The organism is Psychrobacter sp. CCUG 69069, assembly GCF_021023115.1.
Classification (GTDB): domain Bacteria; phylum Pseudomonadota; class Gammaproteobacteria; order Pseudomonadales; family Moraxellaceae; genus Psychrobacter; species Psychrobacter namhaensis.
The window spans coordinates 288,358-462,630 of sequence record NZ_QQAI01000001.1 but is presented as its reverse complement, the minus strand read 5'-3'; the positions used below and the strand labels follow the sequence as shown (position 1 = coordinate 462,630).

The window sequence follows — 174,273 nt, the reverse complement described above, 5'->3', positions numbered from 1 at the left end:
TCCATGAGTACATTCATTATTACAACCATGAGCGTATTCAATTGAAACTAAAAGGACTGAGCCCTGTGCAATACAGAACTCAGTCCTTGGGTTAAACTAAACCGTCCAAGTTTTGGGGGTCAGTTCATTGCCATTAGCAAAAGGGGCTTTTTAGTGGTAATAAATACACTGATAATAGAGAGTATATTTACAAACCGAATATAACAACCGAAGTGCCGCCGTAAGATGGTGACCCATGAACCGTGAAGTTCAGGGCGGATGCGTCACTACCTCGGCAGGTTTCCTGATACACCGCAAGCGGTGCAGGCATACACAATGAGGTAATAGGTACCACATCCTAGTAAAGCATTATCGGCTCAGGGAATAAACATCTACTAGCCAACACTTCAGAATATAAATATCTTAACCAATGAAGTTGGTGATTGCAAGTACGATTTACAGAATGATACGCGGCTTTAACCGTGAGTAGGATGAACTGTCAGTGAATAAATATGTTTATAAGAAACAAATGTTTAATGGCTTAATAGGTCAATTTTTCAGCTATTTCAAGATGTGTGTTAATATAGAGAGCTTTCAACATCCTAACACAGCATTATAGGCGTTCATTCACTTGAGGAGCGGGAATCCATGTCCAACAACCAACAACAGTCAGAGTTTATCGATGATAGTCAGGCCCATCTCAATCATAAGCAAGATAGTGAGAAAAATAAAAAAGTGCCGCATGTCTTAATGATACTAGATGGTTTTGGACATCGTGAAGACGATAAGGATAATGCCATTGCAGCGGCTAATATGCCAAATCTGGATAAAATTTACCAACAGTATGCGCATGGGTTGATATCTGCTTCAGGAGAAGACGTTGGATTGCCTGATGGACAGTTTGGTAATTCAGAAGTGGGCCATATGAACTTGGGTGCGGGCCGTGTGCTTTACCAAGACTCAACTCGTATATCTAATGAGCTGGCTAATCGTGATTTTTATAAAAACGACGCATTGGTTAATGCTGTAAAAGCGGCAAACGAGCTTGGCGGCAACGTACATATTATGGGGCTGCTATCAGACGGTGGCGTGCATTCACATCAAGATCATATCGAAGCCATGTGCCATTCAGCATTGGTACACGGCGCCAAAAACGTCTTTGTACATTGCTTTTTAGATGGTCGCGACACCCCGCCAAAATCCGCTGATAAGTATATCAATCGCCTACGTACGCATATTAACAAGTTGAATGCGCATTATGAAAATGGTCACGTGCAGATTGCCAGTATTATTGGACGCTATTATGCAATGGATCGTGACAATCGTTGGGATCGGGTACAAAAAGCGTATGAGCTCATCACTGAAGGAAAGGCGGATCGTCTATCAACCCGAGCTGATGGAGCGGTACAAGCAGCATACAAAGCGCGCGAAACTGATGAGTTTATCAATCCTACGACCGTGATTGGTCGTGATGAGGTGCCATATACCGTTGATGATAATGACGCTCTAATTTTTATGAACTTTCGTGCAGATCGCGCCCGTGAGCTGGCTCAAGCTTTCGTACTACCAGATCATGAATTTTCTGGGTTTGCCCGCCATAAGCAGCCCAAACTTGCCGCTTTCGTGATGCTAACGAAATATTCCGATGTTTTGGCTAATAATCCTAAAACCAGCATCGCTTATTATCCAACGTCGTTATCCAATACGCTTGGCGAGTACTTGCAAGATCAGGGTAAAACCCAACTGCGTATCGCTGAAACAGAAAAGTACGCCCACGTGACGTTTTTCTTTAGTGGCGGCCGTGAAGAAGAGTACAAAGGTGAAACACGTATTCTAGTGCCCTCGCCAGACGTCGCTACTTATGATTTGCAGCCTGAAATGAGCGCACCTGAAGTGACCGATAAGCTAGTTGCTGCCATTGAGTCGGGCAAGTATGATGTGCTGGTCGTGAACTACGCCAATGGTGACATGGTCGGGCATACTGGTGTATTTGACGCTGCTGTGCAAGCGGTAGAGGCATTAGACGTTTGTATTGGTCGCGTAGAGGCAGCAGTACGTGCAGCGGGGGGTGATATGCTTATTACAGCAGATCATGGTAACTGTGAGCAGATGCAAGACTATGAAAGTGGACAGGTCCATACTCAGCACACTACTGAACACGTCCCACTGATTTATATTGGTGAAAAAGCGTTACAAGTGCGGAGTGGTGGTAAGCTGAGCGATGTCGCACCGACTATTTTGACATTGATGGATGTCGAAATCCCATCTGAAATGACAGGTGAGAGTCTGTTGTTACCAGCATCGTAGGTCAAGCACGCTCGTGTTTTTGCGGTGGCTACGCGATGACTGTGTGGTTATTATGCGATAATTATATGTGAACGCTTAGCTGTGAACGCTACTAGAAATTATAAAAAAGGGAAGGGTACTGGTTATCCTTCCCTTTTTTGCGATGTTTTTTGCTTCATTTATAGCAAACCCAACATTTTAAGTAGCAAAAAAACAAAGGGAGAGCCGTATCTAGTCGCCTAAACCGGTTTGACAAAGTCGAACAGACTTTGGGGACTCATATTGATACCCTTGATGCTATCTTATAAGGTAATATTCATAAACGTATCGATAATAACAATTTTACGTATTCTACTATTAAATGAGTTCTCTTATGCATCCTCACTATTTCATTCGCTCATCAAGATCTAAGCGAGCATTAATGATAGGGTTATTCGGGTTGGCTGCTGCTAACATGCACGCCCAAGCAGCAGAAGCACCGGCCAACACGACCAGTCCCACGGCAAGCCTACAACTGATTAGCCTAAACGCTGATGAGACAGCCGTTAAAGACGATATGGATAACTTGTCGGATATCGCTGATATGTTAGATGCGGCAGATGCGTCTGACGATTCGATAGACAGTGTGGCAGATGAGAGCGCTTTAACGGATGAAACGGGTGATATCGATACAGCCATTCCCCTTGAGGTCGGCCAAGTGTCATTAAATGCTATTTCACCAGAGACGCTCAAGACATTTGTCGCAGTGGTGGATTTGGTCCGCCGTGAATACGTAGATGCGGTCAATGATGAAGAGTTATTCAACAACGCAATGAGTGGCATGCTCACAAAGCTCGACAGTCATGCGGAGTTTTTGGATGCTGAGGCGTATGACAACCTGCGTGCCTTTACAGAAGGGGATGTGGGCGACATTGGTATCAAGGTCGCTTATCAGCCAGCAGCTGGCTATTGGGTCATTACAGAGGTTATCAATGACTCACCTGCGGATAAAAAAGGCATCGCAGTTGGCGACTATCTGCATCAAGTGGCTGAGTTTAAACTAGATGAAGATAAAGAAAGCAATGATATTGAACAACTTTTAACAGGGATTGCTGGCACGCAAGTGGACATCGTGACTTCTAAAGCTGGTCGCCGTAAACATACCACCACTTTACAGCGAAACAACAGCCATCCTCAAATCGTTGAGGCAAAGTTGGTGGATGGCATTGCCGTGATCAAATTACCTGCGTTTCAAAACAACAGCCGTGAAAAACTACTGGAAAGCTTAATTAATCTAGAAGCCCCTGTCTCAGGTATCTTGTTGGACATGCGTGATAATCCAGGCGGTGTACTGACATCAGCGGTGAGCGTTGCCAGTTTGTTTATGAGCGATACCGATGTGGTACAAGTAAAAAGTCGGCAAAGTAAATCACGCACGCTATCGACTCAAGGCAAGGCGCTACTCGAGTCATTGCCAGTAGTTGTCTTACAAAATCGTTATTCGGCATCAGCAGCAGAGGTTTTGGCCAGCAGCTTACAAGCACAAAAGCGCGCCACTATCGTGGGTGAGGTCAGCTATGGCAAAGGGTCTGTACAGTCAGTCATACCGTTGAATGACGAGCAAGCCGTCAAGCTAACCGTCGCCAACTATATGACCGCCTCAGGTGGCAAAATAGATGGAATCGGGGTAGCGCCTGACATGATGTTACAAGGCAGTGAGAGTACATGGGAGCAGCAAGCGCTCGACTTACTAAAAGAGCGAGCGCTTGAGTCGGGCGTACGTTTTGTCCGAAAGCCTGTTGAAAAAAGTCAGGCGATAGCAGACAACGTGACTAAACTGTGACTAAGTAGCCGTCATTTAACCGTACGTCATGAAGTGACATGTTTTAACTTACTCTTCAGACTGATCTTCAGCGATTTCCAACTTTTTCATGCGATAGCGTAAAGAGCGAAAAGTCGTTCCCAGTAGTTTGGCTGCTTGGGTTTTGTTCCAGTCAGTTTTTTTAAGCGCGGTAATAATCAGCTGTTTTTCTTGTTCTTGTAGGTGATGCTCGAGTCCGCGCAGGGGCAATTGATCGTCAACCTTTTTGCTTGGGACGCCTTTTTCTTCCCCTTCTGTCTGAGTGAGGTGAGGCGTGGTGGGCGCTTGAACACTATGCCCGGTTGCGTTATTTGGCACTTCTACTTGGCTACTGGTTGGCCGCTGTATCATGGAAGGATAGTGCTGAGTATTCGTGCGATAAGGGTGTAAGTTAGTCGTTACTGGCTTAGGGTTTATCCCTGTTACACGCTCTGTAGACTGAACGGTTGTTTCTTGGTTTTCTGTCGATTGAGTAGCAATCAGGTCGGCGGCTTTAGGATCAGAGCGTTGCATCTTATTAAGGTGGGTCTCTTCACTTTGGCCTTGGGACTCGGCAAGTTGATGGCTTATGTCTGTTTCAAGATCGGGAAGGCCCAAATGACTCACCTCAATGAGTGACGTTTCTGCTAAGGTCACTGCACGCTCCAGCACATTACGCAGCTCACGGACATTGCCCGCAAAATTATGGTGTTGCAAGCGCTCGCGGGCGGAGACCGTCAATGCCGGCGGGGTGTCTAACTGCCATTCGTGAGTGATCATTGACAAAAAATGCTCGGCCAAAACAGGAATGTCGTCACGACGTGCATTAAGCGTGGGCAGCTTCAGTTCGATCACATTGATACGATAGTACAAATCCTGCCTAAACGTACCATCCTGCACCAACTGGTTCAGATTTTTATGGGTTGCAGATAAGATACGCACATCGACTGGTGTCTCTTTGGTATCTCCAATGGCTCTCACCGTCTTTTCTTGGATAGCGCGTAAGAGTTTTACTTGCATTGCCAAAGGTAAGTCGGCCACCTCGTCCAAAAATAACGTCCCACCATTGGCCTGCTGAAACAGTCCTTGCTTGTCAGCGACAGCACCAGTAAAGCTACCTTTTTTGTGACCAAAAAACTCTGATTCCATCAGCTCCGAGGGGATTGCCCCGCAGTTCACCGGAACAAAGCTACCATCTCTGCGCGGGCTTAAATCGTGAATCAGACTGGCAACGACTTCCTTACCTGTACCTGAAGCCCCAGATAAAAACACAGGCGCCTGAGAGCGGGCGAGTTTGAGAATGGTATTTTTGATAGGAAGCATCACGGCTGAATCGCCGATCAGCCGACTGTCTAACATTTTTTGCTCAGGTGAGCATTCTGGCGTGGATTTCGCGACGTTGTCTTGCTGTATGACTTTTAGGGCATTTTCTACCAACTGACGTAGGCGTGGTAGCTCAAGTGGCTTATTAACGAAGTCAAAAGCCCCAAGCTTTAGCGCTTCAATGGCCAGATCCATACTGCCATAGGCAGTGATAACGGCTATAGGCGTACTAGAGCTATTGCTGATTTCTTTGACCAACTCCAGTCCTGATCCATCAGGTAGCTTTAAATCGGTTAGGCAAAAATCGTAACTGTTTTCGTGCCAGTACGACCTTGCCTGCGCCAATGTATAAGCCACATCACTTTTGATGCCCATTTTGGTCAAGGTGATTTGCATTAATCGGCACAAATCCACTTCGTCATCAACGACTAGCGCGGTTGTTGTCATACATTATCTCATCGTATTCATTAGCTATAAAATAGTAAAAGACCACTGTGCCCTAACGACAAAGTACTCGATATAGAGCGGATTTAATACTTAAAAAACACCTTTACTAGCATTATTTTCAACATTATTTGTATGCTTATCAGAGTGAACAACAGGAGCTATCAAGCGAAAGCAGGTTTTTTCATGTTCTGGAATGTAGAGCAAACGCGCTTGATTGGCTTCACAAAATGCTTGTGATAAGTAGAGTCCTAACCCTGTACCTGCTTGATCTGTAGTAAAAAACGGATTAAATAAATGGGGTAAATCCTCGAGGCGCACGCCAGTACCACTGTCCAATATGTCAATTATAACATCGTTATCAGCACAATAAATTTCGATTTCCACATAAGCATGAGGGTGGGCGTAGCTACTATAACGTAAGCCATTATTGATTAAATTGATTAAAACTTGTTCCAATTGGTGCGTATCGAATGAGATGGTTGGGTTTGTTTTTAGTCGTAAAAAAACATCATGTCCTTGAAAGTAGTTTTCTAAAAATATTGGCATCCATTCAGTCAGTACAATCGACTGCTGGTTTGCTGTTTGCTGGCGGGACAGTTTTAAAACATCTTCAATGATACGGTTTACGCGCTTTGTTTGCGAAAAGATCATTTGATAAAGCTCATGATTACCTGTCGCATCACTATTTGCGGTGTGCGTCATAACATGACTGTCTGCTTCACTTTCTGTAACCTCCTCCATCAACAGCTGGCTGGCTTGCGATATAGCAGCCAAAGGGTTTCTAATTTCATGGGCGATACTGGCCGTTAGTTGTCCCAAAGAAGCCAGTTTTAACTGCTGGGCACTGGCTTGTTCGCGGCGTAAATCTTCTAGTATTAGTAATTTACTGTCATCTTTTAACGGAATGATTTGTACCCGTAGTTTATCGAGTACAGAGGCGTTTGTCCCTGCGGGCAAGTCATAAGTAAAGGTGCGGGACTGACCAGCTGCTACTGATAAGCAGGCTTTAAACAGCTGCGCATGTTGTTTGTTGAGTTGTTGTTGAAAGTTAAATAGACGCGCATTGCGGTGGTTGTTCTGCGAATTTTTTGTGTCAAAAGAGGAGACGTGAGGCAACGATACTGATGGATTATGTGCGATGCTGAGTAATTGATGAGCTGCAAGGTTTGCTAAGACGATCTGCTGTTTGTCGATGACAATGACGCCATTGACCATTTGCGTGATGACTTCTTGGTTGATGACATGTAGGCGCTCGACTTCTTTCGCGCTCTTCGCTGCTACTTTTTCAAGTTGGACTAAACGCTGAGAAAGAGACCAGCTCAAACCGCCCACTGCTAAAAAACTGGCTGACATGAGCAAAGCATCACCCAAATTGGCCAAGTTCATACTATTGGCAATGGCATAAAAAAATTGCTGATAAATGACAAAAATAATAGCGAGTAGCGTGATAACTAACGCTTGAGAGCCGTGGAGCAACATAAAGCTCGCTGCGACCACCACCATATAAAGCATGGTCAGTTGTAAATCAGGCGCACCCGCCGTATACAGCAACAGGCTTAGGATAATGACATCTAAAGCCAATCCAAAAGCTAATTGTCGCCGCATCTGTTGATTAACGACATAAAACAACCCCAGTAAAATGAGGCTAAGCAGGACATAAAAGCTAAGGGCAGTTTGTTGCAAGAAACTTGGTAGAGAAAGGCTGTTATCAGCGTGAGCCGTGATATATACCATCAGCAGAGAGAACAGGCTAACGATGAAGCGGTAACTGCTGTAAATAAGCCCTAATCTGCGTAATTGTGATAGAGATAGCGTATCATCGCGATGCAAATAATGAGTAATGGCAGAGACGAGGCGAGTGGCAGACTTCATAAAATGACCGTAAGAAAAGAAGGGTGGCTAACTAAATAGTTACGGTTGAATCAGACCATGACGGATCGCCAGATGTGTCAACTTAACATCACTATCCACCCCGACTTTCTCGTAAATACGATAGCGATAGGTATTGATGGTTTTGACACTGACAAACAGCTGATCTGCTATTTGCTGCGGGCTTTGACAGTTGACGACCATCATTGCCACCTGCTTTTCGCGATCACTTAATAAGTCAAAAGGTGAGCTGGCATTATCTGACAGTAAAACATCAGCCAACTGTTCAGCGACATCTTGACTAAAATAACGACTCCCTTGATAGACTTTTTTGACCGCTCTTATCATCTCGTCAAGTGGCGTGCCCTTGGTGATATAACCATTGACGCCCGCTTTTATGAGCATGGAAGGATAAGGCTGCGCTGACATACTGCTAACGGCCAATATTTTGATACCCAGATCAAGCTGGATTAAACGTTTGGTTGCTTCAAGCCCACCAATATTGGGCATGTTGACGTCAAGTAAAATCACATCAGGACGCAGTTGTTTGGCCATCTTAATAGCCATATCACCACTGTCTGCTTCGCCGACCACTTCTATATCAGCGCTATCTGACAACATACGACTAATACCCATTCGAACCAAATCATGATCATCTACTACTAGTACTTTAATCATAACGATACTCTTTACTATTTGTCAGAATGAAGGTTTTTTATTCATATTAAACGACAAGGAAACCCAAGGCATCTGCTGATTTTTTATTGTTTGAAAACGTAAAATACGGCTAAGATATTATATAGACATTTCTATCTAATACAGCAAAAGACAGATGATTAGCCATCTAAAGTTAACTTATATTGCTGAAATGTGAATAGATGTTTCTATAATATAAAGTGGTTGTAGCAAAATTTGAATTAGGCCAAAATTAAACCTTAAATCTGCTGGATAAATTAAACTTAAATTCAAACCATGATACACTAAAAATACAAAAACTCTATACGAGTACTTACAAACACATCCATAGACGCTATGTACGTTTTTGGCGCCAAACAACCCTAAATGGCGTGATAACGGAAGCAGGAGGCATAATGAAGCACCTACCATTAACCAAACAGCAATTAGTCGTTGCTATGATTTCATTGAGTTTGGGCAGTGCTGCACAAGCCGCACTTACTATTAATGGTAGCACTGATAGTGGCTCTAGTGCTCGTGTGAGTTGGGGCGGGGCAGATAGCTTGTCTGAAGCGCGCAACATCATGTACAAGTCGACTGGCTCTACTATTAAGCAAGTCGATAGCGGTTATGGTACGACCAGTATCACCAATACCAATAGCTTCGGTAGTAGCAATAATAGTTACAATAGTAGCAATCGCTATAATACGACTTATCGCGGTGCATTTGGTAGTAGCGATATGATTCCGATCAGCACGGACTCGCGTAGTGTGGCGGTAATCGATGCGGAAACGGGCGAATCTATTTATGAAAAAGACGCTGATATTGCGCGTCCGATGGCCAGTATTAGTAAATTAATGACCGCCATGGTGGTATTAGATGCAGGTCTTGATATGCGCGAAGAGATTACGCTGGATCCAGAAGATTTTGTCGGTCCAAAGCGCGCAAGCTCACGGTTAAAAGCAGGCGATCGTTTAAATCGAGCTGAAATGCTATTGATGGCGTTAATGAAGTCAGAGAACCCAGCAGCCAAGAGCTTAGCGCGTAACTATCCAGGTGGTTATAGCGCCTTTATACGGGCGATGAATCGCAAAGCTCAAGATTTAGGCATGACCACGGCTTTCTTTGGTGATCCCACGGGTCTTGATAAGCGCAATGTTGCTTCATCAAATGACCTTGTAAAAATGGTACGTGCGGCTGGTAATTATGACGTGATTCGTCGTTTTTCTACGACGAAGAGCTATGACTTTTTTGTATCAAATTACTCCAGTGGCAACCGTACGTATAAAGCCAATAACACGAGTAGCTTAGTGCGTGCTGGCGACTATCCAATTGGCATCTCAAAAACAGGTTTTATTAATGAAGCGGGCCGTTGCGTCGTCATGGAAACGCGCGTCAATAACCGTCCCGCTATCATTGTTATCCTAGGGGCAAACAGCTCAGCCACGCGTTGGGGCGATGCTAAAAACATTCTGAACAGTTTAGCGACTCGCCGCACAGTGTAAGCTTGCTGGCTAAGTATTTATAAAACCTAAGTACTTATAAACAAAGCACTTATAAAACCTAGGTCTGATAAATAAAGACTTATAAAAAAGTAAGCATTGATAAAAAAGGCTGTTATATCCTATAACGGCCTTTTTATTGTTTTGAGACTAGGGGTACATGTTATGGTTCAAACATCGAATTTTTCTATGCCGCAGCTATACTTACTGACCAATGACGATGAGTTTGGGCTTTTATATCAAAAGTTAGAGGCAGCACTGGCTACCGGGTTGATTGCGCTATTACAAATTCGTCGTAAGCAGACATTGGCGCGCCCTGACGGTGAGTTAAAACTTTACGAAGAAGCCTCCAAGATCGTGGCTTTGGCCAAAGCTCATAACGTGGCAGTTGTTATCAATGATAATATTGGTGTGGCGGCAAAGCTTGGCGTTGGGGTACATCTTGGTCAAGGTGATGGCACGATTAGAGAGGCCAAGCAGCGGTTAGCGCCAAATCAGATTATTGGTCGTACGTGTCATGGTCAGGTAAGTTTGGTCAAAAAAGCGCGAGACGCCGGCGCAAGTTACGCCGCAATGGGTGCAATCTTTGCTTCTACGACCAAACCAAATGCTGACACTATTGCTCGTCAGCAGCTGATCGATGGCTGTGAGCAAGAAATAGATATGTGTGTGATAGGCGGTTTAACCGCAGAGAATGTCTCAGAGCTGATAGGTTTGCCCATTCGTTATGTGGCAGTAGTTGGCGATATTATGGACTTACCAGTCGCACAAGTTGCAGAGCGTTGTCAGCAATGGCAGCAGGCATTTTCCCGCTGGAAAACACCTGATTTATAGTTGGCGCTCTTAAAACAATGCGCAATTACGCAGCGTGTTCCATACATAAGGTAGCATAAGGCAAGGCTTCTAGGCGTTGCTCTTCGATCTGCTCACCGCACACCTCACATTCACCATACGTACCATTCTCAATACGGCTTAAGGCATTTTCGACGTAGATTAAGCTTTGACGCGCTTCAGCCATGAGGTTTTTGCGCATGTCGTTTTGACGATAAGAGATGGCTTGGTCTTCCCAGTGTTCATTGAGATCATCTTGGGGATTTTGAATGTGTTCTTCGATTTTGTCGATGCGCGTTTCGTACTCTTCTTTTAATTTTAATAGATTCTGTTTAGCGGTCTCTAGATCAATACTCATTGTATTCTCCTAAGGGTTATTTTTATTGTTTACTCCGCTATCATAAATCGCCTAACTAGTGAGTACCACCACGAAATGTTACTGATGTTTATGTGGACTTTGAGTCAATCATAAACGTGTTGGTTTGCAGCCTGCTCTTAAATTGTGAGGGTCACAATCCCATTCTCGTCAAATTTATGGCAGGTTCGTTATGAGCGGCGGCCAGAAAACTGGTAGAATACACCGCCGCTAAATCTTGCTTGTTAAGGTCAATGGTTAAAAGACCTCAATCAGCAAAAAGCAAGTTAGCCAAACGTAAAAACCAGTAAGAGCATTCGACACGGTTCATGTGACAGCAAGTCATTGGTCACACTCTTTTATAGATACCTTTGTATAAAAATGCTTCAGTAATGATAGCAACTTTAATGACAGCAACTTTAGTTTTTTAACAGACAGATTAACCAACAGATTGATGTATAGGAGCAGGTAAATGAATTTTTTGCGTATGAGTGAGCTGAACTTAACGGATAAAGTAGTACTGATTCGTGAGGATCTCAACGTACCTATCAAAAACGGTAAAGTCACAAGTGATGCGCGCTTACAAGCCAGTCTGCCAACCATCAAATTGGCACTAGAAAAAGGGGCTGCCGTTATCGTCTGCTCACACTTAGGGCGTCCTACCGAAGGTAACCCTGAAGCAGTATACTCGTTGGCACCAGTGGCTGATTATTTGACGGATAAGCTATCTACCTCCGTCAGTCTTAATCGTGACTATTTGACTCAAGGTGTGTCTATCAAAGCGGGTGAGGTTGTCCTGTTAGAAAATGTGCGCTTCAATGAAGGTGAAAAGAAAAACGATGCCACTTTGGCAAAAAAATATGCAGATTTATGCGATGTGTTCGTCATGGACGCTTTTGGTACCGCCCATCGTGCCCAAGCATCCACGGAAGGCGTCACGCAAGCGATGCGTCAGGCAGATAAGACCGTATGTGCAGGCCCGTTGTTAGCCGCTGAATTGGACGCGCTAAGTCTCGCGCTTGAAACCCCAGCCCAGCCCATGTTAGCCATTGTTGGTGGATCGAAAGTATCGACGAAGTTAGAAGTGCTACACAGCTTGGCAGAAGTGTGTTCACAGATTATCGTTGGGGGCGGCATTGCCAATACTTTCTTAGCGGCGCAAGGTCATAGTGTGGGCGCCTCGCTATATGAAGCAGATTTGGTTGATACGGCCCGTGAGATTATGGATAAAACTGAGATTTTATTGCCTGAGCAGGTCGTCGTTGCAGACAAAAATGACATCAATTTTGATGACTTTATTGGCTCACTACAGCAAGCCACTGCCACCATTAAGTCTGTGGATGCGATTGGCGATAATGACATGATATTAGACATCGCCCCAAAAAGCGCAAAGCAGCTTGCAGATGCCATTAGCAAAGCCAAAACCATCTTGTGGAATGGGCCAGTAGGCGTTTTCGAAGTAGACGCTTTTGGCAGTGGTACGCAAATACTGGCTGATGCTGTAAAAAATAGCGAAGGTTTTTCGATCGCTGGTGGCGGTGATACCTTAGCTGCCATTGATAAATACCAAGTTGCAGGCGGTGTTAGTTACATGTCAACAGGTGGCGGCGCGTTTTTGGAGTTTGTAGAAGGTAAGGTGCTACCAGCGGTCGCAGCGCTACAAACTGACGTTTAAGCATTTAACGAGTTTAGTAACATTAGCGGTACAACCAAATAGACGTATTTGAGTTAGGCTATAAAAATAAGGCAATGACCCGTTTGCGCTCAGACACCCACAGACGTTGATTTGAGAGGGATTGGTCATTGATTATTATTAACTGGTAATTATTTGTTTCTATACTGAACATTGTTATTGCATGTCTTATTTGCACTCTATAAAATAGCGCAACCATGTATTTTGACATGTTTTATTTACGAGAGGTTTATTATGTTAAAACGTCATTTGTTACTTGCTAGCTTACTTGCTGGTACTTTTGCAGTTACTGCGTGTAGCCAACAAACAGAAGAGCAAACTGAAGCTGCTGTTGAATCTGCAGGCGATGATGCCGCTGCTAACACAGAAGCTGCTGCTGCCGAAACTGAAGAAGCGGCTGCTGAAGCTGAAGTGGCGGCACAAAATGCTGGCACTGAAGTTGCAGAAGGCGCTGAAACCGCGGGCGAGGCTGCAACAAATGCTCTAGAAAACACTGGTGATGCTATCGCCGAAGGTACCAATGAAGCGGTCGAAGGTACAGCTTCAGCTGTTGCTGATGGTGCTAACGCTGTCGCTGATGGTGCAAATGACCTCGCTGTTGATGCAGAACAACAGTACTAAGCCGTTTCATTACTGATTTATGGAGTCGTGGTTGTTTGATAGATGACTCATAAGTTCGGTCGCTAAAATGATTCGTTGTTTTATAAGCCCTCAAAATACTAGAAAAGCCTTGGTGACCACCAAGGCTTTTTGCGTTGTCTGTCTTTCTTTAGTTAGAGTAATAAATAGTCAGGCAACTGCTACGAAGACAGCGCATTTTTTGCTATAATCACGGCGTATTAATTATCTCCAAAACGCTGAATCCTGTGAATGACTGGTGGTGCTTTAACTACTAAGGCTTTAACCGTTATTAAGCAAAAGTTTTGGGCTAATTACTCTAAAGTTCTACTGCAAGAGCTGTTTTTAAAATACTATTCAAAATTTAATCAGAGAGCGTTTTATGGCCTTAATATCGTTACGTCAACTTCTAGATCACGCCGCTGAGCATAGCTACGGTGTTCCTGCCTTTAACGTCAATAATTTAGAGCAGATGCGTGCAATCATGATGGCGGCGGATGCTTGTGACTCACCTGTCATCGTCCAAGCCAGTGCTGGCGCACGTAATTATGCAGGGTCGGCGTTTTTACGTCATCTGATCATCGCTGCTATCGAAGAGTGGCCGCATATTCCAGTGGTTATGCATCAAGATCATGGCATGTCACCCGCTATCTGCCAGCGCTCAATCCAGCTTGGTTTTTCGTCAGTCATGATGGATGGCTCGCTGGGTGAAGACGGCAAAACGCCAATGGATTATGATTACAATGCTAGCGTTACTCGCGAAGTGGTTAAGATGGCACACGCTTGCGGCGTTTCTGTAGAAGGCGAGATTGGTTGCTTGGGCAGCCTTGAAACCGGCATGGCAGGCGAAGAAGATGGCTCTGGTGCAGAAGGTGTACTGGGTCATGAGCAGCTCTTGACCAGTGCTGATGAAGCCGAGCAATTCGTAAAAGATACGAATGTCGATGCGTTAGCGATTGCTATTGGTACGAGCCACGGCGCTTATAAGTTCACGCGTCCACCGACAGGCGATATCTTGTCGATTGAGCGAGTAAAAGAGATTCATGCGCGCATTCCTAACACCCACCTTGTGATGCATGGCTCGTCATCCGTACCGCAAGAATGGTTAAAAGTCATCAATGAAAATGGTGGTGACATTGGTGAAACTTACGGTGTGCCGGTTGAGCAGATCGTTGAAGCGATCAAGCATGGGGTACGTAAGGTAAATATCGATACAGATTTGCGTCTGGCATCAACAGGCGCTATCCGTGAATTCCTTGCTAACAACCCAAGCGAGTTTGACCCACGTAAATACTTCAAAGCCTCTATGGTCGCGATGTCTGATATCTGCACCAATCGTTTTGAAGCTTTTGGTTCAGCAGGTCAAGCGCATAAGATTCGCCCAATCAGTCTTGAAGGTATGGTGGATTTTTATCAGTAAATTACACTGGTAAAAGGTGGTCATGGCCCATGTGACGACAGTGTATTTCATTTTTATAATAGCCCTTATAAGAGGTAGTACGTGATGATAGGATTGATTACCGGACAGGTGCAGTATTTAATGGCACCCACGGCCTGTATCATGACAACCTCGGGTGTGGGTTATGATATCGAGCTGCCACTGCCGTCATTTTGCCAATTGCATCTCAATGAGCAAGCCAGTATTTGGACGCATTTTCATGTTCGTGAAGATGCGCAGCTGCTATATGGTTTTATCGACCGCAAAGAGCGCGATGTTTTTCGCCAGTTAATCAAAATCAACGGCGTGGGCGCAAAAATGGCGCTAGCGATGCTGTCGGCGATGTCAGGTGCTGAGCTGAAAATGCATGTTGAACAAGAGTCAGAAACTGCGTTGACTCGTATCCCAGGCATTGGTAAAAAAACAGCTCAGCGTTTGCTTATTGAGCTAAAAGACAAGCTTAAAAACATCGAGGTTGATAGCAGCGCTTTGGAGTTGACCCCGCAGAGGGCAACGGTTTCTCACGAAGGCAGTATCATCGCTGAAGTCGAGGGCGCCTTGATGAGTTTGGGTTATAAAGAAAAAGAAGCGCAGCAAGCGATTAAAGCCGCTAAGAGTAAAGGGGATACGTTTGCTGACACCCAAGGCTTATTAAAAGCCACGTTACAGCAGCTGTCTGGTTTTTAAATCGTTTTTCTTAGCTATCAACGATAGTGATCACATAATGTATTGAACAGATAAGCGACATTCAGTGTCGCTTATTTTCGTTTTGGTACCCACTGAGTGATGTTTTGCATGACTTATGCGCAGCGTTTGGTTATGCTATTTGTTACCTAATTTTTTAATATAATGATAAGTTCTATGATGCAAGATCGATTGATTAATCCGCTAGAAGGAGCAAACGATGCGCCTGATGCCAGTATTCGTCCAGCATTACTGGCTGAATATATTGGACAGCCGGTGGTACGTGAGCAAATGGAGGTGTTCATTGGTGCCGCAAGAGGACGTGATGAAGCGCTGGATCACACCCTAATATTTGGTCCACCAGGCTTAGGTAAAACGACGCTGGCCAATATCATTGCTCGTGAGATGGGCGGTAACCTGCGGTCAACGTCAGGGCCTGTGCTTGAGCGTCCGGGCGACTTAGCAGCGATGTTGACCAATTTAGAAGAAGGTGATGTACTTTTTATCGATGAAATCCATCGCTTGAGTTCGGTCATTGAAGAAATCCTATATCCAGCGATGGAAGATTTTCAGCTAGATATTATGATTGGTGAAGGGCCTGCTGCAAGATCAATTAAGCTTGATTTACCGCCGTTTACTTTGGTGGCGGCAACCACTAGAGCCGGACTGCTGACCTCACCACTGCGTGATCGCTTTGGTATCGTTCAGCGGCTTGAGTTTTACAATATTGCTGACCTGACCACAATTGTGAGTCGTGCCGCACGTTTGATGCGCGTACCGATGAGCGAAAACGGCGCGGTTGAGATTGCGCGCCGTGCGCGTGGTACGCCAAGGATTGCCAATCGACTATTACGTCGTGTGCGCGATTATGCCGAAGTGAGAGGCGACGGTAGTATCAATGGCGCGATTGCAGGTAGTGCGCTTGATATGTTGGCCGTTGATAGACGTGGTCTTGATCATTTGGACAGACGCTATATTGAAATATTGCAAGAGCGTTTTGATGGTGGTCCTGCAGGTGTGGAAGCAGTGGCAGCGGCGATGGCTGAAGATCGGGGTACGCTTGAAGACGTGATTGAGCCTTATCTTATTCAACAAGGCTATGTACTGCGTACCGCACGCGGACGTGTATTGACCCAAATGGCAATTGATCAGATGTTATAGTACCAACTTGTTATAGTATCAAACTTAAAAAATGCGCCCAATTTTAATCATGAACATGAAAATTGGGCGCATTTTTTTGTTTCAGTGTTGGCTTTAGTATTTGATTGTTGTGGAGTTATTGGGGAGTAGTCAAAGCCTCAGGCCATATTTTTCCTGGGTTAAGAATATTATTAGGATCAAGCGCTGATTTTATCGCCTGCATAAGCACCAGAGCGTTACCATGCTCTTGCTGCATGTATTTTTGTTTGCCTTGCCCTATACCGTGTTCACCCGTACAGGTGCCATCCATCTCTATAGCGCGCTTGGCTAGGCGGCTGATAATACCGTCAGCGGTTGCTATTTCTTCAGGGTTATTGGTATCGACCAACAAGAGAACATGAAAATTGCCGTCACCAACGTGGCCGACGATAGGCCCAATCATGCCAGATACTTCGATATCTTTGGCCGTCTCACTGACGCATTCTGCCAAGCGTGAGATAGGCACGCAGGCATCGGTTGATAAAGCACTAGCTTCAGGTCGCAGAGCAGCGCTGGCATGATAAGCGTTATGCCGTGCTTGCCAAAGGCGTTTGCGCTCAGCTTCATTGGTGTCCCAAGCGAAATCGTGACCACCAAACTCTTCGATGATATCAGTAAAGATGTGCACTTGTTCACGAACGCTCGCTTCTGTACCGTGAAATTCGACAAATAACGTTGGCGTTTCGGCTAATTCAAGATTGGCATACTGATTACAAGCTTTTATTTGCATGGCATCGAGTAGCTCAATACGAGCGATGGGCAGACACATCTGAATGGTTAACATCACTGCCTGACAGGCGTCTTCAATGGTTGGAAAATGACAAATCCCGCTACCAATACATTCACTGATACCAAACAGTTTAAGCGTTACTTCTGTGACGATACCCAGTGTTCCTTCTGAGCCTATCATTAGCCGTGTTAAGTCATAACCCGCCGCCGATTTTTTGGCTCGTGTGCCTGTTCGAACTATTTCGCCACTGGCAGTGATAACCTCAAGTGCCAGTACCACGTCTTTCATGGTGCCATAGCGTACGGCATTGGTTCCTGACGCGCGGGTAGCAACCATGCCGCCGATACTTGCATTCGCGCCTGGATCTATCGGAAAAAACAACCCTGTGTCACGCAAGTAATGATTTAACTGCTCCCGTGTCACTCCAGGTTGCACGGTCACTGTCAGGTCTTCATTATTGACTTGCAAAATCGCATCCATGGCATGCATGTCGATACACAGTCCGCCATAAGGTGCGTTTAATTGTCCTTCCAAAGAGGAGCCAATACCGAAGGCAATCACGGGCATCTGATACTGATTGCAAATCTCTACAGCAGTGGCGACTTGGTGTTTGTCTTGTACGGTTAACACAGCATCAGGTGGCTGGTTAGCGAGCCAAGTCATGGTGTGGCCATGCTGCTCGCGTACCGTTGTGTTAGTACTTAACTGTTTGCCAAAACGAGATTTTAGAGCAGCAATAGCAGCACTGTAGTCTGGCTTCACGGTGTCACTAAGGGGTGAAACAGGCAGAGATGACATGGTTAACTCCTACATATAAGAGGTGTGCTTAAATGAGCAAGCACTATTGCTATGACATGTATCAGGGGCTACGCCAAGATACGCCAAACAACAACGATAACAGCCAATAGATAAAAGATAGGGGCAAGCCAGCCAACTTGTGTCGCAATGGCAATAAACACCGCAAATCCTGCAAGTGCTATCCAATCACGGCGTCGATCATTGAGCAGATCAGCTCGTATTTGCTGTATTTCTCGCAACTGACTGTCTTGCCTTGATCCTTGCATAGCCAGACTTTGTAACCCTTGGTCTAGTAGTTTGGGGATATCAGTGGTGGATAATAAAATCTCTGGTAACTGCTGGCGTAACTGCTGCAAATTACGCATCGGGTCCAGTTGTTCTTTGATCCAACTGCTTAAAATGGGTTTGGCAAGTGACCAGATATCGAGGTCAGGATACAAGTCGCGTCCGAGGCCCTCAACATGCACTAAGGTCTTAAGCAATAGCATGAGCTGCGGAGGAATACTCATATGATGGCGACGTGCGATGTCTAAAATTTGCATCAACACACCGGCAAAATCGATGTCATTAATAGATTTTTGCAGCATTGGACCGACAGTGCGCTTCATATCGCGCATCAAGGCATGTTTGTCAGTATTTGGTGGTATCCAGCCGGCACGACTCACAATATCAACCATCGCAGTGAAGTTATTATTCATCACGGCCAGTAGCATACGGGCGACGATGAGTTGATCGTCTTTTGATAAAGTACCCATGATGGCGCAGTCAAGACCGATATAGCGTGGTTCGTGCCCTAAGTCAACCGCTGGCATATCTGCAGTGAGCGCTTTGACTGGCGGCGTTTCTACGAAGACATTGCCCGGATGCATATCGGCATGAAAAAAGTTGTCGCGAAACACTTGCGTAAAAAATATCGTTAAGCCTTTTTTTGCCAGTGTGGCACGATCGTAGCCGAGCTTGTCAAACACCTCCACTTGTGAGATAGGGACGCCTTGAATGCGTTCCATAATCATCACATTTTTGGCGGCATCATAGACTTCAGGCACATACATCAATGCAGAGCCTAAGAAGTTATTGCGCATTTGCGTGGTGTTGTCTGCCTCAAGGGTTAAATCTAGCTCATTTAACATCACTTGGCGATAGTCTTCCACAATATCGATAATATGTACGGCTCGTGCTGCTTCAATACGTGCAGATGCCCAATTGGCAAGCTCTCGTAACAGCTCGAAGTCAGCGACGATGGTGGTGCGAATATTGGGACGCACTACTTTTACCACTACTTCACGGCCATCATGCAGGGCGGCTGTGTGTACTTGGGCGATAGACGCCGCGGCTAGCGGCTTGACATCAAAACGCGCAAACAGCGTGTCAATAGAGTGGCCGAGACCGTGTTTGGGGTCTTGGATTTGCGCGATAGCAGTATCAGCGTCAAAAGGTTTGACCTTGTCTTGTAGTTGCACCAGCTGCTCAATAATCTCAGGTGGTACCAAATCACGGCGAGTAGAAAGCAGCTGGCCGAGTTTCAAAAACAGTGTGCCCATGTCTTCAAGCGCGTATTTAATGGCGTTTGGCTGGTGCTTTTTGCCCCAAGCTGCGGGATGCAAACGGATCAACCGTACTAAAGGTTGCAGTTGCGGGGCTTCTTCAACAGAAAAATGAGTATCAATGCGATAGGTTGCGGCGATACGCCAAAGCTCAAGTAAACGGGCGCGATGAGATAATAGCATGAGGTATAGGTACTCTAAAGAAAGTCAAAAATTGGACAAGGCTGCGCTTATGCATAGATCACGATGAACCGATGACAGCGCTTAACGATTATTGATTAATTGCGTTTGCTCATCTTTGATAGCAGCAAGTCTGGCTTCTTCACGTTCGACATCAGCACGCAGCTTTAACAATTGCTGCTTGAGGTCATTGACTTCTGTCATCTCAGCCGGATCGGTAAGGCTATTGCCTGCCACATCATTGGCCCAATCACTTACATCATCAAAAGCTTGTTTGGCGCTATGACGCCAGCTACCTTTAAGCTGCGATATGAGCAGGTGCAACTGGCTGGCCATCGGTTTGCCAATAAAAGGCTCAAGCTGACCTGCGACATTGGGGTCAAACCCTGCCACCAACTGCTTAAGCTGCATCAACACTTTGTAATCACCAGAGATAGGTAAATTACCTTCAGTGCCGCGCATCAGATTGAGTAGTTGGGCGGGATTGTCGACGGTGATGCTACAGTCTGGGCGACTATGACCCATACGTGCGCGCTCCATACTGGCTTTTTGACGCTCATTCATCTGGCCACTTGGTTCAAACACACTATCTATCGTCACAGGCTCAAAACGCAGACGCTCATCAGTAAATAGGATATCCAAGTTAATGTCAGGCACACCCATATTGAGTCGTAGCACTTTGCCAGCGAGCGGTACAAGCCCAGCTTTGGTAATCTCGTCACTTGCAATAGCAAAGTTAATCAGCTTTTCGGCACCCGCCAAAAGTAAGACAGTCAGCATAAAGGCTCTCGCATCTTTAATTGAGCGCCTTTAGACAGGCGCAGCGTTTATAGGATCAGTGGTTACGATTATTTGGTGTCGTCATTGATAGGCTATCGTGACACTTTTTTCGTTAAGCTTTAAAGCCACGATGGACGGCAACGATACCAGCCGTTAGGTTGTGATAATCACAGTTTTCAAAACCCGCTTGTTGCATCATCTGTTTTAGCGTCTGCTGATCAGGGTGCATACGAATCGATTCAGCCAAGTACTGATAGCTCTCAGAGTCATTGGCAATCAGCTTACCCATAATCGGTAATGCGGTAAAAGAGTATAAATCATAAGCTTTAGATAATGGCTCAAATACAGGTTTTGAGAATTCTAAAATCAACAGACGACCGCCTGGTTTGAGAACGCGATACATGGCTTTTAGGGCAGCGTCTTTGTCGGTGACATTGCGCAGACCAAAGCTAATGGTGATCAAATCAAAGCTTTCGTCGTCAAAGGGCGCTAAGGTTTCAGCGTTTGCTAAGACAAAATCAACGTTGTTACAGCCTGCATTGATCAAACGCTCACGACCAACTTCTAGCATTGCAGCATTGATGTCTGATAGCACAACGTGACCGTTTCTACCGACTTCGCGGCTAAAGACTTTGGCCAAATCGCCTGTGCCGCCAGCGATATCGAGTACATGTTGACCTGAACGCACCCCTGATAAGCTGATGGCATAACGCTTCCACAGACGATGAATACCAAAAGACATCAAGTCATTCATGATGTCATATTTTTTGGCGACTGAAGTAAAAACATCAGCCACCCGTGCTTGTTTCTCAGCCTTGTTGACCGTTTTATAACCAAAATGCGTTTCTTCATTCCCATCAGTATCAGGCGTATGCGGATTGTTGATGTCATCACGCTGATTGAAACGCGTTTGTTTGGTGCTCTGTGTGTCAGATTGTGCCGCGTTATTATCGGTGCTGCTATTGACGTTGTGACTGGCAGTGTTATTTGGCATAGTGGTTTGTTGGCCTTGTGGCGTTCCAGTTGGTAAATCTTGGACGTGCGTAAAATCATTAGCGTTGTTGTTTTTTGTCGCAGCCTTGGCGCTCACCGGGTGAGGTGCTGGGCTTTGGCGGGCTTGGGCTTGCGCGCTAATGCTTTGGTTGTGAGTAATACTGTCTTGTACCAATTTATCTTGTAAATGGCCGTTGCTCGTAGCGCTTTGGCTTAGGTCAGCGTTGTTATTATTTGTGTTATCGGTCATAACATTGTCCTATTATTCGTTTTTGTGACGGTCTTTTTATGGTTATCTTTTTGAAGGTGTCAGCGTGCGCCAAACACCTCATGGATCCTATGATACACCAAACGCTACTAGCTTACCGCCATTATCCTTGTCATGAACTTGGTCAATAATCATCAGTTCACGCTCGCAAAACGGCTCAATAAAACTGCTCACACTTTTTAGAGGCTTCATGGCTTTAAAGCCGGTATCAATGAAGTCATAAAGTGGTTGGAATTTATAACGGTAGGCGGTGCCCTTCGCCAAGGCAAACGCTTTTTTGAGCATAAAGGAGTTCAAATGTTTGTCAGTGCGATAGCAGACTTCTTTGAGGTTGGCAATCTGTACGCGGCGTTCATCTGCTTCATCGACCGCGAGGTAGGCGGCCAGCATGTTGTCTTCGTTGACAGGTAAGTCTTGAGCAGACAACCACTGGGCCAAATGTAAGTCTAGCTCAATGGCTAAAATTGCCGCTTGGATGCCCATGCTACCAGCTTCTAACGCTGATTCTTTAGCAAGCCGTTCAAGTTTTTTAGCCTTGGGAAGGATGCGTTCTAGCTGCTGCGCCAGTAATTTAAACTCATCTCCACCATATAATTGTGTCAGGAAATAGTCTGCCATGAGTTGGTTTTTGGGTTGTTCAAACAGATCGCTATGAGTACGCTTAAGTCTTGATTGCTGCCATTTTTGTACTTCATTGAGCTTGGTATTTAATTCAGCGTCTTGATGATGGGGTAACGCCCAAAAACGTACTAAATGTTGTTGTAAATCAGCTAGAGCAGACATGAAAAAATCCTCTATAAAAGTAAAGATCGTGATGAGATCGAGAGCAAGGTGGGCAGTACTGAATGTTAGGTTTTTTTATACTGAATGGTATCTATTAAAGCATGTGTCTAAAATTGTGTTCACCTTAAAAGAAAATAAAGCAGAATACAAATGTCAAACTGTTACATAGCAGCGTTATTTACTGCATGAGCCGAATGCTATGATTGAGCTGACGAGTTTTCAATCATAAGAGGAGTCCAGTTATGAATAAAAAGAATCATACGACTGAACCGGTAGCACCACAAGCGGTAAGTGCACAATTTAGCGATGAGGTGGTCAAACAGCGCTTAACCCCCAATCCTCTCAGTCAGTTTTCTATGGATAAAGACTCGCTTAGATTGGCACTGGTCACGGCCCAATACGCTCTGCGCGCCACGCGGCAACAAACGCCGTCCACCACCAATAAACCCACCGGACTACTGGTGCTGGTCAATGGTATGGAGCAGGCGGGTAAGGGGACAGCCGTCAAACAACTACGGCAGTGGGTAGATCCACGGCTTTTAAAAGTTGAGGCGACCATTGGCTATTGTCCCTTAAACTATCAGCCTATTTGGCAAGCCCATACCAAAGTGATGCCGCGGCACGGTGATGTAACGGTGTATTTTGGTAACTGGTATGCTGACTTGCTCTATAACGTCATGCGTATGGCACTGTCAGACAGCAAAAGTGAAGATCACCATGCAAAAGACAAAGGTCATAAAAACATAAATAGTCTTCCCACTACGACATGGCAAGACTATTTACAACAGCAACTCATTGAACTACAAGCGTTTGAAGATGACCTTATAGCCAATCATACCAGAGTGTTAAAATGTTGGTTTCATGTCGATGTTGATACCTTACAAAATCGGCTGAATGACGCTGAGGCTGACCCACAGTTTTTGTATCAAGTGGATTGGCACAGTAAAAAAGTTGTCGAAAAATTTAATGAAGTGGCCACGATTCTGCTGCGACAACAGGATGACTGGATTGTTATAGATGGGGAGGATAAGTCGCAAGCCGCCGATCATTTCTGTCATGAAGCACTGCATGCGATGCAAACCGCGCTAGTAAGTAGCAAAACAAGCGCTGACACGACGGAAAACCAGACTGCGTCTATTAAAGAGGCTCTATCTGAGACACCAGATGCTGGATGGCAAGCTGAGCCATCACCTGCACCAGAAAAATTTGAACCTGTAAACATACCTGATTGCTTAAAAGATATCGATGATACCAAAGTAGATAAGGCTGACTATCGTACCGCATTGGCAGAAAAGCAGGCTCGTCTCGCTGAATTACTGCGCGCGCGCAATGGTCGTCACATCGTTTTTGCCTTTGAGGGGATGGATGCGGCTGGCAAAGGCGGGGCGATCAAAAGATTGGTGGCGCCGCTCGACCCACGCGAATATCAAGTTTATAATATCGGGGCGCCAATGCTATATGAAGCACAGCATCCTTATCTGTGGCGATTTTGGACAAGATTGCCCAATGAGCAGACAGATCGCATCAGTCGCATCGCCATCTTTGATCGTACTTGGTATGGGCGCGTGTTGGTTGAGCGTATCGAAAGCTTTGCAAGTAGTGCGGAGTGGCAGCGAGCGTATGATGAAATCAATCGTTTTGAGGCGGACTTAACCAAAGCTGGTACAATAGTCATTAAATATTGGCTGGCCATCGACAAACAAGAACAGCTTAAACGTTTTAAAGCGCGTCAAAACACACCGCATAAGCAATTTAAGTTAACGGATGATGATTGGCGTAATCGTGATAAGTGGTCAGAGTATGTGCAATCAGCAGCTGACATGCTGGCACGTACCGATACAAAAAATGCCCCTTGGTGCGTCATAGCAACCAATGAAAAACGTCAGGCACGTTTAGAGGTTTTAGACCATGCGATTAAGCAACTATCTGCAGCGCATGAAAGCTAACGCACTATGGATGAGTAAATGCTTGTAGTGATTTATACAATTTCATAAAAAAAACGAGTAATTAACGTCCCAAGAGTCTATGCAAAAACTCTATTCCATGAGCATTTCATAGAGAGTGGAGCCACGGTATTATCTGGGTCACACACGGGCAGTTACAAATATCGCAATATCATCATGCATTATGTGTTTATATTTAATATAATAGGCGCGTTATTGGCTTCTACTAAGTACTAAACCCACTTAGCAAGCAGAGTATGCTTGTCGTTAAACACGCATGTCTTAACAACTTGAACAAAGCTTGTTACAGTGCCAGTTATCAATACCAAAATTATCACTATAAAAAATCTAAGCCGCAAGATGCTGTAATCAGATGATTTGGCAATAGCACTTGCGGCTTTGTGACATGTTGAATGATGTTTTTTTACGCTATCTGCTGCCTATCAGTAAAATCAAATGTTAAAGAGTAGCTAAGAGCGCACGGGTAGGACATCAAAACAGTCGTGAGAAAAGACACTATTTAAAAAGCACGTTGCGCGTTTGCTATACGCCATCTTAATGTCACATGCCATAATCAGCAGTATCAATAGCAACGCCATGTCATCAACCGCATATAATTTCAATCAGCTTACGCAGGACGTATCAACGTATGGGTATTAGCAGCAGTTCTACAGAGTCGACCAAATCAATCGGCTCTATGAGAGTAAATCTATTTTTTGCCATTTTACTGATTGCGATGACCGCCTACTTTTTGTGGTGGGGTCTAGATTACACAATGCGTCAACAGACGACGCTATTTATTGTAGCAACCGCTTTTGGTGTCTTTATGGCATTCAATATTGGTGGTAACGATGTCGCCAACTCTTTTGGTACGTCAGTCGGTGCAGGCACATTAACCATTCCTCAAGCATTAGGGGTGGCAGCGATATTTGAGGTATCGGGGGCCGTATTGGCAGGTGGTGAGGTGACCGACACGATTCGTAAAGGTATCGTTGATTTAGATGGTTTGTCAGTCACACCCAATCAGTTTATTTATGTCATGCTTTCAGCGCTTATTGCGGCCGCGTTTTGGCTGCTGTTTGCTACGCGCAAGGGGTTGCCGGTATCGACCACCCACTCTATTATCGGCGGGGTCGTTGGTAGTTCTATCGTTCTAGGGTTTGATTTGGGCGGGAGCGCTACAGCGTTTTCTACCGTTGATTGGGGCACCATTGGCACCATCGCTATTTCTTGGGTATTGTCGCCACTATTGGGTGGTGTATTGGCCTATGTGCTGTACGGACAAATTAAGAAAAACATCATTGAGTATAATGATAGAACAGAGGCGCATATTGGTGAGCTAAAAGCCAATAAAAAAGTCTTAAAACAAAATCATAAAGAGTTTTTGGATGGGTTGACAGAGTCAGAACAACTGGCCTATACGTCCGCCATGTTACGCGATCAAGAGATTTATAAAGACGATGACTGCGTCGTTGAAGACCTAGAAACTGACTATTATAAAAAGCTTTATGAAATCGAGAACGAGCGCACTAACCTTGATACCCTAAAAGCCCTGAAGCAATGGGTGCCTATCATTGCAGCATTGGGCGGGGCGGTCATGACTTCTCTAGTCGTGTTTAAAGGGCTCAAAAACGTCAATAACAATCTGACGACGTTGCAGGGTTTTTTGATCATGGGGATGATTGCTGCGCTGGTTTGGCTGGCTACCTTTATCTACACCAAGACTATCCGTGGTAAACATAAAGAAGACCTTACTAAGGCGACTTTTATTATGTTTAGCTGGATGCAGGTCTTTACCGCCTCAGCCTTTGCGTTTAGTCATGGGTCGAATGACATTGCCAATGCCGTTGGTCCTTTTGCAGCCATTATGGACGTTATTCGTACCAATGAGATCGCTTCACAAGCTGCCGTTCCTCCCGCTGTCATGTTGACCTTTGGTGTGGCACTGATCGTCGGTCTTTGGTTCATCGGTAAAGAAGTGATTCAGACGGTGGGTACCAATCTAGCGAAGATGCATCCAGCTTCCGGCTTCTCAGCTGAACTGGCGGCTGCTGCTGTCGTTATGGGAGCATCGACGATGGGTCTGCCAGTGTCGAGTACTCACACATTAGTTGGCGCAGTACTGGGCATCGGTATTGTTAATAGAGATACCAACTGGGCACTGATGAAGCCAATCGGCTTAGCTTGGGTGATTACGCTTCCTGCAGCCGCTACCATGTCTGCAATCAGTTATGTCGTACTCAAGCAGATCTTTTAAAAAACGCAGCATCCCATAGATTTATGGGCTAACTGAATACCACAAAAACGCTTATCGGCATCATACCGATAAGCGTTTTTTTATGTCAGTTTCACGTTTAATCGGTACCAAATTGTTGGCGTTTTTTGGCAAAGAAGCGGTCTAAACGATCCATTGCATCTTCTAAATCATGAAGGTTTGGTAAAAAGACCAAGCGGAAATGATCGGGCTTGTCCCAGTTAAATCCTGTGCCTTGTACCATTAAGACGTTTTCTTCAATCAGCAAATCCATCATAAAGTCCATGTCGTCTTCAATAGGGTAAACCTCAGGGTCCATCTTGGGAAAGCAGTAAAACGCGCCTTGCGGCATGGTGCAAGAAATACCTTTGATGGCATTAAGGCGTGATACTGCCATTTCGCGCTGCTTATACAGGCGACCTTTTTGAGACGTCAAATCCTTCATGCTTTGGTAGCCACCCATCGCCGTTTGGATGGCATATTGACCCTGAACGTTGGAACACAGACGCATAGAGGCCAGCATATCTAAGCCCTCAATAAAGTCGGCCGCGTGTTGCTTGCGACCTGACACCATCATCCAGCCCGCGCGAAACCCAGCGATACGGTGCGATTTTGACAAACCATTGTAGGAGAGGACAAGCACATCGTCGGTTAAGGTACTCATTGGTGTGTGGGCCATATCATCATAAAGAATGCGATCGTAAATCTCATCGGCCATGATGATTAAGTCATGCTCTTTAGCGACTTCAATAATCTGTCGGAGTACGTCATCGCTATAAAGGGCACCCGTTGGATTATTGGGGTTAATGACCACAATACCCTTGGTTTTATCGGTGATTTTAGATTTGATATCTTCGATATCAGGGTGCCAGTTGTCGTCTTCATTACAGCGATAATGTACCGCTGTACCACCCGATAGATTGGCCGCTGCTGTCCAAAGCGGGTAGTCTGGCATCGGAATCAACACTTCATCACCATCGTTCATCAAAGCCTGCATGGTCATCACAATCAGCTCAGAGACCCCATTACCCAAATAAACATCACGGACATCGACCGCTGACAACAACCCCTTTGATTGGTAATACTGCAATACCGCCTTACGCGCTGAAAAAATCCCTTGCGAGTCAGAATATCCTGTGGCTTCAGACAAATTCATGGTCACATCACGCAAAATCTCATGAGGCGCTTCTAGACCAAAGGGGGCGGGATTACCGACGTTAAGTTTTAATATACGTTTACCTTCTGCCTCCATTCTATTAGCGGTCTGTAATAGAGGGCCGCGAATGTCATAGCAAACGTTTTGTAGTTTATCGGATTTTTTTATTGTACTCATAGAGTGACCACTCATCGGGTTGTTTTGTGAATGTTTGCGAGTATCAGAGGTTGTGTGTGCGACATTTAAATGAGGCGGGTTTTTATCATTAGATTGGTTTTGCCGCTCACCGCGTAATAGATATCCTTCGCTACAGCCCAAGATACGCGCTAGGGTTGGTAGCTTAGAGGACACAATGCCATTTGTGCCACGCTCCCAATTAGAAATCGCGCCGCGACTCACCTTGGCACCGGCTGCTGTCATCGCTTGGGCTAATTGCTCAGCCGTGAGTCCTTTTTCACGGCGCAACCGCACCAGTCGTTCCGCTTGCGTACTGTTACTATTGTCATCAGACATAGCGATCTAAGCCTTTATAATCAGTGAGTTTGTAATAGATAAGCTAAAGTGCAAAATGTATATTGTTTTAATTAAACACCAATGCAAGATATTATTGCATAATGAAGGCGATTGCAAGGCGTTATTCATTCAAAATTATTCATGGAATGCAAGTTATACTTGCATTTATAATTAATTCATTACTATCTTTGTCACGAGATACTGATGAAAACACAAGCTTAACGTAGCCAATCTCGCTTAAAATAGGGAAACCAAACAATATTGGCAGCACTCTTTGTGCATATGACTTGAATAGTGAATCGATAACCAGCAGATATACAGCATCGTTTTTATAATAAGATGACGATAAAACGGTTACAGAGATGAGATCATAAATACTCGAATAAGGAAACATTATGCAAGACAATCAACTAAGCAAAGAAGAAATCAGCCAGTTAACCGAAGCTGACTGGAAAGAGCGTCTGAGCGCTGATGAGTATCATGTGATGCGCGAAAAAGGCACAGAACGTCCGTTTACAGGTGTCTATAACGATGCCACTGATGATGGTGTTTACCGCTGCAAAGGCTGCGGGGCCAGTTTGTTCGACTCATCTAGTAAATTTGATGCCAGCTGCGGTTGGCCAAGTTTCGATCAAGGCATCGATAACAACGCGATTGAAGAGCATGTCGATAACTCGCTAGGTATGACTCGCACAGAAGTAACGTGTAGCAACTGCGGTGCTCATTTGGGTCACGTTTTCCCTGATGGACCGCGTGAGACCACAGGGATGCGTTACTGCATCAACTCTGTTTCTATTGATTTGGATAAGTCTGAGAAGTAGTATCGACTCTTGCAGTCAGTGACATAATGTTAGAGGGACAAAAGGGAAGCGCGTGAGGCTTCCTTTTTAGTATTATTTATACGGTGAATGAGGTATAAATGCTTAATAGACACACCCAACAAATCAGTCAATTTAAGGATAAATGATGAGCCCTATTTGTGAATTTACTGCTGAGCGCATGGATGGCACCTCACAAGCGTTTTCTGACTATCAAGGTCAGGTGTTACTCATCGTCAATACCGCGAGCAAATGTGGATTTACGCCGCAATTCGAAGGACTAGAAGCGCTGTATCAACAGTATAAAGAGCAAGGGTTGGTCGTCATCGGCTTTCCTTGTAATCAGTTCGGTAGCCAAGATTCCGGTAGTAATGATGAGATTGGCGAGTTTTGTCAAAAGAATTACGGTGTCAGCTTCCCAATGATGGCAAAGGTCGATGTCAATGGCGATGAGGCTCATCCACTCTTTAAATGGCTTAAAAGTCAAAAGGGCGGTGTGCTCACCGATGGTATTAAATGGAATTTCACCAAGTTTTTGATTGGTAGTGATGGGCAAGTTATCGAACGTTATGCCCCAACCACCAAGCCAGAAGCGATCAAAAACGATATCGAGCAAGCACTCACCAATAAATAAGTATTGAACCTAAAAAAATATGGGTTTTTTATAAAAATATAAAATCAATAAAAACATATGCTTGCTATAATTTTTAATAAAAATGCGTAAAATATCGCAAAAACTGGAAAATAGCGTTTGACAGTCAACTGTAAATCTATATAATACACACCCACAGCAACGGAGCTTAGTGACAAACTTAGGGCTCAGTTGATGTTGAATAAATTGCATAGCAATTGTTCTAAGGGTGATTAGCTCAGTTGGTAGAGCGTCTGCCTTACACGCAGAATGTCGGCGGTTCGAATCCGTCATCACCCACCACTTCTTAGCGAGTGGATAAATAAGCTAAGACGACCTAAGCAGCGGTAGTTCAGTTGGTTAGAATACCGGCCTGTCACGCCGGGGGTCGCGGGTTCGAGTCCCGTCCGCTGCGCCATATTTAAAACGAATTTAAACTGTTAAGTTTAAGCAAGTTTCGCCTCAAACATTAGATTGTTTGGGGTTTTTTTGTGTCTGTAGATTTTATTAAGTGTTTGATTTATAATTATTTATTGTTTTCAGGCTGCTTTTAAGCCAGAAAGGAGCTTATCTCCACGTACTTTTTCTAAGGCTGTATTCCCCATTTAATGAAATGAGAAGTGTCTATGACTATTTTTACCACTACGTCTAATAGGAAGTCTTATCGCTATTTACCTACGTTTATTCAAGGGTCGGCTGTATTTTTAGTAGCTGCTGTGTTATCAGCTTGTGGGCAATCTGACATCGATGCTTCTAATGCCAGCCCTGTTGAGGCAGAGACCACACAAGTGGCGCAAGTGGTGGCAGAAAATCCAGCAGACAACACAGACCTGCTCAAAAATGTGTCAGCAACCATTTACAAAGATGCCAATTGCGGTTGTTGCAAAGAGTGGATAGAGCACACACAGTCGTATGGCTTACACTCGACTGTCGAGCATCCAGCAGATCTATCACTGATTAAAGATCGTTATGGCGTGCCTGCTGAGACACGCTCTTGCCACACTGCTATCACCACTGATGGCTATGTCTTTGAAGGTCACGTTCCAGCGAAGTACGTCGCTGAATTTTTGCAGAATCCACCGGCGCAAGCCATTGGACTGGCTGTACCGGGCATGCCCGTCGGTAGTCCGGGTATGGAATATCAGGGTCAGTTTGCACCGTATCAGATCATGCAAATAAACAAAGATGGTACAAAGCAGGTATATGTTGAAGTGGAGTCTGCAGAGCAGCAGTTATAAGCTGATGTCTTCAAACCAAAAACACTTAATTGACACTTCAATAAATTGGTAACATTGATGGAGACTGACCGATGAATCATGACGAGAAAAACCAGATGAACCCTTATGTGAAATTTACCCTCATGATTCTTACGTCTACTGTGCTGATGTATATCATGATGTATTTCAACACTTATGCATGGGATCATGTTTATTTTAGTGAGACTCGAGTTTACATGGCGCTATACATGGGGGCGGGTATGGCAGTGGTTATGCTGGCGTTTATGGCCAACATGTATAAGAAAACCAAGATTAATTTAATGATTTATGGGTTGAGTATCGTACTGTTTGCGGTAGGTATTTGGGGCGTTAGATCACAGCAAACCGTTGATCAGGTCGATTGGATGCAAGCCATGATCCCCCATCACTCGATTGCTATTTTAACCAGTGAGAGAGCGGATATAGAAGATCCTAGAGTAAGACAGCTCGCTGATCAAATCATCGAAACACAAAAACGTGAAATAAGCGAGATGCAGGCACTTATTGAAGATTTAAAATAGATGAGGTGTCAGGTATAAGAGATTTCTCACAATAAATCACCCATAAAAAAACCCCCATCAAAGTGATGAGGGTTTTGGCAAATGCCATAATTGAATCAAAGATGACTCAAGAAATTTACTACTAAAATGTGGCTCTCCAACCTGGGCTCGAACCAGGGACACACGGATTAACAGTCCGTTGCTCTACCAACTGAGCTATTGGAGAATAGGCTGTAAGACTTTAATTTCCTACAACGAGCCTTAGAAGTCTCTAATGAGTTCTTGCTAAGTGGGGCGTATTCTAGCAAAGATAAAAAATACGTCAAGCGTTTTTTTGCATAATTAGTAAAAATTGTCATTTTAATGATGAGATAGCAGATTTTTACTAAAAAATGGCTAAAACGTCTACAAAAAAGACACCTTATAGAATATATAGGGTGTCTTTTTCTATAAAAAAACTTATAAGACTAAGTGTCCTTTATGACTTATTCGGCAACGTCTAAGTCAGCCACTGCTTTTTCGATACGTGATAAGGCGTCTTTTAAGGTGGCTTCATCGGTTGCGTAAGAGATACGCATGTAACCGCCAAGGCCAAATGCATCACCAGGGACAACGGCCACACCGACTTTGTCTAATAACCATTCTGAAAACTCCGTACATGATGAGAGACCAGCGGCTTTAATGAGTGGTTTGATTTCTGGGTACACGTAAAACGCGCCATCAGGACGCAGGCAAGTAATGCCTTTAATGGCATTTAAACCATCTACGACTAGGTCACAGCGCTTTTCAAAAGCGGCTACCATTGGCGTGAGGACACTCTGATCACCGCTGATTGCTGCTTCTGCTGCCACTTGGCTAATCGAGGTTGGGCATGAGGTGGATTGTGATTGTACCTTTTTCATGGCACCGATTAGCTTAGCAGGGCCGCCAGCATAACCGATACGCCAACCTGTCATTGCGTACGCTTTAGACACACCATTTAGAATGATCGCACGGCCTTTTAGCTCAGGTGCTGCATTTAAGATATTGTAGAACTTATCACCCGTCCAGCGGATATGCTCGTACATGTCGTCTGAGGCTACATAGACTTGTGGATGCTTTTTCAGTACTTCAGCGATGGCTTTTAGCTCATCTAACGTATAAATCATACCCGTTGGGTTAGAGGGGCTATTCAATACCAACAGTTTGGTCTTGTCAGTAATGGCGGCTTCTAATTGCTCAGCGGTAATCTTAAAGTTTTGCTCAGCAGGGCATTTAACAATGACTGGCACGCCTTCTGCGATGATGACCATGTCAGGATAGCTGACCCAGTATGGCGCTGGGATGATGACTTCGTCGCCTGGGTTGATAAAGGCTTGGGCAAGGTTAAAGAACGACTGCTTACCACCGACCGATACTAGGATTTCGTTTGGCTCATAGCTGATGTCGTTGTCGCGCTTGAACTTCTTTATAATGGCGGTCTTTAGCTCTGGCGTACCATCGACAGCCGTGTATTTAGTAAAGCCGTCATTGATCGCATCGATGGCTGCTTTTTTGATGTGTTCAGGGGTATCAAAATCAGGTTCACCAGCGCCCAAACCGATAATGTCTTTGCCCGCTGCTTTGAGCTCTTTGGCTTTATTGGTAATCGCTAGCGTAGGTGATGGTTTGATGTTATTGACGCGGTCAGACAGTTGCAACTCGCTCATGAGAGATCCTTTTTACATTGGAGTGGGGTTAGTGAAGACGTGTTATTGATTATATAAACTGTTAAGGGTTATGAAAACATGACGCCAGACAGCTTCACGCCTTGTCTTTTTAAGCAGTTATCCGTTCAAAGTAGTATCGTGACGCAAAAAAGTGTTTGATTGGGGTAAGGTGTCCTCGCTTATTGTGCTATTGCAGAATAGGCATCGACTTATTCCTCCCAGCCGCACTATTTTTCTTTTTAAAAGGGACGTTTTAAAAGGGACGTATTGTGATGGTAGTTAACGCTCAATAATCAGTGAGCATTCAGACCTCTACGCACTTTTGATCTTGGCATTGTAGCATGTGGTTATTGTACTGTCTTATAGGGGTCGTAACAGAAAATGACGAATTTCTTAGCAGGTTTGCCAGCGTGATGACGGACAGATTTAATAGGATGAGGGGCTAAGTGATTGCGAAACCACAACAATAAAATGGTTATCTTACGCTATTATTATTTAGATATATTACATAAAACGGAATTTATTTTAATAAAAATTAACCTGATATTCTAAGTAGAAACACGAGTCATTAAAGCTTGGATAAACGGTGATTTTTTCTATCAATGTGACCAACAGGAGGTTGATCATGACAGACTCTTCTAAAAAACTGCATATTCTTATTACTGGAGCGACCTCGGGTATTGGTAAGCAGTTAACAAAAGACTATCTCTTAGAAAACCATCACGTGTATGCCGTTGGCCGTGACGATGAGGCGTTGGCTGAACTGAAGTCGCTAGGGGCAGAAACCATCGATTTAGATTTAATGAATCGAGAGAAAGTGCTCGCAGCTTTTGACAAAATCAGTGAGGTAGATTTGGCGATTTGTGGGGCGGGTATGTGTGAGTATCTGGACATGCCAAATTTTGATAGTGCGGCGTTTATGAAAGTCATGTCAGTGAATATGGGCACATTATCACATGCCGTTGAGGGCGTGTTGCCAAAGCTGATTGCCTCAAAAGGCCGCTTGGTTGGCATTGGGTCCGCATCTGCTTATGTGCCTTTTGCGCGGGCTGAAGCGTATGGCAGCTCAAAGGCCGCCATCCATTACTTGATGAAAACCCTGCAGATTAGTCTCGCTCCGTACAATGTGGCGGTCAGCTTAGTGGTGCCGGGTTTTGTCGAAACCCCTATGACCAAACAAAATGACTTTCCTATGCCGTTTATTCAGACTCCAGAGCAGGCAAGCCAAGCCATACGCGATGGTATCAAGAGTGGTCATGAGGTTATTGAGTTTCCGAAAAAACTGACTTTACCGTTAAAGGCATTGGGTACATTGCCTGATTTGGTCTGGCAGCAAGTTAGTGAAAAGCTCAATAAAAAGTGAGGCTCTACAGTGATTTAAAGGACGACTCACCAAGACATAGATACCCATATAGGAAGGAGCACCTTTATGCCGTTTATTCGCTTCAAGCGTGCAAACAATCAAAAGACCGCGCAAAAACATACGCATACTGCTGAAAATTGTGATGATATCAAAACGAAAAAGCGTGTTGCTATTATCGGCTCAGGTGTGTCTGGACTGACTTGCGCCCATTATCTTGTGGCGCAGCATGATATCACGGTGTTTGAAGCCAATGATTATATCGGCGGGCATGTCAACACCATCGATGTCGCGCTACAAGATGGCAAAAAAGCAAAGAGCAGCAAGGTAGAGAGCAGTGCGATAGATACAGGGTTTATTGTTTTTAATGAGCGTACGTATCCCAATTTCTTTCGTTTGCTTCATGAGTTACAAGTGCCGTTTCAGGCAACTGAGATGAGTTTCTCCGTAAAGAATACGGCGCGTGCCTTTGAATATAACGGTCATACACTCAACACTTTATTGTCGCAGCGAAAGAATGTACTGAATCCGAAATTTTGGCAGTTTATAAAAGAGGTCTTACAGTTCAATAAACACATCAAGCAGCTGCGCCAAGATTATGAAGCTGCTCGCGCGCACGGGCAAGAGGTGAGTCGTTTTACTGAACAAACCCTCGGTAGTTATCTGGTACAAAAACGCTATGGTCATCTGTTTACGGATAACTATCTACTGCCCATGGTGTCGGCTATTTGGTCAACCAGTCTGGATGAAGTCCAAGATTTTCCACTGGTGTTTTTTGCGCAGTTCTTTGACAACCATGGTTTGCTTGATGTGGTCAATCGGCCGCAGTGGTTTACGATCAAAGGCGGCTCAAAGCAATATGTCAATAAACTGATTCCACGTTTTATCAAAGCGGGAGGCAAGGTGCGAGTCAATAGCCCAGTACAATCTGTAGTACGTGATGGCGAACAAGTGATTTTGACGGTACAGAGTAAAAGTAACACTGAGAATCGTAGCGAAAATCTTGTGTTCGATGAAGTCATCTTTGCTTGTCATGCAGACACCGCACTCAATATTTTAAAAGATGCCAGTACGGATGAATCTAAAGTATTAAGTCACTTCCGCTTTACCAAAAATACCGCGGTACTGCACACCGATACCAGTGTCCTACCCAAAAAACCACTAGCATGGGCAAGTTGGAACTATTTAATCGATGAAAAATCGTCAGGCCACGTGACAGAAGAGAGGCAAGCTTCTAAAGTCACCGGAAACGTGCAAATATCGAGTAAGCCCGTACTGACCTATCATATGAATATCTTGCAACGCCTGACCAAAAAGCATAATTATTTGGTCACTTTGAATCACCAGATTGATGAGAGACAGGTAGTCAAGCGTATCGACTATAGTCATCCAGTGTTTGATCTAGCGATGATTGAGGCTCAAACCAAATGGTCAAGTATCTCTGGCAACGGTTTGCATACGCATTTTTGCGGTGCATACTGGTTCAATGGCTTTCATGAAGATGGCGTACGCAGTGGATTGCGTGTCTGTCAGGCGCTCGGTCTTGATATTGATATAAAAGATGAAGTCGATCCATCTCATCTGCCGGATGCCGATAGCACACATACGCCATTTCGCTATAAGGACTTACCTGTTAAAGCAGATACAAAGTCACGCAAACTTCATAAACGTCAGGTCACGACGGCGACTACCAATCAAGAGCTGATTGAGTATGTGGCGCATTTACAGTCTGCGACCATTGATAGCGTTCAAACGAGAAGCCGAGGGTTATTTGGCCGTCGTAAAGGGCGGTAATTTGGGGGGTAAAATCAAGCAATACTAAAGAAGAGAGCGTTATGACTAGTAAAGCCCATTCGTATAACACCTCCATGCCCCATCAGTTGTTCCACGGCACAACATGGCACAGCAGGCTGCTGCCAAGCGTAAATAAGTTTGTCTACCCCTATCGTTATTGGGGGATCAATATTAGCGCCTTAGCGGCAGGACAGGCGCTCTCTGACATCAGTACGGCAGTCATTGGTGAAAGTAAAATCCTGAAAAAATTAGGGTTGACCTCAATTCTGCCAAAGAGACTATTAGCAATACAATGGCCGTTATTTTCAGCAAAGAAAAAGGCTTTGCAGCAGTTTTGTCCTGATGACTACTTGCAGGGAATAAATAGCCTAAGCAGTAATAATACTAATATCAATAGCCAGTTAGATCAGGTTCAAGCACTTAAGCATCGTTTACAACAAGCATTTATCGCTCAAATGGGCAGCGCGCCATCAGGCGAGACGATCGGACTTGTGGTTTGTCGCAATGCTGGCATTTATTTTAGTCCAGTCAATTTTTATTTGGGTTTTGATAAGCAGCAGGTGCCCACCCATTTGTTGGCTGAAGTTTCTAATACACCATGGGATAATCGTCACTATTATGGGTTTTTGTTAGAAGGTGAGTGTACTGAATTTTGCCATGATAAAAACTTCCATGTGTCACCCTTTAACCCTATCGATCAGCTCTATCGTTGGCAGGTGACCATAAAGAGTACGACAAAAAACGAGGCAAAAGGGCAGCCGAACAATGGTTTGCAGGTTCGTATTGCTATTGATATCAGTGATGAGCGCGGTGACGTGTTAAAAACGGGGGTAAAGATGTCAGGCACAGCTCTGACTGATGCTTCTGTCCGTCAAAGCTTGCGACAAAACCCCCTCATGAATATAACGTCTTTAACGCGTGTCTATTGGCACGCTTTTAAACTTTATGCGATCAAAAAAGTGCCGTATGTAAACTATGATGAAAAACTGGTCAATAGCCAACAGCACCCAGCAAACACTCAAAAAGCTGACTCTTAACGATGGAGAGCTCAAAGAGTATCAGAAATAAAATACGAGACTACAGAAGGCCTATACAAGGATGAATACACAATGCCAGCACGACCAACCGACCGCGCACCCAGCTCAGCATTAGAGAAACTGTCCGTACGGCTGAATACAATAGCCAACGAGAGCGCTGTTTTGCGACCCATGAATGATGGAATAAATCAATTGGCAAGAAAGCTCATATTTCGAGCCCTAAAGCACATTCAGTTCGGCCGACTTACCTTGATCGAAGCGTTTGGTGAACAGACACCTACTACAAGCCACTTTGGTAGCGTGTCATCTAGCGTTGCTAGCAGTTCAGCGGTTGGTCGTCATCCATTACACGTCACCTTGATGATTCATGATAGCGCTGTGTATCGGCAACTGTTACTGGGTGGCTCTATAGCGCTGGCAGACAGCTATATTAATGGCGAATGGGATACGGATGATTTAACGGGACTGATTCGCTTGGCAGCGCGTAACTTGGCAGTACTCAATAAACTAGAGAGTCGATTTGCTGGCGTGAGTAAGGCATTTGAGAAAGCGAAGCATCAACTGCGTAATAATGATAAATCTGGCGCCAAATCTAATATCCTAGCGCATTATGACTTGGGTAATGATATGTATCAGCGCTTTTTGGACGATACGATGATGTATTCTTCAGCCGTGTATCGTACGCCTGAGATGACACTTAGCGATGCGCAGCAGTACAAATTGGCGCTTATATGTCAGCGTCTACAACTTACCCCTGATGATCACGTTATCGAAATTGGGACGGGTTGGGGTGGTTTTGCTATTTATGCCGCCCAGCATTATGGTTGTCACATAACAACAACGACCATCTCTGATGCGCAGTATTGTGAGGCGAAGCGCCGAGTCAAAGCCGCTGGACTGTCTGATAAAATCACACTACTTAAGCAAGACTATCGTGAGCTGACAGGGCAGTACGACAAACTGGTCAGTATTGAGATGATTGAAGCGGTCGGGCATGAATATTTACCGACTTTCTTTGCACAGTGTAATAGTTTGCTCAAACCTACAGGGTTGATGGTACTACAAGCGATTACCTTTAATGACCAAAATTACCAAGACTACATAAAATCGGTCGATTTTATTCAGACACATATTTTTCCTGGTGGCTGTCTGTTATCTAACCAAGAGCTAAACACACAGTTCACTGAGCAGACCGACATGGTCATCAAACAGCTACACGACTATGGCTTTGACTACGCACACACGCTGAGGGATTGGCGTACCGCATTTATGGCGCAGCGTACAGAAATCGAAGCGCTTGGTTATGATGATGCCTTTATTCGTTTATGGAGTTTTTACTTTTGCTACTGTGAAGGGGGCTTTTTAGAACGGACCATTGGCGTGGTACAAGTGACTGCAGTGAAGCCTAACAACATTGACACGATGCACTTCTCTGATGGGTCTTTCGATGACAGGGTGAGTGAGGAGCAAAGCTGTCGCCTTATGGATCAACTTATGAACGATAATGACCAAGATGCGTTCAACCAACATGCGCTACCTTTATAAGTGGTGCCGACAATAATCTTAATACAAGGATGTGGTTATGGGATACGTATTTGTCTATCTTGCTGCTGTGGTCATATTTTTGGGCGTTGATGCGGTTTGGTTAACGACTATGAAAGGGGCTTTTTATGAGGCACGTATCGGTCACTTATTGGCTGATGAGCCAAATATGGTCGCCGCAGGTGTGTTTTATATGTTTTACATATTGGCGCTTTGTATATTGATCCTGTACCCACAAATCAAAGCGGGCACTTCAATCGGTCATATTTTCTTACTCGGTGGATTAATTGGGCTGATGGCTTACGGGACGTATGACTTTACCAGTTTGGCCCTGTATAAAGGCTTTACCTTAGACACAGCGTTAGTTGACTTTGCTTGGGGTGGTATTTTAACAGGCTCAGTTAGTGCGATGGTTGCTTGGCTTGCTTACCGCTTTCATTGGTTGACCTAAAGGGCTGCCACCACGATCAAGATGACAGTTTACATAACTTAGACCATTAGTCGACAGATGACTGTTTGAGCTATGTCGGACGCTACGGTATAACTGATACTCATAATAAATAAGTTTTAGACAATTTGAGGATCGTTATGCCGCAATATAATACCAGCTCGACTGCCAAAAAAGCCCCTTTAAACCATGAGCTGTATATGTCGATACTCATGACACCAGATATGGCGAACTTCATCGGTAACGTCCATGGTGGGGATTTGTTAAAGATGCTTGATCAGGTCGCTTATGCCTGTGCCAGTCGCTATAGCGGTAACTATGTAGTGACCTTGTCTGTGGATCAGGTCATGTTCCGTGAGCCTATCTATGTTGGTGAGTTGGTGACTTTTGCCGCAAGTGTCAATTATGTAGGAAATACCTCGATGGAGATTGGGATTCGGGTCGAAGCAGAGGACGTCCGAGCTCGCACCGTGCGCCATACCAACAGTTGTTATTTTACGATGGTGGCTATTGATGACAATGGCAAGCCGACACCTGCGCCACCGCTTAATATTAAAAATGAGATGCAGCAGTGCCGCGCTGACGCCGCGCTGGAACGTAAAAACTTGCGTATGGAAAGCTCACATCGTCCAAGCTGCGATTTTGGAGAGGGAGATATGATCGGAGAGCGGGATCAATAAAAGCCAGTTTGCATAGAACGGCAAACAACGGCTTAACAGACAGTTTGTCCACCGCGAATCATCTAAAATTACTCCCCACACCCTAAAAATCTACTGACGCTTTATCTAAGAATACGCGAACTTTTATGTCAGTCATTGGGACAGCTAAAGTCAGTCCTACGACATAGTCAGTCTGTTTTGAAGACAGTGGTTAAACAGATGTTATTTTACTGAGGCTATTATGAGTTTGAAGCCATCAAAAGACAATTTACCTAGTCCTGCTACTCATCAATCCACGCCGCACACGAGGCGTTCTCGTGGTATAAGCCAGATCAACATTGACCGCACTTCTGCTGCTCTGACTCATTCGGACTCTAATGGTTCTTCTGAAACCGTACCAAACAAAGATAAGCAACACTCTGGCTCATTGGTGACGGTGTTGATTGCCGTTGGGGCAAACCTTATCATTGCGATTGCAAAAACCATCGCCGCATTCATGACTGGTTCTGCTTCTATGATAGCGGAGTCCGCTCACTCTTGGGCCGATGCAGGCAATGGCACATTATTAATTGTCGCTGAAAAAAAAGCCGTCAAACCGGCGGACGCAAACCATCCGCTAGGCTACGGTAAAGAATCCTACGTTTGGTCAATGATTGCCGCTTTTGGCGTTTTTATGGCAGGCTCTATTGTGTCTATTTATACGGGCATCACTGAGTGGAACGCACCAGAGAGTGAGACCAATTATACGATTGGTTTTATTATATTGGCCGTAGCTTTTGTCCTTGAAGGATTTTCTTTAGTACAAGCTTACCTCCAAAGTAAAAAGCACGGTGAAGCAATTAATATCAGCGCCATCGGTTATGTGGTCGATACGTCAAACCCAACACTACGCGGCGTATTTTTTGAAGATTTGGCTGCTGTGATTGGTTTGGTTATTGCTGCGGCAGCGATGGGCATGCATGCTTATACAGGTCAGCCGTTTTGGGATGCATTAGGTTCTATTATCGTGGGGCTACTACTAGGCGTGGTGGCTATCTTTCTGATCAGTCGTAATCGGGATTTCTTGGTGGGTTATAAAGTATCAGATAGAATACATACCTACGTATTGAGTGAGCTGCTCAATCATCCAGACATTGATAGCGTCTCGTACCTACATTTAGAATGGGTAGGTCCCAAAAAAATATTTATGGTGGCGGCAGTAGACATCGCAGGTAATCAAAAAGAAAAAGAGATCGCGCAAAAATTTGAAGACATTGAGAACCAGTTCCGTGCCAATCCCCTGTTTCAAGAGGCTATTTTAACACTCTCGGCACCCAGTGCTGACGTACTGAATTTATCTAGCCGCTAAATCACTAAAGTAAAAGCACGACTGACATGCTTAATAGCGAGAGTGTTCTATGAGATACCGTCTACAGGCAGTTATTAAAAACACGAGTATGTGTCTGCCCATCACGCAAGTATTGAGCAGGGCACTATGGATGGCGCTGATAGTAGGCAGCCTGACACAGGCGAATGCTGAACTGATTATTCATAGCGAGCCTACTCAGCAGCAAGTAGTGACTTCTGAGCAGACAGAGGCGTTTAATAGTGATGTCTTTAAAATGTGGGTGGTTAATCGGAGTCATAACATGACTGCACCGACGGATGCGTCTGTCATTAAGTTGATGCAAGTGATGCACATCGATGAGCAAATAAAATCTATCGTCAAAGGGCAAAAAGCCACTATCGAAGCCATTCACGAACAAGCCCAAAATAGAAAACATTTACCAGAAAATAAAGCGTCAAGTACGCGCCAGCGTGAGCTGCAAGAACAAATACAAAATGTTTTGGGTCAATACAGCAAAATAATGACCGAGAGTATTGGTGAAGCAGCTAATGAGCAAACATTGACCCAAGCTTACGTCAATGCGGCGAAGACTTATTACACGCAGGCAGAAGTCGATGCCCAGATCGGGTTTTACGATACGGTAATCGGTCAAAGTATTTTAGCCAAGCAGCCACAAATCACGGCAGATTTTTTAAAGCAATCACTACCGGACGATACTAGCGAAGCTGAAAGGCAGTTAGAAGCATTACTGCCGCAGATGAAACAAATTATCAAAGGTATCTTTTAGTTAGTGGAAGTCTGAAAGGTTTATACGTGATTTTCCGGAATTCGGCTAGTATCAGGCGTTAAAAGTCAGACGTTAAAAAAAAGCTCAGACGCATCTAAAAAAGGTCGCCTATTTTAGGCGACCTTTTTTGTGTTTTATCTTTTATCACGCTCATCTTTCAATAATTTAGATTATGAAAGCTTATTTTTTTGGCGCATTGGCACCAATGAACCACGCATCTTTATCGATGATACGGCTTACTTCTGTCAGTACGTCAGCGGTATCTTCGTCTCCGGCTTCGCCTGCAGTATCGATCGCTTCGCGTAGTGAGGCGGCGATTGTTTTATAGCGGTTGGTAAGCTCACGGACATGTTGATCGACTTCGGTAATATCAGTAGGATAAGTTTCCAAAATAGAATCTTCAACCACACGCTTTGAGATCCCATTTGCTTTGCCGCCCAAGATAACAATACGTTCAGCCACAGTGTCATAGCCCTCTGTCAAACGCTCATAAGTATCGTCTAATAGCTGATGCACACCGATAAAGCCTGTGCCTTGTAGGTTCCAGTGGCACTGCTTACTGTCCATGCTTAAGTCAATTAGATTTGCTAAATTAGCGTTTAGCAGATCAACCATTTTTTTGGCAGTTTCATCATTAATACCACTTGCGTAACGTTCTCTCATATTTTACTCCGTTATATCGTTATTTTATTGAATGGAATGTCTAACTTGTTTTTATTGATATTTTACGTCGGTACTGCTTGTTGATTCGTTATAAATCATACCAGCTTAAATAGGGTATGAAACCCTTAAGCGTTATGCTTTGTTAGGTGGTCGTGTAATGAGTTTGTTAACCATGAAAAGCTTTGTAAATGGAGTGGATGCTATGTGCGTTTTATATAACTATCTTAGGCACACTTAGCAGTAATGCTTTTATGGATAGTGCTGTTATAAAGGGTACGTTTATAAAGGGTGTGCTTATAATTAAGAGTCACTTTATACGCTTAGATACGGGTTCGTATTTCCCACGGCAAGTCATAGACAAAGCCTATAACCATCCTTTTAACCATCCTTTAAAAATCCATATTCAGACCCCATATTGTTATAAACTTTTAAAAGAAGTAAGCCATTATGCGAATGCCTGAACCGCGCTCGTCGCGTCAGTTAAACCAATTGGCCACTCAGCTCCAAGGCGAGGCTGAAATTAGTGGTGTTAATGCGTCAGGGACGCAAATATCGAGTCGTGCCTTTGAGATGGTGACGGATTTTGAACCAGCAGGCGATCAGCCCCAAGCGATCAAAAAGCTCGTTGGCGGTATCAATTCTGGAATGGATGAGCAGTTGCTACTGGGTGTGACTGGTTCTGGTAAAACCTATACGATGGCGAAGGTCATCTCTGAGTGTCAACGGCCGACCATTATCATGGCGCACAACAAGACGCTCGCCGCGCAGCTATATGGCGAGTTTAAGTCATTTTTCCCCAATAATGCGGTCGAATATTTCGTCAGTTATTATGACTACTATCAGCCTGAAGCTTATGTCGCCGCTAGTGATACTTTTATCGAAAAAGACAGCGCCATTAATGATCACATTGATCAGATGCGCTTGTCAGCCACGCGTGCCTTGTTAGAGCGCCGCGATGCGATTATTGTCGCCTCGGTATCTTGTATCTATGGTTTGGGTGATCCAGAAAGCTATCTAAAAATGCTACTACATGTGGTCGTTGGTGATCAAATAGATCGTACGGCGACGATTAAACGTCTGGTCGAAATGCAATACACGCGTAACGAGCTGGACTTTGGCCGTGGTACGTATCGCTTGCGCGGTGAGCTACTCGATATCTATCCTGCTGAATCTGAGCAACTGGCTGTACGGGTGCACTTATTTGACAATGAAGTGGAAAAAATCACATGGTTTGATCCGTTAACAGGCAAGACCGTACGTAGCGTGCCGCGTATTACGATTTATCCAAAGTCACATTATGTGACACCGCGCAATAAACTAGAAGCGGCGAGTCATACGATTCGTGAAGAGTTAGAGCCGCGTTTGGAGTATTTCCGTGATAACAATAAGCTGGTTGAAGCGCAGCGCCTTAAAGAGCGTACGCAATATGATCTTGAGATGATTCAGCAGCTTGGCTACTGTAACGGTATCGAAAACTACTCGCAGCATCTGTCTGGTCGTCCATCAGGAGAAGCGCCGCCGACGTTGTTTGATTATATTCCAGAGGATGCGCTGCTATTCCTTGATGAGTCACATGTGACTGTCTCGCAGATTGGGGCGATGTATAAAGGCGATAGATCCCGTAAAGAGAACTTAGTCAATTATGGGTTTCGTCTACCAAGTGCGATGAATAACCGTCCCATGAAGTTTGAAGAATGGGAACGTATCAAACCCAAGACGATTTATGTGAGTGCGACGCCTGCGTTGTATGAGTTAGAGCATAGCGAACAAGTCGTCGAGCAAGTGGTACGTCCCACGGGCCTGATCGATCCTGAGATTGAGATACGTCCTGTGTTGACGCAGGTCGATGATGTGCTATCCGAGATTACCAAGCGCCGCGAAAAAGATGAGCGCGTACTGATTACCACTTTGACCAAACGCATGTCAGAGGACTTAACCAGTTATCTCAAAGAATATGATGTCAAAGTGGCGTATTTGCATTCAGATATCGATACGGTTGAGCGTATGCAGATTATTCATGAGCTGCGCACTGGCGTCCATGATGTCTTGGTGGGTATTAACCTATTGCGTGAAGGCTTGGATATGCCAGAGGTGTCATTGGTTGCTATATTTGATGCAGATAAAGAGGGATTTTTGCGTTCTGAGCGCTCCCTCATTCAGACCATTGGTCGTGCTGCGCGTCACTTAAATGGTAAGGCCATTCTCTATGCCGATCGCATCACACCAAGTATGCAAAAAGCGATAGATGAGACGGATCGTCGCCGTGACAAGCAGATTGCTTTTAACCTTGAGCATAACATCACGCCAAAAGGCGCGCGCCGTAGTATCACCGATAAGATTGATACAGGTGAGAGCTTGGATGCCAATGACAATCAAGCCATTCCAGTTAAGAGTAACCTGCCTGATGTCGATATTAATATCTTGCGTAGTCCGGATTTATTGGCCAAAGAGATTAAGCGTTTGGAAAAACAGATGCAGCAAATGTCGCGTGACCTAAAGTTTGAGGAAGCCGCAAAAACACGTGATAAGGTGCTTGAGCTTAAAGCGCATCTAATCTAGCCGTTTAGTTTGGATAGTATTTAGAAGTAAAAAAGGTGAGTTGCACAGTGTTTGTGACTCACTTTTTTTGTGTCAATGTTTTGTAGGGCTTAAAAGCTGGCTTGTATTTGAAACAGCACCCGATATCTATGAAGAGAACGAATATTGACAGTACATTTTTACTAACATCAAACGCAGTTTTACATATCCCACCTTAAAAAATGCCTACGTATCTTATAGGCTAAATACATAAGGCACGAGCGACAAAGCATACAGATAAATGCTAGACGTGGATTACAAAGTCAGGCGTGCTAACGTATTTTATAAATTTTTAAGTGAAGGAACGGTCTATGTTTGATATCAAATCGTTTTTTAAACGAGAAGTAGAAAAGAAGCTCATTGATGTAGATGATTATATTTTTATGCCTGAGCGCGTCGAGATGGAGCTTGAAGGCGGTTTACTAAACTGCGTGTTAAATAGTGATGGTCGTGTCGATATTTTTTATAGCAAAGAAGGGGTGACAGAAGTAAGCTCAGCATCACGTAAACATCCTTTTACCTCATTTGAGACTGAGCTGAATCATGGTGTCTATGATGATGTCATCGATGATCTGATCAAAGAAGTGAGCAAAATTATCGACGGCTCCTCCAAGTATTTTCGTCGAAATAAGGTATTGCCTTCCACAGCCGCTTTACCTTCTAAGCCACCTACTGACCTATAGTATGAGCGGTATTCAAACTTGTAGAAAAAAGGGAGCGTTACATTTCACGTCTCCCTTTTTTTTGTATTTTTTAGCGGCTTATTTGGTAAAACTTGCGTAGCAGCTTTGTAGGGACTTTGCGACGACTCTCGCTACCAGCTGCGTGCGATATTGGGAGTCTATAGCAGCATTCCCAAGTTCCACAATGGTGACTTGCTGCGGTGCTTGCTCACTGACACAGCCGCAAACATTACTCTTGACCGCTTCTTCTTGCGTTTCAGTCATGGCCACACTCGCAATACGCCAAGCGTTTTGTTTCTCAATTTGGCTACGGCACTGATTGTCAATGGCTGCTTTAAAGACGTTCATACCAATCTCGTTTGCTGTACCGATAGCATTACCTGTACTGTTATTAACACCACCTGTCGTGGTACAGCCAGTTAAGGCAAAAGTGGCGAGTAAGAGGGTGGAAGCAACGTATTTTTTCATAGGAAAGTCCTTTAAGTTTTTTGAGTGGAAATAAAGAGCGCGCTGTTTGAAAACGTTTGTGATTATTGCATATTTTTAACCGCGTTATTCATAACTTACACAGGAAAAACGATAGGACTTATGATGTCATCCTGATTAAGCGTCAGTCTTAGCAGTTCTAGCGTTAGGCAATAAAAAACCAGTTAAGACTTAACGTCTTAACTGGTGAACATGATGCAGCATTGACTAACTGTGGTTAGACATTTTTACCGTGTTGCTTTTTTTGGATGTCTTTGGCCAATTTATAGCAGTCATTGATGTGGTCGTTGGCGATTTTCTTAAAGATGGTGTAACCCATCGTTGCGGCAACCAGTTGTCCGCCTAGTGGAACAAACTTCGTTACTTGTTTGGCTGCGATACGACCACCGAAAGTTTGAATGGTTTTTTTGACGAGGCCACGTGTCGCCATGAGACCTGCAAAGTCTACCGTACGATCTTTAACCGCACGCCAATGGACTTCTTTTGATTGTAAGTCAATCGCTGATTTGCGATCTTCAATCAAACCAAAACGTTCACTGATCTCAGGGACAAGCTGAGTGAGCATGCCCGCATCAACTGCGACATCAAAAAATGGCACCGGTACAATAGCCACACCAGCTGACACTCTAGCACGCTTCTTTACTAACTTTTGGCATTCTTTTTTGACTTTATCAAGGTCTAGATTTGGATCAATGGTGTCTGGTAGTTTTTCAGCGAGTGGTGTCGTTTTCATAGGATTTCCTTATAAAAAATTGATTAAAATAGAGAAAAAATACTTCAGATGACTCCTATTCTATGGATTTATAAGCGGCATACAATCATAGCTTTGTAGCAAAATGCAGAAAATTACGTCACTATGCACCGTTTTTGTAAGTACGAGATGATCTTATGGACTGAGACGTTAAAAATTGTCGTTGTGAGCCTCTCGTAAAGCCAGTAGAATACGTCCATGCTAAATTTAACTCCCCGCTATACCCATACTCGCATTGACGAGTTGCCTGTCGCGTTGCAACCACTTGCTGCCCAATCATTAACGCTTGCTCGTCTGTACGCAGGCCGCGGTATCACTGAACTTACCGAGCTTGATACGGGATTATCTGGTCTGTTGCCCGCTGAGATGCTGCACGGTGTCACAGAAGCGGTACGTCTACTAGATGAGGCGATTGATGCCCAACAGCGCATCTTAATCGTTGGTGACTTTGACTGTGATGGCGCGACCAGCACGGCGCTGATGATGCGCGCGCTCACAAAAATGGGCGCGGTGGTTGATTTCTTAGTACCGGATCGCTTCAAATACGGCTATGGTTTGACGCCAGAGATTGTTGAGTTGGGTATCGAAACTTATCAGCCGGACATGATAGTGACGGTTGATAATGGCATTTCTAGTCATGAGGGCGTGGCGCGCGCGCAGGCAGATGGTATAACGGTCATTATTACTGACCATCATCTAACGACGAAAGAAACACCGCCTGCAGAGGCCGTGGTCAATCCCAATCAGCTTGATTGCAGCTTTACCAGTAAGGCGCTGGTTGGGGTAGGCGTGGCCTTTTATGTGCTCGGGCGACTGGCCAAACTGCGCCGTACAGCTGGCAAGTCTACGGTACAAGTCAGTCAGTACTTAGACTTAGTGGCGCTTGGTACGATTGCTGATGTTGGTGTGCTGGATAAAAACAACCGTATCTTAGTGCATCATGGACTTGCTGCTATTCGCCAAGGACGTTGCTGCTTAGGCATCTTAGCCTTATTAGAACAAGCCGGACGTGACCCCAAGCAATTACACGCACAGGATTTTGGTTTTGTCTTAGGTCCGCGTATCAACGCTGCTGGACGTATGGATAACATGCGTATCGGGATTGAGTGTTTATTGACTGAAGATTGGGGCACTGCGCAGCGTCTAGCACAGGAGCTTGAGCAGCTAAATCGTACCCGTCGTCAAGTAGAAGGCGAGATGCGCACACAAGCTGACAGTATTGTTCAAACATTGGCTGATGGTGTTGATACTGACACTGATGAAAGTCGCGATGTTATCGTTCAGAGTAAGCCTGAGAAAAAAGCCGTCAACGATCATAAGCGTAGTATTGTTTTGTACCAAGATGACTGGCATCAAGGCGTGATTGGCATTGTCGCTGGTCGTTTAAAAGAAAGTCATTATCTACCCAGCATTGTTTTTGCGCCAGCAGACACACAGCGTACGGGCGATGACGATGCCATCAAAGGCTCAGCGCGTTCTATCGCTGGCGTGCATATTCGTGATGCGATTGAACAAGTCGCTGAGCGTTACCCCGATCTTATCAGTCACTTTGGTGGACACGCGATGGCCGCAGGCTTGACCCTTAAGCGCGGGAATTTTGAGGCATTTGTAGCAGCTTTTGATGAAGTCATGTCGCAGATGAATGATGACGTGTTTGCAGAGCAGAAATTCACCGATGGCCCATTACAAGCGAGTGACTTTAGCTTGTGGTTTGCAGAGCAGTTAGCTGATGCCAATATTTGGGGGCATGGTTTTGCGCCGCCGATATTTGATGGCGTGTTTGAAGTGTTGAGTTTTAAGGTGTTAAAAGACAAGCATCTCAAGCTATCGCTGCGTTATCCTGATGTACAGTATCCGATTGAGGCGATTTATTTTAATTTTGATAGCAGCGTTTGGGATTACCGCGCCAAACAAGTGCATGTGTTATTTCAGTTGGATATCAATGAATGGAATGGCAAACAAAGCTTGCAGCTGATGGTCAAAGACTTGGCGGTGGTAGAAAAGACCTAAGAGCTTCATTATTTTTAAAGTGAAGTGCTTTTAATACTTCCATTCCAATGTCGGAAACTGCCAATCATAGCGTATCGCGAGCATGCGTAAGGTAAAGATCGTACTCATAGTCGCGATATCCGTAACCCAAGCGGTCACACCAAGATGGTGTAGGACAAAATAGAGAATGCCGCCAGTCAATGCAGCGGTAATATAAATCTCTTGCTGTAACACCAGCGGAATCTCATTGCAAATCATATCGCGAATGATGCCGCCCACCACAATGGTAATGACACCTAGCAGTAAGGCCACCGGAACATTTGCCCCCATGCCAACGGCAACCTTGATACCAATTAACGTAAAGGCGGACAGGCCAATGGTATCTGAGAGTTTGAGGAATTTATCGACGCGGCGAGAGTTGGGGTGAAAAAATATTTGCATCACTAAAGAAGATATAGTGATGACGGTAAGGTAGCTCATGTCTACCATCCAAAATAATGGATGACGATTTAAAATGACGTCTCGCACTGTGCCGCCACCGATAGCGGTCACAATGGACACCAGTAAGCAGCCGAACACATCAAAGTTTTTGTGCTTGGCCAGTATTGTGCCCGACACACTACAAGCGACAATGCCGATCATGTCAAACAAGTAAATCAAAGAGCGCGGGTCAAAGGTGGTGATCAGTGCTGCAGGGTCCAATGCGATAGCCAACATGCGCAAATCTCACTCATTGTGAATATTATCAAGCGGTAGGGGGAGCACTAAGCGTAAACCCATTCTACAGTGGTGTTAAAGGCCTTTTACGCCACCAAGCGAATAGAGGGCAGATGCCAATCAAATCTAAGCGCTAGCATCCGCACTGCAAAGATAACAAATAGCATAATGAACTCATTGATACCAGCGTTGACACCGAAGGATTGTAAAAGTAAATATGTGACAGATCCTGCAATGCTGGCAGTGATATAAATCTCACGCTGTAGTACCAGCGGTATCTCATTACAGATAATGTCGCGTAGCAGACCACCGACAATGGCCGTCCAAACACCCATCATAATAGCGATGATAGGGGACATGTCCTGCGTCAATGCCACCTTAAAGCCAATCACACTAAAAGCTGCCAGTCCAATGGCGTCAAAGAGTTTAAGGGCATTATCAATTTTATGATACAGGTGAAAGAACATCTGTAGTATCAGTGATGTCACTGTAATGACGATCACATAATTGAGATCCGTCATCCAAAATAGTGGATGACGATCAAGCGCCATATCACGCAGCGTACCACCACCGATGGCATTGACCATAGAAACCAAGATGCAGCCTGAGATATCCAAACCTTTGTGTTGAGCCAGTAGCGTCCCTGCTATCGCGCAAGCAATCACGCCCACCATGTCTAACAAATATAATAGAATATCAGGAAAAATCAAATCATTAACCATGGTTATGTTGCCAAGTAGCGCCCATCAAAGTGGCTTGAGTATGTGTTTTAAATGGAACGTATATTGAAAGGTTATACCAATAGGGTAAAAAGAAGCGGCTCAGTATCAGGCCCCTGTTTACCCATCTTTTGCAAACAGTATGAGTCCTACGATAATCAGTCCGATCCCAATCAAGCCCATGGCCGATGGTATGGTGTTGTTGAGCAATAACATACCCCCAATTAAGGCGAATATCACCTCACTGGCTTGTGTTGCATCAACGCCAGCCACTTCACTTGACGTTTCTGCTTTTTCGCGAGCATACAAAAAAATACTGGTTGCTGCTACTCCGGCCAATAAAGCGACAAGTAACGTGTTGAATAGTTGGGAAGCATCTGGCAAATCAGGGCGCACTATAATGCCTAAAACCAGCCAAAATGGCAAACTCCCAAGCGTCATTAACCACACTTTGTTAAAAGCATTTTGCAGTAAAGTGGTTTCAATCGCTGGTATGCGCGCGATAAGATGTTGTAAAAATGAGTTAGGCAAGGCTTGGTTAGAGGAGGTGAGACGTACGGGGCCGGCTACGTCTGGCATATGATCTATGTCAGTCGATAAAACAGGGGCTTCGGTGATCAGTGCGCTGGTGTGCTCGCCGATATCACTTTGCTGAATAGGCGCTTCTTTGGTAGACCGCAGCTCAGCGCTACGATGACGTGCATTATAAGAGACTTGCCAAACCAGCTGATTGCCAATGGGATAGCTAAAGGCTGCTACTAGCGCCGGTATGGCACCGTATAGTAGCATGTCTGTCATGGGCGCTGCCTGACTGTCCAATAACGAGGCAGCGTGCAGACCTTCACTAACATTCACCAGCACCACCCCGACAAACACTAACAGCGCATAGACAATGAATTTTTTATCAAAACGCTGCCCAAACGCCAGTAATACGAGTAGGCTTGCGACCACTGTAAACATAAAAGTCGCGGCAACAACCCAGCCGGCAACATGGTCAGCAGCGTAGCAAATACCCGTATAAAATATACCAAAGCCAATACTGCCAGTAATGCACCAAAATCCCCAATGTTGACGAAAAATAGCCATCAGCGCCTTGATACGACCAGCGCCATGCTGCATCCCAATAAGGGCTGTGAGAATCAACCACATAAAAGCGTAACGTAGGCTTGCAGACCAAAACCAGTGCCCACCAGCCGCACTCATAAGCTCGTTTAGGACAAACGTTGAACTAAAGAACGCACCCGCCAATAAGCCCAATAAAATGAGTTTGATCATACCTACGCCCTTATCCTTGGCTTATTATTGATTAATAGTGGCTGTTTAACTTTTAGTTTGCTATTTTCCTTTGGCGTCTGCCCAAATGATTTTGTGCAGTTGCAACTGAAAGCGTACGGGCAGGGCATCAGCCAATATCCATTCTGCAAGGTCGCGCGCCAAAACGGGCACATCGGGGCCAGTGTCTTCATTGATATCATCTGCGACATTGAACATTGGAGAAAACCACACCGTGCCCACCAATTCATTGAGCTTGTGTTCAGACAGTTTGGTTTTCGCCCAGTTATAATCCTCACGATTCATGATGACAAACTTAATCTGGTCATGCTGTGTGAGGTAGTCGAGGTTTGACCATAAGTTTTTATCGGCTTCACCTGAGCTTGGTGTTTTGAGATCCATCACTTTACTCACGGCCGTTGGTACATTTTCTACCGTGAGGGCGCCAGCTGTTTCAAGCGAGATCTCATAACCATCGCTCAGCAAGCGTTTGATCAAAGCAATGGCGTTCGGCTGAGCCAACGGTTCGCCGCCCGTCAGACAGATACGTTTACAAGGATAGCGTTTGATCGTTGTTATAATGGTGTCCAATGATTGACGCTCGCCGCCTGTAAAGGCGTATTCGGTATCGCAATAGACACAGCGCAGCGGACAGCCAGTGAGGCGCACAAATATCGTTGGTAAGCCTGACGTTAGCGCTTCACCTTGTAATGAGTAAAAGATTTCTGTTAAACGTAGACCCGCTTCAGGGTCAGTGACAGGAATGGTAGATGTGCGTAGTAGTGACTCACTCATAATATTTTCAAATACAGTTAATGTTGACAACGCGATTAAGCATTCATCACTCTTAATAAAAGACAGTTTATAGATTGTACCGTGCTAGGTTTCAATAAAACCAAAATAAAAAGCGGATTATAACGTAATGCCTTATATTAAGCTGCAAAAAAGATGCGGGAGTCATTCTCCAGCATCTTTTTTTGTTAAAAATAAAGATCGTACTTGGGAGGGGTTTAGTCCAAACGCAACAACTCATTGACAGCGGTTTTTGCGCGGGTCTGTGCATCCACTTTTTTCACGATGATAGCGGCGTATAAGCTGTGCGTGCCATCTTCTGAAGGTAAGCTACCTGGTACCACAACTGAGCCTGCTGGTACGCGGCCACGATGAATCTCACCCGTTTCGCGGTCATAGATGCGCGTAGATTGACCGATATAGACGCCCATAGAGATAACAGCGCCTTCTTCTACGATCACGCCTTCAACGATCTCAGAGCGTGCACCGATGAAGCAGTTGTCTTCGATTATAGTTGGATTGGCTTGTAATGGCTCTAATACACCACCGATACCAACGCCACCTGATAAATGCACGTTTTTACCGATTTGAGCACATGAGCCCACCGTTGCCCACGTATCTACCATCGCCCCTTGATCAACGTAAGCGCCAATATTGACATAAGATGGCATGAGTACAGCGCCTGCTGCAATGTATGAGCCTTTACGAGCTACCGCTGGCGGGACAACACGTACGCCTGCTTCTTTAAATTGGGCTTCAGTCCAGTTGGCAAACTTAGTTGGTACTTTGTCATAAAACTGTACGTGCTCACCAGCTGCTTGAACGTAGTTGTCGTTGAGACGGAACGAGAGTAAGACAGCCTTTTTTGCCCACTGATTGACGACCCATTCGCCGTCCTTTTTTTCTGCAACCCGTAAGCTGCCGTTGTCTAGTTGCTCAAGCACTTGCTCGATGGCATCACGCACGTCTTGTGGCATATTGCTTGGGCTATACTCATTGCGGTTTTCAAAGGCTTGTTCGATGGTTTGCTGTAATGACATAAAGGTTCCTAAGATAAATGGAAGGTAAGTGACAGTAAATATTATAGTTACAGGATGAGTGTGACTTGGACTAAAAACTTGCTTGCCGTATTGTCGCTAATTTGGCGACTTTTAGCAAACGCGTTACACGCAAACGTTGTTGCTAATCTCAGCTATCTGACGCATGGCTCTCTAACCACGCCAAGACATCTTGATAGACGATTTGGTTGTCTTTTTCATGTAATGGCTCATGGCGCATGTTTGGATAGAGCTGAATATCGATGCGGCTAAAGTTTTGCTTGTTTAGACGGGTGACAATTTTACGGACCCCTTTGCCCATGTTACCAATGGGATCTTCTGCACCGCTGATAAATAGCATAGGGAAACTTTTAGGAATTGTCACCGCCCAGCCTTTATTTAAACTGGCTTCCATTAAAGCAAACAAGGTCATAAAACCGTTATTGGTAAAATCAAAACCAGTCAGTGGATCGGCTTCATAGGCCTCAATGTTCGCCGTATTTGCACTTAACCAAGCAAATTGTGAGGAAGAGGTGCGGTTTTCAAGTTTGCTGTTGAGTACCTTATTCATTGTACTGGCAAACACTGTGTTTGGCTGTCTGGGCGCTACTTTTGCCAGTATTTTATTGACCGGCAGGAGCACTTTGGTTAATGGGTTGGTATCGGCTGTACCCATTAAGATAGCCCCTGTGAAATTGTGGGCGTGATGCTTGAGGACGTTGCGGACAATAAAGGAGCCCATAGAATGCCCCATGACAAAATGGGGGACGTTAGGATGGCGCGCTTTTAAGCTATCGGCCATGACTATGACGTCTTTTAATAGCGACTGTACGGGATGTTCCTCACCGAAAAAGCCTAAATCTGCTTCTGTTTTAATGGTTTGACCGTGGCCTAGATGATCATAAGTTGCCACTGCGACACCATTGTCTGCTAAAAATTGCGCAAAATTTGCATAGCGGCCGCTGTGTTCTGCCATACCATGCACGATCAGTAACGTGGCTTTTACCGCGGTGTCTTTATGGCTGGGTTCAAAAAAATCATGATGCAAGTAGTGAATGTTATCGGAGGAGAGGATGTGGTCGTTACTTGTATCGGTGTTCATAGCGGTTTCCTTGAAAGGTTTTAAAGACTTATCATTTTAATTGGTTGTAGGTATTGTGCTTTTAAACAGCTAAACAGCTAAACAGCTAAACAGCGTTTAAAAAGTCAGCGTATTATACGACGCTTATAATAAATGTTGGTATTGGGCGCTGGTCATTCATTTTACCTTGTTTGAGCGTTTTTCGTCGTGTGCGCACAAATACTGTTTTTGGGGCCACACGTTTTTAGCGCCATAAAGGTGATAAACAATGTAGCGACAAAGCGTTATTGGGTCAATGCTATTTAAGACAATTGTGCTTGCGCCATTGTTTGTATGGCATCTATTTAACTTGTGTGCCACTGATCGCCACGCTTTTAAAGCGCCGCTCGCTTAACACCCATAGAGTCAAACAAGCGTCAATTGAACCATAAAATTGAGTTATTCTAAATACGCCATGTGTGGTGACGTGCTGTGAAAAACTAGTCTTGTTGCTGCTTACCTTGTGATAAAGGTTTACAACCTACCTGAATTTTGCTTAAATGGTTTAACTAATGAAACGTAGTTCCGCTTGGCAGAACAATACAGTTGGTGATTGAGTAATAATGGGTTTTTTGGCTCAAATGTTCCTAAATATGAGGGATAAGCGTAAAAACAAAATAGTCTATGGTTTGTTTACTACAAAAATTGCTATATTATTACTCGTCTGTAACGCATTAATAGTGACATATTGATGTAGCTGGCAGGACTAAATCGACTACTTCAAGGATGAATTCAATGCTCAATTCTTTAAAATCTTCCCTACTTTTATCAGCGATGCTAAGTGCTACGTTAGGACTTACTGCATGCTCATCTCCAAGTTCAGAAAGCAGTGACAGTGCGGCGACAGATAGCTCGGCCACGGATGCCGCCGCCACTGATCAGCTGGATACTAAGTTTCTCACCATCGCTACAGGCGGGGCATCTGGCCCTTACAATATTATCGGTACGTCGTTATCAGAAGTCTACGTCAAAACCTTTGGGGTGAACTCAAAGACGCAAACCACAGGCGCTTCAGTAGAAAACGTCAATCTACTGACCCAAGGCAAAGTCGACATGGTATTGGCGCTGAGTGATGTGGTCACAGACGCGGTCGAAGGCAAAAACAACTTTGATCAGCCGATCAACAATATCCAACAGCTGGCTGTTCTTTACCCGAACGTGGTGCAAATCGTCACAACCAAAGATTCTGGCATCAAAAATATTGAAGACTTGAGAGGCAAGCGCATTGCAGTAGGCGATCAAGGCTCTGGCACAGAAGTGAATGCACGAACTTTGTTAGAAGGATTTGGTATTACTTATGATGATGTCACGGTTGACTATTTAGGGTTTTCTGAAGCTGCTGATGGCATGAAAGCAGGTAAAATTGAGGCGGCCTTCTTTAGTAGTGGACTTCCAAACTCGTCGCTCATGGAGCTAGAGCAAGGCTTAGACTTACAGCTGATCACCATTGACCAAGACAAGCTAAAAGAGATCATCGCGACCAAACCGTACTTTAAAACTTTTGAGATTCCTGCGGGCACTTATGGTAATGAAACCGCGATTCCAACCGCTGCCATCATGAATGCGTTGTTGGTCAGCTCTGATTTGTCTGAAGATGATGGCTATAAGCTGACCAAAGCGTTGTTTGATAATTTAGAAGGGCTAAAAACGGCTCACCAAGCGGCCAATGACATCAGCTTAGAAACCGCTCGTGACGGCATGGTTGCTCCTATCCATCCTGGCGCGAAAAAGTACTATGATGAACAAGCCGGCAAGTAAACAGTTAAGGTGGTTAACTGGCGCAGCATTCATTGCGGCGTTGGTTTTTCTTATACTGTGGATGGGCTTGGCAGGTCAGCCTGTGACTGAAGTGCGAGTGGCAGGCACTGAGGGAGAGAATGACAAAGTTTGTTATTTTACTGAGCCTGATTTTCAACTGCGCTGGATTCATTCTGTAGAAAAACAGTGGTGGGAGGAGCAGTACCAACGTCAGAGCGATGGTCTGCTGCTGACCACCACTTATTTTGAAGCTTTTGGTGCCGGGACACCTTCTACCGAAAGGCTTGCGCCCATACAAAAACCTGGCTATCTGGGTTATCAAATCAACGAAAAATTGCCACGCCTTAATTGGGTCGTATCGCGACTGACCAAAGGTGAGATTGACTATGGCAACCACCGTGTTTTGATTCATGAGTGGGTGCCAGACTATTCTGAAGTCGTGATCATGCCTCAATCGTATGGTTTAATTGATAGATTTAAAAAGGACTTGTGTCATGAACTCCCAAGTGACGGATCATAACAATGATTTACCCATACACTCCAACACCGACTCTGAAACTAATGTTGACGCTGAACTTGAGGTGCAAGCCCATAATAAAGCCATATTAGAAAAGTATGATCGAGAGTCGATCACGCGGCACATCACTCAAGGACCCGTAAAATACTTTATCGCTGGTATTTGTATACTCTATTCACTTTTTCACTTATATATCACCTTTAACCCAATGCCCGCACTGCTACAGCGCTCGGTACACGTGGGCGTTGGTTTTGCGCTGATTTTTTTGATTTTTCCAGCCAGTAAAAAAAGCAGTCGCAAGCGGGTGGCATGGTATGACTGGATTTGGTTTGCGTTGTCCTTGTCTGGCATGGCTTACTTGATTTATGAATACCAAGATATTGTCACCTCACGTGGGGGCATGGCAAATTCGACTGATGTGATATTTTCGCTGATTACCGTGATTTGCGTGTTAGAAGGCAGTCGCCGTATCACCGGTTGGATTTTGCCGATATTGGCAGGGATATTTTTGGCTTATCCGTTTGTCAGTCATTTAGAATTTATGCCGGATAGACTGTTGACTCGTCCTTATGATATGGGCGATATTTTTGGTCAATTGTTTCTAAAAACGGAAGGGCTGTACTCTGTCGCGATTGGCGCATCGGTGACCTTTATCTTTTTGTTCATACTCTTTGGTGCGTTCTTAGCGCGCTCAGGCATGGGGCAGCTGTTTAATGATTTAGCCCTAGCCATCGCGGGTCATAAAAAAGGTGGCCCAGCAAAAGTAGCTGTTATTTCTAGCGGCTTTATGGGCAGTATTAATGGCTCAGCCTTGTCAAACGTGGTGAGTACGGGTGCCTTTACCATTCCTTTGATGAAAAAAGTTGGTTATCACAAAGACTTTGCGGGTGCCGTTGAGGCAAGTGCGTCTGTTGGTGGACAAATATTGCCACCAATCATGGGTGCTAGTGCGTTCATTATGGCTGAGACGACAGGCTTGCCCTATAGCACGATTGCGCTTGCGGCCCTACTGCCAGCCATATTGTACTATCTGGGCGTGATTGCACAGGTGCATTTTCGCGCTGGACGTCGTGATTTAAAAGGCATTGCTAAAGAAAACTTGCCTGCGGTAAAAGAGGTGTTAAAAGCGCGTGGGCATATGTTACTGCCAATCGTCTTTTTGATTTTCTTGTTAATTAGAAATGTGCCCGTGGGTTATGCGGCCGCTTATACCATTGGTTTTACCGTGGTGATTAGTATGCTGCGTGCCGAAACGCGCATGAGCTTTTCTGACATCTTAGGCGCTTTAGAAGACGGCGCTCGCCAATCGCTTGCGGTAATGGCTGCTTGTGCGGTCGTTGGTATTATCATTGGGGTGGTGAGTTTGACCAGCTTTGGTACAGTGATGACGTCATCTATTGTGACGCTTGGGGCAGGGTCGCTGTTCTTCACGTTGATCTTAACCATGTTAGCGTCTATGGTCTTGGGCATGGGGCTGCCATCGATTCCGGCTTATATTATTACTGCAACCATGGCAGCACCCGCACTGGCAGGCTTTGATATCCCGATTTTATCAGCGCACATGTTCGTCTTTTACTTTGGTATTTTTGCCAATATTACCCCGCCTGTGTGTTTGGCAGCGTTTGCTGGCGCGGGTATCTCTGGCGGAGATCCTATGAAGACAGGGTTTTTATCACTCAAGCTCGCCCTAGCAGGATTTATCGTGCCGTTTATGTTTATCTATAACCCAACGATGCTGATGATAGATCCAACGGATCTGGCAGTAACGGCCAAAGATTTCCCACTGCCGCCTATTATCGATATTATCACAGTGGTGGTGACTTCGATTACTGGCGTGATTGCGCTCAGCTCGGCACTTGAAGGGTACTTTAAAGGAAGTATGAACACAGTGACCCGCGTTATTTTAACGATTGGCGCGCTGTTACTGATTTATCCAGAGATTACCACGGGTATCGCAGGTTGCGTCATCGTCGTTGCTGTTGCGTTGTTTAATATAAAAACGAGTAAGGCAGCAACACCGACTGTGAGTGTTTGATTTTTAGATGTTGATCAAGTCAAAAAAAAGGGTGAATAACAATGAGCTGTTATTCACCCTTTTTACGTTTGTCAGCAATGTTTTACGGTCAAGCTATTCATTAACAGCCAAGTTTACCTTCGGCTTCTAGTGCCTTTTTGCTACGAATAGGCGCTGGGCAGTCTTCACCGTAGTACTGGCGATCAGCGAAATAGCTTGAGCGCACCATTGGGCCCGCCCAAATGCTAAAGAAGCCAATCTTTTTGCCGTAATCCATGTAGCGCTGGAATTCATCAGGATGCACGTAACGATCGACTGGCGCGTGGTTCTTACTTGGTTGTAAATACTGACCAATGGTAATCATGTCAACGTCGTGCGCTTTTAAGTCATCGAGTAGAGCATAAATCTCTTCTTCAGTCTCACCCAGACCCACCATAAAGCCGCACTTGGTGGCGATATCCGGACGACGCTCTTTATAAATTTTGAGCAAATCGAGTGAATGCTGATAATCAGAGCCTGGACGGAAGGCTTTATAGAGACGTGGCACGGTTTCGATATTGTGGTTGAACACATCTGGTGCGGTCTCTGTCAACAAATCCAGTGCAATATCCATGCGGCCACGGAAATCAGGTACTAGGATTTCGATCAAGCAGTTTGGGCTAAGCGCTCTTGACTCGTTCAGTACTTCGACAAAATGCCCAGCACCGCCATCTTTGAGATCATCACGATCGACAGAAGTAATCACGGCATACTTGAGCTGTAGGCCTTGAATGGTCTCAGCCGTATGACGCGGCTCATCCGCATCTAGCGCATTAGGGCGACCATGTCCGACATCACAAAACGGGCAGCGACGGGTACAGATATCACCCATAATCATAAAGGTGGCTGTACCATCAGCGAAGCACTGCGGCAGGTTAGGGCAGGCCGCTTCTTCACAGACGGTGTAGAGCTTTTGTTCACGCAACGTGGCTTTGATACGGGCAACCTCGGCAGGTGACGACATTTTTACCCGAATCCAATCTGGCTTTTTCTTCGCTTCAACGGTCGGAATCACTTTAATTGGGATACGCGCAACTTTATCGTAGCCACGTAGCTTTTCGCCTTGAATGGCTTTTTTGGGTTTGACCTTAGCGGCAGGTACATGTGTTTGTACGGCAGTTGTCATAATAGAATTATCTCTTAACCCTTTATGGTATAAGGGTTTATGGAATTATCAGAATGTGTTATGAGTGGAGGTATTATAGCAGAAATTTAGGCGTCAATTTTTAATCAATCGTGTTAAGACTACTACGATTAAACTGGCGACCATAGTTTTAAATATCTATGTCAATATCTAACTCATTCAGTACATCTATGGCTGCGCGAAACGCTTCTTGGGTGGCAGGTGCGCCGCAGTACGGCAAGCTGTGCATCAATACTTCTCGAATCTCAGCGACGCTAGCCCCATTATTGATGGCGCCGCGAATGTGTCCTTTTAACTCAGTCGGGCTTTTTTGGGCAATTAAAAAGGCAATGGTAATCAATGAGCGATATTTGCGAGGTAATACTGAGTTATCTTGCCAAGTACTGCCCCAAGCGTTTTCGATAATCCAATCTTGTAACGGTTGGGTAAATCCTGTTGCCGCATCAAGGGAGCGTTTGACATGCTGCTCTCCCATGACTTCAGTGCGAACTTGTAAACCATTGTCATAAGTGGTGTTATTGTCTATGTCCATATCATTGTCCCTAATATTTGCTTATAAAATCGATGTTACTTCGATGGTGCTATGATTTTGCTAAGCCACTTTATCAAAACGATATCTTAAAAAAGAGTATAGCAGCCATACGGTGATTGTTTAACCACAAACCACGCTTTACCTAGCGTAACGGGCCACGCGGGTATTGGTCACCAAAGCATACTCAATCACATTATTGATGGCACTATTTTTATAATAAATGTCCAATATGGCCCTATTATGCGCCTTTTCAAGGTTCAACCATTAACATTTAGAGCGTTTTAAGCTATGATTGCACAGATAATTATTCCATATAGTATATAGACGCAGGCTGTCATGCTGACTACCCACGTAATGTGCTAAATCCCAACTGACGAGGACGACTATTGTGTTAGAAGCTTATCGTAAACATGTCGAAGAACGTGCTGAGCTAGGAACTGTACCGCTACCACTGAACGAAAAACAAGTAGCAGAATTGGTTGAACTGATAAAGAACCCACCAGCAGGCGAAGACGCGTTCTTAATGAATCTGCTAGAAAACCGTATCCCTGCTGGTGTTGACCAAGCGGCATACGTTAAAGCGGCATTCTTAGCGGCTATCTTAAAGGGTGAGGCCTCATCACCACTGATCAGCAAGAAAAAAGCGGTTGAAATCCTAGGTACCATGCAAGGTGGTTACAACGTTCAGCCATTGGTTGCTGCACTAGACGACAGCGAAGTCGCACAAGACGCTGCTGAAGCGCTGAAAAAGACTTTACTGGTATTTGACGCGTTCAATGACGTGACGGAAAAAGCCGAAGCCGGTAACGACATTGCCAAAGAAGTAATTCAGTCTTGGGCTGACGCAGAATGGTTCTTAAACCGTGCTGAAGTACCGAAAAAGACCACTTATACGACGTTTAAAGTGACAGGCGAGACCAACACGGATGACTTGTCACCTGCGCAAGATGCGTGGAGCCGTCCTGATATCCCACTGCATTCACTAGCCATGCACAAAAACTCTCGCGACGGTATCACTGCTGACGAAGAGGGTGTTGTTGGCCCAATGAAACAGATCGAAGCACTAAAAGAAAAAGGCCATCCACTGGCGTATGTTGGTGATGTTGTGGGTACAGGTTCTAGCCGTAAGTCTGCCACCAACTCAGTATTGTGGCTCATGGGTGAAGACATCCCTAACGTGCCAAACAAACGTGGCGGCGGTCTAGTACTTGGTAACAATATCGCTCCTATCTTCTTTAACACGATGGAAGATTCTGGCGCGTTGCCAATCGAAAAAGTCGCGGTTGATAACCTAAACATGGGTGATGTGTTTGACATCTATCCATACGAAGGCAAAATCACTAAGCATGACTCTGACGAAGTACTGTCAACGTTTACACTAAACTCGCCAACGTTACTTGATGAAGTTCGTGCTGGTGGCCGTATTCCATTGATCGTTGGTCGTGGTTTGACCAATCGTGCTCGTGAGTACATGGGTCTAGGTCATTCAGACGTATTTGCTAAGCCAGAAGAACCAGCTGATACGGGCAAAGGCTTCACCCTAGCCCAAAAAATGGTTGGTAAAGCGTGTGGCTTAGAAGGCGTACGTCCTGGTATGTACTGTGAGCCTAAAATGACGACTGTCGGCTCTCAGGATACAACAGGTCCAATGACGCGTGACGAGCTAAAAGACTTGGCATGTTTGGGTTTCCAAGCAGATCTAGTCATGCAGTCGTTCTGTCATACTGCCGCTTATCCAAAGCCAGTTGACGTTGAGACTCAGCACACACTACCTGACTTTATCATGAACCGTGGCGGCGTAAGCTTACGTCCAGGTGACGGCATCATTCACTCATGGTTGAACCGTATGCTACTTCCAGATACCGTTGGTACTGGTGGTGACTCGCATACTCGTTTCCCAATGGGTATCTCGTTCCCAGCGGGTTCTGGCTTGGTTGCATTTGCCGCTGCGACTGGGGTGATGCCACTTGATATGCCTGAGTCTGTCCGTGTTCGTTTTGTTGGTGAGCGTCAAGCAGGTATTACGCTACGTGACTTAGTACATGCGATTCCTTATCAAGCGATCAAAGAAGGTTACTTAACGGTTGATAAGAAAGGTAAAATCAATGAGTTTAACGGCCGTATTCTTGAGATCGAAGGTCTAGAGGACTTAACGGCTGAGCAAGCGTTTGAGTTGTCTGATGCCTCAGCTGAGCGTAGTGCTGCTGGTTGTACCATTACCTTGTCTGAAGAGTCAGTGACTGAGTACTTAAACTCAAACATCACGCTACTTAAGTGGATGATCTCAGAAGGCTATGGTGATGCACGTACCATCAGCCGCCGTATCGAAGCCATGCAAGAGTGGCTGGCTAACCCAAGCCTCATGCGTGCTGATGATGATGCAGAATATGCAATCGACATCACTATCGATATGAGTGAGATCAAAGAGCCTATCCTTTGCTGCCCGAATGATCCAGATGACGCAAAAACCCTAGCTGACGTGGCTGGCGATACCATTGATGAAGTATTCATTGGTTCATGCATGACCAACATCGGTCATTTCCGTGCCGCTGGTAAATTGCTACAAGACGTGCCAGCAGGTAGCCTCAAGACTCGTCTATGGATTGCGCCTCCAACTAAAATGGATGCCCGCCAGTTGATGGAAGAAGGCTACTACAACATCTATGCACAAGCCGGCGCGCGTACTGAAATGCCTGGTTGTTCACTATGTATGGGTAACCAAGCACGTATCGCACCGAAATCTACTGCGGTATCGACCTCAACCCGTAACTTCCCGAACCGTTTGGGTCAAGGCGCTAACGTATACCTAGCGTCTGCAGAGCTTGCCGCTGTTGCCGCCGTACTTGGTAAACTGCCGACTAACGACGAGTATCAGCAGTATGCTGGCATGCTAAACAGCATGGGCGATGAAGTGTATCAATACATGAACTTCGACCGTATGGAAGACTATACGGAAGAAGCAGACAAGATCAACGTTGCTCAGTTGACCTAATACCTGGTCTGAAAACGTTTTTAAGTTTTACAGTTCTTATTTAAATAGAAACCCCGTATCGTGATGATGCGGGGTTTTTGTATCAGTAGTTTGAAGTGAGGTGTAGGCTTTAATGGTTAAATCACTTCCCCTGATAAACTGGCTTACGTTTCTCTATAAACGCCGTAACTCCTTCTTTAAAGTCATCGGTTTTTGCCAGCATGGTTTGCTGATCGACTTCCATATCTAGGGCTTCATTCAGGCCCATATAAGCATGGGTATTAATCATGTGCTTCATCGACGCTAGGGCTTTACCAGGCAGATTGCTTAAACGCGTTGCCAGTGCATGTACACTCGTATCTAAATCCTCTACACTCACGACTTCATTCACCAAGTTTAAGCGAGCCATATCGTCAGCTTTAAGCTTATCACCTAGCATCACAAGCTCGGTGGTTTTTGCCACGCCGATTAATTGATTCAGCAGATAGATACCACCAGCATCTGGAATCAGTCCAATATTGATAAAAGCTTGGACGAATTTTGAATTGTCAGCGGCGATACGAAAATCACAAGTGAGCGCAAGATTCATACCAGCCCCAGCGACTGCGCCTTCCAGTTTAGCAATAATGGGCTTATGAATATTACGCAGTTTTAAGCTGACTTCTCCGGCACCTTCTACCATGCCTTTTAGTTTATTTGAAATGACGTCCTTGTCTAAACCCTCAGACAGCATCTCTTTAATGTCACCACCGCTTGAAAAGTTGCCGCCAGCACCTTGCAAAATAATAACGCGAACGTGATCATCGGCCTCGGCTTTATTAAGCGCTTTTAACACGCCAGCTTTTAGGGGGGTGCTAAAAGCATTTAGGCTTTTTGGATCATTTAACGTGATGGTGGCAATGTGGTTTTCGCTTTTGTACTCAACGAGAGGGTGTGACATCTGATATTTCCTTATTTTAAATAATGATTTGTTGACGTTGCAATGTAAAGATTAACGGTAACAAGTAACGCAGTGCTGATTACTATAGCAGCTTGCTACGATTATAAAAGCAGGTTTTGTGGGCGCTTAAGACACATCAAAACGCTGGTTTAGTGCGTTAAATGGCACTAGAAGTCTAATGTTTGACGGCATACAGGCAGCAGAGGCATAAAAAAGGCTATTACCAAAAGCGTTATTGGATTATGCTAAAATGTTGACATCTTTACTCTCTCAAACAAGGAAGTGGTTATGCCGACTATCAAGATTAATAACGCGGATATTTATTTTGAGGACAGTGCGCCAAATGACGCGCAAAAGCCAGTGATGGTGTTCGCTCACGGTCTTTTATGGAACTCGCGGATGTATGACAAGCAAGTTGCGCACTTTCAAAAAGACTATCGCTGTATCGCTTTTGATTTTCGGGGTCAAGGCCAGTCGCAGATCACCAAGTCCGGCTATGATATGGATACACTAACGGAGGATGCGCTTGGGTTACTTGCGGCGCTTGATATTGATAAGTGTCACTTTGTTGGGTTGTCAATGGGCGGCTTTGTCGCACAGCGTATCGCGCTTAAGCGGCCTGAGCTGCTGCAGTCGCTTATCCTTTTAGAAACCTCTGCTGACCCTGAAGATCCCAAAAACGTACCGCAGTATCGTAAGCTGGTAAAAGCCATTCGCTGGTTAGGTATCAAGCGCGTGAGTAACAAAGTCATGCCTATTATGTTTGGTAGTACTTTTTTGGCAGACAAGTTGCGTAAATCTGATCGTAAACAGTGGCTAGCGATGCTACAGGGCAATCGCAAAGGCGGCGTGATTAAGGCGACGATGGGCGTCATTGAGCGGACAGGCACCTATGAGCAGCTTGGCGACATCACGACGCCGACGCTCATTATCGTTGGTGATGAAGATGCCGCCACGCCTTATTCGAAGTCTGAGCGTATGCACTTTGCAATTGCAGGCTCAAAGCTTGCGGTTATCAAAGGCGCTGGTCATACCTCGACGGTAGAAGAGCCGGATCAGGTAAATCGAGTGATCGGTCAGTTTTTAGAAAATTGTGTGTAAAGGACTTAGTAATACTCTTTAGCTTTTAGCACCCAATGCTGAATAAAAAAGCCGCTGTCACATTATGACAGCGGCTTTTTTTTGCACCATTTTTTATACATATGATTATTAACTGTTTGATTACTACAGTCGTGAGCTGTACTCGCTATTGCCGTCATCAATGGTGCCAAACACCTCGGCTCGGTTCACCACTTCCGTTGCCCAAGCGCGGTGCGTGGCGGGCTCTAGCATGGTATTGTTGTATTTAAACACCGCCTTGGCCTCGCTATGGAGTATCGCTTGCGCTTCATCCAAGGTGCTGAGTGGTACACAATAAGCTTGCTGTACCAACGCGATTTGGCTTGGGTGAATGACAGTTTTTCCGACCAACCCCAAGCTGACATCACGGGTCAACTCTTGCATAAACAACGTGGGCTGGTCCAAATATTCAAAGACTGGCGCGGTTAAATAGAAGCCATGCGGGACAAAGCAGCCAAGCAGTTGATAGGCAAGCGTGCCGATAGGGGTGTCATAGACGATGCTGTTCTTAGGACGTCGCAGGCGCAGGGTGGCAAACAAGTCGTTGCCACCAATCCGCAGAGCAAAGATTGGCTGACTAAAGGCTTCTTTAAAGCCAATGGCAAGTTCTTGGTTGTGATGTGGGTTAAATAATGCGGCGGTCTCAAGTGTGGGCATTAACAATTGATCCGCACTCAGGTTTTGGCACGCCATTCGCCAATTGGATAAGCTGAACATATCAACTTTTGGCATGACGAAGCCGTCGATCAGATCGATATGGGCGTAGTCCGCCAGCTGCTGTAGCATCATTGGATTGCGTGGGCGTATAAACACTAATGGACGGGTCGGGTGCTGGGCTTGCGGCTTTGATTGCAGACCAGCTTGTCTTGCTGGGTTACTGATGCTATCCACGTGCGCCGCCCACGTATGGAGCAGCGTTTGCAAGCGCTCAAGTGCTAACTCAACGTCACTATGACTGACCGCATCTTCTAGACAAATAATAATACTATTAATCGTTGGTAATTTATCACGTTTAATGACTTGCCAAATATCTTGGCGAGTTGCCGGCATATATAGACTGGCACCAAGCTGATAAGGATGATGGGTGTGCAACTTGACCATCGCATGACGCTCAGTAATCAGATGAGCGTAAGACTGCGTATGGTTATAAAGGTTTGATTCGTGGGTTAGCATGTCTGACATAATTGGCATCGTAAATAGTGATAAATGAGTGGCTATAAAAGGTAGGGTGTATGGTCTAAGAGACATGACTCAGTGGTGCTATTAAGTCATTTACACACCCCTATAAGCGTACTGTTAATTAATTATTTTTGGTACGTTGTTTGATGAGGGTAATGGCTTGATAAGGGAGTATTTTATCACCTAACACACTCATAGTGATGTTTCGCTGTGTACATAAATGTCTTAGCAGCACCGTATCGGGGTGATTGGCGGTTGCCAGTAAGATACGTTCAGGGTCACGGCGTAATATGGCACGTGTTGCCTCGGCAATGGTCGGCTTAATACGGTTGTGATTGCAGATATTGTACTCTAACGCCAGCTTATCTATTAAGTCAGCGGTTTGGTAGCGCGGTTGCGGAAACATTGGCAAGTATTGGCATGTGTTAGACAACTCTCGCCGTGCCGCATCAATATGATCGACAAAGGCTAAGCTATGATCTGACTCAACTAAGTTATCATAAAAGACACTGCGATGTAGCCCCGTTTTTGGGTCGGTATACAAGCTGCGTGAAATCAATCCTGACACCGTACTATTTAACAAACCCGATGGAATCAACCAGTCCTCCTCGCTAGCAGCCAGCCAAGCGACGCCCGCCGGATCAGCAAGGGTTAATAAGGGAGTCACATCGACACCTTGATGAAAAATATTGGCAAAATTGGGATGAGTAGGGTCTCGAAATGCTTCTAAACTACGGGTCAATTCTTGATAAATGGCCCCTTTACCTGTCCAGCCATCGACGAAGACAATAGGACTGTCTGGATAGGCCTCTAATAGCATTTGTAAGGCTGTTGGGTCAAGACCACGGTCACGAATGATACTAATCCCATAATGCACACTTGGTAGAGAGTAGCCACTAGCTGTGTCGGCAAGTGCTCTTTGTAATAATACGCCAATCGGCAAGCCTGCTCGCACTAAGCTGATTAAAACTAACGGTTGCTCATCAGTTACTTGTCGCTGAAAAACATGATGTAGGGTATAGGCTAAATTTACGATATCAGTGGCTGTTCTCGTCGCCCCTTGCTCTAGTGCCTGTATGTAGAGCTGCTCATGCATCGCACTTGGTGCCTGCTCTAAGGTCAACATGTCTGAATAGTGACGTTGTCCACTTTGAATCAGTGCCTCTTTTTGACTGACGGGCACATCAGCAACCGCATCTTTATTGACAATATCAAGCAGGACAGTCACATCGCTGGCAAGATAGCTGCCTGAGCCGTAATTTTTTATAGGGGCGCTTTTTGTGTTTGTGTTATTTAAAGTCATAGTAAGATATTAGCACTCATTGGAGAACGGTAAGGTTGCGCGGTTGATGTTAAACATAATACTACTCAGCATGACGCTGCTCATGCAACTGACCACGACTGGGCATACCGTACCAGTCAAGCAGTTGCAAAAACGGTAGGTCAGCTAGACTGTCCCCAAAACCAAAGCTTGGACATTGATTGTCTAAATGGTTGGTTAATAAAAACTGCACGGCATGACGCTTATGAACCGCATGTGGCAATATCGCCAGATTATTTGCGTTCACATGCACATAAAAGTGCTCATCAAAATCTGGTATTAATGTTGGCAGTTTCTGAGCCAAATCTGCCAGTATTTGATGGTTTTTTTGCGCATGTTTAATCGCCAAATAAATGGTCAGAGGGTCATGATTAGCGCCGCTATCAGAGCCGTCATTAAAGCTGTCAACATGCGGTGTCAGTACCAAGTCATTAGGAGCGTCACTGGCATTTTTAGAGTGCTTACCAATCAACTCTGTCAGCTCGGCTAACTTGCCTTGGATCGGAGCAAGGGCGTCATACATATGCTGCTGCCAATCGTTTAGCATTTGCCCGTTAGACGTTAAAATAACCGCGCCGTGGGTCAATACTTGCCAACTGGCAAAGGGCAGCTTAACGCGTTTGATTTCACTACGGTCACGGGCGGTGACGACGATTAAATCAGTACTAGCGAGTAGCCAATTAAAGAAAGTGGCTTGACGCTGACTCATGAAGCTTAATGGCTCACCTTTTTTATTAACAGTGGCGCAAACCAAGTTTTCAGATTCAGCCGTTGGTAATTTCCACGCATCAATTTTACGCTGGGTTTGGAACAGGGTGTCGTCCAAGTCCATAAGCGCGTAAGGTTTGGTGATGTTTGGATTGGATTCGAAAAATGGGGTGGTCATAAGAGTATCCATAGATAATAGGGTGGAAAATCAGAGCGGGTGTTACATGGAAGGACCCACCACCAAGACGTTATTCAAGCGTTTCCACATATCGTCGACACTATCTGCTGCTGTCTCCACACACAATACAATCAAATCCCATTCATTTGGTTCAACATTGTAAGCAAAATTGGTCATGCCAAGACCGTAATTATCGCTAAAGCTTAACATTGTCGTAATCGCGCCGCCAAGGGCAATCGGCGAGCGGGTCAATGCGCTAAATTTCACTATAGGAGTGGTGGCACAGTTCTGCTGTTGAGCGTGTGTCTCAAGCCATTCTGCTAATAAAAATGGCAACCAAACGAACTCGTTACTTCCCAGTATCAGGACGCTTTTTGGTAACTGAGCGGCATCAAAGCGTTCTTGATGACTAAACTTTGTAAATATGGTTTGAAACCTCAAAAGATACTCAGCAAAACCATCTGTACTGTTTAGCGTTGGAAAACGGCCCCAATTGCCCGTATCACCTAACGCCTGACTGCCAGCCTCGGTCGTATCGACCGCTGGCATCGTAATGGGTTCAGGGTTAGGGGCATCTGTCCATTGCCAAGCGCCAGACAACAGGTGATGACGATGAAAGTCAACGCCCGCTAAGCGAGCAGCCATGCGCTCAGGCAACGCGCCCTCCAGCGTTGTGTCCGTCGTTGTGTCTGGCATTGTGTCAGTGCTTTCTTGATCTAATGACCAATCAACCAAAGTGGTTAGATGTACTTGCTCTAACTGCGTGAGTCCAGCGTTACGTAGCGCAGTGACGACATTCACGCAAGTATTGCCGGTCGACGCTTCGTCATCCACCATAATTAGGGTTTTGCTAGCGAGTAATTGCTCTTGAGTATGGGTATCTGTACTTTGGTAAATCAAATGCTGGCTGGCATGACTGTGGTCTTCGTTAAATGTGGTCAGTAACGTATCGGTGCTACGGTCGTCATGTTGGGCATGACGCGTAGAGTTCAATAATAAAGCATTGGGATAGCGCGTTTGTAGTGCTTGATGGACACCAGCGGATAAGCCAACAGCCGTCTCTGCCATACCAATGACTAAAATGGGCTCAGGCAAATCACTAGGAACTAGATTTGCCAAATTGGTGAAAGCATGACGCATCGTGTGAGGTGCGACTGGGATATGACGACCTAAGACTTTTGAGACGAATAAAAACGCCCGTTTCGGGTTAATACGCTGTGCAAACCCAAGCAAGTCCTCTAGTTGATAGCTGCCTTTTTTATCCGAGTCATTTTGCGCCGTTGCTTCGTTGGTCTGATAGGTCAAATCAAGAGTGCCGCGAGGTAAGGTAATGGTTGTACTCTGTTGCTTAGCTGACATTCGTATTCCTTGCGCTTTTAATTTTATATTGTTATCAGTTTTTAAGGTTGATAATCCACCAACCATAGCCCAGCGCCGCTTTTTTATTTAACGGCGGCGTGGTCAAAGTGAGCGTTTTGGTGAGAGCGTACTCTGATAACGTTCTTTAAGTCATTTGCTTAATAGGTGTTATTTTCTTCAATTTTGACACTCGTCATAATTGAGCGTACTTGGCAGGGCGTAATTTGCTGCCTGATATCAACCAGCTTCGGTTTATCGGTCAGTCCTAACCAATAAGAAAAACCGACTTGTGTTAAATCCACACCGCTGTGAATCGTATAACCAATGCCGCCGGAAGGACGGCTATTAATCTCCAGCACACGATGTTGACCATCATCATCGGCTTTGGTTTGTACACTCACGATGCCATCACAGTCAAAGGCTTTAATCAATGGAATGACGACATCCATGACGGATTGCTCGTAGCTGATATGCTGAATTTTCCCGGTTTTATAGCGTGTGATCGCGGCTAAAACGTCACCATATTCGCAGACCACATCGATAGAGTACTCTTGTCCAGATAAATAAGGCATAAGTAGCATAGGGATAGGGCGTTCATGAACCATTAGGCTGTTTGCATAGGCATTTTTAAACTGAGCCGTACTGATTTTTTTCTCTTCGGTGAAGTATAAATGCTCAAAGCTGTCATATTGCTCAGCCGCCTCTTTATCCGAATCAAGTCGCCAAAACCCTTGTGCGAAAATACCAGTGACGGGTTTGACACATAACGGCTGATGGCCATGTTCGGCCAGTAAAGCCTCAAGCTGTACCATATTATCAAAGCGCCAAGCATCAGCGACGGGGATGTTGTGCTGGTGACAGTGTTGCATAAAGGCAAACTTGTCATCGATCGACTCTAGTGCCGATACGCTGGTTGCGCCCGTCAATAGACGAATACCTGCTGCGGCAAATGTTTCGCGGTGCGCTTCATAATCAATACCATTGCGACCAGTCAGCAACACCTTAACCTTGCTCTGCTGGGCTTGCTCCAATACGAACTGCCAGCGAGGTACAGCAGACTCACTGGTCGGCAGTGTGTCGTCGTCTATAGCCGCTTTATGTGGCTCACGATAAGTGCGATCAGCGAACTCAAAAATCTCAGGTCTATCATGACGGTGTGAGGCGATAATGGTAAACGGGGTATCAGAGTGGGCTTTTAATGTTTGTAGGCTGGCCAACATATCGCGCTGGCTTGACTGACCTTCAGCCAACCAAGCGGCTGTTGACGTTATATGATTGCTATCGTTAGCAGGGTTATCCATAGTGCTCTCTTGTCATCAGTTTTAGATATCATTGGATAACTCAGTGTCGTCATCGCAAAACCATTAGCAATATAAGTAAGACCCCAATTTGGCTTAGCAAAGTGGAAAAAACCAAGCCTTAATACTGCTGATAGCATGGACTATTATATACAAATGCTACGCGTTATAAACACTCCTAACAAAATAGCCTTAAGTATTTATACAGCGATTTCTTGACGGTTTTTAACAGCTCGTTGAATGGATAGGTAGATTAAAACAAAAACGCATCCGTGCTACTATGTGACGATAACCGGCATCATAAATACAGCGATATAATAAACCACTGAAAGGACATATCATGAGCCAAACCGAACCTCAAAAATTAATCGCAGGGGCCAATGCGCCACTACCGACGGATAATATTAGCATTCGTATTTTAAGCCAAAGCGCCGTTGATTGCGCTGCTTATCGCCTGACTACTGACGGTAAGGTACGTGGTGATGGCGACATGATTTTTTATGGGCAAACCCGTAGCGATGACGGTAGTGTTAGCTTTCGAGGCCATGATAGCGATGGATTTTTTGATATTAACTTACCAGCGCAGCCTACGAGTATTGAAAAGATAGCACTCGCTTTTTCTAGTGCACAAACGCTAGCGCAAGTCGGTGATGTAGATATTCAGGTGTTACAGGGCAGCCAAGTGCTGATGACTTGTCAATTAATCGCTACTGGGCGTAACGAAAAAGCGATTATCTTAGCTGAGTGTTATCGTCGGCAGGGCGGCTGGAAGTTTCGTTTTATTGCTCAAGGTTTTGAGGGCGGGCTAAAACCGTTGTCTGAGCACTTCGGTGTTGACATTGCCGACGAAGCGCCAGCTCAGCCTCAAGCTCAAAACCAATCACAAAACCAGTCTCAACCTATCAACACACAGCGTCCAATCAATACCCAAAAAGCGGGTAGTGCCTCTCCATCTAACACGCCACCGCCGATCCCAGCCAGTCCCTCAATCAATTTAAGTAAAATCACTTTAACCAAAAATCAATCTAGCATCAATCTTAAAAAGCGCGATGATTTTGGTAAAATCTCTGTCAACCTAAACTGGAACCAGCGGCCAGAGACGGATAAGCAAGCGCCTAAAAAAGGGCTATTAGGCGATTTGTTTAAGTCGCATAAAGCAGGGGGTATCGATCTTGATGTCGGCGCGATGATTCATCTGAAAAACGGTGAAAAGACGCTCATTCAAGCGCTAGGCAATCGTTTTGGCAGTTTGCAATCCACCCCTTATGTTTGCTTGCGCGCTGATGACAGAACGGGGCAGATAAGCGGCGGTGAGTGGCTCGATATCAACGGTCAGCAGTGGTCGCAGATTGAGGAAGTCTTTATCTTTGCTTTTATTTATGATGGTGCGCCAAATTGGGCGCAAACAGATGGGGTAGTGACCATTCATGTGCCAGAGCAGCCACCGATTGAAACGCGTCTAACAGAAGGGACAGGCAATTTGCCGATGTGTGCCATTGCGCGTTTGGTCAATCAGCAAGGCAGTATTAATGTTGAGCGTATCAATCAGTACTTTCAGGGACATCAAGAGATGGATAAAGCCTTTAATTGGGGGTTTAGCTGGAAGCGTGGACGTAAATAGCTTTTAATAGTGTTCTTTTACACAAACAATCAGCCCGTCTAATAGTAGACGGGCTGATTGTTTATAGATCTATGAATGATAGCTCTATGAGCTGTCTTCAGGCAAGCGGCTTAAGCGTGCGGTGTGATAGCCGGCATTAAGTCATGGAAGGTACGACCAGAAGCCGTCTCACCAATTGCATGCATTTTCCATTCATTATTGTGGCGATACACTTTTGCCATAATCATCGCCGTGTGCCCGCCTTGCGCCGACAAGTTATAGCGTGCGACCTCAGCGTTATTATTGGCGTTAATAATACGACAGAATGCATTTTCTACCGTTTCAAATGTCTGCCCAGTAAAGCTATTAACGGTAAATACGAGCGATACAACGTTAGCAGGTACTTTTGAGAGGTCAACGTTGATGACTTCATCATCACCATCACCGGCACCAGTGCGGTTGTCACCTGTATGAACGATGCTGCCGTCTTTTGATTTGAGCTGACTGAACCAAATGGCATCGATGGCTTGTTTGTTACTATCGAACATGATGCAAGAAGCATCCAAGTCGATAGAATCGCCGCCGCTACCACCACCAAATAACTTGCCTAAGAATCCCCCTTTTTTGTCTTGTGGGCCTTGTGCAACATCCCAGCCTAGACCCAGTTTTACTTGGGTAAGCTCGCCGCCAGCTTCTTTGTTGAGGGAGATTTTTTGTCCCTTTTGTAAACTAACTGCCATGTGATACTCCTTATAATAATTGTGAATTGAGAGCTGAGTAAATCTAGAGTTACGAAATACAGTTATAAAATATTATCTAAAAAACCACCACCGCCGCCGCGTCCGCCTGAGCTAGTGCCTAAGATGCTTTGTAGCCAGCCTTGATAACTGTCACGATTGCGCGAACAAATAATGACCTTACCTGTACCTGAGAAGTTCAGTACCATCCCTTCGCCACTGGTGACCGAATTGATAATATTGCTCATGATGCCTTTTTTCTTACTGGTCGATACGGACAGCTTATAATCGAGGTTTGAGTCCCAACATACCACATGACCGTTGTCGATAGTCACATCTTTATCAGGGGTCACCTCAATCTCAAACAGCGAGCCAAAACCTGACACAACTACTTGACCTTGACCTTGTGTCTGCATGACCATAAAACCGCCCGTATCCCCAAACACGGCTCCGCCTAAGTTACGCTGAATATTGGCTCTGATATCGACGCCTGTCTGGGCGGCAACAAAGGCGCCATCACTCAACGTATATTGCTGTTTTCCGACATCGATGATTTGCATGTCGCCGTCCAGTGTCGGCGCAAGCAAACAGTCGCCTTCACCATGCACAGCTTCGATCTGCTGCTGAAACAATGACTCGTCGTTAGCAAAGCGGCGCATCAATGACTGCATAAGGCCACCTTGCAGTTTACCTTTTAGCTCAAGATTAGACTCCATCATGACCATCGCGTTGGCTTCACAATAGATTGAATCGCCTTTTTGTAGATTGCAGTGCAAAAAAGGTTCAATGGTACCGATTAAGCTAAACGTTGCGGTCATGAGTAGCCAGTCCTTATTCTAATGTCTGTAATATGGGTGCTTGATAGATAGGGTATTAAATAATGGATTCTTTCAACGTCTTTTCTCTGCTTGCTGAAATTTGCGTGAACCAATTACATTGAAAGCCATCAAACGCTTCGGTAGGGCGCACTTGATGGCTTATCTACAGGGCAATCAGACGTCTGATTGCACTCACTAATTTATGAAACGATAAAGGATGATCTTAGCGTTAAACGTTGACGCCATAAGAGGCCGCTAATGGCCCAAGACCGCCACTGAAGCCTTGACCGACCGCGCGGAACTTCCAGTCACCACTGTGACGATATAGTTCGCCAAAAATCATCGCAGTTTCGGTACTGCCATCTTCTGACAAATCATAACGAGCGATTTCAGCGTTACCAGTGTCGTTTACAACGCGGATGTAAGCGTCACCAACTTGACCAAAGTTTTGGTTACGGCCTTGACCTTCATAAATGATGGCGCAGATCGCTACTTTACTGACATCAGATGGGATGTTAGCAAGGTTGATTTTGATTTTTTCGTCATCGCCATCACCTTCGCCAGTACGGTTATCACCAGTATGTTCAACGGCACCGTTGTCTGATTTTAAGTTGTTAAAGAAAATGAAGTCTTGGTCATTACGAACTTTACCAGCTTCATTGACCAAAAAACCAATCGCATCCAAATCAAATTCTTGGCCATCAGTGGCACGCGGATCCCAGCCAAGACCGACTGTAATATTGGTTAAACCTGGCGCTTCTTTTGATAAGTTTACGTTGCCGCCTTTTGTTAAGCTAATAGCCATAGAAATATCCTTTGGATTAATAATTGAGTGGATTGGATTATAAGAAAAACGAACTAAAAATAGGTCAGTGAGTAGCGTATGAACCTCGGTGTTTAAATGAATATACCCGTACGCCGTGCCCTGTCTATCGTTACGTTTTACTATACTAAGCGTTTGCTTAGTAAGCAAGTCGTATTTTGTGTGACTATATGACATCTATCTTTCTGTTTATAACAAAGTGATGTTGATGTTATTGATATAACAGACGTAGTTTAGTTATTTGTCTGAATATGATTTATAATAGCGCGCTCAGGTTCCCTCTACCCTGATGTAAAAAAAGGCCACTTTATGACTATTAGTACTGTTTTGACAACCCCCATTGAACCCATTCGCTATAGCCGCGCTCTATTTTGGCTGGTCAGCCTGCATATCTTTATCATCGCTAGTAGTAACTACTTGGTGCAGATACCTGTGGAGCTGTTTGGCTTTATCACCACATGGGGCGCGGTCACCTTTCCTTTTATCTTTTTGATTACTGATTTGACCGTGCGTGTCTTTGGTCAGCATTTAGCAAGACGCATTATCTTTTTTGCGATGCTGCCTGCTCTGGTGATTTCTTATTATTTTTCAGTGGTGTTTTTAAATGGTCAATTTATTGGTCATGAGCACCTGTTAGATTTTAATCTGTTTGTCTTTCGCATTGTGCTTGCAAGCTTTAGCGCTTATGTCGTCGGACAGCTGTTAGATATCCAAGTGTTCAATAGATTGCGCCGTCTTAGCGTCTGGTGGATTGCGCCCTTAGCATCGACGTTTATTGGTAATCTGGTCGATAGCTTTTGCTTTTTTGCCATCGCTTTTTATAAAAGCCCAGACCCTTTTATGGCGTCGCACTGGGTTGAGATTGGCGCGATAGACTACTTGTTTAAGATAGTGATGGGTGTGTGTATCTTTTTACCGCTATATGGTGTGGTGTTGGCAAAGTTGCAAAAAATGCTGGGAGGGAAGTAAAGATAATAAGGTGAATATAAGTAAATGGCTAATACTGCTTTGTATCAAAAAATATAACGGCAACAAGGAAATCGTATGGACAATAGAATATATTCATCTGATGCGCCTGTTCATATTCAGGAAGAAGATGGTTTTTCTCGATGGAATTTTTCTGAAAGAGTCGCACAAGTAATCTCTAAAAGAAGTGATCCAAGCAGTATCGTCATCGGTTTGTATGGCAAGTGGGGCGACGGTAAAACTTCTGTTCTAAACTTTATAGAGTCTTCTTTAGCTTCAGACGAAAAGGTTATCTGTATTAAATTTAATCCTTGGCGCTTTGGTACAGAAGACCAATTGCTGATGGCTTTTTTTCATGAAATAGCAGAAGCATTAAATGTAAAGTTAGATACAGCAGGAGATAAGCTAAAAGTTACTTTTAGGAAAGTGTTTAAACCTTTGGCTTCGTTAGCTGGCACAGCTGAAGCTGGAGAAATTATTGATTCGTTTATTTCTATGCCGGATATTGATGAATTTAAAGAAAGAACAGAGAGGCTACTAGAGAGAGCTGAGAAAAGAGTATTAATTTTAATAGATGATGTAGATAGGTTAGATAAGTCTGAAATTCATGCTTTATTCAGATTAGTAAAGCTAACAGCAGATTTCAAATATACCTCTTACATTTTAGCCTTCGATAAAGATATCGTTGCTTCATCGCTGCAAGATCGATACTCAAACTCTCATGGTAACTCAGGTGATGCTTTTTTAGAAAAAATTATTCAAATACCGTTACATTTACCTCTAGTTGAGAAGGATATATTACGTCAGTTTTGCTTTGATGGTATTAACGAGGCTTTGAGCGTAGCAGAAATAGACTTGAATCAAGAGCAAGTTCAAAGGTTCGTAAAGAGCTTTAATTTGGCATTTGATGACTGCTTGACTACGCCACGAAGAGCCAAACTGTACGGTAATATATTGATGTTTTCATTACCTATATTAAAAGGTGAGATAAATGTAGTAGATCTGATGTTGATAGAAGGCATTAGAGTATTTTGTCCAGAGCTTTACGAAGTGTTGAGAGTGAACCAATCATTATTCACTGGTACTTTTTCTGGTAGTTTTGGTGACAGTTATAATGATGAACATAAAAAAGAGCAGGTAAATCAATTGATTGAAAACTCTTTAGGACAGAATGATTCTGCCAATAAGGAAAACTTCATTAAGTTATTAAAAGAATTGTTTCCTAAACTACAATCAGTATACGGCAATGTCAGTTTTGGCTCTGACTGGTATTCCGCCTGGAATGAAAACCAAAGAATCTGTTCAGACAGTTATTTTTCAAGATACTTTACCTATTCTATATCAAAAAATGATATTTCAGACCTTGAAGTTAGCAATATGATACAAGAACTAGATGGGTGGGATTCTTCAATTAGCTCTAATCCTTTGGCTCAACTAATATTGAGTAATAATCCAAACACAGTTATAAAAAAATTAGGAAATAAGTTTAGAGATATTAATGAAGAGACAGCTGAGGCTTTAGCAATAGCAATTTGTCAGGTTAGTAACAACTTTACTCAAGTCAAAGGAGCTACGTGGACAGACTCGTTTTCTCAATCAGCAATGTTACTATCTGACCTATTTCAGACGGTAGACAATAGTCGCCGTGTTAAAATGATAAAAGCATCCTTTGATGCTACTAACGATCTAGAATACAAGGTAGAGGTGTTCCGTTGGTTAAGACATGAAGGTAGAGATAACTCTGTCGAAGATTGCTTAGCTAAAGACCAAATGAACGAAATTGGTAAATACTTAGCTTCAGAGATAGTAACTTACTTGGAAACAAATCGTATTAACGATATAAGTATAAGCTTTGCAAAGCTTTTCTGGATAGTACATAGATACCACTCTTCTACATACTTAAATCAGTATGCGCAAGAAAAGGTTAACGATATAAATTCAGTTCAGTATCTCATATCGAGTTATGTTCCTATTTGGACTACGGGAACAGGTAGGTCAGGTCAAGAAGACTTTACAAGGAATGAATGCGATACACTATCAAAATACATAGATGCCTCAATTTTAATGGCAGCTGTTCGTACTCATTTCCCCAACGAGCTTAATACTTCAGATAAATACCCTTCGAGGTTAAATAATGAAGATACTGATGAAGAGTTGCTATTTATAACCCCAGTTCGGGATAAGGGCTCAAAAAAAAGATAAAAAAAGAAGTCCGAAGTTGCTAAAGTAAGTTTACCAAGACCACTTAAGCAAAAAGGACTTCTTACATGGACAACCTAACCGAACTATACTGCCATATTGACGACTTTTATCAGCAATTCAAACCTGAGTTTGAGGCTCATTTAATCGCAACGGGACACCAAAGGTTAAGAGCATGCCAGATAAGTGTAGCAGAGATTATGACCATCTTGGTACTGTTTCATCAACTGCGGTATCGACAGTTTAAGGCGTTTTACTACCATCACATGCTTGGCATGATGAAACGGGAGTTTCCAAATCTGCCGAGCTACTCGCGATTTATAGAGCTTGTGCCGCGCAGTATCATGCCACTGTGCAGCTACTTGCAAAGCATGATGGGCGACTGTACGGGTATCAGCTATATTGATTCAACCAAGATAGCAGTTTGTCATAACAAGCGTATCTACCGTCATAAAGTCTTTAAGGGACTTGCAACCCGAGGCAAAAGCAGCATGGGCTGGTTCTATGGCTTTAAGCTGCACGCCATTATCAATCATAAGGGCGAGCTTGTATCCGTCAAAGTCACTGCGGGTAATACGGATGACAGAGTGCCTGTTAAGGATATGGCAACGCCTGTGTTTGGCAAGGTGTTTGGGGATAGAGGCTATATCAGTAAAGCCCTAAACGAGTGGCTCACAAAACACAGTGATACCACGTTGATAACCAAACTTCGGCGTAATATGAAACCCCAATTACTTGAGCCTATGGATGAGGCACTACTCAATCATCGCTCTTTGGTTGAAACGGTGTTTGGAGAGCTTAAAAACTTGTGCCAAATCGAACACTCACGCCATCGTAGTGTCACGGGGTTTATCACAAACTTGCTGTCAGGTTTAATTGCTTATTGCTGGTTTCCCTATAAACCCACCATCAAAAATATGCCTCAGCAGGGACAGGTAGCAACATTGTAAATAGTATCAATGAGTTACAATGTAGCTTATCCCGAACTGGGGTTATTTGTAAGACAGTTTATTTGGCTTTATTATAATGAAATATTGAGACAAGAAAATTCTGAGCTTGATAATACTGAAGAGTAGGAATGTTAGTAAATGCAATGGCACAGTTATAATCCTATTATTTAATAGCATAAAAACAGGTCATACCAATTGCTTGATATAACCTGTTATAAATAACGCTTTAAGTTTAAGGAAAAAACTGGTTACTTCAGATCATCTAAACACTAGGTAATCGATTTTGCTTCTTGCTTACGGTGTCTAAGTGACGCCCATAACGCTAAACCAATAAAGGCAATACCGATAAGACCGGTGATCAGCTCAGGTACGTGGAACTTCACAGATAGGAGCATGATGATTGCCAAGGCACCGATGGCATAATGCGCGCCATGCTCAAGATAGATAAACTCATCAAGCGTTCCTTTATCTACCAAAAAGATAGTCATAGAACGTACGAACATCGCACCAATGGCGAGACCCAGCATAATAACGATAACGTCATTGGTAATGGCAAACGCCCCAATCACACCATCGAAACTAAAAGAGGCGTCAAGCACTTCTAAGTATAAGAAACCAATAATACCGCCTTTCATAATGGCGCTAGTTGCCGCACCAGTACTATTGCCCTGCGCATCCAATTCTTCTTCAAGATCGCCCTCAAGCATACCAGAAACTACTTGTACACCTAAATAAACCAAGATGCCCCAAACTCCCGCGATCAACACGGCAGAAGCTTGTTCAGCGGTTGCCCAAGACACTGAGATCATTAAGACGATAAGCGCAACGAAGACGCTCATAGCATCAACTTTGCCCAGCTTGGCTAAACGGCTCTCTAGCCACTCAAACCAATGCACGTCTTTGTCATCAAACACAAAGTTTAAGAAGACAAGTAGTAAGAAAATACCACCAAAGGCTGAAATTTCCGCATGGTGCGCCATTAATCTTGCTGAATACTCTTCAGGATTGTTCAATGCCAAATCGATAACCTGCATCATGCCAAGATCTGCCGTGACGGCGACGATGACAATGGGGAATACCAAACGCATACCGAATACAGCGATCAAAATACCAACAGTTAAAAATATTTTTTTCCAAAATTCGTCCCAGCCCTTAAGGACTGAAGCATTGACCACCGCATTATCAAACGATAATGAAATCTCCATGACGGCCAAAATAGCGGTAATAGATAAGGTGGCTAACATGCCGCCAATACCGCCATGTGAATATCCCCACCATGCCGCTACCGCTAAGGCAATGGCCGTGAAGATAAAGTCTAAATAAAAATGTCTCATGACACATCCTGTCTGGTTGCGTAAAGCTAAGGTCGGTCTAGTATAGACACACACCACAAAAAAGCGGCTATTGCTAACCACTTTTTATACATAAATTCAAATGAAACATAGCGCATTATTGGTCATTTGGCTACCAATAATTGTGGCTATTTTGCAACTATAAATGTCGTAAAATTTGGATAAGTTAGCTGTGCCAATAGTCGCTTAGACATCAGTAGATAAGTGATCTAGATGTCAACGCCATACTGCTGACACATGGCTTGTAAGCCGCCTGAATAGCCTTGACCAACGGCACGGAATTTCCACTCTCCGTTATGGCGATACACTTCGCCGAACACCATTGCGGTTTCAACAGAATAGTCTTCTGCCAAGTCAAAACGCACGACTTCCGTACCCGTGTCTTCGTTCACGACGCGAATAAAAGCGTTGGCTACTTGACCAAAGTTTTGATTGCGAGCAGCAGCCTCATGGATGGTCACGGTGACGACAATTTTATCGACATCAGCAGGTACTTGGGTAAGGTTTACTTTGATGAGCTCATCATCGCCATCCCCTTCACCAGTACGATTGTCACCAGTGTGCTCAACCGCGCCATTATCAGATTTTAGCTGGTTATAGAAGATAAAGTCGTGATCGCCACGCACTTTGCCAGCCGTGTTTAATAAAAAAACACTCGCATCAAGATCAAACTCAGCACCAGAGGTTGCACGTTCATCCCAGCCAAGACCGATCAGCAGCTTGGTTAAATTTGGGTCGGTTTTCGTTAGCGATAAGTTACCGCCTTTATTCAATGATAAAGCCATGGTGTTGTCCTTGTTGTTAGCGTCAGTGAGTTATTTTATAAAATATTCGACATAAAAATAATGAGAACAAAAGCAATGAGCTATCATAACAACAAAAAGTGACCCAATCAAAGCTGATTAGGTCACTGTTATGTTTTATATAAGTTGAGTATTCACGCTAAGGTGAAGACGCCAAGGCAGCGGTCATTGGTATTTGCAATCAGCTAGAAATGCTCATTCACCAATGCACACTTACAAACTCTGGCGATGACGAATCTCAAAACTTTGATGTATGGGTTTTTTGATATTAAAGTCAAAACCTATCGTTTTTTGGGTGATATCAGTGATGTCATAGCGTTCGATCAGCTGCTCATCTAACTCAAAACGCGTAAAGTTATTAGAGAAATACAAGACACCATCAGAGGTCAAACGGTTCATTGCACGATTGATAAGGGCAGCATGGTCGCGTTGTACGTCAAAGGTACCTTGGAATTTTTTGGAATTAGAAAAGGTCGGTGGATCAATAAAGATAACATCGAATTGCTCGGTATTGTCTTTAATCCACTCAAAAATATCGGCGGCAACGAATTGGTACTTATTGCGGCTGACATCCAAACCATTTAACACAAAGTTTTGTTTGCCCCAATCCAGATAGTTTTGTGACAAGTCCACACTGGTGACTTTTTTAGCGCCTGCCAGTGCCGCATGCACACTCGCTGTACAAGTATAAGCAAATAAGTTCAATACTGCTTTACCGCGGCTGTTGTCTTTAATACGGGCACGCATATTGCGATGGTCAATGAACAATCCTGTGTCGAGATAGTCGGTAAAGTTGACGTAGAAATAGGCGCCATCTTCACGAGCGACATAAAACTTGCCACGCTTTTCTGTGCTGCCTTGTTTGCTGTATTGATCATTTCCAGATTGACGCGCCCGTGTTTTGATAAAGATTTGCTCGCGGTTGATATCGAACACTTCACGAATGCCCATTAACGCTAAATTGAAGCGTTTCTTTGCGGTCTCTGGCGGAATGGTTTTGGGCGGTGCATATTCTTGTACATGGGCATAGTCGCCATAAAGATCGATGGCTACCTTAAAGTCAGGCAAGTCAGCATCATATACACGAATATTGCTTACATTGTCTTTTTTCGCCAATTTTTTTAGTTTCGCAAGATTTTTTTGCAAGCGGTTAATGAAGTCTTGGCCGTCTTCCACTGCAATCTCACGCTTCTCAAAGCGACTGACAAGGTTGCCAGTCTGTCCCGCTATCAACGCCCCATAACGGAAATACACGGTGATGGCACCATTGTGACAGCGCAAGGTTTTTGGGTCTTTAATAGGTAAGATATCGACTTGTTCGACGTTGGACGCCAATATACCAAGCATCGGATCGATTCCGCTACCTGCAAAACTGTCTTGTAATATAAGCCCCAGCGCATGGTATAGCGGCTTAATCATCTCTTCATCACCCAAACGCTCACCATAAGGCGGGTTGGTGATAATAAGAGGATTAGTCAATCGACCATCATCGACCAGTGGCTGAAGAGCTGTACTGAGTTGATCCAAGGCACGGGTCTCAATGTCGAGTAGCGGTAGCAAATCTTGCAACCCTGCAGCGATGAGGTTTTTTTCTGTCGCGATGATGGCGCCACTGTCGGCATCGAAGCCCAAAATCAGCGGTAAGGTATCGGGTTGTTCATTGGCAATCTCTAATGCTTCACGAAAACGTGTCTGGGCGTCATCGATCATCTCTTGCCACAGCGCCTCATCATGATGTTGCCATTGGTAAAAACCAAATTGATTGGCCGCTTTATCGATACCGACTGCATAATCGCAATGCATGAGTAGCGCTTCAATAATAAAGGTCCCAGAGCCACACATCGGATCGACTAAAGCATTATAAAAAGGCGCATTGCCTGCTTCATTTTTCTTATGCCAGCCTGCGCTATAAAGTAGGGCGGCCGCCAAGTTTTCTTTTAACGGCGCTTCGGTCATCGCGACGCGATAGCCTCGGCGATGCAAACTGGTGCCTGACAAATCAAGATACAGCTCAGCTTGCTTGTCATTTACGGTCGCAAAGACAGAAAAGTCTGGGTTTTTGCTGTCGACGTTAGGACGGCTGTCGTAAACTTCATTAAACGTATCAGCAATCGCGTCTTTGACACGCAGCATTGCAAACTGTTGACTGACAGCGACGCGCTTATCGACGGATAAACGAATCGCAAAGGTTTGCTCCAAACTAAACTGCTCAGTCCAATTGACTGATTTTGCCAAACCATAAAGCTGCTCGGCCACATCGTATTCCATATTGATGTTTTTGCGTTTAATGAGCATTAATACCCGCGAGGCCACACGTGACCACAGGCAGATAGTATATAGATCGCGTAAGTCACCCGTTACTGAGAGACGGCCCGTACTTTTGATTTCGCTTGTAATACCAAAACTTGTCAGTTCAGTCTGTAGCGGTGCCTCAAGCCCATCGGCACAGGTGATGATAAGATCAAGCGATAACGCTGATGAAGAGGCGGGGGCGGTTGCTAGGGTCATACGGATACCTGTGGGCTAAATGGACAAAATGCAAAAAATAAAATAGACGGTTTAACCAGTAATTTTATCATAATTCAGGGTAGGATGGTCCAAAATGAGGATACGCCCTACGCTCTACTGTTTTGACGCATCATTCTTGGTCAGTGGCAGTGAGTCTGATACCACTTGAGTGGTGGTCGCAAAAGGTTTGGTGGCGATAGGGTATTCAACGTCTTTTGGCATGAGCAAACGCATATGCGGGTAAGGGGTAGAGATGTTAGCGGCATCAAGGGCACGCTTGATATCTTCTGTGAGACCTTCTTTGATCTTGGGCATACGCGCAACGGCGGCGGGCTTTACCCAAAAACGTACAATAAAGAACACCCCATACTCACCAATCTCCGCTACGGTGACCGAGGTCTCAGGGCGGCTGAGCACCACCTCGGTGTCAGTAAGGACCTGCAAAATCTCTTTACGCGCAGTGTCAATATCGTCTTCAAAAGCAATACGTACCCGAATGTCAAAGCGTATAAAGTTTTTGGAGGTCAGATTGGTCACCTCGGAGGAGGCAACGTTGGAGTTTGGGATAATAACGGTGATGTTGTCTCGGGTCAAAATATGGGTAGTGCGTAAGGCGATAAGTACGACGCGGCCCTCATTTTCATTGATGTGAATCCAGTCACCCACTTGAAAGGATTGCTCCAGCAAAATAGTGATACCAGCGATAAAGTTGGCAAGGGTCGACTGAGCGGCAAAACCCACGGCCAAACCTACGATCCCCAAACCGGCCACTAGTGAAACAATATCGAAGCCAAATTGCGCCATAACGCTGGCAAGACCAAGTACTAACAGGAGCACTGATAAGATGTTTTGCAGGAGCTGCTCTATAGAAGCATTGAGTCCATAGTGCTGCAAAACCCTATGAATAATCTGGCCCGATGAGGTCCAAAGCACGTAGTAAATACCAGCCCAAGTACTGGCTTTAGCGGTGGCTTTAACCGTTTCGGGTTCAAAGTTAATTTGACTCATGATGGCGATCAGGCTGGCCACAATCCAAATGTAGCGTAGCACCGAGCGGATAATTTTAGTGCGTCGTTCATTCAAGCGAATTTTCGTTCTACTTTGCTTGACGATGTAAATAGCGAGCCAATAAAAAAATCCCAATACTGCCAGCAGTATGAGGATTTTTATACCAGTACTCACAAGCTCTACCGCTTTAGAAGACCAATCAAGTTTCTCCTCGTCTATGGAGCCACCAAGGGCAAGATATAGGCTAGTATGGAGGTCACGAATGATCTCTTTAAAAAAATCAGTAACACTAGCGATTGGCATTTTTTAGTCCATGCAAAGTTTTTTAAATTGTCTCAAACTGTTAAGGCGTACTGAACATTCAACCATAGCACTGCCGATGTTTAAAAGCTCGCTTCTTGTGTGTCATGGTATTGATAAGGGATTTCCATTTTCTGTTGAACGTCACGTAGCGCAGTCCGTAGTCCTTCTAATATCGTAGGATGATAAAAAGGCGTGTCAAGCATGGCTTTGATACTTAAATCATTGGTGATCGCGGTGGCCAATATGTGACCGATATACTCAGCATCAGGCCCCACCATACTGGCACCCAGTATTCTATCGGTTTTTTTGCAGCCATAAATATGTAGCAGACCACAGTTAACGCCCATGACGCGACTACGACCTTGATTGTCAAAGCTTACCCTGCCGATGACATATTCTAAAGTTGGATCTTGTTGAATTTCTGGTAAAGACAGGCCGACATTGACGATTTGGGGAGCGCAAAACACGATAGAGAATGGCGTGGCTGGTGGGCGAATGTAGGCGGCTTTTTTATTGTCACAGACCATGCTACCAGCACTATAGCCTTCATCACTGGCGACGTGTAGCAGTGGGAGATGGACATTGGCATCACCAACGATATAGACATTTAAATCGCCAATTTGCCCCGTTTTTTCACTGAGGTGTTTGGGGCGGTTTTTATTATCCAGCTCCACGCCTAAGTATTCAACACCCAGCTGTTTTATGTTGTTGCGGCGACCGGTCGCTACTAGTACATATTCACCTTGCCACTGCTGAGACTCACCAGCACTGTCTTCATAGTCAATGAATGCAGCTGAGCTGTTATTGCTGCCGTTTGCTTGGGTGCCCACATTACTGATTTTACTACCCAAATGCATGGTCAGCTCACGATTTAAGCAATCGATAGCCTTATTGTTAATATCGTCATCTTTCAGACCTGCAACGCGCTTTTCACGATTAAACAAAGTGACATCCACGCCCAAGCGAGTGAACGCTTGCGCAAGCTCCAGCCCAACCGACCCTGCACCCACTACTGCCATTGATTTTGGTAAATCGGTTAGCTCAAAGACAGTATCAGAGGTCAGCAAGGTATGGCCGAGCTTCTCAGCCCAACCATCGGGGATAAATGGCGAGCTACCTGTAGCGACAATAACTTTACTGGCTTCAATCACCTCATCGTTAACTTCAATCAATCCGTGCTCATTGATACAAGCACGTCCTGCGATTTTTTTATGATCGGGCCAGCTGTCTACTTGCTCTTTGATATAGCTTGCAAAATGGCTGCGCTCATCACGTACGCGCTGCATGACTTGTTTGCCATCTATCTGGGCGGTGGCATGGACGCCAAACTCAGCAGAATGATTGGCTTCGTGCGCCCGATCAGCTGCCGCGATCAACAGCTTACTTGGCATACAACCTACGGCGATACAGGTGGTTGTCCAAAATCCTTCATTAATAATAACGATATTATCAAAGATTTTGCTGGCTTGACGAAAGGCATTTTGGCCAGCAGTACCTGCGCCAATAACGGCAACGGTGACTTTGCGAGTAACTTTACGTTTACTGTCATCAGCAGAAGTGCCAGATTTTTTATTCATGTCGCTCTCAAATAGTAAAGGCTTAGTGGGTGTTAACGGTTACTTTTAGCATTTGGCATCAGGTTTTTGTCATACCTGTTTTGTAGTTGATGCAGATTAAGACGCTAATGTCTCAAGCAAGCGCTCGGTATAGCCTTTGGCGCGTAGATTTCGTTGGGCGTGTGTCAGTTTGCCCTCTGCATTAAACACAAATGCCGAACGCACCAGACCTAACGTTATTTTGCCATACATGTTCTTTTCTTTGATGACGTCGAAGTACTGGCACAGTTTTTCGTCGCTATCACTGACAAGTGCAATATGTAAATCGTGCTTGGTGATGAATTTTTCGTGCGACTCAATGCTATCACGTGAGACCCCAATAATGTCATAGCCCAAATCATCAAACTCATTAAGACGAGCAGTAAATTCTGTTGCTTGTGTGGTACAGCCTGGCGTATTGTCTTTTGGATAAAAGTAAAGAATAAGCCCTTTATCGGTATTGGCTAGCATGTCTTTGAGGCTGATCTCATCGTGAATCACATGTCCATCTAGCGCTCGTACTAGGGTGACGGGGAAGTCAGGTAAGGTCGTGTTTTCTGTGGTTGGCTTTGCCATTATAAAATCCTTATTGGTTGCGATTACCGGCGCGGGTTATATTTATCATGTTGTTATTATAAGCAGATTCGTAGAAATACCTCATCAGTTTTACACTTTGCTGCTGCATTGGCAACAAAAAAGACTGGCAATGACCAGTCTTTTGTATATCAAACAAGTTGTACATTAAGCCGATTTTTGTGGCTGCTTGAGATCTAAGCCTACCGTACATTGCTGTAAATCTTTTTGCATTTTTTTCACATATGGTAGGTTTGAAGGGTCTTTTTTGTCTTGCGCGTAGCTTTCAATTTCCCACATTTGACCGATAGTCATATTGCTGCGTACACCAATCGTGCAATTACACAGTTTGGTCGCATCGCCTTTATCAGCGACTTTATATTTGACCGCACCAGTGACACAGGTATTGATATTTTTTTGTTTAATGTCAACAGCATTTGCTTGTGGCATGGCAAAAATGGCCGCTAGGGCTAGAGGTAATACTGGCAACAACTTCATAAATGTCCTCGTAAATGTGGTATCAGTTTTTTAGATTTTGTACTCAAATTAGACTCAATTCGCTAATAGGTGAGTAATCCGTAACGCTGCTTATATCTCATGATAAATGCAATCGCTCATACCATAACAAGTATAGCGATTAAAATACAACGGCGACGTGCTGTGTTAATGCAAGCGAATGTTTCGCTAGTGTTGACTGCCGCCATTTGCTAGGGCAAATACTGTCTATTAAGACTGGTAGAGGGTTGGGTCAGTGACGCCAGCCTGTGCAAATCCTTGACGGCGTAGCGCACAACTATCGCAGACTCCGCAAGCAAGACCGTTGATATCAGCCCGGTAACAAGAAATCGTTTGCCCATAATCAACGCCGAGTGACAAACCAAGCTCAATAGTTTTCGCTTTTGATAGCTGCTGCAACGGCGTTTGAATAGACAGGTGGTGACCTGTGACGCCAGCTTTTGTGGCAAGATTGGCCATGTGCTCAAAGGCGGCAATGTATTCTGGACGACAGTCAGGATACCCAGAATAATCGACTGAGCTGACGCCAATGACGATATGATTGGCATCGGTTACTTCGGCGACTGCCAATGCGTAAGATAAAAATATCGTGTTACGCGCTGGCACATAAGTATTGGGAATGGCATCGTTATCAATCTCATCGCGTTTCTTATCAGGGAACTTATCCGCATCACCGTCAGGCACAATCATGCTGTGATCAGTCAGGGAGGAGCCACCAAGTTGAGCGATATCAATATCGATAATTCTGTGATTGACCTCGGCTGCCTCAGCGATGGCTTTGGCCGCGACAAGCTCACTATTGTGACGTTGGCCATAGTTAAAGCTGACTGCCGTCACAGAGGCATAGCGCGCCTTGGCCCAATACAAACAAGTGACCGAATCTAGCCCGCCTGACAGTAGCACGACGGCATTTTGATGTTTATGCGAGGTAGGTAAGTTAGCATCGGACGCTTGAGTGCTAGAAGGGCTTTGCGAGGTAACGTTGGTCATAGTGGTATCTATTATTGGTTTACGTAAATGGTTATTTTAGCAAAAATCGCTCCATTACAGAACCATGTGGCCATGATAAAAGCGCTCTTACCTGTAGAGTGTATTGAGTTATTTATCCCACTCCCGTCGCTTTAAAAAATCTGTGTGTATAAAATGTGCTACTGAGACAAAGTGATCGTTGATAAAGAGACTCACAAATAAAGGAGCTTTGGGTAATAAAGAAGTTGTGACGTTTAACTTTATAATTTAATGTCATATTTTCAATCTATTAGCAATATTTGTTATAATCCTGCTTCTAAAGTAGGCGTGCTAATGATTTTTGCTCACTGCTTTATCATCCCAATTTATGGCCAATGGCTTCATAGCAAAACCACCCTTGTAAAGATATTGAGTAACTTATGACCGCAGCGACCTTGTTTACGCCAAAAATTACACCTGATTTTGATGATACTGGCTTAGATAACCATGCTTTAGACGCTAATATGGATGGCATGGAATACGATGATGGCGCTGACGATGAGGATTATGAAGACAGTGCTGTGACTGGGCAGTCAGCGCCCACTGAGTCGGCACAGTTTCGTAAGCTACAGAAAAAACTACGTAGGCAAGTGTCTTGGGCGATTCGTGATTTTAACATGATCGAAGAGGGTGATGTGGTGATGGTCTGTGTGTCAGGGGGCAAGGACAGCTATACACTACTGGACATTCTACTGCTTCTCAAGCGCATCGCACCCATTAGTTTTGATATCGTTGCGGTCAATCTTGACCAAAAGCAGCCAGGCTATCCTGAAGATATTTTGCCCGCTTATCTAAACGAGCAGGGTATTGCTCACTATATCTTAGAAAAAGACACTTATAGTATTGTCAAAAGCGTGGTGCCCGAAGGCAAAACGTATTGCTCAGCCTGTTCGCGCCTACGTCGCGGTTCTCTGTACGGCTTTGCCAAACAAATTGGAGCGACCAAGATTGCCTTGGGTCATCACCGTGATGACATGTTGGCCACTTTCTTTTTAAACCTGTTTCATGGAGGTGCCCTCAAATCGATGCCTCCTAAGTTGCTCAGTGACGACAAGCAAAACCTACTTATTCGCCCATTGGCTTATGTCGAAGAAAAAGACATCATTGACTATGCTCGCCTCAAAGAATTTCCCATTATTCCCTGCAATTTATGCGGTAGCCAAACTAATCTACAGCGTGCGATCATCAACGACATGTTGCGAGAGTGGGATAATGCGCACCCTCAGCGTTTGGCGTCCATTTTTAAAGCCATGCAAAACGTGGCACCGTCACAGTTAGCGGATCGTGAGTTGTTTGATTTTGAACAGTTAAGTCTTGACCGTGATGATAATGAGCGTTTATTTGAAGGGGATAATATTCAAGCAGGGCAGACCGACAGTTTGGCGGAGATTGGCTTGCCAGTATCGCCAAAAGCGCAGACGTTTAGCTCGAAGTTTGCTAGCGATAAGCAGGATTCGGCAAGTAAGAATAAAACGGCAGAGGGCAGCCGTAGCACACAGAAAATCCCAACCATTAATCCTGTTCTTTAACGGTTTATCAGAGCGTGTCCTCGTTTTAAGAGTAATGAGGGCATGCCTGAGCCGTTAAATAACTCATAAAAAAACCAGCTCATATTTAGTATGGCTGGTTTTTTTACATTGTCAGATGAGGTAATGGTAAACGTTAACTTTCGGCAAAAACAGGTAATGGATCGAAATTAACCTCTGAGCGTGGCAATTTTGCGACATCTTGCATGCGCCAATCTTCTTTACCGTCATTACTTACTTGCAAGTAGTACTTGGCTTTTATAGGATCCATGTCTACTTGCGCGCTGTACTTATTGCCCTCGACATGCTGAAGCACCACATCACGATCTTTTTTGACGTCAGTTGCGTGTGAGATAGACAGGTCCAGCTTTTCTGGATAAACGAGCGGCGTACCATCCAGTAGTTTACCTGACTGCAAGCTTTGCTCAGGATAATTTAAATAAAAAACAATCTCGCCATTATCAGCAAACTGCATTTTGCCATGCAAGTCTAAATCAGCCGTGAGCTTGTCACGTGACACATCTTGATAAAGTGTCTTGCCATCCATATACCAGTCGTCACGTACCACGCTGTCACGGATTTGATAAGAATAATAAACAAACCAAAGGCAGGCGATCACAACCGCAGCTGGCATGCCAATCACAAAGATAACGACCATGTAATTTTTATACCATGGCTGCGTGTCTTGATGCTTAAAGTTCGGTGCTGGAGTAGACATAAAATACCTATTAACTGTATCGACTAACTGTATCGACGGATAATCTGACGGCTAAATACTGCCAGTTTTATGATAAATCGTAACCCCGTTAGTCCTTGACTAACGGATGCAATATAACAGACTACATAGCTAGACTTTTAATAACTTACTGACCTTGAGTGGTAAAAATATTTTGCTTACTGACCTTGTACTGGCCATCTTCACTGGTCACATTTAAGGTCACAGGGGTTTGCCCAAACTCAATCACATCGGGGTCGCCATAGATACTTACGGGCATATCAAAGCTTTCGCCCGCTTCTAGGGGTACATCATTAAATCGCAGCTCTAAGCTTAAACCCTCTTGCGGTGCAAGGGTTATCGTATAAGAATGAGCGTCCTGCGTCTTATTGGTCAGTTTAACGATATAGCTGTTTTCAATCATGCCTTGATTATTGACTGAAGACAACTGATTACGGTCACGACGAATATCAATCTCTAACGGCACTCGGTCCGTCAAAGCATATATGACGCCACCACATAATATGGCTAACAACGCTAAGTAAGCAAACAAGCGTGGGCGTAACACGCGGCTTGGCTCTTTTTCTGCCAATTGACGCTCTGTCGTATAGCGGATAAGCCCACGTGGGTAGCCGACCTTGTCCATGATTTCATTACACGCATCGATACAAGCCGCGCACTGGATACATCCAACCTGTAAACCGTCTCGAATATCGATACCAGTCGGGCAGACCTGCACACACATTTGACATTCGATACAATCGCCTAAATCTTCAGGATTTGTGCCTTTTTTACGAGGGCCGCGTGGCTCGCCGCGCTCATAATCATAGGAGACAATCAGCGTATCCTTGTCAAACATGACACTTTGGAATCGGCCATAAGGACAGATTTGAATACACATTTGCTCACGCATGTAACCGGCATTAGCATAGGTTGCAAACGTAAAGATAAACATCGATATCCAGACCCACGTTGGCCAGTCGGGAAGTGGTATGAAGCCTATCATTTGCCAGCTTTGATACAAATAATCTGTCCCAGCGACGTAGCTTACAAAAGTCGCTGCTGTAATCACTGAAAATACAAACCAAATAAAATATACGACAGAGCGTTTAAATACTTTTTTTGCGCTCAGCGGTTCTTTATCAAATTTGATTCGTTTGTTGCGATCACCAATGACCCACTTTTCGACATACTGATAAAGATGCGTCCAAATCGTTTGGGGGCAGGCATAGCCACACCAAACGCGCCCTGCATACACGGTCACCATAAACAAAGTAAAAGCTGCAATGATGGCAAACGCAGCAATAAAGTAAAAATCTTGGGTCAAAAACGTCATGCCAAAAATATAGTAATGCTGTGAGGGAACATCAAACCATATTGCTTGTCTACCATTATATCGTAGCCACGGCAAAAGCAGAAACGCAGCCAAAAGCGCATACATCGTGATGACACGAATATTTTGATAAAAACCTGTGACAAACCTAGGGTGAACGCGATGTTTGGTGGCATCAAGATCAACTTGCTGTACAGGAATTTTATTGGGTTGTTGTGCTGACATAAACGTGCCTCTTTTAAAAAAGAATCAGTTTGCTGGCATGATGAACAAACACCTTTGATAATGAGATGTATGAGTGTGCGATGTTATCAATGTCAGTAAGTAGCGGCGCGAACTTTGAACCACAAAGTATCGAATCCACCTACCAAATGATCGATTGTATATAGCTAAATGAGAATCGGTAAGATCTGCTAAAACCAGTGACTAATACACGGTTTTTAGGTGCCGTTATTTTAACATTCTCCCTACTATAAATGGGGTGATAATCTTAAAAAGCAAATAATATATAGTAATAATTATCGATAGCTCAGTCGTGCAAGATGCCCTAAATAAAGGCTTGATGACAGACGTATAAAAAGGGAGAACTGTTTTTACAGTTCTCCCTTTTTTGACACTTATCCATTTATTTCTAATACAGCATATAACGAAACTATATTAGTTAACAGTCGCTTCCACAGTTTCTGGAACCTCAGTGGTAGCAGTTGCTGCTTTAGCAGGCTGCGCGGTCTTATCTGACAGTGAGTAAACATAAGCAGCAAGAAGCATAATACGCTCATTACCTAACTTAGTTTGCCATTCAGGCATCACACCAGCACGACCATAACGTAAAGTCTCACGAATGGTTTCGCGATCGCCGCCATATAACCAAGTATTGTCCGTTAAATTAGGCGCGCCAGTAGAGTTCATACCTTTAGCGTCTTCACCATGGCAAAGCACACAGTTGGTAGGCTCATTAAAGATGACCTTACCTTGAGCGACCTTCGTTTGATCAAGATCGTAACCTGGCTGGTTGCCTGATATCGATAACACGTATTCAGATACCGCACGTATGCCATCTTCACCAAGTTGATCACGCCACGCTGCCATACCACCGACTCGGCCGTTATGCAGCGTCGTCAAGATGTTTTCAGGGGCGCCGCCATATAACCAATCATTATCGGTTAAGTTTGGATAACCTGTGGCACCTTTAGCGTTAGAGCCGTGACACACTGAACAGTTCTGTAGAAACAAGCGGCTACCCACTTTTAAAGCATTGGGGTTTTCAGATAACTTTTCTACATAGGGAGCGAGATCCGCCACCTTTTCATCAATCTGAGTTTGCAGATCTGCTGGCGGATTATCACTATGACGCATCGTCGCTTGCATATCCGCAAGTGTCGCTAAAGTCGATGTGGCCCCGCTGGCATCCGCTTTTGCTAAGATGTTTTGTTCAAAGTTATCCGTAAATACTTTGTTATTGCTCTCAAGCTCACTATACAGCTCGTTTTTAGAAGACCATGGTACTGTTTCGCCATCGACTTCTACGGTGGCAATACCGTCCCATTTTGACGGAAAAATAGCTGGAAAAAATACCCAGTATGCAATACCCCAAACGATAGAACCAAAAAATATCACTAGCCACCATTTAGGCAATGGCTTGTCATACTCTTTAATGCCATCATAAGCATGGCCTGTGGTACCGTCCTCTTCTAGTTCTGGCTTGTACTTCAATACCATTAGTAAGACACCGAGGATAGCAGCCCAACACATGATACTTAGTATGGTAATCCAAGAACTCCAAAAAAATGTCATCGTTTATCCTTATTGCGCTGCTCTTCAGACAGAGATTCTATATCCTCGTCATCAAGCGCAAGTTGTGCATCTTCTTCGAAGCGTTTTTTGTTTTTTGGCGAATACGCCCACCATGCAACACCTACGAAGGCAACAAAGGCAGAAACGGTCGCAATTGTTTGTAATTCACCAATACCCATTAGCGCTGTCCTTCCATCGCGGTGCCTAACTGCTGTAGATAAGCGACCAAAGCATCAAGTTCAGTGGCACCAAGTACAGCATCGGGTGCTCCTTCGATATCTTCTTCAGTGTAAGGTACACCAAAGCGATCGCGGAATAGACGCATTTTAGTTTGAACGTTTGCACCATTCACTTCGTTGGTAGCCAGCCATGGGAAACCAGGCATGACTGATTCAGGGACCAGTGAACGTGGATCGATCAAATGCTGCTTTTGCCAGTCTTCAGAATAACGTCCACCAACACGTGCCAGATCAGGTCCAGTACGTTTTGAGCCCCATAAGAATGGGTGATCCCACGTAGATTCAGCAGCACGTGAGTATGGTCCATAACGTTCAACTTCAGCACGTAGTGGACGAATCATCTGAGTATGACAAACGTGACAACCTTCACGAATATAGATGTCACGACCTTCAAATTCTAGTGCAGTCCATGGCTCCATAGAGGGCAGGGGAGCATTCACCCCACCTTCTTCAGGACCCTTGTTGTCATATATCAATGGTACGATTTCAACTAGCGTTGCAAAGCTAATAGCAATAACGATACCGATAACCAACAAGCCTGTATTTTTTTCAATAATTTCATGCGGTGTACCAGACATGATCGCTCCTTATACGTTAGCTGCCGAAGGTTTATCAACACTAGGTTCATGATCAGTAGGATCTGCGATATCGACAGGCTTACCTTCTGGCATCTTAAGTGTTTTATAAACGTTATATGCCATCACAAACATACCCGATACATATAATAGGCCACCAAAAGCACGACCAATATACGGGAAATGCGAGAATTCAACGGTATCAACGAAACTATATACCAACGTACCATCTGGGTTAGTCGCCAGCCACATCATGCCTTGACCAATACCTGAAATCCACATGGATACGATATAGAAGATAGTACCCGCTGTCGCCAGCCAAAAATGCGTCGTGATTAAGCTGATAGAATACATTTTTGGTTTGTTATAGATACGTGGTAACAATACGTATAGTGAACCAATCGTAATCATACCTACCCAGCCAAGTGCCCCTGAGTGTACGTGACCGACTGTCCAATCCGTGTTATGCGATAGCGCATTGACGGTCTTGATAGACATCATTGGGCCTTCGAACGTCGACATCGCGTAGAACGACAATGCCACAATCATAAAGCGAATGATTGGATCGGTACGTAATTTATCCCAACTACCTGATAGCGTTAGTACACCGTTAATCATACCACCCCAAGATGGTGCGAATAGGATGATTGAGAAGACCATTGCCAATGACTGCGTCCAATCTGGAAGCGCTGAATAATGCAAATGGTGACCACCGGCCCACATATATGACGCAATCAATGCCCAAAAGTGAACGATCGACAAACGGTAAGAATAAATAGGACGACCAATCTGTACTGGAACGAAGTAGTACATCATTCCAAGGAACGCTGCCGTTAGATAAAAACCTACCGCGTTATGCCCGTACCACCACTGCACCATCGCATCGGTCGCACCGCCAAATAACGAGTAAGACTTAAATGCGCTAACAGGAATCGCCATGCTGTTTACGATATGCAGTAGGGCAATCGTAATGATAAAGGCTGCAAAGAACCAGTTAGCCACATAGATATGTGAGGTTTTACGTTTGATGAGCGTACCGAAAAAGACAATGGCATAAGATATCCATACCAAAGCAATTAAAACATCGATTGGCCACTCAAGCTCCGCGTATTCTTTAGAGGTGGTCAAACCTAAAGGAAGGGTAATGACGGCTGATACGATAACCGCTTGCCAACCCCAAAAAGTAAACCAAGCCAAATAAGGCGCGAATAACCTTGTCTTACAGGTACGCTGAACAATATAGTAAGACGTTGCGAACAGGGCCGAGCCACCGAACGCAAAAATAACCGCATTAGTATGTAGCGGTCTTAAACGACTAAAGGTCAGCCATGGGATGTCAAAGTTTAGTGCTGGCCATGCTAACTGTGAAGCAATGAACACACCAATACTCATGCCGACGATGCCCCATACCACGGCCATTATCGTAAAGAATCTTACGACAGTAATTTCGTACTCACGGTCCACTGGGGCGACTGCTGTGTTTTGTAAACTCATTGGATGATTCCTTTACAGCCCGAATTATCAACAGAATTAACTAACTCTCCGCATCATCTGTACTATACAAATAATCACCAGATAACGATTGCGGTACATGCTGTTTTTTGACCTACTTATGACAGTCACGTTATTAACTATCAATCTAAGCTTTCGCTCTACATCAGCTAGTATTAGTAGACAGAAGAGACGTTGCAAACGCCCTGCGTTTGTCGCTAATTGATAGTAGGATTATTAATAAAACGTCAAAGTAAATAAGAAGGTGCGCCGTTTTTGAGCATCAAACATCTCATGAGGCTAAGTATTTATCTTAATTATTACCCAAAATCTGTACGAATGAAGATAGATACTAATATCCATAGGATCGTAAAAAACACATTAACCCTAGATGTGTGCTAGCGGCAGCTGACAAAAAAACATGTTTACGTAATGTTTAGTTAAAACTCCTGACTCTGTTTAAGGGTATTGTAACGCAATCCTAATGAAATATCATCAGAACTATGCGGCAAAATACAAACTCTTTGGTAAAAATACTAGCGAGCAACTTATTATTAAGACGCTATCGCCCTATTTTATACTCTATTTTGTCACTATTCTAGCGGTACGTTTGAGTGAGGAAATCACAGATCATTGCCCAGCGTTGGCATGACTGAGAGAAGGACTTTTGTAACAATAGCAACCTTACAGAGATAAATAGGTTTTACTTATCATCGAGCCGCCCTTTATAATAAGGCCGAACACGAATGATAGTGGCGTTCTTTTATACCGCTGTTATCAGCAACTACTTTATAATTTGGTACCCAGTTAGGCGAGGATACTAAAAAACTTTTGCCTAATATAATACTAATTAAGGACAATAATATGGCCGTATTTTTGACAGATGAATGGTTTGAGCAAGTTGAACAAATGGGCCGTGAAGCAGGCGAGCTTAACTTACCACCAGCACTTGCAAATATGATCGTCAACCTAAAAGTCTCTGACACTGAGAAAGATATCGAAGCTAACTTTGCTAATGGTTTACTGCATCGCGGCTTAAATGACTCGGCAACGACGACTTTATTACTTGATCGTAGTATCTTACAGTCCATCATCACAGACTTTGATACCAATCAAATTATGGGTGCATTTATGAGTGGCAAGATTCGCGTAGAAGGCGATATGTCACAATTAATGGCGGTACAGACCGCTCGCCCAAGCGCCGAGCAAAAAGAGCTGTACACCCGTATCAAATCAATGACGACGATGGCTTGATCTTAAAGTTGTACGGTTTTTTTGAACCGTGAGAGTCCATTTGGCAAAAAAATCCCCTAATTGATGTTAGGGGATTTTTTATGGTTACCGTCAACAGTAAAGCGTGTTTATCGTTTCATTAACTGGCTTTTGATGGCTGTGTTGTCTTGTCCTGATTTTCTTTATAGATTGCCGCTTGGAGCCAGACGTTTGCTTGTACATAGTCCTGCACTTTAATAGAGGCCGTCTCTGGGGTATTAAGCGCGCCAATACGGACCACAAATGGATCGGCGTCTTGCTCACGTAGTATCACCACGTCAAACAGAATAACTGACTTTTCGTTAAACACCGTCTCTTGTTTGCCGAGCACCTGACCTTGACACCATGCTTCATCTTCTTGCCCTAGAGTATCACCAAACAGATACGCACACATATGACCCAGATTAATCTCTACAGGCGCCATTTGCTCTTTGGTTTCTGGCTTCCATGCTTTAATTTGCTCTTGTAGGTCATCTGGTAGCTTGCCATCATTGGCCGCCACAATGTCGTTAAACGCACGGTGGTAGCGGATGGCTTCTTGATCCTCAACCATAATGACTTCGTCTTGATCACTCAGTTTAATCTCATGCGCCCACGCACTCAAATTCACAAAATAAGAGGTTTCTCGCTGATACAAATGGCGATTGGTGGTGTAAAGTTGGTCAAAAGCATAAATGATACTGCCATCAGCGGTACGCAAACGTAGGACCGCATCGTGTGAGTTGTCATTAGCGATGACGCGCTCAATTTTACAATTGAGTCCATAAGGGCTATCCACACAAGGGTAGGCGTTGATAAAGCACTCAGGCTTACCATTTTTCATCGCGAGTACTTGATTGATGTGACAAGGCTGATCTTCAGACAGCAGTAAGCAGCTATCTTGAGCGCTCACATTGCTATTTAGGCCTTTAGGCATCGCTGCTTGTTCAATCATTTTTTGCAACCACTCTGGTACGTCATGACTCATGTCATCGGTCAGAATGCGCCAATGGTCGGCATGGCCCGCAGATTGCTCATCAGTTAAGGTGATTTTGGTGGGAGACTGGATGTTTTTATATTGATAATTAATGGTCATGAAGATACTCAAAGTTAAGTCAGCGTGAGGTTTGGACCTAAAACTGCTATTGCTTACGTATCAGCCAATATTTAACATGATTGGTTTTTGATCGTCAGCAATTTGTCATCAGCAAAGGGTCAACAAACAACAATGAACGGTGAATGACAATTGTCCTTAGCATACAATATATAGGTATTGACGCAAGTAATAGCAAGTCCCTCATAAAAAATAGTAACAAAACCGGATTTTTTACCAAAAAATACCGCCAGTTTTTGCTAATGACTGGCACATCTCAGTCAAATTGTGTCAAACTAGCTCCCTTTTGACGGCCATCTTTGGCTCGTCTGAAACCCTGTTGTTGTGTTCGATTTATATGTGAGTGGGGCAAATGCAAGCATACCATGCATTTGCTATTGCTCGTTTTATAGCCTATATAAAGTCGCACGTAGATAAGATAAAGAGTTTGAATATGTTTCGTCCTTTAGCGTTATTTATCGGCTTACGATACACCCGAGCAGAGCGTAGTAATGGTTTCATCTCCTTCATATCGCTTATCTCGATGATTGGTTTGACTCTTGGGGTAGCCGTATTGATCACGGTGCTATCGGTCATGAATGGTTTTGACCGTGAACTAAAAACCCGTATTTTGGGTATGGTACCGCAAGCAACGGTGGTCTCAACGGAGATTATCGGCGACTGGAAGCAGTTGGCTGACAAGATTAAAGAAGACCCAGAAGTGGCAGCCGTGGCGCCCTTTATCCAGCTGCAAGGGATGTTGACCTCAAATGGTCAGGTCGCAGGTATTATGGTGACTGGTGTTGATCCTGAATATGAAAAAAACGTCTCCATCATCAATGAGCACATGATTGAAGGTAGTATTGACACTTTACAAAATGGCGACTTTAGTATTGTGTTGGGGGAGGAGATGGTGCAGTCGTTAGGGCTGCAGTTAGGGGATAAAGTGACTTTGGTGCTGCCAGAGGCTTCACCTTCACCCGCAGGTGTGATTCCGCGCTTTAAGCGTTTTACCTTGACAGGTATCTTTACCATTAGTCCAGAAGTAGACAGTCTCATGGCCTTTATTCCCATGGGTGATGCCGCAAAACTGCTACGTCTTCCAGATGGGGCGCAGGGCGTGCGCATGAAGCTCAATGATATCTTTACAGCGCCAATAGCCGCAGAAAAAGCCGCCGCGATAGCACCTCAGCAGTTGTATCCTAATGACTGGACGCAAACTCACGGCAATTTGTTTGGTGCAATTCAGATGGAAAAAGCCATGGTGGGGTTGCTGCTGTTCCTTATTATCTTAGTCGCTGCCTTTAATATCGTCTCCAGCCTTGTCATGCTCGTGACGGATAAAAAAGCAGACATTGCGATTTTAAAAACCTTTGGCGCATCTCCTCGTCTGATTACGCAAGTCTTTATGGTACAAGGCGTGGTCATCGGTGTGATCGGTACGATTGCTGGTACGATATTGGGTATTATATTTGCACTCACAGTCAGTGATATTTTGGGCTTTATTAACCAAGTCTTTGGTCTGAATCTGTTTGATGCTTATTTTGTGAACTACCTGCCATCGCAGTTGCGTTTGCTAGATGTGGTGTTAATTACTGGTGCATCGTTTGTACTGAGCTTTTTGGCAACCATCTATCCAGCAAGGCGTGCGGCTAAAATTCAGCCAGCGCAAACGCTACGTTATGAGTAGTCCAAACGCACCAATACCGACATAAATAAAATAAAGGAAGCATCATGTCTGCCATTTTAGAGGCAAAAAACATCAACAAGATATATGATGAGGGGGCGGTCAGTACGCAAGTATTGACTGGCCTTGATTTGACCGTTCATGCTGGCGAGCGCATTGCTATTGTTGGTACCAGCGGTTCAGGCAAAAGTACCTTGCTACACTTGCTTGGCGGCCTTGATACGCCAACCAGTGGAGAAGTCTGGTTACACGGTCAGTTGTTAAATAGTATGAATGAGACTGAACGTGGGGCAATGCGTAATAAGCATTTGGGATTTATCTATCAGTTCCATCATCTATTGGCTGAATTTACCGCTGTTGAAAACGTTGCTATGCCTTTACTGATGCGTCCAAAAGTGTCGATCACTGAAGCGCGTCAACAAGCAATTGCTATTTTAGAAAGTGTGGGTCTTGAGCACCGTTTGGCGCATCGCCCAGGTGAGTTATCAGGTGGTGAACGTCAGCGTGTGGCCATTGCCCGTGCGCTTGTCACTAAGCCGTCGCTTATCTTAGCCGATGAGCCGACAGGTAATTTGGACTATGACAATGCACAAAGCGTTTTCGGACTGCTGTCAGAATTACAAAATACCATGCAAACAGCATTACTTATGGTGACCCACGATCGCAATTTGGCGGCGCTAGCAGATCGTCAGCTACTGCTACGTAATGGTCATTGGGAGCAGTATTAGACGGGTTACAAGCAAGGCTAGATAGTTGAGTAAGGTCTGTTTACCATTGTCCTATCAACAAACGCATAGCAGAAGTTACAATTAAGAAGTTATAAACAAGGAAAGAGGTTATAAACAAGGTTGGCAGTGAGCGGCCATGTTCACTTATAGGAAGATATATAATGACTGAAGATGACAACCCAATCGATGCCTTTGGCAGTGCCGAAGAAGGCGTAGAACCATTAAAACCTTATATGGATCCGACGTTGTTCGATACGATTGATAAACAAGCACAAATAGATTTACTCACCCCTGTTTTTGATGCCATCACTTTGGCGGGTGTTGATTATGATTTAAAGGCTCAAGATAGTGCGACAGGCAAGCGCTACACGCTTCTAAAAGATGAGGAGGTGATTGATGTTTTTGTGATGGACATGAATCTTACCGACAATATTCTTGACGCTATAGAGCAGAACAAAGAAGACTGATTTGCCCACAGAAATATGGTGGCGTTAAGATAAAAACCCTAAGGTTTTGGTGTTTTATCAGAAGATTGCTGCTGACGCTTTTGCCAGCTGACGACGGTTCTATAACGCCAAACGGCTTTAAACGCCAGTCCACAAATGAGGCTGGTGACAATCGCTAAGATGGTCAGCCCTATACAAAATGCCGCAATCGATACGGTTCCGCGATAGGTGATAAATGGATTGGCACCGTCTGATAGTGCCCATAAGCTAAAATCAGCAATCATTCGACCAATGAGTCGTAGGCTAATCATCGGTACGTCGATGATTTTGGCGCCGACATAGTAGCCTGCATAAAAGATAGGCAAACTGGTGAGTGGATTGGTGATCCAAGTAAGACCAAGCGCCATAGGGACATTGGCACGGAAAACCAATGAGCCGATTAGTGCCAGTAACATCTGCCCTGGCAAGGGGAAAAAGGCACTAAGCACACCAATGTAAACCGCTTTATTTAGGCTATGACGATTGAATTGCCACAACCGAGGGTCAGCCAAATGCGGTGCGAACAGTTTTAAGGTGCGACTTTCTAGGATTTTCTCTGGTGTAGGAAGCAGGTCCTTCAGACGTTTTTGGGGCACAGGATCGCCTTTAATCGTTAACGACAGTCCGCTCAATCGCATTGATGGACTGCTATAAAGTGATATTATTAATAAAAAATATGGGTAAGGGTATATAGGATGATGATGCCAGATTATCGTCAGCGCAATATGTCTAATCAGTATAGGGTAATATAAATATAAATGCTATTGCATCACGTATCAGTTGTTATGACGGATTTAACCACCCGTTTATGTTCAGGTATTTTTTTCGATCATACATAACCGCTCATACGAGTATAGTACGGTCGTTAGCTGGCTTATAGTATTCATATCATCAAGCAAGGAGCGCTGGTGTACTGGTTGATGGGTAGTTTGATTGTTGTCGCTATGATGGGCGTTTTGGCGGTCGCGGATAGTGTAGCGATGCCGATTGGTTCACTGCTCGTGGATAATGCTATTGCGCCTGCCTTACCTTTATCACTTATTATTCTTGCCATCACTCTGATGGTGCTTGCTCAATTTAATGTCCCTGCCGTCAATCGCAGTAGCATTTCTCAAAAATCGCCTAGCTATTTACCTTGTCATCCCAACCGTGCCTGCCGTATCCTCAATCATACTTTAGTCGTTGCATTAGCCATGGCGCTCGTTATTGGCAGTGCCTTGCAAGCGATGATTAGTCATCAGCAAGCAGAAATGACAGAAGTTACTAAGCCAATGCGTGTGCAGGCACTAGTGACTATCGAGGGGATAAGTGACAGTGTCTATGATGCTGCTACGGATAGTAGTTATAGACAAGTTGCTACCATCAGCCACGTGTCACCTTTAGTGTCTGAGTTAACCACTCAAGATTTAGATACCCTTACAGTGAGTGAGTTAGATAAAGATGAGGGTGGTGACAGCAAACACCGCGTACTACTCAACGCCTATCCAAAAAAGTCGTCGAATAACAGCCAGCTTGCACGCTTAAACCACTTGCAACCAGGCGATCAGTTGTTTATGAGCTTAACCCTTGCGCCTTTGGCTACTTCTGAGCAAGCGACAAACAATCCGTCTGGGTTTGATAGCTATCGCTGGCTACGAGGTCGTCATATTGATGGGGTAGCGAATGTCTTGGCCACCAGCTCACCGATTGTGAGCGCCAGTTCATCAGTATTAGCGCCTGCTTCTCACTCGTACCTACAGAGTTTTCGCACCCATATTGACCAAGGACGTTGGCAGTTACGGCAGTACTTTTATCAAGATTGGGCAGAGCAGACCACAGAAGCGCAGCAAGCAAAGGCGGTCACATTAAGCTTGCTCACAGGCGATCGCAGTTTAATCAATCGTGATACCAAAGACTTGTATCAGCTGGCGGGCATCTCGCATTTGCTTGCTATCTCAGGGACGCACATTTTGTTTTTAGCGATCATGTTGGCTGGCGGCGTTGTACTGATATTTAATCGACTGTGTCCTCTGGTTTATCGTTACGTTCCGCGTTGGCAAGTACGTTGGTGGGTGATGATTGGGGCGGCTTTTATCTATGCGCTATTCACTGGGTTTGATGTGCCAGCAGCACGTACTGCATGGATGCTATTGGCGATAGGGGTGGTGCGTTTAACATTGTTGCCGATTAGTACTATGCGTGTTTTGTTGGCTCTAGCAGTACTGATGGCATGGCAAGACCCATATGTACTTTGGCAGGCAGGTTATTGGTTGTCTTTTATTGCCGTGGCCTTGTTACTCAAATATGACGACACGTCATACAAGTATGCGCAATCTACTGTCGCGTCCCATAGGACCAAGGCAGGAAATGCGCTTGTTAAGCGTGTTTGGGCTCTCTCTAAGCGCATGTTCACATTGCAATTTTGGTTATTTATTACTTTATTACCCATCACCTTGCTGTTGTTTGGCAAAGCATCGCTGTGGGGACTGGTCATAAATTTATTTGCAATTGGTCTGTTTGGCTGGGTGATCGTTCCGCTGAATCTACTGGCCGGACTGTGTTACCTTTTATCTCCCGTTATAGCCAATAGCATTTGGGCGCTCGTTATTGCCATCGTGGCTGGTTTGCATGAATGGATAACAGGGCTAACTTCAATGCCCGTGTTGGCAAAAGCGTGGCTGTACACACCAATAAACATGGCCATACTGCTTATGGTATTACTAAGCATATTGCCTTGGCTACTACCACGAGGGTTAGTTAGTCGTTGGCTGGCACTGCCTCCTCTAACCTTGTTAATAATGACGGTCTATGCCAATCAGCAGTCACTGATGACGATACCGACGTTGTACATTTTGCCAACGGGTGATCGCTATGTAAGCGCCGTGTTGTTGCAGTATCCTATTGTCAATGATGAGAATGCTAGTAAGAATAATAATAGTCAGTCACTAGCGACAGGCCAAACGAAGAAGAACGTTAGCTGGCTGTTTTTAGCCGATCATCGGCCCACAACCACACGAACGGTGCCAAGTCATTTGACGGCAGACAAGCTCTCTATGAGCTTAGAGCAGCAGCTAGGCAGCTTATCAGTCAACAAACTAGAAGGCATCGTCGTGCAGAGTGCTAGGGTTGGTTTGACTGCCACGCTGACTACTGACCATAAGCGCACGGTCTCGAATGCTGCGCCCTCTGAGCTACTACCAATGACAGTGGCTCAGTTAAATCAGCGACTACCTGTCAGTCAATACTGGCAAGCAGGACGCTCTGATCGTTGGCCTAAGATGCAGCAAGCCTATCAAACAGGCAATCACTCTAAGAGCTTATCCACATCGGCTATCAGCGCTCAACGTTGCGAACAAGGAAAATTATGGCAATTGGCGACTGGGGGTTTGTCCATAGAGGCGATGACGGGCTGGAGCAAGATAGGTGATGCCAACGTTTGGGACTGTACCGTGGCTATCGATACTCATTTACCCATGCGAGTGTTAATATATAATGCTGCCGATCCAATGAGATCGCTATCTGCCACTGCTCAAACACTCACACCAAGTGTCCAATCATCGCCTCACCATACTCAGGCGTCTTCATCACGCGTTGTTTTAAATGCAGACACGCATCAGCGCGTTTGGCAAATGTGGTCATTACTGTGTGTCGCTGAGAAAACGGATAAAGAGACAAGGTTTGATGACGTCATTTGGCTGGGTCATAGTGCCTCTGATATAACGGCCGATGTGTTACGGCAGCAGCGCATAAATAAGATCATGACTTATGATGAGAAGGCCTTAGAAGTAGCCTTAGCGTTAAATACTACCGTAAGTTCGAAATAAAATCGATTCGTTAGTAGTTAGTAGTTAGTAGCCACGCGCGACTGGTATAAATTTTCCTTACTTACTGTTATCACAGAGGCCACAAAAAATTCATTCCAGTCGCGCTGTATCGGTTTTAAAGTGAGCCGCTTACATTCATTGACCATGCTAGTGATACAGGCCATTAAAAAAATGGCTTATATGATCAGCGTTACAATATGGTGATATTTCACAGTTATACTATTGAACCAGAATTGAAATACCACCATACTTAGCAGCTTGTGAATACAGATGACAAATACAGTGAGAGGACATGATCTTCTTACTCTATCTATTTTTTATGTCATTTTTATCGTTTTAGATTGTTTCTGACTTAGGAAGTTATATGCCCAACTGGCCACCAGACCCCAACAAACGTCCTGACAATTCGACAAATCAGCCCACACCGATTCAGCAGCCAAACCAGCCGAGTGGACAAGAGTGGCGACTGCTGGAAACTACTTTATTGGCTAGTGTGGTTGAGCAGCGTCGTGCCCGTCGTTGGAGTATCTTTTTTAAACTACTCACCTTTGGCTACCTATTGCTGATATTTTTGCTGCTTGGGCGTAGTTGTACCAGCCAAGCCCCTACAGGGTTAGATGGTGTTGATACGAGCCAGCCGCATTTAGCGGTGGTTGAGCTGCAAGGTGTGATTAGTAGCGGCGATGTGGCCAATGCTTATGATGTCAATGAGGCATTAACTCGCGCCTTTGAAAACAGCAATTCAAAAGCGGTGGCATTAGAGATCAACTCGCCTGGTGGGTCACCAGTACAGTCTGATGAAATTTGGCAGAATATGATGGACTTGCGCCAAGAATATCCTGACAAAAAGCTTTATGCGGTGATTGGTGATATTGGTGCATCAGGCGCTTATTACATTGCGTCGGCCGCAGACGAAATTTATGTCAATCCCTCAAGCTTGGTTGGTTCTATTGGGGTGATTATGCCAAGCTATAACATTAAAGGTTTAATGGATAAGGTTGGTGTAGAAGATCGTACGATCACGGCTGGTGAATACAAAGATATCTTAAGCTTATCGCGTCCATTGACTGATTATGAAGAAAATCATGTCGAAAAAGTTTTGGCCAATACGCATCAGCACTTTATCAACGCGGTCAAAGAAGGTCGCGGTGATCGCCTAAAAAATCCTGAACAAAACGAGCTGTTTTCAGGGTTATTTTGGACAGGTGAGCAATCTATTGAGCTTGGCTTAGCAGACAAAAAAGGTAGCATCGCAACCTTAGAAAAACAGTTAGAGCTTGATAATGTAGTCAACTATAGCCCAACAGATCCGTTCCAGATGTTTATGGATCGTTTTGCTGTTCAGTTGGGTGCAGGCATTGGTTCTAGTGTCAGCCTTGATAAAATCTTACCGCAAGAAGAAGGTAATGCGCAGATGCGTTAAGCGTTTTATGTTTTAGATTTAGAGTGTATGATTGTTGAGGCTGAGCGTAGGATTATGCTCAGCCTTAATTGTATGTAAGCGTTAAGCACCATAAAAAATATTTACAATGAGAGCCGTCATGAGTGATGAAATCAGTTTGCAGACCTTTGCTGCGCTACCTGTCTCTAAATTAACAAAAAAGCCCGTTCTACATTTTGCCCACGCCAATGGGATGCCAAGTGCGGTCTATCAGCCTTTTTTTGAGAATCTGGCGAAATTTTTTACGATTGAGTATATTGCGATGTTGGGTGCCACGCCCGACTACCCGGTGGATGACCACTGGCGCAGTCTCACGCAGCAGATTGTCGATAGTGTGAAACAGACCTGTGAGAGGCATGGTGTCACACAAGTCGTCGCGGTCGGTCATTCGCTTGGTGCCATGTGTACGTTGCAAGCCTTGTACCGTGCGCCTGATTACTTTGCCCAAGCGGTATTGATGGATCCCCCTTGGATTTATGGCAAAGTCAGTTTGCTGTGGCATTTGGCAAAGACCGTGGATAGATTGCCATTCATGAATCATCGTTTGATGGATAAATTATCGCCAGCTGGCGTGTCCAAACACCGCCGTGACGTGTGGGATAGCCGCGCAGAAGCCTACGAAAAAATGCGACACAAAGGGTTTTTTAAAAATTTTGACGAGCGTAGTTTTCAAGGATACATCGATCATGGCTTACATGAACGTGCAGACGGTAAGGTGACATTGGCCATTCCTAAGGACAGTGAAGTGGCCGTGTTTCGTACCAATCCCTCTTGGTATTGGCTTGCACCAAATCGTGGGCCTAAGCCGCCTGTCACCTTGATTATCGGTGAAGACAGCATATTTTTAAAACGACAATTTCCGCAGCAAGTCAAATCAAGATTAGGCATTCCTTATCAGACTCACGCTGGTGGCCATATGTTCCCACTTGAATATCCAGACTCTGTCGCGCAGCAGGTGTCGACTGTGATTAAGCAGCAGTTACCGAGCTAGTCGCTAATGATTTATTATCGACGTTTATGATAGAGATGGGCTGATAGAGCACTTTTTGAGTTACGATACTATGCTAAAAGACGTTACCGCTTCACACAATTTGACGACGGCAGCTAATAAGCCACCGCCACTATTTTCACGCTTAGGGGCGTTTTTGCTGACGATAGGAATGGTGCTTGCGTTTTTTATCAGTCAGCTACTAGGTGTGTACATCGCTGGCACGTTAGTATTACCGGCTCATAAAACCTCGACCGCCAGCGATATATTCTTTTTTGGTAGTAATGATGGGACAGTGGTGAGTCTCTCCATCATGATTGGCTGTGTGCTCTTAGTAGCGATTAGCGTTTTAGTGATTCGTTTACGAGGCGGGCGTGTTCGTCAGTATCTGGCGTTAAAGCCTTTTTCCTTTGCAGTAGGCATGGGCATGTTTGGGCTGCTGTTGCTATTTATGATTATCAGTCAGGCGTTGACGTACTGGTTTGATGAGACACCACTGGTATTCGTCGATCCTTTATATCAGTCTGTCAGTTCAGTATGGTTGCTGGTGGTGGCAATGGTGATCGTGGCACCGCTATATGAGGAGTTGATCTTTCGCGGTGTACTATGGTCGGCGATTGCTGAGCAGTATACGGCACAAGCTGCTTCAGAGCATCGCGGAGCGATAGTCGCGAGTCTTGTGACCAGTTTGATATTTGCGGTGATTCATGTGCAGTATGGCATCTATGAGGTCAGCACCATCGTGGTGTTGGCGTTGATATTTTGCTATGCGCGTGTCAAGTCGGGTTCGTTATTGTTGCCGATGTTATTGCACGTCATTAATAATGGGGCGGCGATGTGGCAGTATCTTGCGCAAGCGGCGTAAATACCCTAACGGTTATCACTATGGCCGTTAGGGTCTTCCGATAAAGTTGGCTATGCGTCAGGGTTTAATAGTAAAACCTCGTCTGCGGCTCGTTTGACATCATCGAGGGTTAGCTGAGGTTTGCCACTCAGTGCCTGTCGCCACTTGCGTGCCCCCATCAGACCTTGAAACAAGCCTAGATAGTGGCGGGTCATCGTTGGCAGCGCTTCCCCTTTTTCAATTTGCTCTTGTAGATAAGGATATAGCTGCTCTAAAATTTCTGAACGCTTAGGGGCTAGCTTGCCCCATAAGCTATTGGCTTCTGCCAGCAAATAAGGGTTGTGATAAAACGCCCGTCCAATCATCACGCCGTCGATATGCTGCAAGTGGGTTTCAATATCAGCGACGGTATCGATACCACCGTTAATTTCGATATCCAGTTCTGGGAAGTCTTGTTTTAGACGATAGACATCATCGTAACGCAGCGGCGGTATCTCACGGTTCTGCTTGGGGCTAAGCCCTTGTAGCCAAGCAGTACGCGCATGAACGATAAAACGTGTACAGCCAGCAGCAGCCACCGTCTGGACAAAATCTACCATAAACTCATAACTGTCAAAATCATCAATACCAATACGGTGCTTCACTGTCACAGGTATGTCGACCGCGGCTTGCATGTGTGTGACTAAGCCTGCAACGATTTTAGGCTCTGCCATTAAGCAAGCCCCAATCTTATTGTGCTGCACGCGATCAGAGGGGCAGCCAACGTTGATATTGACTTCATCATAGCCGTATTGCTGAGCAAATTCGGCGCACTGTGTCATCTCCGCGATATCTGCGCCACCAAGTTGTAGCACGAGCGGATGCTCGAGCGTATCAAAGCGCAGATGCCGTGCTCGATTACCATGTATCAAGGCACCCGTACTGATCATCTCAGTGTATAAATAGACATGCGGATTAAACAGCCGCGCAAAGTAACGGTAATCTGTTGTCGTCCAATCAATCATGGGGGCGACAGAAAGTCTCTTGTTGGTCATATCAACCATGGTTCTTTGCCTTAATATTTAAATGTTTGAACATTGACACGAAGGTTTTTATCGTAAATAGAAGAATAAGGCGTAACGGATGATAGACCGCATCACACCTTAAGTTTAATCGACACGCTCACTAGATAACATGATTGAGCTTTTTGAATTCAGGCAAGTTATAAAAATATATGCCCATGATGATGCCAATAAAGCCGATAAAAGCGATATAGAGCGCTGGTGAAAAGCTCACATACAAAGTGGCATAGCCAAGCCCAAAAGGCACCAATACACCCACAATACCGTAGGCCACATTATAACAAAAAGTCATCCCTGTTAGCCGTACGTTGGTTGGAAATAACTGTACTAGGATAGCGGGTATCATACCAACGATACCGGCACAAAAACCCAAAAGCGCATACATGATTAAAATATAATCACCGCTTCCCTGCAGATGGTAAAAAAACACAAACATCTGAGCGATTAATAAAATGGAACCAATCGTCAAAATTTTACCAAAGTTTTGATGGTTGGATATTATTCCATAAAACACACACCCAAAAATCATAAACACAATACCCAAACTGTGAGAAAAATCAAATAAATCGTTGTCTAGTGTAAAGCGTAATTCAATTAAATCAGGGAGCAAAAGCACAATGACCGTGGTGATACTAGACACAATCACAGTGAGAAGCATACCAATAAATATGGCGTGTTTGCAGTGCTTAAAGAGGAGTCTGAATGGCTTGGCAACGTAGTCATTCGGTTGGGATTTTTTCAATTCAATAAAAAACGGTGACTCATCTATCCAGCGCCATGCCAATAGCGGCAAAAGACTCAAGATAGCTGCGATAAAAAATGGCAAACGCCAACCGTAGTCCGCCAGCTGCTCAGTACTCATGGTATTCGTCAGCCAAAGAAAAAAAGCGTTGGAGAATAATACGCCGACATAAAAACTGGCCGTGACATAACTACAGGCCACTGACAAATACTGCCGAGGAACATGCTCTGCTACAAAAACCCAAGCGAGTGGGACAAAAAGCCCAAATGCGATACCTTGTATGAGCCGTAGGGTAATAAACAAGGCGGGCGCGATTAAACCCCACTGTGCATAAGTCGGCAAGCATGCCATCGCCAATAAGCTGCCTGCGGTCACTAACAGGCTGATTAATAGGACGGGCTTTCGGCCTTTAATATCACCATAACGACCAAAGATGATACCGCCAATAGGACGGGCTAAGTAACCAATCGCAAAAAGTCCAAGCCCTTGAATTTTTGTAATAGCGGGATTGACATTGACAGGAAAAAAAGCGGCCGCCACAATGTCTGAGAGATATAAATAAATCAAAAAATCAAAAAATGCGACTGCGCTGCTAAAGCACATAAATAGGACTGTATTTCTGTCTTTAGAAGACATTAGTGCATATTGAGAACGAGAAGGCATAATAGGTCGCGCATCCACATGTAAAAGTGCTCGTTAAGACAGTTATCTAGGTAACTGGCTATAATAAAAAACGACAAATCAGTACAGACAGTGATTTGCCGAAAAAATAAAGGGGTTTGAACTATAAAGTGTTTGAAAAACAAATAATTGACTTAAGGGCGCTCAAGCCAAAAGTGTCCCACTCAAGCGCTCTGACGCGAGTTAAATATGAATGATAAGTTTTCTTCGGTTTCTCAGGTGCGACAGCTATAGTAGCCAATCGATCGGTAACCATGACATGATAGTGAGCCAAATATGGTCACCCACATCGACGCGCGGCTCTGAATCGTAAACCACTTTTTGATCATCTTCCATGGTATGCCACTGCAGTTTGCCGTTATCTAATAATTTCACTTCATAAGCTTGGTTCAATAAGTCATCACTAAGCGCGCCATGTAACTGTTTTGCAAGCTGATCATCATTGATAATCACTCCCATCTCAGTATTGATGTTGGCAGAGCGGGGATCGACATTATAAGAGCCAATGAATACTTGATAGTCATCAACGGCAAAGGTTTTTGCATGTAAGCTGGTTGAGGATTGACTGCGGGCTTTCCATAATTTGTTTTCACGTTTTTCTTCAGACGCTGTCGATTTTAGCTCATAGATTTTGACGCCAGCGCGTAGCAGACTAGGACGCCATTGGCTGTAGCCAGAATGAACGGCTGTCACATCAGTGGCATCAAATGAGTTGGTCAAAATCTTAATGTCAATACCAGCCTCAGCCAGCTGTACCAATGTATTGACGCCATCTTTAGTCGGTACAAAGTAAGAGGAGATGATGGTTAGTTGCTTGGTTGGGCTGCCTAACAAGGTACGCAGCTGATGCACCAAATTGGTCTCAGACGGGACTGTTTTGGTAAGCTTGCCCACGTCATCACTCAAAAATTGCATGTCTGTCCAGCGAAAGGGCACCCGTTTATTGATTAAATCACTGTCTATCGTGGATTCTTCAATAGCGGCTTTATACACAGTCAAATCGCTATTGGTGTTGTTTGCTTTTTCTGGACCGAGCTTGTCTAAAGCCGCCAAGAAGTCAGAGGTTTCGCTACTGTCCGGTGTGACTAAGGTTTCGATATCAAATGACAAAGGAGATGACCAGTAACTGGCAAAGCTGTTATCAATATCTGCGACTACTTTACCGATGAGTAAAACATCCAAGTCTGCAAATTGGCTATTTTGATCGTTACTGAGATATTCGTTGCCAATGTTACGTCCACCAATAATGGTGATTTGCTTATCAAAGGTCATACTTTTATTGTGCATACGGCGATTGATACGCGGCAAACCTGTGACATAATTTAAGGTTTGAAATTTGCGGTGCATCAAAGGATTAATAATACGCACTGCAATGTTAGGGTGACTAGAAAAGCGTAACAGATGCTGATCGAGTTTGACGTTATTATTAAAATCGTCTAATAACAACCGTACAATCACGCCGCGCTCTGCTGCTTTCCATAAGTCTTTTAAGAGTAGCTGACCGGCTTGGTCGTCATGCCAAATGTAGTACTGAGCGTCGATATTGCGTGTGGCCATGTCTGTTAAGATACTGCGGGAGGCAAAAGCGTTGGCACCCGTCACGATTGGGTGATAGCCTGACAGATCCGGATGAATGTCGTTTTGCTCGCTAATAGCGCCCACCAGATCGACACTGTTGTTAGTGGTGGCGGCTGTGTCATTTTGTTCTATTTTTTGGTTATTCTCTGGTTGATATAAGGCATTAATTCGTGCTGATAACGCTTGGCTTTCAGGCAAATGTGGCTGCTTAGGTAAACTCTGACAGGCACTAAGACTCAAGGTCAGTCCGAGTGTTAGACTCAATGATAAGTTGCTTGGTTCCATACTGAGCATCGACATAAATGAGTTACCTTAGTGAGCCTTAATACAATAAATAAGTGGCTAAAAAATGAGCTTGCGCTTGCGGTCGGTTTTTATAGATGATAGCACTGATTATGAGGCGTATAATAATTTCGTCCAAGTCAAAATCTAAATCGCCGCTAAGCTTAGCAGCTGTAAACCGCTCTGCCTATTATAAATACGTTATTTTTATTGTATTGAGCGCCGAATTCAAAACCGTGCAGTCAGGGTTTTCTCTTGGCTGCCATTCCGCGTTAATAATCCGCATTAATAAATAGAGAAACGGGTATGCAAAAACAACGTTTAGCACTCACCTGAAACCAGCTGTTTGGAATAAGTTGGCATGATATGATAACGCTGTGCCCTAGAGCGTGTCCTCAATTCATTCGATAGTCAAAAAATACGCAGTCATTTTATAACAACTCAAGCAACGGAACCTTTATGAGTCAGTCGCAAACCCAAGATGAGAACAATTTAAACCAAAAAAACTCAATGGATAAGTTAGATCCAAACTGGCGCAACGATGCCTTAGATTTAGGGCTTGATTATGGGATGCAGACCATCGCAGTGCGGGCGGGTCAACACCGTACGGATGAAGGGGAGCACTCAGAGCCTATTTTTACCACCAGCTCTTATGTTTATCACTCAGCGGCTGATGCAGCGGCGCACTTTAATGGTACCAAAACCGGCAATGTCTACTCGCGTCATACCAATCCAAGTGTGCGTACCTTTGAGCGTCGATTGGCGGCATTAGAGAATGGCGAACGTGCCGTTGCGACCGCCTCTGGTATGGGCGCTATTCTCACGATGTGCTTGGCGTATCTAAAAGCGGGCGATCATCTACTGGCGGCCAATCAGTTATTTGGTTCCTCCATCGGCCTATTCAATAACTATATGGCGAAGTTTGGTGTTGAAGTCAGCTACGTTGATTGCTTTGACAATGACGCGTGGGCAAAAGCGGTACAGCCAAATACTAAGGTGATTTATTGTGAAAGCCCAAGTAATCCATTGGCCCAAATTTGCGATATCGGTTATTTAAGTCAGTTGTGTAAAGCCAATGACATCTTATTGGTGGTGGATAATTGTTTTGCCACTCCGGCACTGCAACGCCCGTTAGATTTGGGTGCTGATGTTGTCATTCATTCTGCCACTAAATATCTAGATGGACAGGGTCGAGTATTGGGCGGAGCATTGGTTGGTAGTGATGCGCTGATGCAAGAAGCGTTTACTGTCGTCCGCTCAGGTGGTATCAGCATGAGTCCATTTAATGCTTGGGTGTTTACCAAAGGGCTTGAGACGCTGAAATTACGTATGCAAGCGCATTGTCATAATGCCAACCAAGTGGCCCAATTCTTGGTCAATCATCCTAATGTGAGTAAGGTGCATTTCTCAGGATTGAGCGATCATCCTGCGCATGAGCTGGCAACGCGCCAACATCATATGCAAGACGGCTATGGTGCTATCATGGGGTTTGAAGTGATGCCATCTAACAGTAGTGATTCAAATAGACGCGATCCAAAAGCCGCTGCTTGGCACGTGATTGACTCAACCCAAATGGTCTCTATTACCAATAATTTGGGCGATGCCAAAACCACGATTACCCATCCTGCGACCACCACTCACTTTCGCTTGACCGCTGAAGCCCGAGCCGAAGCAGGGGTCAAAGATGGTTTGATTCGTCTATCGGTCGGTCTTGAAGATGTGGAAGATATTATCAAAGATTTGGCGCGTGGTTTAGACAGTTTGTAAAGATAACGGTATAATCGTCAATAACGCATTCACGTTACGTTATCAATCATTACTTATTACTATAAAAGACAAAGAGGCAACTATGAATATTCAAGCACTGATGCAACAAGCTCAAACGATGCAAAAGAAAGTCGAAACAAACGTTGAAAATGCCAAAAAAGAGCTGGCTAACAAAGAAGTACAAGCCGAGGCAGGCAGTGGTTTGGTAAAAGTAACCATGACGGGTCGTCATGTGGTTAAACGTTTGACCATCGATCCAAGCTTGCTAGAAGATGAGCCTGATATGATCGAAGATCTTATTGCCGCTGCTATCAATGATGCGGTTCGCCAAGCGGATGAGCTATACGAAGAAACCATGGCGGGTGCTACCTCAGGTATGGGTCTACCACCAGGTATGCAAGGTATGTTCTAATATCCGTCCCAAAACCAAGCTAACTTTGTCAGACTCGCTAAGCCTACTAAAAGTAGCGCTAGCACTCGTCTTCCTCGTTATCTTGAGTTTCTGGGATTGATATACGACTTGTTTTATATTTAGCTAACGGTATGTTATCTGTCTATATTCATGAAGGAAATGGGGTTGTTATCGACACGATACGACCCCATTTTTATAGCTATGGTTTATAAATAAAGGAAGTAACTTTGCTGACAGCCAAATTTGATCAGCTGGTCAAACAGCTGCGTGTTTTGCCGGGTGTGGGGCAAAAAAGTGCCCAACGTATGGCGCTACATTTGCTCACCAAAAAACGCCCACAGGGGATGGCGCTCGCCCAAGCGCTTGATGACGCGATGCGTGATATCGTCGAATGCCAGCGCTGTCATAGCTTTAGTGATGATGCCGTCTGCCCGTTGTGTCAAGACCCTAGGCGTGATGATGGACTGTTGTGTGTGGTTGAAACGGCGGCAGATGTCATGGCGATTGAGCAGACCGCAGGATACCGTGGACGCTATTTTGTGTTAGGCGGCCATTTATCACCGATTGATGGTATCAGCGCGGACGACTTAAATATTGATCAGCTGGTATGGCGAGTCAAGCAAGAGCCAGTTGGGGAGCTGATACTGGCAACAGGTACGACCGTTGAAGGTCAGACCACAGCCCATTTCATCAGTGAGGCGGTGAGTCGTCATGTTGATAAAATCACCCGTTTAGCGCAAGGGGTGCCCATGGGCGGTGAGCTTGAATACCTTGATAGCATGACGCTCGGTCAAGCCATGCAAAATCGCTCTTTTTTGTAGCACCGCTCCTTTTTATATAGTTCATTCTATTTAAGATCGATACACAGTGAATGGGATAAATTTTTCGCAGCCTCTGTCATGCCTGCGAACAGCAAGCAAGAAAAATTTATCCCATTAGAACGAAATATTAACGTATCGATTTTATTTTCAACCGACTATAGTGTGGTTATAACAGCAAAGTCTGATTTATTTAACGATGTTGTTATAATAGCTTTATTACTGTTTTTTATCCCATTCTATTAAGACGCTGTTTAGCGTTTTATTTTATTCTATTTATGCAGGTATCTGCCCGTGTCCAATAATGCTAACAATGCTTCAAACCCTCAAGCAAATACTCCTGATGTGACTGATGAGATAAAGGCGTCAGAAAATACTAGGATGACGTCAGTAGACGTGCCTTTAGAGCCGGATATCGAGGCGTTGTTAGACATCGCTGATGAGGTTGAGGTTACGTGGGTGCGCGAGCAAAGCCAGTTGGCGGAAGTGGTTGATGCGTTGGCCACTTGCGGGCGCGTGGCACTAGATACTGAATTTATCAAGCGTGATACGTATTATCCACGCTTGGCATTGGTCCAGCTAAACATTGGCGATCATATCTATTTACTAGATGCCCCGCAGTTGCAGTTGGCGGAGCTATGGCAAGCGCTCCGTGACGTTGATATAGCCATTTGGCACGCTTGCGGTGAGGATTTGGGTATTTTCTACTTGTTGTCTGGCTGTCCACCATTGACCAATATTTTCGATACGCAAATTGCGTTGTCTTATTTGACCGGTCAATTACAAATGGGTTATCAGCAAGCGCTTGATGATCAGTTGGACATGCATATTGACAAAGAGCAAAGCCAATCAGATTGGCTACAGCGCCCATTGTCAGATGAGCAAGAGCAATATGCGATTGATGATGTACGTTATTTGCCAGCGCTGTATTTAAGTCTTGAGTACGAGCTAAAAAAGCAGGGTTTATACAATTATGTATGGGCAGACTGCCAGCTTTATGCCAGTGATTTGTATGCCGCTCAGCATGTTGAAGATGAGGCAATGTATTTAACGATGGCAGATTATCGCTATACCTCGCAGCAGATGGCGATACTAAAAGCGGTCGCTACTTGGCGAGAAGAGCTGGCACGGGCGACCAATCAGCCGCGTACTTTCGTCATCAAAAAACAAGCCGTGCGTGAGATGGTCACTGAAAAACCAAATAGCATGCGCGAGCTGGCGCATAAAACGACGATGCACCGTAGTATGTTGCGACTGTACGGTGAAGAGTTGCTTAAGGTGATAAGAGACGCAAAAAATCTGCCACCTGCTGAGCATCCAGATTGTCTATTACCGCCTTATCGCTCAAAAAACAAAGTACTGTCTAAAGCTGTGCAGCAAGCAATTGATGATCATGCGCGTAGCATAGGCGTACCAGCGAGTGTCCTCATGCGCAAAAAATGGCTGGGTCAACTGTATGAAGTGATTGCTTTTGATAAAGATCTAAGCGAGTTGCCGCAAGGATTAAAGGGCTGGCGCAACGACTGGGTGCTCCAAACCCTGATTCCAGTCATTGAAAAGCACAAGACTGAACTACAACAAGGCATGGGTATTAGGATTTGATGAGTTTTTAGACGCTTAGTTATTAAGGGTTTCACGTTTAAACTGCCCATGCTCTAAAAAGTATCTTGTTTGCTCAGCGACTTCTTTATCCACCAGCATGCCAGTGTGCGAAACTGGCATGACGATATGGTCAGACGCTGTCTCAATTTTAGTCTCTGCCACATAAACGGTGCCGTCATGGACAAGTTGCTCCTTCAGTAATGGCTTGCCTAATTTATGCAGTTTGCGGTTATGATAGTGCAAAAATAACTGCCCCAGACCGTAGGGCTGATTGCCCGCAATAACGCCAAGGGTAATGTGCTCTGGTAAGGGTGCTACGGTTCCATCTAGCGCGTCAATATATGAGCGTCCCATCATAGCAGGCGTTAAGCGCCAGATATAATCGGCACAAATACTCCCTACATGCGGTGTTCCGAGTGTGACGCAGCGGCCAATCTGCCACTTGGGATACTGAGTGACAAAGTCACGAACGATCAACCCTCCCAAACTGTGGCCGACTAGATCTACTGGCTGGTCAGGATGGTGATGTTTTTCCAGCCATGCGTTTAGGTGAGCACTGTTGGTGTTGATACTATCGCGCAGGCTACGGTAGCCGTATTGATGGGTGTTAAATCCTGCCTTTTGCAAACGTTTGGCAAGAGGGCGCATAATCCAAGCCGTTTGATGCAGCCCATGTAATAGAATGACGCGGTTTTTTTGTTGCATGTTTGCTTCCAACAAAGTAAATAGTGGATATAAGTACCCATGAATTTTATGCTATCGCTAAATACTATCATTTATAGTTAATACTATTGAACACGATGCGCAAAATAAAAACCTCCAAGTCAGCTGCTGACTTGGAGGTTTTTTTGATAAAGAAACTATTTATAGTTTACCGAAATTATCATTTACCGAAAACTTCGACTACATGTAGTTTTCGATACTTGGGCAAGAGCACATAAGGTTTTTGTCGCCATAAGCGTCATCAATGCGCGCCACACTTGGCCAGAACTTGTGCGCGCGAACGTACGGTAGCGGGAAGGCAGCCGTATCACGACTGTATGGGTGCGTCCATTCGCCACTAGTAATCATAGCAGCGGTATGCGGTGCATTGACCAATGGGTTATCTTCTAGTGTCCAATTATCTTCACCTGCTTTGGCTTTCATGGCTTCCGCTTTGATAGATTTTAACGCACTGATAAAGCGGTCTAGCTCCTCGGCCGACTCAGACTCTGTCGGCTCAATCATCAAGGTGCCTGCTACTGGGAAGCTCATCGTTGGTGAGTGGAAACCATAATCCATCAAACGCTTGGCGATATCGCTTTCAGTGACGCCAGTCTCTTCTTTTAACGGGCGAATATCGATGATACATTCGTGCGCCACGCGGCCGTTTTTACCGGTATATAGAACAGGGTAGTGGTCCTTAAGCTGGCTTGCCACATAGTTGGCGTTTAGTAGTGCCAACTCAGTCGCTTTTAGTAAACCATCGCGGCCCATCATAGCAATGTACATCCATGAGATAGGCAGAATGCTGGCTGAGCCATAGGGTGCTGCTGATACGGCTGAGCAGTCTTTTTGTGCATTGTGTACAGGGCTTAAGGTATGGTTGGCCATAAATGGTGCCAAATGTGCCTTCATACCAATAGGGCCCATGCCTGGACCGCCGCCACCGTGCGGGATACAGAAGGTTTTATGCAGGTTCATGTGTAGCACGTCTGCGCCAACGTCAGCTGGCTGCATCATGCCTACCTGCGCATTCATGTTGGCGCCATCCATATACACCTGGCCACCATGTTTATGAATGAGGTCACAAATATGACGAATGCCTTCTTCAAATACACCATGCGTCGATGGGTAGGTAATCATCAAAGCACCCAAACGCTCACTGTGCTCTTCACATTTGGCGGTTAAGTCGTCGATATCAACGTTGCCGTTTTCATCGGTTTTAACCACAACCACTTGCATGCCCATCATCATGGCAGTAGCAGGGTTGGTGCCGTGGGCTGACATAGGAATCAAGCAAACATCACGATTGTTTTCACCAAGTGATTCGTGATAACGGCGGATAGCGAGCAGACCTGCGTACTCACCAGAGGCGCCAGAGTTTGGCTGCATCGACACATCGTCAAATCCGGTGATGGCTTTTAGCTGGTCTTGTAGGCTATCAATCATGGCAATGTAACCTGTGACTTGATCGCGCGGTGCAAAAGGATGCACGTTGGCAAATTCAGGCCAAGTGATGGGTAGCATCTCACTGGTCGCATTCAATTTCATGGTACAGCTACCCAAAGAAATCATACTGCGGTTCATCGCCAAATCTTTGTCTTCAAGCGATTTTAAGTAGCGCAGCATTTCATGCTCGGTATGATGCGAGTTAAAGACGGGATGCGACAAGATGGCGTCAGTACGTAAGTGTGTGCTATCAAGAGACACGCTGGCGGCTTCAGGTAGTTCATGGGCTTTACTAACGAACAATTGAGTTAAAACCTTGAAGTCTTGCTGATCACTGGTTTCACTAAAAGCAACAGCCAGTTTTTGCTCGCCAAGACGCCATAGGTTGTAGCCAACATTATCTGCATTTTCAAAAATTTGTGTGGCCAGCTTTTCAGAACCACAATCAACAACGACCGTGTCGAAGAACTGGTCGTGTACCACGCTTAGATTGCTATCGTTTGCTTCTTTGATAACAGTGGCAAAGGCGGTAGCAAACGCATGAATACGTGTCGCAATACGCTTCACACCCTCTGGACCATGATAGACGGCATACATACCTGCTAAGTTGGCCAGTAGTACTTGTGAGGTACAGATGTTTGAGTTGGCTTTTTCGCGGCGGATATGCTGCTCGCGGGTTTGTAATGCCATACGTAGCGCCGTATTGCCTTGCGCGTCTTTTGATACACCAATAATACGACCAGGAGCAGAGCGTTTGGCTTTGTCAGAGAAAGCAAAATAAGCGGCGTGTGGACCGCCAAAGCCCATAGGTATACCAAAACGCTGAGTGCTACCTAGCGCCACGTCTGCGCCCATGTCCGCTGGTGATTTTAGCAGCACCAAGCTCATGATATCGCTTACGACACTGACGTAGGTTTTATTTTTCTTAACGGCGGCGATAACGTCAGTTAAATCTGTAACATCGCCTTCAACGCCGACATATTGGAATAACGCACCGAAGTAATCGCCAGATTTGGCGGTTTCAAAATCTCCCACCACCACTTCCCAACCAAAGTATTTGGCACGAGTATTGATGACATCTAGCGTTTGTGGATAAACACGATCATCAACAAAAAACTGGTTTGATTTGCTTTTGCTCACACGCTTTGACATCGCCATGGCTTCTGCTGCCGCCGTGGCTTCGTCCAATAATGAGGCACCCGCCATCTCCAAACCCGTTAGATCAATACAAACTTGTTGGAAGTTAAGCAGCGCTTCTAGACGACCTTGCGCAATTTCAGCTTGATATGGGGTATAAGCGGTGTACCAGCCTGGGTTTTCAAGGACATTACGCTGAATGACCGCAGGCATACGCACAGGCGAGTAACCTTGACCGATATAGCTTTTATTCACGGTGATATCGTCAGCCATCGTCCGCAATTTGGCTAAGGCTGCATGCTCACTCATGGCCACTGGCAGGTCCAATTCTTTATGTAAACGTACGGGCTCAGGCACGGTATCGTTGATGAAGCTTGCCATATCTTTATAACCAACAGCGTCAAGCAAGTCAGCTTGTTTGCTGTCATTTGAGCCTAGGTGGCGATAGACAAATTCAGCTTCGTTGAATAGTCCTTGAAAGGTATCAAACGTGGGATTTTGAGAGATAGTCATGACAGTCCTTGGTTAAGGGAGTAATAAAAGGATTTACTAAAATAACGGTGTGATGCACTACACATAGTGCACAAACTGGTCCTGATCAAAACGAAATTGGGTATTGTAGACGCCATTGTCAGCACGCTCGCGCTCGCCGGCACCAATCATCATAACGATATGCTGATCGTCGTTTAAACCTAATAGACGTTTCATCGCTGGCTCATCAAAGCCGCCCATGGGACAGCTGTCGAACCCATGCGCTCGTAGTGCGAGCATCAGATTTTGGGCAGCAAGAGCGGTGTTATTGGTTGCCCAATTTTTGGTGTCTTCAAACGTATAGTAAGGCGATTTGATCGGCCCTTTGACACGTCTGACCACTTGCGTCGCGCCCCATTTGGCTGCTGATATCACGTTGGCTGGACCACGTAAGAAGTCCATAGTAACGACTTTGGTGTAGTAGTCTTTGACCTTTTTGGGTACTGGCTTATCAGGATATTCACGTAAGATTTGCTGAGCGTGATCGTGCCAAATATCCGTACGAGCAATAACAGCGATTAAGCGCGCTGAGGTTTTCGCCGCGTTTTGATTCATGCAGTTTTTGACTGCCTGCTGACGACTTTCAGCACTATCAATCACATAAAACGCCCAAGGCTGTAGATTGCTAGAGTTGGGCGCTAGCATAGCCAGGCGCAGACAGTCGGCTAGGACATCATCCGGTATGGGCGTTTCCGTAAAACGACGTACTGAACGACGTGACTCTACCACCTCGCGAAACGCTTGTAGCTGCGGTGTGTCACTAGGCGTAGCAATACGGTCTTTATTGTCAGTGTTGGAGGTCATATGAGAATCCATGCTGGGGATTGAGTGATCAACTTGGGGCATTATTGAGTACGTTTTTCAATCGCGCCTGACAAGTGACTAATACGAATAAACTGGCTAGTGGTTGTGAGCCAATAAGTTGGGCGATGACATTTGTTAGTAAACAGTACAGATACCGACTGGCGTCAGTATCTATAGTAATGAGATCTGTTATTTGGTTGATAAACAGCGGTATTGTAATGAAACACCGCCTTTAGGTTCGTAAGTTAAATTTGTAAGTTAAAGCTGCTATTACAGCTCGTTTTCGTACTCGTCAGCAGTCAGAAGGGCTTCGTAATCAGCGATGTTGTCAGGCTTCATTCTGAAAAACCAACCTTCGCCATATGGGTCAGAGTTAATGATTTCAGGATCATCTTCTAGCGCCTCGTTGATGGCAACCACTTCACCTGACAGCGGGGCATACACGTCAGAAGCTGCTTTTACCGATTCAACCACTGAGATTTCATCATCCACAGCGATGATGTCGCCCACGTCTGGTAATTCAACAAATACCACGTCACCCAATAAGTCCTGTGCATGGTCAGTGATACCCACCGTGATCGTACCGTCGTCTTCTAAGCGTAGCCATTCGTGGCTGGCGATATATTTTAATTCTGCTGGGATATTGCTCATGGTCTCTCTCCTAAACGATAGAGGTTAATTAACAAAAAATAGGGAACACTACAGCCAATCGAGGCTAATAATAGAATTTATAAAGCCTATGAGTCAAACTGCTGTTTGCCATTACGGACAAACGGTAGCTTAAGAACGCGCACATCAACGAACTTACCTTTACCGCGCAGATCAACTTGAACGCTGTCGTTATCTGACAAGCTGGCAGGTACACGGGCAATAGCAATTGAGTTTTTTAGGCTAGGGGAGAAGGTGCCACTGGTAATCACACCAGTTTGCTCGTCGTCTGTGCCTTGATTGATGGTCACCGTCATGCCTTCACGTAAGACGCCGCGCGTCGTTAGTAGTAAGCCGACTTGTTTCATGGCGGTATTGTCGTCTTTTGCTTGTTTGCGTTGGCTGACGAGAGCGTCACGACCGACAAAATCACGGTCATCTTTTAGCGCGAGTGTCCAGCCCATGTTGCATTCATAAGGGTTGATGGTCTCATCCATATCGTGACCATAAAGGTTCATGCCAGCTTCCATACGCAAAGTATCGCGTGCGCCAAGGCCGGCAGGTTTGATGCCATTGGCTTTTAGTTGCTCAAAGAACGCAGGTGCATCATCGCCATGCATAATAACTTCGACACCATCTTCACCAGTATAACCAGTACGGGCAACGAACCAGTCTGTGCCTTCGATGTCCGTTAGGTCAGCCCCAACAAAAGGCTTCAGCGCGGCTAACGTATCGGCCCAGCTTGGTTTGGTCTGTACTAACTTCTCAACCGCATTCGGTCCTTGAACGGCAATCATGGCAAGCTCTGGACGTTCAGTGATGGTAATATCGAAGTCTTTAGCGACTTTGTTAAACTGTGCCAAGTCTTTATCGCGAGTGGCAGCGTTAGAGACGATACGGTACTCGGTCTCATCTGCATTCATCAAATAGACGATTAAATCGTCAATGACACCGCCTTGCTCATTTAGCATCCCAGAGTAAAGCGCCTTACCAACCGTTTTTAACTTAGCAACATCATTGGCCAGTAGCTTTTGTAGCCACGCTTTGCTATCAGTGCCTTTGATATCGGTCACGACCATGTGTGAGACATCAAACATGCCGGCATCGGTACGAACGGCTTCATGCTCTTCAATTTGTGAGCCATAATGAATCGGCAGCTCCCAGCCAGAAAAATCCACCAGTTTGCCCTCACTGTCGACGTGAGACTGATACAAGGGGGTGCGTTGGGGTGTGGGATTTTGAGCGCTTTGAGAGATGGTATCTTGAGAGTTGGTAGCTTGAATATCAGTCATAACAAATCCTTATGTGTACATCAGTTGTACTCAGTAAAAGTACATGGGCTGATGCGCATTATCATAGTAGCGAGAAGCAACATTGCAGGGTGCAAATATTACCTCAAAGGGTGGCACAGAAAATAAAGATGAAGCCGTCAGCCAAACAGACGCTGAACGCCCGTTTAAGCAAAAGCCCTATCTGTCCTGTGACCTGAGATTTTCAATACGAACCATCATGTGTGGGTATTTATATGAACCCTAAAGTTGATGATAGCGTATTTTCTCCCCTTCGGTGGGTAAGACGTCGTCCGTTCTTACCGCTCTCCAGATTTGTTATGCCTTATGTTTGTGGGTCATGTGCGATTGATAGCACACCACTAAACCATAATGACATGTGTTTTTCAGTCCTTTTACCTGAGCGATTGGCAGGGTAGATGCGCCTTCGGTGGTCATGTAGCAATGATATACGTCGTATTACCGATGCGGTGGGATACGGTATATATGCTCACAAACTCTCTCCTGAAAAACGCTTTTATTATGAAAGGTTCAAGATGCTTTTACAAGCCATCAACGACATTAAAATAGATAATTTTGGCAAAAATGACTTTTTGTGAGAATAATGGGTCAAAGTACAGAAAGGACAAGTACTTTTATTTTTAGAGTGTGGCATAAGTTTTAAAGCAAAACACCATCGCAAAACCTAAAGCCCTTACTGATATTTGCCCAAATGTGCTAACCTATGACCATACATAGTTTCTGATAGGGTGCTTTTATGCATTGTGATATTTATAAATTTCCCAAACACGACGATATGTATGTCTATATTGCGCGTCCTGATTATCCCGACGACACCGACGAGATTAAGGATTGGCTGGGTGTTTTGCCAAAAGATTTCCGTGCAGGCTTAGGTCGTAGCAAGTTTGTCATGCATCTAGATTTGGCAACCACGCCAACGCTTGCTCGTGTCGATAAAGCCGAGGTACTAAAAAAGCTACAGTCTCAAGGATACTTTGTCCAAATGCCGCCGCAAGACGTCATGCGTCGTCAAGCAGAATTGCGTGCCCGCGAAGCACAAGACAATATTTACGATTAATGCTCGTTTTTTGCGAGCTGATTATAAGTCCCTTCTTTAACAAGCAAGGGATCAAACGTCTACGAAACATTTAGTCACATGCATTTCACTAGAAGGTCGTGATAAACTAGCGGCCTATTAAGTGGGCATATTGATGGGGTGTTCGGTCTTATTTAGAGATCTGGCAGGACGTCTCTTACTGTATTTAGTACAGAAATGTGTCGCACAATTTTTAAACGCAGGTAATAAAACACGCATGGACTGGTTAAAAAGTATCTTACACAGCTTACCACTGGAAGCCATCAGTGACATTCTCGGCGAAATTGTTATTTGGTGGGGACAGCTGGTAAAAGACGTGCCACCCGCCGACTTACCAATGTATGCTTATCTTGGTGGTGTCATTATCGTGCTGGTATTGTGGTTGTTGGTCGCGCGTATGCTACCGCGTCCGCTCGGCGGTATGAGTTGGATGGTACTGTTTGCGGTATTATTAGCGCCAGGTACTGCTATTGGTGACCCTAGTGTGATTGCCCCAGCCAGTATTGGGGTGGTTTATGCGATTATGATGAAAGACACGGCAGGCGCGATCACTCATATGCTACCTATATTAGTGGTGCTAGTGGTGGGCTTGTTTGTTGGTTTTATTTGGCAGCTTATTCGCGGTGCATTTGAGTCAAGTTTAGACAAAGCTCGCAGTCGTACGGCAGAAGATACGCAAGCAACGATGCAGCTGACCACGGGCAATTATTTGACGGAAAATGCGACTTTACCTGAACAGGCAGATGTCACGCAGCAAGCTAATAAGCCTCCTTTAGCGCCTAAGACCGAAACAGACGTCAGCTTAACCAAAGCCAAAGACAGCACCTTGGCTAAAAAACCTAATGTCGAAAAATCTGATAAGCTATAAAGTGAGACAGCGCCTTTAGCCACTTGCTCTTAAATAATAAAAAAAACTGTCTGATAGATAGAGTCTATTAAATAAATTTAATAAATAAAAAAGACACCAAGCGTGTCTTTTTTTGTGTGAGATCATTTACTAATAAGAGATGAAATGAGCAGTTGACAGCTTTCAGAAGTGGATCGCATGTCTGAATAACTGCGAACGCATGAGTATTTTGGCAATGGGCAAGGCTGTGCTAATCTAAATGTTTACGTATCCGCCGTTTATGACCTTTAAACGTTTTACGGTATAACAATAACTGAGACTTGATTATGACTGATAACCCTAAAAAAAGCTTTACTGGTACCCAAAATTATATTGCCACTGACGACTTGCAGCTCGCGGTCAATGCGGCGATGACGCTACAAAAGCCCTTACTGATTAAAGGGGAGCCAGGTACTGGCAAGACTTTACTGGCAGAAGAGGTGGCTGAGAGTTTAGGTATGCCGCTGATTACTTGGCATATTAAATCGACGACCAAAGCTGAGCAGGGGCTGTATGAGTATGATGCGGTATCGCGCTTGCGTGATTCGCAACTGGGGGATGACAAGGTTTATGAGATTGGGAACTATATCAAGCCCGGCAAACTGTGGGATGCCTTTACCAGTAAAGAGCGAAGTGTGCTATTGATTGATGAGATTGATAAAGCGGATATCGAGTTCCCAAATGATTTGCTACACGAACTTGATAAGATGTCTTTTTATGTCTACGAGACAGGCGAGACCATCACCGCTGAGCAGCGCCCCGTGGTTATTATCACCTCAAACAATGAAAAAGAGTTGCCAGATGCGTTCTTGCGTCGCTGTTTTTTTCACTATATTGACTTTCCTGAAGCAGAAACCATGCGCCAAATCATCGAGGTGCATTTCCCTAATATCCAAGAAAAGCTGGTCAATGATGCGCTGGATATTTTTTATAAGCTGCGCGGTGTTCAAGGACTCAAAAAGCCACCGTCAACTTCAGAGTTGGTCGATTGGTTAACGTTGTTGCTGGCCGATGATATGGCACAAGCAGAATTAGAAGAAAATTTGCGCGGTGAAAAATCTATTCCGCCGTTGTACGGCGCATTGCTCAAAAACGAAGCCGATGTGAGCTTATTGCAGCGTTTTGCCAATATGATGCGTCGTTAAGCAGATATGAGCAGCGACATTAGGATAGAACCACTGCAAACGTCCAAATTGTAACCATATCAGCCAATAAGTGATGCGACTCTTATGTTTATCAAACTATTTTATACCCTGCGTACTTATGGCGTGCCCGTCAGTACGCGTGAACTGCTCGATCTAAATGCCGCCCTAGATCAAGGGTTGATGATGCAGCCGCATCCTGAAAACCCAGAGCTGTCTACCTTTGCTAGCCGAGAGGACATGTATCGTCTGATTCGTCTGTGTATGGTCAAAGACGAGCGTCATTTTGATAAGTTTGATCGCGCGATGGCAGACTATTTTGAGGGCGTCGATAGTCTCGATATGGACGAGCTATTGGCGAAGCTGACCGATGTGCCAAAAGAGTGGTTAGATCTAAAACTAGATCCAAAAAACTTGACTGAAGAACAACGGCGACTGCTAAAAAAATACGGCTCACTTGAAGAATTGATGAAAGCGCTTGAGGAGCGCTTAAAAGAGCAAAAAGAGCGTCATCAAGGGGGCAGTAAGTGGGTCGGGACAGGCGGCACGTCACCATTTGGTGCTTACGGCGATCATCCAGAAGGGGTACGCGTCGGCGGTGAGTCTCGTAAGCGCAGCGCTGCAAAGGTTTGGGAGCAGCGTAAATACCGTAATCTCGATGACGACAATCAGCTTGGCACGCGCCAAATTCAGATGGCACTGCGTAATCTGCGACAGTTTGCCCGTACAGGCAGCGCCGATGAGCTTGATATTCATGAGACCATCAAACGCACTGCCAAAAAAGGAGTGCTGGATATCTCTATGCAGGCGGAACGTCGTAACCGCGTCAAAGTTTTGATGCTGTTTGACGTCGGTGGGAGTATGGATATCCATGTTGAGGCGCTTGAAAAGCTGTTTTCTGCCGCGAAAAATGAGTTTAAAACCTTAGAGTTTTTTTACTTTCACAACTGTCTGTATGACTATGTGTGGCAGGACAATAACCGTCGTCATAGCGCACCTATGCCCACTTATGAGCTGCTCAATAAGTATGGCCGAGAGTATCGCGTCATTTTCGTGGGTGACGCCTCCATGTCACCGTATGAGCTCATGACAGTAGGCGGTAGTGTTGAGTACATGAATAATGAAGCGGGTATCGTGTGGCTCAAGCGAGTACTGAATCATTTCGATAAAGTAGCGTGGCTCAATCCTGAAAACCCCGCCTATTGGCAGTATACGCAAACCATTATTGAGATAAAAAAGTTGTTTGAGAATAAAATGTATCCCATGACATTGCATGGCGTGGAAGAAATGACCAGCTATTTAGCGCGGTAATTTTGATGTTTGGCCTACATAGTAGCGCCTGTTAACACTGATGGATTGTTTAATAAAGCAGCCGCTGCGACCTCTCAGCGGCTGTCTTTTTGTCTAAAGACATCCAATTTATAGTCATTACCATTGGTGCGCTCAGTAAAATGTGTTAACATTCATTTTAAATGAATGTTATAGTGCTATTTTGACTGGTGACGCTAAGAGACTTTTACTTAAAAGAATCTGCTAAAAAGAGTTTGATGGCAAGCGTCTATAAAGTCTATCTAGTGACCGTTGCTTATTTAAATACCTCATTTTCTGTTCTTTAACTCTCAATTTGTTCAATGACTAAGAGAAACAACATGGCCTCACCACAAACGTTAGAAATCGTAAAAGCTACTGTCCCCGTCCTCGAGGAGCATGGAACGGCAATCACCACCGTGTTTTATAAAAACATGTTTGAAGCGCATCCCGAACTGTTGGACATATTCAATGAAACCAATCAAAAATTAGGCCGTCAACAGACCGCATTAGCGATGACGGTGCTAGCCGCAGCCAAGCATTTGGATAAACTGGCCACACTATTGCCGCAGGTGACCCAAATCAGTCACAAGCATCGGGCTTTACAAATCTTGCCTGAGCACTATCCTATCGTTGGTAAGCATTTGATCGGGGCGATAAAAGAAGTACTGGGGGCAGCCGCGACTGATGATATTATTAACGCTTGGACCGAAGCGTATGATGAAATTGCCTCGGTGTTTATTCAGATTGAGCATGGTATGTATGAAGAGGCGATGTGGCAGGGTTTTGCTCCCTTTACCATCACTGAAAAAAGGGCCGCGGCCACAGATATCGCCGCTTTCACCGTTGAGCCAGTCAATGATCGTTCAAAGCCTGCTCAAGATATCGATTTAAGCAAACTAAATTTGACAGCTGGTCAATACATCACCGTCAAAACAGACCCAAAAGACAGTGACCATATCGCCCTACGTCATTATTCTTTGTACTCGGCGAGTAGTGAAAAAGGCATCCAGTTTGCAGTAAGACGTGACAACCGTAATGAGCATCACGGCTTGGTGTCCAATTATCTGCATGATCATTTGGAGATTGGTGATACGGTGTTGCTGTCAGCGCCTGCAGGTGACTTTGCTCTGAATCAAAATCTGGTACAACAAAACGAGATCCCACTAGTGCTGATGAGCGCGGGTGTCGGTGTCACCCCTGTGTTGTCCATGCTAGAGGCCCAAGTGTCAGCCAATCCAAAACGCCCAATCATCTGGGTGTATGCTTGTCAGAATAAAGCGCATCACGCCTTTGCTGCTGAGGTGGATAAGTTATTAGAAATGGCTGAAACCGTAGAGACACACCTGTTTTACTTTGACTCTGGGCAAATATTGGATGAGGCGTGGCTTGCTAAATTACCTAAGCCTGCTGATATTTATGTCTGTGGTTCGATGCCGTTTATGGAGAGTATGATTGATGGGCTGATGGCATTAGATCATGGTGTTGATAGCGTTCATTATGAACCATTCGGTCCTAAAATGAGCTTAGGGGGCTAGTTTTAACCCTCGTTTTCAGCAATAGGTTTATAAAAAAGCAATTAGCGTGAAAGTCATGCTAATTGCTTTTTTAGAGGCAATAAATAGGGATCTGTGATACACGCAGGGCGCTCTGGTGTAGAAGTTGGAAAATCTTCTCAAAGCGTTAAAATTAAACTACTTTGCCTTTGTTTCAACCAATCCAATCATCACACCCATCTCTTTTTTATCATGTTTGTCGATACTGGGCGCATATAACGCCGAGGCAATCCCGCCATCTAAAAATAAGGCATTCGGACAGTCCAACTCATTTTTGAATAAGGTGGCAAATTGATAAAATGTCACAGGCACCTCACTATTGGCAAATTTTATGCGGCGATCATGGCAAACGCCTACCGCATTACGGATTTTGAGTGAGGTACTATCAGGATTGAACTGGGGATGTATCTCGTCATTGATGACCAGCATCGGACCAGACTGTGTGGCATACCAAGGCTTTGCGTCATCACTTTTTAGCCGTTCACCTAAAGCACGGCTTTCTGTAATTTGCACGTTGCCAGATTTATCCCACCAGAGCACGCCATTGGGCAGTAGATGAAAATTTCCGCCGCCTTCTTTGAGGTTTAAAGCGCGCTTCTCTTCACACTCAATAACGGTATAGCCAATCGGTGCGTAAGTGTCATTGTACATACCGGCATTCATGGCAAATTTAAGCGCTCGATTTGCTGGTAACGTTGTTAATAATGCATCAAAGGTCAGTAGTGGTTGCGTACTATCAGGGTGTTGCCAAAATAACTGTAAAGCATAGCGATCACTAGTCAACGCTTCAGCTTTAACGCTACAAGCGCTATAAGCAAAGGGGGCGTCTTCGGACTGACAAGACCAATTCTGGGGGTCACTGGCAGAGTCGTTATTACTTATTGGCTGGCAAGCACTGACAGTTAGCAAGAGTAGGATGGTGGCCCATAATGGTAAGGAAGGAGCAAAACTTGGCATCGATCGTGAGTCTTTTAAAAAGTGGAGGGAAAGGTAAATAATCTTAACGGACAGCGTTTTAATCGCAGATTTTTACTCACTGCTATGCGGAAAATCACGAAAGGTATTATTGACGTTACCGATTAACCTGCCACCGTCAACGATGTCATCCAAGCTGCCAAGGCTTTGTTCTGTTGGCGCACTGGTCTCTTTACCTTTATCGCGTGAGTCTTTGTTGTAAGCAATCAGCGCATCATTATTCGCTAAGAAGCTATCAGGATTTGCCATGACCCACATCTGATTAAACACATCCGCACGGGCGCTTTGATCGAGTAATGCCTCTTTGTCAGTAAAATAAAAGTACTTCGATAATAACTTTATCTGCCCGTCATCTAAACGGCGAGCAATATGATACGGCTGCAATTGGCTTGGGTGTTGTAGACCCACGGCACCAACGATACTGGCAAGCGACTTGAGCGTGTTTTTATGGAAGCTTGCGACTCGCTCCGCTTTACTTGGGACGTCCAATGCTTTTTGGCGATAGGGATCTTGGGTGGCAACACCTGTCGGGCAAGTGTTGGTATGACAAGAGCGCGACTGAATACACCCAACGGCAAACATAAAGCCGCGCGCTGAGTTACACCAGTCTGCACCCAAGGCAATCATACGAGCGATATCAAAACCAGAGACGATTTTGCCGCTTACGCCAAGCTTAATTTTGTCACGAATACCTGCGCCGACCAACGTATTGTGTACCAATAAAAACCCTTCCACCATTGGCATGCCGACGTTATCCATAAATTCAACAGGGGCGGCGCCTGTACCACCTTCCGCACCATCGATGACGATGAAGTCAGGGTAGTTGTCGGTCTCTATCATCGCTTTAACAATCGCCATAAACTGCCAAGGTTGTCCCACACATAGCTTAAAGCCCACTGGTTTTCCGCCTGATAATTCACGTAACTGCTGCCAAAAGGCGACAAGCTCGCGTGGGGTGCTAAAAGCGGTATGAGATGATGGTGAGATGCAGTCTTGTCCCATGGGCACATGACGCGTTTCGGCGATTTCTTGGGTGATTTTCTCGGCTGGTAGCACGCCGCCTTTACCAGGTTTTGCCCCTTGAGACAGTTTGATTTCGATCATTTTAACTTGGGGGTCGACCGATTTTTCGGCAAAAGCCTGAGGGTCAAAGTTACCATGCTCATCACGACAACCAAAATATCCGGTACCCAGCTCCCAAATCAAATCGCCACCGAACTTGCGGTGATAAGAGCTGATAGCACCTTCGCCTGTATCGTGGGTAAAGCCGCCAATTTTTGCGCCTTGATTGAGCGCCATAATGGCATTGGCAGATAAGCTACCAAAGCTCATCGCTGAGATATTAAACACTGACATGTCATGCGGCTGCTGACAACGCTCGCCACCAACCGTGATGCGAAAGTCTTTATTTTTTAGAGGCTGACTGATCGCTGACTGTAAAAACCACTCTTTGCCTTGTGTATATAAATTATCTAACGTACCAAAGGCATTGGTGTCACTGACATTTTTAGCCCGCTGGTAGACAAGGGCGCGTTGCTGGCGTGAAAACGGCACTTGCTCTTTGTCGTTTTCTAATAAGTACTGGCGAATCTCTGGGCGAAAGTCCTCGAGCACATAACGAATGTGTCCGGCAACCGGATAATTGCTCAAGATAGAATGCTTGGATTGAATCAAGTCATATATGCCCAGTGCGACCCCGAAACCACCAATAATAATTAGCCACCAGTTAGTGAGTAATAGACCGGCCAATAGGATCAATATGGCAGCACCAAAAGTACTAAAGCGCAGTAATAAACCGACCACATAAGGCAAACTGGTTTTGGGTTCAGGATTTAGATTGGTACGAGATTGGGGCATAACAACACTCAACAGGCATATACAAACATTAAAAAAGGCGAAGATAACTGAAGTAGAAAGACGACTAAAGAGGACTCTACTACTATCAAACGCCAGTAAGCGTCCAGAAGTATCGTCTACATCCTCCATATATGATATCACTGCCTAGAATTAATTGGGTAACAGTGTGCTAAAGTAATTCAGGTAGATGGCATACATGCTGAGACTGACCGTCTGCCGCACCTTTTGAGTTTACCTAATAGCTTAAATTTAGACTATCCAATTATCGATTAATGAGAATAAAAATAGCCTAAGTAAACTTACCACTCATCCCATAATCGATGGTCAGATTTCAGCTGACATTAAACCCATTGATGCCCTGCAATTGATGTACGTGATACAGATTTTGAGCTAAGGACGTATCTTTAATCCCCATTACCAATCTTTTTAGCCAACGCCTGCAATTTTGGCACAATCATCAAAGCATAGTCATCCGCGTCCCAGTTGGCACTCGGGACACTGGCATTGATTGAGTAAGCATACTGTCCAGTGGCGACATCATATACGCCTACAGCGACTGCCAATATATCAATAGAAAACTCACCGTCAGAGACGGTATAACCATACTTTTTATAGTGTTCTACCGCCTGTTCTAAGGCGGTTTGCGCGCTATGAAACGTGTCTTTAGGTAAATGCTCTTGTAGATTATTATTAATCATAGTCTGTCTTGTCGCTGAGCTGACAGCATAAAACGCGCGGCCAATAGCAGTGTATGCCACGGGCACTGCTGAGCCAACTTGTAGATTAACCGATAGACGAGCAGGGCTGCGACAACAGGCGTGATAGCGCATTTCTCCTTCGACCTCAGTGGCTAAATTCACCGATACCTCATTTTCGCTGGCGAATTGCCGTAATAATGGCGCTGCAGCAGCGATCATATCATGACGACTCCACGCAGTAGCGCTGAGCCTTACTGCACTACTGCCCAATTGATAGTATCCGTGTTCAGTGGTGCGCAAAAACCCAAGCGTGGTTAAGGTATGGATGAGACGGGTGATGGTCGCTTTTGGCAATTGAGTCATTTGACACAACTGCTGATGGGTAAGCCGTTCGTGATGCTCAAAGGCGGCAAGCAATGTCAGTCCGCGACCAAGCGCTGTCACAAACTGCCGGTCATTGTCGTTTTTGCTTTGGCTAAGCGTGCTGTTTATTCGATCCAGTAGAGGAATGGCTGTGGATAAGGGTTTTGTCATTTTATACTCATATTTTTTTGATAAAGGTTTACAGCGTGGCTTAATTTTGCTTAAATAGTTTATATTATGAAACTAAGTTTCGCACAGCGGAATTATAAAGTCAATGACTTGCTAAGTCCGTTTATGATATTTATCACTACTCGTCAGTCAGGATGACTGATATCAAGGAGAGACACATGGCAACATCGACCAGCCCTCGTTTTAACTGGGAAGACCCTTTTTTATTACGTAACCAGCTCACTGATGAAGAGCGTATGGTGACGGACAGTGCGCAGCAGTTTTTTCAAAAAGAGCTGATGCCGGGTATTATCAATGCCAATCGTAATGAGCACTTTGATCGCAATATCATGCGTCAAATGGGTGAGATGGGCCTGCTTGGGGTGACGATTGATGGCTACGGCTGTGCTGGTTTGTCAAGTGTTGCCTATGGTCTGATTGCCAAAGAGGTAGAAGCGGTCGATTCGGGCTACCGCTCAGCGATGAGTGTGCAATCGAGCCTCGTGATGCACCCTATTTGGGCATACGGTACAGAAGAACAAAGAGAAAAATACTTACCGAAGCTTGCCACAGGTGAATACGTTGGCTGCTTTGGTTTGACAGAGCCAGACTCTGGTTCAGATCCGTCATCGATGTCGACACGTGCGCGGGCAGTCGATGGGGGTTATGAGCTAACTGGTAATAAAATGTGGATTACCAATAGCCCTATCGCTGATGTGTTTGTCGTTTGGGCCAAAGATGATGCAGGGGACATTCGCGGATTTGTGTTAGACAAAGGCATGAAAGGGCTGTCTGCACCAAAAATTGAAGGCAAGTTCTCACTACGGGCCTCAGTCACGGGTGAGATTGTCATGGATAAAGTGTTTGTCCCTGAAGCCAATGCCTTCCCAGATATTCGTGGTCTAAAAGGTCCTTTTGGCTGCTTAAATAAAGCCCGTTATGGTATCGCTTGGGGTTCGATGGGTGCGGCTGAGTTTTGCTGGAAAGCGGCGCGTCAGTACACGCTAGATCGTAAGCAGTTTGGTCGTCCGCTGGCCGCAACACAGCTGGTGCAGTTGAAGCTGGCCAATATGCAAACAGAGATCACTTTAGGTCTACAAGCCGCGCTACGTGTCGGTCGTCTGATGGATGAGGACAATGCTGCCCCTGAGATGATCTCTATGATTAAGCGTAATAACTGTGGTAAAGCACTTGAGATCGCTCGTATCGCTCGTGATATGCATGGTGGTAATGGTATCTCTGATGAGTTCCATATCATCCGTCATGTCATGAACTTAGAAGCCGTCAATACCTATGAGGGTACACATGATATTCATGCCCTTATCCTAGGTCGTGCACAGACAGGCATTCAAGCATTCTTTTAAGTGTTTTTAGCTAAGCGTGTTTGATACAAATGTATTCCATAACGTACGTTGCTGCTTGGACTTTTGTGAAAAAGAGCATCAATAGTAGCGTACGTTTTTAGTTGTTATTCATCATCTAACTGCTGAGGGGCTAAATGATGAATAACAGTTTTATTATTAGAAAATCAAAAAAACAGGTTAAAAAATAAGGGACTCTTATGACTGATATGCCAAAAGGCGCGTTGAATGGTGTCAAAGTGCTTGACTTATCGAGAGTGTTGGCAGGCCCTTCTTGCACGCAGGTGCTTGCGGATCTTGGGGCAGAAGTCATCAAAGTTGAGCGTCCTGGCATTGGTGATGAAACCCGTCACTGGGCACCGCCAAAGTTCAGCGATAACACGTCCGCTTATTATGCCACCATCAATCGCAATAAAAAATCGCTCACCGTAGACATTACCACGCCAGCGGGGCAAGCCATTATCAAACAGCTTGCCATTGATAGCGATATTCTAGTAGAAAATTTTAAGGTCGGCGGGCTTAAAAAATACGGCTTAGACTACGACAGCCTAAAACAAGACAATCCGCGTCTGATTTATGCGTCTTTAACAGGATTTGGGCAGACAGGGCCAGATGCCAAGCGTCCCGGTTATGATTATATTATCCAAGGTCTGTCAGGGCTGATGAGTATCACGGGTCCCAGCGATGGCGAACCACACAAGGTCGGTGTGGCAGTCGTTGATTTATTTGCAGGCTTACAGCTGACCATTGGTATCCAAGCGGCGTTATTGGCCCGTCAAAATACAGGACTGGGACAACATGTGGATGTGGCATTGCTCGATAGTGCGCTTGCCATGTTGGCAAACGTCGGTATGAACCATCTGGCGTCAGACAAAGTACCACCAAGACTGGGTAATCAACATCCAAATATCGTGCCTTATCAAGTATTTACCGCTAAAGGGCAAGCGCACTTTATTTTAGCTTGTGGCAATGACAGCCAGTTTGCCAAACTATGCGATGTACTCTCAGTCGATTGGCACACTGACGAGCGTTTTATGACCAATCCTGCCCGCGTTGCCCATCGGGAGCTTCTGTGTGATGCGCTGACCAAGCAATTCGCTCAGCGTCCACGCGCCCACTGGTTAGAGGTTTTAGAGCAGGCAGGTATTCCGTGCGGGGCGATTCATAATATCGCTGAAGCTCTGTCCATGCCGCAAGCGCTGGCCCGTGAGATGATTGTTGATTTTGCAGCGCTTGGCAGTCCTGTACGCGCACTTGGCAATCCGATCAAACTATCCGCTTCACCTATAAGCTATCGCTCGCCGCCACCCAAGTTGAGTGAGCATACCGATAGTACCTTGGCTACGCTCGGTTACGATAATGATATGATCGCCAAACTCAAAGCCGATGGAATTGTTTAGTGAAGTGTTTAAAAGAAGCGCAACATTAACCCCTTTATCTTAATGAGCGCTAAAGCCCAAACGTTGCTCAATTTGCTCAGCCAACTCAATCAGCACGGCACTGACTTCAGCCCGCTTTGCTTCGTACTCTCCTTGCAAAAAACTGACTGCCATACCAGCGACGGCAGTGCCTGAAGCATTACGGATATAAGTGCCTAAGCAGTACATACCATCGCGCAGTTGCCCATCATCGAGTGACACTCGACTTTCATGTATCGCTGCAAGTTCGATGGATAAATCTGTAAAATTACTGACGCCATGTTGTGTCATGGGCGTCGGAAACCTCTCTTTATACAATAACTTTATGCTGTCCATAGACATGGTTGACAGCATGGCTTTACCTGTCGCAGAAAATACGGCAGGTACTCGAACTCCGGCTCGAAAGGTAAAGCCGAGCGGGGCGGGTGACTCATGACAGGCCAAAAACACCACTTCCCCCAGATCCAGCTTAGACAAGGTGACCGTGTGCTGAAGTAGGACTGGGTACTGTACGATAAGGTCTTTAAACAACTGTACAACGCCTTGCTGCTGCTCATATTTGCCTGCCCAATACATCAAATAAGAGCCTAGATGAAAGCGACTGTCCGTATCTTTATAGATGACATGTTTGTTCAGTAAGCTTTGCAAAATATTATGAGTTGAGCTACGAGGAAGCGCCAACTCTTTAGCGATATGAGCAGCAGTAAGAGGGTGAGGACTGTCTGTAATCAAATCCAAAATTTGAAACGTTTTGTCCAATGCAGGGACAGCGGTCGAGCTCATAAGTAACCTATCAAAGTTAATAAAATCAATATTGTATAAAAATGTCGCGATAAATAATCATGAAAATGCGAATAAGGGTTGCAAACCAGAAGCGATCATTCCTATAATGATGTCTCATATATAGAATACTTGTTCAGTATATTGAACAAGTATGAAAGTATCAATAATTATTTGACAAACCTATTATATCCATTCTTATAAATATTTAACCTCAAATGACAAGGAGCGTCAAAATGTCACAGTCTACGCTACAGTTATCGAATCCTGATCTACTCAAACAATCCTGTCTCATCAAAGATGGTTGGCATGCGGCCAGTGATGAAGCCACCCTTGAGGTCAATAATCCCTTTAACGGTGAACTTATTGGTACGGTGCCAAGTCTCACTACCAAAGATGTGAATGACGCAGTTGCCTACTCGCATGAAGTACAAACCGCTTGGGCGGCCAAAACTGCGCAAGAGCGTGCAGATCTGTTGCAAAAATGGGCAGATCTCATCGATGCCAATAAAGAAGATCTTGCTATTATCATGACGGCTGAGCAAGGTAAGCCTTTAACCGAATCACGTGGTGAAGTTGGCTATGCCAATAGCTTTATTCGTTGGTTTGCAGAAGAAGGCAAGCGTGTCTATGGCGATGTCATCCCTGCGAACAAGTCACAACTGCGCCATGTCATCCTAAAACAACCCGTTGGCGTTTGCGCAGCTATCACCCCATGGAACTTTCCAGCGGCAATGATTACGAGAAAGGCGGCGCCTGCATTGGCGGCAGGCTGTACGATGATCATCAAACCTGCGACCGAAACCCCATTTTCTGCTCTAGCATTAGGCGTATTGGCTGAGCAAGCGGGCATTCCAGCAGGCGTTATTCAAGTGGTCACTGGCAAAGCATCAACCATCGGCGACATTTTAACGGGCGATGCCCGTATTCATAAGCTATCGTTTACTGGCTCTACTGAAGTCGGTCGAACGCTGATGGCTCAATGTGCGCCAACCATTAAGAAGTTATCACTAGAGCTTGGTGGTAACGCACCATTTATCGTCTTTGACGATGCCGATTTAGAGGCAGCGGCGGATGGCTTAATCGCCTCTAAATACCGCAATGCTGGGCAAACCTGTGTTTGCGCCAACCGCATCTATGTGCAAGACAGCATTAAAGATCAATTTTTAGACGTGTTCGTTAAAAAAGTGGCTGAGCTTAATGTTGGTAATGGTATGGATGACGGCGTCGATATCGGCCCTCTTATTAATCAAAAAGCCTTAGAAAAAGTACAAGCACTGCTAAAAGATGCGCTAGATAAAGGGGCAACGCTCATCGCTGGTGGCAGCACGAATAACGCCTCAGAGCTGACCTACAATCCGACTGTGATTACAGATATTAGCCACGATATGGACATTGCCTCTGAGGAAATCTTTGGTCCTATCGCGACCATCTTTACCTTCAAAGACGAAGCAGAGGTCATCCGTCAAGCCAACGACACGATCTATGGTTTGGCCGCGTATTTTTACAGTGGGGATTATGCACGCTCATGGCGCGTGACCGAAGGACTTGAGTACGGCATCATCGGCCATAATACGGGCTTGATCTCTACGGAAGTTGCGCCATTTGGCGGCGTGAAGCAGTCAGGCTTTGGCCGTGAAGGCTCAAAATACGGCATTGAAGAGTATGTGGTGACCAAATACTGGTGCTCTGATATCAGTTAATAGTGTCGATAAACGATTCATTATTAGTAAGACATTTTAGACATCTTTGGGGGTTTACGACAAACGAGTCCCATTCGCGGTCTAGCACATATCCAATAAACCAGCAGTCAACCGCCAATCAACTAATGGCACTTATGTTACAAATAAAGAAAAGGACATTCTTATGACAACGACCAATCAATCACTACTAGAGCGCCGCAAAGCGGTATTACCAACAGGACTTGGTGTGGCCTTTCCTATCTTTGCAGAAAAAGCAAAGAACTCAGAAGTATGGGATATTGAAGGCAATCGCTATATCGATTTTGTCGGCGGCATCTCAGTATTAAACACGGGGCACAGCCATCCAAAAATCACTCAGCGCGTGCACGAGCAGCTAGACAAATTTACGCATACTGCTGCCCAGATGATCAACTATGAGTGCTATGTTGATTTGGCTGAGAAACTGTGCGAAAAAGCCCCTATCAGCGGTGACACAAAGGCTTTCTTTTTGACCACGGGGGCAGAAGCCGTCGAAAACTGCATTAAGATTGCTCGTGCTAAAACGGGGCGTCCAGGGGTGATCTCTTTCGTTGGTGGCTGGCATGGCCGCACCTTAATGTGCATGAGTCTCACGGGCAAAGTACTGCCTTACAAAAAGAATTTTGGTCCTATGCCAGGCCCTGTGTTTCATGCCCTGTTCCCTGCTGAAGAGTTAAATGTCACAGAAGCACAAGCCCTACATAGCCTTGAGATGATTTTCCAAGCAGATATCGACCCTAGTGAAGTGGCGGCAATGATCATAGAGCCAGTACAGGGTGAGGGCGGCTTTCACCAAGTAACCCCATCATTTGCCAAAGCGTTACGCGATATCTGTGATATGCACGGCATCGTTCTTATTTTTGATGAAGTACAGTGTGGTTTTGCCAGAACAGGTACGCTGTTTGCGAGTGAGCAGTTGGGCGTTGAGCCGGATCTGATGACCAGTGCCAAGAGTTTGGCGGGTGGTTATCCTATCTCGGCAGTTATTGGTCGCGCTGAGATTATGGACGCGCCGCAAGTGGGCGGTTTGGGTGGTACTTATGCTGGTAACCCATTGGCGTGTGTGGCTGCGCTTGCCGTCATAGAAGTGATCGAAGAAGAAAATCTGCTTGAGCGCAGTGTTGAGATTGGTGACAAAATTGAGGCGTTCTTAAAAGGTCTCAATCTGAGCAGTATCGGTAATATTCGTCACAAAGGCGCTATGTTAGCGTTCGATTTGATCGATAGTGAAGGCAGACCCGATACCGTGGCAACTGCTAACCTAAAAGCAAAATCATTTGAGCAAGGTTTGCTATTAGCGTCTTGCGGGATGTATGGCAATGCGATACGTGTGATGGTGCCACTGACCGTTGAAGACGAAGTACTACAAGAAGGCCTTGATATTATCAAAGGTATTCTAACGGCTTAAGAGGTAGCAAGCCTCATTTTATTTACTATAGCGACGGATCGCTTTTAATCACACACTGACTTTGGTTAAAAAGTTGTAGTTACGATAATGGCAAGGCTGCCCTCATGACACTCGCTTTGAGTGTGTTGTTCAACGGCGCCTTGCAAATCAAGGCGCCGTTTCTGTTTCTGTTTTTGCTGTGACTGTTGAACACTAGACAAAGAACACACGACCGCTTTGAGACGAAAAGGCGTACATAGTAAATACGATGGGAGCTATCCCACTAAACACAAATGGTGTAACTGTAAAAGGTTCACACGGATGATACACAGACAAGGAGTAGGTTATGTCTGAACTACGAAAATCGCTAGGGACGTTAGATATTATTGCCCTCGCATTTGGTGCTATGGTTGGTTGGGGCTGGGTGGTTTTGGCTGGCGGTTGGATTTTATCTGCGGGTACTTGGGGGGCGATGCTGGCGTTTTTGGTAGGCGGGCTGGCGGTGATACTGATTGGTGTTACTTATGCTGAGCTTGCAGCCTCAATGCCCATTACTGGGGGAGAGCATACTTATACGCATCGAGCATTAGGGGTCAATGTCTCCTTTATCTGCTCGTGGAGTATTTTATTTGGTTATTTTTCAGTGGTGGCTTTTGAAGCCGTTGCCTTGCCGACGGTCGTAGAGTATTTTATTCCTAACTACAGCCAAGGTTATCTCTGGACCATTGCTGGCTGGGAGGTCTACGCCACTTGGGTGGGTGTGGGGATGCTGGGATCGGTCATTGTCACTTGGCTGAATGTTCGCGGTATGGAAGTCAGTGCTTGGTTTCAAAAAACCGCTGTACTGGGTATTTTGTTTGTCGGTACCTTATTGTTCATCGGTGCTGTACTCTTCAATCCTGAGACTTCAAACTCAGTGCAAGCGCCAGCCTTTATCGGGGGTATCGGCGGTATCATGGCCGTTATTGTGATGGTGCCCTTTATGTTTGTGGGTTTTGATGTCATTCCGCAGGCGGCAGAAGAGATTGATCTGACTCGTCCTAATATTGGCAAATTTCTGATTGTTTCTATTGTCGTTGCCGTCATATGGTATGTCGGTATTGCTTGGAGTGTGGGTACAACGTTGCCATTGATACAAGCAGAAAACTCGACGCTTGCTACTGCTGATGCAATGACTAATGCATGGCAAGGCAAATGGGCGGGTATTTTATTGGTGATTGGTGGCGTCCTTGGTATTTTGTCCAGCTGGAATGCGTTCTTGATTGGTGGTAGTCGTCTGCTTTATGCCATGTCAAAAGCCCATATGTTGCCAGCGTTCTTGGGTAAACTGCATCCAAAATATAATACGCCCGTCAATGCGATTTTGTTGATTGGTGGTTTGGCGACGCTTGCGCCATTATTTGGTCGTAAAATGTTGGTTTGGATTGTTGATGCTGGTGGTTTTGGTATCGTCATTGCCTATACTTGTGTTGCGATATCGTTCTTAGTGCTTCGTTATCGTGAGCCTGATATGGTGCGGCCATTTAAAATACCCGCCGGTAAGCTGGTCGGCATGATAACGATTGCACTGAGTATTGGTATGTTAATATTATATATGCCAGGTATGCCCTCAGCACTGACAGCGATTGAATGGTGGATCTTCTTGGGTTGGACAGTGCTTGGTATCGTGTTGTACGGTTATGCAAGGGTGAAATATCCGGGGATTAGTGAGTCGATTATGGCAGAAGAGCTGCGTGAATTAAAAATCGTCAATCAGTTATGGTTAAAAGACAATCCACCTAAACGATAAAATTGTTAATGAGAGACGTTTTTAAATAAGTTGTCCTTCAAAACAAAAGCCTAACATGCAATGTTAGGCTTTTTTTCTGAACTGTCCCGTCCTGAAATAAATTATCATATTTAGGTCAAAATGAATTGATGATAGACCTAGACTTATAGATCTTTGTTGTTTTGAATGATACCTTTTTGAACGATACTTTTTTGGCTGCTATCGTCTTGAACGGTGTCTGAGTCAGTTGGCATCTTGGACTTATTTGTCGTTTTAGGCGTTTTTTTTAGCAGCTTGACTTTAGCGTCTTTATTTGGAGGCTCAGGCTGTAGAGTGGTGGTCGCAGCGTTTGTATCAGGCGACTTACGGATAGAGTCAGAGGGTTTTTTTAAGCTTCTTTTGATTCTATTTACTGCTGCGGCATCGGTTTCGGCTTGTTCTTCTGCTAGCGCTATGTCGTACAGATCTTGATAGACGGCTAGGGTTTCTTCAATCATCTCGCGCATGGTGAATTTATTTGTCATTTCAGGACGCGTGACGCTTTCTAATTGGTTTTTAACGGCCTTACATAGGGCTTTGGCGTTGTACTTTTTAACCAGACCTTGCGGATAGAGCGGCTGTAGAATCTCACTAAAGGCCGCTTGGTCCCAACCAATAACAGGCGTGCCTAAATGAATCGCTTGTAGGGCATTGATACCAATCGATTCAGGCTCATTAGCGAGCGCCATCACGATATTCGCTGCTGAGAGCCACTCACGCATGTCGTTACGTTTGCTGCCTACATAAGTGATGCATTCAGCCAAACCTAGTGCATTGGTACGCTGACGAAAGTCCTCATGAGCGACGTCATCATCTCTGTAATCCTCATCCATAATAATGACGTGGATATTAGGGAACTGCTCTTGTAAATTGCCCAAAATATCAATCAACCACTCTTGGCCGTACTCGTTACCGATGACCGTGGGAAACACTAGCCACTTCTTATGCTCAAGCTCAGGGTATTCAGCGAAAGTGTGCCGTAACCAATAGACTGAAGGGTTATGTCGGTAAGGGTAGCGGCGAGTATCGACCCCGCGATAGATTCGTTTAATGGTTTTAGGGTCCGCGTCTTCAAGACGTAGCCCTTTTTTTAGATAATTGGTCACACTATCAGACACCGTAATGATGGTGTCGACAGCAAGCAGTGCTTGTGAATATTTATTGATAGGATAAAAGCCATACATGGTTGAGACCAGTTTTGGCATGCGCTTGACACGCGCGCGGCGTAGGGCTAAATGTAGTATCCATGCAGGCGTGCGCGAATGTACATGAATAACGTCAGGATCGTATTTTTCAATCAGCCGGCGCAGTGCGGTGACTTGCAGTAGTGACAGCCAAGACTTTTTATTCATGTGCAGCTGATGATATATATTCCCGTCACGCTTTAGGCGTTTCACCAAATCATTGTCCTCATCAGCGCTGGAGACGATGATGGAGGTATGCTCGTTTTTGACCAAGGCGCGTCCAAGATGAAAAATACCGCGCTCGGATTCATCATGCTTTAAGGACGACAGTAAGCGCATAACTTTCATAATAGCGTGGGTCACCAGTTAATATAATAATATCAAGCTGCTATTGTCAGTTAAAAGTGATTAAAACTCAACCTTCACGCACTAAAAAAGGCCTTGAGTACGCAAGGCCTTTTTTAGGCGTAGTCGTTATCTATTCTCAATACTTTAAGGGTCGCTTTACGGCTACTGAACCTTTGCTCGTATAACCACGGTTTGTGTGGCATTAGGGTCGAGATTTACCAAATTCCACTTAAGACCAGAATAGCTCTCTTGAATGACGGTGGTCTTGCCAACTTGTTGAATGGTTTGATAACGGTTGCCACCCGTGGTCGCAAGCGTTGGCAACGGGCTATTTAATGATAGTAGCTGTATGCCATTTGGTAACGAAACCATCGCATTGATGTCGTTTACTGGCTGAGTTGTCGTATTAGTATAAGTGGTATGGTATTCAATGATATCACCTGGCGCGATATGATTGGCAGGAACTGCGACTTCACGGCCAGCGCTATTTTTTAAGATTTTCATGACCTTGGTTTGGGCGTTGACGATATCAGGCGTACTAAATGTTGGTGTTAGTTGCAGGGCGTCTAAAGAAGTCGTTGTGGTGATTTGATTGCTGATTGGTTGCGGCGTGACATGGGTCGTAACTGGTAACACTTGAGTTACGGTATTGATAGGCGTGGAGATGACATCGACCTTGGTAACTTTATGGGTAACCTGATTGGACACAGGCACACTAGTGACAGTGGTGCGGCCTTGCATCATGACCGTGTTATTAGTGCCACTTTGCCGGACGACATAGCGTGGGACAGTGGTGACTTGAGTTACTGAATAAGGCATACCATCTCGCATGGTGATACCATTCGGTGTGGCAGTGATGATGGCTGTTTTGCCATCAGAATACTGTTCAACGACGGTAGTGCTGCTGCCTGCTGTCGAGTTAATGGCGATTTCAGGCGCAGCATTGGCTGTAGAAGCCGCGAGGGCTATACCTGCTAACATTAAAAACATGGCTGTGGTTATGGATGTGGTTTGGGCACTTGTTTTTTTGGTAGTAATAATGCCTGTTGATGTATCAACGCGCATGACCATAAAAGACTCCTTTAAAATAACAGTCAATGAAACAGCAAATAAATAACGCTTAGACAAGAAAACCCCTTGTTACTTAACATGACCAGCACGTCAAATAACAAGGGGATTAGTATGGATAAAGGCCAATACTGGCATTTACTAAGCCATCATTATTTTTTGCCCGATACCCAACCAAACGGCTAAGCAATCTCTACTCAAGTAATTATGCGCTAAAAATATTTGAGTAGAACAGCAGCATTGTGTAACTACTACGCTATAAATAACGATACTTTGTGTTAGTTTTGCTTACTGTCTAAACCAACGACGGTTTTATACACTGTCAGAAGCGACTGCTATCAAAGCGTCTTTATCACAAAATTTGTGACAGTCAGAAAAACTAATCATATATGACTTTCATTATTTCGTACTCGACCACACCCTTTGGGGTTTCGATACGCACTTCATCGCCTTCAAACTTACCAATAAGGCCGCGAGCGATGGGTGAGTTGACTGAGATTTTGCCCGCTTTAAAGTCGGCCTCATCATCACCAACGATTTTGTACTGTTTTTCTTCTTCAGTGTCCATGTTTTCGATGATGACGCTCACACCGAATACCACACGACCATCTTTTGGTAGAGTGGTTGGGTCGATGACTTGGGCCGCACCGAGTTTGGCTTCGATATCACGGATACGCGCTTCACAAAAACCTTGTTGTTCGCGTGCTGCGTGATACTCAGCGTTTTCTTTTAAATCGCCGTGTTCGCGGGCTTCAGCGATAGAAGCGGTAATGCGTGGACGGTCGACACTTTTTAACTGTTTTAATTCGGCTTCTAAAGCCGCATGTCCTTGCGGAGTCATGGGATAACGTTGCATGTTTTTTCCTTAAACCAATAACACCACACCATCTCCTACTCTTAGCGAATAGTGAGATGGTGTTAGCGTTGTTGCAATGAGTATGAAATATAAAAAGAGTGAGGTTCAGGCTGTATAAACTGTAAACGCCCTGTCATGTATGAGCATATATACTCATAAACTGAGGCGTACTGAACCTTATGTAATAAAAAGCATAGTCGCAGTTTAGCCACTATGCTTTTAGGTCTGTCTTTTTAAAGGTATTATTTTTTTAAAGCACTATTGTCATATAAAAACCCATAACAGGTTTCGCATAAGCTTTTACATAAGCCTGACAGTTATGCTTAATCTACTGAAATTATTCAGCCACGTCAATAGTCTTTGCTTGTTCATGTAAATCTTGCAGTTTGTAAACTTCAAACGGTAAGTCAATCGCATAAGATTTACAGACCGCATCTGCCGCCCCTAAGGTGGTGACATAGAACACTTTGCTTTGTAGGGCGCTACGGCGGATAGAGAAAGAATCTTCTTGTGCTTGCTTGCCTTCAGTCGTATTGATAATAAGATCGATTTTGCCATTTTTCAAGGCATCGACGATATGTGGGCGACCTTCAGTGACTTTGTTAATTTGCTTACACTCAATACCTGCGTCGCTCAGTACTTTTTGCGTCCCTGTCGTTGACACGATGTTAAAGCCAAAGTCGGCAAGCTGGCGGGCAATAGGAGCAATTTGCGCTTTGTCACTGTCACGAACTGAGATAAAGACGGTCTTGGTCTCGCCCTCAGTAGGTAGACCTGGCAAGCGCTCGTTACTACCGATTATGGCTTTGTAAAATGCTTCGCCAAAGGTTTTGCCCACGCCCATGACTTCACCCGTTGATTTCATCTCAGGGCTCAAGATAGGGTCCACACCTGGGAACTTGGCAAACGGGAATACCGCTTCTTTGACCGCATAAAACGCAGGAACGATCTCAGTCGTAAATCCTTGGTCTTTAAGCGACGTGCCAGCCATACAGCGAGCCGCGACTTGCGCTAAGGAAGTACCGATACATTTAGAAACGAATGGCACGGTACGGGCAGCACGTGGGTTCACTTCTAAGATATAAACCGTTTCACCTTTTACCGCGAACTGTACGTTCATTAAGCCAATCACACCAAGCTCTTTTGCCATGGCGACCGTTTGTGCGCGCATCACGTCACACAGCTCATCAGACAGCGAGTAAGGCGGCAATGAGCAAGCTGAGTCACCAGAGTGGACGCCTGCCTGTTCGATATGTTGCATGATACCGCCGATGACGACGTCGGTACCATCACAGACACAATCCACATCGACTTCGATAGCGTCATCTAAGAAGCGATCTAGCAATACTGGTGCTTCATTTGACGCTTGGACGGCAGTGCGCAAGTAGTGTCTGAGTTCCTCTTCGTTATAGACGATTTCCATGGCACGGCCGCCCAATACATAAGAGGGGCGGACAACCAATGGATAGCCCACGTCTTTTGCTTTGACCAAGCCGTCTTCTAAGCTGGTTGCTAGGGCGTTTGATGGTTGCACTAGGTTGAGCTGCTGAATCATATGCTGGAAGCGCTCGCGGTCTTCTGCGCGGTCGATAGCGTCAGGGCTGGTACCAATGATTTTAACGCCAGCTGATTCTAATGCACGCGCAAGCTTCAATGGTGTTTGACCACCGAACTGGACAATCACACCGTCAGGGTTCTCGATACGGACAATCTCAAGCACATCTTCAAGCGTGATTGGCTCGAAATACAAGCGATCAGAGGTATCATAATCGGTTGAAACCGTTTCAGGGTTACAGTTGACCATGATGGTCTCGTAACCATCAGCGCGCATGGCAAGCGCTGCGTGCACACAGCAGTAGTCAAACTCGATGCCTTGACCGATACGGTTAGGACCGCCACCGATGACCATGATTTTTTTGTTATCTGTTGGGTTGGCTTCACACTCGCTATCGTACGTCGAGTACATATAAGCAGTGCTGGTGGCAAATTCTGCTGCACACGTATCCACACGCTTATAGACTGGATAAACGTTCAAGTCCCAACGTTTGGTGCGTAGCTGCTTTTGTGAGACACCAAGCAGTTTGGCCAACCGTAGATCTGACAAGCCTTTACGCTTAAAGCTACGGAGGTTTTTCTCGTTCAGACCACCAAAGCCGAGTGATTTTACGGTGGCTTCTGTTTTGACAATGTCTTCAATCTGTACCAAGAACCAAGGGTCAATCTTGGTGAAGTTAAACACTTCATCGACACTCATACCGACGCGAAAAGCATCCGCGACGTAGTAAATGCGTTCAGGCGTTGGGATGGTTAGGCGGTTAATGATTTCAGAACGAGCTTTTTCAACGCTCACTTTCGATAAGTCAATTTGCTCATCAAAACCATCGGCACCCGTTTCCATACCGCGCAGTGCTTTTTGCATCGATTCTTGGAAATTACGACCAATCGCCATGACTTCACCGACCGACTTCATCTGCGTCGATAGGATGTTATCCGCTTGTGGGAATTTTTCAAAGTTAAAACGCGGTATCTTAGTGACCACATAATCAAGGGCAGGCTCAAAGCTTGCTGGCGTTTTACCACCAGTGATGTCGTTTTGCAATTCATCTAGCGTGTAACCAATGGCCAGTTTGGCAGCGATTTTGGCAATCGGGAAACCAGTGGCTTTTGAGGCGAGGGCAGAGGAGCGTGACACACGTGGGTTCATCTCGATGACGACCATGCGGCCTGTGTCAGGGTTGATACCGAACTGGACGTTTGAACCGCCCGTTTCCACACCGATCTCACGCAGTACTGCTAAAGACGCATTACGCATGATTTGATATTCTTTATCGGTCAATGTTTGCGCTGGTGCCACGGTGATCGAGTCGCCCGTGTGTACACCCATTGGATCAAAGTTTTCGATGGCACAAATGATGATGCAGTTGTCGTTTTTGTCACGAACCACTTCCATCTCGTACTCTTTCCAACCGATTAAGGACTCATCGATCAGTAGTTGATGGTTCGGTGATAAGTCAAAGCCTCGCTCACAAATCTCAATAAACTCATCGCGGTTGTACGCGATACCGCCTCCTGAGCCGCCCATGGTGAATGAGGGACGAATGATACACGGATAGCCCATTTTCTCTTGAGTCGCAAAGGCCTCTTCCATGGTTTCAGCCGTTTCAGCACGTGGACACTCAAGACCAATACGCTTCATGGCTTGGTCAAATAAGTTGCGATCTTCTGCCATCTCAATCGAGTCTTTGGTCGCGCCAATCAGCTCGCAATTGTACTTGGTTAACACGCCATGCTTGTCCAACTCTAGAGCACAGTTTAGCGCCGTCTGTCCGCCCATGGTTGGCAAGATGGCATCAGGGCGCTCTTTGGCAATGATTTGCTCAACCGTCTGCCAGGTAATCGGCTCGATATAGGTGGCGTCTGCCATGACAGGGTCGGTCATGATGGTCGCAGGGTTTGAGTTGACCAAGATGACGCGGTAGCCTTCTTCTTTTAGTGCTTTACACGCCTGCGCGCCTGAGTAGTCAAACTCACATGCTTGACCGATGACGATAGGGCCTGCGCCAATGATAAGAATGCTTTTGATGTCGGTACGTTTTGGCATAGTTAGGGCTACCTTCGTTGGGTGATATTTTAATGAATCTCTATTTTTAATAAAGCTTATGGCGTTTTATATTTACAGTACTGCTCAAACCGCTTTTAGCGATTCAAGCATGACTTATTATCAAGTTATAATGAACATTTAAGTTTGGGCAGTTTTAGCCTTTTCCATCATCTCAGCAAATTTATCAAACAATGGCGCACAGTCGTGCGGGCCAGGGCTGGCTTCTGGGTGACCTTGGAAGCTAAAGACGGGCTTATTGGTCAGCTCAATCCCTTGGTTGGTACCATCAAATAGTGAGCGATGCGTGGATTTGACATTGTCAGGGAGCGTGTCTTCATCAACCGCAAAACCGTGGTTTTGACTGGTAATCATGACCGTACCAGCGGCTAAGTCTTGTACCGGATGGTTGGCACCATGATGACCGGTTTTCATTTTGATGGTGCTAGCACCGCTGGCAAGACCAATCAGCTGGTGGCCTAAGCAAATACCGAAGGTTGGGATATCTGTTTCTTCAATGATGTGACGGACGCTATCGATCGCGTAATCACAAGCAGCAGGGTCGCCTGGGCCATTTGATAAGAAGATACCATCTGGGTTCATCGCTAATACGTCTTTGATTGGTGTTTGCGCTGGTACGACTGTCACATGACAACCACGGTCGACAAGCATACGCAAGATATTGGTTTTGCTACCGAAGTCGTAAGCGACGACATTGTATTTTGCGTCAACATGGGTGCCAAGCTGCTTAAAGAATCCACCAGTACCGCTGTCGTGACTACCCGGTACGTCACGGTTGAGTAGAGTGTCTGATAGATCCCAGCTGCCCGCTGTCCATTCAAAGCTGTCCTTGGTACAGCACTCTTTTGCCAAGTCCATGCCTTTTAGGCCAGCAAACCCTTGTGCCAGCTCAATCGCTTTTTGCTCGTCATCAGCGCTGATTGTCTCACCATTTGACGCAGTCATGATACAACCGTTCTGCGCCCCTTTATCGCGTAACAGGCGTGTCAACTGACGTGTGTCAATTTCAGCGATAGCGACGGTATTATGACGCTGTAGATAGTCGCTTAGTGACTCTGAGTTGCGGAAGTTTGACGTTGCCATTGTCGCATCACGAATGATGAGGCCGTCTGCCCACACTTGATGACCATTACCAGACTCAGTGTCCTCGGCATTGGTGCCTGTGTTGCCAATGTGTGGATAGGTGAGGGTCACGAGCTGGCGTGCATAACTGGGATCGGTTAGGATTTCTTGGTACCCTGTCATGGCTGTATTAAACACCACCTCACCGACACGATGACCAAGGCTGCCGATACTGACACCGCGAAAGATCGTACCGTCTGCTAGTGCCAAAATTGCTTGTATTTCTGTCGATGAATTCAAGGATTGCCTCCGCTATTATGTGTGAGTATCGTGACTTTTTGCGTTCAAAATTTTGAAGAAAGTGACTTTTTAGATCTATCTAACGGCAGCTAAATAAACATAAAAAAAGCGGCAAACCCAAAAATTTTCCACAAAAAAGCGAGAAGACATTAAAGATGAAAACTACAAAACCCACTAGATAGTGAATAGGTAACTTGCATCATGTCCGCTCGCTTAGGCACAGATTTTGCGTATTATATACAAAATAGGCTGGTATGGCTAGCGTTAAAGGCAAACATAGCGATTAAAACTGGTAATGCACAGAAAGTCCATAATAATCAGGGGCAAGATTGGTGGTGACTATCAGTTGATCATTATAGCTTTTTGTCAAATACACGCTGCTGGCCACTCCTAGCGCTGCACCAGCCAGTACATCAGCCACGTCATGTTTGTCTGCTTGAACGCGGCTATAACCCACAAAGCTTGCACCAACATAGGCAGGAATACTATATTCTAGCCCATAGCGTTTGTGGATAAAGCTTGCGCCTTGGAACGCTATAGAAGTGTGTCCTGAAGGGAATGAATCGTTATCACTGCTATCGGGTCGTTCTTTATCAACGGTTGACTTTAGAGCATAAGTTACGGCAAGATTGGCTGCAAACGACTGATAAAATTGCTGACGACCCTGCTTATCATTCATGTGATAAGTGCTCCCGTAGGCAATGGCAGGTATGGTGAGAGCAATAATATCACCTGCTCGTTCCACATCAGAGGTATCGGCTGCATAACAGGGTGCGGCCACCACCAAGCTACTTGCTAACACTATGGTGGAGGTATATTTTTTGTGCTGCATTGTATGATTCCTAAGCATAATTTTGGCTGCTGCTTTGTCGTAGTGATCAAAGTACTCAAGGCGACTGCTTTAGCGGATTGTACTATCAAAACCGCGAAAGAGGACTCCACCCGATATTAGGGTGGCGGTGAATTTCGCTTAGTGTTTATTATATAGTCATAAAAACTATATACTGAAATAAGCTATAATAAATTTTAGAAATTATTTTAAAAAACACAGTGAATCGGCACTATGAAAATCAACAAAGCGTACAAATTTAGGCTTGAGCCTAATGCAGAGCAGGAGATTATCTTAAATAATCTTGTCGGCTCAGCACGTTTTGTTTGGAATCAAATGCTGGCAATATCGTTTGAGATATTTGCTAAAAATGAGTTTATCAATGCCACCAACCTCGTTAATAAAATCGTTAGTTTAAAGAACAATCCTGATTTTGCCTTTCTGAAATCTAGCTCTAATGCCGTGTCCTTACAACAAAAGGTACGTGACTTAGCAGCAGCTTGGTCACGATTCTTTGACCCCAAAGTACACGCCAGATTAAAAGAAAATAAAAACAAACCTCGTAAACCCAAGTTCTTTAAACTGGCTGATGGCACGGAGATCCAGCATCGACCTCTAATGCCACAATTTAAGCGCAAATCCGATGGGCGTGACTCCATTCGCTTGGTTCAGTTTGATAAGTACTGCCGTATTGAGGGCAACCGAGTCAAACTACCTAATGGTATTGGCTTGGTGAAATTCAGAAAATCACAAGACATCATCGGCACGATTAAAAACGTCACCATCAGCAAAAAATCAGGTCACTGGTACGTGTCATTTGGCACTGAGCGCGAACTGGCACAGACCCCTCGTCACCCTGCCACAAGCGCCATTGGCTTGGACATGGGCATCACCAAACTACTCACCACCTCAAACGGTGAGGTTATCAAACCCAAGAACAGCTTTAAAGCCAACCAGATCAAACTTGCCAAGCTGCAACGAGGGTTGGCAAAAAAAGTAACATTCAGTGAAAACTGGAAAAAGCAAAAGCATAAGATTCAAAAACTACACCATCATATCGCCAATGTCAGACAGGACTACTTGCACAAACTCACCACCAGCATCAGCAAAAACCACGCCATGATTGCTTGTGAGGATTTAAAAGTCGCCAATATGTCGACATCAGCAAGTGGGTCGATGGAGAACAAAGGCCGTCAGGTCAAAGCCAAGTCAGGGTTAAACAAATCCATTTTAGATCAAGGCTGGGGTATGATGGTCAATATGCTTGAGTACAAGCAGCAATGGCGCGGTGGATTACTGATCAAAGTAAACCCACGCTACACCAGCCAAACCTGTTTTAACTGTCAGCATATCGCCAAGGAAAATAGACAAACTCAAGCAAAATTCGAGTGCGTCAAATGTGGTCATAAAGCCAACGCTGATATTAATGCAGCTCGTAATATTTTATCGGCAGGACATGCCGTTTTGTCTGCGGAGGGAGGATGCAATAAAGGTCGCCCGATGAAACAGAAAACAAGTGACATTCGTGAGAAAGTCGCCTAAGAGCTTAGGCTTTTAGAATCCCCCACTTGAGCTTGGCGAAAGTGGTGGGAGTATGTCAAAAAAGCCCATTATCCTTAATGAGGAAAAAACTATGATTTATCAGTATTTAGACAAAGTGCCTGAATTTGCCGTGCCATTTAACGGTTGGGTGGCAGACTCAGCTCAAGTGATGGGTGATGTATATTTGGGTCATCAAGCCAGTGTTTGGTTTGGCGCAGTGATTCGCGGTGATAACGAACGCGTCCACATTGGTGACTATAGCAACGTGCAGGAAAACAGCGTTATCCATACCGATGCGGGTATTGAGGTAAAAGTTGGCAACTATGTCACCATTGGTCATTTAGCGATGCTCCATGGCTGCGAAATCGGCGATAATAGTTTGATCGGTATTGGGGCGATCGTGCTAAACCATGCCAAAATTGGCAAAAACTGTATCATTGGTGCCAATGCTTTGGTCACCGAAGGTAAAGAGATTCCCGATAATTCTCTTGTCATGGGCTCGCCTGCCAAAGTCGTCAAAACACTGACCGATGAGCAAGCTGCTATGTTGAGAATGTCAGCGGAGCACTATGCTGAGCGCTGCCAGAAGTTCAAAACGGGCCTAAAAGAAATCGCCATGCCAAGCTAAGCGTTAGCCAATAGCGGAGTCGTATAAAAAGTGAGTGGGTGATATTGGGCGATCTTTTTATATTTTTTAGGCGTTAAGTCATCAGCATCATCACCAGCCAAATAATGGCAAAAATGATAATGCCAATGATAAGTCCGCGAAAAATATCATGGCGTACAGAGTAGTTGTTGAGATAATTATTGTTATTGGCTGTTTCATCGATATTTAGTGCGTTAATGCTTTCTGCCCCAGCGGATTTGCCAACGATGAACCCCATTAAAGCGCCAAGTAGCAACATAAAAGGCGTGAACAACCAAAAAATCTCGCCGTTACCAATACCAACTATTGAGCGAATGACCACAATGGCCAGATCGATCAGCAAACCGCCAAAGCCATACATGACTCCGTTCAAGAGTGCATAAAGCATACGGTCTAAGGGTGACTGATAACGGTTACCTAACTGCCGCTGTCTGATTTCTCTGATTGAGCGAGCAGGTCGACGTGGTTTATTCGGCAAATCGGTTTTATTATTAGGCGATGGCATAGGGTTCTCTGAGCTTTTTATTCAATATGCTAGATACAGTAAGCTACCATAATGTTGCTTGGCAAGCAGTAGCGTTTTGAAAGCTTACTCATCAAATTTTTTATTCATAAAACCACCGTTTCTGTTTTCCAAACCGTTTATAACAAACATGGTTTGTATTAAAAATACCACTCTTTAATAAACAAAATTAAGGCACCTCTATGCAGGCGACACAATTCCAAAATGCGCAAAAAGAACTGGCACTTTTTGACTTAGACCATACGTTGCTCGATGTCGATAGCGACTATCTGTGGGGCGAATATATCGTCAAGCATAACCTCGTCGACGAAGCCGAATATCGCACGGCCAACCAGAAGTTTTACCAAGACTATATCGAAGGCACACTGGATGCGACAGAATACAACGAATTTGTCGCGCAGTTTTTGAGTAGCTTGCCGTTGGATCGGCTTGATGAGCTAAGAGAAGACTATATCAAGTCTGAGATTGAGCCGCATATCCGCCCAAAAGCGATGGAGGTGCTCTGTCAGCACATCGAGCAAGGGCACGATGTGGTGATTATTTCTGCCACCAATGATTTTGTGGTGTCTGCGATTGCCAAACGGTTTGGTATTGCAAAAGCCAATGTATTGGCAACGCCGCTGGAAATAAAAAATGAGCGTTATACGGGTAAGCTCACCGATAAACCAAATTTTCAAGCAGGTAAGATATATCATTTAGATAAGTGGCTAAATAAGCAGCAAGTGGCTGGCATAACGTTTGAGAAGACTTATGCGTATTCAGACTCTAAAAATGACATTCCATTATTGGAATGGGCCGATGTGGCGGTCTGTGTGTCACCTGATGAGGCACTACATGCGCATGCCTTAGCGCATCGCTGGGCAGTGGAGGATTGGTCACTATAGGGTGTTTAATGTGGGGAGAGTCACAATTAGCCAACTATTTAGCGTCAATCTAATTTAAACTAGCGCCCTAGCGTTCATTCACTATCAACAGGATACAACATAGCTGCTGATATAAATGTTACTTGCGTGCTGTGTCTACGCTGACAGAGGCTGCGCAACATTTATGTCAGCAGCGCGTCACTATTTACGTATCAATTTTATTTTGTACCGACTATAGTTATTTATTTTTATTAAAAAAGCACAGGACTATTTATGGAAATCAACCCGTATCAAGAAAAAATCAAAGACTTGTCTGAGCGCGGACAGGACTTGCGGAGGTATCTTTGACTTCGATGGTAAGCAAGAACGCCTAGAAGAAGTCAATTTAGAGTTAGAAAACCCTGAGCTTTGGAATGATCCAGAGCGTGCGACCAAGATCAATAAAGAAAAAAGTCATCTTGATGGGGTCCTCGATGTGGTGGTCTCGCTTGAAACCACGCTAGAAGATGCGTCTGCCATGCTTGAGCTGGCGGTAGAAGCTGAAGATGAGTCGCTACTTGCCGATGTGCAAGCGGAGCTGGATCACGCTGAGACGCGCGTGGCTGATTTAGAGTTTCGCCGCATGTTTAGCGGTGAGATGGACCCGAACAATTGCTATTTGGACATTCAGTCGGGCAGTGGCGGCACCGAAGCGCAAGACTGGGCAGAGATGCTGCTGCGGATGTATACACGCTGGGCCGAAGCACATGGCTTTAAGGTGGATGTGATAGAAGTATCGGCAGGCAGTGTTGCTGGGATTAAATCAGCGACGATTGAGATTAAGGGCGACTATGCCTTTGGTTGGCTTCGTACCGAGATTGGCGTGCATCGTCTCGTCCGTAAGTCACCGTTTGATAGTAATAATGGTCGTCATACGTCATTTGCTGCGGTTTTTGTGTCTCCTGAAATTGATGATAATGTCGAGATTGATATCAATCCAGCAGATTTACGCATTGATACTTATCGCTCATCAGGTGCCGGTGGTCAGCACGTGAACACCACTGACTCTGCCGTTCGTATCACCCATGAGCCTTCAGGCGTGGTAGTAACTTGTCAAAACGAGCGTAGCCAACACGGCAACAAAGCCACCGCGATGAAGATGCTACGTGCTAAGCTCTATGAGCTTGAGATGCAAAAACGCATGGAAAAACAGCAAGCGGTCGAAGACAATAAATCTGACGTAGGCTGGGGCAGTCAAATACGCTCTTATGTACTGGATGACTCGCGTATCAAAGACTTGCGTACGGGCGTTGAAACCTTTAACACGGGTGCCGTGTTAGATGGTGACCTTGATCAATTTATTGAAGCGAGTTTAAAAGCAGGTCTGTAAAAATAACTTTGAAACATTTAAAATCTCATTAAGGACACATTATGCTAAGCGTGAACAAGTATTTTGACGATAAAGTAACGTCTATCGCCTTTCAAACAGCGACCAAACCGGCTACCGTTGGGGTGATGGAAATTGGTGAGTACGAATTTGGCACCAGTGAATTTGAGACCATGAGTGTGGTCAGCGGAGCCTTGACCGTCAAGCTACCGGAAGGTGACGAGTGGCAAACGTTTAGTGCTGGCGAGCAGTTTACCGTTGATGCCAATAAAACCTTCAACGTCAAAGTCGACGTAGAAACGGCTTACTTATGCGTTTATGGTAAGTAACGTTAATTCACTATAAAAATGATACATAGCTGCGAAATAAAGGTTACTTGCTTGCTGTGTCTACGCTGACAGCGGCTGCGCAAAATGTATTCCAGCAGCGCGTCAATATTAGCGTATCCATGCTATTTTGTACTGATAGTAGCATTTTTTAGGTTAAAGCTGTATTTATTACAATCAACGCCAAGTGTTTATCGCTTGGCGTTTTTTTTAGTACTAATTTGAAAGCCTCCAAAGATGAGCGCCAATTGTCAAAATAGGTTTTTACACAGGATTACACTTTATCCGTGGCAAATAAACAGCAAAAAAAACCGTCGTTTATTAAGCTAAAACGTCTAATGTCTCAAACGAGTGTTTTTATGACCAAAGTAAATGAGCAAACGGGCAAGCAAGATGTGCGCCATGATTATGAACACTTGGCTCGGCTAGCGAATTTACGCTATGTTAGTGATGATGAGCCAGGCTACGAGCGCAGGCGTTGGGGGCGCGGTTTTACCTATCGTGACGCGACTGGCAAAACAGTGAAAGACAAAGCACTGCGTCAGCGCTTTGAGGCGCTGGTAATACCGCCTATGTGGACAGAGGTGTGGATATGCCAAGACGAAAAAGGTCACCTGCAATCGACTGGGCGCGATGAGAAAGCACGTAAACAGTATCTGTATCATCCAGAGTGGGATCGCGTACGCGACCAAGCCAAGTTTGATGCGATGATAGGGTTTGCAGAGGCATTGCCAAACTTGCGTGCCCAAGTCGAAAAAGACTTGGAGGCGACGCCGCTATCACGAGCCAATGTCCTCGCGGCGGTGGTCAAATTATTAGAGACCACCTTGATACGTATCGGCAATAGCCGTTATGCCAAGCTGAATAAAAGCTACGGTCTTAGTACCTTACGGAGTAAGCATGTGAGTGAAACGGACACGGGTCTGGCGTTTGATTTCGTTGGTAAAAGTGCCAAGGAGCATCACGTTGAATTGCAAGATGAGCGTTTGATTGAGATTGTACAAGCGTGCTCTGATTTGCCAGGCTATCAGGTTTTTAAGTATTTGGATGAGCATGGTCACAAGCAAGTCGTCGATAGTAGCGACATCAATGAGTATCTACGGACACACATTTGCACCAATGACAGCAGTGGCGAGATGTACAGTGCAAAGGATTTTCGTACGTGGATGGCCAGTGTTTTGGCGGCCAGTCACTTGTATGATGAACTGCAAACGTCCGCAGGCAAAGCCATATTAGCCAGCGCGCCCAACAGCAATGAGCGCCAACAACTGATCACTGATATGGTGAAAAGTGTGGCAGAAGCGCTAGGCAATACGCCAGCTGTCTGCCGCGCCTCTTATATTAATCCTAGGATTATTGAGCGATTTTTAGCAGGGCAATTTTTCGAGCCTTATAAACAGGCACGCCGTGGCCATACCAATCAATACCAAAACTGCGAAGAGAAAGCGCTGCTTGGGTTTTTGCGTGCTGACGTTTAAGGCACGCGTAGTGGCGTTAAAGCACCAGATTTGCGCGTTTAGACGCATTCTTTTACCTATCCATGAATAAGTTTTATCAACCACATAGGATGACAAAATAAAAATGATACGTTATGTATTGAAATAATTATAGAAATGCGTTACTAATAGAGCACGTTAAATACGAATCTATCAAACGGGCATAGGATGTGACCGTCTTACCATCATCACCCCATTTTAACCGTTACCTGCTATTGCTAAAGGATTAGCTTATGAACATCACCTCTCAAACCTCTACTGTTACCGATGCAGATGCTTCAGTCACACCAAAAAATTATACCGATTATTATAATAATTTCGACATGAATACACTGTTGACGGAAATCTTTGGTGAGCACTTAGACGATCGCTTAAATGCCTATATGGCTTGTTGTGGCCGTCATGTACGCGATGGCCGCGCTGATAACATCGCGCTGGTACATGAAGATACAGCGGGCAATGTGACGCGCATGAGCTTTGCTGAGCTGGATCAGGCAAGTGCGCAAGTTGCCAACTTATTACAGTCTTATGGCGTAAAAGCGGGCGATAAGGTGGCGACCATGCTACCACGTACGCCTGAGCTGTTGACCATCGTACTAGCAATATGGCGTATCGGTGCCGTGTATCAGCCACTATTTACCGCTTTTGGCTACGATTCTATCAAGTACCGGATGGACAAGGCCGATACCAAAGTCGTCTTTACCAATGTCGATAATCGCGGCAAATTTGAAGACTTGGCTGAGCAAACCAAAATGGTATTGGTCGGCGAGGCAGCAGACGCGCAAACATGGGGCGATGATCACTATAGCCAGTCCATGGCTGCACAGTCGCAGACGATAGAACCTGTATTGCTCGATACTGATGCCCCATTTTTGCAGATGTTTACCTCGGGTACGGTGGGGAAATCTAAAGGCGTCAGCGTCCCGTTGGCAGCGTTACCTGCCTTTTATTTGTATATGCGTTATGCCATTGACTTACGCGAAGAGGATCACTATTGGAATATGGCAGATCCGGGCTGGGCATATGGGTTGTACTATGCTATTACAGGGCCGTTATTATTGGGCGTCACTACTTATTTCAATGAAGCTGGGTTTGATGCAACCAATACTCGTGACTTTATGGCGCGTCATCAGATTACCAATTTGGCCTCTTCACCAACCGCGTTTCGCATGATGAAGTCTAGTGGCGTATTTGAGAACGCTCATGACGAGGCCAATGCCAAGCTATCGCTACGCTGCGCCAACTCAGCAGGAGAGACTTTAAATACCGAGGTGGTCAATTGGGTGGAAACCTACTTAAACTGCAAGGTATGTGATCAGTACGGTCAAACAGAAACTGGCATGACGTGCTGTGAGCATCATGCACTGGTACATGATTGTCCAGTGGGTTCGATGGGTATGGCGCTACCTGGGCATACACTCGTGGTACTAGATGATGATTTGACTGTGTTGCCTGATGGGGAGCAAGGGCAGTTGGCCGTTGTGGTCAGTCAATCGCCCGCGTTTTACTTCCGTGGTTATAGCTGGAATGAAAAGCAGGCGTTTGCTGGTGACTACTACCTAACGGGTGATGTGGTCGAGCGTCATAGTGATGGCAGCTACTGGTTCTCAGGGCGCGATGACGATATTATCATTACAGCAGGCTACCGCGTGGGTCCCACCGATGTCGAAAACACCGTGTTAGAGCATGAGGCAGTCGCGGAGTCAGCTGCTGTGGGTGTACCAGATGAGGTGCGTGGGCATACCATCAAGGCGTATGTGGTACTAAAAGAGGGCATCGTGGGTAGTGACGAGATTGCTCAGCAAATTCAAGATCTCGTACGCAAACGTTTGTCGACTCATGCTTATCCGCGTGAGGTTGAGTTTGTGGCAGAGTTACCAAAGACACCCAGTGGCAAAATTCAGCGCTTTTTACTGCGCAGTTTGTCTGCGGCGTAGACACAATCAACTCAAAATAAAAAAGTAAGGAACAATCATGCAAATTGAACAACACAGCTTTTTGGTGACAGGTGGCGCATCGGGTCTTGGCGAGTCAGTGGTACGTGCCATCATTGCTCAAGGCGGCAACGTCGTTATCGCTGATCTCAATGGCTCTGCTGGGCAAGCATTGGTCGATGAGTTGGGTGATAGCGCGCGTTTTGTCCGTTGTGATGTGACCCGTGGCGATGAGGTGCAAGCGGCAGTTGATATGGCTGAAAAAGCGTTTGGCGGCCTGCAAGGGTCGGTTAATTGCGCTGGGATCGCTGTCGTGCAAAAGCTGCTGGATCGTGACAATAATCCAGCGGATCTTGAGTCCTTTAGTCGCGGGGTGAATATCAACCTTGTGGGTTCTTTTAACGTCGCGCGTTTGGTCGCGGCCAGTATTGCGAAGCGTGTGGCTCATGATAGTCATGCAGGAGCCACTGTAGAAAATAACATCGATCAGGGTGTCATTATTAACACAGCTTCTATCGCGGCCTTTGATGGTCAAGTGGGTCAAGCCAGTTATGCTTCGTCCAAAGCGGGCGTGGTTGGTTTGACCTTACCGCTTGCTCGTGAGCTTGCGCGTCATGGTATCCGTGTCATGACCATCGCACCAGGTGTCTTTGCTACGCCGATGATGCAAAGTATCCCTGAAAAAGCGCGTGAGCAGTTAGAGGCTGGTGTGCCTTATCCTAAGCGTTTAGGTAATCCAAATGAATTTGCCAAATTGGTCACACACATCATTGACAATGCTTATCTAAACGGCGAGGTTATTCGTCTAGACGGAGCGATTCGTATGGTGTAGTGCTTTTTAAGCACTGCCAATTTCCTTTGAGTTTATCTTTCTTGTTTTATTCATCACTTTTGTACAAAGACTGACATAGCGCTTTGAGATAATATGATTAACTGCTGCCCGGGTTAATGATAAGGCTCCAAGCCTGTGTCATTTTTTATACGCAGCTTCTTACCTATACACACAGTTTTTTACCTATAAGCGCCAAACTGCTATCCAAAGTTTTTGGTAGATCTTCTCTTAAATCAACGCTTTATTTTCTCTGTAGTATTGAGTAAACCTTCTTCTCACTGTTTTTAATTTATACTCTTGAAATACCTGCTTAATGTGCCTATTAATGTTCTATGATGATATCATCACAATTAGTAGGGGTTTATGTGCCATGAAACAAGGCTATGCAACAAGACCACGAAGCAATGGTTTTTTTGCTACTTACTAATAAGTCATTGTTTATGGTTGACAGCTTATATAGATGAGTTGAAATCTGGCACGTTACCCCCTATATAGATAACAGCTAATAGTGATGGATACTTGTGAAAATTGGTGATAAATACCGTATTTCCAGTATCTTATTTCATATCAACTGACTAAAAATACTAATTATAAAAGGACACCATAATGAGGTTCGAAAAGTTTACCCAAAAACTGCAATCTGCCATTCAAGAAGCACAAAGCCTAGCGTTAGGCCGCGATCATACCGGCATAGATCCTGTGCACCTGCTGGCTGTATTGCTACAAGATGAATCCAACTTGTCTATTTGCCAACAAGCGGGCGCCTCTATCCCAGCGTTAAAGAATGGCGTGGCAAAGGCATTGGACAATCAAGCAACGATTAGCGAGCCGACAGGCGACGTTAATTTAAACCCAAACTCAGTAAAAATTCTAAACTTAGCAGATCGCCAAGCACAAAAAGAAGGTGATGATTTTATTGCTACTGAGTGGGTGATGTTGGCACTCGCTGAGCAAGGCGAAACCAAAAAAATATTTGAAAGTGCTGGCGTGACGGCGAGCAAATTAAAAGCGGTCATTGAGCAATTGCGTGGTGATGAGACAGTGAACAATCAAAATGCTGAAGATCAGCGAGATGCGTTGAATAAATATACGATCAACCTGACTGAGCAGGCGGAGCAGGGAAAGCTTGACCCCGTGATTGGCCGTGACGAAGAGATTCGCCGTACCATTCAAGTACTCTCCCGTCGTACCAAAAACAATCCTGTGCTGATTGGGGAGCCAGGCGTTGGTAAAACGGCTATCGTTGAAGGCTTGGCACAAAAAATCATCAATGGCGATGTACCCGAAGGTTTACGCCGTAAAGAAGTGCTGTCGCTTGACTTAGGGGCATTGATTGCGGGCGCAAAATTCCGCGGTGAGTTTGAAGAGCGTCTCAAAGCAGTGCTCAGCGACTTGGCCAAGCAAGAAGGCAATGTCATCTTGTTCATTGATGAGCTGCACACGATGGTTGGGGCTGGCAAGTCAGATGGCGCGATGGATGCGGGCAATATGCTAAAACCAGCGCTTGCTCGTGGTGAGCTGCATTGCGTTGGTGCCACGACATTGGACGAATATCGCCAATATATCGAAAAAGATGCGGCGCTTGAACGTCGTTTTCAAAAAGTCATGGTCGATGAGCCAACAGTTGAAGACACTATTGCGATTTTACGTGGTCTCAAAGAGCGTTATGAGCTGCATCATGGGGTTGATATTCAGGACAGCGCGATTATTGCGGCCGCTCGTATGAGTCATCGTTATATTACCGATCGTAAGCTACCGGATAAAGCGATTGATTTGATTGATGAGGCAGCCAGCCGCTTACGTATGGAGATGGATAGCAAGCCTGAAGCATTGGGTAAGCTGGACAGTCGTTTGATTCAGCTGAAAATGCAGCGCGAAGTCTTGAAAAATGAAGAAGACGCGGGCGCACAAGCAGAGCGTAAAGTGCTCGATGCGCAAATTGAAGAGCTAGAAAAAGAATACGCTGATCTCAACGAGATTTGGCAAGCAGAGAAAGCACTCGTCAAAGGCAGTCAGCAGCTAAAAGACGAGCTGGATAAAGCGCGTATTGCTTATGATAAAGCCAGTCGTGAAGGCGACTATGAGACCATGAGTAAGCTACAGTACGAGACCATTCCGCAGTTAGAGCGCCGTATTACGGAGTCTGATCTGGCGGAACAAAAAGAGCAGACAGGTGAAGACAGCTCTGTGAAACTGCTACGTAATAAAGTCACGGACAATGAAATTGCTGAAGTGGTTGCCGCAGCGACTGGCATCCCTGTGAGTAAAATGATGCAAGGCGAACGTGACAAGATGCTCGCAATGGAAGAAAAACTCCATGAGCGTGTGATTGGTCAAGATGAGGCGGTCGAAGCGGTAGCCAATGCGGTACGCCGTAGTCGGGCAGGATTGTCTGATCCCAATCGCCCGTCAGGCTCGTTCTTATTCTTAGGCCCTACTGGTGTCGGTAAAACGGAGTTGACCAAGTCGCTTGCGAACTTCTTGTTTGATAGTGAAGATGCGATCGTACGTATCGACATGAGTGAATACATGGAGAAGCATAGTGTTAGCCGCTTGGTGGGTGCGCCTCCAGGGTACGTCGGCTATGAAGAAGGTGGCGCATTAACCGAGGCCGTACGCCGTAAGCCTTATAGTGTGATTTTGTTTGATGAGGTTGAAAAAGCGCACCCTGATGTGTTCAATATCTTGCTACAAGTATTGGATGACGGCCGCTTAACGGACTCACAGGGTCGCGTGGTGGACTTCAAAAATACGGTTATCATCATGACCAGTAATTTGGGTTCGCATAAAATCCAAGAGATGGTTGGTGAAAGCTATGATGATATCAAAGCTGAGGTGATGGAGTCGGTGGGGCAGCATTTCCGCCCAGAGTTCGTCAACCGGATTGACGAGATTGTGGTGTTCCATCCGCTTGGTATGTCACAGATGGCAGGCATCGCTGACATTCAGTTGGATCGATTGCGCAAGCGCTTGCATGAGCGTGAGATGGATATCGAACTATCAGCCGATGCGATGAACAAGCTAGTGGCGGTCGGCTACGATCCTGTATATGGTGCGCGTCCACTCAAACGTGCCATTCAGCAAGAGATCGAAAACCCATTGTCACTCAAATTGCTGGCGGGTGATTTTGTCGCCGGTGACATTATCAAAGTCGATGTTGGGGCGGATGATAAGCTGGTTTTTGACAAACTTAGAATGAGCTAATACTAAACGCTACAAGGCTGTTTTTAAATAGGAAAATCAACCCCTTACTTGCTATCGCAGGTAAGGGGTTTTTGTGTGATGTACTATTATTTTTACCGTTTAGACACGGTTACTATGCTATAAATAAGATAGGCTTTAACAGTACAAATGTAAAATGAATGGGACAAATTTAAAATAAAGGGAGAAGAAAAAATGACGGTATCTACCAAAAAATATATAAGCGCGCCATTAACCTTGCCGATCATCATAGCAGGGCTCTTGTTTAGTAACGCCGCTTGCTCCAATCAATCGGCAGTCAGCACCAATGCAGAATCGACAGAGTACAAAGAAGTAAAAACCTCTGCTACAGACTCACCAATGAGTTCTGAAAAACCCGCCTTTACCACGAAAGCCGTTGCTACTTTTTCTGAGCCTTGGGCCATGACGGCGCTCCCTAAGCTTGACAATGAACCGCTAAAACTGCTTGTGACGCAAAAGTCGGGTGAGTTGTTTGTGGTCAACACCGCAACAGGCGCTAAAACAGCCATCACTGGTGTACCGAACGTGGCCTATGGCGGGCAGGGTGGTCTCGGCGATATTATCCTTGCCCCTGACTTTGCGACTTCTAATAACCTATATATAAGCTATGCAGAAGCGGGCAAAGGCGGCGAGCGCAATAAGTTTGGTGCCAAGGTAATAAAAGCCAGATTGACGGGATTAAACACCAGTTCGCCAAGCTTGCAGGAGATTACATCGATTTGGCAGCAGAAGCCAAAAGTGAAAGGGCAAGCTCATTATAGTCACCGCTTACTCTTTTCACCTGATGGTCAGTACTTATATATCAGCTCAGGTGAACGCCAAAAAAAAGAACCAGCACAAGATATGTCCATGAATTTGGGTAAAATCATTCGGTTGTATCCTGATGGTTCGGTGCCCGCAGACAATCCATTTGTAGACAATTCCAATGAGGTGGCTGCTCAATTTTGGAGCATCGGTCACCGTAATGTACTGGGCATGGCGTTCGATGATAGTGGCAGATTATGGGCGCACGAAATGGGTCCAAGGGGCGGCGATGAGTTTAACCTCATTGAGTCCGGTAATAATTATGGCTGGCCCGTGGTGTCAAATGGTCGCAATTACTCAGGTACGCCAATCCCAGATCATGATACGCATCCTAAATTTGCCGCGCCAAAGATTTCGTGGACGCCTGTGATTTCCCCGTCATCCATGAGCAAGTATACGGCTGGCACGCACAATGACTTTCCAGCGTGGCGCGGTGATTTTCTGATGGGTGGATTGTCATCGAAAGCCCTTATTGTGGTTGATGTGAATGATGACAACACCGCTTCTGAGCGCTATCGCTATGATATGGGCGAGCGTATTCGTAGTGTACTGGCAGTAGATGGGCAGGTGTGGATGTTAGAAGATGGTAGCGACAGTAATCTGTTACGACTGTCACCGAAATAGACAACGCTATATTTGCCGCTAAAAATTCGATAGGTGGACTGCTACGGATGTACTCCTCCCCAGATACTCTATTTTTGTAATGTATGGTCTGAGATAGCAAGGATAATATAAGCGGGTTCTCTCGATAGAGAACTCGTGAATACTCGAATTAAATTTGATAGTTGTCAGTTACCTTGTTAAGGTTAGTCTCCTAAAAAATTAAGGCTAATAAAAAAATGGACCATGTAAAAGTTGGCCGCTTAGGCCCTTTTCCACGGGTGAGTAAACCTGTGTTTATTACATCGTCACTGTTGATTATTGGATTTATTATTTTCGGAGCATTTTTTACCGAAACAGCAGGGGCACTCTTTAGTTTCTTACAAAATTTTATTACCGATAAATTCGGTTGGCTTTTTATTATCTTAGTCAATGTGGCGCTTGTACTCTGTATTTACTTAGCCATGAGCCGTTATGGTGACATTCGGTTAGGCAATCAAACCGAGCGACCACAGTACAATCTGTTTTCATGGATTGGCATGTTGTTTTCCGCCGGTATTGGTATTGGTTTGGTCTACTGGGGTACCGCAGAGCCACTGTACCATTTCATGGCACCGCCAATGGGTGAAGCAGAAACAGTGGCGGCAGCAAAGCAAGCGATGAACATCTCATTTGTGCACTGGGGTTTACACGCTTGGGCCGTTTATACGGTTGTGGCGTTATCCTTAGCGTATTTTCATTTCCGCCGTGGCTTACCTTTATCGATTCGATCGACACTATATCCTTTGCTTGGCAAAAGGATTTATGGTCGATGGGGGCACACGGTCGATATCTTGGCAGTGTTTGGGACGATGTTTGGTGTGGTTACCTCACTTGGGCTTGGGGTGATGCAGATCAATGCTGGACTCGAGAAGCTGTTTGGTCTGCCTAACAGTATCACTGTGCAGTTTGCTTTGATTGCTTTTATCACAGCGCTTGCAGCGGCTTCTGTCATGATGGGTTTAGACAAAGGTATTAAGCGTCTTAGTGACATTAATATTGGGTTTACGGTCATTTTATTGGCATTCATGGTCATTTTGGGACCGACACTCTTTATCTTTGATAGCTTTATCGAAAATATTGGAAATTATCTCACATCGGTTGTATCGCTAGGTACGTGGGGTGAGTCTTATAGTGGGACGGATTGGCAGAGTGGTTGGACGATATTTTATTGGGCATGGTGGGTCAGTTGGGCCCCATTCGTCGGTATATTTATTGCCCGTATCTCTCGTGGTCGTACTATTCGTGAGTTTACACTTGGGGTGCTGCTGATCCCTATGCTGATTTTATTCTTTTGGTTCACGACCTTTGGTGGCGTTGCGATTCATATGGAGCTTGCTTCTGCTGTGACGGGCATTAGTCCAGGACTGGTTGAAGCGGTACAAGCAGATACCGGTAGTGCCATCTTTAAATTGGTCGAGTACTATCCGTTGGCGAAACCGATTACGTTACTGGTGGTGGTTATGATCATGCTTTGGTTTGTGACGTCGTCAGACTCGGCAAGTTTTGTCATTGATATGTTGACCGCTGGTGGCGATACCAATCCACCAAAGATCCAGCGTTTGTTTTGGGCCACGACAGAAGGAGTTATTGCTGCTATTTTACTTGCGGCTGGTGGACTGGGGGCACTACAGGCGGCTGCCATCGTAGCAGGACTGCCATTTGCGTTGGTGGTGTTTGTGATGATGTACGCGTTATTACGGGGTCTTAGTCGTGATCGTCTGATTTTGTATCGCGCTCAGCAGAGCTTTATTACGGATGAGTCAGCGGATCACAATTCGGCCAATGAGTTCGTTGACGAGCATTTACTAAAAGGGCCGCCTAAGATAGTTAAAGGTGACTAATAAGTAAAACAGCCTGTCAAGCCGTTCCTATAAGCCCCAATTTATTCGTAAATTGGGGCTTATTTATTGCAATGAGTGAGATGAGTTTATTGAGAAGCAAGATGCTTTGGCTAACATAAGATTCAATATATCTCTATCATTTCTAGGTATTAAACTCTGTTTTAAAGGTGTTACATTTGATAATTGGCTCAGACCTTGTTATGGTGGCGCACTTTTTTGGGAAAATACCTATGGATCATGTAAAAGTTGGCCGCTTAGGCCCTTTTCCGCGGGTAAACAAACCTGTATTTTTAACGTCAGCGCTTTTGATTGTGGTATTCATTATCTTTGGTGCGTTATTTAACGAACAAGCAGAGATCGTCTTTAACCAAGCAAAAGCATTTGTTTCTTTACGCTTTGGTTGGTTCTTTATTGTGGTGGTTAATTTAGCCCTACTGATGAGTGTGTATTTGATATTTAGTCGCTACGGCGATATTAGGCTCGGTCATCAGACAGAGAGACCTGAGTACAATTTAGTGTCTTGGATTGGTATGTTGTTTTCGGCAGGTATCGGTATTGGCTTGCTATATTGGGGAACAGCAGAGCCGTTGTATCACTTTATGGCCCCGCCGCTGGGCGAGGCACAGACCATAGAAGCGGCCAAACTTGCGATGAATATTTCATTCTTGCATTATGGTTTTCATGTGTGGGCGATCTATGGCATCGTGGCGTTGGCATTGGCTTATTTTCACTACCGTGTTGGTTTGCCATTGGCCATCCGCTCAACCCTTTATCCTTTAATCGGTAAAAAAATCTACGGGCCTATGGGTCATACCGTCGATACGCTAGCAGTCTTTGGGACGATGTTTGGGGTAGTGACGACACTGGGTCTTGGCGTACTACAGATCAATTCTGGTCTTGATACGTTATTTGGTATTCCTAATAGCATCACGACGCAGATTGTTTTGATCGCTCTCATTACAGGTCTTGCGGCTTTATCTTTGATGATGGGACTGGATAAAGGAATCAAGCGTTTAAGTGATATCAATATCTTTTTGACGGTCGTACTCCTAAGCTTTGTCATTATCTTAGGGCCTACCCAGTTCATACTGAATAGCTTTATTGAAAATGTCGGTAATTATCTGCACCAAGTCATTCCATTAGGAACGTGGACTGAGTCGTATGAGGGTGAAGATAACTGGCAGTCATATTGGACCATATTCTATTGGGCGTGGTGGATCAGCTGGTCACCATTTGTTGGTGTGTTTGTGGCGCGTATCTCGCGTGGCCGTACTATTCGTGAGTTTATATTGGGTGTGTTACTGATCCCTGTGACGATCCTATTTATATGGTTTACCGCCTTTGGCGGCTCGGCAGTCAACATGGAGCTAATGGCAGCAATCACTCCAGATATGGCAAGTCCAGGTCTTGTTGAAGCCGTAAATGCGGATACAGGTAGTGCTATCTTTAAGTTGATGGAGCTATATCCTTTCACAGACGCGATATCACTATTGATTATTGTGATGATTGTCCTGTGGTTTGTGACGTCATCGGACTCGGCAAGTTTTGTCATTGATATGCTGACTTCAGGGGGCGATACCAATCCGCCAAAAATTCAGCGTTTATTTTGGGCAGGTACGGAAGGGGTGATTGCAGCGGTCCTACTGGCAGCCGGCGGTCTAGGTGCATTACAGGCAGCGTCTATCGTTTCAGGATTTCCGTTTGCTGTTGTTATTGTGATTATGATGTATTCTTTGTTGCGTGGTCTGAGCCGAGACCGCTTGATTTTGTACCGTAACCAGCAGTGGTACACGACTGAAGAATCGGCGGAACACAATTCAGCGAATGAGTTCCCTGATGAAAACTTGTTAAAAGGGCCACCTGTGCTTGAAAAAGACGTCTAAACGCTGGCCGTTGTACATGATGTCTATAAGATACCCAGCTTATGATCAGCTGGGTATTTTTATGGGCGTTTGATGGCAAACGAAAAAGTAAGACTGGGTAGACAATTTAAGATATCGTCAGTTAAAAATACAATCGATACGTGAATATATCTGTGCTAATGGGATAGATTTTTCTTGTTTGCTGTTCACAGGCGTGACATAGGCTGCGCAAGATTTATCCCAGGTTTACTTTATTCCTTTTAAATTGAGGCAGTTATAGACTAGTTACATTCACCTTTTACATAGCCTACTGCTTCAGGTTTACCGCAGGCTGAACAGGCATTCCCTGCTGTACGATAGCTGATGACTGAGCCAACCTGAGTTTTTACGCACACTGGATCATACTGCATGGTACACATGGTATCTGCAGAGCTAGCTGGGGGGCACTGAGTAAAAGGGCCGTCAGGTAGCGAATTTTGGGCATTGGTCGGTTGGGTAGGCGTAGTGTCAGGCGTCACTGAGCTGGGCAGGTAGCTACAGCTTGCTAATGCCATTGTCAGGGTTAAGCCAAACAATGAAGATTTAAGCAGGTTGATCATAATGATATGTCCTTATAAATGTGTGTAATAATGTCCTATTGTCGATAGGCAGTTTTCATATTTTGATAAACCGCCGTTTCGCATTTATAGTAGCGCATTTGTAGATGGCTATCTATAGTCAGGCACAGTAAGTCAGTAAATCTTAAACAATGACCAAAAAAAACCCAAGCTCAGTATAGAGCTTGGGTTTTAATGTTACGATTATAGCAACACTGATTTAACGGTAAGGTATCAAACGCGTTAGAACGTTTTATTCAGCTGACTTATCGTCTTGATTGATTTGTACATATTTATCAAAGTTTTGCGCATAATCAGTCAGGTTGTCGCTTAGCATTTGGCGATATTGTTTGACATAAAACTCAACGATATCGTCTTTTTCTTTGGCAAAATCATCGCCTTTGACAAAACCGATAGAAGCGACTGATGCACTGTAACGTGCTGCTGCGTACAATAGCGAAGCGCCTACTTGTCCTGAATGTGCTTCTGGTCCTAGCTGACTGTTGGCGACACCGATGATGGCATCAGCGCGTTGATAAAATGCCTGCATTTCAGGGGTGATCTCAATGTTTGTATCAACATTGTTGTCTTGAGTGTTGCTGTCTTGAATATTGTCTTGAGACATAAGCGACTCCTAATAAGTGTCGGGGATTTTGAGTTTATAAAGACGATTTGCATATGGTTTTAAACGATTATGTTATAAACCAGCGTCTGCTTTTAAGACCTCAGCTTTGTCTGTTTTTTCCCATGTAAAGGCAGTTTCTGAGCCTGGACGACCAAAATGACCGAAAGTGGCCGTTTGCTGATACATTGGCTGCAGTAAGTTTAGCATGCGGGTAATGCCATAAGGGCGCAGATCAAAATGCGTGCGAATCAGACGAATAATCTCATCATTACTGATTTTGCTGGTTCCAAACGTATTGACAGAGATAGAGGTTGGTTCAGCGACCCCAATGGCATAACTGACTTGTACTTCACAGCGCTCAGCCAGTCCTGCTGCGACGATATTTTTGGCAACGTAACGCACGGCATAAGCGGCACTGCGATCCACTTTTGAAGGGTCTTTGCCACTAAATGCACCGCCACCATGACGCGCCATACCACCATAAGTATCAACGATGATTTTACGGCCCGTCAATCCTGCATCACCAACAGGGCCGCCGATGACAAATTTACCCGTTGGATTGATATGGTAGCGTGTACCAGCATGCAGTAGATCCGCTGGCAGTACTTGCTTGATGATAGACTCCATAACGGCTTCTTGCAGATCCGTTTGCGAGATGCTTGGATCATGTTGTGTCGATAACACAACGGCATCAATCGCCACTGGTTGATTACCATCATATTTTAGCGTCACTTGCGCCTTTGCATCCGGACGTAACCAAGGTAGCTCACCTGCGCGGCGCAGCTCTGATTGACGCTCCATCAAGCGATGAGCGAATTCAATAGGGGCGGGCATTAAGACTTCAGTTTCATTGCTGGCATAACCAAACATAAGACCTTGATCGCCTGCGCCTTGCTCTTCAGGATCACTGCGATCGACCCCTTGAGCAATTTCAGGAGATTGCTTGCCAAGCATGTTAATCACTGCGCAAGTCTCGCCATCAAAGCCTAAGTCGGAATGATGATAGCCAATACCATTCACCGTATCACGCACAATACGCTCAACATCGATATTTGCCGTCGTGGTGACTTCACCTGCTAGTATCACCGCCCCCGTCTTAACCAAGGTTTCGCATGCCACGCGTGCATGTAGGTCTTCACGTAAGATAGCGTCAAGGATGGCGTCTGAGATTTGGTCAGCCATTTTATCAGGATGGCCTTCGCTCACAGATTCGGAGGTAAATAAGTTGTATTCACGCATAATGGGATCGCTTAATTGAATCAATAAGGGTAGGAAAAAGCATGACGCCTGTGCGCCGCTTTGATTAATATTGGCCGTGCAATCAGTTGCTTGGCAGATAATTGGTGTTGCTAGATTTTGGTAATAGAACCAATCCCAAAAAGTATGACTAGCTGTCTCAAACTCGTTTAGCTTGCTATTCAAATTTTTGGCAATGATACAAATTTAAAGAATGCTTTTTTATAGTGATAAATTTGACTAAGACGGACTCTCGCGATTATCCAACCAGTAGGCGCATAGAAACGTTACTAATTAGCTTTAATTGTAGAGCGTTAAGCCAAAATTAACCCTAAAATACCGTCACTGTTGTGCTCATCACCTTATTATAATCATGGTGATTGTCACAATCTCTGGACATAAAATAGGGTTATTCTACCTTGAAATACCATAAAACTCTAGTGAGCAGCACTTGCTTTACTATAAGAAATGCTCAACAGGGCATTTGCTATCGGCAAACGTTG

Annotated in this window: 140 protein-coding genes, 3 tRNA genes, 1 other RNA gene and 2 riboswitches; of the genes, 73 read left to right on the top strand and 71 right to left on the bottom strand. The window is 44.9% G+C overall.

The features are described 5' to 3' along the window. The coding region (locus DVY93_RS01895) for an IS3 family transposase (protein ID WP_230708675.1) at window positions 1–95 on the top strand (95 nt) is incomplete at its 5' end. 105 nt (window positions 96–200) lie between these two features. Here DVY93_RS01895 and ssrS read toward each other — a convergent pair. Further along, a non-coding RNA gene (ssrS, locus tag DVY93_RS01890) (6S RNA) lies at window positions 201–396 on the bottom strand. Window positions 397–627: 231 nt separating this feature from the next. On the opposite strand from ssrS, the gene gpmI reads away from it, so the two are divergent. After that, the gene (gene gpmI, locus DVY93_RS01885) at window positions 628–2,286 is read left to right on the top strand and encodes a 2,3-bisphosphoglycerate-independent phosphoglycerate mutase (protein ID WP_230708637.1); all 1,659 of its coding nucleotides are present in this window, start codon (window positions 628–630) and stop codon (window positions 2,284–2,286) included. 400 nt (window positions 2,287–2,686) lie between these two features. After that, a complete protein-coding gene (locus tag DVY93_RS01880) occupies window positions 2,687–4,087 on the top strand; it encodes a S41 family peptidase (RefSeq protein ID WP_230708635.1) in 1,401 nt (466 codons plus the stop codon). 48 nt (window positions 4,088–4,135) lie between these two features. Here DVY93_RS01880 and DVY93_RS01875 read toward each other — a convergent pair whose 3' ends face one another. From DVY93_RS01875 to DVY93_RS01865, 3 genes are all read right to left on the bottom strand, one after another. Next, the gene (locus tag DVY93_RS01875; protein ID WP_230708632.1) at window positions 4,136–5,854 is read right to left on the bottom strand and encodes a sigma-54-dependent transcriptional regulator; all 1,719 of its coding nucleotides are present in this window, start codon (window positions 5,852–5,854) and stop codon (window positions 4,136–4,138) included. A gap of 90 nt (window positions 5,855–5,944) precedes the next feature. Then, window positions 5,945–7,726, bottom strand: a complete 1,782-nt coding sequence (locus DVY93_RS01870) for a sensor histidine kinase (protein ID WP_230708630.1) — start codon at window positions 7,724–7,726, stop codon at window positions 5,945–5,947. Between the two features lie 39 nt (window positions 7,727–7,765). Next, window positions 7,766–8,401, bottom strand: coding sequence for a response regulator (locus tag DVY93_RS01865; protein WP_193006557.1), 636 nt, complete (start codon window positions 8,399–8,401; stop codon window positions 7,766–7,768). 413 nt (window positions 8,402–8,814) lie between these two features. On the opposite strand from DVY93_RS01865, the gene DVY93_RS01860 reads away from it, so the two are divergent. Continuing rightward, window positions 8,815–9,903 (top strand): serine hydrolase, encoded by a 1,089-nt coding sequence (locus DVY93_RS01860; protein ID WP_230708628.1) that lies wholly within the window; start codon window positions 8,815–8,817, stop codon window positions 9,901–9,903. Window positions 9,904–10,065: 162 nt separating this feature from the next. Beyond that, on the top strand, window positions 10,066–10,734 hold the full coding sequence (locus tag DVY93_RS01855; RefSeq protein ID WP_230708627.1) for a thiamine phosphate synthase: 669 nt from the start codon (window positions 10,066–10,068) through the stop codon (window positions 10,732–10,734). Between the two features lie 25 nt (window positions 10,735–10,759). Here DVY93_RS01855 and DVY93_RS01850 read toward each other — a convergent pair whose 3' ends face one another. Beyond that, complete coding sequence (locus DVY93_RS01850; RefSeq protein ID WP_193006554.1) at window positions 10,760–11,089, bottom strand: TraR/DksA family transcriptional regulator; 330 nt, start codon at window positions 11,087–11,089, stop codon at window positions 10,760–10,762. Window positions 11,090–11,558: 469 nt separating this feature from the next. Between DVY93_RS01850 and DVY93_RS01845 the strand changes: the two genes are divergently transcribed. The 5 genes from DVY93_RS01845 to ruvB all read left to right on the top strand — a co-directional run bounded on the left by DVY93_RS01845 (window position 11,559) and on the right by ruvB (window position 16,680). Further along, window positions 11,559–12,761 carry a phosphoglycerate kinase gene (locus DVY93_RS01845; protein ID WP_230708624.1) on the top strand — a complete coding sequence of 401 codons (1,203 nt, stop codon included), beginning with the start codon at window positions 11,559–11,561 and terminating at the stop codon, window positions 12,759–12,761. Between the two features lie 252 nt (window positions 12,762–13,013). After that, window positions 13,014–13,400, top strand: coding sequence for a hypothetical protein (locus DVY93_RS01840; RefSeq protein WP_193006552.1), 387 nt, complete (start codon window positions 13,014–13,016; stop codon window positions 13,398–13,400). A 379-nt stretch (window positions 13,401–13,779) separates the two neighbouring features. Further along, complete coding sequence (gene fba / locus DVY93_RS01835; RefSeq protein ID WP_198334303.1) at window positions 13,780–14,817, top strand: class II fructose-bisphosphate aldolase; 1,038 nt, start codon at window positions 13,780–13,782, stop codon at window positions 14,815–14,817. Window positions 14,818–14,901: 84 nt separating this feature from the next. Then, window positions 14,902–15,522 carry a Holliday junction branch migration protein RuvA gene (gene ruvA / locus DVY93_RS01830; protein WP_198334304.1) on the top strand — a complete coding sequence of 207 codons (621 nt, stop codon included), beginning with the start codon at window positions 14,902–14,904 and terminating at the stop codon, window positions 15,520–15,522. A 177-nt stretch (window positions 15,523–15,699) separates the two neighbouring features. Further along, on the top strand, window positions 15,700–16,680 hold the full coding sequence (ruvB, locus tag DVY93_RS01825; protein WP_230708673.1) for a Holliday junction branch migration DNA helicase RuvB: 981 nt from the start codon (window positions 15,700–15,702) through the stop codon (window positions 16,678–16,680). Between the two features lie 115 nt (window positions 16,681–16,795). On the opposite strand, the gene DVY93_RS01820 is transcribed toward ruvB, so the two are convergent. From DVY93_RS01820 to DVY93_RS01800, 5 genes are all read right to left on the bottom strand, one after another. Further along, window positions 16,796–18,226 (bottom strand): FAD-binding oxidoreductase, encoded by a 1,431-nt coding sequence (locus DVY93_RS01820; protein WP_230708622.1) that lies wholly within the window; start codon window positions 18,224–18,226, stop codon window positions 16,796–16,798. Window positions 18,227–18,294: 68 nt separating this feature from the next. Continuing rightward, on the bottom strand, window positions 18,295–19,953 hold the full coding sequence (locus DVY93_RS01815) for an ABC1 kinase family protein (protein ID WP_230708619.1): 1,659 nt from the start codon (window positions 19,951–19,953) through the stop codon (window positions 18,295–18,297). 81 nt (window positions 19,954–20,034) lie between these two features. Next, complete coding sequence (locus DVY93_RS01810; RefSeq protein ID WP_230708615.1) at window positions 20,035–20,730, bottom strand: ubiquinone biosynthesis accessory factor UbiJ; 696 nt, start codon at window positions 20,728–20,730, stop codon at window positions 20,035–20,037. Window positions 20,731–20,842: 112 nt separating this feature from the next. After that, entirely contained in the window at window positions 20,843–21,724 is an 882-nt protein-coding gene (gene ubiE, locus DVY93_RS01805) for a bifunctional demethylmenaquinone methyltransferase/2-methoxy-6-polyprenyl-1,4-benzoquinol methylase UbiE (protein ID WP_404671796.1), read from the bottom strand. A gap of 336 nt (window positions 21,725–22,060) precedes the next feature. Beyond that, the gene (locus DVY93_RS01800; RefSeq protein ID WP_230708611.1) at window positions 22,061–22,774 is read right to left on the bottom strand and encodes an FFLEELY motif protein; all 714 of its coding nucleotides are present in this window, start codon (window positions 22,772–22,774) and stop codon (window positions 22,061–22,063) included. A gap of 242 nt (window positions 22,775–23,016) precedes the next feature. On the opposite strand from DVY93_RS01800, the gene DVY93_RS01795 reads away from it, so the two are divergent. Together DVY93_RS01795 and DVY93_RS01790 are read left to right on the top strand one after the other, a co-directional pair. After that, the gene (locus DVY93_RS01795; RefSeq protein ID WP_230708609.1) at window positions 23,017–24,720 is read left to right on the top strand and encodes an ATPase; all 1,704 of its coding nucleotides are present in this window, start codon (window positions 23,017–23,019) and stop codon (window positions 24,718–24,720) included. Window positions 24,721–25,366: 646 nt separating this feature from the next. After that, complete coding sequence (locus DVY93_RS01790; RefSeq protein ID WP_193006544.1) at window positions 25,367–26,974, top strand: inorganic phosphate transporter; 1,608 nt, start codon at window positions 25,367–25,369, stop codon at window positions 26,972–26,974. A 97-nt stretch (window positions 26,975–27,071) separates the two neighbouring features. Here DVY93_RS01790 and DVY93_RS01785 read toward each other — a convergent pair whose 3' ends face one another. Beyond that, window positions 27,072–28,640 (bottom strand): aminotransferase class I/II-fold pyridoxal phosphate-dependent enzyme, encoded by a 1,569-nt coding sequence (locus tag DVY93_RS01785; RefSeq protein WP_193006543.1) that lies wholly within the window; start codon window positions 28,638–28,640, stop codon window positions 27,072–27,074. 395 nt (window positions 28,641–29,035) lie between these two features. Here DVY93_RS01785 and msrB point away from each other — a divergent pair, with 395 nt between their 5' ends. The 6 genes from msrB (at window position 29,036) to DVY93_RS01750 (ending at window position 31,866) form a co-directional block, all read left to right on the top strand. Further along, on the top strand, window positions 29,036–29,461 hold the full coding sequence (gene msrB / locus DVY93_RS01775) for a peptide-methionine (R)-S-oxide reductase MsrB (RefSeq protein WP_193006542.1): 426 nt from the start codon (window positions 29,036–29,038) through the stop codon (window positions 29,459–29,461). Window positions 29,462–29,606: 145 nt separating this feature from the next. Further along, on the top strand, window positions 29,607–30,092 hold the full coding sequence (locus DVY93_RS01770; protein WP_193006561.1) for a glutathione peroxidase: 486 nt from the start codon (window positions 29,607–29,609) through the stop codon (window positions 30,090–30,092). Window positions 30,093–30,316: 224 nt separating this feature from the next. After that, window positions 30,317–30,392, top strand: a tRNA-Val gene (locus tag DVY93_RS01765). Window positions 30,393–30,430: 38 nt separating this feature from the next. After that, window positions 30,431–30,507 (top strand) — tRNA-Asp (locus tag DVY93_RS01760). A gap of 208 nt (window positions 30,508–30,715) precedes the next feature. Then, the gene (locus tag DVY93_RS01755; protein WP_230708608.1) at window positions 30,716–31,327 is read left to right on the top strand and encodes a DUF411 domain-containing protein; all 612 of its coding nucleotides are present in this window, start codon (window positions 30,716–30,718) and stop codon (window positions 31,325–31,327) included. Window positions 31,328–31,398: 71 nt separating this feature from the next. Then, window positions 31,399–31,866, top strand: a complete 468-nt coding sequence (locus DVY93_RS01750; RefSeq protein ID WP_230708606.1) for a DUF305 domain-containing protein — start codon at window positions 31,399–31,401, stop codon at window positions 31,864–31,866. 129 nt (window positions 31,867–31,995) lie between these two features. On the opposite strand, the gene DVY93_RS01745 is transcribed toward DVY93_RS01750, so the two are convergent. Both DVY93_RS01745 and DVY93_RS01740 read right to left on the bottom strand, forming a co-directional pair. After that, window positions 31,996–32,071: transfer RNA gene (locus tag DVY93_RS01745), tRNA-Asn, on the bottom strand. A gap of 259 nt (window positions 32,072–32,330) precedes the next feature. Next, window positions 32,331–33,533, bottom strand: coding sequence for a pyridoxal phosphate-dependent aminotransferase (locus tag DVY93_RS01740; protein ID WP_230708604.1), 1,203 nt, complete (start codon window positions 33,531–33,533; stop codon window positions 32,331–32,333). A 625-nt stretch (window positions 33,534–34,158) separates the two neighbouring features. Between DVY93_RS01740 and DVY93_RS01735 the strand changes: the two genes are divergently transcribed. The 8 genes from DVY93_RS01735 to DVY93_RS01700 all read left to right on the top strand — a co-directional run bounded on the left by DVY93_RS01735 (window position 34,159) and on the right by DVY93_RS01700 (window position 42,487). Next, window positions 34,159–34,896 (top strand): SDR family NAD(P)-dependent oxidoreductase, encoded by a 738-nt coding sequence (locus tag DVY93_RS01735; protein WP_230708602.1) that lies wholly within the window; start codon window positions 34,159–34,161, stop codon window positions 34,894–34,896. 66 nt (window positions 34,897–34,962) lie between these two features. Further along, window positions 34,963–36,687, top strand: coding sequence for an NAD(P)/FAD-dependent oxidoreductase (locus DVY93_RS01730; RefSeq protein WP_230708600.1), 1,725 nt, complete (start codon window positions 34,963–34,965; stop codon window positions 36,685–36,687). A gap of 41 nt (window positions 36,688–36,728) precedes the next feature. Further along, window positions 36,729–37,724 carry a DUF1365 domain-containing protein gene (locus tag DVY93_RS01725; protein ID WP_230708598.1) on the top strand — a complete coding sequence of 332 codons (996 nt, stop codon included), beginning with the start codon at window positions 36,729–36,731 and terminating at the stop codon, window positions 37,722–37,724. A 72-nt stretch (window positions 37,725–37,796) separates the two neighbouring features. Beyond that, window positions 37,797–39,269 (top strand): SAM-dependent methyltransferase, encoded by a 1,473-nt coding sequence (locus tag DVY93_RS01720; protein ID WP_230708596.1) that lies wholly within the window; start codon window positions 37,797–37,799, stop codon window positions 39,267–39,269. A 37-nt stretch (window positions 39,270–39,306) separates the two neighbouring features. Continuing rightward, the gene (locus tag DVY93_RS01715; protein WP_230708594.1) at window positions 39,307–39,717 is read left to right on the top strand and encodes a DUF2177 family protein; all 411 of its coding nucleotides are present in this window, start codon (window positions 39,307–39,309) and stop codon (window positions 39,715–39,717) included. A 137-nt stretch (window positions 39,718–39,854) separates the two neighbouring features. Next, window positions 39,855–40,394 (top strand): acyl-CoA thioesterase, encoded by a 540-nt coding sequence (locus tag DVY93_RS01710; protein ID WP_193006244.1) that lies wholly within the window; start codon window positions 39,855–39,857, stop codon window positions 40,392–40,394. 220 nt (window positions 40,395–40,614) lie between these two features. Then, the gene (locus DVY93_RS01705; RefSeq protein WP_230708592.1) at window positions 40,615–41,721 is read left to right on the top strand and encodes a cation diffusion facilitator family transporter; all 1,107 of its coding nucleotides are present in this window, start codon (window positions 40,615–40,617) and stop codon (window positions 41,719–41,721) included. A 49-nt stretch (window positions 41,722–41,770) separates the two neighbouring features. Further along, window positions 41,771–42,487, top strand: coding sequence for a DUF2059 domain-containing protein (locus DVY93_RS01700; RefSeq protein ID WP_230708590.1), 717 nt, complete (start codon window positions 41,771–41,773; stop codon window positions 42,485–42,487). 180 nt (window positions 42,488–42,667) lie between these two features. Here the strand turns inward: DVY93_RS01700 and dps are convergent, their stop codons facing one another. Next, the gene (gene dps, locus DVY93_RS01695; protein WP_193006241.1) at window positions 42,668–43,150 is read right to left on the bottom strand and encodes a DNA starvation/stationary phase protection protein Dps; all 483 of its coding nucleotides are present in this window, start codon (window positions 43,148–43,150) and stop codon (window positions 42,668–42,670) included. Between the two features lie 447 nt (window positions 43,151–43,597). Here dps and uvrB point away from each other — a divergent pair, with 447 nt between their 5' ends. Both uvrB and DVY93_RS01685 read left to right on the top strand, forming a co-directional pair. Next, window positions 43,598–45,709, top strand: coding sequence for an excinuclease ABC subunit UvrB (gene uvrB, locus DVY93_RS01690; RefSeq protein WP_230708588.1), 2,112 nt, complete (start codon window positions 43,598–43,600; stop codon window positions 45,707–45,709). 329 nt (window positions 45,710–46,038) lie between these two features. Next, window positions 46,039–46,410, top strand: coding sequence for a hypothetical protein (locus tag DVY93_RS01685; protein ID WP_193006239.1), 372 nt, complete (start codon window positions 46,039–46,041; stop codon window positions 46,408–46,410). A gap of 78 nt (window positions 46,411–46,488) precedes the next feature. Here the strand turns inward: DVY93_RS01685 and DVY93_RS01680 are convergent, their stop codons facing one another. Together DVY93_RS01680 and DVY93_RS01675 are read right to left on the bottom strand one after the other, a co-directional pair. Then, window positions 46,489–46,878: a hypothetical protein gene (locus tag DVY93_RS01680; RefSeq protein ID WP_193006238.1), complete on the bottom strand. Its 390-nt coding sequence runs from the start codon at window positions 46,876–46,878 to the stop codon at window positions 46,489–46,491. Window positions 46,879–47,113: 235 nt separating this feature from the next. Continuing rightward, window positions 47,114–47,629 carry a hypothetical protein gene (locus DVY93_RS01675; protein WP_193006237.1) on the bottom strand — a complete coding sequence of 172 codons (516 nt, stop codon included), beginning with the start codon at window positions 47,627–47,629 and terminating at the stop codon, window positions 47,114–47,116. 216 nt (window positions 47,630–47,845) lie between these two features. Here DVY93_RS01675 and recJ point away from each other — a divergent pair, with 216 nt between their 5' ends. After that, a complete protein-coding gene (gene recJ / locus DVY93_RS01670; RefSeq protein ID WP_198334320.1) occupies window positions 47,846–49,657 on the top strand; it encodes a single-stranded-DNA-specific exonuclease RecJ in 1,812 nt (603 codons plus the stop codon). A gap of 30 nt (window positions 49,658–49,687) precedes the next feature. Here the strand turns inward: recJ and DVY93_RS01665 are convergent, their stop codons facing one another. The 6 genes from DVY93_RS01665 to DVY93_RS01640 all read right to left on the bottom strand — a co-directional run bounded on the left by DVY93_RS01665 (window position 49,688) and on the right by DVY93_RS01640 (window position 55,275). Further along, window positions 49,688–50,353 (bottom strand): trimeric intracellular cation channel family protein, encoded by a 666-nt coding sequence (locus DVY93_RS01665; protein ID WP_193006235.1) that lies wholly within the window; start codon window positions 50,351–50,353, stop codon window positions 49,688–49,690. 86 nt (window positions 50,354–50,439) lie between these two features. Next, complete coding sequence (locus DVY93_RS01660; protein ID WP_193006234.1) at window positions 50,440–51,075, bottom strand: trimeric intracellular cation channel family protein; 636 nt, start codon at window positions 51,073–51,075, stop codon at window positions 50,440–50,442. A 117-nt stretch (window positions 51,076–51,192) separates the two neighbouring features. Continuing rightward, window positions 51,193–52,347, bottom strand: coding sequence for a multidrug resistance efflux transporter family protein (locus DVY93_RS01655; RefSeq protein WP_230708586.1), 1,155 nt, complete (start codon window positions 52,345–52,347; stop codon window positions 51,193–51,195). A 60-nt stretch (window positions 52,348–52,407) separates the two neighbouring features. Further along, the gene (gene queE, locus DVY93_RS01650; RefSeq protein WP_230708584.1) at window positions 52,408–53,139 is read right to left on the bottom strand and encodes a 7-carboxy-7-deazaguanine synthase QueE; all 732 of its coding nucleotides are present in this window, start codon (window positions 53,137–53,139) and stop codon (window positions 52,408–52,410) included. Window positions 53,140–53,354: 215 nt separating this feature from the next. After that, entirely contained in the window at window positions 53,355–54,176 is an 822-nt protein-coding gene (gene dapD / locus DVY93_RS01645; RefSeq protein ID WP_071001928.1) for a 2,3,4,5-tetrahydropyridine-2,6-dicarboxylate N-succinyltransferase, read from the bottom strand. A gap of 148 nt (window positions 54,177–54,324) precedes the next feature. Beyond that, entirely contained in the window at window positions 54,325–55,275 is a 951-nt protein-coding gene (locus DVY93_RS01640) for an alpha/beta fold hydrolase (RefSeq protein ID WP_230708582.1), read from the bottom strand. 753 nt (window positions 55,276–56,028) lie between these two features. Between DVY93_RS01640 and DVY93_RS01635 the strand changes: the two genes are divergently transcribed. From DVY93_RS01635 to DVY93_RS01625, 3 genes are read left to right on the top strand one after another with little or no spacing between them, the layout of a single operon-like run. Beyond that, window positions 56,029–57,051: a TAXI family TRAP transporter solute-binding subunit gene (locus DVY93_RS01635; protein WP_193006230.1), complete on the top strand. Its 1,023-nt coding sequence runs from the start codon at window positions 56,029–56,031 to the stop codon at window positions 57,049–57,051. After that, a complete protein-coding gene (locus tag DVY93_RS01630; protein ID WP_230708580.1) occupies window positions 57,029–57,571 on the top strand; it encodes a DUF1850 domain-containing protein in 543 nt (180 codons plus the stop codon). Before DVY93_RS01635 ends, DVY93_RS01630 begins: the two co-directional genes overlap by 23 nt. Continuing rightward, window positions 57,546–59,603 carry a TRAP transporter permease gene (locus DVY93_RS01625; RefSeq protein ID WP_230708578.1) on the top strand — a complete coding sequence of 686 codons (2,058 nt, stop codon included), beginning with the start codon at window positions 57,546–57,548 and terminating at the stop codon, window positions 59,601–59,603. The genes DVY93_RS01630 and DVY93_RS01625 overlap by 26 nt, the downstream gene beginning before the upstream one ends. 100 nt (window positions 59,604–59,703) lie before the next feature. Here the strand turns inward: DVY93_RS01625 and lipA are convergent, their stop codons facing one another. Continuing rightward, a complete protein-coding gene (gene lipA, locus DVY93_RS01620) occupies window positions 59,704–60,747 on the bottom strand; it encodes a lipoyl synthase (RefSeq protein ID WP_230708576.1) in 1,044 nt (347 codons plus the stop codon). Between the two features lie 148 nt (window positions 60,748–60,895). Further along, window positions 60,896–61,297, bottom strand: a complete 402-nt coding sequence (locus DVY93_RS01615) for a carboxymuconolactone decarboxylase family protein (RefSeq protein ID WP_230708573.1) — start codon at window positions 61,295–61,297, stop codon at window positions 60,896–60,898. Window positions 61,298–61,685: 388 nt separating this feature from the next. Here DVY93_RS01615 and acnB point away from each other — a divergent pair, with 388 nt between their 5' ends. After that, window positions 61,686–64,289, top strand: coding sequence for a bifunctional aconitate hydratase 2/2-methylisocitrate dehydratase (gene acnB / locus DVY93_RS01610; protein ID WP_198334328.1), 2,604 nt, complete (start codon window positions 61,686–61,688; stop codon window positions 64,287–64,289). A gap of 121 nt (window positions 64,290–64,410) precedes the next feature. Here the strand turns inward: acnB and DVY93_RS01605 are convergent, their stop codons facing one another. After that, complete coding sequence (locus DVY93_RS01605) at window positions 64,411–65,208, bottom strand: enoyl-CoA hydratase/isomerase family protein (RefSeq protein ID WP_230708571.1); 798 nt, start codon at window positions 65,206–65,208, stop codon at window positions 64,411–64,413. A 288-nt stretch (window positions 65,209–65,496) separates the two neighbouring features. Between DVY93_RS01605 and DVY93_RS01600 the strand changes: the two genes are divergently transcribed. After that, window positions 65,497–66,309 carry an alpha/beta fold hydrolase gene (locus tag DVY93_RS01600; RefSeq protein ID WP_193005145.1) on the top strand — a complete coding sequence of 271 codons (813 nt, stop codon included), beginning with the start codon at window positions 65,497–65,499 and terminating at the stop codon, window positions 66,307–66,309. Window positions 66,310–66,432: 123 nt separating this feature from the next. Here the strand turns inward: DVY93_RS01600 and DVY93_RS01595 are convergent, their stop codons facing one another. The 5 genes from DVY93_RS01595 to DVY93_RS01575 form a co-directional block, all read right to left on the bottom strand. Continuing rightward, a complete protein-coding gene (locus tag DVY93_RS01595; protein ID WP_226949398.1) occupies window positions 66,433–67,509 on the bottom strand; it encodes an HpcH/HpaI aldolase/citrate lyase family protein in 1,077 nt (358 codons plus the stop codon). 118 nt (window positions 67,510–67,627) lie between these two features. After that, window positions 67,628–68,809, bottom strand: coding sequence for a cysteine protease StiP domain-containing protein (locus DVY93_RS01590; RefSeq protein ID WP_230708569.1), 1,182 nt, complete (start codon window positions 68,807–68,809; stop codon window positions 67,628–67,630). 61 nt (window positions 68,810–68,870) lie between these two features. After that, the gene (locus DVY93_RS01585; protein WP_230708566.1) at window positions 68,871–69,713 is read right to left on the bottom strand and encodes an HAD hydrolase family protein; all 843 of its coding nucleotides are present in this window, start codon (window positions 69,711–69,713) and stop codon (window positions 68,871–68,873) included. 42 nt (window positions 69,714–69,755) lie between these two features. Then, entirely contained in the window at window positions 69,756–71,072 is a 1,317-nt protein-coding gene (locus DVY93_RS01580) for a phosphoribosyltransferase domain-containing protein (protein ID WP_230708564.1), read from the bottom strand. A gap of 158 nt (window positions 71,073–71,230) precedes the next feature. Further along, window positions 71,231–72,373, bottom strand: a complete 1,143-nt coding sequence (locus DVY93_RS01575; protein WP_230708562.1) for an ATP-grasp domain-containing protein — start codon at window positions 72,371–72,373, stop codon at window positions 71,231–71,233. Window positions 72,374–72,710: 337 nt separating this feature from the next. On the opposite strand from DVY93_RS01575, the gene DVY93_RS01570 reads away from it, so the two are divergent. Beyond that, entirely contained in the window at window positions 72,711–73,991 is a 1,281-nt protein-coding gene (locus tag DVY93_RS01570) for a TerD family protein (protein ID WP_230708560.1), read from the top strand. Between the two features lie 110 nt (window positions 73,992–74,101). Here the strand turns inward: DVY93_RS01570 and DVY93_RS01565 are convergent, their stop codons facing one another. The 3 genes from DVY93_RS01565 to DVY93_RS01555 all read right to left on the bottom strand — a co-directional run bounded on the left by DVY93_RS01565 (window position 74,102) and on the right by DVY93_RS01555 (window position 76,330). Further along, window positions 74,102–74,710 (bottom strand): TerD family protein, encoded by a 609-nt coding sequence (locus DVY93_RS01565; RefSeq protein WP_193005139.1) that lies wholly within the window; start codon window positions 74,708–74,710, stop codon window positions 74,102–74,104. Between the two features lie 62 nt (window positions 74,711–74,772). After that, window positions 74,773–75,525: a TIGR00266 family protein gene (locus tag DVY93_RS01560; RefSeq protein ID WP_230708558.1), complete on the bottom strand. Its 753-nt coding sequence runs from the start codon at window positions 75,523–75,525 to the stop codon at window positions 74,773–74,775. Between the two features lie 229 nt (window positions 75,526–75,754). Then, window positions 75,755–76,330, bottom strand: a complete 576-nt coding sequence (locus DVY93_RS01555) for a TerD family protein (RefSeq protein WP_230708556.1) — start codon at window positions 76,328–76,330, stop codon at window positions 75,755–75,757. Between the two features lie 327 nt (window positions 76,331–76,657). Between DVY93_RS01555 and DVY93_RS01550 the strand changes: the two genes are divergently transcribed. From DVY93_RS01550 to DVY93_RS01540, 3 genes are all read left to right on the top strand, one after another. After that, a complete protein-coding gene (locus tag DVY93_RS01550; protein WP_230708554.1) occupies window positions 76,658–77,317 on the top strand; it encodes a 7-cyano-7-deazaguanine/7-aminomethyl-7-deazaguanine transporter in 660 nt (219 codons plus the stop codon). Window positions 77,318–77,392: 75 nt separating this feature from the next. Continuing rightward, window positions 77,393–79,516: a KAP family P-loop NTPase fold protein gene (locus tag DVY93_RS01545; RefSeq protein WP_230708552.1), complete on the top strand. Its 2,124-nt coding sequence runs from the start codon at window positions 77,393–77,395 to the stop codon at window positions 79,514–79,516. 65 nt (window positions 79,517–79,581) lie between these two features. Continuing rightward, window positions 79,582–80,463 (top strand): IS982 family transposase, encoded by an 882-nt coding sequence (locus tag DVY93_RS01540; protein WP_230708550.1) that lies wholly within the window; start codon window positions 79,582–79,584, stop codon window positions 80,461–80,463. Window positions 80,464–80,732: 269 nt separating this feature from the next. Here the strand turns inward: DVY93_RS01540 and DVY93_RS01535 are convergent, their stop codons facing one another. The 8 genes from DVY93_RS01535 to queC all read right to left on the bottom strand — a co-directional run bounded on the left by DVY93_RS01535 (window position 80,733) and on the right by queC (window position 90,111). Next, window positions 80,733–81,797, bottom strand: coding sequence for a DUF475 domain-containing protein (locus DVY93_RS01535; protein ID WP_193005135.1), 1,065 nt, complete (start codon window positions 81,795–81,797; stop codon window positions 80,733–80,735). Between the two features lie 227 nt (window positions 81,798–82,024). Further along, window positions 82,025–82,600 (bottom strand): TerD family protein, encoded by a 576-nt coding sequence (locus tag DVY93_RS01530; RefSeq protein ID WP_193005134.1) that lies wholly within the window; start codon window positions 82,598–82,600, stop codon window positions 82,025–82,027. 231 nt (window positions 82,601–82,831) lie between these two features. Beyond that, window positions 82,832–85,126 carry a bifunctional 23S rRNA (guanine(2069)-N(7))-methyltransferase RlmK/23S rRNA (guanine(2445)-N(2))-methyltransferase RlmL gene (rlmKL, locus tag DVY93_RS01525; RefSeq protein WP_230708548.1) on the bottom strand — a complete coding sequence of 765 codons (2,295 nt, stop codon included), beginning with the start codon at window positions 85,124–85,126 and terminating at the stop codon, window positions 82,832–82,834. A gap of 114 nt (window positions 85,127–85,240) precedes the next feature. After that, window positions 85,241–86,437 (bottom strand): mechanosensitive ion channel family protein, encoded by a 1,197-nt coding sequence (locus tag DVY93_RS01520; protein ID WP_230708543.1) that lies wholly within the window; start codon window positions 86,435–86,437, stop codon window positions 85,241–85,243. An 80-nt stretch (window positions 86,438–86,517) separates the two neighbouring features. Beyond that, a complete protein-coding gene (locus tag DVY93_RS01515; protein ID WP_230708541.1) occupies window positions 86,518–88,014 on the bottom strand; it encodes a dihydrolipoyl dehydrogenase in 1,497 nt (498 codons plus the stop codon). A 96-nt stretch (window positions 88,015–88,110) separates the two neighbouring features. Continuing rightward, entirely contained in the window at window positions 88,111–88,608 is a 498-nt protein-coding gene (locus tag DVY93_RS01510; RefSeq protein ID WP_230708539.1) for a peroxiredoxin, read from the bottom strand. 165 nt (window positions 88,609–88,773) lie between these two features. Then, window positions 88,774–89,103 carry a hypothetical protein gene (locus tag DVY93_RS01505; protein WP_193005129.1) on the bottom strand — a complete coding sequence of 110 codons (330 nt, stop codon included), beginning with the start codon at window positions 89,101–89,103 and terminating at the stop codon, window positions 88,774–88,776. Window positions 89,104–89,331: 228 nt separating this feature from the next. Further along, window positions 89,332–90,111, bottom strand: a complete 780-nt coding sequence (gene queC / locus DVY93_RS01500) for a 7-cyano-7-deazaguanine synthase QueC (protein WP_193005128.1) — start codon at window positions 90,109–90,111, stop codon at window positions 89,332–89,334. A gap of 398 nt (window positions 90,112–90,509) precedes the next feature. Here queC and ttcA point away from each other — a divergent pair, with 398 nt between their 5' ends. Continuing rightward, entirely contained in the window at window positions 90,510–91,658 is a 1,149-nt protein-coding gene (gene ttcA / locus DVY93_RS01495; RefSeq protein ID WP_198334342.1) for a tRNA 2-thiocytidine(32) synthetase TtcA, read from the top strand. Between the two features lie 133 nt (window positions 91,659–91,791). Here ttcA and DVY93_RS01490 read toward each other — a convergent pair whose 3' ends face one another. From DVY93_RS01490 to ccoN, 6 genes are all read right to left on the bottom strand, one after another. Continuing rightward, window positions 91,792–92,373 carry a FixH family protein gene (locus DVY93_RS01490; protein ID WP_198334343.1) on the bottom strand — a complete coding sequence of 194 codons (582 nt, stop codon included), beginning with the start codon at window positions 92,371–92,373 and terminating at the stop codon, window positions 91,792–91,794. 145 nt (window positions 92,374–92,518) lie between these two features. Then, window positions 92,519–93,928 carry a cytochrome c oxidase accessory protein CcoG gene (gene ccoG / locus DVY93_RS01485; RefSeq protein ID WP_198334344.1) on the bottom strand — a complete coding sequence of 470 codons (1,410 nt, stop codon included), beginning with the start codon at window positions 93,926–93,928 and terminating at the stop codon, window positions 92,519–92,521. 432 nt (window positions 93,929–94,360) lie between these two features. Further along, window positions 94,361–95,497 carry a cytochrome-c oxidase, cbb3-type subunit III gene (gene ccoP, locus DVY93_RS01480; RefSeq protein WP_198334345.1) on the bottom strand — a complete coding sequence of 379 codons (1,137 nt, stop codon included), beginning with the start codon at window positions 95,495–95,497 and terminating at the stop codon, window positions 94,361–94,363. Then, on the bottom strand, window positions 95,494–95,676 hold the full coding sequence (locus tag DVY93_RS01475) for a cbb3-type cytochrome oxidase subunit 3 (protein WP_183618778.1): 183 nt from the start codon (window positions 95,674–95,676) through the stop codon (window positions 95,494–95,496). Before DVY93_RS01475 ends, ccoP begins: the two co-directional genes overlap by 4 nt. Continuing rightward, on the bottom strand, window positions 95,676–96,314 hold the full coding sequence (gene ccoO, locus DVY93_RS01470; protein ID WP_193005123.1) for a cytochrome-c oxidase, cbb3-type subunit II: 639 nt from the start codon (window positions 96,312–96,314) through the stop codon (window positions 95,676–95,678). Before ccoO ends, DVY93_RS01475 begins: the two co-directional genes overlap by 1 nt. A 9-nt stretch (window positions 96,315–96,323) precedes the next feature. Then, window positions 96,324–97,805 (bottom strand): cytochrome-c oxidase, cbb3-type subunit I, encoded by a 1,482-nt coding sequence (ccoN, locus tag DVY93_RS01465; RefSeq protein WP_193005122.1) that lies wholly within the window; start codon window positions 97,803–97,805, stop codon window positions 96,324–96,326. A gap of 861 nt (window positions 97,806–98,666) precedes the next feature. Between ccoN and DVY93_RS01460 the strand changes: the two genes are divergently transcribed. Beyond that, complete coding sequence (locus DVY93_RS01460) at window positions 98,667–99,056, top strand: SCP2 sterol-binding domain-containing protein (RefSeq protein ID WP_193005121.1); 390 nt, start codon at window positions 98,667–98,669, stop codon at window positions 99,054–99,056. A 118-nt stretch (window positions 99,057–99,174) separates the two neighbouring features. On the opposite strand, the gene DVY93_RS01455 is transcribed toward DVY93_RS01460, so the two are convergent. Beyond that, complete coding sequence (locus DVY93_RS01455) at window positions 99,175–100,149, bottom strand: hypothetical protein (RefSeq protein ID WP_230708537.1); 975 nt, start codon at window positions 100,147–100,149, stop codon at window positions 99,175–99,177. 451 nt (window positions 100,150–100,600) lie between these two features. Here DVY93_RS01455 and DVY93_RS01450 point away from each other — a divergent pair, with 451 nt between their 5' ends. The 3 genes from DVY93_RS01450 (at window position 100,601) to DVY93_RS01440 (ending at window position 103,028) form a co-directional block, all read left to right on the top strand. Next, window positions 100,601–101,836: a lipoprotein-releasing ABC transporter permease subunit gene (locus DVY93_RS01450; RefSeq protein WP_230708535.1), complete on the top strand. Its 1,236-nt coding sequence runs from the start codon at window positions 100,601–100,603 to the stop codon at window positions 101,834–101,836. Window positions 101,837–101,880: 44 nt separating this feature from the next. Further along, window positions 101,881–102,561 (top strand): lipoprotein-releasing ABC transporter ATP-binding protein LolD, encoded by a 681-nt coding sequence (gene lolD / locus DVY93_RS01445; RefSeq protein WP_230708533.1) that lies wholly within the window; start codon window positions 101,881–101,883, stop codon window positions 102,559–102,561. A gap of 161 nt (window positions 102,562–102,722) precedes the next feature. Further along, the gene (locus tag DVY93_RS01440) at window positions 102,723–103,028 is read left to right on the top strand and encodes a hypothetical protein (protein ID WP_193005117.1); all 306 of its coding nucleotides are present in this window, start codon (window positions 102,723–102,725) and stop codon (window positions 103,026–103,028) included. A 38-nt stretch (window positions 103,029–103,066) separates the two neighbouring features. Here the strand turns inward: DVY93_RS01440 and DVY93_RS01435 are convergent, their stop codons facing one another. After that, the gene (locus DVY93_RS01435; protein WP_193005116.1) at window positions 103,067–103,684 is read right to left on the bottom strand and encodes a DUF2062 domain-containing protein; all 618 of its coding nucleotides are present in this window, start codon (window positions 103,682–103,684) and stop codon (window positions 103,067–103,069) included. Between the two features lie 270 nt (window positions 103,685–103,954). On the opposite strand from DVY93_RS01435, the gene DVY93_RS01430 reads away from it, so the two are divergent. From DVY93_RS01430 to DVY93_RS01415, 4 genes are all read left to right on the top strand, one after another. Beyond that, entirely contained in the window at window positions 103,955–106,849 is a 2,895-nt protein-coding gene (locus DVY93_RS01430; protein WP_230708530.1) for a ComEC/Rec2 family competence protein, read from the top strand. 364 nt (window positions 106,850–107,213) lie between these two features. Continuing rightward, window positions 107,214–108,272, top strand: coding sequence for a signal peptide peptidase SppA (gene sppA, locus DVY93_RS01425; protein ID WP_230708528.1), 1,059 nt, complete (start codon window positions 107,214–107,216; stop codon window positions 108,270–108,272). 118 nt (window positions 108,273–108,390) lie between these two features. Beyond that, window positions 108,391–109,281 carry an alpha/beta fold hydrolase gene (locus DVY93_RS01420; protein ID WP_230708526.1) on the top strand — a complete coding sequence of 297 codons (891 nt, stop codon included), beginning with the start codon at window positions 108,391–108,393 and terminating at the stop codon, window positions 109,279–109,281. Window positions 109,282–109,351: 70 nt separating this feature from the next. After that, window positions 109,352–110,143, top strand: a complete 792-nt coding sequence (locus tag DVY93_RS01415; RefSeq protein WP_230708671.1) for a CPBP family intramembrane glutamic endopeptidase — start codon at window positions 109,352–109,354, stop codon at window positions 110,141–110,143. Between the two features lie 50 nt (window positions 110,144–110,193). Here the strand turns inward: DVY93_RS01415 and dusA are convergent, their stop codons facing one another. From dusA to DVY93_RS01400, 3 genes are all read right to left on the bottom strand, one after another. Further along, entirely contained in the window at window positions 110,194–111,165 is a 972-nt protein-coding gene (dusA, locus tag DVY93_RS01410; protein WP_230708525.1) for a tRNA dihydrouridine(20/20a) synthase DusA, read from the bottom strand. A gap of 121 nt (window positions 111,166–111,286) precedes the next feature. Next, window positions 111,287–112,588 carry an MFS transporter gene (locus DVY93_RS01405; protein ID WP_230708524.1) on the bottom strand — a complete coding sequence of 434 codons (1,302 nt, stop codon included), beginning with the start codon at window positions 112,586–112,588 and terminating at the stop codon, window positions 111,287–111,289. Between the two features lie 246 nt (window positions 112,589–112,834). After that, complete coding sequence (locus tag DVY93_RS01400; protein WP_230708520.1) at window positions 112,835–114,484, bottom strand: phospholipase D family protein; 1,650 nt, start codon at window positions 114,482–114,484, stop codon at window positions 112,835–112,837. 492 nt (window positions 114,485–114,976) lie between these two features. On the opposite strand from DVY93_RS01400, the gene DVY93_RS01395 reads away from it, so the two are divergent. The 4 genes from DVY93_RS01395 (at window position 114,977) to DVY93_RS01380 (ending at window position 119,065) form a co-directional block, all read left to right on the top strand. After that, the gene (locus DVY93_RS01395) at window positions 114,977–116,233 is read left to right on the top strand and encodes an O-succinylhomoserine sulfhydrylase (RefSeq protein ID WP_230708669.1); all 1,257 of its coding nucleotides are present in this window, start codon (window positions 114,977–114,979) and stop codon (window positions 116,231–116,233) included. 82 nt (window positions 116,234–116,315) lie between these two features. Further along, a complete protein-coding gene (locus tag DVY93_RS01390; RefSeq protein ID WP_193005110.1) occupies window positions 116,316–116,645 on the top strand; it encodes a YbaB/EbfC family nucleoid-associated protein in 330 nt (109 codons plus the stop codon). 227 nt (window positions 116,646–116,872) lie between these two features. Then, window positions 116,873–117,466, top strand: coding sequence for a recombination mediator RecR (gene recR, locus DVY93_RS01385; RefSeq protein ID WP_230708519.1), 594 nt, complete (start codon window positions 116,873–116,875; stop codon window positions 117,464–117,466). 291 nt (window positions 117,467–117,757) lie between these two features. Beyond that, window positions 117,758–119,065: a ribonuclease D gene (locus tag DVY93_RS01380; protein ID WP_230708517.1), complete on the top strand. Its 1,308-nt coding sequence runs from the start codon at window positions 117,758–117,760 to the stop codon at window positions 119,063–119,065. Window positions 119,066–119,080: 15 nt separating this feature from the next. Here the strand turns inward: DVY93_RS01380 and DVY93_RS01375 are convergent, their stop codons facing one another. From DVY93_RS01375 to gcvT, 5 genes are all read right to left on the bottom strand, one after another. Then, a complete protein-coding gene (locus DVY93_RS01375) occupies window positions 119,081–119,770 on the bottom strand; it encodes an esterase/lipase family protein (protein WP_230708511.1) in 690 nt (229 codons plus the stop codon). 198 nt (window positions 119,771–119,968) lie between these two features. Then, window positions 119,969–122,866: an aminomethyl-transferring glycine dehydrogenase gene (gcvP, locus tag DVY93_RS01370; protein WP_230708509.1), complete on the bottom strand. Its 2,898-nt coding sequence runs from the start codon at window positions 122,864–122,866 to the stop codon at window positions 119,969–119,971. A 57-nt stretch (window positions 122,867–122,923) separates the two neighbouring features. Further along, a complete protein-coding gene (locus tag DVY93_RS01365; protein WP_230708507.1) occupies window positions 122,924–123,688 on the bottom strand; it encodes a nitroreductase family protein in 765 nt (254 codons plus the stop codon). Between the two features lie 270 nt (window positions 123,689–123,958). Next, window positions 123,959–124,339, bottom strand: coding sequence for a glycine cleavage system protein GcvH (gcvH, locus tag DVY93_RS01360; RefSeq protein ID WP_144297111.1), 381 nt, complete (start codon window positions 124,337–124,339; stop codon window positions 123,959–123,961). 86 nt (window positions 124,340–124,425) lie between these two features. Next, a complete protein-coding gene (gene gcvT / locus DVY93_RS01355) occupies window positions 124,426–125,628 on the bottom strand; it encodes a glycine cleavage system aminomethyltransferase GcvT (RefSeq protein WP_226949396.1) in 1,203 nt (400 codons plus the stop codon). Between the two features lie 171 nt (window positions 125,629–125,799). Further along, window positions 125,800–125,948: riboswitch (glycine riboswitch) on the bottom strand. A gap of 54 nt (window positions 125,949–126,002) precedes the next feature. Beyond that, window positions 126,003–126,142: riboswitch (glycine riboswitch) on the bottom strand. Between the two features lie 240 nt (window positions 126,143–126,382). On the opposite strand from gcvT, the gene DVY93_RS01350 reads away from it, so the two are divergent. From DVY93_RS01350 to DVY93_RS01330, 5 genes are all read left to right on the top strand, one after another. Further along, window positions 126,383–126,703, top strand: a complete 321-nt coding sequence (locus DVY93_RS01350) for a YcgL domain-containing protein (protein WP_193005104.1) — start codon at window positions 126,383–126,385, stop codon at window positions 126,701–126,703. 235 nt (window positions 126,704–126,938) lie between these two features. After that, window positions 126,939–127,589, top strand: coding sequence for a hypothetical protein (locus DVY93_RS01345; RefSeq protein ID WP_230708505.1), 651 nt, complete (start codon window positions 126,939–126,941; stop codon window positions 127,587–127,589). Between the two features lie 305 nt (window positions 127,590–127,894). Continuing rightward, on the top strand, window positions 127,895–128,752 hold the full coding sequence (locus tag DVY93_RS01340) for an AAA family ATPase (RefSeq protein ID WP_193005102.1): 858 nt from the start codon (window positions 127,895–127,897) through the stop codon (window positions 128,750–128,752). An 84-nt stretch (window positions 128,753–128,836) separates the two neighbouring features. Continuing rightward, the gene (locus DVY93_RS01335) at window positions 128,837–130,060 is read left to right on the top strand and encodes a vWA domain-containing protein (RefSeq protein ID WP_230708503.1); all 1,224 of its coding nucleotides are present in this window, start codon (window positions 128,837–128,839) and stop codon (window positions 130,058–130,060) included. Window positions 130,061–130,398: 338 nt separating this feature from the next. Then, entirely contained in the window at window positions 130,399–131,595 is a 1,197-nt protein-coding gene (locus DVY93_RS01330; protein WP_230708501.1) for a globin domain-containing protein, read from the top strand. Window positions 131,596–131,751: 156 nt separating this feature from the next. On the opposite strand, the gene DVY93_RS01325 is transcribed toward DVY93_RS01330, so the two are convergent. The 3 genes from DVY93_RS01325 to DVY93_RS01315 all read right to left on the bottom strand — a co-directional run bounded on the left by DVY93_RS01325 (window position 131,752) and on the right by DVY93_RS01315 (window position 135,677). Beyond that, complete coding sequence (locus tag DVY93_RS01325; protein WP_230708499.1) at window positions 131,752–132,570, bottom strand: phosphodiester glycosidase family protein; 819 nt, start codon at window positions 132,568–132,570, stop codon at window positions 131,752–131,754. 72 nt (window positions 132,571–132,642) lie between these two features. Then, window positions 132,643–134,445 carry an FMN-binding glutamate synthase family protein gene (locus DVY93_RS01320; protein ID WP_230708491.1) on the bottom strand — a complete coding sequence of 601 codons (1,803 nt, stop codon included), beginning with the start codon at window positions 134,443–134,445 and terminating at the stop codon, window positions 132,643–132,645. Window positions 134,446–134,849: 404 nt separating this feature from the next. Beyond that, window positions 134,850–135,677, bottom strand: coding sequence for an IclR family transcriptional regulator (locus DVY93_RS01315; RefSeq protein ID WP_230708488.1), 828 nt, complete (start codon window positions 135,675–135,677; stop codon window positions 134,850–134,852). A gap of 176 nt (window positions 135,678–135,853) precedes the next feature. Here DVY93_RS01315 and DVY93_RS01310 point away from each other — a divergent pair, with 176 nt between their 5' ends. After that, window positions 135,854–137,038, top strand: a complete 1,185-nt coding sequence (locus tag DVY93_RS01310) for an acyl-CoA dehydrogenase (protein WP_230708486.1) — start codon at window positions 135,854–135,856, stop codon at window positions 137,036–137,038. Between the two features lie 197 nt (window positions 137,039–137,235). Then, window positions 137,236–138,435, top strand: coding sequence for a CaiB/BaiF CoA transferase family protein (locus DVY93_RS01305; protein ID WP_230708484.1), 1,200 nt, complete (start codon window positions 137,236–137,238; stop codon window positions 138,433–138,435). A 39-nt stretch (window positions 138,436–138,474) separates the two neighbouring features. Here DVY93_RS01305 and DVY93_RS01300 read toward each other — a convergent pair whose 3' ends face one another. Further along, on the bottom strand, window positions 138,475–139,236 hold the full coding sequence (locus tag DVY93_RS01300; RefSeq protein ID WP_193005095.1) for an IclR family transcriptional regulator: 762 nt from the start codon (window positions 139,234–139,236) through the stop codon (window positions 138,475–138,477). Between the two features lie 233 nt (window positions 139,237–139,469). On the opposite strand from DVY93_RS01300, the gene DVY93_RS01295 reads away from it, so the two are divergent. From DVY93_RS01295 to DVY93_RS01285, 3 genes are all read left to right on the top strand, one after another. Continuing rightward, entirely contained in the window at window positions 139,470–140,936 is a 1,467-nt protein-coding gene (locus DVY93_RS01295) for an NAD-dependent succinate-semialdehyde dehydrogenase (protein WP_198334367.1), read from the top strand. A 163-nt stretch (window positions 140,937–141,099) separates the two neighbouring features. Continuing rightward, complete coding sequence (gene gabT, locus DVY93_RS01290; RefSeq protein ID WP_198334368.1) at window positions 141,100–142,362, top strand: 4-aminobutyrate--2-oxoglutarate transaminase; 1,263 nt, start codon at window positions 141,100–141,102, stop codon at window positions 142,360–142,362. Between the two features lie 325 nt (window positions 142,363–142,687). Beyond that, window positions 142,688–144,130, top strand: a complete 1,443-nt coding sequence (locus tag DVY93_RS01285) for an APC family permease (protein WP_230708482.1) — start codon at window positions 142,688–142,690, stop codon at window positions 144,128–144,130. 143 nt (window positions 144,131–144,273) lie between these two features. Here DVY93_RS01285 and DVY93_RS01280 read toward each other — a convergent pair whose 3' ends face one another. From DVY93_RS01280 to DVY93_RS01255, 6 genes are all read right to left on the bottom strand, one after another. Then, window positions 144,274–145,680, bottom strand: coding sequence for a glycosyltransferase (locus DVY93_RS01280; RefSeq protein WP_230708480.1), 1,407 nt, complete (start codon window positions 145,678–145,680; stop codon window positions 144,274–144,276). Between the two features lie 162 nt (window positions 145,681–145,842). After that, window positions 145,843–146,745 (bottom strand): hypothetical protein, encoded by a 903-nt coding sequence (locus DVY93_RS01275; RefSeq protein ID WP_193005089.1) that lies wholly within the window; start codon window positions 146,743–146,745, stop codon window positions 145,843–145,845. Between the two features lie 382 nt (window positions 146,746–147,127). Continuing rightward, the gene (gene greA / locus DVY93_RS01270) at window positions 147,128–147,604 is read right to left on the bottom strand and encodes a transcription elongation factor GreA (protein WP_193005087.1); all 477 of its coding nucleotides are present in this window, start codon (window positions 147,602–147,604) and stop codon (window positions 147,128–147,130) included. Between the two features lie 337 nt (window positions 147,605–147,941). After that, the gene (carB, locus tag DVY93_RS01265; RefSeq protein ID WP_230708478.1) at window positions 147,942–151,205 is read right to left on the bottom strand and encodes a carbamoyl-phosphate synthase large subunit; all 3,264 of its coding nucleotides are present in this window, start codon (window positions 151,203–151,205) and stop codon (window positions 147,942–147,944) included. A 138-nt stretch (window positions 151,206–151,343) separates the two neighbouring features. Then, window positions 151,344–152,585: a glutamine-hydrolyzing carbamoyl-phosphate synthase small subunit gene (gene carA, locus DVY93_RS01260; RefSeq protein WP_230708474.1), complete on the bottom strand. Its 1,242-nt coding sequence runs from the start codon at window positions 152,583–152,585 to the stop codon at window positions 151,344–151,346. 283 nt (window positions 152,586–152,868) lie between these two features. Further along, window positions 152,869–153,417, bottom strand: coding sequence for a phosphatase PAP2 family protein (locus DVY93_RS01255; protein ID WP_193005069.1), 549 nt, complete (start codon window positions 153,415–153,417; stop codon window positions 152,869–152,871). 231 nt (window positions 153,418–153,648) lie between these two features. Here DVY93_RS01255 and DVY93_RS01250 point away from each other — a divergent pair, with 231 nt between their 5' ends. Further along, complete coding sequence (locus tag DVY93_RS01250) at window positions 153,649–154,956, top strand: RNA-guided endonuclease InsQ/TnpB family protein (RefSeq protein ID WP_230708462.1); 1,308 nt, start codon at window positions 153,649–153,651, stop codon at window positions 154,954–154,956. Window positions 154,957–155,047: 91 nt separating this feature from the next. Then, window positions 155,048–155,584, top strand: a complete 537-nt coding sequence (locus tag DVY93_RS01245) for a gamma carbonic anhydrase family protein (RefSeq protein ID WP_193005499.1) — start codon at window positions 155,048–155,050, stop codon at window positions 155,582–155,584. Between the two features lie 73 nt (window positions 155,585–155,657). Here the strand turns inward: DVY93_RS01245 and DVY93_RS01240 are convergent, their stop codons facing one another. Beyond that, window positions 155,658–156,107 carry a hypothetical protein gene (locus DVY93_RS01240; RefSeq protein WP_198334625.1) on the bottom strand — a complete coding sequence of 150 codons (450 nt, stop codon included), beginning with the start codon at window positions 156,105–156,107 and terminating at the stop codon, window positions 155,658–155,660. 200 nt (window positions 156,108–156,307) lie between these two features. Here DVY93_RS01240 and DVY93_RS01235 point away from each other — a divergent pair, with 200 nt between their 5' ends. The 10 genes from DVY93_RS01235 (at window position 156,308) to DVY93_RS01190 (ending at window position 171,334) form a co-directional block, all read left to right on the top strand. Beyond that, on the top strand, window positions 156,308–157,009 hold the full coding sequence (locus tag DVY93_RS01235) for an HAD family hydrolase (protein WP_193005452.1): 702 nt from the start codon (window positions 156,308–156,310) through the stop codon (window positions 157,007–157,009). Window positions 157,010–157,261: 252 nt separating this feature from the next. Next, window positions 157,262–158,357 (top strand): peptide chain release factor 2 gene (gene prfB / locus DVY93_RS01230; protein ID WP_230708460.1). Its coding sequence is split into 2 segments (ribosomal slippage): window positions 157,262–157,333 and window positions 157,335–158,357, totalling 1,095 coding nucleotides; the frame shifts between segments, so codons are not numbered across the junction. Window positions 158,358–158,398: 41 nt separating this feature from the next. Next, window positions 158,399–158,683: a pyrimidine/purine nucleoside phosphorylase gene (gene ppnP / locus DVY93_RS01225; RefSeq protein WP_230708458.1), complete on the top strand. Its 285-nt coding sequence runs from the start codon at window positions 158,399–158,401 to the stop codon at window positions 158,681–158,683. Window positions 158,684–159,039: 356 nt separating this feature from the next. Continuing rightward, window positions 159,040–160,158 (top strand): DNA topoisomerase IB, encoded by a 1,119-nt coding sequence (locus tag DVY93_RS01220; RefSeq protein WP_230708456.1) that lies wholly within the window; start codon window positions 159,040–159,042, stop codon window positions 160,156–160,158. A 251-nt stretch (window positions 160,159–160,409) separates the two neighbouring features. Next, on the top strand, window positions 160,410–162,113 hold the full coding sequence (locus tag DVY93_RS01215; RefSeq protein WP_230708454.1) for an AMP-binding protein: 1,704 nt from the start codon (window positions 160,410–160,412) through the stop codon (window positions 162,111–162,113). A gap of 37 nt (window positions 162,114–162,150) precedes the next feature. Then, window positions 162,151–162,942 (top strand): SDR family NAD(P)-dependent oxidoreductase, encoded by a 792-nt coding sequence (locus tag DVY93_RS01210; protein WP_230708452.1) that lies wholly within the window; start codon window positions 162,151–162,153, stop codon window positions 162,940–162,942. A 606-nt stretch (window positions 162,943–163,548) separates the two neighbouring features. After that, window positions 163,549–166,146, top strand: coding sequence for an ATP-dependent chaperone ClpB (clpB, locus tag DVY93_RS01205; RefSeq protein ID WP_193005458.1), 2,598 nt, complete (start codon window positions 163,549–163,551; stop codon window positions 166,144–166,146). A gap of 192 nt (window positions 166,147–166,338) precedes the next feature. Next, window positions 166,339–167,592 (top strand): PQQ-dependent sugar dehydrogenase, encoded by a 1,254-nt coding sequence (locus tag DVY93_RS01200; RefSeq protein WP_230708450.1) that lies wholly within the window; start codon window positions 166,339–166,341, stop codon window positions 167,590–167,592. A 215-nt stretch (window positions 167,593–167,807) separates the two neighbouring features. After that, window positions 167,808–169,451: a BCCT family transporter gene (locus tag DVY93_RS01195; RefSeq protein WP_193005460.1), complete on the top strand. Its 1,644-nt coding sequence runs from the start codon at window positions 167,808–167,810 to the stop codon at window positions 169,449–169,451. 230 nt (window positions 169,452–169,681) lie between these two features. Next, a complete protein-coding gene (locus DVY93_RS01190; protein WP_230708448.1) occupies window positions 169,682–171,334 on the top strand; it encodes a BCCT family transporter in 1,653 nt (550 codons plus the stop codon). A 260-nt stretch (window positions 171,335–171,594) separates the two neighbouring features. Here the strand turns inward: DVY93_RS01190 and DVY93_RS01185 are convergent, their stop codons facing one another. From DVY93_RS01185 to metK, 3 genes are all read right to left on the bottom strand, one after another. Then, the gene (locus DVY93_RS01185; RefSeq protein WP_193005462.1) at window positions 171,595–171,912 is read right to left on the bottom strand and encodes a hypothetical protein; all 318 of its coding nucleotides are present in this window, start codon (window positions 171,910–171,912) and stop codon (window positions 171,595–171,597) included. Between the two features lie 250 nt (window positions 171,913–172,162). After that, window positions 172,163–172,534 carry a DUF3144 domain-containing protein gene (locus DVY93_RS01180; RefSeq protein WP_227670157.1) on the bottom strand — a complete coding sequence of 124 codons (372 nt, stop codon included), beginning with the start codon at window positions 172,532–172,534 and terminating at the stop codon, window positions 172,163–172,165. Between the two features lie 72 nt (window positions 172,535–172,606). Then, window positions 172,607–173,773, bottom strand: a complete 1,167-nt coding sequence (gene metK, locus DVY93_RS01175) for a methionine adenosyltransferase (protein WP_230708667.1) — start codon at window positions 173,771–173,773, stop codon at window positions 172,607–172,609. Window positions 173,774–174,273 lie beyond the last annotated feature (500 nt).

What these genes read in the sequence shown, in the direction of transcription:
- fba (WP_198334303.1), top strand. Translation starts at nt 13,780, where the DNA reads ATGGCCTTAATATCGTTACGTCAACTTCTAGATCACGCCGCTGAGCAT.
- DVY93_RS01685 (WP_193006239.1), top strand. Translation starts at nt 46,039, where the DNA reads ATGTTTGATATCAAATCGTTTTTTAAACGAGAAGTAGAAAAGAAGCTC.
- dps (WP_193006241.1), bottom strand. Translation starts at nt 43,150, where the DNA reads ATGAGAGAACGTTACGCAAGTGGTATTAATGATGAAACTGCCAAAAAA.
- DVY93_RS01850 (WP_193006554.1), bottom strand. Translation starts at nt 11,089, where the DNA reads ATGAGTATTGATCTAGAGACCGCTAAACAGAATCTATTAAAATTAAAA.
- greA (WP_193005087.1), bottom strand. Translation starts at nt 147,604, where the DNA reads ATGCAACGTTATCCCATGACTCCGCAAGGACATGCGGCTTTAGAAGCC.
- DVY93_RS01220 (WP_230708456.1), top strand. Translation starts at nt 159,040, where the DNA reads ATGACCAAAGTAAATGAGCAAACGGGCAAGCAAGATGTGCGCCATGAT.
- DVY93_RS01405 (WP_230708524.1), bottom strand. Translation starts at nt 112,588, where the DNA reads ATGCCTTCTCGTTCTCAATATGCACTAATGTCTTCTAAAGACAGAAAT.
- DVY93_RS01505 (WP_193005129.1), bottom strand. Translation starts at nt 89,103, where the DNA reads ATGAAGTTGTTGCCAGTATTACCTCTAGCCCTAGCGGCCATTTTTGCC.
- DVY93_RS01750 (WP_230708606.1), top strand. Translation starts at nt 31,399, where the DNA reads ATGAATCATGACGAGAAAAACCAGATGAACCCTTATGTGAAATTTACC.
- DVY93_RS01860 (WP_230708628.1), top strand. Translation starts at nt 8,815, where the DNA reads ATGAAGCACCTACCATTAACCAAACAGCAATTAGTCGTTGCTATGATT.
- DVY93_RS01435 (WP_193005116.1), bottom strand. Translation starts at nt 103,684, where the DNA reads ATGCGATTGAGCGGACTGTCGTTAACGATTAAAGGCGATCCTGTGCCC.
- DVY93_RS01350 (WP_193005104.1), top strand. Translation starts at nt 126,383, where the DNA reads ATGCATTGTGATATTTATAAATTTCCCAAACACGACGATATGTATGTC.
- DVY93_RS01250 (WP_230708462.1), top strand. Translation starts at nt 153,649, where the DNA reads ATGAAAATCAACAAAGCGTACAAATTTAGGCTTGAGCCTAATGCAGAG.
- DVY93_RS01490 (WP_198334343.1), bottom strand. Translation starts at nt 92,373, where the DNA reads ATGTCTACTCCAGCACCGAACTTTAAGCATCAAGACACGCAGCCATGG.
- uvrB (WP_230708588.1), top strand. Translation starts at nt 43,598, where the DNA reads ATGCGAATGCCTGAACCGCGCTCGTCGCGTCAGTTAAACCAATTGGCC.
- DVY93_RS01580 (WP_230708564.1), bottom strand. Translation starts at nt 71,072, where the DNA reads ATGTCAGCTAAGCAACAGAGTACAACCATTACCTTACCTCGCGGCACT.
- queC (WP_193005128.1), bottom strand. Translation starts at nt 90,111, where the DNA reads ATGACCAACGTTACCTCGCAAAGCCCTTCTAGCACTCAAGCGTCCGAT.
- DVY93_RS01675 (WP_193006237.1), bottom strand. Translation starts at nt 47,629, where the DNA reads ATGAAAACGACACCACTCGCTGAAAAACTACCAGACACCATTGATCCA.
- DVY93_RS01680 (WP_193006238.1), bottom strand. Translation starts at nt 46,878, where the DNA reads ATGAAAAAATACGTTGCTTCCACCCTCTTACTCGCCACTTTTGCCTTA.
- DVY93_RS01390 (WP_193005110.1), top strand. Translation starts at nt 116,316, where the DNA reads ATGAATATTCAAGCACTGATGCAACAAGCTCAAACGATGCAAAAGAAA.
- carB (WP_230708478.1), bottom strand. Translation starts at nt 151,205, where the DNA reads ATGCCAAAACGTACCGACATCAAAAGCATTCTTATCATTGGCGCAGGC.
- ruvB (WP_230708673.1), top strand. Translation starts at nt 15,700, where the DNA reads ATGCAAGATCGATTGATTAATCCGCTAGAAGGAGCAAACGATGCGCCT.
- DVY93_RS01255 (WP_193005069.1), bottom strand. Translation starts at nt 153,417, where the DNA reads ATGCAGCACAAAAAATATACCTCCACCATAGTGTTAGCAAGTAGCTTG.
- ppnP (WP_230708458.1), top strand. Translation starts at nt 158,399, where the DNA reads ATGCTAAGCGTGAACAAGTATTTTGACGATAAAGTAACGTCTATCGCC.
- DVY93_RS01815 (WP_230708619.1), bottom strand. Translation starts at nt 19,953, where the DNA reads ATGCTATTATCTCATCGCGCCCGTTTACTTGAGCTTTGGCGTATCGCC.
- DVY93_RS01455 (WP_230708537.1), bottom strand. Translation starts at nt 100,149, where the DNA reads ATGACCATTAATTATCAATATAAAAACATCCAGTCTCCCACCAAAATC.
- lolD (WP_230708533.1), top strand. Translation starts at nt 101,881, where the DNA reads ATGTCTGCCATTTTAGAGGCAAAAAACATCAACAAGATATATGATGAG.
- DVY93_RS01195 (WP_193005460.1), top strand. Translation starts at nt 167,808, where the DNA reads ATGGACCATGTAAAAGTTGGCCGCTTAGGCCCTTTTCCACGGGTGAGT.
- DVY93_RS01540 (WP_230708550.1), top strand. Translation starts at nt 79,582, where the DNA reads ATGGACAACCTAACCGAACTATACTGCCATATTGACGACTTTTATCAG.
- DVY93_RS01710 (WP_193006244.1), top strand. Translation starts at nt 39,855, where the DNA reads ATGCCGCAATATAATACCAGCTCGACTGCCAAAAAAGCCCCTTTAAAC.
- DVY93_RS01330 (WP_230708501.1), top strand. Translation starts at nt 130,399, where the DNA reads ATGGCCTCACCACAAACGTTAGAAATCGTAAAAGCTACTGTCCCCGTC.
- DVY93_RS01625 (WP_230708578.1), top strand. Translation starts at nt 57,546, where the DNA reads ATGAACTCCCAAGTGACGGATCATAACAATGATTTACCCATACACTCC.
- DVY93_RS01855 (WP_230708627.1), top strand. Translation starts at nt 10,066, where the DNA reads ATGGTTCAAACATCGAATTTTTCTATGCCGCAGCTATACTTACTGACC.
- DVY93_RS01705 (WP_230708592.1), top strand. Translation starts at nt 40,615, where the DNA reads ATGAGTTTGAAGCCATCAAAAGACAATTTACCTAGTCCTGCTACTCAT.
- DVY93_RS01280 (WP_230708480.1), bottom strand. Translation starts at nt 145,680, where the DNA reads ATGAAAGTTATGCGCTTACTGTCGTCCTTAAAGCATGATGAATCCGAG.
- DVY93_RS01560 (WP_230708558.1), bottom strand. Translation starts at nt 75,525, where the DNA reads ATGACCGCAACGTTTAGCTTAATCGGTACCATTGAACCTTTTTTGCAC.
- recJ (WP_198334320.1), top strand. Translation starts at nt 47,846, where the DNA reads ATGCTAAATTTAACTCCCCGCTATACCCATACTCGCATTGACGAGTTG.
- DVY93_RS01335 (WP_230708503.1), top strand. Translation starts at nt 128,837, where the DNA reads ATGTTTATCAAACTATTTTATACCCTGCGTACTTATGGCGTGCCCGTC.
- DVY93_RS01790 (WP_193006544.1), top strand. Translation starts at nt 25,367, where the DNA reads ATGGGTATTAGCAGCAGTTCTACAGAGTCGACCAAATCAATCGGCTCT.
- gabT (WP_198334368.1), top strand. Translation starts at nt 141,100, where the DNA reads ATGACAACGACCAATCAATCACTACTAGAGCGCCGCAAAGCGGTATTA.
- DVY93_RS01755 (WP_230708608.1), top strand. Translation starts at nt 30,716, where the DNA reads ATGACTATTTTTACCACTACGTCTAATAGGAAGTCTTATCGCTATTTA.
- DVY93_RS01340 (WP_193005102.1), top strand. Translation starts at nt 127,895, where the DNA reads ATGACTGATAACCCTAAAAAAAGCTTTACTGGTACCCAAAATTATATT.
- DVY93_RS01545 (WP_230708552.1), top strand. Translation starts at nt 77,393, where the DNA reads ATGGACAATAGAATATATTCATCTGATGCGCCTGTTCATATTCAGGAA.
- DVY93_RS01635 (WP_193006230.1), top strand. Translation starts at nt 56,029, where the DNA reads ATGCTCAATTCTTTAAAATCTTCCCTACTTTTATCAGCGATGCTAAGT.
- DVY93_RS01715 (WP_230708594.1), top strand. Translation starts at nt 39,307, where the DNA reads ATGGGATACGTATTTGTCTATCTTGCTGCTGTGGTCATATTTTTGGGC.
- gpmI (WP_230708637.1), top strand. Translation starts at nt 628, where the DNA reads ATGTCCAACAACCAACAACAGTCAGAGTTTATCGATGATAGTCAGGCC.
- DVY93_RS01400 (WP_230708520.1), bottom strand. Translation starts at nt 114,484, where the DNA reads ATGTCGATGCTCAGTATGGAACCAAGCAACTTATCATTGAGTCTAACA.
- DVY93_RS01310 (WP_230708486.1), top strand. Translation starts at nt 135,854, where the DNA reads ATGGCAACATCGACCAGCCCTCGTTTTAACTGGGAAGACCCTTTTTTA.
- DVY93_RS01845 (WP_230708624.1), top strand. Translation starts at nt 11,559, where the DNA reads ATGAATTTTTTGCGTATGAGTGAGCTGAACTTAACGGATAAAGTAGTA.
- DVY93_RS01375 (WP_230708511.1), bottom strand. Translation starts at nt 119,770, where the DNA reads ATGCAACAAAAAAACCGCGTCATTCTATTACATGGGCTGCATCAAACG.
- DVY93_RS01200 (WP_230708450.1), top strand. Translation starts at nt 166,339, where the DNA reads ATGACGGTATCTACCAAAAAATATATAAGCGCGCCATTAACCTTGCCG.
- DVY93_RS01210 (WP_230708452.1), top strand. Translation starts at nt 162,151, where the DNA reads ATGCAAATTGAACAACACAGCTTTTTGGTGACAGGTGGCGCATCGGGT.
- DVY93_RS01600 (WP_193005145.1), top strand. Translation starts at nt 65,497, where the DNA reads ATGCCGACTATCAAGATTAATAACGCGGATATTTATTTTGAGGACAGT.
- DVY93_RS01240 (WP_198334625.1), bottom strand. Translation starts at nt 156,107, where the DNA reads ATGCCATCGCCTAATAATAAAACCGATTTGCCGAATAAACCACGTCGA.
- DVY93_RS01615 (WP_230708573.1), bottom strand. Translation starts at nt 61,297, where the DNA reads ATGGACATAGACAATAACACCACTTATGACAATGGTTTACAAGTTCGC.
- DVY93_RS01605 (WP_230708571.1), bottom strand. Translation starts at nt 65,208, where the DNA reads ATGTCACACCCTCTCGTTGAGTACAAAAGCGAAAACCACATTGCCACC.
- DVY93_RS01520 (WP_230708543.1), bottom strand. Translation starts at nt 86,437, where the DNA reads ATGCCAATCGCTAGTGTTACTGATTTTTTTAAAGAGATCATTCGTGAC.
- DVY93_RS01870 (WP_230708630.1), bottom strand. Translation starts at nt 7,726, where the DNA reads ATGAAGTCTGCCACTCGCCTCGTCTCTGCCATTACTCATTATTTGCAT.
- DVY93_RS01555 (WP_230708556.1), bottom strand. Translation starts at nt 76,330, where the DNA reads ATGGCTATTAGCTTAACAAAAGGCGGCAACGTAAACTTATCAAAAGAA.
- DVY93_RS01740 (WP_230708604.1), bottom strand. Translation starts at nt 33,533, where the DNA reads ATGAGCGAGTTGCAACTGTCTGACCGCGTCAATAACATCAAACCATCA.
- ccoG (WP_198334344.1), bottom strand. Translation starts at nt 93,928, where the DNA reads ATGTCAGCACAACAACCCAATAAAATTCCTGTACAGCAAGTTGATCTT.
- DVY93_RS01305 (WP_230708484.1), top strand. Translation starts at nt 137,236, where the DNA reads ATGACTGATATGCCAAAAGGCGCGTTGAATGGTGTCAAAGTGCTTGAC.
- ruvA (WP_198334304.1), top strand. Translation starts at nt 14,902, where the DNA reads ATGATAGGATTGATTACCGGACAGGTGCAGTATTTAATGGCACCCACG.
- ccoP (WP_198334345.1), bottom strand. Translation starts at nt 95,497, where the DNA reads ATGACATTTTTTTGGAGTTCTTGGATTACCATACTAAGTATCATGTGT.
- DVY93_RS01415 (WP_230708671.1), top strand. Translation starts at nt 109,352, where the DNA reads ATGCTAAAAGACGTTACCGCTTCACACAATTTGACGACGGCAGCTAAT.
- DVY93_RS01185 (WP_193005462.1), bottom strand. Translation starts at nt 171,912, where the DNA reads ATGATCAACCTGCTTAAATCTTCATTGTTTGGCTTAACCCTGACAATG.
- DVY93_RS01295 (WP_198334367.1), top strand. Translation starts at nt 139,470, where the DNA reads ATGTCACAGTCTACGCTACAGTTATCGAATCCTGATCTACTCAAACAA.
- DVY93_RS01420 (WP_230708526.1), top strand. Translation starts at nt 108,391, where the DNA reads ATGAGTGATGAAATCAGTTTGCAGACCTTTGCTGCGCTACCTGTCTCT.
- gcvT (WP_226949396.1), bottom strand. Translation starts at nt 125,628, where the DNA reads ATGACTGATATTCAAGCTACCAACTCTCAAGATACCATCTCTCAAAGC.
- DVY93_RS01450 (WP_230708535.1), top strand. Translation starts at nt 100,601, where the DNA reads ATGTTTCGTCCTTTAGCGTTATTTATCGGCTTACGATACACCCGAGCA.
- DVY93_RS01810 (WP_230708615.1), bottom strand. Translation starts at nt 20,730, where the DNA reads ATGCTGACTGTCTTACTTTTGGCGGGTGCCGAAAAGCTGATTAACTTT.
- lipA (WP_230708576.1), bottom strand. Translation starts at nt 60,747, where the DNA reads ATGACAACTGCCGTACAAACACATGTACCTGCCGCTAAGGTCAAACCC.
- DVY93_RS01515 (WP_230708541.1), bottom strand. Translation starts at nt 88,014, where the DNA reads ATGAATAAAAAATCTGGCACTTCTGCTGATGACAGTAAACGTAAAGTT.
- queE (WP_230708584.1), bottom strand. Translation starts at nt 53,139, where the DNA reads ATGAGTGAGTCACTACTACGCACATCTACCATTCCTGTCACTGACCCT.
- DVY93_RS01285 (WP_230708482.1), top strand. Translation starts at nt 142,688, where the DNA reads ATGTCTGAACTACGAAAATCGCTAGGGACGTTAGATATTATTGCCCTC.
- DVY93_RS01535 (WP_193005135.1), bottom strand. Translation starts at nt 81,797, where the DNA reads ATGAGACATTTTTATTTAGACTTTATCTTCACGGCCATTGCCTTAGCG.
- DVY93_RS01665 (WP_193006235.1), bottom strand. Translation starts at nt 50,353, where the DNA reads ATGTTGGCTATCGCATTGGACCCTGCAGCACTGATCACCACCTTTGAC.
- DVY93_RS01315 (WP_230708488.1), bottom strand. Translation starts at nt 135,677, where the DNA reads ATGACAAAACCCTTATCCACAGCCATTCCTCTACTGGATCGAATAAAC.
- DVY93_RS01865 (WP_193006557.1), bottom strand. Translation starts at nt 8,401, where the DNA reads ATGATTAAAGTACTAGTAGTAGATGATCATGATTTGGTTCGAATGGGT.
- DVY93_RS01365 (WP_230708507.1), bottom strand. Translation starts at nt 123,688, where the DNA reads ATGACCTCCAACACTGACAATAAAGACCGTATTGCTACGCCTAGTGAC.
- DVY93_RS01770 (WP_193006561.1), top strand. Translation starts at nt 29,607, where the DNA reads ATGAGCCCTATTTGTGAATTTACTGCTGAGCGCATGGATGGCACCTCA.
- DVY93_RS01730 (WP_230708600.1), top strand. Translation starts at nt 34,963, where the DNA reads ATGCCGTTTATTCGCTTCAAGCGTGCAAACAATCAAAAGACCGCGCAA.
- DVY93_RS01475 (WP_183618778.1), bottom strand. Translation starts at nt 95,676, where the DNA reads ATGGGTATTGGTGAATTACAAACAATTGCGACCGTTTCTGCCTTTGTT.
- DVY93_RS01245 (WP_193005499.1), top strand. Translation starts at nt 155,048, where the DNA reads ATGATTTATCAGTATTTAGACAAAGTGCCTGAATTTGCCGTGCCATTT.
- gcvH (WP_144297111.1), bottom strand. Translation starts at nt 124,339, where the DNA reads ATGAGCAATATCCCAGCAGAATTAAAATATATCGCCAGCCACGAATGG.
- DVY93_RS01630 (WP_230708580.1), top strand. Translation starts at nt 57,029, where the DNA reads ATGATGAACAAGCCGGCAAGTAAACAGTTAAGGTGGTTAACTGGCGCA.
- DVY93_RS01660 (WP_193006234.1), bottom strand. Translation starts at nt 51,075, where the DNA reads ATGGTTAATGATTTGATTTTTCCTGATATTCTATTATATTTGTTAGAC.
- DVY93_RS01565 (WP_193005139.1), bottom strand. Translation starts at nt 74,710, where the DNA reads ATGGCAGTTAGTTTACAAAAGGGACAAAAAATCTCCCTCAACAAAGAA.
- DVY93_RS01595 (WP_226949398.1), bottom strand. Translation starts at nt 67,509, where the DNA reads ATGTCAGACATGCTAACCCACGAATCAAACCTTTATAACCATACGCAG.
- gcvP (WP_230708509.1), bottom strand. Translation starts at nt 122,866, where the DNA reads ATGACTATCTCTCAAAATCCCACGTTTGATACCTTTCAAGGACTATTC.
- DVY93_RS01550 (WP_230708554.1), top strand. Translation starts at nt 76,658, where the DNA reads ATGACTATTAGTACTGTTTTGACAACCCCCATTGAACCCATTCGCTAT.
- sppA (WP_230708528.1), top strand. Translation starts at nt 107,214, where the DNA reads ATGCCCAACTGGCCACCAGACCCCAACAAACGTCCTGACAATTCGACA.
- DVY93_RS01570 (WP_230708560.1), top strand. Translation starts at nt 72,711, where the DNA reads ATGAGCCAAACCGAACCTCAAAAATTAATCGCAGGGGCCAATGCGCCA.
- msrB (WP_193006542.1), top strand. Translation starts at nt 29,036, where the DNA reads ATGCAAGACAATCAACTAAGCAAAGAAGAAATCAGCCAGTTAACCGAA.
- ubiE (WP_404671796.1), bottom strand. Translation starts at nt 21,724, where the DNA reads ATGCCAAATAACACTGCCAGTCACAACGTCAATAGCAGCACCGATAAT.
- DVY93_RS01300 (WP_193005095.1), bottom strand. Translation starts at nt 139,236, where the DNA reads ATGAGCTCGACCGCTGTCCCTGCATTGGACAAAACGTTTCAAATTTTG.
- ttcA (WP_198334342.1), top strand. Translation starts at nt 90,510, where the DNA reads ATGACCGCAGCGACCTTGTTTACGCCAAAAATTACACCTGATTTTGAT.
- DVY93_RS01180 (WP_227670157.1), bottom strand. Translation starts at nt 172,534, where the DNA reads ATGTCTCAAGACAATATTCAAGACAGCAACACTCAAGACAACAATGTT.
- DVY93_RS01460 (WP_193005121.1), top strand. Translation starts at nt 98,667, where the DNA reads ATGGCCGTATTTTTGACAGATGAATGGTTTGAGCAAGTTGAACAAATG.
- DVY93_RS01785 (WP_193006543.1), bottom strand. Translation starts at nt 28,640, where the DNA reads ATGTCTGATGACAATAGTAACAGTACGCAAGCGGAACGACTGGTGCGG.
- DVY93_RS01875 (WP_230708632.1), bottom strand. Translation starts at nt 5,854, where the DNA reads ATGACAACAACCGCGCTAGTCGTTGATGACGAAGTGGATTTGTGCCGA.
- DVY93_RS01345 (WP_230708505.1), top strand. Translation starts at nt 126,939, where the DNA reads ATGGACTGGTTAAAAAGTATCTTACACAGCTTACCACTGGAAGCCATC.
- ccoO (WP_193005123.1), bottom strand. Translation starts at nt 96,314, where the DNA reads ATGTCTGGTACACCGCATGAAATTATTGAAAAAAATACAGGCTTGTTG.
- DVY93_RS01820 (WP_230708622.1), bottom strand. Translation starts at nt 18,226, where the DNA reads ATGTCATCTCTGCCTGTTTCACCCCTTAGTGACACCGTGAAGCCAGAC.
- DVY93_RS01510 (WP_230708539.1), bottom strand. Translation starts at nt 88,608, where the DNA reads ATGGCAAAGCCAACCACAGAAAACACGACCTTACCTGACTTCCCCGTC.
- DVY93_RS01440 (WP_193005117.1), top strand. Translation starts at nt 102,723, where the DNA reads ATGACTGAAGATGACAACCCAATCGATGCCTTTGGCAGTGCCGAAGAA.
- DVY93_RS01590 (WP_230708569.1), bottom strand. Translation starts at nt 68,809, where the DNA reads ATGACTTTAAATAACACAAACACAAAAAGCGCCCCTATAAAAAATTAC.
- DVY93_RS01235 (WP_193005452.1), top strand. Translation starts at nt 156,308, where the DNA reads ATGCAGGCGACACAATTCCAAAATGCGCAAAAAGAACTGGCACTTTTT.
- DVY93_RS01735 (WP_230708602.1), top strand. Translation starts at nt 34,159, where the DNA reads ATGACAGACTCTTCTAAAAAACTGCATATTCTTATTACTGGAGCGACC.
- DVY93_RS01840 (WP_193006552.1), top strand. Translation starts at nt 13,014, where the DNA reads ATGTTAAAACGTCATTTGTTACTTGCTAGCTTACTTGCTGGTACTTTT.
- DVY93_RS01320 (WP_230708491.1), bottom strand. Translation starts at nt 134,445, where the DNA reads ATGCCCCAATCTCGTACCAATCTAAATCCTGAACCCAAAACCAGTTTG.
- DVY93_RS01725 (WP_230708598.1), top strand. Translation starts at nt 36,729, where the DNA reads ATGACTAGTAAAGCCCATTCGTATAACACCTCCATGCCCCATCAGTTG.
- DVY93_RS01575 (WP_230708562.1), bottom strand. Translation starts at nt 72,373, where the DNA reads ATGGATAACCCTGCTAACGATAGCAATCATATAACGTCAACAGCCGCT.
- DVY93_RS01880 (WP_230708635.1), top strand. Translation starts at nt 2,687, where the DNA reads ATGATAGGGTTATTCGGGTTGGCTGCTGCTAACATGCACGCCCAAGCA.
- ccoN (WP_193005122.1), bottom strand. Translation starts at nt 97,805, where the DNA reads ATGAGTTTACAAAACACAGCAGTCGCCCCAGTGGACCGTGAGTACGAA.
- DVY93_RS01585 (WP_230708566.1), bottom strand. Translation starts at nt 69,713, where the DNA reads ATGACCACCCCATTTTTCGAATCCAATCCAAACATCACCAAACCTTAC.
- metK (WP_230708667.1), bottom strand. Translation starts at nt 173,773, where the DNA reads ATGCGTGAATACAACTTATTTACCTCCGAATCTGTGAGCGAAGGCCAT.
- DVY93_RS01795 (WP_230708609.1), top strand. Translation starts at nt 23,017, where the DNA reads ATGAATAAAAAGAATCATACGACTGAACCGGTAGCACCACAAGCGGTA.
- rlmKL (WP_230708548.1), bottom strand. Translation starts at nt 85,126, where the DNA reads ATGACCCTAGCAACCGCCCCCGCCTCTTCATCAGCGTTATCGCTTGAT.
- DVY93_RS01800 (WP_230708611.1), bottom strand. Translation starts at nt 22,774, where the DNA reads ATGTCTGCTCTAGCTGATTTACAACAACATTTAGTACGTTTTTGGGCG.
- DVY93_RS01215 (WP_230708454.1), top strand. Translation starts at nt 160,410, where the DNA reads ATGAACATCACCTCTCAAACCTCTACTGTTACCGATGCAGATGCTTCA.
- DVY93_RS01655 (WP_230708586.1), bottom strand. Translation starts at nt 52,347, where the DNA reads ATGATCAAACTCATTTTATTGGGCTTATTGGCGGGTGCGTTCTTTAGT.
- clpB (WP_193005458.1), top strand. Translation starts at nt 163,549, where the DNA reads ATGAGGTTCGAAAAGTTTACCCAAAAACTGCAATCTGCCATTCAAGAA.
- DVY93_RS01395 (WP_230708669.1), top strand. Translation starts at nt 114,977, where the DNA reads ATGGATAAGTTAGATCCAAACTGGCGCAACGATGCCTTAGATTTAGGG.
- DVY93_RS01530 (WP_193005134.1), bottom strand. Translation starts at nt 82,600, where the DNA reads ATGGCTTTATCATTGAATAAAGGCGGTAACTTATCGCTAACGAAAACC.
- DVY93_RS01640 (WP_230708582.1), bottom strand. Translation starts at nt 55,275, where the DNA reads ATGAACACCGATACAAGTAACGACCACATCCTCTCCTCCGATAACATT.
- dapD (WP_071001928.1), bottom strand. Translation starts at nt 54,176, where the DNA reads ATGTCATTACAGCAAACCATCGAACAAGCCTTTGAAAACCGCAATGAG.
- DVY93_RS01190 (WP_230708448.1), top strand. Translation starts at nt 169,682, where the DNA reads ATGGATCATGTAAAAGTTGGCCGCTTAGGCCCTTTTCCGCGGGTAAAC.
- dusA (WP_230708525.1), bottom strand. Translation starts at nt 111,165, where the DNA reads ATGGTTGATATGACCAACAAGAGACTTTCTGTCGCCCCCATGATTGAT.
- DVY93_RS01720 (WP_230708596.1), top strand. Translation starts at nt 37,797, where the DNA reads ATGCCAGCACGACCAACCGACCGCGCACCCAGCTCAGCATTAGAGAAA.
- DVY93_RS01275 (WP_193005089.1), bottom strand. Translation starts at nt 146,745, where the DNA reads ATGCGCGTTGATACATCAACAGGCATTATTACTACCAAAAAAACAAGT.
- DVY93_RS01700 (WP_230708590.1), top strand. Translation starts at nt 41,771, where the DNA reads ATGAGATACCGTCTACAGGCAGTTATTAAAAACACGAGTATGTGTCTG.
- DVY93_RS01325 (WP_230708499.1), bottom strand. Translation starts at nt 132,570, where the DNA reads ATGCCAAGTTTTGCTCCTTCCTTACCATTATGGGCCACCATCCTACTC.